At 65.1% G+C, this 230082-nt stretch carries 196 protein-coding genes and 1 pseudogene (1 of these 197 cut by a window edge); 115 read left to right on the top strand and 82 right to left on the bottom strand.

Annotated elements, in window-relative coordinates; all coding sequences use genetic code 11:
- Positions 1-2 precede the first annotated feature (2 nt).
- Positions 3-320, bottom strand: coding sequence for a c-type cytochrome (locus tag AB7M16_RS08480; protein ID WP_453943644.1), 318 nt, complete (start codon positions 318-320; stop codon positions 3-5).
- 155 nt (positions 321-475) lie between these two features.
- Here AB7M16_RS08480 and AB7M16_RS08475 point away from each other — a divergent pair, with 155 nt between their 5' ends.
- The 8 genes from AB7M16_RS08475 to AB7M16_RS08440 all read left to right on the top strand — a co-directional run bounded on the left by AB7M16_RS08475 (position 476) and on the right by AB7M16_RS08440 (position 8695).
- Complete coding sequence (locus AB7M16_RS08475) at positions 476-1189, top strand: helix-turn-helix domain-containing protein (RefSeq protein ID WP_453943643.1); 714 nt, start codon at positions 476-478, stop codon at positions 1187-1189.
- Between the two features lie 95 nt (positions 1190-1284).
- On the top strand, positions 1285-1410 hold the full coding sequence (locus AB7M16_RS08470; protein WP_260380053.1) for a hypothetical protein: 126 nt from the start codon (positions 1285-1287) through the stop codon (positions 1408-1410).
- A gap of 278 nt (positions 1411-1688) precedes the next feature.
- The gene (locus tag AB7M16_RS08465; RefSeq protein WP_172785411.1) at positions 1689-2417 is read left to right on the top strand and encodes a Crp/Fnr family transcriptional regulator; all 729 of its coding nucleotides are present in this window, start codon (positions 1689-1691) and stop codon (positions 2415-2417) included.
- Positions 2418-2709: 292 nt separating this feature from the next.
- Positions 2710-3681, top strand: a complete 972-nt coding sequence (locus AB7M16_RS08460) for a TRAP transporter substrate-binding protein (RefSeq protein ID WP_172785410.1) — start codon at positions 2710-2712, stop codon at positions 3679-3681.
- A gap of 66 nt (positions 3682-3747) precedes the next feature.
- A complete protein-coding gene (locus AB7M16_RS08455) occupies positions 3748-4299 on the top strand; it encodes a TRAP transporter small permease (RefSeq protein ID WP_260380052.1) in 552 nt (183 codons plus the stop codon).
- Positions 4290-5582, top strand: a complete 1293-nt coding sequence (locus AB7M16_RS08450) for a TRAP transporter large permease (protein WP_453943642.1) — start codon at positions 4290-4292, stop codon at positions 5580-5582. Before AB7M16_RS08455 ends, AB7M16_RS08450 begins: the two co-directional genes overlap by 10 nt.
- 22 nt (positions 5583-5604) lie before the next feature.
- On the top strand, positions 5605-6411 hold the full coding sequence (locus AB7M16_RS08445; RefSeq protein ID WP_453943641.1) for an SDR family NAD(P)-dependent oxidoreductase: 807 nt from the start codon (positions 5605-5607) through the stop codon (positions 6409-6411).
- A 157-nt stretch (positions 6412-6568) separates the two neighbouring features.
- The gene (locus AB7M16_RS08440) at positions 6569-8695 is read left to right on the top strand and encodes a molybdopterin oxidoreductase family protein (protein WP_453943640.1); all 2127 of its coding nucleotides are present in this window, start codon (positions 6569-6571) and stop codon (positions 8693-8695) included.
- Here AB7M16_RS08440 and AB7M16_RS08435 read toward each other — a convergent pair.
- Complete coding sequence (locus AB7M16_RS08435; protein WP_453943639.1) at positions 8668-10041, bottom strand: caspase family protein; 1374 nt, start codon at positions 10039-10041, stop codon at positions 8668-8670. The genes AB7M16_RS08440 and AB7M16_RS08435 overlap by 28 nt on opposite strands.
- Positions 10042-10219: 178 nt before the next feature.
- Between AB7M16_RS08435 and AB7M16_RS08430 the strand changes: the two genes are divergently transcribed.
- A complete protein-coding gene (locus AB7M16_RS08430; RefSeq protein WP_212255465.1) occupies positions 10220-11002 on the top strand; it encodes an enoyl-CoA hydratase/isomerase family protein in 783 nt (260 codons plus the stop codon).
- 141 nt (positions 11003-11143) lie between these two features.
- Here AB7M16_RS08430 and AB7M16_RS08425 read toward each other — a convergent pair whose 3' ends face one another.
- The 3 genes from AB7M16_RS08425 to AB7M16_RS08415 form a co-directional block, all read right to left on the bottom strand.
- Positions 11144-11572: a GlcG/HbpS family heme-binding protein gene (locus AB7M16_RS08425; RefSeq protein WP_036007469.1), complete on the bottom strand. Its 429-nt coding sequence runs from the start codon at positions 11570-11572 to the stop codon at positions 11144-11146.
- On the bottom strand, positions 11565-14534 hold the full coding sequence (locus AB7M16_RS08420) for an FAD-binding and (Fe-S)-binding domain-containing protein (protein ID WP_453943638.1): 2970 nt from the start codon (positions 14532-14534) through the stop codon (positions 11565-11567). The genes AB7M16_RS08425 and AB7M16_RS08420 overlap by 8 nt, the downstream gene beginning before the upstream one ends.
- Before the next feature lie 103 nt (positions 14535-14637).
- On the bottom strand, positions 14638-15384 hold the full coding sequence (locus AB7M16_RS08415) for a GntR family transcriptional regulator (protein WP_453943637.1): 747 nt from the start codon (positions 15382-15384) through the stop codon (positions 14638-14640).
- A 134-nt stretch (positions 15385-15518) separates the two neighbouring features.
- On the opposite strand from AB7M16_RS08415, the gene AB7M16_RS08410 reads away from it, so the two are divergent.
- The 8 genes from AB7M16_RS08410 (at position 15519) to AB7M16_RS08375 (ending at position 27780) form a co-directional block, all read left to right on the top strand.
- Positions 15519-16721: a pyridoxal-phosphate-dependent aminotransferase family protein gene (locus tag AB7M16_RS08410; protein WP_453943636.1), complete on the top strand. Its 1203-nt coding sequence runs from the start codon at positions 15519-15521 to the stop codon at positions 16719-16721.
- Between the two features lie 105 nt (positions 16722-16826).
- Complete coding sequence (locus AB7M16_RS08405) at positions 16827-18026, top strand: pyridoxal-phosphate-dependent aminotransferase family protein (protein ID WP_453943635.1); 1200 nt, start codon at positions 16827-16829, stop codon at positions 18024-18026.
- 39 nt (positions 18027-18065) lie between these two features.
- Entirely contained in the window at positions 18066-18863 is a 798-nt protein-coding gene (locus AB7M16_RS08400) for an enoyl-CoA hydratase/isomerase family protein (protein WP_271505350.1), read from the top strand.
- Positions 18864-19441: 578 nt separating this feature from the next.
- Positions 19442-23350, top strand: a complete 3909-nt coding sequence (locus tag AB7M16_RS08395; RefSeq protein WP_453943634.1) for a beta strand repeat-containing protein — start codon at positions 19442-19444, stop codon at positions 23348-23350.
- A gap of 199 nt (positions 23351-23549) precedes the next feature.
- A complete protein-coding gene (locus tag AB7M16_RS08390) occupies positions 23550-24524 on the top strand; it encodes a Bug family tripartite tricarboxylate transporter substrate binding protein (RefSeq protein ID WP_271505347.1) in 975 nt (324 codons plus the stop codon).
- A 135-nt stretch (positions 24525-24659) separates the two neighbouring features.
- The gene (locus tag AB7M16_RS08385; RefSeq protein WP_212255478.1) at positions 24660-25202 is read left to right on the top strand and encodes a tripartite tricarboxylate transporter TctB family protein; all 543 of its coding nucleotides are present in this window, start codon (positions 24660-24662) and stop codon (positions 25200-25202) included.
- Positions 25203-25214: 12 nt separating this feature from the next.
- Positions 25215-26732 (top strand): tripartite tricarboxylate transporter permease, encoded by a 1518-nt coding sequence (locus AB7M16_RS08380; protein WP_212255479.1) that lies wholly within the window; start codon positions 25215-25217, stop codon positions 26730-26732.
- Between the two features lie 169 nt (positions 26733-26901).
- On the top strand, positions 26902-27780 hold the full coding sequence (locus AB7M16_RS08375) for an outer membrane protein (protein ID WP_212255481.1): 879 nt from the start codon (positions 26902-26904) through the stop codon (positions 27778-27780).
- Between the two features lie 88 nt (positions 27781-27868).
- Here AB7M16_RS08375 and AB7M16_RS08370 read toward each other — a convergent pair whose 3' ends face one another.
- Positions 27869-29062: a CaiB/BaiF CoA transferase family protein gene (locus tag AB7M16_RS08370; protein WP_453943633.1), complete on the bottom strand. Its 1194-nt coding sequence runs from the start codon at positions 29060-29062 to the stop codon at positions 27869-27871.
- A 116-nt stretch (positions 29063-29178) separates the two neighbouring features.
- On the bottom strand, positions 29179-29481 hold the full coding sequence (locus tag AB7M16_RS08365) for a hypothetical protein (RefSeq protein WP_172785387.1): 303 nt from the start codon (positions 29479-29481) through the stop codon (positions 29179-29181).
- A 197-nt stretch (positions 29482-29678) separates the two neighbouring features.
- On the opposite strand from AB7M16_RS08365, the gene AB7M16_RS08360 reads away from it, so the two are divergent.
- The 4 genes from AB7M16_RS08360 to AB7M16_RS08345 all read left to right on the top strand — a co-directional run bounded on the left by AB7M16_RS08360 (position 29679) and on the right by AB7M16_RS08345 (position 35128).
- Positions 29679-32243 (top strand): M10 family metallopeptidase C-terminal domain-containing protein, encoded by a 2565-nt coding sequence (locus AB7M16_RS08360; RefSeq protein WP_453943632.1) that lies wholly within the window; start codon positions 29679-29681, stop codon positions 32241-32243.
- Between the two features lie 426 nt (positions 32244-32669).
- Positions 32670-33521 carry a right-handed parallel beta-helix repeat-containing protein gene (locus AB7M16_RS08355; protein ID WP_453943631.1) on the top strand — a complete coding sequence of 284 codons (852 nt, stop codon included), beginning with the start codon at positions 32670-32672 and terminating at the stop codon, positions 33519-33521.
- Positions 33522-33591: 70 nt separating this feature from the next.
- On the top strand, positions 33592-34440 hold the full coding sequence (locus AB7M16_RS08350; RefSeq protein ID WP_453943630.1) for a right-handed parallel beta-helix repeat-containing protein: 849 nt from the start codon (positions 33592-33594) through the stop codon (positions 34438-34440).
- Positions 34441-34573: 133 nt separating this feature from the next.
- Positions 34574-35128, top strand: a complete 555-nt coding sequence (locus tag AB7M16_RS08345; protein WP_453943629.1) for a tetratricopeptide repeat protein — start codon at positions 34574-34576, stop codon at positions 35126-35128.
- A gap of 204 nt (positions 35129-35332) precedes the next feature.
- Here the strand turns inward: AB7M16_RS08345 and AB7M16_RS08340 are convergent, their stop codons facing one another.
- On the bottom strand, positions 35333-35926 hold the full coding sequence (locus AB7M16_RS08340) for a prepilin peptidase (RefSeq protein ID WP_453943628.1): 594 nt from the start codon (positions 35924-35926) through the stop codon (positions 35333-35335).
- 3 nt (positions 35927-35929) lie between these two features.
- Positions 35930-38314 carry a type II secretion system secretin GspD gene (gene gspD / locus AB7M16_RS08335; protein WP_453943627.1) on the bottom strand — a complete coding sequence of 795 codons (2385 nt, stop codon included), beginning with the start codon at positions 38312-38314 and terminating at the stop codon, positions 35930-35932.
- A 138-nt stretch (positions 38315-38452) separates the two neighbouring features.
- Between gspD and AB7M16_RS08330 the strand changes: the two genes are divergently transcribed.
- The 9 genes from AB7M16_RS08330 to gspM are packed head-to-tail and all read left to right on the top strand — an operon-like array spanning position 38453 to position 45908.
- Positions 38453-40141 carry a GspE/PulE family protein gene (locus AB7M16_RS08330; protein ID WP_453943626.1) on the top strand — a complete coding sequence of 563 codons (1689 nt, stop codon included), beginning with the start codon at positions 38453-38455 and terminating at the stop codon, positions 40139-40141.
- 3 nt (positions 40142-40144) lie between these two features.
- On the top strand, positions 40145-41356 hold the full coding sequence (locus AB7M16_RS08325; protein WP_271505337.1) for a type II secretion system F family protein: 1212 nt from the start codon (positions 40145-40147) through the stop codon (positions 41354-41356).
- 22 nt (positions 41357-41378) lie between these two features.
- A complete protein-coding gene (gspG, locus tag AB7M16_RS08320) occupies positions 41379-41834 on the top strand; it encodes a type II secretion system major pseudopilin GspG (protein WP_212260121.1) in 456 nt (151 codons plus the stop codon).
- Positions 41797-42288 carry a prepilin-type N-terminal cleavage/methylation domain-containing protein gene (locus AB7M16_RS08315; protein ID WP_212260122.1) on the top strand — a complete coding sequence of 164 codons (492 nt, stop codon included), beginning with the start codon at positions 41797-41799 and terminating at the stop codon, positions 42286-42288. Before gspG ends, AB7M16_RS08315 begins: the two co-directional genes overlap by 38 nt.
- Positions 42269-42661, top strand: coding sequence for a PulJ/GspJ family protein (locus tag AB7M16_RS08310; RefSeq protein WP_453943625.1), 393 nt, complete (start codon positions 42269-42271; stop codon positions 42659-42661). Before AB7M16_RS08315 ends, AB7M16_RS08310 begins: the two co-directional genes overlap by 20 nt.
- 11 nt (positions 42662-42672) lie before the next feature.
- Positions 42673-43377, top strand: a complete 705-nt coding sequence (locus AB7M16_RS08305) for a hypothetical protein (protein WP_453943624.1) — start codon at positions 42673-42675, stop codon at positions 43375-43377.
- On the top strand, positions 43374-44288 hold the full coding sequence (locus tag AB7M16_RS08300) for a general secretion pathway protein GspK (protein ID WP_453943623.1): 915 nt from the start codon (positions 43374-43376) through the stop codon (positions 44286-44288). Before AB7M16_RS08305 ends, AB7M16_RS08300 begins: the two co-directional genes overlap by 4 nt.
- A 1-nt stretch (position 44289) precedes the next feature.
- Positions 44290-45327 carry a PilN domain-containing protein gene (locus AB7M16_RS08295; RefSeq protein ID WP_453943622.1) on the top strand — a complete coding sequence of 346 codons (1038 nt, stop codon included), beginning with the start codon at positions 44290-44292 and terminating at the stop codon, positions 45325-45327.
- Positions 45324-45908, top strand: coding sequence for a type II secretion system protein GspM (gspM, locus tag AB7M16_RS08290; protein WP_453943621.1), 585 nt, complete (start codon positions 45324-45326; stop codon positions 45906-45908). The genes AB7M16_RS08295 and gspM overlap by 4 nt, the downstream gene beginning before the upstream one ends.
- Positions 45909-45917: 9 nt before the next feature.
- On the opposite strand, the gene AB7M16_RS08285 is transcribed toward gspM, so the two are convergent.
- From AB7M16_RS08285 to AB7M16_RS08275, 3 genes are read right to left on the bottom strand one after another with little or no spacing between them, the layout of a single operon-like run.
- Positions 45918-46211 (bottom strand): addiction module antidote protein, encoded by a 294-nt coding sequence (locus tag AB7M16_RS08285; RefSeq protein WP_433996085.1) that lies wholly within the window; start codon positions 46209-46211, stop codon positions 45918-45920.
- Positions 46212-46230: 19 nt separating this feature from the next.
- A complete protein-coding gene (locus AB7M16_RS08280) occupies positions 46231-46521 on the bottom strand; it encodes a type II toxin-antitoxin system RelE/ParE family toxin (RefSeq protein ID WP_212260131.1) in 291 nt (96 codons plus the stop codon).
- 59 nt (positions 46522-46580) lie between these two features.
- Positions 46581-50141 carry an autotransporter outer membrane beta-barrel domain-containing protein gene (locus AB7M16_RS08275; protein WP_453943620.1) on the bottom strand — a complete coding sequence of 1187 codons (3561 nt, stop codon included), beginning with the start codon at positions 50139-50141 and terminating at the stop codon, positions 46581-46583.
- 464 nt (positions 50142-50605) lie between these two features.
- Here AB7M16_RS08275 and AB7M16_RS08270 point away from each other — a divergent pair, with 464 nt between their 5' ends.
- Together AB7M16_RS08270 and AB7M16_RS08265 are read left to right on the top strand one after the other, a co-directional pair.
- Positions 50606-51199, top strand: coding sequence for a hypothetical protein (locus AB7M16_RS08270; protein WP_453943619.1), 594 nt, complete (start codon positions 50606-50608; stop codon positions 51197-51199).
- 43 nt (positions 51200-51242) lie between these two features.
- On the top strand, positions 51243-52820 hold the full coding sequence (locus AB7M16_RS08265; protein ID WP_453943618.1) for a lipopolysaccharide biosynthesis protein: 1578 nt from the start codon (positions 51243-51245) through the stop codon (positions 52818-52820).
- 10 nt (positions 52821-52830) lie between these two features.
- Here the strand turns inward: AB7M16_RS08265 and AB7M16_RS08260 are convergent, their stop codons facing one another.
- From AB7M16_RS08260 to AB7M16_RS08190, 15 genes are all read right to left on the bottom strand, one after another.
- Positions 52831-54039: a glycosyltransferase family 4 protein gene (locus tag AB7M16_RS08260; RefSeq protein ID WP_453943617.1), complete on the bottom strand. Its 1209-nt coding sequence runs from the start codon at positions 54037-54039 to the stop codon at positions 52831-52833.
- Positions 54036-54803 (bottom strand): class I SAM-dependent DNA methyltransferase, encoded by a 768-nt coding sequence (locus AB7M16_RS08255; RefSeq protein WP_453943616.1) that lies wholly within the window; start codon positions 54801-54803, stop codon positions 54036-54038. The genes AB7M16_RS08260 and AB7M16_RS08255 overlap by 4 nt, the downstream gene beginning before the upstream one ends.
- Positions 54800-55921: a DegT/DnrJ/EryC1/StrS family aminotransferase gene (locus AB7M16_RS08250; RefSeq protein ID WP_453943615.1), complete on the bottom strand. Its 1122-nt coding sequence runs from the start codon at positions 55919-55921 to the stop codon at positions 54800-54802. The genes AB7M16_RS08255 and AB7M16_RS08250 overlap by 4 nt, the downstream gene beginning before the upstream one ends.
- Positions 55918-56364, bottom strand: coding sequence for a cupin domain-containing protein (locus AB7M16_RS08245; RefSeq protein WP_271505324.1), 447 nt, complete (start codon positions 56362-56364; stop codon positions 55918-55920). Before AB7M16_RS08245 ends, AB7M16_RS08250 begins: the two co-directional genes overlap by 4 nt.
- Positions 56365-56490: 126 nt before the next feature.
- Entirely contained in the window at positions 56491-57669 is a 1179-nt protein-coding gene (locus tag AB7M16_RS08240; RefSeq protein ID WP_453943614.1) for a CgeB family protein, read from the bottom strand.
- A gap of 4 nt (positions 57670-57673) precedes the next feature.
- Positions 57674-58978, bottom strand: coding sequence for a hypothetical protein (locus tag AB7M16_RS08235; RefSeq protein WP_453943613.1), 1305 nt, complete (start codon positions 58976-58978; stop codon positions 57674-57676).
- A gap of 41 nt (positions 58979-59019) precedes the next feature.
- Positions 59020-59982 carry a UDP-glucuronic acid decarboxylase family protein gene (locus AB7M16_RS08230; RefSeq protein WP_271505321.1) on the bottom strand — a complete coding sequence of 321 codons (963 nt, stop codon included), beginning with the start codon at positions 59980-59982 and terminating at the stop codon, positions 59020-59022.
- A gap of 155 nt (positions 59983-60137) precedes the next feature.
- Positions 60138-60887: a glycosyltransferase family 2 protein gene (locus AB7M16_RS08225; RefSeq protein ID WP_453943612.1), complete on the bottom strand. Its 750-nt coding sequence runs from the start codon at positions 60885-60887 to the stop codon at positions 60138-60140.
- 11 nt (positions 60888-60898) lie between these two features.
- Complete coding sequence (locus AB7M16_RS08220; RefSeq protein ID WP_453943611.1) at positions 60899-62302, bottom strand: capsular polysaccharide export protein, LipB/KpsS family; 1404 nt, start codon at positions 62300-62302, stop codon at positions 60899-60901.
- Between the two features lie 4 nt (positions 62303-62306).
- Positions 62307-63695, bottom strand: a complete 1389-nt coding sequence (locus AB7M16_RS08215) for a surface carbohydrate biosynthesis protein (RefSeq protein WP_453943610.1) — start codon at positions 63693-63695, stop codon at positions 62307-62309.
- A gap of 74 nt (positions 63696-63769) precedes the next feature.
- Positions 63770-65278: a hypothetical protein gene (locus AB7M16_RS08210; protein WP_453943609.1), complete on the bottom strand. Its 1509-nt coding sequence runs from the start codon at positions 65276-65278 to the stop codon at positions 63770-63772.
- A 13-nt stretch (positions 65279-65291) separates the two neighbouring features.
- Positions 65292-66113, bottom strand: a complete 822-nt coding sequence (locus tag AB7M16_RS08205) for an SDR family oxidoreductase (RefSeq protein ID WP_453943608.1) — start codon at positions 66111-66113, stop codon at positions 65292-65294.
- A 13-nt stretch (positions 66114-66126) separates the two neighbouring features.
- On the bottom strand, positions 66127-66828 hold the full coding sequence (locus AB7M16_RS08200; RefSeq protein ID WP_453943607.1) for an acylneuraminate cytidylyltransferase family protein: 702 nt from the start codon (positions 66826-66828) through the stop codon (positions 66127-66129).
- Positions 66825-67733, bottom strand: coding sequence for a Gfo/Idh/MocA family protein (locus AB7M16_RS08195; RefSeq protein ID WP_453943606.1), 909 nt, complete (start codon positions 67731-67733; stop codon positions 66825-66827). The genes AB7M16_RS08200 and AB7M16_RS08195 overlap by 4 nt, the downstream gene beginning before the upstream one ends.
- Positions 67730-68779 carry a nucleotidyltransferase family protein gene (locus tag AB7M16_RS08190; RefSeq protein ID WP_453943605.1) on the bottom strand — a complete coding sequence of 350 codons (1050 nt, stop codon included), beginning with the start codon at positions 68777-68779 and terminating at the stop codon, positions 67730-67732. Before AB7M16_RS08190 ends, AB7M16_RS08195 begins: the two co-directional genes overlap by 4 nt.
- Positions 68780-68977: 198 nt before the next feature.
- On the opposite strand from AB7M16_RS08190, the gene AB7M16_RS08185 reads away from it, so the two are divergent.
- Positions 68978-69589, top strand: coding sequence for an acetyltransferase (locus AB7M16_RS08185; protein ID WP_453943604.1), 612 nt, complete (start codon positions 68978-68980; stop codon positions 69587-69589).
- Here the strand turns inward: AB7M16_RS08185 and neuB are convergent.
- The 6 genes from neuB to AB7M16_RS08155 form a co-directional block, all read right to left on the bottom strand.
- Positions 69586-70656, bottom strand: coding sequence for an N-acetylneuraminate synthase (neuB, locus tag AB7M16_RS08180; RefSeq protein ID WP_453943603.1), 1071 nt, complete (start codon positions 70654-70656; stop codon positions 69586-69588). The two genes, AB7M16_RS08185 and neuB, sit on opposite strands and share 4 nt — an antisense overlap.
- Positions 70653-71831 carry a UDP-N-acetylglucosamine 2-epimerase gene (gene neuC / locus AB7M16_RS08175; RefSeq protein ID WP_453943602.1) on the bottom strand — a complete coding sequence of 393 codons (1179 nt, stop codon included), beginning with the start codon at positions 71829-71831 and terminating at the stop codon, positions 70653-70655. Before neuC ends, neuB begins: the two co-directional genes overlap by 4 nt.
- The gene (locus AB7M16_RS08170) at positions 71824-73038 is read right to left on the bottom strand and encodes a LegC family aminotransferase (RefSeq protein ID WP_453943601.1); all 1215 of its coding nucleotides are present in this window, start codon (positions 73036-73038) and stop codon (positions 71824-71826) included. Before AB7M16_RS08170 ends, neuC begins: the two co-directional genes overlap by 8 nt.
- A complete protein-coding gene (locus AB7M16_RS08165; protein ID WP_453943600.1) occupies positions 73031-74050 on the bottom strand; it encodes an NAD-dependent 4,6-dehydratase LegB in 1020 nt (339 codons plus the stop codon). The genes AB7M16_RS08170 and AB7M16_RS08165 overlap by 8 nt, the downstream gene beginning before the upstream one ends.
- 134 nt (positions 74051-74184) lie before the next feature.
- Entirely contained in the window at positions 74185-75387 is a 1203-nt protein-coding gene (locus AB7M16_RS08160) for an HAD-IIIA family hydrolase (protein WP_453943599.1), read from the bottom strand.
- Positions 75388-75471: 84 nt separating this feature from the next.
- Positions 75472-77982, bottom strand: a complete 2511-nt coding sequence (locus AB7M16_RS08155; protein ID WP_453943598.1) for a hypothetical protein — start codon at positions 77980-77982, stop codon at positions 75472-75474.
- 734 nt (positions 77983-78716) lie between these two features.
- On the opposite strand from AB7M16_RS08155, the gene AB7M16_RS08150 reads away from it, so the two are divergent.
- The 3 genes from AB7M16_RS08150 to AB7M16_RS08140 are packed head-to-tail and all read left to right on the top strand — an operon-like array spanning position 78717 to position 81632.
- Complete coding sequence (locus AB7M16_RS08150; protein ID WP_212260169.1) at positions 78717-79457, top strand: hypothetical protein; 741 nt, start codon at positions 78717-78719, stop codon at positions 79455-79457.
- Positions 79458-79516: 59 nt separating this feature from the next.
- Positions 79517-80392 (top strand): hypothetical protein, encoded by an 876-nt coding sequence (locus AB7M16_RS08145; RefSeq protein WP_453943597.1) that lies wholly within the window; start codon positions 79517-79519, stop codon positions 80390-80392.
- A gap of 31 nt (positions 80393-80423) precedes the next feature.
- Positions 80424-81632 (top strand): hypothetical protein, encoded by a 1209-nt coding sequence (locus AB7M16_RS08140; RefSeq protein WP_453943596.1) that lies wholly within the window; start codon positions 80424-80426, stop codon positions 81630-81632.
- A 32-nt stretch (positions 81633-81664) separates the two neighbouring features.
- Here AB7M16_RS08140 and AB7M16_RS08135 read toward each other — a convergent pair whose 3' ends face one another.
- The gene (locus tag AB7M16_RS08135; protein WP_453943595.1) at positions 81665-82603 is read right to left on the bottom strand and encodes a glycosyltransferase family 2 protein; all 939 of its coding nucleotides are present in this window, start codon (positions 82601-82603) and stop codon (positions 81665-81667) included.
- A gap of 236 nt (positions 82604-82839) precedes the next feature.
- Between AB7M16_RS08135 and rfbF the strand changes: the two genes are divergently transcribed.
- The 4 genes from rfbF to AB7M16_RS08115 are packed head-to-tail and all read left to right on the top strand — an operon-like array spanning position 82840 to position 86869.
- The gene (gene rfbF / locus AB7M16_RS08130; protein ID WP_453943594.1) at positions 82840-83610 is read left to right on the top strand and encodes a glucose-1-phosphate cytidylyltransferase; all 771 of its coding nucleotides are present in this window, start codon (positions 82840-82842) and stop codon (positions 83608-83610) included.
- Complete coding sequence (gene rfbG / locus AB7M16_RS08125; RefSeq protein WP_453943593.1) at positions 83607-84668, top strand: CDP-glucose 4,6-dehydratase; 1062 nt, start codon at positions 83607-83609, stop codon at positions 84666-84668. The genes rfbF and rfbG overlap by 4 nt, the downstream gene beginning before the upstream one ends.
- A 25-nt stretch (positions 84669-84693) precedes the next feature.
- Complete coding sequence (locus AB7M16_RS08120; RefSeq protein WP_453943592.1) at positions 84694-85935, top strand: class I SAM-dependent methyltransferase; 1242 nt, start codon at positions 84694-84696, stop codon at positions 85933-85935.
- Complete coding sequence (locus AB7M16_RS08115) at positions 85928-86869, top strand: hypothetical protein (protein WP_453943591.1); 942 nt, start codon at positions 85928-85930, stop codon at positions 86867-86869. The genes AB7M16_RS08120 and AB7M16_RS08115 overlap by 8 nt, the downstream gene beginning before the upstream one ends.
- 11 nt (positions 86870-86880) lie before the next feature.
- On the opposite strand, the gene AB7M16_RS08110 is transcribed toward AB7M16_RS08115, so the two are convergent.
- From AB7M16_RS08110 to AB7M16_RS08080, 7 genes are read right to left on the bottom strand one after another with little or no spacing between them, the layout of a single operon-like run.
- A complete protein-coding gene (locus tag AB7M16_RS08110; protein WP_453943590.1) occupies positions 86881-87720 on the bottom strand; it encodes an SDR family oxidoreductase in 840 nt (279 codons plus the stop codon).
- 14 nt (positions 87721-87734) lie between these two features.
- Positions 87735-88496 carry an SDR family NAD(P)-dependent oxidoreductase gene (locus tag AB7M16_RS08105; RefSeq protein ID WP_453943589.1) on the bottom strand — a complete coding sequence of 254 codons (762 nt, stop codon included), beginning with the start codon at positions 88494-88496 and terminating at the stop codon, positions 87735-87737.
- Complete coding sequence (locus AB7M16_RS08100) at positions 88493-89341, bottom strand: sugar phosphate isomerase/epimerase family protein (RefSeq protein ID WP_453943588.1); 849 nt, start codon at positions 89339-89341, stop codon at positions 88493-88495. The genes AB7M16_RS08105 and AB7M16_RS08100 overlap by 4 nt, the downstream gene beginning before the upstream one ends.
- Positions 89338-90102, bottom strand: coding sequence for an SDR family oxidoreductase (locus AB7M16_RS08095; protein WP_453943587.1), 765 nt, complete (start codon positions 90100-90102; stop codon positions 89338-89340). Before AB7M16_RS08095 ends, AB7M16_RS08100 begins: the two co-directional genes overlap by 4 nt.
- Positions 90095-90784, bottom strand: a complete 690-nt coding sequence (locus AB7M16_RS08090; protein WP_212260181.1) for an acylneuraminate cytidylyltransferase family protein — start codon at positions 90782-90784, stop codon at positions 90095-90097. The genes AB7M16_RS08095 and AB7M16_RS08090 overlap by 8 nt, the downstream gene beginning before the upstream one ends.
- Positions 90784-92703, bottom strand: coding sequence for an N-acetylneuraminate synthase family protein (locus tag AB7M16_RS08085; RefSeq protein ID WP_453943586.1), 1920 nt, complete (start codon positions 92701-92703; stop codon positions 90784-90786). The genes AB7M16_RS08090 and AB7M16_RS08085 overlap by 1 nt, the downstream gene beginning before the upstream one ends.
- 22 nt (positions 92704-92725) lie before the next feature.
- Positions 92726-94102 carry a GHMP family kinase ATP-binding protein gene (locus AB7M16_RS08080; protein WP_453943585.1) on the bottom strand — a complete coding sequence of 459 codons (1377 nt, stop codon included), beginning with the start codon at positions 94100-94102 and terminating at the stop codon, positions 92726-92728.
- Between the two features lie 198 nt (positions 94103-94300).
- On the opposite strand from AB7M16_RS08080, the gene AB7M16_RS08075 reads away from it, so the two are divergent.
- Positions 94301-95938 (top strand): carbamoyltransferase family protein, encoded by a 1638-nt coding sequence (locus AB7M16_RS08075; protein WP_212260184.1) that lies wholly within the window; start codon positions 94301-94303, stop codon positions 95936-95938.
- A gap of 2 nt (positions 95939-95940) precedes the next feature.
- Here the strand turns inward: AB7M16_RS08075 and AB7M16_RS08070 are convergent, their stop codons facing one another.
- Positions 95941-97164 (bottom strand): phenylacetate--CoA ligase family protein, encoded by a 1224-nt coding sequence (locus AB7M16_RS08070; RefSeq protein WP_453943584.1) that lies wholly within the window; start codon positions 97162-97164, stop codon positions 95941-95943.
- An 86-nt stretch (positions 97165-97250) separates the two neighbouring features.
- On the opposite strand from AB7M16_RS08070, the gene AB7M16_RS08065 reads away from it, so the two are divergent.
- The gene (locus AB7M16_RS08065) at positions 97251-98405 is read left to right on the top strand and encodes an AGE family epimerase/isomerase (RefSeq protein ID WP_453943583.1); all 1155 of its coding nucleotides are present in this window, start codon (positions 97251-97253) and stop codon (positions 98403-98405) included.
- Here the strand turns inward: AB7M16_RS08065 and AB7M16_RS08060 are convergent.
- The 6 genes from AB7M16_RS08060 to AB7M16_RS08035 all read right to left on the bottom strand — a co-directional run bounded on the left by AB7M16_RS08060 (position 98402) and on the right by AB7M16_RS08035 (position 105611).
- Positions 98402-99241 (bottom strand): ABC transporter ATP-binding protein, encoded by an 840-nt coding sequence (locus AB7M16_RS08060; RefSeq protein WP_172785338.1) that lies wholly within the window; start codon positions 99239-99241, stop codon positions 98402-98404. The two genes, AB7M16_RS08065 and AB7M16_RS08060, sit on opposite strands and share 4 nt — an antisense overlap.
- A 143-nt stretch (positions 99242-99384) precedes the next feature.
- Positions 99385-100668: an ABC transporter substrate-binding protein gene (locus AB7M16_RS08055; RefSeq protein WP_453943582.1), complete on the bottom strand. Its 1284-nt coding sequence runs from the start codon at positions 100666-100668 to the stop codon at positions 99385-99387.
- A gap of 44 nt (positions 100669-100712) precedes the next feature.
- Positions 100713-101786, bottom strand: coding sequence for a branched-chain amino acid ABC transporter permease (locus tag AB7M16_RS08050; protein ID WP_260379987.1), 1074 nt, complete (start codon positions 101784-101786; stop codon positions 100713-100715).
- Positions 101787-101789: 3 nt separating this feature from the next.
- Positions 101790-102683 (bottom strand): branched-chain amino acid ABC transporter permease, encoded by an 894-nt coding sequence (locus AB7M16_RS08045; RefSeq protein ID WP_157326827.1) that lies wholly within the window; start codon positions 102681-102683, stop codon positions 101790-101792.
- A 178-nt stretch (positions 102684-102861) separates the two neighbouring features.
- A complete protein-coding gene (locus AB7M16_RS08040) occupies positions 102862-104793 on the bottom strand; it encodes an AMP-binding protein (RefSeq protein ID WP_453943581.1) in 1932 nt (643 codons plus the stop codon).
- A complete protein-coding gene (locus AB7M16_RS08035) occupies positions 104790-105611 on the bottom strand; it encodes an ABC transporter ATP-binding protein (RefSeq protein WP_172785334.1) in 822 nt (273 codons plus the stop codon). Before AB7M16_RS08035 ends, AB7M16_RS08040 begins: the two co-directional genes overlap by 4 nt.
- 336 nt (positions 105612-105947) lie before the next feature.
- Between AB7M16_RS08035 and AB7M16_RS08030 the strand changes: the two genes are divergently transcribed.
- The 4 genes from AB7M16_RS08030 to AB7M16_RS08015 all read left to right on the top strand — a co-directional run bounded on the left by AB7M16_RS08030 (position 105948) and on the right by AB7M16_RS08015 (position 108049).
- Complete coding sequence (locus AB7M16_RS08030; RefSeq protein ID WP_172785333.1) at positions 105948-106628, top strand: Crp/Fnr family transcriptional regulator; 681 nt, start codon at positions 105948-105950, stop codon at positions 106626-106628.
- Positions 106629-106743: 115 nt separating this feature from the next.
- The gene (locus AB7M16_RS08025; RefSeq protein WP_453943580.1) at positions 106744-107358 is read left to right on the top strand and encodes a helix-turn-helix transcriptional regulator; all 615 of its coding nucleotides are present in this window, start codon (positions 106744-106746) and stop codon (positions 107356-107358) included.
- A 61-nt stretch (positions 107359-107419) separates the two neighbouring features.
- Positions 107420-107638, top strand: coding sequence for a DUF4287 domain-containing protein (locus tag AB7M16_RS08020; protein ID WP_453943579.1), 219 nt, complete (start codon positions 107420-107422; stop codon positions 107636-107638).
- A gap of 9 nt (positions 107639-107647) precedes the next feature.
- Positions 107648-108049: a DoxX family protein gene (locus AB7M16_RS08015; protein ID WP_433996086.1), complete on the top strand. Its 402-nt coding sequence runs from the start codon at positions 107648-107650 to the stop codon at positions 108047-108049.
- Between the two features lie 20 nt (positions 108050-108069).
- Here AB7M16_RS08015 and AB7M16_RS08010 read toward each other — a convergent pair whose 3' ends face one another.
- Positions 108070-109332 carry an MFS transporter gene (locus tag AB7M16_RS08010; protein ID WP_453943578.1) on the bottom strand — a complete coding sequence of 421 codons (1263 nt, stop codon included), beginning with the start codon at positions 109330-109332 and terminating at the stop codon, positions 108070-108072.
- A gap of 125 nt (positions 109333-109457) precedes the next feature.
- A complete protein-coding gene (locus tag AB7M16_RS08005; protein WP_453943577.1) occupies positions 109458-110300 on the bottom strand; it encodes a uroporphyrinogen-III synthase in 843 nt (280 codons plus the stop codon).
- 142 nt (positions 110301-110442) lie between these two features.
- Here AB7M16_RS08005 and purU point away from each other — a divergent pair, with 142 nt between their 5' ends.
- Positions 110443-111306: a formyltetrahydrofolate deformylase gene (gene purU / locus AB7M16_RS08000; RefSeq protein ID WP_453943576.1), complete on the top strand. Its 864-nt coding sequence runs from the start codon at positions 110443-110445 to the stop codon at positions 111304-111306.
- On the opposite strand, the gene AB7M16_RS07995 is transcribed toward purU, so the two are convergent.
- The gene (locus AB7M16_RS07995) at positions 111303-111596 is read right to left on the bottom strand and encodes a hypothetical protein (RefSeq protein ID WP_260379982.1); all 294 of its coding nucleotides are present in this window, start codon (positions 111594-111596) and stop codon (positions 111303-111305) included. The two genes, purU and AB7M16_RS07995, sit on opposite strands and share 4 nt — an antisense overlap.
- 445 nt (positions 111597-112041) lie before the next feature.
- On the opposite strand from AB7M16_RS07995, the gene AB7M16_RS07990 reads away from it, so the two are divergent.
- The 6 genes from AB7M16_RS07990 (at position 112042) to AB7M16_RS07965 (ending at position 117935) form a co-directional block, all read left to right on the top strand.
- A complete protein-coding gene (locus tag AB7M16_RS07990; protein ID WP_212260194.1) occupies positions 112042-113220 on the top strand; it encodes an ABC transporter substrate-binding protein in 1179 nt (392 codons plus the stop codon).
- Between the two features lie 209 nt (positions 113221-113429).
- Positions 113430-114299, top strand: a complete 870-nt coding sequence (locus AB7M16_RS07985) for a branched-chain amino acid ABC transporter permease (RefSeq protein ID WP_453943575.1) — start codon at positions 113430-113432, stop codon at positions 114297-114299.
- An 8-nt stretch (positions 114300-114307) separates the two neighbouring features.
- Positions 114308-115336 (top strand): branched-chain amino acid ABC transporter permease, encoded by a 1029-nt coding sequence (locus AB7M16_RS07980; RefSeq protein ID WP_453943574.1) that lies wholly within the window; start codon positions 114308-114310, stop codon positions 115334-115336.
- On the top strand, positions 115333-116088 hold the full coding sequence (locus tag AB7M16_RS07975) for an ABC transporter ATP-binding protein (RefSeq protein WP_453943573.1): 756 nt from the start codon (positions 115333-115335) through the stop codon (positions 116086-116088). Before AB7M16_RS07980 ends, AB7M16_RS07975 begins: the two co-directional genes overlap by 4 nt.
- Positions 116081-116797, top strand: coding sequence for an ABC transporter ATP-binding protein (locus AB7M16_RS07970; RefSeq protein ID WP_453943572.1), 717 nt, complete (start codon positions 116081-116083; stop codon positions 116795-116797). Before AB7M16_RS07975 ends, AB7M16_RS07970 begins: the two co-directional genes overlap by 8 nt.
- Before the next feature lie 19 nt (positions 116798-116816).
- The gene (locus tag AB7M16_RS07965) at positions 116817-117935 is read left to right on the top strand and encodes a cobalamin-independent methionine synthase II family protein (protein ID WP_172785321.1); all 1119 of its coding nucleotides are present in this window, start codon (positions 116817-116819) and stop codon (positions 117933-117935) included.
- Positions 117936-118107: 172 nt separating this feature from the next.
- On the opposite strand, the gene AB7M16_RS07960 is transcribed toward AB7M16_RS07965, so the two are convergent.
- Positions 118108-119826: a caspase family protein gene (locus tag AB7M16_RS07960; RefSeq protein ID WP_453943571.1), complete on the bottom strand. Its 1719-nt coding sequence runs from the start codon at positions 119824-119826 to the stop codon at positions 118108-118110.
- 164 nt (positions 119827-119990) lie between these two features.
- On the opposite strand from AB7M16_RS07960, the gene AB7M16_RS07955 reads away from it, so the two are divergent.
- The 7 genes from AB7M16_RS07955 (at position 119991) to AB7M16_RS07925 (ending at position 127730) form a co-directional block, all read left to right on the top strand.
- The gene (locus tag AB7M16_RS07955; protein WP_057028724.1) at positions 119991-121346 is read left to right on the top strand and encodes a hypothetical protein; all 1356 of its coding nucleotides are present in this window, start codon (positions 119991-119993) and stop codon (positions 121344-121346) included.
- Positions 121347-121406: 60 nt separating this feature from the next.
- Positions 121407-122603 carry a methionine adenosyltransferase gene (gene metK, locus AB7M16_RS07950; protein ID WP_172785319.1) on the top strand — a complete coding sequence of 399 codons (1197 nt, stop codon included), beginning with the start codon at positions 121407-121409 and terminating at the stop codon, positions 122601-122603.
- Positions 122604-122802: 199 nt separating this feature from the next.
- Complete coding sequence (ahcY, locus tag AB7M16_RS07945; RefSeq protein WP_453943570.1) at positions 122803-124224, top strand: adenosylhomocysteinase; 1422 nt, start codon at positions 122803-122805, stop codon at positions 124222-124224.
- Between the two features lie 168 nt (positions 124225-124392).
- Positions 124393-124812 carry a nuclear transport factor 2 family protein gene (locus AB7M16_RS07940; protein ID WP_172785317.1) on the top strand — a complete coding sequence of 140 codons (420 nt, stop codon included), beginning with the start codon at positions 124393-124395 and terminating at the stop codon, positions 124810-124812.
- 48 nt (positions 124813-124860) lie between these two features.
- The gene (locus AB7M16_RS07935) at positions 124861-126327 is read left to right on the top strand and encodes a flavin-containing monooxygenase (RefSeq protein ID WP_453943569.1); all 1467 of its coding nucleotides are present in this window, start codon (positions 124861-124863) and stop codon (positions 126325-126327) included.
- A gap of 142 nt (positions 126328-126469) precedes the next feature.
- Positions 126470-127132: a nucleotide-binding protein gene (locus tag AB7M16_RS07930; protein ID WP_439403085.1), complete on the top strand. Its 663-nt coding sequence runs from the start codon at positions 126470-126472 to the stop codon at positions 127130-127132.
- The gene (locus tag AB7M16_RS07925; RefSeq protein ID WP_453943568.1) at positions 127101-127730 is read left to right on the top strand and encodes a phasin family protein; all 630 of its coding nucleotides are present in this window, start codon (positions 127101-127103) and stop codon (positions 127728-127730) included. Before AB7M16_RS07930 ends, AB7M16_RS07925 begins: the two co-directional genes overlap by 32 nt.
- A 45-nt stretch (positions 127731-127775) precedes the next feature.
- On the opposite strand, the gene AB7M16_RS07920 is transcribed toward AB7M16_RS07925, so the two are convergent.
- From AB7M16_RS07920 to AB7M16_RS07910, 3 genes are read right to left on the bottom strand one after another with little or no spacing between them, the layout of a single operon-like run.
- Positions 127776-128006, bottom strand: coding sequence for a YbfB/YjiJ family MFS transporter (locus AB7M16_RS07920; RefSeq protein WP_453943567.1), 231 nt, complete (start codon positions 128004-128006; stop codon positions 127776-127778).
- A gap of 30 nt (positions 128007-128036) precedes the next feature.
- Positions 128037-128273, bottom strand: a complete 237-nt coding sequence (locus AB7M16_RS07915; RefSeq protein WP_453943566.1) for a tautomerase family protein — start codon at positions 128271-128273, stop codon at positions 128037-128039.
- A 16-nt stretch (positions 128274-128289) separates the two neighbouring features.
- Positions 128290-129000, bottom strand: a complete 711-nt coding sequence (locus AB7M16_RS07910; RefSeq protein ID WP_172785312.1) for an SDR family NAD(P)-dependent oxidoreductase — start codon at positions 128998-129000, stop codon at positions 128290-128292.
- Positions 129001-129211: 211 nt separating this feature from the next.
- Between AB7M16_RS07910 and AB7M16_RS07905 the strand changes: the two genes are divergently transcribed.
- The 4 genes from AB7M16_RS07905 (at position 129212) to AB7M16_RS07890 (ending at position 131980) form a co-directional block, all read left to right on the top strand.
- The gene (locus tag AB7M16_RS07905) at positions 129212-130135 is read left to right on the top strand and encodes a LysR family transcriptional regulator (protein WP_172785311.1); all 924 of its coding nucleotides are present in this window, start codon (positions 129212-129214) and stop codon (positions 130133-130135) included.
- A gap of 146 nt (positions 130136-130281) precedes the next feature.
- Positions 130282-130437: a hypothetical protein gene (locus AB7M16_RS07900; protein WP_007612486.1), complete on the top strand. Its 156-nt coding sequence runs from the start codon at positions 130282-130284 to the stop codon at positions 130435-130437.
- A 141-nt stretch (positions 130438-130578) separates the two neighbouring features.
- On the top strand, positions 130579-131508 hold the full coding sequence (locus AB7M16_RS07895) for an aspartyl/asparaginyl beta-hydroxylase domain-containing protein (protein ID WP_453943565.1): 930 nt from the start codon (positions 130579-130581) through the stop codon (positions 131506-131508).
- A 13-nt stretch (positions 131509-131521) separates the two neighbouring features.
- Positions 131522-131980, top strand: coding sequence for a YybH family protein (locus AB7M16_RS07890; protein ID WP_453943564.1), 459 nt, complete (start codon positions 131522-131524; stop codon positions 131978-131980).
- 127 nt (positions 131981-132107) lie between these two features.
- On the opposite strand, the gene AB7M16_RS07885 is transcribed toward AB7M16_RS07890, so the two are convergent.
- The 3 genes from AB7M16_RS07885 to galE form a co-directional block, all read right to left on the bottom strand.
- Positions 132108-132809, bottom strand: a complete 702-nt coding sequence (locus tag AB7M16_RS07885; RefSeq protein ID WP_212260210.1) for a fumarylacetoacetate hydrolase family protein — start codon at positions 132807-132809, stop codon at positions 132108-132110.
- 35 nt (positions 132810-132844) lie between these two features.
- Complete coding sequence (locus AB7M16_RS07880; RefSeq protein WP_439366594.1) at positions 132845-134647, bottom strand: ABC transporter transmembrane domain-containing protein; 1803 nt, start codon at positions 134645-134647, stop codon at positions 132845-132847.
- Between the two features lie 118 nt (positions 134648-134765).
- Positions 134766-135779 (bottom strand): UDP-glucose 4-epimerase GalE, encoded by a 1014-nt coding sequence (galE, locus tag AB7M16_RS07875; protein ID WP_172785305.1) that lies wholly within the window; start codon positions 135777-135779, stop codon positions 134766-134768.
- Between the two features lie 126 nt (positions 135780-135905).
- Here galE and AB7M16_RS07870 point away from each other — a divergent pair, with 126 nt between their 5' ends.
- The gene (locus AB7M16_RS07870; RefSeq protein WP_453943563.1) at positions 135906-136943 is read left to right on the top strand and encodes a glycosyltransferase family 4 protein; all 1038 of its coding nucleotides are present in this window, start codon (positions 135906-135908) and stop codon (positions 136941-136943) included.
- Between the two features lie 176 nt (positions 136944-137119).
- Here AB7M16_RS07870 and waaF read toward each other — a convergent pair whose 3' ends face one another.
- Complete coding sequence (gene waaF / locus AB7M16_RS07865) at positions 137120-138226, bottom strand: lipopolysaccharide heptosyltransferase II (protein WP_453943562.1); 1107 nt, start codon at positions 138224-138226, stop codon at positions 137120-137122.
- 158 nt (positions 138227-138384) lie between these two features.
- Here waaF and rfaD point away from each other — a divergent pair, with 158 nt between their 5' ends.
- The 6 genes from rfaD (at position 138385) to AB7M16_RS07835 (ending at position 146323) form a co-directional block, all read left to right on the top strand.
- Positions 138385-139365 (top strand): ADP-glyceromanno-heptose 6-epimerase, encoded by a 981-nt coding sequence (rfaD, locus tag AB7M16_RS07860; RefSeq protein WP_212260216.1) that lies wholly within the window; start codon positions 138385-138387, stop codon positions 139363-139365.
- A 13-nt stretch (positions 139366-139378) separates the two neighbouring features.
- On the top strand, positions 139379-140863 hold the full coding sequence (gene rfaE1 / locus AB7M16_RS07855; RefSeq protein ID WP_453943561.1) for a D-glycero-beta-D-manno-heptose-7-phosphate kinase: 1485 nt from the start codon (positions 139379-139381) through the stop codon (positions 140861-140863).
- Positions 140860-142146 (top strand): O-antigen ligase family protein, encoded by a 1287-nt coding sequence (locus tag AB7M16_RS07850; protein ID WP_453943560.1) that lies wholly within the window; start codon positions 140860-140862, stop codon positions 142144-142146. The genes rfaE1 and AB7M16_RS07850 overlap by 4 nt, the downstream gene beginning before the upstream one ends.
- A gap of 84 nt (positions 142147-142230) precedes the next feature.
- Complete coding sequence (locus tag AB7M16_RS07845) at positions 142231-144144, top strand: SDR family NAD(P)-dependent oxidoreductase (RefSeq protein ID WP_172785299.1); 1914 nt, start codon at positions 142231-142233, stop codon at positions 144142-144144.
- Positions 144145-144146: 2 nt separating this feature from the next.
- Positions 144147-145379, top strand: coding sequence for a glycosyltransferase family 4 protein (locus tag AB7M16_RS07840; protein ID WP_453943559.1), 1233 nt, complete (start codon positions 144147-144149; stop codon positions 145377-145379).
- Positions 145376-146323 carry an NAD-dependent epimerase/dehydratase family protein gene (locus AB7M16_RS07835; protein ID WP_453943558.1) on the top strand — a complete coding sequence of 316 codons (948 nt, stop codon included), beginning with the start codon at positions 145376-145378 and terminating at the stop codon, positions 146321-146323. Before AB7M16_RS07840 ends, AB7M16_RS07835 begins: the two co-directional genes overlap by 4 nt.
- Here AB7M16_RS07835 and AB7M16_RS07830 read toward each other — a convergent pair.
- Together AB7M16_RS07830 and AB7M16_RS07825 are read right to left on the bottom strand one after the other, a co-directional pair.
- Complete coding sequence (locus AB7M16_RS07830; RefSeq protein WP_453943557.1) at positions 146311-147330, bottom strand: MraY family glycosyltransferase; 1020 nt, start codon at positions 147328-147330, stop codon at positions 146311-146313. The two genes, AB7M16_RS07835 and AB7M16_RS07830, sit on opposite strands and share 13 nt — an antisense overlap.
- A complete protein-coding gene (locus AB7M16_RS07825; RefSeq protein WP_453943556.1) occupies positions 147327-148286 on the bottom strand; it encodes a lysylphosphatidylglycerol synthase transmembrane domain-containing protein in 960 nt (319 codons plus the stop codon). The genes AB7M16_RS07830 and AB7M16_RS07825 overlap by 4 nt, the downstream gene beginning before the upstream one ends.
- Positions 148287-148523: 237 nt before the next feature.
- On the opposite strand from AB7M16_RS07825, the gene AB7M16_RS07820 reads away from it, so the two are divergent.
- The 11 genes from AB7M16_RS07820 (at position 148524) to AB7M16_RS07770 (ending at position 161922) form a co-directional block, all read left to right on the top strand.
- Entirely contained in the window at positions 148524-149513 is a 990-nt protein-coding gene (locus tag AB7M16_RS07820; RefSeq protein WP_453943555.1) for an SDR family NAD(P)-dependent oxidoreductase, read from the top strand.
- A 7-nt stretch (positions 149514-149520) separates the two neighbouring features.
- Positions 149521-150933, top strand: coding sequence for a mannose-1-phosphate guanylyltransferase/mannose-6-phosphate isomerase (locus tag AB7M16_RS07815; RefSeq protein ID WP_453943554.1), 1413 nt, complete (start codon positions 149521-149523; stop codon positions 150931-150933).
- A gap of 181 nt (positions 150934-151114) precedes the next feature.
- A complete protein-coding gene (locus AB7M16_RS07810; protein ID WP_271505252.1) occupies positions 151115-152119 on the top strand; it encodes a Gfo/Idh/MocA family protein in 1005 nt (334 codons plus the stop codon).
- 39 nt (positions 152120-152158) lie between these two features.
- Positions 152159-153310, top strand: coding sequence for a DegT/DnrJ/EryC1/StrS family aminotransferase (locus AB7M16_RS07805; RefSeq protein WP_453943553.1), 1152 nt, complete (start codon positions 152159-152161; stop codon positions 153308-153310).
- A 189-nt stretch (positions 153311-153499) separates the two neighbouring features.
- Complete coding sequence (gene murJ / locus AB7M16_RS07800; RefSeq protein ID WP_453943552.1) at positions 153500-155029, top strand: murein biosynthesis integral membrane protein MurJ; 1530 nt, start codon at positions 153500-153502, stop codon at positions 155027-155029.
- 131 nt (positions 155030-155160) lie between these two features.
- The gene (locus AB7M16_RS07795; protein ID WP_212260229.1) at positions 155161-155613 is read left to right on the top strand and encodes a DoxX family protein; all 453 of its coding nucleotides are present in this window, start codon (positions 155161-155163) and stop codon (positions 155611-155613) included.
- 1026 nt (positions 155614-156639) lie between these two features.
- Positions 156640-157038 carry a DUF1127 domain-containing protein gene (locus AB7M16_RS07790; RefSeq protein ID WP_212260230.1) on the top strand — a complete coding sequence of 133 codons (399 nt, stop codon included), beginning with the start codon at positions 156640-156642 and terminating at the stop codon, positions 157036-157038.
- A 115-nt stretch (positions 157039-157153) separates the two neighbouring features.
- On the top strand, positions 157154-157453 hold the full coding sequence (locus AB7M16_RS07785) for a putative quinol monooxygenase (RefSeq protein WP_172785288.1): 300 nt from the start codon (positions 157154-157156) through the stop codon (positions 157451-157453).
- A gap of 59 nt (positions 157454-157512) precedes the next feature.
- Positions 157513-159822, top strand: a complete 2310-nt coding sequence (locus tag AB7M16_RS07780) for a xanthine dehydrogenase family protein molybdopterin-binding subunit (protein ID WP_453943551.1) — start codon at positions 157513-157515, stop codon at positions 159820-159822.
- Between the two features lie 126 nt (positions 159823-159948).
- The gene (locus AB7M16_RS07775; RefSeq protein WP_172785286.1) at positions 159949-160398 is read left to right on the top strand and encodes a cytochrome c; all 450 of its coding nucleotides are present in this window, start codon (positions 159949-159951) and stop codon (positions 160396-160398) included.
- A gap of 240 nt (positions 160399-160638) precedes the next feature.
- On the top strand, positions 160639-161922 hold the full coding sequence (locus tag AB7M16_RS07770) for a cystathionine gamma-synthase family protein (protein WP_172785285.1): 1284 nt from the start codon (positions 160639-160641) through the stop codon (positions 161920-161922).
- Positions 161923-162009: 87 nt separating this feature from the next.
- Here the strand turns inward: AB7M16_RS07770 and AB7M16_RS07765 are convergent, their stop codons facing one another.
- Positions 162010-162429, bottom strand: a complete 420-nt coding sequence (locus AB7M16_RS07765; protein WP_212260236.1) for a CHRD domain-containing protein — start codon at positions 162427-162429, stop codon at positions 162010-162012.
- 148 nt (positions 162430-162577) lie between these two features.
- Between AB7M16_RS07765 and AB7M16_RS07760 the strand changes: the two genes are divergently transcribed.
- Positions 162578-163501, top strand: a complete 924-nt coding sequence (locus AB7M16_RS07760) for a c-type cytochrome (protein WP_453943550.1) — start codon at positions 162578-162580, stop codon at positions 163499-163501.
- Between the two features lie 38 nt (positions 163502-163539).
- Here AB7M16_RS07760 and AB7M16_RS07755 read toward each other — a convergent pair whose 3' ends face one another.
- Together AB7M16_RS07755 and AB7M16_RS07750 are read right to left on the bottom strand one after the other, a co-directional pair.
- Positions 163540-163785: an Lrp/AsnC ligand binding domain-containing protein gene (locus AB7M16_RS07755; RefSeq protein WP_018642903.1), complete on the bottom strand. Its 246-nt coding sequence runs from the start codon at positions 163783-163785 to the stop codon at positions 163540-163542.
- 96 nt (positions 163786-163881) lie between these two features.
- Positions 163882-165846, bottom strand: coding sequence for a PAS domain S-box protein (locus AB7M16_RS07750; protein WP_453943549.1), 1965 nt, complete (start codon positions 165844-165846; stop codon positions 163882-163884).
- Between the two features lie 318 nt (positions 165847-166164).
- Between AB7M16_RS07750 and thiD the strand changes: the two genes are divergently transcribed.
- The 4 genes from thiD to AB7M16_RS07730 all read left to right on the top strand — a co-directional run bounded on the left by thiD (position 166165) and on the right by AB7M16_RS07730 (position 170204).
- The gene (gene thiD / locus AB7M16_RS07745; RefSeq protein ID WP_453943548.1) at positions 166165-166965 is read left to right on the top strand and encodes a bifunctional hydroxymethylpyrimidine kinase/phosphomethylpyrimidine kinase; all 801 of its coding nucleotides are present in this window, start codon (positions 166165-166167) and stop codon (positions 166963-166965) included.
- 241 nt (positions 166966-167206) lie between these two features.
- The gene (locus AB7M16_RS07740) at positions 167207-168019 is read left to right on the top strand and encodes a UDP-2,3-diacylglucosamine diphosphatase (RefSeq protein ID WP_172785281.1); all 813 of its coding nucleotides are present in this window, start codon (positions 167207-167209) and stop codon (positions 168017-168019) included.
- Entirely contained in the window at positions 168019-169062 is a 1044-nt protein-coding gene (locus tag AB7M16_RS07735; RefSeq protein ID WP_453943547.1) for a glycosyltransferase family 4 protein, read from the top strand. The genes AB7M16_RS07740 and AB7M16_RS07735 overlap by 1 nt, the downstream gene beginning before the upstream one ends.
- Before the next feature lie 158 nt (positions 169063-169220).
- A complete protein-coding gene (locus AB7M16_RS07730) occupies positions 169221-170204 on the top strand; it encodes a threonine/serine dehydratase (RefSeq protein ID WP_453943546.1) in 984 nt (327 codons plus the stop codon).
- A 260-nt stretch (positions 170205-170464) separates the two neighbouring features.
- On the opposite strand, the gene AB7M16_RS07725 is transcribed toward AB7M16_RS07730, so the two are convergent.
- Complete coding sequence (locus AB7M16_RS07725) at positions 170465-172273, bottom strand: caspase family protein (RefSeq protein ID WP_453943545.1); 1809 nt, start codon at positions 172271-172273, stop codon at positions 170465-170467.
- Between the two features lie 166 nt (positions 172274-172439).
- Here AB7M16_RS07725 and AB7M16_RS07720 point away from each other — a divergent pair, with 166 nt between their 5' ends.
- Both AB7M16_RS07720 and AB7M16_RS07715 read left to right on the top strand, forming a co-directional pair.
- Entirely contained in the window at positions 172440-172883 is a 444-nt protein-coding gene (locus AB7M16_RS07720; protein ID WP_212260247.1) for an RbsD/FucU family protein, read from the top strand.
- Positions 172884-172978: 95 nt separating this feature from the next.
- Complete coding sequence (locus tag AB7M16_RS07715; protein ID WP_453943544.1) at positions 172979-173374, top strand: hypothetical protein; 396 nt, start codon at positions 172979-172981, stop codon at positions 173372-173374.
- Between the two features lie 284 nt (positions 173375-173658).
- Here the strand turns inward: AB7M16_RS07715 and AB7M16_RS07710 are convergent, their stop codons facing one another.
- Positions 173659-175089: a hypothetical protein gene (locus tag AB7M16_RS07710; RefSeq protein WP_453943543.1), complete on the bottom strand. Its 1431-nt coding sequence runs from the start codon at positions 175087-175089 to the stop codon at positions 173659-173661.
- Positions 175090-175164: 75 nt separating this feature from the next.
- Here AB7M16_RS07710 and AB7M16_RS07705 point away from each other — a divergent pair, with 75 nt between their 5' ends.
- Positions 175165-176361, top strand: coding sequence for an MFS transporter (locus AB7M16_RS07705; protein WP_453943542.1), 1197 nt, complete (start codon positions 175165-175167; stop codon positions 176359-176361).
- On the opposite strand, the gene dgcA is transcribed toward AB7M16_RS07705, so the two are convergent.
- Positions 176331-177326, bottom strand: coding sequence for an N-acetyl-D-Glu racemase DgcA (gene dgcA, locus AB7M16_RS07700; RefSeq protein ID WP_212260252.1), 996 nt, complete (start codon positions 177324-177326; stop codon positions 176331-176333). The two genes, AB7M16_RS07705 and dgcA, sit on opposite strands and share 31 nt — an antisense overlap.
- A 131-nt stretch (positions 177327-177457) precedes the next feature.
- Here dgcA and AB7M16_RS07695 point away from each other — a divergent pair, with 131 nt between their 5' ends.
- From AB7M16_RS07695 to AB7M16_RS07685, 3 genes are read left to right on the top strand one after another with little or no spacing between them, the layout of a single operon-like run.
- A complete protein-coding gene (locus AB7M16_RS07695; RefSeq protein WP_212260254.1) occupies positions 177458-178591 on the top strand; it encodes an MlaE family ABC transporter permease in 1134 nt (377 codons plus the stop codon).
- A gap of 2 nt (positions 178592-178593) precedes the next feature.
- The gene (locus AB7M16_RS07690) at positions 178594-179364 is read left to right on the top strand and encodes an ABC transporter ATP-binding protein (RefSeq protein WP_172785270.1); all 771 of its coding nucleotides are present in this window, start codon (positions 178594-178596) and stop codon (positions 179362-179364) included.
- A 29-nt stretch (positions 179365-179393) separates the two neighbouring features.
- Complete coding sequence (locus tag AB7M16_RS07685; RefSeq protein ID WP_453943541.1) at positions 179394-180266, top strand: MlaD family protein; 873 nt, start codon at positions 179394-179396, stop codon at positions 180264-180266.
- A 358-nt stretch (positions 180267-180624) separates the two neighbouring features.
- Here AB7M16_RS07685 and AB7M16_RS07680 read toward each other — a convergent pair whose 3' ends face one another.
- Positions 180625-186333: an apolipoprotein A-IV repeat region-like domain-containing protein gene (locus AB7M16_RS07680; protein WP_453943540.1), complete on the bottom strand. Its 5709-nt coding sequence runs from the start codon at positions 186331-186333 to the stop codon at positions 180625-180627.
- A gap of 396 nt (positions 186334-186729) precedes the next feature.
- Here AB7M16_RS07680 and AB7M16_RS07675 point away from each other — a divergent pair, with 396 nt between their 5' ends.
- Positions 186730-187104: an Hpt domain-containing protein gene (locus AB7M16_RS07675; RefSeq protein WP_212260258.1), complete on the top strand. Its 375-nt coding sequence runs from the start codon at positions 186730-186732 to the stop codon at positions 187102-187104.
- A 165-nt stretch (positions 187105-187269) separates the two neighbouring features.
- Positions 187270-187590: a 2Fe-2S iron-sulfur cluster-binding protein gene (locus AB7M16_RS07670; RefSeq protein ID WP_008143731.1), complete on the top strand. Its 321-nt coding sequence runs from the start codon at positions 187270-187272 to the stop codon at positions 187588-187590.
- A gap of 28 nt (positions 187591-187618) precedes the next feature.
- On the opposite strand, the gene AB7M16_RS07665 is transcribed toward AB7M16_RS07670, so the two are convergent.
- Positions 187619-188086, bottom strand: a complete 468-nt coding sequence (locus AB7M16_RS07665; protein WP_212260260.1) for an acyl-CoA thioesterase — start codon at positions 188084-188086, stop codon at positions 187619-187621.
- A gap of 182 nt (positions 188087-188268) precedes the next feature.
- On the opposite strand from AB7M16_RS07665, the gene AB7M16_RS07660 reads away from it, so the two are divergent.
- The 3 genes from AB7M16_RS07660 (at position 188269) to AB7M16_RS07650 (ending at position 190728) form a co-directional block, all read left to right on the top strand.
- The gene (locus AB7M16_RS07660; protein ID WP_172785266.1) at positions 188269-189297 is read left to right on the top strand and encodes an NAD(P)/FAD-dependent oxidoreductase; all 1029 of its coding nucleotides are present in this window, start codon (positions 188269-188271) and stop codon (positions 189295-189297) included.
- Positions 189298-189503: 206 nt separating this feature from the next.
- Positions 189504-190097, top strand: a complete 594-nt coding sequence (locus tag AB7M16_RS07655; RefSeq protein WP_212260262.1) for a DUF2147 domain-containing protein — start codon at positions 189504-189506, stop codon at positions 190095-190097.
- Between the two features lie 277 nt (positions 190098-190374).
- The gene (locus AB7M16_RS07650) at positions 190375-190728 is read left to right on the top strand and encodes a hypothetical protein (protein ID WP_172785264.1); all 354 of its coding nucleotides are present in this window, start codon (positions 190375-190377) and stop codon (positions 190726-190728) included.
- Between the two features lie 55 nt (positions 190729-190783).
- Here AB7M16_RS07650 and AB7M16_RS07645 read toward each other — a convergent pair whose 3' ends face one another.
- From AB7M16_RS07645 to AB7M16_RS07610, 8 genes and pseudogenes are all read right to left on the bottom strand, one after another.
- Positions 190784-191053, bottom strand: coding sequence for a hypothetical protein (locus AB7M16_RS07645; RefSeq protein ID WP_246572062.1), 270 nt, complete (start codon positions 191051-191053; stop codon positions 190784-190786).
- Positions 191054-191241: 188 nt separating this feature from the next.
- Complete coding sequence (gene garD, locus AB7M16_RS07640; RefSeq protein ID WP_453943539.1) at positions 191242-192783, bottom strand: galactarate dehydratase; 1542 nt, start codon at positions 192781-192783, stop codon at positions 191242-191244.
- A 113-nt stretch (positions 192784-192896) separates the two neighbouring features.
- A complete protein-coding gene (locus AB7M16_RS07635) occupies positions 192897-194345 on the bottom strand; it encodes an aldehyde dehydrogenase family protein (RefSeq protein ID WP_172785262.1) in 1449 nt (482 codons plus the stop codon).
- Positions 194346-194368: 23 nt separating this feature from the next.
- Positions 194369-195727, bottom strand: coding sequence for a glucarate dehydratase (gene gudD / locus AB7M16_RS07630; RefSeq protein WP_453943538.1), 1359 nt, complete (start codon positions 195725-195727; stop codon positions 194369-194371).
- Between the two features lie 17 nt (positions 195728-195744).
- Positions 195745-196689 carry a 5-dehydro-4-deoxyglucarate dehydratase gene (kdgD, locus tag AB7M16_RS07625; protein WP_453943537.1) on the bottom strand — a complete coding sequence of 315 codons (945 nt, stop codon included), beginning with the start codon at positions 196687-196689 and terminating at the stop codon, positions 195745-195747.
- A 123-nt stretch (positions 196690-196812) separates the two neighbouring features.
- Positions 196813-197718 (bottom strand): LysR substrate-binding domain-containing protein, encoded by a 906-nt coding sequence (locus AB7M16_RS07620; protein ID WP_172785259.1) that lies wholly within the window; start codon positions 197716-197718, stop codon positions 196813-196815.
- Positions 197719-198187: 469 nt separating this feature from the next.
- Positions 198188-200137, bottom strand: coding sequence for a hypothetical protein (locus tag AB7M16_RS07615; protein ID WP_453943536.1), 1950 nt, complete (start codon positions 200135-200137; stop codon positions 198188-198190).
- Positions 200138-200257: 120 nt separating this feature from the next.
- Positions 200258-201341 (bottom strand): annotated as a pseudogene (locus AB7M16_RS07610) (lysylphosphatidylglycerol synthase transmembrane domain-containing protein).
- Positions 201342-201769: 428 nt separating this feature from the next.
- Here AB7M16_RS07610 and AB7M16_RS07605 point away from each other — a divergent pair.
- A complete protein-coding gene (locus AB7M16_RS07605; protein WP_453943535.1) occupies positions 201770-202276 on the top strand; it encodes a YciE/YciF ferroxidase family protein in 507 nt (168 codons plus the stop codon).
- 213 nt (positions 202277-202489) lie between these two features.
- Positions 202490-204889, top strand: coding sequence for a bifunctional diguanylate cyclase/phosphodiesterase (locus tag AB7M16_RS07600; RefSeq protein WP_453943534.1), 2400 nt, complete (start codon positions 202490-202492; stop codon positions 204887-204889).
- Positions 204890-204893: 4 nt separating this feature from the next.
- On the opposite strand, the gene AB7M16_RS07595 is transcribed toward AB7M16_RS07600, so the two are convergent.
- Positions 204894-205328 carry a hypothetical protein gene (locus tag AB7M16_RS07595; protein WP_172785254.1) on the bottom strand — a complete coding sequence of 145 codons (435 nt, stop codon included), beginning with the start codon at positions 205326-205328 and terminating at the stop codon, positions 204894-204896.
- A gap of 47 nt (positions 205329-205375) precedes the next feature.
- Between AB7M16_RS07595 and AB7M16_RS07590 the strand changes: the two genes are divergently transcribed.
- Positions 205376-205975, top strand: coding sequence for a hypothetical protein (locus tag AB7M16_RS07590; protein ID WP_453943533.1), 600 nt, complete (start codon positions 205376-205378; stop codon positions 205973-205975).
- Between the two features lie 62 nt (positions 205976-206037).
- Complete coding sequence (locus AB7M16_RS07585; RefSeq protein WP_453943532.1) at positions 206038-206637, top strand: YdcF family protein; 600 nt, start codon at positions 206038-206040, stop codon at positions 206635-206637.
- Between the two features lie 3 nt (positions 206638-206640).
- Here the strand turns inward: AB7M16_RS07585 and AB7M16_RS07580 are convergent, their stop codons facing one another.
- The gene (locus AB7M16_RS07580; protein ID WP_453943531.1) at positions 206641-207984 is read right to left on the bottom strand and encodes an aminotransferase-like domain-containing protein; all 1344 of its coding nucleotides are present in this window, start codon (positions 207982-207984) and stop codon (positions 206641-206643) included.
- Positions 207985-208169: 185 nt separating this feature from the next.
- On the opposite strand from AB7M16_RS07580, the gene AB7M16_RS07575 reads away from it, so the two are divergent.
- Positions 208170-208406, top strand: coding sequence for a DUF1127 domain-containing protein (locus AB7M16_RS07575; protein ID WP_260379936.1), 237 nt, complete (start codon positions 208170-208172; stop codon positions 208404-208406).
- 308 nt (positions 208407-208714) lie between these two features.
- Here the strand turns inward: AB7M16_RS07575 and AB7M16_RS07570 are convergent, their stop codons facing one another.
- The gene (locus AB7M16_RS07570; RefSeq protein ID WP_130218328.1) at positions 208715-209140 is read right to left on the bottom strand and encodes a universal stress protein; all 426 of its coding nucleotides are present in this window, start codon (positions 209138-209140) and stop codon (positions 208715-208717) included.
- A 57-nt stretch (positions 209141-209197) separates the two neighbouring features.
- Positions 209198-209734, bottom strand: a complete 537-nt coding sequence (locus tag AB7M16_RS07565; RefSeq protein ID WP_453943530.1) for a SixA phosphatase family protein — start codon at positions 209732-209734, stop codon at positions 209198-209200.
- Between the two features lie 191 nt (positions 209735-209925).
- On the opposite strand from AB7M16_RS07565, the gene AB7M16_RS07560 reads away from it, so the two are divergent.
- The 9 genes from AB7M16_RS07560 (at position 209926) to AB7M16_RS07520 (ending at position 223484) form a co-directional block, all read left to right on the top strand.
- Positions 209926-211383 (top strand): NAD(P)/FAD-dependent oxidoreductase, encoded by a 1458-nt coding sequence (locus AB7M16_RS07560; protein WP_453943529.1) that lies wholly within the window; start codon positions 209926-209928, stop codon positions 211381-211383.
- Positions 211384-211469: 86 nt separating this feature from the next.
- The gene (gene msrB, locus AB7M16_RS07555) at positions 211470-211982 is read left to right on the top strand and encodes a peptide-methionine (R)-S-oxide reductase MsrB (RefSeq protein WP_172785248.1); all 513 of its coding nucleotides are present in this window, start codon (positions 211470-211472) and stop codon (positions 211980-211982) included.
- 177 nt (positions 211983-212159) lie between these two features.
- Positions 212160-214415, top strand: a complete 2256-nt coding sequence (locus AB7M16_RS07550) for a flagellar hook-basal body complex protein (protein WP_172785247.1) — start codon at positions 212160-212162, stop codon at positions 214413-214415.
- Between the two features lie 35 nt (positions 214416-214450).
- Positions 214451-216334 carry a flagellar hook-associated protein FlgK gene (flgK, locus tag AB7M16_RS07545; protein WP_453943528.1) on the top strand — a complete coding sequence of 628 codons (1884 nt, stop codon included), beginning with the start codon at positions 214451-214453 and terminating at the stop codon, positions 216332-216334.
- 21 nt (positions 216335-216355) lie between these two features.
- Positions 216356-218239 (top strand): flagellar protein, encoded by a 1884-nt coding sequence (locus tag AB7M16_RS07540; protein ID WP_212260285.1) that lies wholly within the window; start codon positions 216356-216358, stop codon positions 218237-218239.
- A gap of 72 nt (positions 218240-218311) precedes the next feature.
- Positions 218312-219097: a hypothetical protein gene (locus tag AB7M16_RS07535; protein ID WP_453943527.1), complete on the top strand. Its 786-nt coding sequence runs from the start codon at positions 218312-218314 to the stop codon at positions 219095-219097.
- Positions 219084-220736 (top strand): hypothetical protein, encoded by a 1653-nt coding sequence (locus AB7M16_RS07530; RefSeq protein WP_453943526.1) that lies wholly within the window; start codon positions 219084-219086, stop codon positions 220734-220736. The genes AB7M16_RS07535 and AB7M16_RS07530 overlap by 14 nt, the downstream gene beginning before the upstream one ends.
- Position 220737: 1 nt before the next feature.
- On the top strand, positions 220738-221991 hold the full coding sequence (locus tag AB7M16_RS07525; protein WP_453943525.1) for an ATP-grasp domain-containing protein: 1254 nt from the start codon (positions 220738-220740) through the stop codon (positions 221989-221991).
- Positions 221988-223484 (top strand): pyridoxal phosphate-dependent decarboxylase family protein, encoded by a 1497-nt coding sequence (locus AB7M16_RS07520; protein ID WP_453943524.1) that lies wholly within the window; start codon positions 221988-221990, stop codon positions 223482-223484. The genes AB7M16_RS07525 and AB7M16_RS07520 overlap by 4 nt, the downstream gene beginning before the upstream one ends.
- A 74-nt stretch (positions 223485-223558) precedes the next feature.
- Here the strand turns inward: AB7M16_RS07520 and flbT are convergent, their stop codons facing one another.
- Positions 223559-224002 carry a flagellar biosynthesis repressor FlbT gene (gene flbT, locus AB7M16_RS07515; RefSeq protein WP_172785241.1) on the bottom strand — a complete coding sequence of 148 codons (444 nt, stop codon included), beginning with the start codon at positions 224000-224002 and terminating at the stop codon, positions 223559-223561.
- A 320-nt stretch (positions 224003-224322) separates the two neighbouring features.
- Here flbT and AB7M16_RS07510 point away from each other — a divergent pair, with 320 nt between their 5' ends.
- The 3 genes from AB7M16_RS07510 to AB7M16_RS07500 form a co-directional block, all read left to right on the top strand.
- On the top strand, positions 224323-226602 hold the full coding sequence (locus tag AB7M16_RS07510; protein WP_260379928.1) for a DUF1522 domain-containing protein: 2280 nt from the start codon (positions 224323-224325) through the stop codon (positions 226600-226602).
- 358 nt (positions 226603-226960) lie between these two features.
- Entirely contained in the window at positions 226961-229240 is a 2280-nt protein-coding gene (locus tag AB7M16_RS07505; protein WP_175421771.1) for a DUF1522 domain-containing protein, read from the top strand.
- A 330-nt stretch (positions 229241-229570) separates the two neighbouring features.
- On the top strand, positions 229571-230082 hold the start of the coding sequence (locus tag AB7M16_RS07500; RefSeq protein ID WP_172782861.1) for a DUF1522 domain-containing protein. Its footprint extends 1768 nt past the window's final position; 512 of the gene's 2280 nt are visible here — the first part of the coding sequence; it begins with the start codon at positions 229571-229573; its stop codon lies beyond the right edge, outside the window.

Genomic DNA, 230082 nt, shown 5'->3' with positions numbered 1-230082 from the left:
GACTATTCCAGCGTCTTCAGGTAGGACAGCAGGTCGTGGATCTGGTCCGGGCTGAGCTCGAAGGCCGGCATGTCGGAATGTCCGGTGGAGATCCCCTCGGCCAGCGCTTCGCCAAGGCTGTTGATCGGATAGCGCCGATGCAGGTTGCGTAGCGGAGGTGCGATCTCGAGTGGGCTCTTGGAGGCACGGTCGATCGCGTGACAGCGTGCGCAATTGGCTCGGGCAAGAGCCTTGCCGCGTTGTTCGGCGGTCGGGGCCGCTAGCGCAGGCGTGATCAGAAGCAGCCCAATCAGGCCGTAGCGCAGTGCGCTTTGCAGCATGGAAACATCATCCCGTCGAACCGTGGAAGCAGAATATGACGGCGATGCCGCTCGAATTTGATCTGGGTCAATCGGCTGCGGCTCGGTGCAGTAAAATGCAGCCGCGCGGTGGACTCGGCCTGACGTCGGGAGCGGCCGGCGCGGGGGAGCGGTGGATGAAGCCTTCCGTGGTCACGAGTGAGCCGAACGGGCATTTTTGCGACGATTGTGCCGTGCGCGGAGCGGCGGTCTGCTCGTCGCTCGATGCAGCCGAACTCCGGGAGTTCGAGCATCTCGGCCGCCGCGTCCATTTTGATTCGGGCGAGACCGTGTTTTCCGAGGAGGACATCACGACGTCGTTCTACAACGTCCTCGAAGGCGTCATGCGGCTTTACAAGCTGCTGCCCGACGGCCGGCGGCAAATCGTCGGCTTTGCCTTGCCCGGTGATTTCCTGGGGATGAATCTGTCCGGCCGGCACAATTTTTCGGCCGATGCGATCGGCGTGGTGAACGTGTGCCAATTCCCAAAAGGGCCATTCGGCCGCTTCACCGAAGAGCGGCCGCAATTGCTCAGGCGCATCAACGAGCTGGCCATTCGCGAGTTGAGTCAGGCGCGCGACCATATGGTTCTGCTCGGCCGCCGCTCGGCCGACGAGAAGGTCGCGACTTTTTTGCTCGGCTGGCGTGAGCGGCTGGTCGCGCTCAAGGGTCCGTCCGACATCGTCGCGCTTCCGATGAGCCGCCAGGACATTGCCGATTATCTCGGCCTGACCATCGAGACCGTCAGCCGCACCTTTACCAAGCTGGAGCGTCTCGGCGTGATCGAGATCATTCACGGCGGCATCAGCCTGCTCGATCCCGCTCGCGTCGAGGCCATCGCCGCAGCCTGACCTCCTGTCCGCGACGCTCGCGGCAATTTGATCCCGATCAATGACGGCGGCCATGCCCCGCAAAATAATGCCGGAGACAAATCCGGGAGGGGATGATGCCTGCTGACGCGTTGCTGGTGACCGTTATCGTCGTCGCGATCTTCGTCGCGTTCGCCGTAGCTTTGGCTTGGGCCGACCGGCAAACCGGCGCGGGCCGGCTCGATCCGGATTCCAGGCTCTGAAGCTTCTTCAGGTCTAGGTCCGAGTCCAGCGCGCCAGGGCCGATACTTGCCCAGGCGGCCGCTGGCCCTCGGCAGCGTCTCGACGCAATCGCGGTTTGCGTAATCCGCAACTCTGCGTCGAAGAAGACGCATCGCCGCAGCTTTCGGCTGCTGACTTCCGACGTTACTTGGCCTTTTCGTGGCATTTGGCTCAAATCGAGCGCGTGCTTTCCGGTTGAAATGCCTGGTAACGTTGACTACGCAGGAACTCGATGCCTCGTAGTCTTAGGAGCTCCGGCGTGCCTCAGGACAAGACCGGCGACCCCCGACAACAGGCGGGCAACAAACTATCGGTCCTGCGCAAGCACCCGATCTTCGCGGATCTGGAGCCGGAGGCGCTCGATCAGCTTTGCCGCTACGCCAAGCACACCAACGTCAAGCGTGGCGCGACGATCGCAGCCAAGGGCGATCCCGGCAACAATCTGTTCGCGGTGATTTCTGGCACGGTGAAGATTTCCTCCTCCTCGCCTGACGGACGGAACGCGATCCTCAATCTGATCGGTCCGGGAGAGATCTTTGGCGAGATCGCCGTGCTCGACGGCGCGCCCAGGTCGGCGGATGCGACCGCCAATACCAATTGCGAGCTCTACGTCATCGATCGCCGGGACTTCCTGCCGTTCGTGAAGAGCCAGCCGGCGCTGGCGATGAAATTCATCGAGCTGCTGTGCGCGCGTCTGCGCTGGACCAGTCAGCAGGTCGAGCAGGTGATCCTGCAGAATTTGCCGGGCCGGCTTGCCAGTGCGCTGCTAGGTCTCACTGAAGAGCGCAAGCTCGATTCGGGCAGCGGTACGCTCGCCATCACGCAGCAGGAGATCAGCGAGATGGTCGGGATGACGCGCGAGAGCATCAACAAGCAATTGCGTGCCTGGGCCGGCCGAAACTGGGTCCGCCTCGAGCATGGCGCCATCGTCGTGCTGGATACCGACGCGCTGCGCGAGCTCGCCGAGAGCGGCCTCGACGGCGAGTGATCCCTCGGGCCTAAATGTCGATGATGGCGACCGGGCGGGTCCAGCCCTCGGAGGCCCGGGCCAGCGATGTCGAGCCAGCCCGCCATACCCACCATAGTGCGAATTGCGCCAGAAATCGATCGATGCAAGTCTTGCATCGATCGATGCCGGATTTGGCTTGGACAGAGAATGCCGCCCGCCCTAGGGACGACATTGGCGCTTGACTTCACACCTGAAGCGGAGCGACCCAAGGCGGCCTGCAGCCGGGCCGACAACGATATAATTAATTCATCAACCCAGGAGGAAAGCCCAAATGAAGACGCTCACCGGTATCATCACAGCCGTTGCACTGGCGGTCTCAGCACCCCTGGCCACCGCGCGCGATTTCCGCTCCGCCGACGTTCACCCCGCCGATTATCCGACCGTCGAGGCGGTCAAGTTCATGGGCCAGCAGCTCGCGGCGGCGAGCGGCGGCAAGCTCGGCGTGAAGGTGTTTCCGAACGGCGCCCTGGGCTCGGAGAAGGACACGATCGAGCAACTCAAGATCGGCGCGCTCGACATGATGCGGATCAACGCATCGCCGCTGAACAATTTCGTGCCCGAGACCATCGCCTTGTGCCTGCCCTTCGTCTTCCGGGATACGCAGCACATGCGCACCGTGCTCGACGGTCCGATCGGCGATGAGATCCTGGCAGCCATGGAGCCCGCGGGTCTGGTCGGCCTTGCCTATTACGACAGCGGCGCGCGCTCGATCTACACCGTCAAGGGGCCGGTCAAATCGCTGGCCGACCTGAAGGGCCTGAAGATCCGTGTCCAGCAATCCGACCTGTGGGTCGGCATGATCCAGAGCCTCGGGGCCAACCCGACGCCGATGCCCTATGGCGAGGTCTACACTGCGCTCAAGACCGGCCTCGTGGACGCTGCCGAGAACAACTGGCCGTCCTACGAATCCTCCCGTCACTTCGAAGCCGCCAAGTTCTACAACATCACCGAGCACTCCCTCGCGCCCGAAGTTCTCGTGATCTCGAAAAAGGTCTGGGACACGCTGAGCAAGGAGGACCAGGCGATGGTCCGCAAGGCCGCCAAGGAATCGGTGCCCGTGATGCGCAAGCTCTGGGACGCGCGCGAGCAGGCCGCCCGCAAGACCGTTGAGGCCGCCGGCGTCCAGGTGATCACGATCGGCAACAAGGCGGAGTTCGTCGATGCGATGAAGCCGGTCTACCAGAAGTTCGCCGGCGACGAGAAGCTGCAGAGCCTCGTCAAGCGCATCCAGGACACGAAGTAAGACAAGTCAGGGGATCGGGTCCGGCGTCGCCGCGAGGCGGCACCGGACCCCGGAAGGAGGCGCGGGATGACAGACCCACACGTCGCAAGTCACGAGCAGGGGGCCGTAGCGGCACGCCCGTCCACCGGCTTGCTGTCGCGGATCAATGCCCCCATCGCGCGCCTTGGCATGTACCTGTCGGTGACCGGGCTGCTCGTCATCGTCGCCATCGTCTTCTACCAGGTGTTCGGACGTTACGTGCTCAACTCCAGCCCGACCTGGACCGAGAATTTGGCACTGGTCCTGATTCTCTACGTCACGCTGATCGGCGCCGCCGTCGGCGTACGCGATGCCGGGCATATCGGCATGGACAGCCTGCTGGTCATGCTCTCGGATCCCGTGCGGGAGAAGATCGAGATCGTGATCCACGTTCTGGTCGCCGTGTTCGGCCTTGCCATGGCCTATAACGGCTGGATCCTCGGTGCGTCGGTCGGCACCGTGAAGATCCCCAATCTCGGCCTGCCCGAGGTGATCCGCTATGTGCCGCTGATCGCCTCCGGCATCCTGATCGTCTCATTTTCCATCGAGCACATCATTGCACTCCTGCGCGGCGAAGAGGTCGTCCCGTCATGGAACTGATCATCCTCGGCGCCACCTTCTTCGGCTTCCTCATCCTCGGCGTGCCGGTCGCCTTCGCGATCGGGCTGTCGGCCATCTGCACCATCCTCTACGAGGGGCTGCCGGTCGCCGTCATCTTCCAGCAGATGATGTCGGGGATGAACATCTTCTCCTTCCTCGCCATTCCGTTCTTCGTCTTCAGCGGTGAGCTGATGCTGCACGGCGGCGTCGCCGACAAGATCGTGCAGCTCGCCAAGAACCTCGTCGGGCACATCCGCGGCGGTCTCGGCATGTCGAACGTGGTCGCCTGCACGCTGTTCGGCGGCGTCTCGGGCTCCCCCGTGGCCGACGTGTCGGCGATGGGCGCGGTGATGATCCCGATGATGAAGAAGGAAGGCTTCGACACCGACTACGCCGTCAACGTCACCACCCACGCCTCGCTCGTGGGCGCCTTGATGCCGACCAGCCACAACATGATCATCTATGCCCTGGCGGCTGGCGGCAAGGTCTCGATCGGCGCGCTGATCGCCGCCGGTCTCCTACCGGCCCTGGTGCTGATGGTCTGCATGCTGGTCGCCGCCTACGCGGTCGCGGTGAGGCGCGGCTATCCGGCCGGCAAGTTCCCGGGCTGGGCCGAGGTCGTCCGCTCGCTGGCGGCCGCGCTGCCGGGGCTCTTGATCGTCGGCATCATCCTGGCCGGCATCCTGTCCGGCGTCTTCACGGCAACCGAATCGGCGGCCATCGCCGTCACCTACACGATCCTGCTGACCTTCTTCATCTACCGCACCATGACCTGGGGCAACTTCCTGCGCGCCGCCGCCAAGGCGGTGAAGACGACGGGGGTGGTGCTGCTGCTGATCGGCGTCTCCACCATGTTCCAGTACCTGATGGGACTTTACGAGGTGGCGGATCTCGCCGGCGCGATGATGAGCAAGGTGTCGACGCAGCCCTGGGTGATCTTCCTTCTCATCAACATCATCCTGTTCGTGCTCGGCACGTTCATGGACATGGCCGCGACCATCCTGATCTGCACCCCGATCTTCCTGCCGATCGCGATGAAGGCGGGCATGGATCCGGTGCAGTTCGGCATGCTGATGCTGATCAATTGCGCCCTCGGGCTCAACACGCCGCCGGTCGGAACGACGCAATTCGTCGGCTGCGCCATCGGCGGCATCTCGGTCGGCGCGGTGATGCGCACCATCCTGCCGTTCTATGCTGCGCTCATCGCAGCACTGATGTTCGTGACCTACGTCCCTGCATTCTCGCTGTGGCTGCCGCGCCTCTTGATGGGCTACAAGGGCTAGCAGCACCAGGGAGACTTTGTCAGTGACGGACTATCGCAAGCTCTTTGATCTCACCGGCAAGACCGCGCTCGTCCTCGGCGCCGCATCCGGCATCGGCAAGTCGTCGGCCGAGGCGCTTGCGGATCTCGGTGCCCGCGTCGTCTGCGCCGATCGCGCGCTCGACGCAGCGGAGGCGACCGCCGCCGGCATTCGCGACAAGGGCGGCTGGGCGGAGGCGGCGGCTTGCAACGCCGCGAGCGCCGCGGACGTCGACGCACTCGCGAAAACCGTGATGCAGAAATTTCCGCGGCTCGACATCGCCGTGACGACACCGGGGCTCAACATCCGCAAGACCATCCTCGACTACACCGAGGAGGATCTCGACCGCGTTCTCAACCTCAACGTCAAGGGCACGGTCTTTTTCTTCCAGGCCTTCGGCCGCATCATGGTCGCGCAGAAGGGCGGCAGCATCATCGCCTGCTCCTCGGTCCGCGCGGTGACCATCGAGCCCGGTCTCGGCATCTACGGCTCCACCAAGGCGGCGATCGGCCTCCTGGTGAAGGGCTTTGCCTCCGAGGTCGGGCACGCCGGCGTGCGCGTCAATGCGATCGCCCCGAGCATCGCCGAGACCGCGCTGACCGGCCCGTTCAAGCAGCGGCCCGAGATCTACAATCTCTACGCCGGCCACACCGTGTTCAACCGCTGGAGCAGCGCCGACGAGGTCGCAACCGCCGTCGCCTATCTCGCCTCGGATGCGGCGAGCTATGTCAGCGGCAGCACGCTGTTCGTCGACGGCGGCTGGACCGCGGTCGACGGTCCGCCAACCGGTCTCACCCAGTTGCACAAATAGCGAAAGCGCAGCTTGGGTTGTACGTAGCGCGGCCAACCGGCTGGGCTTCCTTCGCAACCGCAGCAGGAAGCTCCGGCGCGCGCCTTGATCAAATCGCATGGGGCTTGCCGGATAAATGCGCTCGGCTGGCTGGTATTTTGGTGTTACGAACTGGGACATGAACCAGCACGCCAAGATCAACACCAAGATCGAGATCCGCCATTCGACCTGCCCGCATGATTGCCCCTCGGCCTGCGCCCTCGATGTCGAGGTGGTCGACGGCCGCAGCATCGGCCGGGTCCGCGGTTCGAAAAAGCAGACCTACACCGCCGGCGTCGTCTGCGCCAAGGTCGCCCGTTATGCCGAGCGCATCCATCACCCCGAGCGGCTGATCTATCCGCTGCGCCGCACCGGCCCCAAAGGCTCAGGTCAGTTCGCACGCATCTCCTGGGACGAGGCGCTGGACGAGATCGGGGACCGCTTCAACCAGGCCGAGCGCGAGTTCGGCGCGGAATCGATCTGGCCCTATTACTACGCCGGCACGATGGGCCTCGTGATGCGCGACGGGCTCAACCGTCTCACGCACGTGAAGAAATATTCGCGCTTCTATCAGACCATCTGCGCCAATGTTGCGCGCATCGGCTTTGCGATCGGTACCGGCAAGATCGCCGGCGTCGACCCGCGCGAGATGGCGCTGTCCGATCTCGTCGTGATCTGGGGCACCAATCCCGTCAACACCCAGGTCAACGTGATGACGCACGCCTCGCGCGCCCGCAAGGAGCGCGGCGCGAAAATCGCGGCGGTCGACATCTACGACAACGACACCATGAAGCAGGCTGACATCAAGATCATCCTGCGGCCCGGCACCGACGGCGCCTTCGCCTGCGGCGTCATGCATGTCTTGTTCCGCGACGGCTATGCCGACCGCGCCTACATGGACAAATACACCGATTGCCCGGCCGAGCTCGAGACGCATCTCAAGACGCGCACGCCGGAATGGGCCTCGGCCATTTGCGGCGTCCCGGTGTCGGAGATCGAGGCGTTTGCCAAGGCCGTCGGCGAGACCAAGCGGACCTTCCTGCGCCTCGGCTACGGCTTCACCCGCTCGCGCAACGGCGCCACGCAGATGCATGCGGCGCTCTGCATTCCCGCGGTGACCGGCGCCTGGCAGTATGAAGGCGGCGGCGCCTTCTTCAACAATTATGCGCTGTGGCACTTCAACGAATCCATCATCGAGGGCCACGACGCCATCGACAAGTCGACGCGCGCGCTCGACCAGTCGCAGATCGGACGCATCCTTACCGGCGACGCCGAAGCTCTGCAGGGCAAGGGCCCGGTCAAGGCGATGCTGATCCAGAACACCAATCCGATGACGGTGGCGCCAGAGCAGGCGCTGGTCCGGCAGGGCTTTGCGCGCGAGGATCTGTTCGTGGCGGTGCACGAGCAGTTCATGACCGAGACGGCGCAGATGGCCGACATCGTGCTGCCGGCGACCATGTTCATGGAGCATGACGACCTCTATTACGGCGGCGGCCATCAGCACATCTCGGTCGGGCCGAAGCTGATCGACCCGCCCGGTGAATGCCGCTCCAATCACGAGGTGCTCCAGGCGCTGGCGCCGCGGCTCGGCGCCCGGCATCCGGGCTTCGAGATGACCCCGCGCGAATTGATCGACGCCACGCTGCAGCTGAGCAATCACGGCGACATCGCCGGCCTCGAAGCCGACCTCTGGCGCGATCTGCAGCCGGATTTCCGCACCTCGCATTATCTCGACGGCTTCGCTCACGCCGACGGCAAATTCCATTTCAAAGCCGACTGGGCCCATCCGCCGTTCGGCCAGCTCATGGGCGATGTCGACAAGATGCCCGATCTGCCGGATCATTGGGCGGTGATCGAGCACACCGACCAGGCCCATCCGTTCCGGCTTGCGACCAGCCCGTCGCGCAGCTTCCTCAACACCACCTTCAACGAGACGCCGTCCTCGCAGGCACGCGAGGGCAGGGCCAGCGTGATGATCCACCCGCTCGACGCGGCCGCGCTCGGCATCGCCGATGGTGATGCGGTGACGCTCGGCAACGGCCGCGGCGAGACCACGCTGATGGCGACGCTGTTCGAGGGCGTGCGGCGCGGCGTCCTGATCGCCGAATCCGTTCATCCCAACAGCAACCACATCGGCGGGCGCGGCATCAACATGCTGACGGGCGCGGACACCATCGCGCCGATCGGCGGCGCGGCGTTCCACGACAACAAGGTCTGGATCAGGAAGGCGGCCTCAGCTCAGGGCGCGCATTCCGTCACGCCGTAGCCTGCGAATTCCTTCGCGATGTTCGGGTTCATCGACTTCGCCTGCGCGATGTCGGTGGCGCCGTCGCCGCCGTTTCTGCGCGCGGCGATGCCGCGGCCGAACAGCGAGGATGAGGAGCGCGGGTTGCGCTGGATCGCGTCGGTATAATCCTTGATCGCCTCGGCGGTGCGCCCGAGCTTGAGGTTGACGAGCCCGCGGCTGTCGAGTGCATCGCTCAAGCCCGGGTTGATCTGGAGCGCCAGATTGCAGTCGGCGAGCGCGCCTTGCAGGTCACCGGTCGCAGCCCGGGTCCAGCAGCGATTGTTCAAGGCTTCCGCGTCCTTGGGCGCGCGGCGGAGCACCGCGTCGAAATCCGGCATCGCAAGCGCATAGGCGCGCTTGATCGCGTAGACCTGGCCGCGCTTGTAGCGCGCGATGGCATCGTTGGCGTTGGCGGTGATCTTGCGACTGAGATCGGCGATGACGGGATCTCGTGCCAGCTCGTCCGCATTCGGAGCGGGCTCCGCCTGGGGCACCTCGCAGACTGGCTTCTGCGGCTCGATTGTCTGCGCCTCCGGCTTGGTCGGGGCCGTGTCGTCCCGCGGCCGCGTCGCCGCGCTTGCGAACGAGAAGTCCGTCGTCAGCGAGGAGGCCAGCCAGGGCACTTGCTCGCGGTTGGTGGCGGCAACGACGCCGTTCTTGGTGTTGGTCAGGGCCTGCTCGGCGCTGATGTTCGGCGCGCGCATTTCGCGCAGCAGCTCGGCGATGAACGGGCTGCGATCGGTCTTGCCGCTCGCCGTGACGGCGCCGAGCGCGGCGGAGTAGAGCACCAGCGAATTGCTCGGTGCGATCGCCGGTGCCAGGCCGGCCGAATAGCGGCGGAAGCGCCGCTCGAACGGGTTGCGGCGGGAGGCGTCGATCAGCGCGATCTTGATCGCGGCACCGCGCGTGTTCATCTCGGCGAGGATGGTGTCGAGGCTGAAGCCGTCGCGCGAGACGTCCGGCTCGGTCCAGATCTGGGCGTCGACCGGCAGCAGATAGGTCTGACGATTGGACTGGATGGCAAAGCCGTCGAAAAAGATCAGCGCCACCGCGCCGCGCTCGATGCGGTCATAGAAGCGGCCCAGCACCTGCCGCATGGCATCGCCGGTGATATTGCTCTGCCTGTCGACGACAAAGCCGCTGCGCTTCAACTCCTCGGCGACGTCCTGGGCATCGTTGGCGACGTCGCTGAGGACGAACTCATTGTCGGGATATTTCGCGTTCCCGATCACCAGCGCGATCTTCGCGGCGTCGGCCGCAGGACATGCGGCACCGCCGCTCAGCACGACCAGTCCTGCCAGCAACAACATGAATGCGGCACGCATGAAATGGCTCATCGGTGATCAAATCTCCGGTCAGGATAGCGCGCGCAAGCCCCAATTCAATCGCGAAGCGAAGTTGCGCCCACACGCTATGGTGACGCGACCTTGCAGATTGCCCTTGCGCGCGCGGCCCGACCTGCCGCAAATGGCTGCAAAACGGGACCAAGCAAGCGAGCATGCCATGACCGACCCCACAGCTGTCATCACCGAGAAGCGCGGGCAGGCGTTCTGGATCACCATCAACCGGCCGGAGAAACGCAACGCGCTGAACGGCGAGGTCATCGCCGGCATCACAAGAGCCTATCGCGATGCGCATGACGACAAGGACGTCCGCGTCATCGTGCTGACGGGCGCGGGCGACAAGGCGTTCTGCGCGGGCGCCGACTTGCAGAATTCCGGCGCGGCTTTCGCGATGGATCATTCTAAACCAAATGTCGACTATGCCGATCTGTTACGTTTGTCACAGAACGCCACCAAGCCCGCCATCGCGCGGGTCGCCGGCGTCTGCATGGCCGGCGGCATGGGCCTGCTCTGCATGACCGACATGGCGGTTGCGGCCGATCACGTCGTCTTCGGCCTGCCGGAGGTGAAGGTCGGTGTGTTCCCGATGCAGGTGCTGAGCCTGCTCCAGCGCATCGCGCCGCCCCGCCTCGTCAACGAATGGGCGCTCACGGGCGAGCCGTTCGACGCCAAGGCCGCGCAGGCCGCAGGCCTGCTCAACTATGTCGTGCCTGCCGCCGAGCTCGACGCCAAGGTCGACTGGCTGATCGGCCGCATCGTCGACAAATCACCGACCGCGATCCGCCGCGGCAAATACGCCATGCGCGCGATCGCCTCGATGTCGTTCGACGAGAGCATCGCCTACACCGAAAGCCAGATCGCGCTGCTCGCGATGACCGAGGACGCCAAGGAAGGGTTGAAAGCGTTCAGCGAGAAGCGGAAGCCGGTCTGGACGGGGAGGTGAGAGCAGTCTTGCGCGCAGTTCGTAGGGTGGGTTAGCGAAGCGTAACCCACCGCCATCTGTTACCGCGGAAGGAGAAGCGGTGGGTTACGCCCTGCGGGCCGCGCTTTGCGCGCCCACAGTGCTAACCCACCCTACGGCACCTCACCCCGCGTTCGCCTTCAGCCCCGCCGCCTGGATGCCAGCCACGGCGCAGGCCTCGTCATTGTCGGACGTGTCGCCGGAGACACCGACCGCGCCGAGCAAGGTCGTGCCGTCCATGATCAGCACGCCGCCGGGGACCGGCACCAGTGCGCCCTTGGCAATCGTGTTCACGGCATCGATGAAATAGGCCTGCTCCTGCGCGCGCTGGAACAAAGCGCGCGAGCCCATGCCCATCGCGAGGGCACCATAGGCCTTGCCATGCGCAATCTCGGCGCGCATCAGGCTGGTGCCGTCCTGCGCCGCCGCGAGCTTGAGCACGCCGCGGGCATCGAGAATGGTCACGACCAGCGGCTTCAGCTTGAGCTCGCCGGCCTTCGCGAAGGCAGCGTCGAGGATTTTTCGGGCGGTGTCGAGGGTGAGGTCAGCCATGGCTGGTTTCCTTTGCAGCTGGAGGAGTGGACTTGGCGCGATCGAGGCTCATGGCCAGCACGCGCGCGACGTGAAGCGCTTCGCGCTTCGTGCCGTCGCGGATCTGGTGCCGGCATGAGGTGCCATCGGCGACGACGAGCGTATCCGGGTCCGCGCGTCGCACGGCCGGCAGCAGCGACAACTCGGCCATTTCGATCGACGCATCGTAGGTATCCGCACCATAGCCGAACGCTCCGGCCATGCCGCAGCAGCTCGATTCGATGGTCTTGACCTCAAGGCCCGGGACGAGGCGCAGCACCTGCTCGACCGGCTTGAAGGCGCCGAAGGATTTTTGATGGCAATGGCCGTGCACGATGGCCTTGTCCGCGACAATGCCGAGCGGCAGTCGCAATCTTCCGGCCTCGGCCTCGCGCACCAGGAACTCCTCGAAGGTCAGCGCATGGGCGCCGACCGCCCTGGCATCGTTGTCCTTGCGCAGCGAAGCGAGCTCGTCGCGCAGCGTCAACAGGCAGCTCGGCTCGAGCCCGACGATCGGCACGCCGCGTGCCGCGAACGGCGCGAAAGCCGAGACCAGCCGGTCGAGCTCCGCCTTGGCTTCGTCGACGAGACCGGCCGAGAGGAACGTGCGACCGCAGCACAGTGGACGGCTGCCGCTCGCAGGTTTTGGTAGATGCACGCGATAGCCGCCAGCCGTGAGTACGCGCAGCGCTGCGTCCAGGTTCTCGCGCTCATAGATTCGATTGAAAGTGTCCGCGAACAGCACGACCTCGCGGCCGGTCTCCGGGCCAATGCTTTCGGCGGGCGGTACGAACACATCGCTGCGGAAGGCGGGGAGCGCCCGGCGCGCGCTGATGCCGGCGAAGCGCTCGAACAGTTTTCGCAACAGCGGGCTGCTGTTGCGCAAATTCGCCAGCGGCGCGAAGCGCGAAGCAAGGCCGGCATAGCGCGGTAGATATCCGACCAGCCGGTCGCGCAGCGTCAGGCCGCGGCTGGCGGCGCGCGCCGCGAGCACCTCGATCTTCATCTTGGCCATGTCGACGCCGGTGGGGCATTCATGGCGGCAGGCCTTGCAGGAGACGCAGAGTTTGAGCGTCTCCATCATTTCGTCCGACGACAGCGCATCAGGGCCGAGCTGGCCCGAGATCGCAAGCCGCAGCGTGTTGGCGCGGCCGCGGGTGACGTCTTTCTCGTTGCGCGTGGACCGATAGGACGGGCACATCACGCCGCCCTCGAGCTTGCGACAGGCGCCGTTGTTGTTGCACATCTCGACCGCGCCCTGGAAGCCGCCGCCGGCGCCGGGATAAGCCGACCAGTCGAGTTTGGTCTTGAGCTCAGCGACGCGATAATCCGGCTTGAAGCGGAACAGCGAGCGGTCGTCCATTTTGGGCGCATCGACGATCTTGCCGGGATTGAGCACGCCGGCGGGATCGAAGCGCTGCTTCACCTCCCTGAAATCGGCGACGAGACGCTCGCCGAACATCGTTGCGTGGAACTCGGAGCGCACCAGGCCGTCGCCATGCTCGCCGGAATGCGAGCCCTTGTACTCGCGCACCAGCGCGAACGCCTCTTCGGCGATGGCCCGCATCGCCTTGACGTCTTTCTCCAGCTTCAGGTTCAGAACGGGGCGCACATGCAAGCAGCCCTCCGAGGCGTGAGCGTACATCGTGCCGCTGGTGCCGTGCTTGGCGAAGACTTCGTTCAGCCGCGCGGTGTAGTCGGCGAGATGCGGCAGCGGAACGGCGCAGTCCTCGACGAAGGAAACCGGCTTGCCCTCCTGCTTCATCGACATCATGACGTTGAGCCCGGCCGCGCGGAAATCGGCGATTCCGCTCTGCAGCGCCGGCTCGGTGATCTCCACAACGCCACCCCATTTGCGCGTGTCGTTGTTCCAGCCGAAGCCGAGATCGCCCATCAGCTCCGTAAGCTGCTTGAGGCGCACCAGATTGTCGGCTTGGTCCTCTTCGGCGAATTCGACCACCAGCACGGCATCCGGATCGCCCTTGATTGCCGCGGAGATGACGGGTGCGAACATCGCGATGTCGCGGCCGAGCGCGATCATGGTGCGGTCGACCAGCTCGACTGCGATCGGCTTCAGCTTGACCAGATGCTGGGCCGCGTCCATCGCCTCGTAGAAGCTGCCGAAATGGCAGACACCGAGCGCCTTGTTGCGGATCACGGGCCACAGCTTCAGCTCGACCTTGGTGGTGAAGGCGAGGGTGCCTTCCGAGCCGACCAGAAGATGCGCCATGTTGTTCGGCGCATTGCGCGGCACCAGCGCATCGAGATTGTAGCCGCCGACGCGGCGCTGCACCTTCGGGAAGCGCGCGGCGATCTCGTCGGCCTCGCGGGTGCCGAGGTCGAGCATGTCGCGGAACAGCGCGCGGATGCTGTCGCCGGCCGCGAGGTCGGAGAGATCGCGCGAGACCTCGCCAAAACGGCTCAGCGTGCCGTCGGCGAGCGATGCCTCCATCGAGAGCGTGTTGTCGCGCATCGTGCCGTAGCGCAGGCTACGGCCGCCGCAGGAATTGTTACCGGCCATGCCGCCGATGGTGGCGCGCGACGCCGTGGAGACGTCGACCGGAAACCACAGGCCGTGCTTTTTGAGCTGGCGGTTGAGATCGTCGAGCACGATGCCGGGCTCGACCACGCAGGTCCGGCCCTCGACGTCGAGCGACAGGATGCGGTTGAGATGCTTGGAGAGATCCACCACGAGCCCGTCATTGACGGTCTGGCCGCATTGCGAGGTGCCACCGCCGCGCGGGGTGACCTTCAGCCCCTCGTCGCGTGCGATCGCCAGCGCCCGCAAGGCCTCGTCCATGGTCTTGGGGACCACCACGCCTGATGGCATGATCTGGTAGAACGAGGCGTCGGTGGCGTAACGGCCGCGGCTGAAGCCGTCGAACAGGACGTCGCCGGTCAATTCCGACCGCAGGCGCCGTTCGAGCGAGGAGGCGTTCGTCATCCCTGATCCCGGACTGACCCGGCGAGGCTCAGCCTCGCTGAGTTATTCATTACGATTCCTGACCGCTTATATTGTGAATGCAAAATGAGCAAGCCAGGCGCCCTCAAGGCAGTGCCGGCGCGCCCTCTTGGGGCTCGGTCAGGTGCTCGATCGCGGCCGTCCGCTTGTTGCGCAGATGCTGGAACAGGATGTCGCTGAGCTCGCTACCGGCGCGCCGGCGCAGTGCATCGAGGATGGCCTCGTGCTCGCGCATGGCTTCCGCCCAGCGCTGCCGCTTGCGGGCGAAATTGGCGGAGTAGCGGACGCGTCGGATCCGGCCGGCGAAATTGGCGTAGGCAATCTTCAGCGTCTCGTTGCGCGCGGCCGCGACAATGCTCTCGTGGATGCGCTGGTTGGCCTGGAAATAGCCGTGCATGTCGCGATGCAGATAATGGCCATACATCTCGTAATGCAGCTGCTCGATCGCCGTGATTTCCGCATCCGTGATGGCTTCGCAGGCGAGGCGCCCAGCCAGGCTTTCCAGTCCCGCCATGACGTCGAACAGTTCTTCCAGGTCGCGCTGGCTGAGCTGGCGCACCCGTGCGCCGCGGTTGGGTAGTAGCTCGATCAGGCCCTCGGCGGCGAGCACCTTGAGCGCCTCGCGCAACGGCGTGCGGGAGATGCCGAGCATCTGGCAGAGCTGCCGCTCGGGAACGCGCGCGCCTTCGGGAATATTGCCTTCGACCACGTAGTCGCGCAGCCGCAGCAGGATCTCGCCATGCAGCGAGGCCTCGTGACGGTTTTCCTGGCGATCGCCGGTGCCGGCGGGCGGGGTGATCGGAACCCCGGTGTCGGGAATCGTGGATTTCATCTGCAGCACAGTAGTTTGCCGGATTGGTCGCGTCGACGCTCCGCAATCGAATACCAGATTTCGATTGAATGGACAAAAAATGAATGCAAAATAGGCGATAGAGTGGGCCTTAACTCGCCGAAAGGGAGCTTTTCATGTCTCAGGGACGCCATTTCCTGCAGATTCCGGGCCCGAGCCCGGTCCCCGAGCGCGTCCTGCGCGCGATGGACATGCCCGTCATCGACCACCGCAGCGCCGAATTCGGCGAGCTCGGCCGGACCGTGCTCGAAGGCAGCCAGAAGATCTTTCAGACCAAAGGGCCGGTGGTGATCTTCCCTTCGTCAGGGACCGGCGCCTGGGAGGCTGCGATCGTCAACACGCTGTCGCCAGGCGACAAGGTGCTGATGGTCGAGACCGGCCACTTCGCCACGATGTGGCGGCAGATGGCCGGCCGCTTCGGCATCGAGGTCGATTTCGTCCCGGGCGACTGGCGCCGCGGCGCCGATCCGGCGGTGATCGAGGCCAAGCTCTCCGAGGACACCGCGCGCACCATCAAGGCCGTCATGGTCGTGCACAACGAGACCTCGACCGGCGCGACCAGCCGCATCGCCGAGATCCGCGCCGCTATCGACCGCGCGTCGCATCCGGCGCTCTTGATGGTCGACACCATCTCCTCGCTCGGCTCGGTCGACTATCGTCATGACGAGTGGAAGGTCGATGTCAGCGTCAGCTGCTCGCAAAAGGGTTTCATGCTGCCGCCCGGCCTCGGCTTCAACGCGATCTCGGAGAAGGCGCTGGCTGCATCCAAGACCAACAAGATGCCGCGCTCCTATTTCGACTGGGAGGAGATGCTCAAGCCCAACGCCAAGGGCTTCTTCCCCTATACACCCGCGACCAATCTGCTCTACGGCCTGCGCGAGGCGATCGCGATGCTGCTCGAGGAGGGGCTCGACAATGTTTTTGCGCGGCATCAGCGGCTCGCCGCCGCGACGCGGGCCGCCGTCAATCATTGGGGCCTCGAAGTGCTCTGCCGGGAGCCTTCGGAGTTCTCGCCGGTGCTGACCGCGGTGCTGATGCCGCCGGGGCATGATGCCGATCAGTTCCGGAAAGTCGTGCTCGACAATTACAACATGTCGCTCGGCTCGGGCCTGTCGAAAGTTGCCGGAAAAGTCTTCCGCATCGGCCATCTCGGCGAATGCAATGCGCTGACGCTGCTCGGCGCGCTCAGCGGTGTCGAGATGGGCCTGTCGGTGGCCGGCGTGCCGCACCGCTCCGGCGGCGTCGATGTCGCCATGAAGCTGCTGGAGCAGCGCCCGCAGGGCAATGCCGGCCCGCACCTGAAGATCGTCGGCACCTAAAGGTGGTCCGCCATCCCCGAACGGCCCTTTGGAGGAGGGGACAAGCCGGTCAAATAGTGCTATTCGGCGCCCATCAAATTCAAGGCAAGACCGGGAAGGACGCCGATGACCGTGCATACTGGAAGGCATTTCCTACAGATTCCAGGACCGACCAATGTGCCCGATCGGGTGCTGCGGGCGATGGACATGCCGACTTTGGACCATCGCGGTCCGGAGTTCGCCGAGCTCGGCTTTGCCGTGCTTGCCGCGATGCAGCGCGTGTTCCGCACCAAGCAGCCCGTGATCATCTTCCCCTCGTCCGGTACCGGCGCCTGGGAAGCGGCGACGGTCAACGTGTTTGCGCTTGGCGACAAGGTCCTGATGTGCGAGACCGGCCAGTTCGCCGTGCTCTGGCGCGGCATTGCCGACAAGTTCAAGCTCGACGTCGACTTCATCCCGAGCGACTGGCGCCATGGCGCCGACCTCGCCGAGATCGAGAAGCGCCTTGCCGCCGACAAGCAGCACGCGATCAAGGCGGTCTGCGTCGTGCACAACGAGACCTCGACCGGCTGCGTGACTCCTCCCTTGGAGGTGCGCAAGATCCTCGACCGTGTCAAACATCCGGCGCTGTTGATGGTCGACACCATCTCCGGCCTCGGCTCGATGGAATATGAGCACGATGCCTGGGGCATCGACGTTTCGGTCGCCGGCTCGCAGAAGGGCCTGATGCTGCCGCCGGGCCTCGGCTTCAACGCCGTCTCGGAGAAGGCACTCGCGGTCGCCAAGGCCAATCCGGGCATGCGCTCGTACTGGGATTGGCAGGAGGTCATCAGCTTCAACAAGCTCGGCACCTTCCCCTACACGCCAGCGACGAACCTGCTCTACGGCCTGCGCGAGGCGGTGAAGATGCTGGAGGAGGAGGGGCTGGAGAACGTCTGGTCTCGCCACAAGCGCCACAGCGCCGCGACGCGCGCTGCGGTCAAGGTTTGGGGCCTGGAGACGCAATGTGCCGATCCCGCCGCGCATTCTCCGGCGCTGACCGGCGTTCGCGTGCCCGAGGGCTTTGATGCCGACGCCTTCCGCAAGGTTGTGCTGGAAAACTTCGACATGTCGCTCGGCACCGGCCTGAACAAGGTGAAGGGCAAGGTGTTCCGCATCGGCCATATCGGCCATTTCAACGATCTGATGCTGATGGGCACGCTCGCAGGCGTCGAGATGGGCCTCGACCTTGCAAAGATCCCGCACCGAAGCGGCGGCGTGCTTGCGGCCATGGACGTCCTGAAGGGACGCGACGTGGTGCCGATGACCAAGGCTCAGGTTGCCTAAAGGCAGCCTGACTGAACTAGTGAAGAAAGTGAGCGCGCGATGAACGCACCGACGACGACCAACGAAGACCTGCTCTACTCCGTCACGGACGGCATCGCGCGGATCACCTTCAACCGCCCGCAGGCGCGCAACGCCATGACCTTCGCCATGTATGACCGCATGGCGGAGATCTGCGAGGAGATCAACGCCGATCGTTCGATCAAGGCGCTGATCCTGACCGGCGCGGGCGACAAGGCGTTTGCCTCCGGCACCGACATTTCGCAATTCCGCGCCTTCAAGACCGCGCAGGATGCGCTCGACTACGAGGCGCGCATCGACCGCGTGCTCGGCACGCTGGAGCAGTGCCGCGTGCCGGTGATCGCGGCGATCGCCGGCGCCTGCACCGGCGGCGGCGCGGGCATTGCGGCCTGCTGCGATCTTCGCATCGGCACCGAGACGACGCGGATCGGTTTTCCGATCGCGCGCACGCTCGGCAATTGCCTGTCGATGTCGAACGTCAGCCGCGTGGTCGCGCTGGTCGGTCCTGCCCGCACCAAGGACCTGATCTTCAAGGCGCGCCTGGTCGAGGCGCCGGAGGCTCTGGCGCTCGGCCTGCTCAATGAGGTCGTGCCTGACGTGGAGACGCTGCAGCGCCGCGCCGACGAGACTGCAAAGCTCGTCGCCAGCCACGCGCCGCTGACGCTGGAAGCGACCAAGGAAGCAGTGCGTCGCATCCGCCGCACGCTGTCGCGCGAGGAAGGCGAGGACCTGATCCTCAAGGCTTATATGAGCGAAGATTTCCGCGAGGGCATGGACGCCTTCCTCAACAAGCGGGCGCCGGTCTGGAAGGGCAAGTAGCCCCGCCTCAGTCCGACCTGCGCCGTGCCGGACGCGGCGCGCCAGGCAAATTGCTGGACGTCAACCGTCGGCGGTCGCTGCAGATCGCAATTGTCACAAATCCATCAAACGGTTCCACTGTTCGGAACGGCGATTGCGTGCGCCCGAATCTGCACGGCCACGTTGACGGCGCGAGAGGCTCATGCATAAGATCGCGCAGGTTGCATTCCATCTTCTGAAGTTTTTTCCTGTCGAACGGCCGGCAAGCAAGTGATCTTGGCTTCCATCCACATTGAGTGACGTGAATTGCGTGAGGGCGTTCTGACCGGCCGTGCTGCAACCAGACGTCATTGAACTGAAATTGAACTGTAGATCTAGCGACGTAATTTCGACCACGCGAGCCGCGCCAGAATTCATTGCTGGCCATCCCGACCCCAGGCTCGGTCTCGCGAGCAACCAAAGGTCCTGAACCAAGACCCCTTAAGCCATCGCTTTGATGCAAGACCGTCGAGTCTCGTCTGATTTCTCAGACCGATTAGTCACGTCGCCGCATTGACCTGCGGCGGCGCCTCCATGGCAACGCAGGCAGGGATTTTTCCATGACCAACCACACGCCGGTTTTCACCTCGTCGTCCGCAACGGGCAGCTTCACCGAATTCGCCAACCTCAACGATTCAACCTCGCTGCACACGCTGTCCGGGACGATGAGCTTCAGGGACAGCGACAGGACCGACACCCATACGACGTCGGCGACGCTGCATTCCGCGGTGGTATCAGGCGGAACGATCGTCCCGGCGGCGTCGCTCGCGCATTTCCAGACCGCGATGCAATCGCAGATCCTGAGCGATGCAAACGGCTCGGGCCAGCTCAAATGGAGTTTCAGCGACGCGGACGAAGATTTCGATTTCCTCGCCAAGAACCAGACGCTGGTCCTGACCTACGACATCAAGGTGTTCGACAATCACGGCGGCTTCGCCATCCAGACGGTCAAGATCACCGTCACCGGCACCGACGACAAGCCGGCCATCAACATGACGACGGCGGCGACCGTCACCGAGCAGACCAATCAGACGCTGTCGCTCTCGCCCGACACGGTTCACGTCGCGCTCAACTTCACCGACGACGATCTCGCCAACACCGGGCACACCGCGACCGTGACGGCCGTCTCCGCCTCCGGTGCCACCGCGGGTCTGTTGCCGGGGCCGTTCGGCACTGCCGAGCTGATGTCGTTCTTCCATGTCGACAACGTCGTCAAGGCTTCCGGCTCCTCGACCGGAACCATCAACACCACCTTCTCCGCGCCCGATCTCGCCTTCGATTATCTGGCCGCGGGCCAGCATCTCGACATCACCTACACCGTGCGGCTCGACGATCATGCCGGCGGAGTCTCGACCCAGACGGTGACCGTGACGGTGGTCGGCACCAACGACCGGCCGCTGTTCCTGTCGTGCCCGGAATCGGCCGCTCTCGTCGAGGATCAGAATGTCGACCCGGCCGGCAATCTCACCGCGCATGACAGCCTGGTCTTCACCGACATCGATCTTGCCGATGCGCATATCGTCTCGACGACGGTCACGGCGAGCCGTTCCGGCGGCGGCGCGATACCCCTGACGAATGCGCAATTGCTCGCCGCGTTCGGCACCTCGCTCCAGGATTCGACCGGTCATCTGATCGGCGAGGTCGACTGGAATTTCGCGTTTCCAAATTCCTCGGCCGGTTTCCTCAACGGCGGCGAGACGCTCGAGCTCGTCTATCACGTCACCGTCACCGATCCCTCCGGAGCCGCCACCACCCGGGACGTCACCATCACGATCCTCGGCGTCAACGAGCCGGTCGTGATCACGAGTGGACCGCAATCCTCGACCGTGGCCGAGCAGGACGCCACCACCGGCTCCCCGGTCCTCGACACGACACCAACCAGTCCGGCCGGCACGCTGGCCTTCACCGACGCGGACACCAGCGACACGCACACGGTGACGGCGACGCTGGACTCGGTCTCGGGGCCGACGCCGCCTGCCGCGACGCAGGCCGATCTCGCGGCGGCGCTGACGACGACGCTGCACGATTCCACCGGCACCGGCAGCGGCAGCATCGATTGGGACTTTGCGATTGCCGATCAGGATCTCGACTATCTCGCCGCTGGCGAGACGCTGACGGTGACCTACGACATCACGGTCGCGGACGGCTCGACCAGCGCGACCCAGACCGTCTCCGTCGCCATCAGCGGCGCCAACGACGCGCCGGTGATCACGAGCGGACCGGGATCCGCCGCGCTGTCCGAGCAGCCGGGCGTGACCGGGTCGCCGTCGCCCGACACGACGAGCCCGGTGCCGACGGGCACGCTGAGCTTTGGCGACGTCGATCTGTCCGACACGCATTCGGTCAGCGTCGTGCTGGATTCCGCGGTGTGGTCGGCCAATCCTTTCGCCGTCCCGGCGCAGACTCTGGTGGACCTGCAATCGGCGCTCGCCACCGTGCTGCACGATTCCACCGGCACCGGCTCCGGCAGCGTCGACTGGACCTTCAGCATCGCCGATGCCGATCTCGATTTCCTGAGCCTCGGCGAGACGCTGACAGTGCAATATTCCGTCAACGTCTGGGACGGCTTCATCAATTCGGCCCAGACCGTCACCGTCACCATCGATGGTGCGGCCGATCCGCTGGTCCTGACGCCGCTGACGGTTGCAGCGTCCGATACCGCGGGCCCGGATGCCGGCACGGCGATCGCGACGGGGGCCATCTTCGACATCACGCAGCCGGTGGATTTGAGCACGCCGCGGACCGTGACCGAGGTCAACGGCAGCGCCGCCAATGTCGGCGTTGCGGTGGCCGGTGCGCATGGAACGCTGGTCCTCAACGCCGACGGCTCCTACGGCTATGTCGCGGATGCTTCGGTCGACGCGCTTCTCGCCGGCGACAGCGTCACCGACCAGTTCACCTTCACCGTCGATGACGGCCAGGGCCATCAGGCCTCGACCACGCTGACCTTCGACATCGCCGGTGCCAACGACAACCCGCTTGTCACGGCGGCCAATCTCAGCGGCTCGGTCACCGAGGACGCCGGCCCGCCGGTGATCCTCAACGGCGATTTCGAGACCGGCAATTTCGCCAATTGGACGGTGAGCGGCGGCGGACACATCCGCGTCACGCAGCTCGAGCTCGGCGGCAGCTTCGGCCATTATTCGGTCGAGCTGCTGGCGAACAGCAGCCCGGAAACGCTGTCGCAGAACGTCGCGACCACACCGGGCCAGCACTATTTCGTCAGCTTCGACGTCATCGGCGACCCCGAGAGCGTCAACGCGCCGTTCACGGTGTCGTGGGACGGCGTGACCATCCTGTCGCTCGCCAACGTGCCGTCCGGCGTCAACCACTATTCCTTCGACGTGCTCGGCGACGGCTTGCTGTCCTCGACGCTGCTGCAGTTCACCTACGAGGACGACGGCACCGGCATGATCCTCGATTCCGTCAATGTCAGTCCGGCGACGGGACCCGCCACCGAATCCACGCAAGGCGCGCTGTCGTTCTCCGACGTCGACCCCGGCGACACGCACAGCGCAAGCTTCGTGCCGAGCGACGGCGGTTATGTCGGCACGTTCTCGCTCGATCCGGTCAGCGAGGCCGGCGGCACGGGATCGGTCGCCTGGCATTTCACCGTGGACAATGCCGACATCCAGTTCCTGGCGCAGGGGCAGACCCTGACCCAGGACTATCTGGTGACGATTGCCGACAACAATGGCGGCTCGACCACGCAGGACGTCACCGTCACCATCATCGGCACCAATGACGCCCCGAGTGCGGTCGGCGAGACCGTCATCACCGATGTCGGCGCCAACGCGACGGTCGAGATCCCGAGCTGGGCGCTCGCCATGAACGACACCGACCCCGACACCATCGACCATTTGTCGCTCGGCACCATTACGGCGAGCTCCGGCGGCAGCGCCTTCCAGTTCGGCGATGCCTTCTTCGGCGACGACGCGACGCTCGGCGGCTCGTTCAGCTACACGACCTCCGACGGCACCACGACCTCGTCCAATATTGCCACCGCGACCATCGTCAACAACGCGGCCGGCGCGACCGCGCTGACCGGCACCGGCGGCGACGATATCCTGATCGCCACCAACGGGACGGAGACGATGAGCGGGGGCGGCGGCAACGACGTCCTGATCGCCACCGCGAGCGGCAATGTCATGACGGGCGGCAGTGGCGACGACAGCTTCGCCTTCCTGCAGCCGTCCGGTCCGAGCACGGTCGGCGATTTCAACAACACCACCGAGCACGACCGGATCGCGGTTTCGGCGAGCGGGTTCGGCGGCGGGTTGACGGCGGGGATGGACGTGACGTTCGAAGCTTCCGGCGACGATGTGTTTTCGGGATCTTCCCAATTCCACTTCGACACCGCGAGCCAGACGCTCTATTTCAGCGCCGACGGGACGCAAGGCGCCGCGGTCGCCTTGGTCACCCTGCAGAGCGGCGTGCTGCTCAATCAGCACGACATATTGGTCGTCTAGATCCCAGTCATCGCGGCGAGGCGCGGGCCCAGGCAGGCCCGCGCCTTCGAGCGCCGCGCCGCCCTCATTCCAAAGTCATAAGTGGGATGACGCCGGATGGCTTGAACTCGGCTGGATTCGCCAGCACAATGGGCGCTGAATTCATCGCCGAATTTCCAATGCAAACAAGAAGATAGGGAAGACGCACGTGGGACATGGAATGAAGGCCGCAATTGCGCTCGCAATGGCGGTTTGTGGCACGCCGGCTGTTGCGGGCTGGGAGCCGACGAAACCGGTGGAGATCGTGGTGGCGGCGGGCGCGGGTGGCGCCTCCGACCAGATGGCGCGGATGATGCAGGCCGCGATCCAGAAGAACAATCTGATGAAGCAGCCGATCGTGGTCTCGCTCAAGGGCGGCGCCTCGGGTGCGGAAGCGCTGATGTACATGAAGTCCAGCGAGGGCGATCCGAACAAGGTGCTGATCGCCTATTCGCTGATTTACATGCTGCCGCTGTCGGCGAAGATCCCGTTCAACTGGCGCGATCTGACGCCGGTCTCCGTGGTCGCGCTCGACCAGTTCGTGCTGTGGGACAACAGCGCGGGCCCCAAGACGGTGAAGGACTTCGTCGCGGCGGCGAAGGCCGCGAGCGCGCCGTTCAAGATGGGCGGCACCGGCTCCAAGCGCGAGGACCATGTGCTCACCGTGTTCCTGGAGCAGAAGACCGGCGCGAAATTCTCCTATCTGCCCTACAAGTCCGGCGGCGAGGCGGCGACCCAGTTGGTCGGCAACCACACCGAGGCCAACGTCAACAACCCCTCCGAAAATCTCGAAGTCTGGCGCGCCGGCCAGGTGCGGCCGCTCTGCGTGTTCGACAGGGAGCGCATTTCCTACACGACCAAGGTGACCGACACGCAGTCCTGGGCCGACATCCCGACCTGCAAGGAGGAGGGCGTCGACGTGCAATATCTGATGCTGCGCGCGATGTTCCTGCCCGGCAAGGTCACGCCGGAGCAGCAGGCATTCTACGTCGATCTGTTCCACAAGGTGACGCAGACGGCGGAATACAAGGAGTACATGGAGAAGCAGGCGCTGAAGCCGATCTTCCTCACCGGCAAGGACATGGTGCAGTTCCTCGAGGAGGACGATGCGCTGAACAAGTCGCTGATGACGGAAGCCGGTTTCGTCGCGAAGTAATCACATCCTCCGCGTCATGCCCCGCGAAGGCGGGGCATCCAGTATTGCACAGAATTCGGCGAAGGACGGCTTCTGCACGGCGTACTGGATCATCCGCTTTCGCGGATGATGACAGCGCATTTGATCTGGCATCGCATGTCCCAAACCGATATCGAAATCGTCGTCGAGGATCCCACCGCGCCCGAAGACGATTCCCCTTCCGTCGTCTCTTCCGGCACGATCGAGATCGTCGTCTGCCTCCTGCTGCTCGCGCTCGCGGTCACACTCGGCTACGACAATTGGCGCACCGGCGCATCCTGGGATGCGACCGGGCCCGAGCCCGGCTATTTCCCGTTCTATCTGTCCGTCATTCTCGCCGGCGGCAGCCTCTACGGGCTGATCGCGGCGCTGCTGGCACGGCGCGCCTCGTCGGGGACCTTCGTCACGCGCGCGCAAGGCCGCCGCGTGCTGGCGGTGTTCGTGCCGACGCTGCTGTTCTGCCTGGCGACCCAGTTCCTCGGCCTCTATGTCGCGAGCTTTCTCCTGATCGCAGGCTTCATGCGGCTCGTCGGAAAGATCGCGCTGTGGAAGTCGCTGCTCACCGCGTTCGCGTTCACGGCGCTCATGTTCGTCACCTTCGACGTCGCCTTCGACGTCATCATGCCGAAGGGGCCGCTCGAAGCGGCCCTCGGCCGCTAGGGGCGCCGCGCGATGGAAGCTCTCGGTCTCCTGCTCCACGGCTTTGCCGTCCTGCTGACGTGGAAGACGCTCGTGCTGATGATGGTCGGGCTGGTGCTCGGCATCTTCGTCGGCGTGCTGCCCGGGCTCGGCGGCCCCAACGGCGTTGCGATCCTGTTGCCGCTCACCTTCACGATGGACCCGACCTCGGCCATCGTGATGCTGTCCTGCATCTATTGGGGCGCCTTGTTCGGCGGCGCGATCACCTCGATCCTGTTCAACATCCCGGGCGAAGCCTGGTCGGTCGCGACCACTTTCGACGGCTATCCGATGGCGCAGCAGGGCAGGGCGGCGGAGGCGCTGACAGCGGCGTTCACCTCCTCCTTCGTCGGCTCGCTGGTCGCGGTGCTCCTGATCACCTTCCTCGCGCCGATGATCTCGTCCTTTGCGCTGAAATTCGGCCCGCCCGAGTTCTTCGCGGTCTATCTCCTGACCTTCTGCTCCTTCGTCGGCCTCGGGCGCGAGGCCAAGCACAAGACCGTCATCTCGATGTCGCTGGGGCTGCTGCTCGCCGGCATCGGCATGGATACGGTCTCCGGCAGTCTGCGCATGACCTTCGGCTCGCCGGAACTCTTGCGCGGCATCAACTTCCTGGTTGCCGTCATCGGCCTGTTCGGCATCAGCGAGATCCTGCTGACGATGGAGGAGCGCCTTGCGCTGCGCGGACATGCGGCTAGCATCTCGCTGCGCGTCGTGCTCGGCGTCTGGAAGGACCTGCCGAAATATTGGGTCACGCTGCTGCGCTCCTCCTTCATCGGCTGCTGGCTCGGCATCACCCCGGGCGGTGCGATCGCGGCCTCCTTCATGGGCTACAATCTGGCAAAACGCTTCGCCAAGGAGCCCGAGGGTTTTGGCAAGGGACGCATCGAGGGCGTGTTCGCGCCGGAGACGGCGGCGCATGCCTCCGGCACCTCGGCGCTGCTGCCGATGCTGGCGCTCGGCATTCCCGGCTCTGGCACCGCCGCGATTCTGCTCGGCGGATTGATGGTGTGGGGGCTCAATCCGGGGCCGCTGCTGTTCGTCGAGCACAAGGACTTCGTCTGGGGGCTGATCGCCTCGATGTATCTCGGCAACGTCGTCGGCCTCGTGCTGGTGCTGACGACGGTTCCGATCTTCGCCTCGATCCTGCGCGTGCCGTTCGCGGCGGTGGCGCCGATGATCGTGGTGTCCTGCGCGATCGGCGCCTATGCCATCCAGAACGCGATGTTCGACATCTGGCTGATGCTCGGCTTCGGCGTGGTCGGCTACGTCTTCAAGAAGATCGGCATTCCGCTGGCGCCGTTCACCCTGGCGCTCGTGCTCGGCAACCGTGCCGAGGATGCCTTCCGCCTGTCGATGATCGGCTCCGGCGGCACCTTGAAGGTGTTCTGGTCGAACGGCCTGGTCGGCTCGATCACAACCTTGGCGATTCTGCTGCTGTTCTGGCCGGTGATCGACAATCTCTTCGCCCGTGTCGGGTTGACGCATGGGACCAGGACGACATCGCCCTAGGATGCGGAGTAATATCTTTTTTAAATCAATGACTTGAACACAAAGGTGGTTTTTCGGCCGGGATACCACCGCGGGTTCGATTGTTTCCGAATGTTGCCGCGGCGGCACAGCCCTTGGGTGAGGATGCGCGTATATTTCGATCACAAGATCGTGCAAGGGGGAATTCTCCATGAAGCGGATAGTGATTGGAATGGCGGCCGCGATGTCGCTGTTTGCGACCGGCGCGCTGGCCGCCGATCTCGCGGCAAAGCCCTATGTCAAGGCGCCTATCGTCGATCCGGTCTGGAGCTGGACGGGCTTCTATGTCGGCGCCAACGCCGGCTACAGCTGGGGCCGTTCGCGCAGCGACGTCACCTACACCAACACAGCGACTGGTGCAGTGATCGTGCCGCCGGCCGGCTCCATCACCAGCGCCTCGTTCGACATGAACGGCGCCATCGCAGGCGGCCAGGCCGGCTACAACTGGCAGAGCTCCAACTGGGTCTTCGGCATCGAGGGCGACCTGCAATGGTCGGATGAGAAGGGCCGCGCCGGCTATAGCTGCGTGGGCACTGCCGCCGCGCCGGTCGCCGGGCCCTGTCTTCCCACCTTTACATTCCTTCCGCCTGGCGGCCTGGCCGGTACGACCTTGACGGTCGACCAGAAGCTCGAGTGGTTCGGGACGGTTCGCGGTCGCGTCGGCATCCTGGCGACCCCGAAGGTGCTGTTCTACGGCACCGGCGGTGTGGCCTTCGGCGAGATCAAGACCACGGGCACCATCTCCAGCTTCAGCCTTGTCGCGCCCTTCGGCCCGATTGCGGCGGTCGGCTCGAGCTCCACGACGCGCGTCGGCTGGACTGTCGGCGCAGGCGTCGAAGGCAAGATCACGCAAAACTGGAGCGCCAAGCTCGAATATCTCTACATGGATCTCGGCCGCTTCTCGTCCGGCCCGTTCAGCTTGTCACCCGCCTTGCCGATCAGCGCGAGCGTCTCGTCGCGCTTCACCGACCACATCCTGCGCGCCGGCATCAACTACCAATTCGCCGGCCCGGTGGTCGCCAAGTACTAAGCGACGTACTGAGATCAACCAAGGCGTCAACAACAAGCAAAGCCCGGCCTCGTGCCGGGCTTTGTCGTTGCAGACGGGGCGCGTGAGGTCACACCACCTTGGCGTCGCGAAGCCTTGCGATCTCGTCGGCCCCCAGGCCGAACTCCTTCAGCACCTCCTCGGTCTGCTCGCCGAATTCCGGCGGCCGCGCCACCATCCTGCTCGGCGTGCGCGACAGCGTCACGGGCTGGCCGACCAGACGGATGTGCCGGCCTTCGTCGTTCGGCACGTCCTGCGCGATGCCGAGATGCTTGACCTGCGCGTCCTCGAACATCTGGTCGATGGCGTAGATCGGCCCGCACGGCACGCCGGCCTCGTTGAGCTCGCGGACCCAGGTCTCGGTCGACTTCGTCACCGTGCGCTTCTCGATCTCGGCGTTGAGCGCATCGCGGTTCTTGGAGCGGGCAGGGGCGGTCGCATAGTCGGGATGGGCATAGAGCTCCGGTGCACCGATTGCCTGCGCGCAGCGCTCCCAGATCCGCCCGCCCGTGGTGGCGATGTTGATGTAGCCGTCGGAGGTCTTGAACACGCCGGTCGGGATGCTGGTCGGATGGTTGTTGCCAGCCTGCTTGGCGACCTCCTTCTCCATCAGCCAGCGCGCGGCCTGGAAGTCGAGCATGAAGATCTGGGCCTGAAGCAGCGAGGTCTGCACCCACTGACCCTTGCCCGAGACCTCGCGCTCGAGCAGCGCGGTGAGGATGCCCATGGCGCAGAACAGGCCCGCGGTGAGGTCGGCGACGGGAATGCCGACCCGCATCGGCCCCTCGCCCGGCGCGCCGGTGATCGACATCAGCCCGCCCATGCCTTGCGCGATCTGATCGAAACCCGGCCGCTTGTGGTAGGGGCCGTCCTGGCCGAAGCCGGAGATGCTGCCATAGACGATGCGCGGGTTGATCGCGGCGAGGCTGTCGTAGTCGATTCCGAGCTTCTTCTTCACGTCGGGCCGGAAATTCTCGACCACGACGTCGGCCTTGGCGGCGAGGCGCTTGAACAATGCGAGCCCGCGCTCGTCCTTCAGGTTCAGCGTCATCGCCCGCTTGTTGCGGTGCAAATTTTGGAAGTCGGAACCGCGTCGCGGCCCGCCCGGCTGCTCGCCGCCGGCATCCTCGGTCAGCGCGTCGATCTTGACGACGTTGGCGCCCCAGTCGGCGAGCTGTCGCACGCAGGTCGGCCCGGAGCGGACACGGGTCAGATCGAGCACGGTGAAGCGCGACAGGGCTTCCGAGGCATGCGGGAAGGGCATCGTGAAAGGCTCCGGGACAGATTGCGGGCCTACCATAGTGCCCAGAGATCACGCGACAAGCCGGCCCGACGCCGGTCCCGCCTGCCGAAATGCCTTGCCTGAGGGCGTCTGCGAGATCAGCGCGACAGGCGCTTCAATTCGGCGCGCGCCTGCGCGGCGAGGGGATCATCGCCGTGGCGCGCAATGAAGAGCTCAAGGGCCTCCCGCGTTCCCTTCCGGCGGGCAGCTTCATATTCCTCTGCCACCGCAGCGGCAGGATCGCGCGCCATCGGCATGGAGGGCGCGCGCCTTGCCTTGCTGCTGTCCTCTGCTTTGGCCTTCTCCACCATCACAGGCAGTCCTCCGAGACGTTGATGGGACAGTCCAGCAAGCGCAATCAAGGCGCCAAACAGGCCGGCCGGGAGTGTGCGTCGTTTCATGAAACCCTGCAAATTACGGGCGTTCCGGGAACAAACTCTATGCTCGCGTTCCGTATCTCTACGGTATTTAATGGCTAACACAGCCTTATGGGAGCAGCGCAAACGCCGCTGCCCCATTTAAACCAAACGTTTAACTCTCTAGCTAAAATCATGTGCCCCCGCGGCGAATCACACGACGCGTTGCTTTGGAGATTCAATTGGCTACCGCTGTTAATGTCAGTGCCACCAACAACGCCGAGATCGACGGCCTGTTGTCGGGCGTCAAATGGTCGGGCACGATCACCTACAGCTTTCCTGACGCGCCGAGCGACTATTCCAATCCCTATTACGGCGGCGGCAGCGAGCCGACCACGTCGGGTTTTGCCTCGGCACCCACGCAGATCCAGACGGCGATCAACTACGCGATCGGATTGATCCTCGGCTATACCAACGCCGACATCCAATATGCGGGCACGAACGGCGCCGACATCATGGTTGCGCAGTCGCCGGCCGCCAATCCGACCGCCTACGCCTACTACCCGGGCAATTATTCGTCCGGCGGCGACGTCTGGTTCGGCACGCAATACAATTTCTCGCTGGCCAAGCTCGGCAATTACTACTTCACCACCGCGCTGCACGAGCTCGGCCACGCCTTCGGCCTCAAGCACAGCCAGGAGGCCGGCGGCCCCGCCAACGTCGCGGTGCCGAGCGCGCACGACGACAGCGAATACACCGTCATGAGCTATCGCAGCTATGTCGGCGCCTCGACGACAGGCGGCTACACCAACGAAGCGTACGGATATTCGCAGACCTACATGGCCAACGATATCCTCGCGCTCCAGACCATGTACGGTGCGGACTACACGACCCAGAGCAGCAACACCGTCTACACCTGGAATCCGACCACGGGGCAGGAGTTCATCAACGGCGTCGGCCAGCTCGCACCCGGCGGCGGCGCCGGCGGCTCGGCCAACCGCATCTACGAGACGGTTTGGGACGGCGGCGGCATCGATACCTACGACCTGTCGAACTACACGACGAACCTGAGCATCAATCTCAATCCCGGTGCCACGTCGGTGTTCTCCTCCGTGCAGCTGGCCTATCTCGGCAACGGCCATTACGCCTCGGGCAACGTCTACAACGCCTACCTCTACAACAACGACGCGCGTTCCTACATCGACAACGCCACCGGCGGATCCGGCAACGACACGATCGTCGGCAACGCCATCGCCAACACGTTGAACGGCGCCGGCGGCAACGACAAGATCACCGGCGGTGCGGGCAACGACACCATCATCGGGGGGGCGGGCACGGACACCGCGGTGTATGCGGGCAGCCGGGCCAACTACACGGTTTCCTACAGCGCGGCGACACAGAGCTTCACCCTCGTTGACCTGCGAAGCGGATCGCCTGATGGCACCGATACCGTCGCCAGCGTCGAGTATTTCCAGTTTGCCGACCAGACGGTCGCCACGTCGACGCTCATGGGTCCTCTCACCCTCGAATCCGTCGGCACGACAGCGCTCGTCCTCGACGCCCAAAATTACAAGCTCAATCCGACCGCCGGCGGCACCGGCCCGATCCTGAAGAATGGTGGAGCGGCCATCATTGCCGGCAACTATGGTGCCTGGTCGCCCGTGGCCGCCGAGCAGGTTGCAGGGGGAGGCTATGACGTTGCCTGGAAAAATGCTTCGACGGGCTACTTCTCGATCTGGAGCACCGACAGCAACGGCAACTTCCTGTCGACGCTGACGCCCGAAGTGCCTGGAACGGACTCCCGGCTGATTTCGCTTGAGACGTCCTTCCATCAGGATCTCAACGGCGACGGCAATATCGGTGCTGCACTGATCACCATTGAAGCTCAGGGCACGACCAGCCTGGTCCTGAGCGCAGGCAACTACTATCTCAATCCGACCGCAGGCGGCACCGGTCCGATCCTGAAGAACGGTGGAGCGCCCATCGTTGCCGGCAACTACGGTGCCTGGTCGCCGGTTGCGGCCGAGCAGGTCTCGGGCGGCGGCTATGACGTCGCCTGGAAAAACGTCTCGACCGGCTACTTCTCGATCTGGAGCACAGACAGCAACGGCAACTTCCTGTCGACGTTGACGCCCGAAGTGCCTGGAACGGACTCCCGACTGATTTCGCTGGAGACGTCGTTCCATCAGGATCTCAACGGCGACGGCAGCGTCGGCGCATCGGGCGGCCCGGCGAGCGTCACGATCGAGAATGCGGGTAGCACCAGCTTGGTCCTCAGTGCCGGCAACTACAATCTCAATCCGACTGCCGGCGGCGCCGGCCCCGTCCTGAAGAACGGCGGGGCGCCGGTGATTGCCGGGAATCACGGTGCCTGGTCGCCTGTTGCCGCCGAACAGGTCTCGGGCGGTGGCTATGACATCGCATGGAAGAATGCCTCGACTGGCTATTTCTCGGTCTGGAGCACCGACAGCAACGGCAATTTCGTATCGACGCTCACGCCCGAAGTGCCTGGAACGGACTCCCGCCTCAAGGCGCTCGAGCCAGTATTCCACCAAGACCTCAACGGGGACGGCGCCGTGGGCGCAGCGCCTGTCGCGATCGTCGACGGCGGCTTTGTCTTCAACCAGAATGCGGGCGGAACTACATTGTCCGGGCCGTCGGAGCCGCCGGATCCTATGCCCGCGCCAGCCGATCCGCAGACCGCGTCCGAGCAATGGACGCAACCCGCAGGTCACGACAACGTCGTGGCCGACAATCTGATGGATGTGCTTCACAATCTGCACGCCTCCGGCTTCCTGCTGAGCTGATGGCGTCCGTCTCGCGAGATCGGGCCGAGACCGATCATTTCCTTGTCATGGCTGGCCGATAACCTCCCAACGCGGGAGGTACGATTTTTCGCGGGCAAGTTCCTGATGAAAAATTCTCTGCAAAAGGGAGCTATTCGATTGAACCTTGTCTGATCCGGTGCGACCATTAGATGGCCTGCGTTCCGTCGTGCAACTTCTGTGCGGCGTGGTGTGCCAAAAGTCTGTTTCTGTTCTTTCCCAATAGCGTTGCGTACCCAATCATTTGAACACGAAGCCGTATTGCGAGCGCCGCAAAGCGGCGGGGGAGGTCTCTGCGAAATCTGAAAGGTGATGATGCCGTAGGCCGCGCGGCGCGCGGGCTAGGACAGCGAAGACTTGTGCATGGCAACGAGCTGGTATCCCAGCTTAATCTCGGGAGAATCGGAAATGCGTCGAATTGCACTCTTGGCCTTGCTTGCAGGACTGTTCGGGGCGGTGGTCGCATCGCAGCCGGCTCATGCGCAGGCCACCCGAACGTGGGTGTCCGGTGTGGGCGACGACGTCAACCCGTGCAGCCGCACCGCCCCTTGCAAGACCTTTGCCGGGGCGATCTCGAAGACCGCGGCGGGCGGCGAAATCAATTGCCTCGACTCCGCCGGTTTCGGCACGCTGACGATCACCAAAGCCATCACGGTCTATTGTGAAGGCGTTGTTGGCGGTGTCCTCGCCACGCTCGGCATCAACGGCATCAACGTCAATGCGGGTGCGGGCGACCACATTGTGCTGCGGGGGCTCGACATCGACGGCGCTGGAAGCGGCTTCAAGGGCGTCAACGTCCTTCAGGCGGCCTCGGTGGTGATCGAGCATTGCTTCATCAGGAATTTCAACGCCGCGAACGGCGCCGGCGTTTTCGTCAACCCCACGAACTTCAATTCCATGCTCATGATCCGCGACAGCGTGATCTCGCATAACGGTACCGCGGCCGCCGGCGCCGGGATCAGCATCAACACCAACGGCGGCAGCTCCAGGTCCCTGATCAACAATACGGCGATTCACAACAACTTCGTCGGCTTGAGCGTGCAGGGAACGTCCAACGTTCAGGTCAACAACAGCAATATCTCGGAGAATCTGAGCACCGGCATCGCGCTCAGCGGCGCTGCGGGGATTCGGATCGGCCGCTCCATGATCGTCAACAATCTCGGCGCGGCGACGACGGGTAACGTGCTGTCCTATCTGGACAACCAGATCAACGGCAACAATCCGGACACGACGCCGGCGACCGCTGGCGGCTATCACTAGTCTCTAGCTTCTCCACAAGCGCCTGGCGTGCCAACAACGTTAGATTTTCAATTCGATTTGGAGGTTTGAAATGCGTAGAATTGCTCTATGGACCCTTGTCCTGGGATTGCTCGTCCCGTTCGCAGTGTCGCAGCCGGCTCATGCCCAAGCGACCAGAACGTGGGTGTCTGGTGTCGGCGATGACGTCAATCCGTGCAGCCGCACCGCGCCGTGCAAGACCTTCGCGGGCGCCATCTCGAAGACCGCGGCGGGCGGCGAGATCAACTGCCTCGACTCCGCAGGCTTCGGCACGGTGACGATCACCAAGGCCATGACGATCTATTGTGAGGGCGTCGTCGGCAGCATCCTCGGCTCGGGCACCAATGGCGTCAACGTCAACGCCGCGGCGACCGATCATATCGTGCTGCGCGGTCTCGATATCGAGGGGGCCGGCACCGGGCTCAAGGGCGTCAACATCCTCCAGGCGGCCTCGGTGGTCATCGAGCACTGCTTTATCAGGGATTTCAACGGTGCGAACGGCGTCGGCGTCTTCGTCAACCCCTCGAACTTCAACTCCATGCTCATGATCCGCGACAGCGTGATCTCGCATAACGGTACCGCGGCCGCCGGCGCCGGCATCAGCATCAACACCAACGGCGGCAGCTCCAGGTCTACGATCAACAACACGGCGATTCACAACAACTTCGTCGGCTTGAGCGTGCAGGGAACGTCCAACGTTCAGGTCAACAACAGCAACATCTCGGAGAATCTGAGCACGGGCGTCGCGCTCAGCGGCGCTGCGGGGATTCGGATCGGCCGCTCCATGATCGTCAACAATCTCGGCGCGGCGACGACGGGTAACGTGCTGTCGTACCTGGACAACCAGATCAACGGCAACAATCCGGACACGACGCCGGCGACCGCTGGCGGCTATCACTAGAGCTTCGCTTTAACTGCTTCAATCGACGAGCTCCGGGCGCGATGCGCCCGGAGCTTTCTTGTGTCCGGCAGCGCTATGGATTTCGGGATGCCTGCGGACTAGTCTGGCTGCCTACGCAGGGAGAGACGGTCGCATGCAGACCCTCGATAGCCGGAATCCAGGGTTTTGCCGTGCGGTGCCGCGGATGCGCGGCTTCACGCGACTTGGGTGGGGCTGTGCCGCCATGCTGCTCGCGCTCGCCTTCGCGATTCCCGCGAAGGCCCAATCGTTCCGCCAGGGCGTCTCAGCCTTTCATCGTCAGGACTATGTGACGGCATCGCGCATCTTCATCCCGCTCGCCGAGCGCGGCAACGCGGCTGCGCAATCCTATCTCGGTATGCTGTTCGAGACCGGGCGCGGTGTGCCGCAGAACTACACGGAAGCGGCGATGTGGTACCGTCGCGCGGCGGAGCAGGGCGACAGCCGCGCCCAATATTCGCTGGGGCTGCTCTATGACCGTGGCCAGGGCGTGCCGCAGGATATCGTCGAGGCCTCCAAATGGCTCAACCTGGCCACCGCCGCGGCGCCGCCACAGGTGCGCGAGGCGCGGGCGCGGATCCGGGATGCCGTGACCACCAAGATGACGCGTGGAGAGATCGCGCAGGCCCGTCTGCGCGCGCTTGAATGGGCGCCGAGCCGCGAGCACTGACCGCCACGCCTTGGCCGCCAGCCGCCAAGCGGTGCCCGGAGCGGGCCGCATCGTCACGATGAAATCCTGCCGGTGTTTTGCCTGACGAGTCAAATCGCTTCGTAAAATCCGTAGGCGAATGCAGCGTCCTGGTAAGTCATTGATAAAGCTGGCCTCGCCTACTGTGCATGGGGTTGTTTTCGAAAGTTTTTGAAGGCAGGGCCTTTACGGCCAGCTGCCGAGCCAGTCCGCATACCAGGTCTCGCCCAGCCAACCGATCCAGATCGCCGGCGCCAGGAATAGCCCGAACGGCAGGAACGCCGTGGCACGCAGCGGCTTGCCTTGCAGCGCCGCGTTGACGACATAGGCGCCGATCGCGAGCAACGCGGCAAGCTCGATCACTGCGGCGACGGTCGCAAGATCGAGCCAGGCGCCGCACACCGCGGCGAGCTTGACGTCGCCAAGCCCGAGCCCGTCCCGGCCGCGCCAGCGCCGGTAGACCGCCATCAGCAGCAGGAGCGGGAACGCCACGGACGCCGCGCGGGCCAGCGGCCAGAGCAGCGCCTCGGTGCCGGTATCGGGCACCAACGCGCCGGCACGAAGCAGGGCGAGCGCGAAGGCGGCGGCCGTCAGTGCGTTCGGAATGCGGTAGTCGCGGGCATCGTTCGTCGCGATCGCAAGCATCAGGGCGGCCAGGAACGCGCCGTACAGGCCTTCGGCGCCCGGAGCCGCGACGAGGCTTGCGATCACGCCGGCCAGCAGGCTCGTGCCGAGCACGAGCGGCGGGCCCCCCCCGACCTTCGCCGTCCGATCGCGCACGCCTCAGCGCGCCGCCTTGGGCGGGCTCACGGTGACCACGGGATTGCTGGTGCCGACCAGGCGGCTGTTCATCTTGCTGCGCATTTCCTCTGCGATCACGTGCGCATCGACGCCGTCCTTGATGACGGTCGGGCGGATGAACAGGATCAGCTCGGTGCGGGCGCGCGTGTTGCCCTGGTGCGAGAACGCATCGCCCACGCCTGGAATGGAATCGAGGATCGGAATTCCCTGACGCTGCTTGTTCTCGGTCTCGCTGATCAGGCCGGCGAGCAGCACGGTCTGGCCGCTCGTCACCGCGATCGAGCTCTTGACCCGGCGCTGCGAGATCGTCGGCGTCAACGATCCGGTGCTGCCGGCAGCCACGCTCGAGATCTCCTGCTCGATGTCGAGCACGACGTTGCCGTTGGCATTGGCGCGCGGCAGCACGCGCAGGATGATGCCGGTGTTCTTGTAGTCGATGGTGTTGACGACGGTGTTGTTCGCGGTGAGCACGGTCGCGGTGCCGGTCGAGAACGGCACCTGGTCGCCGACCTGCAAGGTCGCCGGCTGGTTGTCCAGCACGACCAGCGACGGGTTGGACAGCACCTTGACGGTGGTGACGTTGTGGAGCGCATCGAGCACCACGCGCGGGGAGTTTTCCGCCCCGATCAGAAAGTTGAAGCCGGGCAGCGCGCGGCCCAGCAGCGCGCCGGCGGCGGCGTTGACCGCGCTGGTCTGCTGCTCGATGTTGCTGCCGACCGCAGCGCTGTTGCTGACGCCGCCGATGACGTTGGAGACCGAGCCGTGCTTGCTGGCGATGAAGAACTGGACGCCGTAGTTCAAGGCGTCGTTCAGCGTCACCTCGGCGATCGTGGCCTCGATCGCGATCTGGCGCTGCGGCCGGTCGATCTGCCGGATGGTCTGCTCGACAATGCGCTGCGATTCCGCATTGGCGTAGACCAGCACCGCGTTGTTGCTGACGTCGGCCGTGATCCGCACGTTTTGCAGGATCGCATTGTTGACCGGCTTTGCGCCGGTGCCGAGCAGCGATCCGGAGCCGTTGTCCTGCCCGGGCACGCCGGAGGCGGAAGGAGCGGGACGCGCGGCAAGCGAGGAGCCGGGAGCGCCGGTGACCGGAGTCGCGGCGCCCGCGGCTGCGGTCGGAAGCGCGCTGAGCGAGGCGATTGGATTGGTCCCGGACGAGGACGTCGCGATGCCCGAGCCCGGTGAGATCTGGCCCGCGGAATTGTCGAGCGAGGACGTGCTGGAGGCGCTCTGGCTGAACAGGATTTCGTTCAGCAACGCCACCACCGCTTTGGAATTGCCGTAGCGCAGCGGATAGGATTTCAGGTTCACGCCATCCGTGTCCGAACGGTCGAGCCGCGCGATCCACGTCTGCGCGCGCTTGAGATATTCCGGCTTCTGGCTGACGACGAGAATCGAATTGAGACGGCCGATCGGCTGGAATTTGATCACGCTCTGGCTCAGGCCGCCTTCGCCGGAATCCATAATCTTCTCGATCTCCGAGATGAGCGGCTCCGGCGTGGAGTTCCGCACCGGGAAGATGCCGACCGACTGCCCGCGCATCCAGTCGGCATCGAAGGAGAGAATGGTGTCCACCGCGGTCGCCCGCTCGGTGCCGCTGCCGCTGACGATCAGCGTGTTGCGGGCCGTGTCGGGGCGCATCGTCTGCGCTTTCACGCCGAAGGCGTCGAGCAGCTTGAAGATGTTTTGGGCCGAGACGTAGCGCAGCGGCACCACTGTGATGCCCTGGCCGGCTGCGGCGTTCACCGAGCGGTCGATGCCGCCAGGGCCGGCTTCCGGCGCCGGAAGCAGGCGATAGCCGGTGCGGTCACGGACCAGTGCGACACCGGACATGCGTAGAGCGTTCTCCAGCACGTAGATCGCATCCGCCTTGGGCACGGGGCGCACCGAGGCCAGCGTCACGGTTCCCTGCACGCGCGGGTCGATCGTGTATCCGACGTTGAGTACGTCGCCGAGGATGACCTTCGCCACGGTGGCGACCGGTGCGTTCTCGAAATTGAGGTCGTAGCCGCTGCCGCCCCCATCGTCGCGTTCGACCAGCCCGCCGCCTTGCGGCGTTGCACCATCGCTGAGGTAGATCGCCGGTTTCGACGATTTCGCCTGTGCCATGCCACTTGAGCCTGCATCTGCAGGTTGCCGCGGCTGGAGATCGAGGGAGCGGATTTTGTCGGCAATGTCCTGCGCGCGCGGATCCTTCGGGTCGGCTTCGATCGACTGGTCGGCTGTAACGATGCAGGCGCCGAGCAGCAGGGCCGACGACAACAGGATGAGCGTTCCAGGCAACGCTGAGCGAAGGCGCAAGAGCGGTTGAACCACCTCGGACAAAATACGCCTGCCAACACTGGAAGTGAATGGAGATCGCATCCGATCCCCCTTGGCTCGGACGCGCAATAATTTGCGCCACGATTATGTTTTTGCTAAGCAATAAGTCAAGGGTAAAGGGCCTGCCGCGTCCCGTCGAAGTTGTTGCATTCAGGTAACAAGGTCAACGCTGTGAATGCGATGCGCGACCGCTCCGCAGATAGCTTCCGACAGCATCTTCTGGACAAATATTCATTGCCGCCGCGGGCGCATGTCCATCTCGACAAGTCGGGCAATCCCGCGCTCACGCGCCCTTTGCGTGAATTGTGGGAGGCCACCGATCTTTCGGCGGCCGAATTCGCAGACGAGGTCTCCGATCATTTTGGTCTGCCGCGGCTGAGCCTTCCGCAGCTGCTCGCCGCGACGCCCCGCCTTGAAGGCTTCTCGCGCCGCTTCCTGCGCGAATCCACCATCTTTCCTTTCAGCGCGCCGAACGACGTCGTCCGGCTGGCTGTCGCCGACCCCTCCGACAGGGCTGCGATTCGCGCCGCCGAAATCGTTTTCGGAGCCCCCGTCGATGTCGTCGTGGCCTCCTATGAGGATATCACCACGGTGCTCGATCAGCGCGACGATGCCGATGACGCAAGCGCCGATCGGGGCGGCAGGAGCGTCGCGCAGCAGTCCGACGATGACATCGAGAGCCTGCGCGATCTCGCCAGCGGCGCCCCGGTAGTGCGCGCGCTCAACGATCTCCTGGAGCGCGCGGTGGACCTGCGTGCCAGCGACATCCACGTCGAGCCCTTCCGTGCCGGACTTGCCGTGCGCATGCGCGTCGACGGCCTGTTGCGCGCGCTGCCGTCGCCGCACGGCATTCCGCCGCAGGCGCTGATCTCGCGCATCAAGATTCTCGCCAGCCTCAACATCGCGGAACGGCGCCTGCCGCAGGACGGTGCGGCGCGCGTCCGGGTCGGGCGCAGCGAGATCGACGTTCGCGTCGCGACCATGCCGACCCAGCACGGCGAGAGCGCCGTCATCCGCTTGCTGCCGCGCGATCGCGGCCTCCTCGAGATGAGCAAGCTTGGCCTCGCCGCACGCGACGAGAGCGTGATGACGCGCCTGCTGGCGATGCCGCACGGCATGATCGTCGTGACCGGCCCGACCGGCAGCGGCAAGACCACGACGCTCGCCACCATGCTGTCGATCCTGAACGAGCCGACGCGAAAGATCCTCACCATCGAGGATCCTGTCGAATACGAGATCCCCGGCATCAACCAGTCCCAGGTCAAGCCGTCGATCGGGCTGACCTTCGCGTCCGCCATGCGCGCCTTCGTGCGCCAGGACCCCGACGTCATCATGGTCGGCGAGGTCCGCGACGCCGAGACGGCCCATATCGCTATCCATGCCGCGCTCACCGGCCACCTCGTCTTGACGACGCTGCACACCGAGACGGCGGCGGCCGCCGTACCGCGTCTGATCGATCTCGGCATCGAGGGCTTCCTGCTGAAGTCGACGCTGCGTGCCGTGGTGGCGCAGCGCCTGGTGCGCGTGCTCTGCGACCGCTGCAAGGTGCCGCATGCATTGACCGAGGCCGATCTTGGCAAGGACCCGCGCCTTGCGGTGATCGGCTTCAGATGCGGCGAAGTCGTGCACGAGGCCGGCGGCTGCGAGCGCTGCGGCGGCACCGGCTATCGCGGCCGCAACGGCGTGTTCGAGATCCTGGAAATGTCCGACGAGGTGCGCGCACTGGTCGGGCCGCAAACCGACTCCCATTCGATCGACGCCGCCGCGATGCGCGGCGGCATGACGACGATGCTGGAGGATGCAGTCGCCAAATGCCGGGCCGGGCTCACCACCGTGCCCGAGGTCTTCCGCGTCACGACGGTGCGCTAACGCATGCCGAATTATCGTTACCGCGCGCTCAACGCCAATGGCGAACTGGTCTCCGGGGCGATCGCTGCGCCGGGACCGGCCGACGTCGCACAGCGGATCGAGCGGCTCGGCCTCGTTCTGGTCGACAACGTCACGCCGGAAGAGGGCGGCTCGGCCGGCCGTGTGTTCAGCCTTTTCAACCGGCCGAAGCCCGAAGACGTCACCATCTTCACCCGCGACCTCGCGCTGCTGTTGCGCGCCGGCGCGCGCATCAATGACGGATTGGAGCTGCTTGCGGTCGATCCCGATTTCGGCCGGCTGCGTCCGGTCGTCGCCGACATCCGCTCGCGCGTCGTGTCGGGCGAGAGCTTTGCCGAAGCGCTGGCGCGGCACGAAGGGCAGTTCCCGCCGATGTATGTCGCGCTGGTGCGGGTCGGCGAGGCCTCGGGATCCCTCGACCAGGTGCTCGAGGTGCTGGCCGGGGAGCGCACGCGCAGCGAGGCGCTGAGACAGCGGCTGTCGGACGCCATCCGCTATCCCCTGTTCGTGCTCGGCGCGGCGGGATGCGTGTTGTTGTTCTTTCTCACCTTCGTGCTGCCGCAGTTCGCATCCGTGTTGCAGGATTTCGGCGCCAAGATCGATCCGGTCGTCGGCGCCTTCCTCAACGTCTCGACGTTCTTGCGCGGCAATTCCGATGCGGTGCTGGCGGCGCTTGCGGCCGCCATTGCAGCAGCGTGGCTCTTGCTGCGGCAGGAGCGCCTTCGTCGCAGCATCACCAATGCGATCACCCGGCTGCCGGCGATCCGCAACGTGATGAGCGCCTACCGCACGGCGCTGTTCTGTCGCAATCTCGGCCTGCTGCTCGGCAGCGGCGTCAATCTCACCATCACGCTGCGCATCCTCGTCGACATGATGGCGACGACCGGCTCGTCTGCGGTCTGGAGCGACGCCGCGGACCGCGTTCGCCATGGTTCGAAACTGTCCGATGCACTCGCCGAAACCGAGGCGCTGCCGGCGATGGCGGTACGCATGCTCCGGCTCGGCGACGAGACCGGGCAATTGCCGATGCTGTCGGGACGCATCGCTGAATTCTACGAGGCAAAATTGCAGCGCATGCTGGACCGCGCCGTCGGCATCGCGGGTCCGGCGGCGATCATTGCGATATCGCTGGTCGTCGGTGGCCTGATCACGTCGGTGATGACGGCGCTGATGTCGGTGAGCCAGATTGTCGGATAGCAGGGAACGGGAGAGGCTTGAAGTGACCAAACATCCATGCGCAAGGCGCGGCAGGTGGCGCGCGCGGCAAGGGGAGGCGGGCTTCACCCTCGTCGAGATGCTGGTCGTCATCACCATCATCGGCATGATCATGGCGCTGGTCGGCCCGCGCGTGCTGAACTACCTGAGCGAGTCCAAGGCCAAGGCGGCGAAGATCCAGATCGAGAGCTTTTCCAGCGCGCTCGATCTCTACTTCATCGATCTCGGCCGCTACCCCACGTCGAACGAAGGGCTCACCGCGTTGACCCGGGGCAACAATCAGCCCGGCTGGAACGGTCCTTATTTGCGCGGCGGCGTGGTGCCGAACGACCCCTGGGGGCACCTCTACGTCTATCGCTCGCCGGGCGCGAGCGCGCCTTACGAGATCATCTCGCTGGGATCGGACGGTCAGGAAGGCGGCAGTGGAACGGCAGCCGACATTGTCAGCGGCGCGCGCTGACGGCCTCTTCGAGGCGCGCGGCTTCGCGCTGATCGAGATCCTGTGCGTTCTCGCGATCATCGGTCTGCTCGCGGCGATCATCCTGCCGGCGATCCCGCGCTCGACGACGCGCGCCAGGCTGGAGAGCTACGCGGTCGAGACCGCGGCGCTGCTGAAGGCCGACCGCAACGCGGCGCTGCGCCGGCAAACCAGGGTGGCGACCCAGGTGGATGCGGAGGCGCGCGCGATCCGCTCCGGCGTCACCGGGCGGACCATCCGCCTTCCGGCCGACGTCGTGGTGCAGGCGATGCTGGCCGCGCGCTGCGCCGACCGCACGGCGGGCCGGTCGATCGATTTCTTTCCGTCGGGCATGTCGTGCGGCGGGGTAATCGCCCTGGCGCGGCCCGGCATGGGATACGAGGTGCGGGTCAACTGGCTGACCGGAGGCGTCGAGATTGTCACGCAGAAGCTCTGATACGGCCGGCTTCACGCTGATCGAGACGCTGGTTGCACTCGCGATCATCGCGGTCGTGCTCGGGACGATCGGCTCCGTCATCGCCGCGACGGCGAAGGGGACGCGCTCGATCGACCAGCAACTGGCGCTTGCGGGCACGGCCGAGACGCTGCTTGCGGATTTGCCGGCGCGCGCTCTGCTGAAGCCTGGCCGGCGGAGCGGCGAGCTGGCCGGCAGCCGGTGGCGGATCGATGTCGCGCCGATGCGTATGGCCGGCGGCGACCCTGCCAGCGATCGCTTTGTGCCGCTGGCCGTCAACCTGCGCCTGCAGCGCGGCGACGGAGCTGCGATCCAGATCACGACGGTGAAGCTGGTGCCGAGGGCCTCTCAGTGAAGAGTCTGGCAATGAAACGCCTGCGCCGCGCACTGGCCGACGAGGCGGGCTTCACGCTGCTCGAAGTGCTTCTGGCGACGCTGCTGATGACCGTCATCCTGGCGGCGCTGGCGACGGTGACAGCGCAATGGCTGCCGAACTGGAATCGCGGCATTGCCCGCGTGCAGCGCGCCGAGCGGCTCGCAACCGGGCTCGACCGCATCGTGGCCGACCTGTCGGTCGCCGAGCAGATCACCGTCAATGGCGATGCCAAGGCGCCGCTGTTCGACGGCACCGAATTGTCCGTGACCTTCCTGCGCACGGCGCTCGGCCCGAACGCGCGTCCTGGGCTCGAATTCGTTCGTCTGATCGAAAAGGCGGACGCGCAAGGTCTCGCGCTGGTGCGCGAGCGCGCGCCGTTCCAGCCGATGCCGACGGACGGACAGATCCGCTTCGTCGATCAGGTCGTGCTGATCCGGGCACCGTTCCGCGTCAGCTTTTCCTATGCCGGACCCGACGGTCAATACCAGCCGACCTGGCGCGGCCAGACGCAGCTGCCGGATCGCATCCGCATCACGGTGCGGGACAGCGCGACCGGACAGGTGCTCGCGGTCTCGGGCGCGGTGGTCCCGCGCATCACGGCGCCGGCCGAATGCGCGCGGGCCAAGAATCCGTCGACTTGCGTGACGGCGCGGACCCGTCCGCAACAGGCGGAGAAAGAGGAGCGGCAGCTGTGAGCGGAGCGCGGCGCGACCAGGCGGGCCTTCGTGACGGCCGTGGCTTCATCGTCGTCGCGGTGCTGTGGATGCTGGCGGCACTGGCGGCGCTTGCGCTGATCTACCTGACCTATGTCACCAACACGGCGGTCACGGTCGCGGTCAATACCGACAGATTGCAGGCCGACGCGCTGGTGAACGCCGGGCTCGAACTTGCGGCCTACCGGCTGACGGCGCAGAACGAGGCGGCGCGCCCGACCAGCGGCACCTTCAATGCCCGCGTCGGCGCCGGCCGGGTCAGCGTGACGTTCCGCTCGGAGGCTGCGCGCGTCGATCTCAACATGGCGCCGAAATCGCTGCTCGCGGGGCTGATGACGTCGCTCGGTGTCTCCACCGCGGACGCACCCGCCTACGCCGACCGGATTCTCGCCTGGCGCTCGTCGTCCGAGCCCGGCCAGGAGCATCCGGAGGATTCCTACTATCGCACGATCGGCGCGCCCTATCTGCCGCGCCACGCGCCGTTTCCGCACAGCGACGAGCTCTGGCTCGTGCGCGGCATTCCGGCCGCCGTCGTGGAGCGCGTGCTGCCCTTCGTCACCGTGTTCAGCAACATGCGGACCGTGAATGTGCTCGATGCCGCGCCGCAGGTGGTCGCCGCACTGCCGGACATGACGCCCGAGAGACTGCAACGGGTCCTGGGCGAGCGCGCCGACCCCAACGTCGATCCGCGCGCCCTGGTCGGGCTTGCCGGCGGCGCCAATGCGACGGTCGAGGGCTCGAGGGCATACCGGCTGACGGTCACGGTCGAGCTGCCGTCGCGGCGTCGGAGCTCGGCCGATATCGTCATTCTGCTTCTCGACGGCGGCGATGAGCCGTATCGTGTATTGTCGTGGCACAACGCCGTCGACGGTTCCGCTGGAAAGCCTCTGTGAGATGAGCTCGCTCGCTTCTCTTCGCGCCATTCTCGATGCCTGGACCGGCACCGTGGCCGGCACGATCGTGGCCGCCCTGGAGCGGATGGTGGCGCCGCGCGTGGTGAGGCTGGTCGAGACCGATACCGGCGCATTCGCGCTGGAGGCGGCTCGGTCCGAGAACGTTCCGAAGGAGATCGCGTTCGAGAATGGCGAGTTCGCGAGTGCCGACCTCGCGCAGATCGTGCGCGGCAGCCGCGTCGAGATCGTGCTGCGGCCGTCGCGCTTCCTGTTTCGCCCTCTCGAGCTGCCGGCGCGCGCGGCCGATTTCCTCGACGGCATCGTGCGGGCGCAAATCGACCGGCTGACGCCGTGGAGCGCGAGCGAGGCCGTATTCGGTTGCAGCGCTCCGGTGACACATGGCAGCGACGGCATCACCACGGAAATCGTCGCGGCGCCGCGCAAGCTGGCGATGAGCTATGTCGCGGCGGTGACGCCCTTCCATCCCTCGGCGATTGCGATTGCGACGGAGGGGGCGGCAGGCTCGCGCATCAAGGTGTTCGAGCAGAGGTCGCGCGGCGCGGCAGACCCGGTCCGGCTGAGCCGGGTGCTGCAAGCGGCGCTGGCCCTTGCCGCCGTCGCCGCGGTGATCGGGTCGGTCGCAGCGAGCTACCTGGCAGACAGCCTCGGCGCGCAGGAGAGGGAGCTCGAGCGCCAGATCGCCCAGCGCCGCGCCGCGCTCCGCGGCAGCGAGACCGGCGAGCGCTCGCCGCTCGCGCTGCTCGAGCGCCGCAAATACGAGACGCCGGCGAGCGTGATCGTGCTGGAATCGCTGAGCCGGGTGTTGCCGGATCATACCTATGTCACCGAGCTGCATCTTGCGGGCAACAAGCTCCAGATCGGCGGTATCACCCGCGATGCCCCCTCGCTGATCCCCTTGATCGAGCAGTCCCAGCATTTCACCCGCGCCACCTTCTACGCTCCGACCACGCGCAGCTCGTCAGATCCCGGCGAGCGCTTCCATATCGAGGCGCAGATCGAGCCGAGGAACGTGCCATGAGCAGCGCGAAGGCTACTAGCGGCAATGCGGTTGCGCGGGCGCTGGCCGGCTCGCCGCTGATCGCGGTCACCCTCTATGCGGCGGTTGCGGGCGGGCTGCTGCTGACGACCGGGCTGTCGATCGCCGAGATCGTCGCCCATCGCCAGGCCCTGACGCAAACCTCCGACCTGCTCGACCAGTTTCGCGGCCGCAAGGGCGGTGCCAAGAACGCCGCGGCTTCGATGGCCGAGCGTCCCGGCACGCCGTTCCTGGAGGGCCCGACCGTGACGGTCGCGGGCGCCAATCTGTTGCAGCGGGTTGCCGCGGCGGTCGGCGAAGCCGGCGGCTCGGTGCAGTCCTCGCAGGTCGACGTATCGGGCGCGCAAGCCAGGGACGGCTTCGTCGGTCTCGTCGTGAGCTGCGAGCTGGAGCAGTCCGCGCTGCAAAAGCTGCTCTACGATCTCGAGGCCGGCATGCCGTTCCTGTTCGTCGATCAGCTTGATGTCCAGGTGCCGCAGACCACGGCGCTGAACGAGGCCAGCGCCGGCCGCGTCAGGGTGATCCTGGGCGTCTCCGGCCAGTGGCAGGCGGCGGGGAAATAGGCGGCCCGGTCAAGCCACCTTCTGCCGATCATTGATGGGCTCGGCTACCAATTTGACCCCGAGCGAGTTCATCACCTTGCGGACGGTCTCGAATTCAGGTTTTGCGGTCGCTTTGAATGTCTTGTAGAGACTCTCACGAGAGAGGCCGGTCGCTTTCGAGATGTCACCCATCCCCTTCGCGCGCGCTGCGGTGTCGAGTGCGTTACAAATGTAAGCGTGGTCATTCGTCTCGAAGGCTTCAGTCAGATAAGCGGCAATCGCTGTCGGCGTCTTCAGATAGTCCGCAGCATCGAACTTGGTCACCCTTATCTTCGCTTTCTGTTCAGAGCTGGGCTGCGATCGCTTTGGCATGTCTGATGTCCCGATCTTGGCTTGACTTGTCTCCGCCGCAAAGGATCAACACGATCCTGTTGCCGACTTGCTTGTAGTACACGCGATAACCTGGCCCATGATCAATCCGCAGTTCGCTAATCCCTGCGCCGACGGCTCTCACGTCGCCAGCGTTACCCATGGCGAGCCGCTCGATGCGAGAAGCAATCTTTGCGACAGCTCGCTGGTCCCTAAGCGTGACGAGCCATCGATCGAATTCGTCAGTCTTTTGAACTTCAAACATAAGTATCCCATAGGATACAGTCAAGGGCGCTTGGCGAGCAGACGGATAGTTGTGTCAGCTCACCAAGAGTACTTGAATACGCCTTTGCCGGAATAGCTGCTGACGTTGCCGGAGAATTCGCCGTCGAAGGTGCCGGCGATCGAGAAGCCGCTCAGCCACTTCATCTCGGCGCTGCCGCTCACGAGCGCGGAGTCGGCGTCGACCTTGGCGCCGTTGACCACGAAGCTGGTGCCCGGCAGGGTCTGGAACAACGCGGTGACGGCACGGTTCGGATTGTAGTCGTGCGCCCAGGCGGCGCGGCCGCGCAGCGTCAGAACGCCGTTCTGCATGGCGTAGGACTTGTCGGTGCGCAGGCCGAGCTCGGACCGGGTGTCGGTGAGCGATTGAGCGGTGTAGTTCAGCGCGAACAAGCCGCCGCCGTTGAGGCTTGTCTCCGAATAGTTCGGCAGGTTGAAATTCGTCACCTGCGCCGCCGCGTAAGGCGTGATGCCGATCAGCGGCGTTGCGAAGCGATAGCCGCCTTCGAAGCGGGCCGAGAACGTGTCCGCCTTGAAGCGGCCCTGGAGCTGGTCGGCGCCGGCGAGCGCCACGGTGCGGTTGGTGGTGACGTCGTGCCAGCCATAGGCGAGCGCAGCCGAGACGTAGGCCGGGCCGAAATTGTGCCGGCCATAGGCGCCGGCCTGGAACAGGTCGGCCGAGCCCGAGCCCATCGCATTGGCGAGCGAATAGTTCAGCCCGCCGCCCCCGAGCGCGAAGCCGACCAGCGTGTCCATGGACACGCGATAGTCGGCTCCGGCCGCACCGCCCCAGACCCGCGCGGTGAGGTCCTGCGAGCCGACCTGCGCGTTGCCACCGACCTCGGCCGAGCCGCCATAGCCTGCGGACCAGACACTCCAGCGGCTGCTCGGCTGCGAAGAGAGCAGTGGCGCTTTGGTCGCCATCGCATAGGCCTCGCGTTCGCGCGCGGTGGCCGGCCGCATCGTGGCATAGGCGGCCGCATCGTCGCTCGCTGCGAAGTGCGCGACGCTGCCCGCCTTGGCGAAGCCGCCGCTGCGGCCCGCGATGGTCGGATCGAGCATCAAGTTCAGGAACTGGCCGTCGGCGTTGATCGCAGACTGGATGACGCCGGTGCCGAGCTCGCCGGAGGCGATGGTAAGTCCCGCCGGCGTCAGCGCGGCAAAGGCCGCGGGAATGCCGCCGGTGCTGTTGAAGAAGTTGGTCAGCGTGTTCGCGACGTTTTGCTGATTGACGGTGAGGCCGCCGCTAGGTGCGAAGTTCACGTTGACGTTCAGGTACACGTTGTTGGGGTCGTAGCTCAGCGTCGCGTTGAGCGTCGGCATGCTGGAGACGACGCTCGGATTGAAAGTGCTGCCGCCGAGGCCGCCGGCCGCGGTCAGGATCGTGTACTGCTTCTTGACCGTGCCCGAGGTGAAGTTCGCCCGCACCGTCGCGCCGCCGAGGCCGGCCGCGCCCGTGACCTGGGTGAGGCTGGCGTTGGTCGACGAGACCTGCACCAGATAGGTGGACGCGGCAGTGAAGGTCAGCGATCCGTTGACCGTCAACGGGCCGAACGGGTTTGCGGCGCTGCCCGGCGCCAGCGTACCGCCATTGACCAGGACGCCGGCGACCGTGCCGCTGCCGGCGAGCGTGCCGCCGGCATTGACGGTGACCGGGCTGTTCAGGATCGAGCCGTCCACCACCAGCGTGCCGCCGTTCACGGCGGTGGCGCCGGTATAGGTGTTGATGCCGGTCAGCCTCTGCGTGCCACCCGTCAGCGTCAGCCCCCCGCCGAAGCCGGCATCGTCGATGACGCCCGCGAAGGTGCCGCTGCCGTTCGTGATCGTCAGCGTGTTGGCGCCGAGATTGACTGCGCCGGAGCCGGAGAGCGACCTGATCGAGGTGCCGGCGCTGAGGCCCGCGATGTCGAAGATGCCATTGGCAATGACGCTGCTCGATGTTGCGATACTGCCATCGCTGCCGCCGGAATTGACGAGATCGAGCTCGCCGCCGCTCGCGATGGTCGTGGTGCCGGTATAAGTGTTGACGCCGTAGAGCTGCTGCACGGCTCCGTTCGCGATCGCGAGGTTGCCGCCGGTGCCGCCACCGATGCCGCCGTCCTGAATCACGCCGCCGAAGGAATTGCCGAGCGTGACGGTCAGCGTCTTCGATCCCAGCGCGACCACGCCGTTGGCGCCGAACGAGAACAGCCGGGTGACCGACGCGCCGGAGTTGGTCTGGGAAATGTCGAACGTCGCGCCTGCGCCGGCAAATCCAACGTAGAGCGAAGTCGCGATCGAGCCACTGCCCTTCAGTGCCAGCGTCGCCCCCGCGTCGATCTGCGTGACGTTGCTGTAGGTATTTGTGCCCGACAGCGTCTGCGTGCCGCCGAATATCTCGAACCCGCCGGTGCCCTGGATCACGCCCGCGAACTCGGTCGACCCATTGGTGATCACCAGGCTGTTGCCGCCCATGTTGACGACGCCGCTCGAGCTGCCGGCAAGCGTCGTGATGGCGTTGAACGGGACTGAAGAAGCCGAGATGTCGAGCGTCGCATCCACGGTGACGACGCTGGATGAGGAGATGCTGCCGAAGCCGGAGATCGCCACTGTTCCGGCCGAGATCGTCGTCGCACCGCTATAGGTGTCGGTGCCGGTCAGCGTCAGCGTGCCGGTGCCGACCTTGGTCAGCCCGCCGCCGGCGCCGGAAATCACGCCGTCGACCTGGGTCGAGGTGTTCAGGCTGCCCGTGGTGAGTGTGTTAGCACCGAGGACGTAATTGCCCGCACCTTCGATCGATCCGGCCGTCATGCCGCCGCTGGTCAGGCCGGAGATGTCGACCGTGCCGCCGGCATTGGTGATGAAGCGCGCGCTGCCCCCGGTGCTGGTGCCCGCGAAGTTCGTGGTGCCGCCGTTGTTGGTGGTGATGGTCGCGCCGCCTGCGGTGGCGGAGCCGTCGAAATTGACTGTTCCGTCGTTGACGATGGACGAGGTCGCTGCGGTGGTCGTGTTGTAGAAGTTCAACGACGCACCCGCTGCGTTGTTGATCGTGGCGGTCCCGGCCGAGGCACTGGTGAAGAAGTCGATCTGGCCGTTGATGTTGTTGGTGATCTGCGCGCCGCCCGCAGAGCTGGAATCCTCGAAGGTGACGAAGCTGTTGTTGACGAGGCTTGCCGTGCCCGCCGTGCTGTCCTGGATGAAGTTGACGTTGCCGCCGGCATCGTTCGTGATGGTCACGGCACCGGCGCCGCCGCTCGCGGTGCTGCTGTTCTGGAAGACGAGGTTATTGCCGGAGGTGACCTGGAAGTTCTGGGTATTGACCGTATCGTTGTTGATGATGCCCGTGCCGTTGACGATGAACGGGTTACCGATCGTGACCGAGTAGGCTTGAGAGATGCTCGTGAACGCGACCGTGCCGATGCTGACGACGCCGTTGTTGTTGTCGACCGCCGTGCTTCCAGTGTTGGTGAAGGTCGCCGTGCCGTCCGGCACGCTCGGGTTGGACGACCAGTTGGTGGGATCGGTCCAATCGCTGCTGCCGCCGACCCATGTGCCGTCGACCGCGTGAGCGGCGACGACGCCGAGCGCCGTGGTGGCGAGGAGCGTGGCCAGGGAGTGGCGCATGATGACGGATCGCAGTCCGCGTCCGATCCGTCCACAAGCCACCGTCGGTCCTCCCATCTGATCGTCTCAAATCCGCAAGGAAATCATTGCAAGCATGCAACCGTGGCGCGTAGCGAAGCGCCTGCGCTATGATCTCACGGCGTTGCAGCGGCCGGCAATGAACCGGTATCCATTTGCAGCGGGTTCCAACGCCTCCCGCCCTGCATTTCTGGGCGTCGTTGCGGCCGGGCAACACGTTTACGCATTGCAACATGCCAGGACTGTTCGGGTCCAATTCGGCGAGACGGCGTGGGTTGATGACGCACCGGATCGGAACTAGTTTGGCGCGGACGCCTCGCCGTCGTCGTGGCGCGGCCGGCGGTCGCAGGGGAATATCAATGTCCGGGTGGCTCAGGCCGACAGGATTGGCCGTCTTGTGCGTGGTACTCGGCACCGCAGGAACCACGGCGGCTACCTCCTCACGCATGGACGTCCTGTCCGATGACGCCGTGGGCAGTCCCGCCGAAAGTGTGGATGTCGGAACGATCAGGCCGATCGCGCGCCCTGCGCAACAGGCGCCCGGCAAGCCCGTTCCGCGCGGCAACCCGTTGTGGTCGGTGCCGATCTCGGCGCTGACCGCGACTCAGGAACGCCCGATCTTCTCGGCCATGCGGCGGCCGGCGCCGCGCGCGGTTGCCGCAACGCCGGTCGAAGAGGTCTATGCGCCGCCACCCAAGCCGGTCGAGGCACCGCCGCCCTTGTTGCTGGTCGGGGCCGTCGTCGGCGAGGGCGATGCCATCGCGATTCTCGTCAACCGTACCGATCAGAAGGTCGTGCGGCTGCGGCAGGGCGAGTCGCTTGGCGGCTGGTCGCTGATTTCGGTGCAGCCGCGCGAAGTGACGTTCAAGCAGGGCGAACGCAGCGAGGTACTTGCGCTGCAGCGGCTGGACGCAGCCGTTCCCGCGAGCCCGCCTGCGGATGCCGGGGGCAAGCTGACGATGCCGGGCCCGGCCGACCCGTCGTTCGCGCCGTTCGTGCCGCGTTCGACGCCGAAGAACGGCGAGTCGGATGGGCTCTGAGCACCGGCGCGCCGGGCCGATTGCTTGACGGGAAGGACGCGGCTTGACCGACAAGCAGATTGACGTGCCGGAGCCGGCCGACGGTTCGAGCAGACCCGGTGTCGGTCGCGCCGGCCGCCTCTTGCAGGGCTGGTCCGCGAACCTGGTCCAGATGGCGCTGGGGCTGTCGCAGCAGCTTCTGCTCATCCCCGCCTTCCTGCACGTCTGGACCGGCGACACGCTCGCGGCCTGGCTCGCGATCTACGCGGCAGGCAGTCTCGTCGTCGTCGCGGATGCCGGATTGCAGCTTCGCGCGATCAACCGCTTTCTCGCGTTCAAAGCCTGCGCCGATTGCGACGGCCGCACGGCGAACTTCTATTCAGCCCTGCTGCGGATCTATTTCGTCATCATCGCGGTGCTCGGTGTGCTGTTGTGCGCGGCCGTGGCCCTGGCGCGGCCATCGACCGTGCTCGGCTTCCAGGCGACGCCGACCTTCGATGCCGCGATGCTGGTGATGATCCTGGGCATGCTTCTGACGCTGCCCGCCAATCTCGTCTCCGGCCTCTATCGCGTGCGCGGCCGCTATGGCCGGACGGTCTGGCTGCAAAATGCCGCGCTGCTGCTCGGACAGATCGCGCAGCTTGCGGCGCTCGCCTTGTTCGGCAGCCTGCTTGCGGTTGCGATCGCCTTCGTGTCGACGCAGCTCCTGTTCGCGTTTCTGCTCGCCGCGTTCGATGCGCCGCGGCTGTTTCCGTTCCTGCGCCGTCGCGGCAAGCCGCCCTTCGTGCCGCCGTCGCTGCGATGGAGCCTCGGGCAGTTCGGCCGTGCAGTGCCTTTCGCGGTCGCCAACATCACCGAGCTGGCGCTGGTCAACGTCCCGGTGCTACTCGTCTCCGCGCTGGTCACGAACCGCGTCGCGGTGGCGCAATGGGGACTGACCCGCGTGATCGCGAGCCTGGTGCGCGGCCTGTGCCTCCAGGCGGCGCTGCCGCTCGCCGCCGAGCTCGGCCACGACCATGCGATCGGCGACATGGACCGGCTGCGCCGGCTCTACGCCCACGGCTCGGTGTTCGTGACCGGACTTGCCTGCGTGATCGTCGCGGGCCTGCTGCCGTTCTGGCCCGACTTCTTCGCGTTATGGACCCATGGCAGCATCCCCTACGACGCCCCGCTCACGGTGACGCTGCTGCTCGGCTCGGCGGCCGTCGCGCCGTCACTGCTGGCGCTGGCCTTCGCCAATCACAGCAATCGCGGCGACCTCCTGATCCGGGCCAAGGGTCTGCAGCTCGTGGTCTTCCTGGCGCTGTCCTTCGTCCTGATTCCGCGGCTGGGGCCGCTGGGTGCCGCGCTCGCGGTGGTCGCAAGCGACATTCTCGTCCAGTTCGGGCTGCTCGCGCTCATGGTGATGCGCCAGACCCTGCATCATCCGGGACGGCACGTCGCCTTCCTGATCGTCATGGCCGCCGGCATCGTGGTGTCGGGCTGGCTGATCGGGCAGGCGATCATCCTGCTCGTGCCTGGAAGTGGGCTTCTTCATTTCCTCGTGGAATGCGCGATCTGGCTGGTCGCGGTCGGCGGGCTCGCAAGCCCATTGCTGAGCAAGGCGCTGCGCGAGCGCTTGCGGGCGCTGATTCCGGCTTAGCCGTTGCAGCTCATCGCGCGGTCAATGCCAGACGGTGCTTCAGCCGTTCGAGGTGACGGGCGAACTGTCGATGGCCGGCTTCGGTTTCCGCCGCAAATTGCGCCAGCCGGAGATGACCGGCGGAGCGCAGCCGCTCGCGCGTGCCGTCGTTGCGGAGGGTGAGGATCGCATCGGCAAGCGAGTGCGGATCGTCATAGTCGAACAGGAGCGCGGCGTCGCCGGCCTGGGCCTTGAAAGCCTCGGGATAGATCACCGGTGTGCCGACCGCCCAGGCTTCCAGGGGGGGAAGATTGGTCGGGCCGAAATAGCTCGGCATCACCAGCGCCGCGGCGCCGCGGTAGAGCGCGCCGAGCTCGCTCGACTCGACGAAGCCGATGATGGAGATCTGGTCCGACAAGCCGTAGCTGCGGATTGCTGCATCGATCTTGTCGCGGCCGCCGCGATCCGATCCGCACAGCACCAGCCGTTCCGTGATCCCGCGCTCGCGCAAGCTCGCGAGCGCGGCCAGCAGCGTCATGTGGTTCTTGTGCGGCCAGAACTGGGCCGGATAGAACAGATAGCCGGGCTCGAGCCGGTATCTTGCCAGCACCGCCGCATCGTCGGCGGCATCAAGCGTGGACTGGTTGACATAGGTGGAGGGCGAGAACGGGATGCACACCGCGCGCTCCCGCTCCATGGCATAGCGGCGGCTGAGGTCGTCGACCAGCTCCGGCGCATTGACGATCACGACTGCCGCCTTGGTGCTGGCAAGGCCGAACAGGATCTCGCGGCGCTCGAATTCTCCGAACGTCCTGACCTCCGGAAACTCCGGCGCATCGCGATGGCAGCCGTCGAAGATCGTGATGATGAAGGGCAGCTCGTATAGCAACAGGTGCCGCTTCGAGGTCGAGGTGAAATGCACGACGTCGATGCCGTCGCGGATCAGCGTGCGCTCGAACGCCGATTTCAGCTTCAGCGCGATCTGGACGAGATCGAACGGCCGGCAATATTTCAGGAACAGGAAGACGTGGTCGAGCGGGCCGAACTTGAGGAGGCGGGCCGCGACGCCGAATTCCTTCAGGATGTCCAGCGTCTTCGGGTAGGGCGAGTACACCACGATCTCGTTGCCCGAACCGGCCGCCCAGTCGCGCAGCCAGAGCAGGTCGTTGAGCGGCTGCTGGAAGCCGCCGCCGACCTCGAGCGCTTGTTCCAGCATCACGGCGAGGCGCAGTGGTCTCACGGCGTGACGCTCTTTCTGGCGACGGCATAGGCCGCCCAGCTCTTCGAGTTCGGCGCCTCCTGTGTCAGCCAGGCGGCGTGCGCTGCGGGCTGGAAGCCGCTCGCGGCGAGCGCGGCGTCGATCTCGAACGGAAACCAGTAGCGCATGTGGTGCGCTTCGTCGACGCGCCGGATCGTGGCGCGGTCCATGTCTTCGCAGAACAGCGTGTAGTTCACGGTGACGGTGGCGGCCTGCTCGTCATGATCGGATTGCGCAATGCGGGTGAGCCGCAGCGGCTTCTGCTCGATCACCTTGACGCGCGTCTCGACGCCTTGCGCGAGCACGGCGCCGCCGTACCAATAGTCGAAGAAGAATACGCCGCCCGGCTTCAGCGCCGCATGGGCCGTGCGGAACATGGCCGTCAGCGCGTCGGGGCTGGTCTGATAGCTCGCGACGTGGAACAGCGACACCACCGCGTCGACGTCGCGCTCGGGACCGGTCTTGCGGGCATCGCCCTGCCGGAACGGAATCGACAGTCCGGCCTGATCGGCGCGTGCTTTGGCGCGCGCGATCATCTCGTGGCTGAGATCGACGCCGGCGACGTCCCACCCCGCGCGGGCGAAGGCGAGCGCATGCAGGCCGGTGCCGCAGCCGAGATCGAGCAGCCTGCCTGAGGAAACGCCGTGAGCGCGCAGCCGCGCTTCGACGAATGCCGTCTCCTCCGCGTAATCCTTGTCCTGATAGAGAAGATCATACCAGGGCGCGTAGTCGGCGAATACCGTCACGCCAGGATCTCCATGAGCGCCTCAGCCGAGCGCGCAATCTCGCCGTCGGTCAGGGCAAGCCCGCTCGGCAGGTAAAAGCCGCGCCGGGCGATGTATTCCGCATTCGGGTGACCTTCGTTCAGCATCAGGCCCATCCGGCGCAGCACCGGCTGCTCGTGCATGCACCAGAAGAATGGCCGCGTCCCGATGCCCTTCTCGCCGAGCCGCCGCATCGCCTCCTTGCCGTCGAACGGCACGTCCTCGTTCAGCACGACACCGTAGACCCAATAGATGTTGTCGGCATAGGAGGTGCGGGCGACGGGGCGGCGAATGCGGTTGAGCCCTGCGAGATGTTCGTCGTAGAGCCGGCCGATCCGGCGCTTGATCTCGACCGTGCGCGGCAGGCGCTCGACCTGCGCGACGCCGAGCGCGGCCTGCAGGTTGGTCATCCGCGCGTTCCAGCCGAGCTCCTCGTGGACGAAGCGCTGCTGCGGCTGGAAGCAGAGATTGCGATAGGATTGCAGCCGATCGGCGAGCGCGTCGTCGTCGGTGAGGATCATGCCGCCTTCACCGGTCGTGACGTGCTTGTTGGGGTAGAAGCTGAAGGTCGATACGTCGCCGAAGCTGCCGCAGGGCGCGCCGCGATAGGTCTGGCCGTGCATCTCGGCGGCGTCCTCGATCACCTTCAGATCGTGCTTGCGGGCGAGCGCCAGGATCGGATCGAGGTCGACCGGCAGGCCGTAGATGTGGACCAGCATGATCGCGCGCGTGCGCGGCGTGATCGCAGCTTCCACGCCCGCCGCCGTCATGTTCCAGGTCGCGGGATCGCAATCGACCCCGACCGGCACGAGGCCTGCCCGGACCAGCGCGGCGGCGCAGCTGATGATCGTGAAGGTCGGGATGATGACTTCGGACCCCGTCTCGAGCCCGAGCGCATGGACCGCGATGTCGAGCGCGACCGAGCCGTTGGTGACCGCGATCCCGTGCCGCCGTCCGGCGGCCGCGGCCATCGCCTGCTCGAAGCGCTTGATGAACGGTCCCTCCGACGAGATCCACCCGGTCCGGATGCATTCGGCGAGGTAGTCGGCCTCGTTGGCGTCGAGCAGCGGTGTGTTGACGGGAATGAAGGAGGCAGTCACAGGCCCGGACCTTTGATCCGGATTTCGGACGGGGCGGCCTCTGGAAAGCGGGTCTTGTCGTTCTCGCCGGAATAGGGCCCTTGCTTCACCTCGAACATCTCGAGCGGTTCGAGCACGTGGAAGCCGTGGGCACCGCTGCACAACAGGATGATGTCGCCGGCAACGAGCACGCGGCTTTCGAGATATTCTTCCTCGACCGTGTAGAAGTCGACCTGCAGCTTGCCCTTCTGGATCAGCAGGACCTCCTGGGTGTAGTGCACCTCCCGCGTCACCTTGTTGTGGCGATGAGGCTCGATGGTCTTGCCTTGCGGATGGCTCATGAAGGCGAGCTGCTGCGACAGTTCCGGCGTCGAAAAGAAGTGGATGCCGGGCTCGCGAAACGAGGCCCGCACGATGATCGCGTAGAGCTGGTCGCCGAATCGAACATGTTCGACGTGTTGCATCGTAGGCCTCGAAAAAATCGCTGCAATTTGAGTGAGATAGCTGTCCCGCTGAATACTTTGGCCATTTTGGCCGGGACCGTCAAGGGTGCGCGGAAGATCACGATTGCTGCGCCCGCAGGCGGGAATTCAGCCGAGATGAGCGAGTATCTCCTCGACACGCCGGCGGAAGGTATGCGCGGCAGATGTCCTCGCTTGTCCCGCCTTCGCAATGGACTGGCGCGCCGCGTCATCAGCGAGATACCGGTCGATCATCGCGATGCAGTCCTCGACGTTGCGCCACGCGACGACCTCACGCTCCCCGGCGAACAGCGTGTGGAGATTGTCCTTGAAGTCGGTGAGCAGAAATGCGCCGACGCCGGTTGCTTCGAACAGACGCGCATTGCCGGCCTCGCGGCCGGCCATGTCGATGTGCGAGTTGAGGGTGATGCGCGAGGCGCGGAGCGCCTGATACATTTCCACCCCCCACACCTCGCCCTGATAACAGCGATGCAGCGGCGAGGAGGCGGGAAGGGAATGCAGGCCGCTGCCGAACAGTTTGAGATCGTAGCGCCGCGCCACCGCCTCGAGCTGCGCCACGCGCAGTTGATGATCCGCCGATACAGCGCCGACGAAGGTGACGTCGAATTCTTGCGCGGGCTGCGGAGGCAGGACGTCGAGGATATCAGGCTCGAAGGCGAGATGGACCACTTCGCTGCGCGCTCCGTGGGCCCGGAAAAAGTCCACCACCGCAGCCATTTGCGAGATCATGAGGTCGTAGACCGACCAGTCCTCGCCGCGCGAGGGCGAGATGCCGACCTGGCCGATCAGCATGGGGCGGCCGATTGACTTGATCCGGCGCGCGAGGCGCGTGTCGACGTGAAACAGATCCTGGTTGAGCACGAGATCGGGCTTGAACTCCTCGACCTGCGCCAGCAGGATCTGTTCCGCTTCGGCGTCGAGGCGCGGGCTGAGCCCGACCTTGCGCGCGAGCGGCCGCAGTATCGGCTTGAACGGCGCGACTGCGCGTTGCAGCCAGCCGGGCACGGCATCGCGCGCCGCCGGCGTGCCGGGCGGCGGCGGCTCGCTGACGGCAAGGCCGTGCTCGCGTGCCCAGGCTGCCCGCATCCAGGGATTATTGACGTGGATGTCGGCGGCGACGTGCCCGAGCCCGGCGAAATTGCGCGAGTAGAAGTCGGCGACGCCGAACAGGCTGGCGTTCCGTACCGCCATTTGCGCCGCGTAGGTCTCGGTCTCGAGGCCGGGCCGCCGCTGGTAGAGCCAGGAGAGGAAGCGCGGATAATCGGCGTTGAGGATCAGGATGCGCACGGCGTCACGGCTTGGGTTCGAACAGGCTACGGGGCATCACGTACCAGAGCAGGAACAGGATGGCGGTGCCATGGGTGAGCATGGCGACCGAGAGCGGCACGTTGAGCAGGATGTGCGGCAGGATGCCTGATGACATCAGGACGAAGCGGGGCGGGAGCCCTGCGGAGGCGCGGTTGCCGAGCGCCAGTACGAAGCCTGCCGCAAGCGCGGTCAGCGGTGCAAGCCAGGGGCCGACGGACGCGATACCCTCCGTCGCAAACAGCGACGCATTCAAGTTGCCGAAATCGTAGGTGTTGTGCATCACCACCGCGAGCGGCTCGTCGTAAGGGCAATGCGTCAGCGGCTTGAGAACGGAGATCTGGCAGAACCAGGTCAGCGGATGGCTGGCGAAGAAGTGATTGTAAAGGTCGAGCGCGCCCGATGCCGTCGCGATCGTCCGGATGTTGACGATATCGAAATATCTGCCGGGAATGCTCCTCAGACTTGCCTCTGTCAGCCAGATCACCAGCAGCCCGATCAGCATCGGGCCGAAAATCGAGAGAATGGCCGCTGCTCTCGCCCGCAGAAGCCGCGACAGCACGGCCACCGCGATCAACCAGGCCGGCGTGAAGAACGCGAACTTCGTGAGCGTGATCGGATAGAACAACAGCAGCAGGATCAGCACCAGGATGGCGCGCCAGGGATGGCCGAGCAGCCAGTAGCAGGCGAAGGCGAACGGCAGCAGCGCGCCGGAAACCCAACCGATGAGATATCGCAGCGGTCCCGGAAAATCGAGGCTGTCACGGTAGTCATAGATGTTCGCGACCGAGACCAGCCTGAAATTGTAGCTCGCAGCCATCGCAATGACGGCCGCAGAGATCGCCAGAATGAGGGTGAGCAGCTGCTCGAAGCGGGCGTTGGACAGGATCACCAACGATCGCAGCGGCGCCCTGATGAACAGCACAGGCATCAGGAAGAGCAGCAGCGACAGCGCTGCCGAAACACCCGCGAGCAGATGCGGATAGCTGTACTCGGAGAAAACGTCGATCCACAGGAAGCCCAGGATCATCGTGTAGAAGTAGAAGCCGACGAAATAGCCGAAGCAGAAGCGGGCAGAGACGAACAGCAGCGAGACGGCGGAGAAGCCGATCGCGACGATGACCGCGATCCACAAGCGCCTCGGGTTGAAGTCGATGGAGAGCTGGAAGGTCGCGACCTCGATCAGCGACAGGCAGGTGACGGCGCTGTGCAGCAGCACCAAGGTCCTCAGCCCGCCCTTCGAGTCCAGGTAGGCGCGGAAATCGCTGATGATACCTGGCGGTGCGCTCATTGCCGAAGCTCGCTACGGGACGCTGAAGGGTGCGAGCGGGATCAGGCGATTTCGAGCGAGTGCTTGAAGTAGGCGATCGTCTCCTTCAGCCCGTCTTCGAGCGCAACCTTCGGCTCCCAGTTCAGCACTGCCTTCGCCTTGGTGAGGTCGGGCTGGCGCTGACGCGGGTCGTCCTGCGGCAGCGGCTTGAATTCGAGCTTGGAGCGCGAGCCGGTGAGCTTGATGACCCTCTCGGCGAGCTCGCGGATCGTGAACTCGGAATTGTTGCCGAGATTGATCGGGCCGGTGACGTCTTCCGCAGTCACCATCAACCGCATGATGGCCTCGACGAGATCGTCGACATAGCAGAACGAGCGGGTCTGGCCGCCGTCGCCGAACACGCTGATCGGCTCGCCCTTTAGCGCCTGGACGATGAAGGACGAGACCACGCGACCGTCATTCGGCTGCATGCGCGGGCCGTAGGTGTTGAAGATGCGCGCGACCTTGATCGGCAGGCCGTGCTGGCGCCAATAGTCGAAGAACAGCGTCTCGGCGCAGCGCTTGCCCTCGTCGTAACAGGAACGGATGCCGATCGGATTGACGTTGCCCCAGTAATCCTCGGTCTGCGGATGGATCAGCGGATCGCCATAGACCTCGCTGGTCGAAGCCTGGAAGATGCGCGCCTTGAGCCGCTTGGCGAGGCCGAGCATGTTGATCGCGCCGTGCACCGAGGTCTTGGTGGTCTGCACGGGATCGCGCTGGTAGTGGATCGGGGAGGCCGGACAGGCCAGGTTGAAGATCGCGTCGACCTCGATGTAGAGCGGGAAGGTGACGTCATGCCTGACCGCCTCGAACAGCGGATTTGCGATCAGATGGGCGATGTTGCGGCGGCTGCCGGTGAAATAATTATCCGCGGACACCACCTCGGCGCCGGCATCGAGCAGCCGCTCGCAGAGGTGCGATCCGATGAACCCGGCGCCCCCGGTCACGAGGATGCGGCTGTTCTTGTAGCTTTCAAACGGCATGATCGGTTCCAGATTGTCGGCGGCGAGGGCAGCTGAGTGGTATCGGCAACGGCCGGACTCGCCAATAGCCAAGTGGGCTTGCGCTGAGGTATTTAAATACCTCTACTGTGCATGGGGTTGTTTTGGCACTTTTTCAGCCGGGTCCCGCCATACCGCTAGAACTCCCTTCGCTTCAGCCAGGCCCGAGCCCCCCAATGGGCAAAGCACCAGGCTGATCTGATCGGCGAGAGCTGCTCGACATTGCGGTAGATCTGCCAGACCCATTTGGCAGAGCGCATCGGGCGACTCGAGACCGAGGAGCCCCGGACGCGGTAGCGCGCCAGATCCTCGTTGAGGCCGTATGCGGTATGGCCGCGCTTCAGGATCGAGAGCCACAGGCAGAAATCGTCGTAGCCCTCGTTCTTCATCGCGACGGGACCTGCGATCTCGCGGTCGACCATCGCGGTCAGCGTCGCGATCGCGGTGTTCTTCAGGAGCTGCCCATAGGTGAGCGAGGCTGGCACCTCGATCAGCCGTCCGGTCACCGTGTTGGTCTCGTTGATCCGTCGGAAGGCGGTGTAGCTGAGCGCCGCCTGCTTTGCCTTCGCAAAGGCAAGCTGCCGCTCCAGCTTCTCGGGCAGCCACAGATCGTCGCTGTCCAGGAAGGCGAGATAGCGGCCCTTCGCCTGGTCGATCGCGGCCTGACGCGCCAGCGCCGGCCCGCCGTTCTTCGCCTGCCGGATCAGCTTGACGCGCGGATCGCGCTCGCCGATGTCGGCGATGATCTGCGGGGTCTTGTCCGTCGAGCAGTCGTCGGCGATCAAGAGCTCCCAATCGGTGAACGTCTGGCTCTGTACCGAGCGGATCGTCTCCCCGATCAGGCCTTCGACGTTCCAGGATGGGGTGATGATCGAAACGAGCGGCATGACGGGTCCGTTCAGTTCACGCGGGCCGGCTCGGCGATTGCGGCACGCAAGGAGGCCGTAAACGTGTCGAGCAGCTTGGTGTCGCCGACATAGAGCTCGCCCGGATAAGACCGCCGCCAGGCCGACTGGAAATAGGGCGCGCCCTTGGCCGGATCGAACGGCCCGGCGGCGAGCGCCGCGCGCAACCGTGCGGGCACATCGGCCAGACGGTCGACCGCATAGACCAGCGGACAGGAGCGGTAGAATGCATCGCCCATCACCACCACCGGCTTGCCGAGCAGCAGCGCTTCGGCGCCCGACTTGCTGTTGACGGAGACGACGGCAGCGGCGCGATCGAGCACGGTGTAATTGTTGGTCTGCGGCGGCAGCAGCACGAAATTGTCGAACCGGCGCGCGAGCTCGAACAGGCGGGCGGCCGAGATGGCGCCGATCTGAGCGGGATGCTCCTTCACCACCAGCACATGCGAATCCGGGATCGTCCGCAGCAGGAAGTCGACGGTCGCGACCTGGTCGAGATAGTCCGGCGAGCGCAGCGTCAGCGCCATGTCTGCCGGAACGTGGAACGGATAGTAGACGAAGGGCGTCTCGGGGAGCGGCTGGTACAGCCTGCGCAGCCGCGTCGCGTTGAGCGCCATCGCGGCATGCACCTGGGCATGACGCAAATTGTGCCCGAACTCCTGGTGCTTGCCGAGCGCGAACTGGTCCCAGAGCTTCTCGACGAGGCGATTGGCGTTGCGCATATTGACGACCTTCTTGAAGGCCGCCGAATAGTGATGCTGATCCTTCTTGGGAATGACGATCGCGCGCTGCGTCAGCGTGTCGTCGAGATATGCGCGTACCTCGAGGGAAACGGATTCCGCGGGCTCCGCCATCATATCGGGAGCGGCAAAGCTGTCCGGCGTGAAGTACATGCGGCCGCGAAAGAACGAGGGCTCGAGGAACCAGTTGCGGATGTTGCGGCGCCTCGCGGCGTAGAAGCTCGCAATCACCGAGAGGAAGCCGCCGAGCTCCTGCACCAGCTCGGCGCGCTTGCCTTGCCGCTCCAGCCGGTCGAGCAAGGTTTCCATCGCGTTGGCGTAGATCATGAAGCGCCGGCGCAAGGCAGCGGTATCGCGGATGCCGAAGGTGAAACGCTCGTGGCTGAACAGGAAGTTGGTTCCGTCCAGTCCGTACGATGCGACGCGCGTATCGAACGCGGCGCGATCGTCGGGCGAAGGGCCGGCCTTGAGGCCTTCGCGATACATGTTCGTGACCGGCACACCTTCGGCGGTCGACATCTCGGCGCTGCGGTCGTCGAAGGCAAGCAGCTCCACGTCATGGCCTGCCGCGCGCAATCGCTGCGCAACCGGGATCCAGAACCGGGTCTGGTATTCGGCAAGCGTGGTGATGAGAATGGTCTTTGCAGATGCTGTCATGGCTCTAGTGGGCGTGTTCGATCGCAATGCTCGCGAGCGGCAAGCCCGTCATCGCGCAATGCGCGCGTCTTGCCGTAAACTGCGACGGGTTCGCCTGATCATGCGCGGCGATGCGCTGAAGCAGGGGCTGGACGATGGACGGTGCGATCCGCTTGTCGCGGCGGGCCGGATTGAACTGGCTGCGCAGCCGCTCGGTGACGGCCGAGCCGAGCGCCGCGCTGGCGGCGCCCTTGACGATCTGGCCGATACTCGGCTTGTCGCGCGTGCCCTTCACGGTCGCAAGCAGCGATAGGTAGGGCCGGCGCGAGACCGTTGCGCGGGTCAGGACGTCGGCGACGCGTTCGGCGGCTTGCCCGTCGTTCAGATGAAAGAAGGCCTCGATGTCGGCGGCGTGAACGCGGGCGAAATCGAAGGCCTCGGTCTCGCGCTCGATGTGGTCGATGGCGCCGAGCAGCTCGTCGAAGGAGGCGACCTGCCGGCTCACGCGAGCGGGCAGCGCGGCATGGCCGGCGGTCGTCGGCGTGTTCAGGTACTCGAGCTGGAGCGGGAGCTTGCCGAGCAGGATCGATTCTACGGCCGTTCCGCAATTGAGATGAATGACGGCGGCTGCATTGCGGATGCGGTCGAGCACGCTGCCGGTGCTGTCGATCAGGACGTTGCCGTGGCGCGAGAGCGCGTTGCGATAGACGTCTTCGCTCTCGAACGGATGCGGACGCACGAGAATGTTGCGGTCGGGACGCGCTGCGGCGAGCCGGTCGATCTCGGCGAGATAGTTGGCGAAGACCTGCTTCAGGTCCGCGATGAAGCGATCGACATAGGCGCCGTCCCAGCCGGCCCGCACCATTGCTTCGCGCTCGCCGCCCGGCTTGCCGGTGAAGCGTGAATTGACCAGCGGAAAGTTGGCGTTGACGAGCAGATAGCCGCGCGGCTCGCCGTCGAGCAGCGCGCGCCAGCGTGGCGCGGCAAAATCGAAGCGCGGACATCCGGTGAGGTGAAGCTGCTCCGCCTTCATGGTCCCAGCCGCGAGGAAGGCGTCGTGCAGCCGGCTGCCCCAGAAGAAATAGCCCGTCAGGATGTCCGCGTAGCCGCTGCCCTTGATGTGAGCCGCCATCGCCGGTGGCGAATTGCCGCCCTTTTCGGCGAGCACGCCGCCCTCGGTATCGAGCACGTAGAGTGCGAGGCCGGCTCTGGCAAAGCTGCGCATCAGGTCGAGATTGACGGCACGTGCGTAGTTGACGACCAGTGCGTCCAGCCCGAGCCGCGGAACGTCGACGGCCTGCTCGTACATCGGCACCAGCATGACGGAGACGCCGCGCCGCGCGAGCTGATAAGCGAGCATGACTGCCCCCGGCAGGTCACGCTTGGGGTGATCGACCACCAGGCCTATGCGCACTCTTCGCGTCTCCTCGAGTCGATCAAGACGTTCATCGATCTCCTGAACATGGTGGTGTCAATCATGAGCTTGGTCTAGGCCCAGCCGAAGCGATGGCCAAGTTCCGCGAAGATCGCCCGCTGGCGGTCTTCCAGAACGAGAAAATACTGAATGGCCCAACTCACCGCGCAAAACGCAGCGATCGCAAGCCCGAGTTCCCAGAAAGCGTCGATTGCCAAGCGGTCTGCAAGCTCAAGCAGCAGCAGGCCCAGGACCACGAGAATGGCGGCCTGGGTGAGAAGTGCTCTAACGAGGCGGTAGGAGTCAAGCTGCAACCCGCGGCTCACAGCCCCGATCTGCAACGGTAGAATGACGGCGTTCCCCACCGCCTGGCCAAGGATCAGCGCTCGCTCGTCGAACAAATACAGCGTCGCAACCGCCACCACGGCCCACACTCCCAACTGATAGATCATGAGCCGATTCAGGCGCGACTGCACGTCGGTACGGGTCAGGAACATGACATTGCCGAAGGCGAGGTATTGAGCGCAGATCGGCACCACGAAGCTCAGGCCCATCCAGAAGGCGTAGGGGGCCATCTGGGGCCCAATCCATGTCTGCATGATCTCGCGCGACAGCACGGCGGCCGCAACCAGCGGCGGCACCGTGAACATGGGCAGGATGATCAGGCCGAATTCACCGAGGCGCTGGAACGCTGCAGCGTTGCCGCGCTCGTCCAGGCGGCTTGCCACCGGCAGCAAGGCGGACGTGAGGAGGCCGACGACGATCTTGGAAACCCGAGGCAGCCGGACCAGCGTATCGTACACCCCGACCCCCTTGGGCCCGAACAGGAGACCGACCATTAAGGGCTGAACGGGCAATGCCAAGCCGCCCGTCAGCTTGCCCTGGGCGAACAGAGCGCAGCGGTGGAACAGATCGCGCCGGATCGACGCGTCCCACATCGCGAGCCTGACCTTGCGCACGACGGCGACAAAAGCGGCAATGAACACGAGACACGCGCGCATCAGGGTGCTCGCAAGATAGATATAGGCCACCAGCTCGAACGAAGCTCCGGACTTTGCAGCCCAAATCGTGCAGGCGACATAGACGATCGTGGAACTCACTTCGGCCAGCCGCAGCACGTTGTAGCGCTCAAACCCCTTCACGATGCCTTCCCAGACCAGCGCGGGGATCAGGACCAGATTGGCAAGCGCGGTGTAGCGCAAGATTTGCGAAAAACTGTCCGCGTGAGCGTTATCGACACGAAGCGCGATCGCCAGATAGGGCGCGCTGATCCAAATGGCGACTGCGAGCAGTCCTGCGAGAATCGCGGCCATCACAGTGAGCAGCGCGAGCTGCTGGCCAGCGACGCGCCAATTGCGATGCTCGCGCGCCCGCGCGACCGCTTGCGTCGTGACTTCGGAGAGGCCGAGATCGAGGAGTCCCATCATGCCGCTCGGCAGCAGGATGCGAGCCAGCACGATGAGGCCGAATTCGGTCACGCCCCAGGTCTGGATGATGACCGGAATGACAATCAAGCCGAGCACAGCTGCTATTCCGAAGGCCGCGCTGGAAATGACCGTGTTCCGGATCAACTGCTTCAACATGGCATGGCTCGGCTCACCATGCGCTCAGCCCGCCATCGACCGCGATGTTCTGGCCGGTCACGTAGGACGCCGCGTCGGACACCAGGAACAGCATCGCGCCCACCATCTCGTCGGCGCGGGCCATGCGGCCGAGCGGAATGCGGGCGCCGTAGCGCTGCTTGAAGGTCTCGTTCTGTCCGCTCTCGACGCCGCCCGGGGTCAGCGTGTTGACGCGAACGCCTTTCGCCGCCCAGTAGGTCGAGAGGTGCTTGGTCAGCCCGATAACCCCCGCCTTGGAAGCCGTGTAGACCGCAGGCGTGTTGATGGCGTGGCCGAGATATTCCGAGCCTTCGTAGATGCGCTGGTCCGGGGCCATCAGTCCGTAGATAGAAGCGGTCTGCACGATGGCGCCATAGCCGCGCTCGGCCATCCGGCCGCCGAACACCTGGGCGACGTTGAACATGCCGTCGAGATTGACCGCCATGATCTCCCGCCAGGTGTCCTGCGAGAATGTCTCGACGGGTGCAAAGAAAGCGTCGAGGTCGCGCGCCTTGCTCGCGGCGTTGTTGAGCAGAATCGAGACCGGTCCGAGGTCGGCTTCGAGCGCATCGGCCGTGGCGCGCACAGCATCGGGATTGGTGATGTCGCAACCGTAGCCTCTGGCGCGGACGGCATGGCGTGATGCGACGTCGCCGGCTGCCGTATCAGTTGCGGCCTGGTCGAGATCGACGATCGCGACATTGGCGCCGAATTCGGCAAGCCCGTCGGCAAATCGACGTCCGAGAATGCCGCACCCGCCGGTGACGACGGCCGTACGCCCGGTCAGATCGAACAGCGCCTTGAAGCTCGTGGTCATCGCTTGCGCCTCCTCAGGCCGGCACTCGTTGGCGAAGCAATAGTTCCACCAACGCAAAATCGAGATCCGAATCGATGTCGATCGAACGCTCTTCCGGCATCTCGAACAGGCGCGTATCGGGATAGAATACCGCGGGGTGCTCCAGGAACGGCGCCACGCGCCAGACATAGATCGACGCGTTCATGTCGAAGCAGCGCGGCGCATCCTGCCGTCGGGTGATAGGCGGATTGGCGGATTTGGACAGGCCGACGCTACCGTCGGTGCGCTGCTCGACGAGGTTGAAATACGGCGAGCGCCGCGCTGGCGCACCCGTAATGACATTGCCCGCGCCGCTCTCGCGCAGCAGCGCCACCGCGCCGGTGACGTCGGAGGCCAGCCTGAGCGGGGAGGTGACGTCGAGATCGACGAAAATCTCCGGTGTCGTACCCATTTGCGCGATGGCCTGCTCGAGACAGTGCCGAATCGCAGGCAGCTTCGGCGCCGTGTCGGTCGCCATCTCATCGGGGCGCTTGACCGCGATGTCGGCGCCGGCCTTCATAGCCGCATCGAGCAAGGCGTCCGAATCGCTGCTGAAGGCGATCGCGTCGAACAGGCCGGTCTCGCGCGCCTGTGCGATGCTCCACGCGAGCACGGGCCTGCCCAGGAGGTCGCGCGCGTTCTTGCCGACGACACCTTTCGAGCCGCCTCGCGCGCAGATGGTGCAGACAAGGCTCATGGCGATACCCAGGTCTTGCTGCGCAGCGCGCGCTCGCTGGCGTCGATCAGATGCATGACGCCGAGGGCCTCCGGCAGCGAGCAGGCCGGACTGGCGCCACGCATCGCCGCGACATGCATGTCGCGGTAGGTCTGGTCGCGCTCGCAGGGGATCTCCGTTGCCTTGCCGTTGACGGTAAGGCGCCCGCCGACGAGATCGGCCTCAATGGTGTCGTCGTCGACATTGACGCGAATGCGGCGGACGCCCTGACGGTCGAGATAGTCCATGTGGACGTGGACCGATGGCGCCCGCTGCATATCGAGCAGCAGGTCGAGGTGGTCCTCGACGTCGATGTCGCGCGCGCCGGAGGCGCCGCCAATCGCTGCGACCCGATGCCATGGCCCGAACAGCCAGAGAAGATAGTCCAGCTCGTGGCTGAGATCCCGCAGCACGCCGCCCCCAGCATCAGCCGTGGCGGAGGCGGTTGTGCGGTGATCGCGGTCCGGCCGCCAGTCCCTGATGTCCTGGCCGACATAGGCGCCGACCGTGATCACGTCCCGCCCGCGCAGTGTGTCCGCCAGCGCCGTCATCACGGGGTGAAAGCGCAGATTGTATCCGACGCTGACATGGGCAAATGGATATTTCGGGGGCGGCGCGGGTGTTGCGAATAGCGGCTTTTCGACGAGGACTTTGCCATCGAAGCCGGTTTGCGCCAGCTCTTGCAGATTGCCCGTATGGCGCGCCGTCTCGGTGGCAATCACCACGTAGTCCGGATCCGCCGTCGCGACGGCCTGCGCGATCGATCCGTAGTCGCCGCCTTCGCGCCGGCTGACCGTTGCGACCCGAAGGCCGAGCTCGCGCAGGACGCGCGCATGCCTTGTGCCGATCGAGCCGAGGCCAACCACGACGGCTTTTGTCGAGGTCACGGGAAGACCTCGTGAAACTCCGCATGCGCCTGCTCGAAATCCTCCAGCCGACCGATGTCGAGCCAGTACTCGCGAATCGGATAGACCGCGACGCGTCCCTTGTCGGCGATCACGCGCTCGAGCACGGTCGGCATATCGATGCTGAGGCCCGGCGTGACATGCCGGAAGACGGACCTGCCGATCACATAGATGCCGGCACTGACGAACCAGCTCTCGGTCGGCTTCTCGCGAATGGTCTGGAGAAATCCGTCCGTCGTGGAGATCACGCCATAGGGGACGTGCACCTTGTGCTCGCGGACGGCCATCGTCGCTTCCGCCGGCGTTCCGTTGTGGAAATCGAGAAGCGCTCCGTAATTGATCGTGGTGAGAATGTCGCCGTTGGTGACGATCATCGGAAGATCCGGCGGTGTCGCAAACAGCCCGAGCGCACCGGCGGTCCCGAGGCGTTCGGTCTCGTGCACGTACTGGATGTTGGCGCCGAACGCGGCGCCATCGGCAAAGTAGTCTTTGATCGTCTGGGCCTTGTAGTTCACCGAGATGAAGATGTTGCCAAAGCCCTGCTGCACGACGTTGCGGACGATCGTCTCGAGCAGCGGCCGGCCGCCGACATTGAGCATCGGCTTCGGTACGTCGCGCGTCAGCGCGCCCAAGCGCTCGCCGAGGCCGCCGGCCATGATCAGCACCGGATTCGGATACTGGCGCGGTTCGAGCAGCTCATCGAGCGTCTCGACCACGACGAGATGGCCGCCCTCGTCGACGAGCGGGAGCTGCTTGATCGACCTCTGCCGCATCAAATGCAGGCGGTCCTCGCGGGGCATCGTCGCAGGCGCCGACACCGGCGTCCGGTTCATGATGTCGGTCGCAAGCCCGGCGAGAGCGACGCCGCGCAGCAGTCCGCGTCTGACATCGCCGTCGGTGACCACGCCGAGCAGCCGGTTCTGATCGTCGAGCACCAGCGCAATCTGGATGCTTCCGCTCTCGATCGCGGCAATGGCCTCGCCGACGGTTGCCTGGGTACCGACGATGGCCTTGCGCCAGGATTTCATGGCAATTCTGCCTCGTATGCGCCAGATTTGGGGGCGGCCCACGGCTGAGCCTGCTATATCGCGGCTGCGACAGGCGGCGTCAACCCCGTCTGGGGACCCGGGCTTGTGCCTGTTAATTCACGCGTTTTCAGCCGCCATGGGTCGGTTTGAAGCGCACCGGCCCGGCCGCTAAGATCGGTGCGGCTTGAGGGAATCGCGATGGACGATCTGATCATCATCGGCGGCGGCGAACACGCCTTCATGGTCTACGAGGCAGCGCTCCTGTCCGGCCAGTTCAACGTCGTCGGTTTTCTCGATCGCCAGCCGGGAACGCTGGGCGATGCGCGCTATCTCGGAACCGATGATGTTGCGCCGAACTATCCGGACGCGGTCTTCGTGGTCGGGGTCGGAACGATGCAGGCGGGGCCCGCGCGCCGGCAGATGATCGGCCGGCTGCAGCTCAAGCGCTGGGCATCGGTCATCCATCCGCGTGCGTTCGTCTCGCCGTCGGCAACGATCGGCCCGGGAAGCGTCATCATGCCGGGGGCGATCGTCAATGCGCGAGGCATGATCGGCCATCACTGCATCATCAATTCGGGCGCGGTCGTCGAGCACGACGTGCGGGTCGGGCACTACACCCATCTCTCTCCCGGAACGGTGGTCGGCGGCGGCGCGGAGATCGGCGACAATTGCTTTGTCGGACTCGGCAGCCGTGTCCGCGATCACATCTCCATCGGTCACGATACGTTGGTGGCGATGGGCTCTGTCGTCACGGGGTCGTGGCCGCCCGGGTCTGTGCTGCGCGGCGTTCCGGCAAAGCCGCGCCGCTAGAGCGGATCGTCGGGTTCGAGCGCCCGCGGCGCCGCGGTTCCGATCAGGGACCAATACTCGATCGGCGGCCGGCCTGTGCCCGGCCGCTTGGCGGTGATGTCGGCCGGGCCGATGATCTCGCCGGCCTTCAGCGCGCGCGCCGCCACGATGCTCTTGCGCGCCACCGGCACATTCCTGACCTCGGATTCCTTCGGTGTCTTCACGCCGTCGCCGAGCGCGGCCTCGACATTGCGGATGGCGCTGACCATGCGCTTGAAATCATCAGGCTCGAGCGAGGCTGCGTGGTCGGGACCGGGCGCGCTGCGATCCAGCGTCAAGTGCTTCTCGATGACGGTCGCGCCGAGCGCGACCGCGCCGACCGACACCTCGAAACCGTCGGTGTGATCGGAATAGCCGACCGGCAGCTGGAACGCCGATCGCATCGTCGCCATCGCGGCGAGGTTCACATCGGCGATGGGGCAGGGATATTCGGTCGTGCAATGGAGCAGGCTGACGTGTCGCGCCAGCGCGGCGCGCGCCGCCGGATCGCGCCAGGCCGCGCGGAAGGATGCGGCGCCCGCAGCATCCTTGCGCTGCGCGTAGCCGTGCGCCAATACGCCAAGGGCTTCCTCGATCTCGCTGAGCGTCGCCATGCCGGTCGACAGGATCAGCGTCGCACCCGCCCTCGCTGCCGCGTGCAGCAGCGGCGCATTGGTGAGATCGCCCGATCCGATCTTGATGCGTGGCAGCTTGAGCGAAAGCAGGAAGGCGAGCGAAGCGTCGTCGAACGGCGTCGACAGAAACTCGATGCCGCGCTCCCCGGCGCGCGCAATCAGCGTGCGATGCGCAGCCTGGGGCAGCTCGAGACGTTCCAGCATGGCGAGCTGGCTCTCGGCGGCATCCGTCGTGCGCTGCTGGTAGTCGGCCTTCTTGGCCGCCCCGCCCGCCAGCGCCTTCGCATTGAAGGTCTGGAACTTGACGATGTCAGCGCCGGCATCGGCTGCCGCATCGACCAGGGCCAGCGCCTTGTCCAGGCTGCCGTCGTGATTGACGCCGGCTTCCGCGATGATCAGCGTGTGCCTCGTCATGGCCGCGCTCCGCTTGCGGGAGCTTCGTAGAAGCCCTTCTTCAGGAGCTGGCGGAAATCCGGGATGGCGGCAACGATATCGGCAAATCGCCGGCTGGAATCGCCGTCGCCATAGGGATTGACGGTGTCCTTGCGGCCGCGCTGAAGCGCTTGCGAGAGCGCCGCAGCGATCGCGGCGCGTTCGGGCGCGGCGTGGAACACCGAGTCTGCGCGCTCGCGCCCTTTCTGACGGTCGCCGATATCGACCGTCGGAACACCGAATGACGGCGCTTCGAGGATGCCGCTCGACGAATTGCCGATCACGACGTCCACCTGGCTCATCAGGCTGAGGTAGCGGAGCTGCCCGAGCGAGGCGACTGCGATCGTGTTCGGCCGGCCGGCCGCGAAGGCCTTGGTCCGGTCGTTCAGCGCGCGCCCTTCGGCATCGGCATTGGCGAGCGTGAAGACGAGGCGAAAGCCGGGATCGAGCGCCGACAGCGCCGCGAACAGCTCGTCCAGCTCGGCCACCGAGCGTCCGGCCTCGACCGTCACCGGATGGAACGTCACGAGAGCATTGCGTTCGCCGAGCGGCATCCCGATCGCGTTGCCGATGTCGTCGCGGTTCATCAGATCGAGATGCTTGACGGCGTCGATACCGACCGAGCCGATGGTGTGGATACGGGAGGGGTGCTCACCAAGCTGCGTCAACCGCCGCGTCGAGTCCCGATTGCTGGTGAAATGCAGATGCGCCATCTTGCTGATGGCGTGGCGGATGGATTCGTCGACCGCGCCTTCGGTGACGTCGCCCCCGAACAGATGCGCCATCGGCAGCCGCATGAACATCGCGGCCTGTGCGGCCGCGAACATCTCGAAGCGGTCGCCGAGCACGACGACGAGATCTGGCTGCAGCCGCGTGAACGCGTCGGCAAATCCGATCACGCCGAGCCCGACCGATTTTGCAACGCCCGCGCCGGTGTCGCTGGCAAGCAGCGTCTCGACGCGCTCGTCGACCTCGAAGCCCTCGTCGCGGATGGCGTTGAAGGTGTAGCCGAACTCGGGCGCGAGATGCATGCCGGTGGCGACGAGCTGGAGCGTCAGGCCTGATGTCTCGCGGATCGCGCGCATCGGCCAGACCAGCAGCCCGAAATCGGCCCGGCTGCCGGTGACGAAGCAGATCTTTCGCGCGGCGCTATTCATCGCGGGCCCTGATGCTGGCGCTGCTCGGCAGGTTGATCAGGCGGCGCTCGATCGACTCGGCGGTGGCGAGATCGCCGCGCGGGTTGTCCGCGAACATCGGAAGGCGGTGCATCAGGGTCCAGGCCGGCCGCGCGCCGAAGCCGGCTTCGTTCAGGGCCGTCAGCACGTCGTCGCGCCGCCCGGCATAGGCCTCGTCGAGCAGGATCGCGTTCAGCCAGTAGTTGCTCGTGGTGCCCTCGGGCTCGCGCGAAAAGCGCACGCCGGGAACGTGCGCAAAGGCGCGCTCATACGCGGCAGCCAGCCGGCGCTTGCTCGCCAGGAAACCGTCGAGCTGCTCGAGCTGGGCGCAACCGAGCGCGGCGTTCAGGTTGGGCAGGCGGTAGTTGAAGCCGATCTCGTCGTGCACGAAGGCCCATTTGTGCGGCAGCTTCGCGGTGGTGGTAAGATGCTTGGCGCGGCGTCCGAGCTCCTCGTCATTGGTGAGGATGGCGCCGCCGCCGCCCGTGGTGACGATCTTGTTGCCGTTGAAGCTCAGCGCAGCGAGCCGTGCCTGCGATCCGACGGCGTGGCCCTTGTAGGTCGAGCCCAACGACTCCGCGGCATCCTCTACCAGCGCAATGCCCCAGTCTTGCGCGATCGCGGCGATCTCGTCGAGCTCGACGGGATGTCCGAACGTGTGCATCGGCGAGATTGCGGCGATGCGGCGTCCGGTCGCGCGATTGACCGTGCCCTTCGGCGTTCGCTCCGCAATCGCCTCGAGCCGCGCGGCCAGCGCGCGCGGATCCATGCCGAGCGTCGTGAGCGAACTGTCGACGAAATGCGGCACCGCCCCGCAATAGGCGATCGCGTTCGTTGTCGCGATGAAGGTCAGCGCCGGCGAGATGACCTCGTCGCCGGGCTCGACGCCGGCGAGGCGGAAGCAGGCGTGCAGTGCCGCCGTGCCGTTGACGACGGCGACCGCGCGCCTGGCGCCCGTCACCTCCTCCAGCATCCGCTCGAAGCGGTCGACGAACGGGCCGACCGAGGAGACGAAAGTGCTCTTGATGCATTCTTCGAGATAGGAGACCTCGTTGCCGGCGAACACCGGCTCGTGCAGGCCGAGGATGCCGTTGGGCGTACCCGCGGCGCGCCGGACGGCATCGACCACGGCCTTCGGATCGAAGGCGGATGATCTGGTCGCGGCCGTTCCCACGATTGCCTCAGACATTGTAGACGTCTGCCTTGTAGCGGCTGAGATTGACGGGATTGGTGAACCAGTTCACCGTCTTCACGATGCCCTGGCGCATGCCGTCGATCCCACCGAATTCCGGGGACCAGCCGAGCTGCTGGCGCGCCTTGGAATTGTCGGCCCAGAGGCGTTCGACTTCGCTGTTGGCGGGGCGCAGCCGCGCCTCGTCGGTCTCGATCTCGATCGTGGTCCCCATGACGTCGGCGATCATCTGCGCGGTGGCGCCGACCGAGATCTCGAAGCCGCTGCCGAGATTGATGGTCTGGCCGACGCATCGCTCGGCCGGTGCGGTGAGTCCCGCGATCAGGCCGCGCGCGGTATCCGTGACGAACGAGAAGTCGCGGGTCGGGCTGACGGCGCCGAGACGGATCCTGCGCTTGCCGGTCGCGATCTGGCTGATGATGGTCGGGATCACCGCGCGCGCCGATTGCCGCGGGCCGAAAGTGTTGAACGGGCGGATCACGACGACCGGCATGTCGAACGAGGCGTGAAACGATAGCGCCATCTGATCGGAGGCAATCTTCGAGGCGGAGTAGGGCGACTGACCGACCAGCGGATGGCTCTCCTTGATCGGGACGGTCTGCGCGGTGCCGTAGACCTCGCTGGTCGAGGTCTGCACGAAGCGCCGCACGCCGGCCATGCGCGCAGCCTGGAGCACGTTGACGGTGCCCTTCACGTTGGTGTCGACATAGGAGTCTGGCGCGACGTAAGAGAAGGGGATCGCGATCAGCGCCGCCAGGTGCAGCACGTCGGTACAGCCGCCGGCGGCTGCGATCATGAAATGCGGATCGCGGATGTCGCCGGCGACGACCTCCACGGACTTCATGATGTCGGCGGGAACGGTGTCCAGCCAGCCCCAGGAGTTGAAGGAGTTGTAGTAGACGATCGCCTTGACGCGGGCCCCGGCTTTCACCAACTCCTCGACGACATGCGAACCGATGAAGCCGTCGCTGCCGGTAACGAGGACGCGGGCGTCCCTCAGATCTGCCATGCCGGACCCCAGAAGGCGATTAAGCCAGTGTTCGCAACAAGATGGCGCTATAGCACACTGGCGCTCGCGCGCAACAGAGCAGCGCTCCGAAAGCTGCCAAATGCGCGGGGATGCAGCAATTTTTGTGGCGCGGCCTAGGCTTGGCCGACCGGGTTCAGGAGGTGTCTCACGAACCTCTCCAGATTGCCGCCCTCGAACAAGTGGCCGGGGAGGCCGGCAGCCCGCGCGGCCTCGAGGTCGCTCGGCTTGTCGCCGATCACCATGCTGCGCGTCATGTCGACCGGAAAACGCTGCGCGAGGTCGGTGATCATGCCCGGCGCCGGCTTGCGGCGGTCGCTGACGCGGCAGTAGCGCGCGACGGTTCCCTCGGGATGATCGGGGCAATATTCGAAGGCGTCGACATGTGCGCCGATCTCAGCCATCTGGTCCGCCATCCAGCGGTGCAGGGTGACGACGTGATGCTCTTCGTAATAGCCGCGCGCGACGCCGGATTGATTGGTGATGACGAAGGCGAAATAGCCGGCGTCGTTGACCGCCTTCACCGCCTCGCGTGCGCCCTCGATCCATTCGAGCTTGTGCGTCTCGAATGTGTAGCCGGAATCATGGTTGAGCACACCGTCGCGATCGAAGAACACGGCCGGCCGCCGCAGCTTGTCCTGCAATTCGCGGTCGGCGCGGGCGAAATCGTCGGGGATGCCGATGTCGATGAAATAGCCGCGATAGGCGGTGCCGCGGAGCTCGCCGCGCGAGACAAGGCCGGGAAACACGTCCTGTTCGAGGGAGGCGGGAAGCTTCGCGATATCGGCGAGAACGGACTTGTCGACGACGTAGATCCCGGCATTGACCGGTCCGGTTGCGCCCGCGCCCGGGGCGATGAAATCGCGCACCACGTCGCCATCGAGCGCGACGCGCCCGTAGCGGTCTCCCACGACGCCGTCGCGCAATGCCATGTGAATCCGCCCGCCCTTCGCTCGCGCGATCAGATCAAGCAGGTTGAAGTCGAACAGCGAGTCGCCGTTGAGCAGCAGGAAACGGTCGTGCAGCAGGTCGCGTGCGTTCACGAGCGCGCCGCCGGTGCCGAGCGGCTCGGTCTCGCGCGATACAAGGATCTTGGCCCGGCCCCTCGCCGCGCCGGCATAGTGGCTCTCGACGATGTCGGCCTTGTGGCCGGCAAGCAGGAGGATTTCGTCGAAGACGTGATAGCGGACGAGTTCATCGATCAACGTGTCGAGAAACGGTCGGCCGCCGATGTCGAGCATCGGTTTCGGCGCCGCCTTGGTGCGCGCGCCAAGCCGTGTACCCAGCCCTCCGACGAGGATGACGGCCTGTCTCAGCATGATTTGTCCCTTCGACAGCATGAATGATGGAGCCCGACGCCAATCTGGGGGCAATGCGCGGGCCATTCCGATCCTGCGTTCATATCAGCGCGAACAAGGAATGCGAACGACGACCGTCTGGCTGTTGGCGAACAGGACCGGAAACGGGCCCTCGCGAAGGGCGTCAATGATCGTCGGCGCTATCGCCTCTGCGGGAGGAAAATAGCTGAGACGCTGGTTGGCTGCGAGATGGGTCCACTCGATGGTGCGGGGTGTGATGATCGCGACGAGGTTCCAGGCGCTCTCGCCCGCCTCCAGGATGTTCTGGATCCTGGACTTGGCCTCCTCAGGCGGAATTTCAGGGGTCAATGCCGCGGCGACGTCGGAAGGCGGCTGGGTCACTTCATGGCCCAGTGCCGGCGCAGTGCGGACCGACCGCATGATTCCGCTCAGAGCGTCGGCCCTTCGCATCTGGAAGTACGCCTCCGCGTTGATGGATCCCACCAGAGGGGCGATCAGGCTGCAAGTGGTTGCAAGCCGCTGCTCGGCTTCGGTCGGCTGCAGAATCGTGCGCACGACCGATTTTGCTCGCGTTGCGACCATTTCGTTCACGGTGTCCAGATTGGAGAACAGATAGGCGGCTGGCGCGCCGGTGGTCGCCCGGAGGATGCCCATCGTATACGGGTCCGAGAGGATGATTCCTTTTCGTAGTTTCTCGCGGAGCCAACGGGCCAGTTCGAGCTCGTCGGCGTTGTAGTGCGAGACGATTGCAGTGCGGTCGGGAAGGGCGCCGTAACTGTAGCTCCTGTTGATGCCGGACAGACCGACCTTGTCGACGGCCATGCCCAAACCCACGATCCCCGCCAGAGCCAAGATGTAGAGCGGTCGCGGCTGAACCAGGGTCAATGCCGCGAGCGTCGCGAGTAGCGCGATGCCCGCCAATTCCACCGGTCGCAGGATTGTCTGATAATGGGCGAAGGGAAGATCGCTTCGCCAGGGAAATGCGTAGACCAGAACCACAAGAGCGGTCGCGAGCAGCGCGACCGCCGTCGCTACCAGCCCCCGCCGATAACGCGTGGAGGGACCGAAATCGACGAATAACTGACCAAAGACCTCGGTGGCCGTGATCGTGAACAGCGACAGTATGATCGTGCTGGTGCGATACAGGAACGGGAAGCCGGAGAGTACGGCAAGGCTCAGGCCGCAGCCGGCGATCCAGGACCACACAAGTGTTACGAAGCCGTCGGCGCGACGCACGATTGCACCGGAGGGGTCACGAAGAGCAGGCCGGGTCATCCACCACCACGCAACGCCCAGCGTGGTGCAGATGGACAAGACCGGACCTATCGTCCGGCCAAGCTCGATCGTGGCGACCAGCGGTCCGGATCCCAGGAACAGCTCCTCGCCGCCTTCGATTCTTCTGCCCAGAATCAACTCCGTAATCGAGGAGAAGGTGTCGTTGGCGCTCAATGAAGGAATGTAGCCGAAGCGCATTCCCGTAACGCAGACGACAATTCCGAGAATGATCGGGGGCAGCACGAAGGACAGAAGCCGCAGCACCGCGATGCTGGGCGACGGCCAGGTGGAAATCATCCGCGCGATGGCGAGATACATGAGCCAGCTGACCAGGACGATCGGAACGAACAGGTAGGAGCCGCGATGTGCAAGCACCAGCGTCGCTGGCCAGATGCAACCAAGAAAGAGAACACCGCCATATCGTCCGGTGCTGCGCAAAATCCTGAGCAGGACCAGCGCGGCCACGAGCAGTGCAAGCACGAGCGTGTTGTTGTTGAAGATGAACGCGAGCAGCAGCGTCACGCCCGCGCCAACGGTCAGCAGCAGGGCAGATCGTGCCGAGATACCGTTTGGGTCGCGCGGCGCATTGCTGATCAGCACGCCGAGAAACACGACGCTGCTGACGACCGCCAGGCTGCCGTTCGTCATCAGGACGACGGCATTGCTGGCTGCGGCGAAGAAGAAGGCGATCCATTTCCGTGGCGACGTGGGATAGACGCCCTGCACGAAGGCGTAGGACGCCAACAGGAAGAACAGGATCGAGAAGAAGCGATAGGTCCAGCTAAATCTAAGGAGATCCAGGCCCAGCGTTCCGGCGAGCACGCCTGCCACCGCCGAACGGAGATCGACATAGGACTGGGCCGCATACGGATTGATGACACCGCCATCGGCGTACTCTTGCGCAGTCTTCATCCAGTGAACATCAGCGCCGATGTCCGCAAAGGGAAAGCTGGAGAATGCGCCGAATGACCACCACCATGTCAGGAGCGCGGTCGGTAGCGACAGAATGCACCAGATGGCAGCCGTGCGCGCCTCATCGGAGCTCGGGCCCCAGTTGGGCCATGACCAGGCCAGTCCAAAGCTGGACACGACAACCAATGTCACGAACTGAAACCAAATATCGCTCACGAATAGAGATAGGGCTCCGAGCAGGATGCCTGTGGCAGAGGCGCCGACGGTAAATCCAAGGACGACGAACTGAGCCTTCGTGAGCCGGCACACCGCGACCAGTTTCGTCGGCGCAATGGCCAAGATCGAACACCCGGTGCCGAGCTGAAGCAGGAAGAACAGGAACGTCAGGACAAATGTGGTCGTCCACATCGCGAGATCTCTAGAATGGGTGCCGGCGTCGCAGCTGAGAATTGGTGATCTTCAATTTCCTTTCGGCAGCTCGGCCTGGCTGCAATGATCAGGGAGCCGAGCGTGAACAGGTCCTGTGGGGAAAAGCCTCTGAAGCGCGGTGCCATGAGGATCCGCCTTTCCGGGCGCGGCAGCCGTCGAGGGACGTGCGCTGCAGCGCGCAGTGCAGATCTTCACCCCAGGGCATGTTCGACAATACAGAGAACGCCCGCGCCTCTGCTTGCCAGCGCACGTCAGCGTTTCCTCGCTGGAATGACCATGATCGGAGTGATGCTGACGAGCGGTCGTTGAAGCACGGTGTAGGTCCAGGAAAGGCCGATTGTTCTGGCCTGTTTCAGGCGGGTACCAAGTCACGTAGCCAGTTTCGGTCATACGGGAGCCGCAGCCGCAATGCAAGGATTCGAGCGCTGGAAGACAGCACTCGTTCCGGTAGCAAGAGCGCCCTCATGTCTCGCGGCCACTTGGGCCGCCGAGGCTTGAGTCTGACGACGGTGCTGTAGGCTTGATGTGCCTTCTTGCGAATCGCTCTCTGCGGCGCCATTCTCGGTTGATTCCCCCGTCGGCACAGCGTAAACAGGCGCAGAAATCGCGCCGACGTTTTAGCATGCGGGCAAGAACAACGCGTATGATTTGGGTAAAGCCGTCGGCCGGTTCGGTCCATGCCGATCCCTTGATCTCCCGCCGAGTCCTGTCGAATGCCCGGTGATTTGCTGATTGGCGAGGCCGTCGCCAGAGGTTATCCGCCCGCTGTGCTCTACCTGCGCAATGACGAGACCGTCACGACGGAGGTCAGCGCATTCAACTACTTCTCGGTCTTCATGAAGGACCATCCAGAAGTTGATGCGCATGTCTGGTTCTTTGACGGTGCGGGCACGCCGGCTGGATATTTCCACAAGGAACTCGGCGTCAACGGACAACTGCAATTGCAGACTTCGGATCTGTGTCCCCGGGTTTCGGGTACGGTGGCGATGGCGCTGGTTCCGAAACATGAGACCAAGCTTCGTCCCGGTCGGAAGGTGACCACCGGCTATTACGCACAATATTTCTCGCAGCACGGCGCGGTGACATTGTCGCACGAGCGCGAGCCGGTCGCCGCGGCACCATTCCCGACCTCCGCCTGGATGCAATCCTATCTCACGCGTTTCCTGAAGGAATCGGGCGTTGTGCTCGTGAACTCCTGCATGGCGTCCGAGGGCGCCTCCGTCGGGACGGCGCGGCTCATGGCGCTGGACGGCACCGAATTGGGCCAGCGCGCGCTGCCGGAAATCGCGCCGATGGGGGCCGTCCGCATCAGCACGCTGGACCTTTTTCCCGAGGCCGAAAGGCTGATCGGTGCGGCCGAAGGTTTTGCCCTCGAGTTCAAAGGCACCAACATCGCCAGTCCGTTCAGCTATTACGAGTTTGCCAACGGCAAGTTCAGCTTGCATCATTTTTGAAGGGCGCGTCCGTGACTCGTTTCCCATCCAGTCCCTGGAAGCCCCACGAGCCCAGATTCATGTTCCCGACGTTTGCGGGCGTCGAGTCGCGTATGGGTTTCTCGATCCCTGCCTGGTATCGTCCGATCGACATCAGGTATCTCCGCAGCCTCGTCGCCGGCAGCCTGCGCAAGAATTTTCGCGAAACGGTCAGGGATCTCGTTCCCGAGCTCGCCAGCCTGGTCGCCTCTGGCTTCAGCAAGAAGCTGAGATTCAAGCTGCACATTCTCTCGCGCGACGGCGAGTATCGGGCGACTTACGAGTTTCCTCGTGACTATGCGCCGGGCGCGTCCGTCGAGATCGAGTTGTCGCGTCTGTTCGCCTCGCTCAAGCTGCCACAGGACGATTATCTGGTGATCGCCGTGATGTCGCGCGGACGCATGGACGGTTTCCGATCCTCGCCGGCCAGCTATTCCATGACTTATGTCGATCAGGACAACGTCGCGATCTACCGCACCGGCGCGTTTGCCCGGCCCTTGAACGAGGGCCGGCTCAAGGCGCATGTCGGGTTCACCGGCATCAATCCGAAGATCGTTGCGACCAGCGACATTGTCAGCAGCGTGCTGTTGATCAATCACTCTTCCGATCCCGAATATGCTCATTCGGCGCGGCCGACGACGAGGCTGATCCGCGAAGACGGCGAGGAACTCGAGGCGGACTTCGGGGCAATCCCGCCGCTCGGGGCGCGCGAGATGTCGGTCGTCGATATGTTCGGCCCTCGTGTGTTCGACTTCCTCAAGCCGTTCAGCGGTCGCGGAAGCACAGTCACCACCTGCGCCGGGGTCACGCTCGCCAGCCTGCATTTGCAGCGCACGAACGACAACCGGCGGACGCTGCTGGGCATCGAGCACTCGCGTCCTGCGCACATGAATCTCGCCGGTATCCTGCAACATTGATGCGCTGGGGCGGGTTGTCACGGGGGGCCTAATGAACTGGTTATCCAGCCGTCTCGATCGGCTGATGAGGGTCGAAGACGGCGTGCAGACGCCGTCTCTCGGCCTCGTGCTCGGATTCTGGATCGTCACGAACGTTCTGGTCGGGCTCTGGTGGCGTCTGGAGATTTCCGATCGGTGGATTCCCGGCGCTTTGCGGTATGTTGGAATAGCGTTCTATGTGCTCGCGGCGCTGGCTCCGCTGGTTATTCTCTTCAAGATCCGAGATCGTTTTCTCAACCCGGTTGTCCTGGGGCTGTTCGTCAGCTGTTGCCTGGCCGCATCTATCACGGCTCATGAGGCCAATCTGCTGCGCGAACAGATGCAGTTCAGCCTCAATCACGAGCGGGGGTTTGCCCATGGGGAACTCGTCGAAGGCATTATCCGCCCGCTCATATCGAAAATCGTGGAAACCTACGTTCAGGTTCTCGGCGACGATAACCTGAGAGGATCGACCTGGCGGACGCATATCGCGATCAACTACATGTTCGGCTCGTTGTCGTTTCTTGCGGTGTTCGCGTTGGGGACCCTTCTGCTCTCGCCGACCTCGACGTGGCTCTGCCTGCTCACTTTTGCATTCTACACCCAGACGGCTATTTTTCCGGGGCGAATGGGTGCGGTATTTATTGCGGGTGGCTTGTTCTGGCAGCTGTTTCTGCTGGTATCCCGCCATTACCCGGCTGCGATCATATCGGGGCTCATCATCAGCTTCGCGAGGACCGACGTCGTGTTCGCAACGGCGTTCGCGCCATTGAGTCTGGCGGCCTTCGAGCGGCGATGGCCCACGACCAGAGAATGGTGCGTCAGCGGCGTGCTGGTCCTTATCTCTCTGCTGGTGCCAAAGATGCTGCTCTCGATGCACCCGCAGGCGATCTACACCTCATTCCTGGTGACCCAGGGCGACTACTTCAGCAAGCTCGTGGTCAATCTGCTGACCATGAAGCTTGCGGTGGCGATCGCGAGCCCAGTGCTCGCGATCGTGATCGTGAGAACGTTCGCGCTCACCCGAACGATGGCCGTGGTGGTCCCGGCCGGTCTTATTCATCTCGGAATCGTGTTCTTGATTGCGGATTTCTCCGAGACGCGATTGATCGTGCCCGCGCTGGGAGCTCTCGCGTTCATAAGCAGCGAAGCTCTCGGAAATCTTCTGACCGGCAAGAGCCAGGCGGGAAGCGATGCCGACGTCGCGCGGGCCGAAGCCTGAGTTCCGGGTGCAAGGCCGAAAGGCGCTCGTCGTCAGAAATTGATCCGCTCGCGCTCGACAACGATCGGCCGTCGACGGACCTGGTTGAAGATCGCGACAATGTATTCGCCGAGCACGCCGAGGAAAAACAACTGCACGCCGCCGAAGAAGAACAGGCCGATGATGATCGTGGGGATGCCGTGCGGACCGATGTCGAAGCCGGTTATCTTGAGAAGGAACACGACGAAGGCATAGGCGAAGCTCAGCGACGAGATGATCAGTCCGAAGAAAAACGCAGTACGTAGCGGCACGGTCGAGAAGCTGATGGCACCGAGCAGCCCCTGGTCGATCAGGCTCGACAGCCGGTTGCGCGAGATGCCGTGCTTGCGTGCCAGCCAGGTGTAGGGCACGCCGATCGAGCGAAAGCCGCACTCGAACGGCATCATCCGCATGAAGGGCTGGACGTCGTCGAACTGCTTCATGGCGTCGAGCACCTTGCGGTCCACGAGCTGGTAGTCGCCGACGTCGGCCGGATAATCGACATAGGACATCCGGCTGATCATCTTGTAGTAGAGATGCCGCGCGGTTCGGCTCAGAAAAGGCTCTTCTCGCCGGGCCCGGATGCCGAACACGATCTCGTAGCCTTGCTCCCAGTGCTTGACGAAAGTCGGGATCAGCGACGGTGGGTCCTGCAGATCCGCGGGCATGAACAGCACGGTGGCATCGCCTGTCGAGGCCAGCACGCCGTTGTAGGTGTTCCTCAAGACGCCGAAGTTCCGGGCGTTCACGATGACCTTCACCGAGGGGTCCTCGGCTGCGATCTCCTTGAGAATTTCAACCGTTCGGTCGCTCGAGGCGTTGTCGCAGAAGATGTGCTCGCGCTCGTAATCCGGAAGCTCACGGTCGAAGATGTCCTTGACCGCCGCGTAGCATTCCCGAATTCCCGCCTCCTCGTTGTAGCAGGGCGTCACAAGGCTGATCTTCTTGCGCATCAATCCTCCGGGACATCCAGCGAGCGGGACCATTCCCCCATGTGGGAATCAGGCAGCCGGCGACCGCCCGAGAGGACTGGCGCACCGGTGGTGGGGTTGCCATCCTTCAATCGTTTCTTTAGCAGGTAGGGCGGCGACTTCAACCGTTCCGGGAGCAGGGCGGGTGCGGTTGGATCTTGTTGACAAGGCTGGATTAATCGTTCTGATGTGACGTTTTCTGCTGGACGGGTATGAGCATGAAGGCCGTGATTCTGGCAGGTGGATTCGGGACTCGCATTACCGAAGAGAGCCACGTCAAGCCGAAACCCATGATCGAGATCGGCGGCAAGCCGATCCTCTGGCACATCATGAAGATCTTCTCGTCGTACGGTATCGACGAATTCGTCGTCTGCTGCGGCTACAAGTCCTACGTCATCAAGGAATATTTCGCGAACTACTTCCTGCATATGGCGGACGTGACGTTCGACCTCGCCAACAATTCGATGGAAGTGCACAACAAGTTCGCCGAGCACTGGAAGGTCACCTTGGTCGACACCGGCCTCAACACCATGACCGGCGGCCGCCTCAAGCGCGTCAGGGACTACGTCGGTAACGAGACGTTTTGCATGACCTATGGCGACGGTCTCGCCGACGTCGATATCGGTGCGCTGCGGGAGTTTCATCGTGCCCACGGGCGTCACGCCACGGTCACCGCGATCCAGCCGCCGGCGCGTTTCGGCGCGCTTGATATCGGCGACGACGTGGTCCGCCATTTTGAGGAGAAGCCGCGCGGTGACGGCCGCTGGATCAACGGTGGCTTTTTCGTGCTGGAGCCGGCGATCTTCGACTATCTCGGTGACGACACCACCATCTGGGAGCAGGAGCCGCTCAAGCGCCTGTCGCAGGACGGGCAACTTGCAGCCTATCGCCACGCCGGCTTCTGGGAGGCAATGGACACTCTGCGGGACAAGGTGCACCTGGAGCAGCTCTGGGATAGCGGGCAGGCGCCCTGGAAACATTGGCAATGAATCCCGGCTTCTGGAGCGGCAAGCGCGTCCTCGTCACCGGGCACACTGGCTTCAAGGGTGGTTGGCTGGTGGCGTGGTTGCGGCATCTCGGCGCCGAGGTCGCAGGTCTCGCGCTGCCGCCGTCGACGACGCCCAACCTGTTCGATCTGGCGCAGACTGGGCAGGACATCGTGTCGATCTTCGCCGACATCCGCGATCCACTCGCGGTCAAAGCTCTGTTCGACCGCTTCCAGCCCGAAATCGTGTTTCACATGGCCGCCCAGGCGATCGTGCGGGCATCCTATGACGATCCCGTCGGCACCTACGCGACCAACGTCATGGGCACCGTGCACGTCTTCGAGGCGGTGCGGACCTCGCCCGTGCGCGTGGTGGTCAACGTCACCAGCGACAAGTGCTACGACAACAAGGAGTGGGTCTGGGGCTACCGCGAGACGGATCCGCTCGGCGGCAAGGACCCCTATTCCAGCAGCAAGGCCTGCGCGGAACTGGTCGCGGCGGCGTATCGGTCGTCGTTCTTCAGCGGAACTCGCCGGATCGGCTTCGCCAGCGCCCGCGCGGGTAACGTGATCGGTGGCGGCGATTGGGCGCAGGATCGTCTCATCCCCGACGTGATCGCCGCGATCTGCAGCGGCCAGCCGGTGCCGGTCCGCAATCCCGATGCGGTGCGGCCCTGGCAGCACGTGCTCGAGCCGCTGTCGGGCTATATTCTGCTCGCCGAGCATCTTTGGCGCGATCCGGCATCCTTCTCCAGCGAATGGAATTTCGGCCCCGACGCCGATAGCGTGCGCACGGTGCGCTGGCTGGTCGATCGCCTCGCGCTACTGTGGGGTGTTCCGCCGCAGCAGATGCCGCAGCCGGGTCAGCATCCGCACGAGGCGCGGCTGCTGTCACTGGACAGTTCCAAGGCGCGGGCGCATCTCGGCTGGGCGCCGCGTTGGGGCCTCGATCGGGCCGCCGCCGCCGTGGTGGAGTGGTACAAGGCGTTCGAGCAGGGCGCCGCGGTCAAGTCGGTGATGGTTGACCAGATCGACGCTTTCATGAACACAAAGCGGGACTAGCCGCCTTTCTTATCGGATCAATATGATGGCCACCACGTCGACGAGACCGCTTACCGAGATCAAGAGTTGCGAGGTCTGCGGCAACGACAAGCTCGTGCCGGTGCTCGATCTCGGCCGGCATCCGCTGTGCGACGACCTGGTGGCGGTCGGGGATACGCGCCAGTGCCGCGAATATCCGATTCAGATCGACTTCTGTCCGACTTGCGCGACAGGCCATCAGCGCTTCCAGGTGCCGAAAGAGGATCTTTTCCCCAAGGACTATCATTACCGCTCGCGTTTCACGGCCGATGTGCTCTCTGGGATGAAGGGGCTCGTGGCGACCTGCGCGGAGCGGATGGGACCTTTGACCGGCAAGATCGCGCTCGACATCGGCTGCAACGACGGCAGCCTGCTCGACTTCTTCCGCGAGGCCGGCGCGAAAACGGCCGGCATCGAGCCGACCGGCGCGGCGCAGGACGCGGCCGCCAAGGGCCATTTCGTGGTGCAAGACTATCTCAGCACAGAGACCGCCGCCGAGATCCGGCGTGGCGTCGGCACGCCGGACATCATCACCTTCACCAACGTTTTCGCGCACATCGAGGATCTGAACGGCGTGCTTGCGGCGCTGAAGGCGCTGCTCGGGCCTGAGACCGTGATCGTGATCGAGAACCACTATCTCGGTGCGGTGTTGGACCGGCATCAGTTCGACACCTTCTACCACGAGCACCCGCGGACCTATTCGTACAAATCGTTCAGCTTCATCGCAAAATCGCTCGGCCTCGACATCGTCAATGTCGAGTTTCCCGCGCGCTATGGCGGCAACATCCGCGTCATTCTCGGACGTGCGGCCAAGAGCGATGCCGTCGCAGCGGACATCATTGCGCGGGAGAACAATTTCCAGGCCGAGTTCGCCCAGCTCGCGCGCGACGTCGAGCTCTGGAAGGCGCGCAAGGGCGCAGAGCTGAAGAAGATCATCGCGGCACATGGTCCCGTCAGGGCCAAGGCATTTCCGGGCCGCGCGGCGATCCTGGTCAAGTTGCTGGGACTGACCGAAAAGGAGATCGTTGCCGTCCACGAGAAGCCGGGCTCGATCAAGATCGGGCACTACGTGCCGGGCACGCGCATTCCGATCGTCTCCGACGACGAATTGTTCGCGCATGGCGACCAGGCCAAGCCACTGCTCAATCTCGCCTGGCACATCTCACGCGAGATCCGGCAGTATCTCCAGGACAACGGATACAAGGGGCCAGTGATCGACGTTCTCAGTGCGGACGATTTCCATGCCTGAACCTCCCGTTTTCACGATCCTCGGATCGGGTTTCGGGATGTATGGATATCTGCCCGCGCTGATCGAGTGCGGGATGAAGGTGGCGCTGCCGGAGCGCTACCGTGCAGTGGTCGGCGGTCGAAGCGAGCTCGTCCAATACGTGCCCGAGGTGATTTGGTGTCCCGGCACTGAGGAGGCGCTGGCACGGGCGAGCGGGGCAGTGGTTGCGCTTCGTCCTGCCGATCAGGCCGACTGGATGGCGCGGCTGGCAGACATGCCGGGCATCCGCGAGCTGATCCTGGAGAAGCCGGTTGCGCCGACGCCGCAGCTTGCGGCGCAGCTCATCGAGGCATTCGAGCGCGCCGGCAAGCGCTATCGCGTCGGCTACACCTTTCGTTTCATGCCGTGGGCGGAACGGCTTCGCGCGGTGCTCGGCGCGAGCACCGATGGCCTCTCGCTGGACTGGACCTTCATGGCGCATCACTATCGCGCCAATCTGACGAACTGGAAGCGGTTCGACGCCAGTGGCGGCGGTGCTCTCCGCTTCTACGGAATCCATCTGATCGCGCTTCTTGCAGAGCTCGGTTACGACGACGTGGCGATGTCGAGGCTCGCCGGGCCGTCAGACGCCGAGACATCGTCATGGAATGCCGTGTTCACGGGCAAAGGCCTGCCGTCATTCGCGCTACGCATCGACAGTCGCGCGCCACATACATGCTTTAGCATCGCGGCAGGACGGCGCGGGAAGAGCGATCTAGCGATCGTCGACCAGCTTGACCCGTTTTCGTCGGTCCAGCAGAGCTCGATGAACGTTCGCGATCCCAGGGTCGACGTGCTGGCGCAACTTTGCCGCTCGCTCGGCGAGGCCGATGCGGACCACGCGGAGCGTCAGCGCAAGATCATCGCGCTGTGGGCTCGGATCGAGGCGGTGTCCCGCCGAACAGCTGCGTTCTGAACTGCGAGCCGCTACCACACGCTCCGCCCGCCATCCATCACCAGGTTCTGCCCGGTCATGTAGCTCGACGCGTCCGAGCAGAGGAACTGGACGGCGGCGCGATATTCGTCGACCTCGGCCATCCGCCCCATCGGGATCAGGCGCGTCAGTCGTTCGACGAAGGCCGGATCCTGGTTATTGAAGACGCCGCCCGGCGAGATCGCGTTGACGCGGACGCCGTGATCGGCCCAGTACGTCGCCAGATATTTCGTCAGCCCGATCAAGCCGTGCTTGATCACGGAGTAGGTCACCGGCTTCACCGGCTGCTCTTGCTCGCGGATCACCTGCGGCTGGCGGTAGAGCCGCTGGTCCGGCGCGATCACGCCGAGATCGGAGGCGATGTTGAGGATCACGCCGCGGCCACGCGATGCCATTGCGCCGCCGAACACCTGCGCGCACAGCATCGCGCCGGTCAGGCCCACGGCGATCTCGGTCTGCCATTGCGGCACCGGAAACGCCTCGAAGCGCGAGGAATGCATCACGCCGGGTGCGGAGGTCACCTTGGGGTCGATCGCCGCGTTGTTGACGAGGATGTCGACGGAGACGCCGCGGCCGGAAAGCTGTTCGTGCGCAGCGCGCACGGAATCGAGCGTGGTGACGTCGATCGCAAGCGCGATCAGGTCGGCGGACGGCGCATTCTGCTTGAGCGCGGCAACGGCGGCTTCGGCTTGCGCAAGCCCGACGTCGGTGACGACGACGCGCGCGCCGGCCTCGGAGAGCGCGGCGACATGCTGCCGCCCGAGCAGGCCGCCTGCACCGGTCACGAGAGCGGTGCGGCCGGTCAGGTCATAGCGTGAGGACGGGCTTGCCATCGGGAGCTCCTGCTTCAGCTGCGCAATTGGCCGCCATCGGCGACAATGACGCTGCCGGTGATGAATGCCGCGCGTGGCGAGGCGAGGAATGCGACGAGGTCGGCGACCTCTTCCGGCTTACCCAGCCGGCGCAGCGCCACCTCGCGAACAAGCATGTCCTCGACTGCGGCCCTGTTCTCGGTGAGCTTGCGCGCCCAGGTGCCGTCGGCGGCGAGGATGTTGCCGGGTGCGACCGCATTGATGCGGATGCCCTCGAGCGCGAGCGGTCGCGCCAGCCCGCGCACGGTCGCGTTCAGCGCCGCCTTCGCGGCATGGTAGGTGACGGGCGCGCCCAGCGCCGCCATGCCGGCGATGGAGGAGATGCAGACGATGGACCGGTCGCCGCTGCCGCGCGACAGCAGCGGCCGTGCGGCCTCGATCATGTTGGTCGTGGCGAAGAGATTGAGGTCCATCACCCGTGACCATTCCGCCGCATTTTCCTGCCCGGGCGGCACGGAAGCGCCGCTGCCGACGTTGCAGACGAGAATGTCGAGCTGGCCCCATTGCCGTTCGACCTCGTGCACCAGCCTTGCTGCGGCGGCCAGGTCGGTGACATCGGCCACGTGGACCGACGTGCTGCCGCCGACCGCAGCCCGCGCGGCATCGAGCGCATCGGCGCCGCGCGCCGCCAGCGCGACCCTGGCGCCTTCCGCGGCGAGCGTCGTCGCGATCGCAAGCCCGATCCCACGGCTGGCACCGGTGACGAGAGCGACGCGATCGTTCAGCTCGAGCTTCATCGCGCGGCATCCTCGATCCAGCGAACCGTCATGTCGCGATATGTCGCCAGCGCGCCGGCGTGATCGCCATCGCTGGCCCGCGCGGTTTGCAGGATGTACTGTCCCCTGTAGCCGGAGCGCTCGATCAGCCGGATCGTCTTGGCAAGATCGGCGTTGCCGGTGCCGAGCGGCACGGTGGTGCCGCCGCGCACGCGGTCCTTGACATGGACATTGAGAATGCGGGGCGCGTAGGCCTCGATCTCCTCGACGCTGTCGTAGCCCAGCGAAGCGCTGTTGCCGCTGTCGTAGTTGATGCCGAAGACGTCGGCCGGAAACGCCTCCATGAAATGGGCGAGATCGCGCGGCGGCAGATCGGACTCGAAGACGATCTTGACGTTCTGTCTCACGAGCTGCTCGCGGCGGGCGATCAGCACCCGTTTGAGCGTGTCGCTCTCGCTCTCGCGCTCGATCTTGCCGTTGTCGACCAGCGGGATCACGATGAACTCGATGCCGATACGGCTGCAGGCGGCAATCAGGAGATCGAGATCGTTGACGAGAGCATCGCGCACGACGGCATCGACCTTCCAGAACGGCGCCTGCATGAAGCAGTCACCGGTCAGGCTCGGGATGCGAACGCCGTTCTCGCGCGCCAGCGTCAGAATCTCCTGTTGTCCCGGCTCGGTCGTCAGCGGGTTCTCGCGCAGTCGCTCCTGGTCGATGGTCCACTCCATCCGCGTCAGGCCAAGGGCCTTGGCGCGGGGAAATTCCTCGCGCCATTCGTTCCACGGGAATGCCTGGATCTTGCCGTCGACCAAAGTCGACAGGCGTCCCTGCATGAAGCCGATGCGTTCGAGCGTTGCGGTCACGATGTGCTATCCGAACTGATGGCGAGGCCCTTGGCGATCCAGCCGCCGTCGACGAAGATTTCCTGGCCGGTCACATAGGCGGAGGCTTCCGAGGCCAGGAAAACGGCGGCGCCCACCATGTCGGCGGGCTGTCCCCAGCGGCCGAGCATGGTGTGGCGGCGCCGATCCTCGTGCATGACCGGATCGGCATAGCTCTTGGCGGTCATCTCGGTCGCGACGTAGCCCGGCGCAAGCGCGTTGACGCGGATGCCGTCCGGCGCGTAGTCGGCGGCGAGTGCGCGCGTCAGCCCGGCAAGTCCCGCCTTTGCCGCGACGTAACCGGGATTGCCGGGAAAGCCGCGCACGGAATTGATGCTGGTGACATTGACGATCGCCGCCGCGCCCGCGTTCTTCAGGAGCGGATAGGCGGCGAGGATCGTGGCGTAGACGCCAGTGAGATCGGTCGCGACCGTGGCGCGGAATCGTGCGAGCTCGCTTTCGCTGCTTTGGGCGGGAAGACTGATGCCGGCGGCATTCACGAGTGCGTCGATGCGATCGCCTTTTGCCGCGATGGTGCGGAATGCGCCTTCGATCGCGCCGTCGTCGGAGAGGTCGCAGGCAATCGCGGTGACGCCCTGCGGCGCGGTTCCGGAACGGCTGAGCCCGAACACGGTGGCTCCGGCGTCCTTGAGGCCGCTCGCAATCGCCGCGCCAATGCCGCGCGAGGCGCCGGTGACCACCGCGATCTTGCCTGCGAGAGAGAAGGCGCTGAGATCAGGCATAGCCGTAACTGTGCATGATGGCGGCGCAGAGCTTGACGTCCTCGGGGCGATCGATCTGGAACATCTTGTGACGCTCCATCACGTGAAAACCGATCTTGCCGCCGAGACGATTGTTCTGCTCGCGCAGGAGGGATGGGATCAGGACGTAGAACGAGCCGTTCTCGAGGTAGCGCTTCTCGATCTGCTGCCGCATGCGGCGGTTGCGATAGTCGTAATTGATCGGCTCCGGGCCGTTCGCGCCGATCCGCCAGTTGAAGTAATCCTCGACCTCGCAGACCGACAGCAGGCTGTCGAGATGGTCGCGATCGAAGGTCGCAAGCGCGTTCTCGATGTCGCTGGGCTCGCGGATCGGCGATGTGGCCTGAAGCGCGACGATGCGCTCGAACCGGCCCATTTGCGCCTCGGTCGCATCGAAAGCATGCAGCCAGGCGGATTCGGAGGAGGCGAGGTCGCCCGAAATGTCGTCCGGACGCCGCACGCCGACGGCTCCGGCGGCCTCGGCCGCGGCGAGGATTGCCTCGCTGTCCGACGAGACCGCCACCACGTCGACGCCGCGTGCAGCGCGAGCTTGTTCGACCGTCCAGGCGATCAGCGGCTTGCCGCAGAGATCGAGCAGGTTCTTGTGCGGGATACCCTTGGAGCCGCCGCGCGCGGCGATCACGGCCAGCGTCTTGCGCGCCATCAGATGTGTCCCTCGAGACGCTCGAGCGCGGTCCAGAAGCCTTCGCCCATGTTCTTGTGGCCCTGCCATATCTCGGGAATGAACGAGGCCGTCGGCGCATGCTTGCGCAGCACCTGTCCGATCTCGTCGAAATCGATCTCGCCTTCGCCGATCTGGAGACCTTCGCCGTCGAGCCCCTTGGCGTCGCCGAAATGCAGATGCGCAGTGTGCGGCCCGAGCCGGGCGAGGCCTTGCGCGAAGTCGAAGCCGAAATGATTGGCGGCGAGCTTGGTGTGGGAGATATCGACGCACATGCGCAAGCCGTGCTTGGCGCAGAACGCGGCCGATTCCTCCGGGAAGATGAAGATGTTCTGGTGGCGCTGACCGCCGAAATGCCAGGGGAACGGCGCCATGGTCTGCGGCGTCAGTTCGACACCGTCCATGTCGAGTTCGGTCAAGCTCTGCGCAAAGATGCGGTAGCGCTCGGCTTTCTCCTCCGGCGGCAGCGGCACGTCCATGGTGAAGCCGCCGATATTGGCGACGATGGGCGGGCGCTTGGTCTTGGGGAAGAACTTCTTCAGGCCGCGGGTGATGTCGATCACCGCTTGGGTCTGCTCGAGCGAGTAGCGCCGCAGCGCCTCGTCGGGCGTTGCGAGGTCCATCAGCTTGGAGCCGGCAAACAGCTCCGGCGCATGCACGACGAAGCCGAGATCATAGGTGCCCGACAGATAGGCCGCCGGATCGCGCTCCATGTCGCTGTAGCTGAGATGGAATTCGATGATGTCGGGCTCGCAGATCTCCAGGAAACGCTCGGTATCGTGATAGCGCACCGGCACGCCCCAGGGGCGGTCGAACTTGTAGCGCCGCGCTTTCGCGGCCCCCTCATTGAGGTCGCTCTGGAAGAAATAATCGTCGGCCACCATCGTCCGCGTCAGCTTGCGGCCGAGCAGCGCCGGCATCTTCAGCGGCGACAGGCCCTGTCCCGGGCTCTTCACGGAGATGTCGCGTTCGGAGATCACGGTGCCGGCCGACAGGTCGCGCGCGGCCACCAGGCTCTTGGCGAGGTTCTCGCGGTTGATCAGCTCACCCTGGCTCAGGGCGCGCTCGGCGAGCTTCTCGCCGCGCGCCGCCTCGACCTCGCGAATGCCGGAGACGAGCGCCTTGAATTCCTCCGGCTCGAGACTAGCGGCATGGTCCGGACCTTCCATCTCGCGATCGAGCGTGATGTGGCGTTCGATGACGACGGCACCGAGCGCGACGGCGGCCGTCGAGACGGCAATGCCGCGCTCGTGGCCGGAATAGCCGACGACCGGATGGATCTCGCGCAGCGTTTCCATGAAACGCAGGTGGATGTTGTGGAGCGCGGCCGGATAGGTGCTCTGGCAATGCAGGAGCACGTAGCTGGCATTGCGGTCGTCGAGGAATTTCGCCGCGGCCTTGATCTCGTCCGTCGTGCTCATGCCGGTCGAGACGATCAGCGTCTTGCCGGTGGCGGCGAGGCGGGCGAGCAGCGGCAGGTTGGTGAGGTCGGCCGAGGCGACCTTATAGGCCTTGACGCCGAAGCCTTCGAGCACGGCGACGCTCTTCGCGTCCCAGGGCGTGCAAAGGTATTCGATGCCCTTGGTTGCGCAATATTCGGCGATCTTCTTCTGCTGTGCGGTCGGCAGCTCGAAGCGGCGCAGAAGATCGAGCGTATATTCGACGGCGAGGTCGTCGTCTTTCCCGGACAGGCTCGAGGCGCGATAGACCTCGTCGAGCTTCCGCATCTGGAATTTGGCGCAGTCGGTTCCGGCCGCGACCGCGGCGTCGACCAGCGCAATGGCGCGGTCGAAATCGCCGTTATGGTTGTTGCCGATCTCGGCGATGACGTAGCAGGGTTCGCCATCGCCCAGAAGACGGTTGCCGATGCGGACCGGAGCAGGCTGTTTGGGCGATGTCATCAACATTCTCGTCTCATATGCGTCAGGCGAGCTGCGCCGGAACACGCGATTTCCACGTCCGCAACCCGTTCTCCTCGAACATGATGCGCGAACAGCCGTGCCCCTGCTGTTCCAGCGCCGCGATCAGCTGGTAGCGCTCGAATGGGCGGACGAAGAACATGAAGTAACCGCCGCCGCCGGCGCCGAGCAACTTGCCGCCGACCGCGCCATGCTGCTTGGCAAAATCGTAGATCGCGTCGATCGTGTCCGACGAGATCTTGGAGCTCAGCTTCCGTTTGGCGTGCCAGGCCTCGTCGATCAGCCGGCCGCATTCCAGCAGCTGGCCGCGCAGCAGATGCCGCCTTATGTCGCGCGTCACTTCCTTCTGCTTGGCAGCCGCGGCGACGGCGTCGCTGGTCTCGTGCTGAGCCTTCTGGTCGCGGTGAATGGCGCCGGAATCGCGCCCCGAGCCGATGTAGCAGAGCACCAGGCTCTCCTCGAGCTCGGCGATGATGTTGGGATCGAGGCGAAGCGGCACGATGGTGTTCTGGTCGGAGAAGAACTCCATGTGATTGAATCCGCCGAACACGGTGGCGTACTGATCCTGCCAGCCGCCGGGGATGTTGAGCATCAGCCGCTCGGCCTGGAAGGCCATCTCCGCGATCTCGTGGCGATCCCACTGGTCGCTGCGAAATTCATTGAAGCAGCCGATGATCGCCGACGAGACCACCGCGGAGCCGCCGAGGCCGGATCCGACCGGAAAGTCCGCGGACACTTCGAGCTCGAAGCCGTAAGTCGGCTTGATCAGGCGCACGACCGACTTGATCAGTGCGAGATCTCCGCCCGTTCCGAGCTCTGCGAGATTGTCGGCCTCGACCGTGCGGCGGAAGTCGTGCGAGTAGATCCGGATGCTGGAATCGCTCCGGCGCCGCAGCGTTGCGTGAGCGTACATCTTGATCGTGGCGCTGATGACCGCGCCGCCGTCATTCGCCACGAAGTAATGCGTCAGGTCGGTGCCGCCGCCGGAGAAGCTGATCCGCACCGGCGAGCGGGCGCGCGCGAACACCTCGCTCTCTTCCGACAAGTTGAACAGCTCGCGGCTGAACACGTCGACGAGCCGCCCTTCGCCATCGAGGATCGGCACCACGTGGACACGCTGATCGAGCAGCTTGAGGATCTGCTCGCGCGGCCCGCCGGTCGGTGCCCAGACGAAGTTGCGGTTGATGCAGGACGCAACCCGGTCCTGGATCGTGATGCCGGTCAGCATGCGCCTGCGGATGTCACCGTCCGTCACCGCACCGACGATTCGCCCACTCGCGTCCTGCGCGAACAGGATGCCGAGCATGTTCGCATTCAGGCGCCGGAAGGCTTCCTCAATGGTCTCGGTCTCGACGATGGTGACGAGGGTTCGGTCAAGCACGTTTTGGGGTCCAGGAAGGGCCAATTCCAGGCCGTATCGCAGCAGGGGTTGGTAATACGGGAGCCGCAGGGACGATGCAAGGTTCCTGCGCCCGGGGGGATCGCCCAATATGGCCGCCGTCAAGCACCCCCGTCGGATCGTAGCCGATTTACATTGGCGGCCGTTTCTATAGAAGGCTCCACAAGGGGTCTGCGCGAAATGTATGTGATCGGAATCAGCTCGGGGATCAAGCACGGGCATCACGACGGTGCGGCGGTGCTGCTGCGCGACGGCGAGTTGATCGCAGCCGCGGAGGAGGAGCGCTTCACGCTGGCGAAACACGCACGCGGCGAGCTGCCGCGTGGCGCGATCGGATTTTGCCTCAAGCAGGCCGGCATCACCATGCGCGAGGTCGACTGGATCTGCTCGCCGCTCAAGACCTACACCAATTACGCGCAGCGTCTCACCGAATATTTCAAGTATCAGTTCGGCCACAGCCCGAAGATCGAGCTCTACGACCATCACCTCTGTCATGCCGCGAGCTCGTTCTACGGCTCCGGTTTTTCCGAGGCGACGGTGGCGTGCTTCGACTTCTCCGGCGATTCCAGCTCCGGCCTTGTCGCCCATGCGCGCGGCAATGACTTCCGCGTGCTGACGCGATTTGGTCGCCATAACAGTCTTGGTCTCTATTACGGGATGCTGACGCAGTATCTCGGCTATCAGATGACCAATGACGAGTACAAGGTCATGGGGCTGTCGTCCTATGGCAGTCCGGACTATCTCGACAAGTTCGCCAAGCTCTTGCGCCCGAACGGCATCAACTACGAGCTCGATCCCGAGCTCGACAAGCGCCGGCGCGACGCCGACATCTTCACCAGCGATTTCTCCACGCGGCAGGAACGCATCTTCACCGAGAAGATGGAGGAGATCTTGGGTCCGCGGCGGCTGCGTGGCGGGCCGCTCGACCAGCGCCTGACCAACATCGCCGCGAGCGGTCAGAAACAGCTCGAGATCGTCACCACCGAGGTGATCCGCTCCGCGATTGCCGAGACGGGCTGTGGCGACGTCTGCATCGCCGGCGGCGTCGGGCTGAACTGCAAGATGAACATGGAGATCGCCGCGGAGCCATCCGTGAAGCGTCTCTACGTGCCGCCGGTGCCGCACGATGCCGGCGTCGCGCTTGGCGCAGCGATGATGAAATGCGCCGAGGCGGGCCACGCGATCGCGCCGCTGACCCACGCTTACTGGGGACCGGACTATTCCAACGACACGATCCGGGAGACGCTGGACAAGATCGGCGCGCGATTCGAGCTGCTCGACGATCCCGTCTCGCGCTGCGTTACCGACTTGACGGAGCAGAGGACCGTGGGCTGGTTTCAGGGGCGGATGGAATACGGTCCGCGCGCGCTCGGCAACCGCTCGATCCTGGCCGATCCGCGCCATGCGGGCATGAAGGATCGCATCAATCTCACCATCAAGTACCGCGAGGAGTTCCGTCCGTTCTGCCCGTCGGTGCTGTACGAGCGGCAGGCCGAATATTTCGAGAATACGTTCGACGCGCCGTTCATGGTCGTGACGTTCCCGGTCAATGGGAAGGTCGCCGAGACCATGCCCGCGGTGGTCCATGTCGACAACACCTCGCGGATCCAGAGCGTTCATGCGGACAGCAATCCGCTCTACAGCCGCCTGATCGGCGAGTTCGCGAAGGCGACCTCGCTTCCGGTGCTGATCAACACCAGCCTCAACATCAACGAGCAGCCGACGGTGAACGCGCCGCTCGAGGCGTTGCACACCTATTTCTGCTCGGGCCTGGACGTGCTCTATCTCGGCAATTACCGGCTTTCGAAATCGAGCTGAGACTAGCGCTCGTCCGCGATCACCTTGCCGTCGTTCGGCAGCATGCCGGGGCCGACCAGCTCGACCGTGCCGCCGAGCTTGGTCACCGCGCGCAAAGTGCCGGCGATCTCTTCGCGTAGCGCCTCGCTCGCGGCCGCGGTTTCGGCTCTCAACGTCATGGCGTCGGTCTCGCCTTGCCGGGTCACGACGAGGCGCAGTCTTCCGAGGCCAGCGTGGCGCTTGCCGATCTCGGCGATCTGCTCGGGCCGGACGAACATGCCCTTGATCTTGGTGGTCTGGTCGGCACGGCCCATCCAGCCCTTGATGCGCATATTGGTACGCCCGCACGGGCTCGTGCCGGGCAAGGCCGCGGTGAGGTCGCCGAGCGCGAGCCGGATCCAGGGATGGTGAGGGTCGAGCGAGGTCACGACGATCTCGCCGACGTCGCCTGGCGTCACGGGATCGCCGGTGCCGGGCTTGACGATCTCCAGGATCAGATCCTCGTTCACGACCATGCCTTCGCGTGCCTCGGTCTCGAAGGCGATGAGACCGAGATCGGCGGTGCCGAAGGCCTGGTAGGCGTCGATGCCGCGCCCCCTAATCTCGGCCTGGAGCGAGGGCGGGAACGCAGCGCCCGAGACCACCGCACGCTTGATCGAGGAAACTTCACGCCCCGAACTTGCCGCGGCATCGAGCAGGATCTTCAGGAAATCCGGCGTGCCGCTGTAGCCGACCGGCCGGTAGGCCTCGATCAGTTCGAATTGCTGTTCTGTGTTGCCCGGGCCGGCCGGGATCACTGCGCAGCCGAGCGCGCGCGCCGACGCATCGAAGATGAACCCCCCGGGGGTGAGATGGTAGCTGAAGGTATTGAGGACGATATCGTCGGGACGGAACCCAGCTGCGAACAGCGCCCTTGCGCCGCGCCAGGGATCGGCCTGCCGCCCTTCCGGCTCGAAGATCGGGCCGGGGGAGGTGAAAAGGCGGGCGAACGAGCCCGGGGCCTCCGCCACGAAGCCTCCGAAGGGCGCAGAGGCCCTGTGCAAGACGGGCAGTTCCGACTTGCGCAACACCGGTAGGTCCGCCAGAGCCGCCCTGGAGGTCACGGCGGCGGGATCGCAGCCTTTGAGCCGCGCGGCATAGGCCGGGGCGGCCATCGCGGCTCGCAGCACCTCCGGAAGGCGGGCGAACAGGTCGGCCTCGCGCGCGGCTTGCTCACGCGTCTCGCGGGCGTCGTAATGGGCGGTCATGGCTGTTCTTTCCGTGTTGGCATCCGTTGCGCACCGCCACCGGCATGGCTATCAGACCGCCATTGGCGAGGCTTGAAAGGGACCCGATGGCGGACGAAGGACTCATTGCGGCAGACGAGGCGTCGAACGTCGTCGCACGCCTGAAGCGCCGCATGATCGACGAGGCGCTGCCGCTGTGGTCGACGGTCGGCTGGGATCACGCCGCGGGCGGCTTCATCGACCGGTTGCACCGTGACGGCGCGGCGGATGCGGCCGCGCCCCGGCGCGTGTTCGTCCAGGCACGCCAGATCTGGTGCTACGCCAAGGCGGCACAGATGGGTTGGTATCCCGACGGGCGCGCCATTGCGCTGAAGGGGCTGGAGCACCTGCTGGCCAAAGCGAAGGCGCCCGACGGCCGGCCCGGCTATGTGCACCGGCTGACGGCGGACGGATCGGTGCTGGATGCCCGGCGCGATGCCTATGACCACGCCTTCATCCTGTTTGCGCTCGCCAGCGTCTATGCGCTCGACCAGGACGCGCAGGTCCGCGCCGAGATCGATGCGCTGCTCGCCTTCCTCGACAGCCATCTGCGCTCGCCGCATGGTGGCGTTCACGAGGGCCTTCCGGTCTCGCTGCCGCGCCGGCAGAACCCGCATATGCATCTGTTCGAGGCGATGATCGCGTGCTTCGAGGCGACCCACGATCTGTCGTTCCAGAACCGTGCCGGGGAATTCTTTGCGCTGTTCCTGGCCAACCTCTACGACAAGCAGAAGCACGTATTGTCGGAGTATTTCGAGGAGGATTGGTCGAAGATCGAGCCGGTCAGCGTCGAGCCGGGCCACCAGGCGGAATGGGTCTGGCTGCTGAAGGGTTTTGAACGCATTACAGGCTGCCCGACCGGCCAGCGGCGTGCGGAATTGCTGGAGACCTCGCTGCGCTATCGTGACGAGGCGACGGGCTGCCTCGTCGACGAGGGCGATGCGAGCGGCAACATCCGCCGCAGCACGCGCCGGCTGTGGCCGCAGACGGAGATCGCGAAGGCCTGGATCGCGCAGGCCGAGTCCGGCGAGGCGGGTGCGGCGGACGAGGCGCGCGCGGCGCTGGTGCGGCTCGAACGGCATTATCTCAGCCATCCCGTGAAGGGCGGCTGGTACGACCAGTTCGATCGCGACGGCAAATCGCTGATCGACACAATTCCTGCGTCGTCGTTCTACCATGTTCTCTGCGCGGTCACGGAAGCGGAGCAGGTGCTGGAGGGTTAAAGCCACCGTTTGCGCCGCTTGAAACTCTTGAGGTTCTTGAAGCTCTTGCGCTGGTCGCCGGCGCCGCCGAGGTAGAATTCCTTGACGTCCTCGTTGTCGCGCAATTCGTCGGCGCTGCCGTCGAGCACGACCTTGCCCTGCTCCATGATGTAACCGTGGCTCGCCACGGAGAGCGCAGCGCGCGCATTCTGCTCGACCAGGAGGATGGTGACGCCGAGATCGCGGTTGATCTTCTGAATGATCGAGAACACCTCTTTCACCAGCAGCGGCGACAAGCCCATCGAGGGCTCGTCCATCAGGATCATCTTGGGGCGGGCCATCAGCGCGCGGCCGATCGCGAGCATCTGCTGCTCACCGCCGGAGAGATAGCCGGCAAGGCCGGTGCGCTCCTTCAGGCGCGGGAAGTAGCTGAAGACCATGTCGAGGTCGGCATCGACCTCGCGGTCTCTGCGGGTGAAGGCGCCGAGCTTGAGGTTCTCGAGCGACGTCATGTCGGCGACGATGCGTCGTCCCTCCATCACCTGGAAGATGCCGCGGCGGACGATCTTGTCGGGATCGATGCCGTTGATCCGCTCGCCTTCGAACAGGATCTCGCCGCGCGTGACTTCGCCGTCCTCGGTCTTGAGCAGCCCCGAGATCGCCTTGAGCGTCGTCGACTTGCCGGCGCCGTTGGCCCCGAGCAGGGCCACGATCGCGCCCTTGGGCACGTCGAGGCTGAGGCCGCGCAGCACCAGGATGACGTCGTCGTAGACGACCTCGATGTTGCGCACGGCGAGGAGGGCGGCGGGGGCCACAGCGGTGGGAGTTGAGCGGGTTCCTTCAATGATTTGGGACATGCGTCTTCATTCTCCGCCGTCGTCACCCGCGAAGGCGGGTGACCCAGTATTCCAGAGGCGCCGGAGATTCATCGCGAAGCCGCGGCGTACTGGATCCCCCGCCTTCGCGGGGGATGACAGTTGTGTTTGGCGAACGGCGTGGCTCACCACCCCAGCAGTTCCGGCTTGCGCGGCAGCTCCACGGTCTTGACCTTCTCGAGCTTGATCGTGCCCTTGGCCATGAGATCGTTGAGGTCGCCATCGGTCGCACCCGAGATCTTGGTGCGATAGAGATCCACCTTCAGCGTGCCGCGGTGGTCCTTCTCGGTCCAGGTCGAGGGATTGCAGACGCCCTCCATGCCTGATGGCACCCAGTCCTTCTTCTGGTGGAAGCCCTTGGCGACGTTCTCGCCGGTGGCGCCGCCGTTCTTGGCGGCCCAGTCGAGCGCTTCCTTCATGTACAGCGCCGAGCAGACGGCCGCGACGTAGTGCACGGGACGATAGACCTTGCCGCTGGCGTCGGACATCTTCGAGATCTCCATCAGCGTCTTCATGCCGGGGGCATCGCCGCCCCAGCTCACCGCTGTGCGCAGCGGGAAGATCACTCCGTTGGCGGCATCGCCTGCGGTCTTGGCGGCGTTCTCGTCCATGCCCCAGACGTTGCCGAGGAACTGGATCTCCACGCCGGCGGTCTTGCAGGCCTTCATCACCGAGATGTTGGAGGCCGCGGTGTTGCCGAGATAGGCGTAGTTGGCGCCCGAGGATTTCAGGCTGAGGCACTGTGCGCTGTAGTCACCGGGCGTCAGAGCGAATATCAGCGGCGGCAGCACCTCGAAGCCGAGCTCCTGCGCCATGGCTTCGCCGGCAGCCTTCGGCGCGTTCGGATAGGGATGATTGGCACCCATGTGCACGAATTTGGGCTTGCCGGACTTGCCCTTGGCCTTCCAGTCCTCAGCCGCCCACATCAGCATCGCGCGCAAGGCGTCCGAATAACTCGGGCCGTAGAAGAAATTGTAAGGGGCGGGCTTGGCCTTGCCGCTGACGCCCTCGGGATCGGTCAGCGCCGCGGCGTAGGAGCCGGACATGTCGGGGATCTTGTCCTGGGCGAGGAAGCCGGTCAGCGCTTCGGTGTCGGCGGTGCCCCAGCCCATGATCGCGGCGACCTTGCCGTCCGGCGCCGACCATTTCTTGTAGAGCGCGATCGCGCGGGGCACCTGGTAGCCATAATCGTTGGTGTCGAGGTTGACCTGCTTGCCGCCGATGCCGCCGTTCTTGTTGACCCAGGCGAAGGTGTCGGCGACGGCCTGTCCAAACGGCGTGCCGACGTCGGAGGTGCCGCCGGAATAATCGGCGAGATGCCCGATCGCGATCTGCGCCTGCGCGCCTGCCGAGTATGCGACAATCGCGAGCGCGAGCGAGGCGGTGCTCAAAAGGGACTTCATCTTCATGGGTCGGTTCCTCCTGTTTATTGTTTAAGTGAAGTTGCCCGTGCTCAATGCGAGAACGGGTAGAGTTTCCAGTACGCCTTGATCTGCCGCCAGCGATGCGCGAGCCCGTCAGGCTCGAACATCAGGAATGCGATGATGATCACCCCGATCGCGATCTCGCGCAGGAAGGTGATGTTATTGTTGAGCGACAGCGCCTTGTCGATCGCACCGCCCTTGAGATAGTGGCTGACGAACTCCATCGCCTCGGGCAGCAGCACCACGAAGGCGGTGCCCATCAGCGTGCCCATGATCGAGCCGGTGCCGCCGATGATGATCATGGCGAGGAACAGGATCGAGCGCTCGATGCCGAAACCTTCCTGCGAGACCACGAGCTGGTAATGCGCATAGAGCGCGCCTGCGATGCCGGCGAAGAAGGCGGCAAGGCCGAACGATAGCGTGCGGTACTTGGTGAGGTTGATGCCCATGATCTCCGCAGACAAATAATGGTCGCGGATCGCCACCAGCGCGCGGCCATCCCGCGTGCGCATCAGGTTGGTGACGAGGATGTAGCTCAACAGCACATAGGCGAGCACGACGTAGAAATACTGCCGGTCTCCCCGCAGCGTATAACCGAAGATCGAGAACGGCTCGGCGCTCGCCGGCACCGAGCCGCCCGAGAACCATTCGGCGCGAGAGAAGAAGTCGAGCAGGATATATTGCGCGGCCAGCGTCGCGATGACGAGGTAGAGCCCCTTCAGCCGCGCGGCGGGGATGCCGAAGATCAGTCCGACCAGCGCCGTCACGAGCCCCGCGAGCGGGATCGCGAAGAACACCGGGATCGGCGCGTTGTTGGAGATGTAGGCCGAGGTGAAGGCGCCGAGCAGGAAGAAGGCGGCGTGTCCGATCGAGATCTGGCCGGTGAAGCCGACCAGGATATTGAGGCCGAGCGCCGCGATCGAGAAGATGCCGATCTGGATCAAAATGCTGAGCCAGTAGCCGCTGAAGAATTGCGGCGCGAGGCAGAGCATCGCGACGCCTGCTATCGCGAAGTTGCGGCTGGTGGTGGTCGGGAAGATCGTGGTGTCCGCGGCGTAAGTGGTGCGGAAATCACCAGCGGGGATGAGGGCAGGGCCGGCCATGGATCAGATCCGCTCGATGTCGTGGGTGCCGAACAGGCCGTAGGGCTTGATCATCAGCACGATGATGAGGACGTAGAACGGCGCGATCTCGTAGAGATTGCCCCAGTGCAGATACTCGCTGTCGACATATTGGGCGACGTTCTCCAGCAGCCCGATGATGATGCCGCCGAGCACGGCGCCGCCGACGGAATCGAGCCCGCCGAGGATCGCCGCCGGGAACACCTTGATGCCATAGGCGGCGAGGCCCGAGGACACGCCATTGACCACGGCGACGACGACGCCGGCGACGGCCGACACCGTCGCCGAGATCGCCCAGGCCATCGCGAACACGCTCTTGACGGAAATGCCGAGCGACTGCGCGACCTGCTGGTTGAACGCGGTGGCGCGCATCGCAAGGCCGTACTTCGAAGCGCGGAAGAACCAGGCCATGCCGATCATCATGGCGACCGACACGACCAGGCTCATGACATAGACGGTCTGGATCTGCAGCCCGAGTAGGCTGACCGACTGGCTCTCGAACACGCGCGGGAACGGCTGCGGATTGACGCCGAACATCCATTTCAGCGTCGCCTGCAGCACGGTGGAGAGGCCGATCGTCACCATGATCACCGAAATGATGGGCTCGCCGATCATCGGCCGCAGGATCAGGACCTGCACCGCGATGCCGAACACGAACATGAACACCAGCGTGATCGGCATCCCGATCCAGAACGGCACCTGGTATTTCGCTAGCAAGGCCCAGCACACCCAGGCGCCGACCAGCAGCAGCTCGCCTTGCGCGAAGTTGACGACCTGCGTCGCCTTGTAGATCAGCACGAACGACATCGCGACCACGCCATAGAGCGTGCCGACCACGAGGCCGTTGACCAGGAGCTGGATGAGGAAAGCGGTGTTCATTTATGGTCTCCTGCTGCACCCACATCGTCATTGCGAGCGCAGCGAAGCAATCCAGTATCTTTCCGCTGAGACAGTCTGGATTGCTTCGCTGCGCTCGCAATGACGGAGTGCATACGGGATAGCCCTGCCGCAAGCGGGGAGAGGCGAAGGGCGGCGCCCCGCGTGACGATCACCTGTGTCACTCCGCAGCCTCCGCCATGTGCCCGTGCCCGCCGAGGTCCACCACGCGGAGCGTCGTTCGCACGCGCTGCGTGGTGCCGTCCTGGAAGCGGATCACGGTGTCGACGGGGATATTGGCATCGCCGCGGTAGATGGCATCGATGATGCCGGCGTATTTCTCGTTGATGACGCCGCGTCGCACCTTTCGCGTCCGGGTGAGCTCGCCGTCGTCGGCATCTAACTCCTTATAGAGCAGCAGGAAGCGCGAGATGCGCTGCGCCGGCGGCAGCGTGGCGTTGACGGTCTCGACCTCCTTCTGCAGCAGCGCATAGACCTCCGGCCGTGAGGCGAGATCGCTGTAGGTCGTGAAGGAGAGGCGGTTCTTCTCCGCCCATTTCGAAATGATGGAGTAGCGGATGCAGATCATGGCCGCGAGCGCCTCGCGGCCGGCACCAAGCACCACGGCTTCGGCGATATAGGGCGAGAATTTCAGCTTGTTCTCGATGAATTGCGGCGAGAAGCGCTCGCCGCGGGAAGTCTCGGCGAGATCCTTGATGCGGTCGATCACGACGAGCTGGTTGTTGGCGTTGAAATAGCCGGCGTCGCCCGAGCACATCCAGCCGTCCTTGATGTCGGCGACGCTGGCCTCGGGATTCTTGTAGTAGCCGAGGAACATGTTGGGGTGCCGGACGACGATCTCGCCGACACCATGGACGTCGGCGTTGTCGATGCGGATCTCGACGCTGTCGGCCATCGGCACGCCGGTGGTATCAGGGTCGACCTTGCCCTCGGGGTGCAGCGTATAGGCTCCGAGCAGCTCGGTCTGGCCGTAGAGCGTGCGCAGCGGCACGCCCATGGCCTGGAAGAACTTGAAGGTGTCAGGGCCGAGCGCCGCGCCGCCGGTCGCGGCCGAGCGCAGCCGGGTGAAGCCGAGCCGGTCACGCAGCGCGCGAAACAGGATCGCGTCGGCAAAGCCGGAGCGCTTGCCCTGTTCGAGCGCGGCAAGGCCGCTCTTCATGCCGACATCGAAAAGGCGCTGCTTGAAGGGCGTTGCGTCCATCACCTTGGCGCGGACATCGGCGGCGATGGATTCCCAGACGCGGGGGGCGAACAGCACGAAGGTCGGTGCGATCTCGCGCAGATCGTTCATCATCGTGTCGGGCTCTTCGACGAAGTTGATCTTCATCCGGCAGAGCAGACCTTTGCCGAGCACGTAGACCTGTTCCATGATCCACGGCAGCGGCAGCACCGAGACATATTCGTCGTCGGGGCCCTTGGGGTCGAAGGCGAGATAGGTCGCGCAATGGCCGAGCACGCGGCCGGCGGCGAGCATCGCGAGCTTCGGATGCGAGGTGGTGCCGGAGGTGGTGCAGAGGATCGCGACGTCCTCGCCCTTGGTGGCGTCGACCAGTCTGTCGTAGAGTTCCGGCTCGCGTGCGGCGCGGGCGCGACCGAGCTCGGCAAACTTCTCCGCCGACATCAGGCGCGGGTCGTCGTATTTCCGCATTCCGCGCGGATCGGAATAGATGATGTGCTTCAGCTTCGGCACGCGTTCGGCGAGGGTAAGCAGCTTGTCGACCTGCTCCTCGTCCTCGGCGAAGACCAGCTGCGCCTCGCCATAGGTGAGGAGATAGGAAGCCTCCTCGTCCAGCACGTCGCGATAGAGCCCCAGGCTGAGGCCGCCAATGGCATGCGTTGCGACTTCTGCCGCGACCCAGTCCGGCCGGTTGTCGCCGATGATGCCGATGACATCGCCGCGACCAAGGCCGAGCTCGACGAGACCGAGCGCGAAATCGCGCACGCGGGCCTGATAGTCGCTCCAGGTGAAGATGCGCCAGAGCCCGAGATCCTTCTCGCGCATTGCGATCTCGTTGCGGTGCTCCCTGGCATTGAGCCGGAGCATCTTCGGATAGGTGTCGGCCTGCGCGACGCGGCCCGCATAATCCATCATGCCGCGCTCTCCTGCGCCGGAGAGGCATCGTCGGGATCGACCAGCACCTCGTCCTCTTCGCCGAGATAGGCGCGCCTGACGTGGGGATCGGCGAGCACGGTCGCCGGATCGCCCTCGGCGATCTTCTTGCCGAAATCCAGCACCATGACGCGGTGGGAGATGTCCATCACCACGCCCATGTCGTGCTCGATCATCACTACCGTCATCCCGAACTCCTCGTTGAGATCGACGATGTAGCGGGCCATGTCCTCCTTCTCCTCGAAATTCATGCCGGCCATCGGCTCGTCGAGGAGGATCAGGCGCGGCTCCAGCGCCATGGCGCGGGCGAGCTCCACGCGCTTGCGCAGGCCGTAGGAGAGGGTGCCGGCCGTGGCCTTGCGCACCGACTGCAGATCGAGGAAGTCGATGATCTCTTCCACCTTGCGGCGGTGCTCGAGCTCCTCCTTGCGCGCGCCGGTGAGCCAGTACAGCGAGCCCGTGAGGAAATTGTTCTTCAGCAGGTGATGGCGGCCGACCATGATGTTGTCGAGCACGCTCATGTGGTGGAACAGCGCGAGATTCTGAAAGGTGCGGCCGATGCCGAGCGAGGCGCGGGCATTCGGCGTCAGGCCGGTGATGTCGCGGTCCTGATAGAACAGCTGGCCTTCGGTCGGCTTGTAGCGGCCGGAAATACAGTTCACGATCGAGGTCTTGCCGGCGCCGTTGGGGCCGATGATCGAGAACAGCTCGCCTTCCCTGATGGCGAAGCTGACATCGGTCAGCGCACGGACGCCGCCGAATCGCAAGGACACGCCGCGCACTTCGAGACTGGTAGCCACCAAACGAATCCCTCCCGGTGATGGCGCTTGATTGGCGCTCTTCGTCCGTTCCTGTCAGGCGATCCTAGTACGGTCGTGCCGGCCAGACCATGCAGCTATTGGTCTCGACCGGACCGGCCCACCTTCGTTCCCGTGAGGGATCAAAAGCCGCATCGCCCGAGGTGGTCCTCAATAGGGGAAAGCGCTATTTTGAAATGTCTCCGGCCTGACAATTCTGCGACAAAGTTTGTCGGGCCGAGCGGCTCTTCATCTTTCGTCGGATGGGTGGCCGAAGCGACTCTGTTGCAGTGCAACAGAAGCATGGAGTGACAGAACGGTGCGGCTGGCTTCGAGATCATGATTTCAGAGGATCATCTGAAGCGCGTTGCCGCCTGGTCGCGCGAGCTCACACAAGCCGAGATCGAGGTCGCGCGTGCCGGAATCACCGAGCGGTCCTACGGCACCGGCGAGAGCGTGTTCATGCGCGGTGATATTTTTGCCTATTGGGCCGGCATGGTGAGCGGCCTTGCCCGGATGGGCGGGGTCTCGCGCGACGGCAAGGAGACCAGCCTTGCCGGGCTGACGGCAGGGGCCTGGTTCGGCGAGGGCAGCGTGCTCAAGAACGAGCCGCGCCGCTACGACGTGGTCGCGCTGCGCGACAGCCGCGTCGCCCTGATGGAACGCAGCGCCTTCATGTGGCTGTTCGAGAACAGCGTCGGCTTCAACCGCTTCCTGGTGCGCCAGCTCAACGAGCGGCTCGGCCAGTTCATCGGCATGCTCGAGGTCAACCGCACACTCGATGCCACCGCGCGCCTCGCCCGCAGCATCGCATCCCTGTTCAACCCGATTCTCTATCCCGAATCGACCGCGCATCTGGAGATCACCCAGGAGGAGATCGGCGCGCTGTCCGGCATGTCCCGCCAGAACGCCAATCGCGCGCTGAACCGGCTGGAGAAAGAGGGGCTGCTGCGGCTGGAATATGGCGGGGTCACCATCCTCGATATCGGGCGGCTCGGGAGCTACGGCGAGGAACGATGATCTGCGCATTTGCGGTGCTTCCGTGCTCATAGAGTTCGACCATCGCGCGTCGGACTCGCCTTACGTCGAGAGGGTATGGCGTAGCCGGAGCCGGCGTGGCGGCTCGTTCCTGTCGATGGCCGAGGGAAATATCGAGCTTGTGGTCACCAGGCTCCCGGAGCTTCTGGCGGTGACGCTCCGAGGGCCGGTCACCCGCGGGACACTCGTCGAATGTCCCGCGAACGGCGAATGGCTCGCGATTCGGTTTCGGCTGGGAACCTACCTGCCGCAGATACCGACCAGCGCACTGATCGACCATCAAAACATGCAGCTGCCAGTGCTGCCCAACGGCCGTTTTCTGTTTTCTGGTCTGAGCTGGGACATTCCAGGCTACGACGATGCGGAAAGTCTCGTCGCTCGCATGGCCCGCGCGGGTGTCATCGCACGCAGCCACGCGACCGATGCGGCGATCGAGGGCGATGTCGACTGGATGAGCCGGCGTTCGGTTCAGCGCCACTTTCGCCGCGTTACAGGCATGACGTTCAGCAGCCATCAGCAGATCCAGCGAGCGCGTCACGCCGCGGCCTTGCTGGTGAGCGGCAGCTCCGTTCTCGACGCGACATCGGGCGCCGGCTATTTCGATCAGGCCCATCTCACCCGCGCGGTCAGGCAACTGATCGGCATGACGCCTGCGCGCCTCTCGCGCGAACGGCCGCAATTGTCGTTTTCGTACAAGACGACTACTTCCTGACCGCAATATCTCTGGATCGCTCCGGCCTCGCTGGTGGAGCGAACATCGGAGGAGCGCTGCGGTGAGTTTTAAGGCCTATCTCGACAATATTCAGGCCAAGACCGGCAAGAGCCCGGACCAATTTCGCAAATGGGGCAAGGCCCGGGGTTTTTCGACCGGGACGGGACTGGCGGCCGGCGTGAAAGCGGGTGCCATCGTGGCCGCGCTCAAGGACGAGTTCGGCCTTGGCCACGGCCATGCGATGGCCATCGTCGCGCTTCTCAAGGGGAAGGCATCGTAGGTGATGACAATGTACAAGTCGAGACATGTGGCCGGCTGCGTCATGAGCGGGCTCGTGATTGCCTTCATGCTGTTTGATGCCGGGATGAAGCTCGTCCCGTTGGACGTCGTGATCAAGGCGACCGCCGAGCTCGGCTATCCTCCCTCGGCCGATCTGGCGCGCGCGCTGGGCGTGGTGGCGCTGGCCTGCACCGCGCTCTACGCCTTGCCGCGAACGGCCGTGCTCGGTGCGATCCTGCTGACCGCCTATATGGGCGGCACCGTGGCGGTTCACTTGCGGGTCGGCAACCCGCTCTTCAGCCATATGCTGTTCGGCGTCTATCTTGCCGTTTTTGCCTGGGGCGGTCTCTATTTGCGCGATTCGCGTGTGGCGGCGTTGCTTCCGCTGAGATCGCCGCCGGCGAAGGTCTGACGTCGTTGCCGCAGACGCCATCATCGCGCATTGGCCGGCGCGTGCACCGGCCAGAGGTCGGCACGCCAGCGGATCGCGATCGCCAGCATCGCGACGAATCCTGCGACGGCATAGAGCGAGCCCGTCGCGGAATACCCGATGACGTCGATCAGGCTGCCGGCCGCGAGCAGTCCGATCGGCAAGCCATAGATCACCATCATGCGCACGCCCATGACGCGGCCGCGCAGATGTGCACTCGCGGTGCGCATCAGGATGACGGCTGCCGAGATCATCGACATGCTCTGCGCGATGCCGGCGAGGACGAGGCAGGCCATCGCCACCGGCATGGTCCTGACCTCGACGAACACCAGCAGCATGGCGTACCAGGCCAGCGTTGCGCCGATCAGAAGCCGGGCAATGCGCACGCCACCGACCAGGCTGAGCGTGATGGACCCGATCAACGAGCCGACGGCGAAGCTCGCCGAGAGATAACCGAGGCCGGTCTGGTCGGTATGAAAGATCTCCCGCGCGATGTAGGGCAACAATCCGCCCGTGAAGGGAAATGCGGTGAGGTTGGCCAGGAAGGCGACGCACAGCGCCGCGCCCATTCCCGGGCCGTTCCAGGCATAGACGATCCCCTCTTTGAGGTCGCCAAACAGCCGCGAAACGGCGTGGCTGTTTGCGGGAAGATCGCTCGTGGTGACCGTCCTTTTCGGCCGGGTCAGGCAGAGCATGAGCAGCGCTGCGGTGAAGTAAAGGCAGGCGACCGCCACATAGACAAGGCCGATACCGAGCACGGCGAACAGTCCGGCGCCCGTCAACGCTCCGGCAATGCGCGCGCTGTCCTGGGTCGTGCGCGCAACGCTGATGGCGCCCACCAGCTGCTCGGCCGGCATGATATCGGCGAGCAGCGCGCCGCGCACGCCGAGATCGGAGGGACGAATCAAGCCCATGATCGTGACGATGATCATGACGCTCAGCGGCGACAGATGACCGCTCAGCGCCAGGACCACGATGGTCGACGAGAGCGCCGTATAGGCAAGACGCATCGCGACCAGGAGATCGCGATGGCCGATGCGGTCGCCGATCATGCCGAACACGGGCGCGACCAATGTTCCGACGAACTGGAGTGAAGCGAGCACGGTGAGCAGCAGCACCGAGCCGGTCTGGACGATGATGTACCAGCCGAGCACCAGCGTCTCGACCTCGAAGGCCCAGGAGGTGAGCAGGTCGGACGGCCACTGGAAGCGGTAGTTGCGGATGCGGAATGGCGCGAGCGCCGAAGGTCGTGCGGTGGCGCTCACGACGCGATGACGCGTGTCACGGCGATTCCCTTAACGTTTGTTGTTTCTTCTTGCGGTCGCGCAACCTAACGCTGGCGATGCCGGTGTCAATCGCGGCCGCCGCAGGCCGCCTCCGCGTTCGGCTCTTACCTCGCTGCGCTTGCCGCCTTCCTGTCAGCCAACGCACTTGCCATGGCCGAGATCAGGGGACGCATGAAATAGGCTTCGTCAGCCGGCGAGACGTCGGTGCGCAAGCCATGCGCTGCGAGCTCGCCGGAAACCGCCGGGCCGACCGATGCGATCAATGTGCGTTCGAGGCCTGCGCGCAGCTTCGTCTCGCTGCCATGCGCCTTGGCAGCCTCGATCAACCGGCGGACCTGGCCGAGATTGGTCAGTGCGATCGAGTCGATTCGTCCCTCGGCCATGTCGTCAATGGCGGCGACGATGCTGGCATCGGCAGCCTTGGAATCGTAGACGTAGGGCAGCACGGCATCGACGGCGGCGCCTTGCGCGGCCAGCGCACCAGTCAGCGTGCTGTGGTCCTTATCGGGATAGAGCTGGAGACCGAGGCGCCGCCCCTTCAGGTCGAGCTTGGCCAGCATCTCGATCACGCCTTCGGAGGTCGGCTTCTCAGTGGTCTGCTGCGCCTCGAGGCCGATCTCGCGCAATGCCTTGCCCGGCTTCGGGCCGCGGGTAAATTTTCGCGCTTGGGCGAGCACAGCGATAAGGGCGGCGTCGAGCCCACGGGCGCGGGCGAGCTTCATGATGCGGCGCAGGCCTTCGCCCGTCATCAGCACGAGATCGTCGAACGGCTTGTCGATGGCACGGCGGATCCAGGCCTCGACTGGAGCCGGATCCGGTGCATCGTGAATGGTGAACATCGGGCACTGCACGACCTCGGCGCCTCGCTCGGCCAGAAGCTTGGAGAACTGCGCCTCCTCGCGCGTTTCCAGGATCAGGATGCGGTAGCCGTTCAAGCGGTCGGCCATGGGGATGCTCCGGTGAGAATTCGCAATTGTCCGTTCATCCTGACTCCGCGCTTGGGATTGGCGCAAGGGCGGGGTCGGTGCTAGAGCAGGGCGCAAATCGCTGGATCGTTCCGCTGCACAATCCTTCATCAAGAGCCGAGCCTTGCCCGACCATCAATATGTTCTGACCCTGTCCTGCCCGGATCGCCCCGGCATCGTCTCGGCGGTGTCGACGTTTCTTGCTCATAACGGACAGAACATCCTCGACGCCCAGCAGTTCGATGACGTCGAGACCAAGAAATTCTTCATGCGGGTGGTGTTCACCGCGGCCGACCTTGCCGTGGAGCTGTCGGCGCTCCAGACCGGCTTTGCCGCGATCGCCGAGCGTTTCGGCATGGAATGGCAGATGCGCGACCGCGCCGCGCATCGCAAGGTGATGCTGCTGGTGTCGAAGTCCGACCACTGCCTCGTCGACATCCTCTATCGCTGGCGCACCGGCGAATTGCCGATGGTTCCGACCGCGATCGTCTCCAACCATCCGCGCGAGGTCTATGCCGGGCTCGATTTCGGCGGCATCCCGTTCCACCACCTGCCCGTCACCAAGGAGACCAAGCGCGAGCAGGAGGCGCAGATCGTGGACCTCGTCGGCAAGACGAAGACCGATCTGGTGGTGCTCGCCCGCTACATGCAGATCCTGTCCGACGATCTCTCGGCAAAGCTGTCGGGGCGCTGCATCAACATCCACCACTCGTTCCTGCCGGGCTTCAAGGGCGCCAAACCCTATCACCAGGCCCATGAGCGCGGCGTCAAGCTGATCGGCGCCACCGCGCACTACGTCACGCGCGACCTCGACGAGGGCCCGATCATCGACCAGGACGTCGAGCGCATCAGCCATCGCGACACGCCGGAAGATCTGGTCCGCAAAGGGCGCGACATCGAACGCCGCGTGTTGGCGAGGGCCATTCGCTACCATCTCGACGACCGCGTCATCCTCAACGGCCGCAAGACCGTGGTGTTCGTGGATTAGCGCACCGCGTTGCCCGGATTTGTCCCTGGCGCGCCCTTCTGGGCCTGTTCTTCCTTCTCGCGATCGGCCGCCGGCATCAGCCGCTTGCGCTCGCGTTCTTTCATGTAGGCGTCGTATTGCGGCGTGCCGGGTCGCGGCGGCGCATCGGCGGGCAGGCCGCCGGCCCATTGCGGGACGTAGTCGCCCATGCCGGCGGAGAGCTTTTCATTGACCGTCCCGCAGCCTGCAAGAATGGGAGCTAGCAGGGCAACTGCAGCGGCGATCGAAAGCGAACGGGAACTCATAGACATCTCTGGTCGTGCCCGATCGGGCACGGATGGAGGAGCGCTGGATAGGCGTCAGCGGCGAACCATAGCTCTCAATATGTAAAATTGGCCTATTCGAGGGTGGGCGAAGCTGTATACAGATAAGGTATTTTAGTAGGCGATTTTAGCGCTTGATGGGGTGGCTGCAGTTGGTACGGTATACATTGCGTATTTGTCGTTCAATACCCGCGCAGGGGCTTTTTCGTTGACAGGACCAGTTTATTTGTACAATCGTACAAATATCATCCCGCCGTCGTTGAGACAGATCGTGCGGCTTGCGCCGAATGGTCGCCCAACGTCCGATTGACAACGGGGTTGCAGAGGACGCCATGTGGCCGCACGGCATGGCTTGTCCGTGAGTGAAGCGCGGCAAGGACCGGGCACTCGGTCTGGCGCACAAGAGGTGAGGAATGAAGGGGAGGGATATCTGATGTTCGAACGCAGGATTTTTTCACGCACCGCAGCGGTCGTTGCCATCGCGGGACTTGCGGCCGTCGCGCCCGCCAAGGCGGAAGACGCGGTCAAGATCGGGCTGATCCTGCCGATGACCGGCGGTCAGGCCTCGACCGGCAAGCAGATCGAGAACGCGATCAAGCTCTACATGCAGCAGAAGGGCGACACCGTCGCCGGCAAGAAGGTCGAGATCATCCTGAAGGACGACGCTGCGATCCCGGACAAGACCAAGACCGCCGCGCAGGAGCTGATCGTCAACGACAAGGTCAATTTCATCGCCGGCTTCGGCGTGACTCCGGCCGCGCTCGCCGCAGCGCCGCTCGCAACGCAGGCCAAGATCCCGGAAGTCGTGATGGCGGCGGGCACCTCCATCATCACCGAGCGTTCGCCCTATATCGTGCGCACCAGCTTCACGCTGGCGCAGTCCTCGACCATCATCGGCGACTGGGCGGTGAAGAACGGCATCAAGAAGGTCGCGACGCTGACTTCGGACTACGCGCCGGGCAATGACGCGCTGAACTTCTTCAAGCAGAACTTCACCGCCGGCGGCGGCGAGGTGGTCGAAGAGGTCAAGGTCCCCCTGCAGAACCCCGACTTCGCCCCGTTCCTGCAGCGCATGAAGGATGCCAAGCCCGACGCCATCTTCGTGTTCGTGCCGGCGGGCCAGGGCGGCAACTTCATGAAGCAATATGCCGAGCGCGGCCTCGACAAGGCCGGCATCAAGGTGATTGGGCCCGGCGACGTCACCGACGACGATTTGCTCAACAATATGGGCGACGCCGTGCTCGGCACGGTCACCGCGCATCTCTACTCTGCGGCGCATCCGTCCGCGATGAACAAGGACTTCGTCGCGGCCTACAAGAAGGCCTTCGGCAACCGTCCCGGCTTCATGGCGGTGAGCGGCTACGACGGCATCCACCTGATCTACGAGGCGCTGAAGAAGACCGGTGGCGACACCAACGGCGACAAGCTGATCGAGGCGATGAAGGGCCAGAAGTGGGAGAGCCCGCGCGGTCCGATCTCGATCGACCCCGAGACCCGCGACATCGTTCAGAACATCTACATCCGCAAGGTCGAGAAGGTGGATGGCGAGCTCTACAACGTCGAGTTCGCGACCTTCGAGGCCGTCAAGGATCTCGGCAAGACCAAGAAGTGACGCGCGATAGCGCGTCATCCCGGGGCTCTCTCGGCATGCTCGCCTTACCTCTCCCGCTTGCGGGAGAGGTCGGCGCAAAGCGCCGGGTGAGGGCTCTCTCCTCTGGGGGAGTCTTCGTGTTGAAGCACCCTCTCCCCAACCCTCTCCCGCAAGCGGGAGAGGGAGTGCAGCACGGCCCTTGGCCAATTTGAGATGACCCTCGACTGCTGATGACCGCAATCCTCACCAACCTGTTCGATGGCGTCGCCTACGGCATGCTGCTGTTCGTGCTCGCCTGCGGGCTCGCGGTCACGCTCGGCCTGATGAACTTCGTCAATCTCGCCCACGGCGCCTTCGCGATGGCGGGGGGCTATATCTGCATGGTGCTGGTCAACCGGATGGGCTGGCCGTTCTTTGCCGCCCTGCCGCTCGCTTTCGTCTCCTCGGCTGCAATCGGCATCGCGCTCGAACGGACGCTGTACCGTCATCTCTACACCCGCAGCCATCTCGACCAGGTGCTGTTCACGATCGGCCTGACCTTCATGTCGGTGGCGGCCGTCGATTACATCCAGGGGTCCTCGCGGGTCTTCATCAATTTGCCTGCCGCACTACAAGGCCAGTTCGACCTGTTCGGCGTCGGCATCGGTCGCTACCGGCTAATGATCATCGTGATCTGCGGCCTGCTGACCATCGCGCTTCAAATGGTGCTGGCGAAGACGCGCTTCGGCAGCCGCCTGCGCGCTGCGGTCGATGATCCCCGCGCCGCGAGCGGTCTCGGCATCAATGTGCCGCAAGTGTTCGCCTTCACCTTCGCCTTCGGTTGCGGGCTCGCCGGCCTCGGCGGCGCCCTCAGCGCCGAGATCCTCGGCCTCGATCCGTATTTCCCGCTGAAGTTCATGATCTACTTCCTGATCGTGGTCACCGTCGGCGGCTCGTCCTCGATAACAGGCCCGTTCCTCGCCTCGCTGCTGCTCGGCATCGGGGACGTCGCCGGCAAATATTACGTGCCGAAGCTGGGCCCCTTCGTGATCTACACCATGATGATCGTGATCCTGATCTGGCGCCCGAACGGCCTGTTCGGCCGCACGGCCGCGCGTTGAGTTCACCGATGAGCGCTGCTTCCGACGTCGGCTACCATGCCCAGCGCAAGGCGCGCTGGCACTATGGCGAGATCGCCTTCTGGCTGATCGTGCTGGCCTGCGGTTTCGCCTTTCCGTCGCGCTATCTGATCATGACCGACATCCTGCGCCTCGCGCTGTTCGCGATGTCGCTCGATCTCATCCTCGGCTATGCCGGCATCGTCTCGCTCGGTCATGCCGCCTTTTTCGGCGTCGGTGCCTATGCCGCGGGGCTGCTGGCGCTTCACGGCATCGTCAAGGAGCCCGTGCTGGCGCTGATCGTCGCCGGCCTTGCCGCCATGGTGCTCGGCTTCGCCACCAGCTTTCTGGTGATCCGCGGCGTCGACCTGACGCGCCTGATGGTGACGCTCGGCATCGCGCTGCTGCTGGAAGCGCTCGCCGAACGCTTCTCCAACATCACCGGCGGGACCGACGGCCTGCAGGGCATCGAGATGCAGCCGATCTTCGGCGAGATCCCGTTCGACATGTTCGGCAAGGCCGGCTTCTTCTATTCGCTAGCCGTGTTGTTCGTGCTGTTCCTGTTCGCCCGCCGCGTCGTGCATTCCCCGTTCGGCCTGTCGCTGCGCGCCATCAAGAACAATCCCCTGCGGGCCGCCGCCATTGGCGTTCCCGTCAACCGTCGCCTGATCGCGATCTATACGCTCGCCGCGTTCTATGCCGGCATTGCGGGGGCGCTGTTCACCCAGACGACCGCGATCGCCTCGCTCGACGTGTTCGCCTTCGAACGCTCGGCGGACCTGATGCTGGTGCTGGTCATCGGCGGCACCGGCTATCTCTATGGCGGGTTGATCGGCGCGGTGATCTTCCGCATGCTCCAGGAATTGTTCTCGACCATCACGCCGCAATACTGGCAGTTCTGGATCGGCCTCGTGCTGGTCGTGATCGTGCTGGTCGGCCGCCAGCGCCTGCATCGCTGGGTGCTGTATGTGCCGAACCTGATCATCAGGCAGATTGCGGGCCGCAAGGCGATCGTCGCCGTGCCGGAGAGCGATTCATGACCATCGCGCTCGAAACCCAAAATCTCGAAAAGCAGTTCGGCGGCCTGCGCGTCACCCGCGATCTGTCCTTGAAGGTCGAGCAGGGCGCCCGCCACGCGCTGATCGGCCCGAACGGTGCCGGCAAGACCACGGTCATCAACCAGCTCACCGGCGTGCTGAAGCCGAACTCGGGCCGCATCCTGCTCGAGGGCCAGGACATCACCGATCTGCCGGTGCACAAGCGCGTGCTGCGAGGCTTGTCGCGCACCTTCCAGATCAACCAGCTCTACCCGGACCTGACGCCCTTGGAGACCATCGGCCTTGCCGTCTCCGAACGTCTCGGCCATGGCGGCGACTGGTGGCGGCGCATGGGCACGCGCAGCGACGTCAATGGCGAGATCGCCGATCTGCTCTCCCGCTTCCACCTGCTCGACGTCATGAACGAAGAGACCGTGACGCTTCCTTACGGCAAGCAGCGCCTGCTCGAGATCGCGGTCGCCATTGCGGCCAAGCCGCGCGTGCTGCTGCTCGACGAGCCCGCCGCCGGCGTGCCCGAGAGCGAGCGCCACGACATTCTGGCGGTGGTCGGCGCACTGCCGCGTGACGTCACGGTGCTGCTGATCGAGCACGACATGGACCTCGTGTTCTCCTTTGCTGATCGCATCTCGGTGCTGGTCTCGGGTGCGCTGTTGACTGAAGGCCCGCCCGAGCAGGTCGCGCGCGATCCGCAAGTGAAGGCCGTCTATCTCGGCGAGGAGGTGGTCAATGTCTAACCTGCTCGCGGTCGATTCACTGCGCGCCGGCTACGGCGAGGCGGTGGTGCTGCCGAAGATGACGCTCGGCCTTGCCGAAGGACAGGTGCTGGCGCTGCTCGGGCGCAACGGCACCGGCAAGACCACGCTGATCAACTCCATCGTCGGGGTGACGCGCCGCTTCGCCGGCTCCATTGCGCTGGCCGGTACCGACGTCACGGCGATGCGGCCCGACCAGCGGGCGCGCGCCGGCATCGGCTGGGTGCCGCAGGAGCGCAACATCTTCCGCTCGCTGACGGTGGAAGAGAACATGACCGCGGTGGCGCAGCCCGGTCCCTGGACGGTCGAGAAAGTCTACGAGATGTTTCCGCGGCTGAAGGAGCGGCGGAGCAATTTCGGCAACCAGCTCTCCGGCGGCGAGCAGCAGATGTTGGCGATCGGCCGCGCACTCACCCTCAATCCGAAAGTCCTGCTGCTGGACGAGCCGACCGAGGGCCTTGCGCCGATCATCGTCGAGGAACTCTTGAAGGCGATCGGGACCATCACCCGGTCCGGAGGTATTTGCTCGATCATCGTCGAGCAGAACGCCCAAAAGATTCTGGGGCTCGCCGACCGCGTTGTGATATTGGAGCGCGGAACGATCGTCCACGACGCTCCGAGCGCCGCGCTGAAGACCGACCCCTCTGTCTTGGAACGCCATCTCGGCGTCGCCGGGGCGAGGGCCCACTAAGATGTCCAGGGAGTGACACATGCAGCGAACCAAAGCCCCCTTCCGCGCCGACGAGGTCGGCAGCCTCCTGCGTCCCGCCAAGATCAAGGAAGCCCGTAGCCGGCTGGAGAAGGGCGAGATCTCGGCCGACGATCTGCGCAAGGTCGAGGACATGGAGATCGAGAAGGTCGTGCACAAGCAGGCCTCGATTGGGCTGAAGCTCGCGACCGACGGCGAATTCCGCCGCTCCTGGTGGCATTTCGATTTCCTGGCCAAGCTCACCGGCTGCGAGTTGTTTCATCCCGACACCGGCATCCAGTTCACGGGTGTCCAGACCCGTCACGATGCGGTCCGCGTTATCGGCAAGCTCGACTTTCCCGATAGTCACCCGATGCTGGACCACTTCCGCTTCCTGAAGAAGGTCGCCGACCAGGCCCACGTCACCGCCAAGATGACGATCCCTTCGCCGGCGGTGCTCCACTTCCGCGGCGGGCGCAAGTCGATCTCCAAGGACGTCTATCCCGATCTCGACGCTTTCTACGAAGATCTCGGCAAGACCTACCGCAAGGCCGTCAAGGCGTTCTACGACGCCGGCTGCCGCTATCTCCAGTTCGACGATACCGTCTGGGCCTATCTCTGCTCGCAGGACGAATTGCAGAAGGCGCGCGAGCGCGGCGATAACCCGGATGGCCTGCAGCAGATCTATGCCCGCATCATCAACTATGCGCTGGCGGAGAAGCCGGCCGACATGGTTGTGACCACGCATGTTTGCCGCGGCAATTTCCGCTCGACCTGGATTTCTTCGGGCGGCTACGAGCCTGTTGCCGAGACCATGCTCGCCGGCACCAATTACGACGGCTACTTCCTGGAATACGACAGCGATCGCGCCGGCGGCTTCGAGCCGCTGCGCTTCCTGCCCAAGGGCAACAAGGTCGTCGTGGTCGGCGTCATCACCTCGAAGTTCGGCGAGCTCGAGAAGAAGGACGACATCAAGCGCCGTCTGGAAGAAGCCGCCAAGTTTGCCCCGCTGGAGCAGCTCGCGCTGTCGCCGCAATGCGGCTTTGCCTCGACGGAAGAGGGCAACATCCTCTCCGAGGAGGAGCAGTGGGCCAAGCTCAGCCTTGCGGTCGAGATCGCGAAGGAAGTGTGGGGACAGTAAGCCTCCGCTTGCTCACTGTCATTCCCCGCGAAAGCGGGGAATCCAGTACGCCGCGGCCCATCGATCTAACCCACACTTGTCTCGGAGTACTGGATCGCCCGGTCAAGCCGGGCGATGACACCTGAGTGTTGGGCGAACAGCGCGGCGTTCAAAACCAGTCGCATTCTCGCCCTCACTTCTCCGCCAGATAGACCTCACCCAGCAGCGACGAATTCGACCACGGCACCTGCTTGTTCTTCGTGGTCGAGACCACCTCGGCCCGCACCCGCGTGAGCATCTGCTGCACCTCCAGCCCGGGCGTGCCGATATGGCGCGACAGGGCGGCGGAGAACGGGGAGTTGGCGCCTTCGCCGTCGAGCGCCACCTGGCCCGGCGCGGTGGCGAATGCGATCAGCGTGCCGGCCCCCAATGTCGCGCCGGTGCCGAGACTCGTCGGCGCGGCGAGGCCCGAGGCGCCCTCGATGCCGCGATTGTTTCCGGCAGATGCGACCTGCTGCGCCATAGGGTTGTTGCGGCAGGCATCGAACATCAGGATGTTGGTGCGGACCTGGTCGTCGAGGCCGGCCATGATCGTGTCCATGTCGATCATCGCCTCCGTCAGGCTCGCGCCCGGCTTGAGCGCGACGTCGACCGGAATGAGATAGTTGCGGCCGTCGACCTGCACGCCATGGCCGGCATAATAGACCAATGCCACCTGCGCCCGGGCAGCCGCGCGAAGAAAGTCGCGCGTCATCTTCTGCATCGCGGCGCGATCGAGATCGACGCCCTCCGACACGCTGAAGCCGATGTCACGCAGGCTCTTGGCGACCGCCCGCGCATCGTTGGGTGGATTGGGCAGCGCCTTGACATGGGTATAGGCGCCGTTGCCGATCACCAGCGCCATGCGCGTGCCGCGGCCGGCCGGGGCCGGCGATGGTGTCGGTGCCGCGCCGGTCTGCTGCGGAGCAGGGGATGGCGACGGCTGCGTCGTCGGGGACGGCGCATCGCGCGGGATCGGCGCGGCCGGCTCCGTCAGCAGCGACAGGCGCACCTTCGCGGTGGCCTGGTTGGCCTTGCTGCCGGCGTCGGATGCCACGATCGCCAGCGTCGCCTTGTAGTCCTCGCCGGCACGGGCGTAGTCGCCCTTGGCTTCATAGGCCAGCGCGCGATGGATGTAGCCGGAGATCAGCACGCTGTTGGGCGGCGTCATGATGTTGACCGGAGGCTTCTCCTTGGCGAGCCGGATCGCCTCGCTGCCGTCGGCGATGGCGCGATCGAGATCGCCCTTGGCGCGCCAGATCGCGGTGCGGTTGATCAGTGGCTGCGGTAGCGAGGGATCGAGCCGGATCGCCTGGTTGATGTCGGCGAGCGCGCCGTCGAGATCTCCGAGCGCTTCCTTGGAGATGCCGCGGTTCTGGAACGAGAACGCCGATTTCGGATCGGCCTTGATCGCCATGTCGTAGTCGGCGATCGCCTTGGCATAATCGTGCTTGCCGCGCCAGGCGTTGCCCCGATTGTGGAAGATGGTGCCGCTGGGCGGGCCGAGCTTCAGCGCATCGTCGAAATCGCTGATCGCGATCTCGTACTCGCCTTTGTCGTAATAGGCCGATCCCCGCAGATTGTAGGCCGCCTGGCTCGGCTGCAGTCGGATCGCTTCCGTCGCATCGGCGATGACCTTGGCGTAATCGCCCTTCTTGTTCCAGCCCACCGCGCGCCAGAAATGCACGGTGGCGAGTTGCTCGCCCTTGAAGACCTTCAGCGCGATGATCTTGGTGCAGGCGTCGACCATCTTGTCCGCCGGCGTGGTCTCGGTGGTGCAGAGCGGGCCGAGCTGGTTGCGCGGCTGGGCCACCGCCGGCACGGACCAGTGCGCGAGGATGAGCAGGCTGAGCGTGACGAGGAGGCGGCGCATGGTGGTGGTCTCATGCGAGAGGAGAAGCGCTTGTTTGTTGCCCGGCGAGGTGCAGGGGTTCACCGCACCAGGTGAGCATCGGGCTCTCGCCTCCGCTATTCCCTGAGTGGGCAGAATTTGCTAAGACGCTGGTCCCAACCTTCCTGCCCACTGACATCCCACTCATGAAGAACGACGAAATCCTGAGCCAGATCACCGACTTCTGCCGCAAGGCGGACATGGCGGAATCGACGTTCGGCCGGCGCGCGGTGAACGATGGGAAGCTGGTGCATCGCCTGCGCGAGGGAAAGCGCATTACCATCGACACGCTGGAGCGGATCCAGGCCTATATGGCCGCATCGATGGCCGGCGGCGTGCCGCCGCCGCGGGGACTTCAGGTGCCCCCCGAGAAGCGCGATCCGCGCGGCAATTTCCGCTTCTTCGAGAACCGCCAGAAATACCTGCTGTTCGTCCACACCTGCAGCGAAAAGCGGGTGATCGCTGACCGCGTCGCGCTGGAGCTTGCCTCGATCCATCCGCGCCCGCCGGCGCTGCGCCTGTTCGACGCCGGCGTCGGCGACGGCACGGTGCTGGCGCGGGTGCTGCGCGCCACGCACCAGCGCTTTCCGCACATGCCGTTCTACGTCGCGGGCAAGGAGCTCAGCCTGGAGGATTTGCGGCTGACGCTGGAGAAGGTGCCGGACCGCATTTTCGAGCATCCGGCGTCGGTGTTCGTGTTCACCAACATGTTCTATGCGGAGGCGCCTTGGCTGACGCCGGCTTCGCCTGCTGCGGCGGCGGCCACTGTCTGGCACGAGGTGCCGCTCCGCGGCGCTTCGTCGGGCGAGTTCGAGCAGCAGATCGCGGAGCTGAGGCCTTTTCTGGAGCAGAACTGGCGCGCTGCAATCAGCCCACGCACGGCCATGCCGCTCTACGAGCGGCCGGTCGTCCTCGTGCTCTATCGCGAGGACCACAGGTTCCTGCTCGATTCGACCATTCCGCGGCCGGGCCAGACTGAGGCGAATTTCGACCTCGTCATCGCATCCCAGCCCTACCGGGCCCTGTCATCGGTCAATTTCCGGGCCAAGCGGATCATTGCACCGCTGGCACGGGCGCTTCGGCCGGGCGGCAGGCTGATCGGAATCCACTCCCATGGGCAGGATCCGGGCATGGAAATGATCCAGGCGATCTGGCCTGGAGAAAATCCTTTCTCGGTCAGCCGTCATGAGCTACTGCGTGCAGTTAAGTATGAACTTGGATCGGTGGGCCGCGACTTAAATTTTAATGCATACGCGGATAACCGTTCGATCTTCAGGTATGATATGGAAGCGCTGCCCAACGAGGTCACCGGCACCATCGGGACCTCGACGGCCTTTGCAGCGTGGAATGCGGCGGTGTATGTCGCTCAGATTGAGGACGACCGATTGACAGAAATGACTCAAAACGGCCGCACTCTGGATGCCGCCAGGGACGTGCTGCGAAAGTACAATGGGCTCTGGTTTCTCGACGAATCCTACGTCATCTCGCGTCGGCGTGATTGACATCACCAAAAGTAAACATCGCAAACGCCCGCCGGCTAGCGGCGGAACAAGGGGTTACTGATGCGCGCGTCCTATCTCTTCACCAGCGAGTCCGTGTCCGAGGGCCATCCGGACAAGGTCTGTGACCGGATCTCCGATGAGATCGTCGACCTGTTCTACCGTGAAGGGCCGAAGGCGGGCATCGACCCCTGGCAGATCCGCGCCGCCTGCGAGACGCTCGCGACCACCAACAAGGTGGTGATCGCCGGTGAGACCCGCGGCCCGAAGTCGGTGACCAACGAGCAGATCGAGAGCGTCGTGCGCGGCGCGATCAAGGACATCGGCTACGAGCAGGAAGGCTTCCACTGGAAGACCTGCGACATCGAGATCCTCCTGCATCCGCAGTCGGCCGACATTGCCCAGGGCGTCGACGCGCTGCAGCCGGGCGAGGTCAAGGAAGAAGGCGCGGGCGACCAGGGCATCATGTTCGGCTACGCCACCAACGAGACTCCCGATCTGATGCCGGCGCCGATCTTCTACGCCCACAAGATCCTGCGCCTGATCTCCGAAGCCCGTCACTCCGGCAAGGAGAAGGTGCTGGGTCCGGACTCCAAGAGCCAGGTCACCGTGCAGTACGAGAACGGCAAGCCGGTCGGCGTGCGCGAGATCGTGGTCTCGCACCAGCATCTGGTCCCGGACCTCACCTCGAACCAGGTCCGCGAGATCGTCGAGCCCTATGTGCGCGAGGCGCTGCCGAAGGACTGGATCACCCCGAAGACGATCTGGCACATCAACCCGACCGGCAAGTTCTACATCGGCGGTCCCGACGGCGATTCCGGCCTGACCGGCCGCAAGATCATCGTCGACACCTATGGCGGCGCGGCCCCGCACGGCGGCGGCGCGTTCTCCGGCAAGGATCCGACCAAGGTCGACCGCTCGGCGGCCTATGCCGCGCGCTACGTCGCCAAGAACATCGTTGCCGCCGGTCTTGCCGACCGCTGCACCCTGCAGCTTGCCTACGCCATCGGCGTGGCGCGTCCGCTGTCGATCTACATCGACACCCACGGCACCGGTAAGGTTTCGGAAGACCAACTCGAGAAGGCCGCTGCCAAGGCGATGGACCTCACCCCGCGCGGCATCCGGACCCATCTCGATCTCAACCGGCCGATCTACGCGCGCACCTCGGCCTACGGCCATTTCGGCCGCACGCCCGATAACGAGGGCGGCTTCTCCTGGGAGAAGACCGACCTCGTCGAGCAGCTCAAGCGCGCGCTCTAGCGCCCTTACCTCGCCCCGCTTGCGGGGAGAGGTCGCCGCGAAGCGGCGGGTGAGGGGACTCTCCGCAAGCTCGGTGCTTGGATAGAGCCCCTCACCCCAGCCCTCTCCCCGTAAGAACGGGGAGAGGGAGAATGGTGCCACATAGCGTTCAGCTTGCTTTGGTACTGACACGCCAGCCCTCACTGACTAGGAAACAGACATGAACGCGAAGCCCGGCTTCACCGATTACATCGTCAAGGACATTTCGCTCGCCGATTTCGGCCGCAAGGAGCTCTCGCTGGCCGAGACCGAGATGCCCGGCCTGATGGCCACCCGCGAGGAGTACGGCCCGAAGCAGCCGCTGAAGGGCGCGCGCATCGCCGGCTCGCTGCACATGACGATCCAGACCGGCGTGCTGATCGAGACGCTCGCCGCGCTCGGCGCCGACATCCGCTGGGTCTCCTGCAACATCTATTCGACGCAGGATCATGCTGCCGCTGCGATCGCCGCCGCCGGCATTCCCGTCTTCGCCGTCAAGGGTGAGACGCTGAAGGATTACTGGGACTACACCGCAAAGCTGTTCGACTGGCACGGCGGCGGTCATCCGAACATGATCCTCGACGACGGCGGCGACGCCACCATGTATGTCCATCTCGGTCTGCGCGCCGAGAACGGCGACACCGCCTTCCTCGACAAGCCCGGCTCCGAGGAAGAGGAAGTCTTCTTCGCGCTTCTGAAGAAGCAGCTCAAGGAAAAGCCGAAGGGCTACTTCGCCGGGATCGCCAACAGCATCAAGGGCGTGTCCGAGGAGACCACGACGGGCGTGCATCGCCTCTACGACATGCAGAAGGCAGGCACGCTGCTGTGGCCGGCCATCAACGTCAACGACAGCGTCACCAAGTCGAAGTTCGACAACCTCTATGGCTGCCGTGAATCGCTGGTCGACGGCATCCGCCGCGGCACCGACGTGATGCTGTCGGGCAAGGTCGCGATGGTCGCCGGCTTCGGCGACGTCGGCAAGGGCTCGGCCGCCTCGCTGCGCCAGGCCGGCTGCCGCGTCATGGTGTCGGAAGTCGATCCGATCTGCGCGCTGCAGGCGGCGATGGAAGGCTACGAGGTCGTGACCATGGAAGACGCCGCGCCGCGCGCCGACATCTTCGTCACCGCCACCGGCAACAAGGACATCATCACCATCGAGCACATGCGCGCGATGAAGGATCGCGCCATCGTCTGCAACATTGGCCACTTCGACAACGAGATCCAGATTGCGTCTCTGCGCAATCTGAAGTGGACCAACATCAAGCCGCAGGTCGACGAGATCGAATTCCCCGACAAGCACCGCATCATCCTGCTGTCGGAAGGCCGCCTCGTGAACCTCGGCAACGCGATGGGCCATCCGTCCTTCGTGATGTCGGCGTCCTTCACCAACCAGACGCTGGCGCAGATCGAGCTGTTCGCCAACAACAAGGACGGCAAGTACGAGAAGAAGGTCTACGTGCTGCCCAAGACCCTCGACGAGAAGGTCGCCCGCCTGCACCTCTCCAAGATCGGCGTCAAGCTCACCGAGCTGCGCAAGGACCAGGCGGACTATATCGGCGTGAAGCAGGAAGGTCCGTACAAGTCGGACCATTACCGGTACTGAGATCGCACGCATTTGCGATAAAAGGCCCCGGAGCAATCCGGGGCCTTTTTTATTATCCGTCTGTCTGATACCCTTCAGGTAGAGCCAAAACAAGCCTGCCACTTTTGCAGCGGGCGGCCATTTCCGTACGCGTATTGTCAGATACCGAAAGCATTATGGAGGAATGCGATGTCCAATGAAGCCGCGAATGTCCACATCCTGAAAGAGGCGTATCGGCTCTGGCATGAAAGTCGTGGGGGCAGCGTCGATCACTGGTTTGACGCCGTCGTCGCCCCGAACGTCAATTTTGCATCGGTGCCGCGGGGTGTCGCGCCGCTCGATTTCGCCAAGCAGTATCGCGACAGCAAGGAATTGCGCGAATACTTCGACCGGCTGCTTTCCGAATGGACCATGCAGCACTACACGATCGACGAGTATATCGCGCAAGGAGACGCAGTCGTCGCACGCGGCTCGACGGCCTGGACCAACAAGAAGACGGGCAAGACCGCCGAGACGCCGAAGATCGATTACTGGCGGTTCAAGGACGGTAAAGCCGTTGAGTTCTACGAGTATTTCGATACGGCGTGTGTGGTCGCTGCAGCGACCTGACGGTTGCAATTTGGCGCGGCGCTGCCATCCTGTGACAGGAGAAACGCCATGGCCGAAACCAAAGAACATTTCGACGTGCTGATCGTCGGTGCCGGCCTGTCCGGTATCGGTGCCGGCTATCATCTGCAGACCAAGTGTCCGGGCAAGAGCTACGTCATCCTCGAGGGACGCGACTGCATCGGCGGCACCTGGGACCTGTTTCGCTATCCAGGCATCCGCTCGGACAGCGACATGTTCACGCTCGGCTATTCGTTCAAGCCGTGGACCGATCCGAAGGCGATCGCCGACGGGCCCCAGATCCTGAACTATGTGCGCGAGACTGCCAGCGAGAACGGCATCGACAAGCACATCCGCTTCCACCACCGTGTCAAGCGTGCGGCGTGGTCGACGCCGGATGCGCGGTGGACCGTCGAGGCCGAGCGCATCACGGGCGAGGGCGCGGCCGAGCTGGTGTGCTTCACCTGCAATTTCCTGTTTCTGTGCTCGGGCTATTACAAATACGAGGCGGGCTACACGCCGGAGTTCAAGGGTGCCGCTGATTTCGCCGGCCGCATCGTGCATCCGCAGAAATGGACCGAGGACATCGACTACGCGGGCAAGTGTGTCGTCGTGATCGGCTCGGGTGCGACAGCGGTGACGCTGGTGCCGGAGCTCGCCAAGAAGGCGGCGCAGGTCACCATGTTGCAGCGTTCGCCGACCTATGTGGTGTCGCGGCCGGCGCAGGATCCCGTGGCCAACAAGCTGCGCCGCAATCTGCCGGCGCAGCTTGCCTATCACCTGATCCGCTGGCGCAACGTGATGTGGGGGATGTTCTTCTTCCAGCTCAGCCGGCGCCGGCCGGCGAAGGTGAAGGACCTCATCCTCAAAGGCGTGCAGATGGCGCTCGGCCCGGACTACGACGTCGCGACCCATTTCACGCCGCGCTACAATCCCTGGGATCAGCGGCTGTGCCTGGTGCCCGACGGCGACCTCTTCAAGGCGATCCGCGAGCAGCGCGCCAGCGTCGTCACCAGCGAGATCGACACCTTCACGCATGAGGGCATCCGCCTGAAGGACGGCCGCGAGCTCGCCGCCGACATCATCGTGACGGCGACCGGGCTTGTGCTCCAGGTCGTCGGCGGCCTCGAGGTCAGCGTCGACGGCCGCTCCGTCGATTTCGCCAACACGCTGACCTACAAGGGCATGATGTATGCCGATGTGCCGAACATGGCCTCCGCCTTCGGCTACACCAACGCGTCCTGGACGCTGAAATGCGACCTCACCTGCGAATATGTCTGCCGCCTCATCAACTACATGGACCGGCACAATTTCCGCCAGTGCATGCCGCACAATGACGATTCCACCATCACCGCGCAGCCTTCGCTCGATTTCACCTCAGGCTACGTGCAGCGCTCGATCGCCAAAATGCCGAAGCAGGGCTCGAAGCGGCCGTGGCGCCTCCACCAGAACTACGCGCTCGACATCGTCTCCTTGCGCTTCGGCCGGATCGACGACGGCGTGATGCAGTATTCCTGAACTTGCTAAGTAGGATGCCGCGATAGCCTCGCGTTCGCTTGAGACGAATCGCGACTTGCGGTAGTATTTTTGCGCTGCAAGAAGTTTATTTCCGACAACGTCTGAGTTCCGCGTCGTTGCCGTCTTAAGGGGAGCGCGGGACATGCACGTCCTTGCCCTGGTCACGCAAAAAGGCGGAAGCGGCAAGAGTACGCTGTCCGTTGGACTGGCGGTGGCAGCAATGCAGCGCGCTGAGCGCGTCGCTCTCATTGAGGCGGACGCGCAAGGTACGATCTCGAAATGGAAAGAGCGCCGCGATCATCCCTATCCCCGCGTCGAGCGCGTTACGGATCCTGCCGAGATCGATCCGTTGATCACCCGCCTGAAGGCCGAAGGCGTCTGGCTTGCCATCATCGACACAGCTGCCACGACCAACAGTCTGGCGCTGCGCGTCATCGCCTGCGCGGATCTCTGTCTCATCCCGGCGCGCCCAAGCCCGGCCGATATCGAAGCCGCAATTCCTACACTGATCGCCATTCGCAGGCTCAACCGCCGATTTGCCTTCATCCTCAATCAGACGCCGACGCGGGGGTGCCGGCTGAGCGAAGCTGCCACATCGCTAAGCTCGCTCGGCATGCTTGCGCTCCCGTTTATTGCGCAGCGTAACGATCACCAGGATGCGCTCGGAGCAGGGTTGGGCGTGACGGAGTTCGCGCCTGCGGGCAAAGCTTCGGGCGAAATTGTATGTTTGTGGGGTTGGATCGCGGCGCACTTGGCCGAGGAGTCGGACGATTATGGGAAAGGCGCGCTCAAAGCTGCCTGCTGACGTTGGACGCACCGGGCGTCGCTCGCTGCTGGAACTGGCGGCGGAAGTGAGCCGTGCGGTCGACGAGGGCTTGGCCATGCCGCCGGGCCCAGTCGCCGTCTTCCCCCAGGAAGCGCCGCTGATCGCGCAAGAAGCGCCTGCTCCGATGACTGTTTCGGTACAAGAGGCGGCCAGCGTCATCGTTGCAAGACCTGAACCTCCGAGCAGGACCACCACTGATCTCATCGTGGACATGGCCAAGGAGTATCAAGCCCGCGCCTTGGACGGCATGAGCGCTACGCTCGACTACGCCAACGACCTCGCAAAGTCACGGCTGGCCAGTGTGAGTTCAGAGGCCAATGGAACCGTCGTCGCGGAAAGCGATCTCATCGACGCGATTGGAACGGCAGCCGAGTGTCGCACCGTCGTGCTCGAACTGATGAAGATCAATGCGGGCGCGACCTTGGAGTATGCGCGGGAGCTAGGCCGTGCAAGAACGCTGGCGGAGTTGGTTGAGCTGTCGGGCACGCATGCGCGAAAGCAATGTGAGTTGGTCCTGAGGCAAACCGAGTTGCTGAGGTCGCTTGCTCAAAGCATGACAAAGCCCAGTGCCAGGTGATGCCGCTCGCCTGCCATCATTGCGCTCAGGATCTGCGGGGGACGATCAGGGGCGGCCGAGATCGATTGCCAGTGCCAGCACCACCGCCGCCGCCGTGAACCATTTCGCCGCGATCAGGTCGGGGGTCAGCGGCGTGTAGGAAAAGCGGGCAAGGCCGAGTCCGACCAGCGATGCGGACAGGCCCGCCACCGCATATCGCCAGGTTGCCTGCGACGTTGATCCCGGCTGCGGATGCAGCCGGGTCTCCAGAAGTTGCTTGGTACTTGCGTTGGTCATGTCATCCTCCAGCGCGCAACGGCGCTCGGATCATCCTGTCTGGGTGGTGCGGCGGCGCCGGAATTCCTGCACGGGCAGGCCGCCCCAGCCCCAATTGTCGGTGTCGACCTCCTCGATCACGACGAAGGTGGCCTCGAGCGGTTTGCCGAGAACGTCGCGCAGGAGCTCGCTCGAGCCCTTGATCAGCGCCGCCTTCTCCTCCGCAGTAACTGACGCCGAACCCGGCGTCGTTCCCTCGCGGGTCACTTGAATGGTGACGATGGGCATTGTCGTTCTCCTCCTCTCAGTGGCCGGCGCTCTGGCCGCCGTCGACATGCAGGATCTCGCCGGTGACGAAGGAGGCGCCCTCGAGATAGAGCACGGCATCGACGATGTCGGACATCTCGCCCATGTGGCCCACGGGATGCATCGCGCCGTACTGCGCATGCGTCGCGACGGCGTGCATCGGCGACTTGATGATCCCGGGCGACACCGCGTTCACGCGAATGCCGCGCCTGGCATATTCGATCGCGAGCGACTTGGTCGCGGCGTTCAGCCCGCCCTTGCTCAGCGAGGCCAGCACAGACGGCACGTTCGAGTTGGCCTGATCGACCAGTGTGGTCGTGATCTGGACGACATGGCCGGACCCTTGCTTCTCCATCTCGGCGATGGCGAGCTGGGTGATGTGGAAGAAGCCGGCGACGTTGGTGCCCATCACGGCCGCATAGTCTTCGGCCGTGTACTGCGTGAACGGCTTCGCGACGAAGATGCCGGCATTATTGACCAGCGTGTCGACGCGGCCGAAGCGGGCGACGGCCTGCGAGACCACGCGCTCGGCGGTGGCTCGGTCGGCGATGTCGCCGGCAATGGCGAGGACGTCTTCGTCGCTCGACGGTTTGACGGAGCGCGCCGTTGCGACGACGCGGTAGTTGCGATCGCGAAAGCCCTGAACCAGGGCGGCGCCGATACCCTGCGATGCACCGGTGATGATGGCGACCTTCTGCTCGATACCCATGACGGAGTCCTGTTGTTGGCTTGAAAACCTGCGCCAGCGGCGGCTGGCTTGGGCGTTGAGGTACGCTGCGGCGGCTTACTTGCGAATATCCGCTGCCCGGCAGACACTCTTTCGCAGCGCGAACGAATGCCGGATCGATCCTTGCGGAGGTTGTCGCAGCCGACGCAAACGCCTAGCTTTCAGCCGAAATCTCAGGGGCTGCGGCGAGCGCATGGATCGTCTGGACGCGATGAAGGTGTTCGTCCTTGCGGTGGACGAGGGGAGCCTCGCTGCCGCGGGCCGTAAGCTCGGCCGCTCGCCGGCAGCCGTCAGCCGTGCCATCGCCTTTCTGGAAGAGCGGGTCGGCGCCGAGCTGCTGCACCGAACGACACGCTCGATCAAGCTGAGCGAGGAGGGCGAGCGCTATGTCGCGGTCTGCCGCCGCGTGCTCACCGAGCTGGAGGAAGCCGAGGACATCGCGGCCGGACCGCGCACGGCACCGCGTGGTCTGCTCACGATCACCGCTCCGGTGGTCTCGGGAGAGATGGTGCTGCGGCCGATCCTCGACGCGTTTCTCGACGCCTATCCGACCGTGTCGGCAAAACTCCTGCTGTTCGACCGTGCGGTCAATCTGATCGAGGAAGGCGTCGATATCGCGCTTCGCATCGGTCCGCTGGCGGACTCGGCGATGGTGGCGATGCGGGTCGGCGGGATCAGTCGCGTTGTGGTGGCCGCTCCCCGTTACCTGAAACAGCATCCGCGCATCACTGAGCTGGGTGATCTCGCCAAGCACCAGATCGTCGCGATGGCGCACCTGCCGAATTCCTGGACCTTTGCGCCGCAGGCGGGCTCGTCGGCGCCGCGCACCGTGCAGTTCACCCCGCGGCTCGTCGTCAACAGCACCTATGCGGCAGTGGCCTCCACTGTGGCCGGGCGCGGCGTGGCGCGGATGTATTCGTACCAGGTGGCCGAGCAGGTCGCGCGCGGCGAGCTCGAGATCCTGCTTGCCGGCGACAAGGATCCGGAGATGCCTGCGCATCTGATCTGTCCGCAGGGCCGGCTTTCGGTGCCCAAGGTGCGCGCCTTCACCGACTTCGCCGTGCCCCGGCTGAAGAAGCAGTTCGCGCTGCTGAAGCAGAGCATCAAGGCGCGCTGAGCCGCTTCACGCCTGCGCAATGCGTTGTTTTGCGTATACGGCGGGGCGGCTGAATCGGCGACGCTTCCACAACGGTTAACGCCGATTTAACGGATGAGTCCTAGCCTGTCTCGGCCGGGGTTACTCGCAAGGCCGAGGTGAGCCCAATGGAAGCCCAGAGAATAGCGGTCGACGCCGTCGTCGCGCTGACCGATTGCGACCGCGACGCCGTCATCGCCTTCATCCGCCGGCTCTACCTCGCCGGCGTCACCGACCCCAAGCGCCTGACCTTCAAGGGCCTGCAGGCGCTGTCGCGGGCCTGATTCGGCTCGTTTCGGCCAGTTTGACCCTAATTGCGTCCCCTTGCTCTCTCCGGCGTGATTGCAACCCACCGGCGAATATCTTGCCGCTCAGTCCCGGTCGGGCTACACGACACCCCGGCTGGATCACTTGGGATTGGGGAAATGTTGAAACAGCTTTTTGCGCCGCAGCTCGTCATTTTGTACGTGCTGGCCGCCTCGACGATTTACGTTCACTTCCGCGGCAAGCAGCGGCTGCGCTTCGCGCGCCAGCTCGGCGACCACTCGACCTATCTCGCGCCCTACAACGTGCTGATGTACGCCGGCTCGGCAGTGCCGAACAAGCCGGTGATCTCGGTCGATCAGTTTCCGGAGCTCAAACCCCTCAGCGATAACTGGGAGACCATCCGCGACGAGGCCGTGCGCCTGTTCGACGAAGGCTTCATCCGCGCGGCGGCGAAGAACAACGATTGGGGCTTCTACTCGTTCTTCAAGAGCGGCTGGAAGCGATTTTACCTGAAATGGTACGACGACTTCCTGCCGTCGGCCAACACGCTGTGCCCGAAGACGGTGGAGCTGCTCAAATCGATCCCGAGCGTGCATGGCGCCATGTTCGCGATGCTGCCGCCAGGCGGCAAGTTAGGGGCGCATCGTGATCCCTTCGCGGGCTCGCTGCGCTATCACCTCGGCCTGGTCACGCCGAACTCGAACAAGTGCCGGATCCTCGTCGACGGTGTCGAATGCGTCTGGCGCGACGGCGAAGCCTTCATGTTCGACGAGACCTTCATCCACAGCGCCGAGAATGCGACCGACGTCAACCGCATCATCCTGTTCTGCGACGTCGAGCGCCCGATGAAGTACGGCTTCGTGACCGCGATTAACCGCTGGGTCAGCCATCACATCGTCAAGGCGTCGGCGACCCAGAACGTCGACGGTGAGAATGTCGGCGTGCTCAACAAGGTGTTCGGCAAGCTCTACGAGATCCACCTCGCCAGCCGCAAGGTGAAGGAGTGGAACCGCAACGTCTACTACACGCTGAAATACTCGCTGACGGCGCTGATTCTCGGCCTCATCGTGATGTCGGCGATCAGGTGATCGGCGCGTCGCGATGAGTTGCTTGCCGACCGCGAACGCAGAGATCACGCAGCTCTTCCGCGAGTGGCTGGAGACCTTCGCGGGCTATGTCCGCGAGGTCGACTACGCCTCGGCGCGGCCGCTCTTCCATCCCGACGTGCTCGCCTTCGGTACCCATAACGACGTCATCCCCGGCCTCGATCAATGGGTCAAGACGCAATGGGACAACGTCTGGCCGAAGACGACCGACTTCCGCTTCGTCCTCGATCAGACGTCCGTTCTGGTATCACCGGACGGCATGATGGCAACCGTGATCGCGCCGTGGACGAGCACGGGCTATCATCCCGATGGCAGCACGTTTGCGCGCCCCGGCCGCGCGACGATGGTGTTTTCGAAAAATGGCGATGGCTGGCTGTGCGTGCATTCGCACATGTCGCTCAATCGCGGTGTACCGCAGGTAAGCCATGCCAATCGGCCGGTGAAGGCCTGGTAGCTCCCGTAGGGTGGATTAGCGAAGCGTAATCCACCAATAGGCGCGAGCAACAATTGACGTTCTTTGCTGTCGTGCGTCTGTAGTGGTGGATTACGCTTTCGCTAATCCACCCCACAATATCGAGGCCCTACTCCGGCTGGCCGATGCTCACCTTCAGCGTGCCGACGCCGTCGACACCGCATTCGAGCTTGTCGCCGGGCTGCAGCTGCGACACGCCGGCGGGCGTGCCGGTCATGATGATGTCGCCGGCGGCGAGCTTCACCTGCTGGGAGAGCTGCCAGATGATCTCCGGCACGTTCCAGATCAATTCGGTGAGGTCGCCCTTCTGCGCTTCCTTGCCGTTGACCGTCAGCCAGATCTTGCCCTGGGAGGGATGGCCGATCTTCGAGGCCGGCTGCAGCGCGGAGCAGGGCGCCGAATAGTCGAACGACTTGCCGATCTCCCACGGGCGCTCCTTCTTGCGCGAGGCGATCTGGAGGTCGCGGCGGGTGAGGTCGATGCCGACGGCGTAGCCGTAGACGTGGTCCAGCGCCTTGTCGGCGGCAATGTTCAGCCCACCGCTCTTCATCGCGACGATGAGCTCGACCTCGTGATGCAGATCCTTGGTCAGCGGCGGATAGGGAATGGTGGCGCCGTCGGGCACCAGCATGTCGGCGTGCTTGGCGAAGAAGAACGGCGGGGCGCGCTCGTCATTGCCCATCTCGCGGATGTGCTCGAGATAGTTGCGGCCGACGCACCAGATGCGGCGAACCGGATAACGGCCGCTCTCGCCGACGACGGGAAGCGAAGCCTGGGGCGGAAGCGGGATGACGTAGGAGGCGGCGTTCATGGAGCGGTCTCGCTGGTCTTGAGGTGGAACGAACTCTATGCGGTTGCGCTGATCGGCGCCAGAGCGCCGGCGTCGTGATGTTGCAGGCGGAAGAACGAGGCGTAACGGCCGCCGCGGCGGAGCAGCTCATCATGCCGGCCCTGCTCGACGATCTCGCCGCCTTCGACGACCAGAATGCTGTCCGCGTGCATGATGGTGTGCAGGCGGTGCGCGATCACGATGGTGGTGCGGTTCTGGCACAGATGCTCGATCGCCTCCTGTACCTGCCGCTCGGATTCGGAATCGAGCGCGGCGGTGGCTTCGTCCAAGAGGATGATCGGCGCGTTCTTGAGCAGCGCGCGCGCGACCGCAATGCGCTGGCGCTGTCCGCCCGAGAGCTGGGTGCCGTGCTCGCCGACCGGCGTGTCGTAGCCGAGCGGGAAGCCCATGATGAAGTCATGCGCGCAGGCTGCCTTCGCCGCCTCAACGATCTCGTTCTCGCTGGCGCCCGGCTTTCCGAAGGCGATGTTGTTGCGGATCGTGTCGCGGAACAGATAGACGTCCTGGCCGACATAGGCGGTCTGGGCGCGCAGCGATTTGCGTGAGACCGACGAGATCGACTGGCCGTCGATCACGATGTCGCCTTGCGTCACCTCGTAGAAGCGCAGGAGCAGCCCCAGCACGGTCGACTTGCCGCCGCCGGAAGGGCCGACCAGCGCAGTCACCTTGCCGGGCTCGGCGACGAAGCTCATGCGGTTGAGCACGGTCTCGCCCGAGCGATAGGAGAAGCTGACGTCGCGCAGCTCGATGCGGGCATCTGTCAGCTTCAGCGCCGGCTTGTCATCGTCGGACTGCTCGCTCGCGGGGCTGTCGACGACCTCGAGCAGCATGCGGGCGCCGACCAGCTGGCTGTTGAGATCGATGTTGAGGCGGGCGAGCCGCTTGGCCGGCTCGGTCGCCATCAGGAACGCGGTCATGAACGAGAAGAACGCGCCGGGCGTGGCGTTGAGCGCGACCACGGCGTAGCCGCCATACATCAGGCAGCCGGCGACCGCGAAGCCGCCCAGCATCTCCATCAGCGGGTTGGAGCGGTTGGCGACGCGGGCCATCTTGTTGGCGTTGCGCTCGACGACCGCGATGTTCTCGTCGATGCGCCTCTGCATGGTCTCTTCGAGCGTGAACGCCTTGACGGTGCGGATGCCCTGCAGCGATTCCTGCATGGTCTCCATGATGTCGGCAGTGCCGGTGAACTGGTTGAAGGCGAGGCCCTTGATGCGCTTGACCAGCTTGCGCAGCACCAGCATCGCCGGTGGCACTGCGACGAGGCCGATGAACGACATCAGCGGGTCCTGCCAGACCATCACGCCGATCATGGCGAGCAGCATCAAGAGGTCGCGCCCGATGGCGTTGACCAGCATGTTGAGCACGTCCGTGATCGACTTGGCGCCGGCGGTCAGCCGCGCCAGGAACTCGGACGAGTGCCGCTCGGAGAAGAAGCCGACGTTTTCGCGCATCAGCTTGGCGAACAGCTGACGCTGGTTGGTGGCGAGGATCGCGTTGCTGATCTTGGTCAGGATCACCATGTGGCCGTAGGTCGCCACGCCCTTGATGAACAGCAGGGCGACCGTGATTCCTGAGAACATCGCGATGCCCGGGATGTTCTTGTCGACATAGGCCTGGTTGATGACCTGGCCGAGGACGTAGGTCGCAGCAGCGGTCGCACCGGCGGCGAGGGCCATCAGAGCGAAGGCGACGAGGTAGCGCCGCCAGTAGACGATGCCCTGTTCCGTGATCAGCCGGCGCACGAGGGCCATGGCCGCATAGGGATCGTCGGTGATTTTCTTTGGAAACTGCGCCATCCGGTGTCCATTGACGGCGCAGGACAAAGCCTGCCCGCGCGTCAGGGATCGATGGGCCTCTGTGCCCGCTCAAGCCGGGTTTTTCAAGCCCAATTAAGGGCTTGCGCTTGGGATGATTCTAGGCCGAGGCGGCGTGGCGGAGCTCGCCGTGGCGCTCGCGGAACAGCTTGTCCTCCCAGGCCAGCGCATGGGCTGCGATGGTCTCGAGGTCGTCGTATTGCGGCCGCCAGTCGAGCAGGCTGCGGATGCGGCTGGTGTCGGCGACCATGGTCATGATGTCGCCGGGCCGGCGCGGGGCGTATTGCACGGCGAAGCTGCGGCCTGAAACCCGGCGCACCGCATCGATGGTCTCTAGCACCGAATAGCCGCGGCCATAGCCGCAATTCAGCGTGGTCGAGGCGCCGCCATTGCGCAGATAGGCCAGCGCGGAGCGATGCGCCTGCGACAGGTCCGTGACGTGGATGAAGTCGCGGATGCAACTGCCGTCGGGGGTCGGATAGTCGGTGCCGAACACGTCGATCTTGGCGCGCTGGCCGGTGGCGGCTTCCACCGCGATCTTGAGCAGATGCGTGGCACCGACGGTGGCAAGGCCAATGCGCGCCTGCGGATCGGCGCCGGCGACGTTGAAATAGCGCAGGGTTACGTATTGCATGCCGTAGGCGGCGGCGACGTCGTGCAGCATGATCTCGGTCATCAGCTTCGATGAGCCGTAGGGCGACAGCGGCCGCGTCGGCGCGTGCTCGGACACGGGCACCTGGTCCGGATTGCCGTAGACGGCGGCCGTCGAGGAAAAGATGAAGCGGCCGATGCCGCGCTTGACCGCGACGTTGAGCAGGTTGCGCGCGGTCGTGAAGTTGTTGCGGTAATAGCCGAGCGGATCGCGCATCGAATCCGGCACGACCACGGAGCCGGCGAAATGGATGATGCTCTCGATGTCGTGCTGGGCGATCACGCCTTCGAGCAGGTTCTCGTCGCCGGCGTCCCCAATGAACAGCGGCACGCCTTCGGGCAGATAGGCCGAGAAGCCAGTGGAGAGATCGTCGATCACGACGACGTCCTCGCCGGCCTCCGCCAGCGCCAGGACCGTGTGACTTCCGATATAGCCGGCGCCGCCGGTGACTAGCACAGTCATGATCTCACCCGTCTTCGATCAACGCGCCAAGCTAGCGCTTGCGTGGTGAAGAGGGGGTATCGGCGCGTCTGAACTGGTCACTATGCTTAATGTTGCGTATAGGGACTTTGCGAAACGGAGCATGACGTGGCGAATTCCCAGGGCGATCTCGAAGTGATCGTGCCAAATCTGCACAGGCGCTATTCCGGCGTCACCGCGACCAACCGGATGGTGGCGCCGCGGCTGGCAAAGCTGTACCGCGCCGCCTGGTTCGGCTCCGACGCGCCGGAAGGGATCGCGCGCCTAAGCATTGGGGATTTCCTCCAGCTCTGGCGCCGCAAGGCACCGCTGATCTGGCACGCACGCCGCAACAACGAGATGATCGCCGGCGTCGTGCTGCGCGCGCTCGGCTGGCCGCTCAAGCTCGTGTTCACCTCGGCAGCGCAGCGGCATCACAGCTGGATCACGCGCTGGCTGATCCGGCGCATGGACGCGATCATCGCAACATCGGATCTCTCGGCCTCGTTTCTGAAGGTGAAGGCGACGGTGATTCCGCATGGCGTCGACACCGATGTCTATGCCCCGCCGGGCGATCGCACTGCCGCCTTCGCCGAAGCCGCGCTGCCGGGCCGCTACGCCATCGGCTGTTTCGGCCGCGTGCGCGCGCAGAAGGGCACCGACGTGTTCGTCGATGCGATGTGCCGCTTGCTGCCGCGCTATCCGGATTTCACCTCTGTCATCGTCGGGCAGATCACACCGGAGCAGACGCCCTTCGCCAACGACCTGAAGAAGCGCATCGAGGCAGCCGGCCTGCAATCGCGCATCGTCATCACCGGCGAGCTGCCGATCGAAGCGGTGCAGCGCTGGTACCAGCGGCTGACGATCTACGCCTTCACCTCACGCAACGAAGGCTTTGGGCTGACGCTGATCGAGGCGATGGCGGCGGGCAGCGCGTTGGTCGCCGCACGCGCCGGCGCGGCCGAGCTTGTGGTAGAGGACGGCGTGAGCGGCGTGCTGATCCCGACGGGTGATGCCGACGCGCTTGCTGCGGCGCTCGAGCCGCTGATGCGCGATGTGGCCGCGGCGACCGCGATGGGCGAGCGTGGGCGAGCGCGGGTGCTCGAACTCTTCAGCCTCGATGCCGAGGCGGCGCGGATCGGCGCGGTCTATCGGCCGCTGCTCTGAGCACAGCTCCTGATACCGCGACACAAAAACCGCGAAAACAACCCCATGCACAGTAGGCGGGTTCAGCAAAATCAATGGCTTGGCGAGAGGGCTCAATCTATTGCGGATTTTTCGAATCGCATCTCGTGGGGCAAAACAGTGGCAGGATGTCATCATTGCCGCGAGCCCCGATCGGCTCAGCTGGTCACCCTTGCCCCCACCTCCTTCAGCACCCGCTGCGCAATTCCCACCACCTCGCTAGCTGCAATATTCCGCATGCAGCGGTGGTCGTTCACCTTGCAGACCGTGCTCTGGCAGGGCTGGCAGGACAGCGCTTCCTTGTCCTGCACCACGGTCGCGGCGAGGCCGTTGAGCGGGGCCCAGAGGTAGGGGCTGGTGGGACCGAAGATGCCCATGGTCGGCGTGCCGAGGGCGGCTGCGATGTGCATCAGGCCGGAATCGTTGGAGATCGCAACGCCGGCCGCGGCCATGGCGAGGACGCCGTTGCGCAGATCGGTCCCGGTGAGATCGCGCACCCCAGGGCCGCGAGCGGTCCCAGGGCTGGCAGCGGCCCCCGGGCCGCCGGCGGCGACGATCTCCTGGGCAAGCCCCTTTTCGGCGGGGCCGCCGACCACCCAGACCTCGAGGCCGCGCTCGACCAGCAGGCGGGCAGCTTCGGGATAATAGGTCCAGCGCTTTGAAACGCCGACCGAGCCTGGGGCAAGCGCCACCGCGGCGCCGGCGCCAAGGCCATTGGCTTCGCGCCAGCGGGCGATCTCCTCGGCCGGAACGCCCAGTTGCGGCACCGGCCATTCCGCCGGCAGGGGCGCGCCGTCGGGCTGGGCGAGGGCGGCGTTCTTGTCGATGAAGCGGGGCAGCTTCTTCTCGCCCCAGCGCCAGCGGTTCAGCAGGCCGAACCGGAACTCGCCGACGAAACCGACTCGTTCAGGAATACCGGCCAGCGCCGGCGCGATCGCCGCCTTCCAGGTCCGGGGCAGCACCAGGGCGGTGCCGTAGTTCCGTTCCCGAAGCAGCTTGGCCAAGCCGAACTGGCGCGCGACGGCCAGCCGGCTGCGCGGCATGTCCCAGACGATGCCGGCGCGCACCCCGGGCATGTAATCGACCAGCGGGGCGCACAGGGACGTGGTGAGCAGATCGACCGGCCGGTTCGGCCAGCGCTCCTTCAAGACCCGCACGACGGTGTGGTTCCGCACGAAATCGCCGATCCACATGTAGGGAACGATCAGGATCGGGCGCGTGTCGCTCCGGTCTGCATCACCACCAAGTTGCGAATCAATGTTCATTGGTTATTAGGACCGAAGACGTGCCGATATGGCGGCTCGGTTAGCCGCTCCGGGCCGGCAGGTAAAGCCGGCAGAAGAGCAATCCCAAAACCGCTTACACTTTGGCGGATCATGCGCTACGGCAGGATCGGGCACTTAAAATCGGGCAGGTAGGTGGAATGTTGCTGGTGACCGGCGGGGCCGGTTTTATCGGATCGAATGTCGTGGCCGCGCTGAACGAGGCCGGCCGCAGCGACGTCGTGGTCTGCGATTTCCTCGGAACCGAAGGCAAATGGCGCAACCTCGCCAAGCGGCAGCTTGTGGATATCGTTCCCCCCGCCGAGCTGATGGACTGGCTGAAGGGCCGCAAGCTCGAGGCCGTGATCCATCTCGGGGCGATTTCCGCAACCACAGCGACCGACGGCGACCTCGTCATCGAGACCAATTTCCGCCTGTCGATGCGCCTTCTGGACTGGTGCACGATGAATGCGGTGCCGTTCATCTACGCGTCCTCGGCGGCGACCTATGGCGACGGCACGGAAGGATTCGACGACGATTCCTCGCTGCCGGCGCTGAAGAAATTGCGGCCAATGAATCTCTACGGCTGGAGCAAACACCTGTTCGATCTCGCAATTGCCGAACGAGTGGCGCGCTGCGACCGGCTCCCGCCGCAATGGGCCGGCCTGAAATTCTTCAACGTGTTCGGCCCGAACGAATATCACAAGGGCTCGATGATGAGCGTGCTGGCGCGGCGCTTCGACGACGTGAGGGCTGGTCGCGTCGTGCAGCTGTTCAAGTCGCATCGCGAGGGCATCGAGGACGGCGATCAGCGTCGCGATTTCATCTATGTCGACGACGTCGTGCGCGTCGTCCTTTGGCTGCTGGCGACGCCGTCGGTGTCCGGCCTGTTCAACGTCGGCACCGGCAAGGCGCGCAGCTTCAAGGACCTCATGCTGGCTGCCTATGCCGCGCTCGGGGCCAGGCCCAACATCGAATACATCGACATGCCCGAGCAGATCCGCGACAGCTACCAGTATTTCACCCAGAGCGAGGTCGATCGTCTGCTCCGCGCCGGCTATAACGGCGGCTTCACGACGCTCGAGAACGCGGTGAAGGCCTATGTCGGGGATTATCTCGACCGGCCCGACCGCTTTCGCTGAGGCCCTGTAGACCATGCCGACGCCCATTCTCGATTTCGATGCCCTCGCGCAAGCCATCTCAGGCCGCACGGTGCTGTGCATCGGCGACATCATGCTGGACGAGTTCGTCTACGGCGAGGTGTCGCGGATCTCGCCGGAGGCGCCGGCGCCCGTCATCGCCGCCCAGCGCAGCGAGACCCACGTCGGCGGCGCCGGCAACGTCGCGCGCAACGTCGCTTCGCTCGGCGCGCGCTGCATCTTCGTCGGCCTCATCGGCGAGGACGATGCCGGTGCGCGGCTCGCGGCCGCGCTCGATGATCAAACCGGCATCGAAAGCGTGCTGGTGCGCGACGCCTCGCGGCCGACCACGCGAAAAGTCCGTTTCGTCTCCGAGCATTTTTCCACGCACATGCTGCGCGCGGATTGGGAGCAGGCGCTGGCTGCGTCCGACGACGTCGAAACCAAATTGATCGACGCGATCCTGCCGCAGATCGCGCGCGCCGACATCGTGCTGCTGTCCGACTACGCCAAGGGCGTGCTGACGGCGCGCGTGATCCGCCACACCATCGATGCCGCCCGCAAGCTCGGCAAGCCCGTGATCGTCGATCCCAAGAGCCTGAACTGGGCGATCTATCGCGGCGCCACGCTGCTCACGCCGAACCGCAAGGAATTTTCGGAAGCGACCCGCAGCCGCGCCGAAACGGTGCAGAGCATCGTCGAGGCCAGCGAGGACGTGATGCGGCTCGCCGATTGCGAGGCGATCCTGGTGACGCAGGGCGAGCGCGGCATGACGCTGGTGCCGCGGAATGGCGGGGCGGTTCACGTGCCGGCCGTCCCGGTAAAGGTGCGCGACGTCTCCGGCGCCGGCGACACCGTCGCCGCAGCGCTTGCGGTCTCGCTCGCGGCCGGCGCGGACTGGGACACGGCGCTGCGCATGGCCAATGCCGCCGCCGCCGTCGCCGTCGGCAAGCATGGCACCGCCAGCGTCAGCGCGGCCGAGCTGCGACGCAAGATCCTGCCGCATGCGACGCTCGCGGCCGAGGAGAAGATCGTGCTCGATCCGGCCGCGCTCGACGCGCAGCTCGCCGAATGGAAAAGGCAGGGCCTTCGCGTCGGCTTCACCAATGGCTGTTTCGACATCCTCCATCCCGGTCACGTCAAGGTGCTGACCGCCGCGCGCGCCGCCTGCGATCGCCTGATCGTGGGACTCAACAGCGACGCCTCGGTGCGCCGGCTGAAGGGGGCCGATCGTCCGGTCCAGGACGAGCGCGCGCGTGCCGAGGTGCTCGCAGCGCTTGAGGCCGTCGATCTCGTCGTCATCTTCGCGGAAGACACGCCGATCGACCTCATCACCAGGATCAAGCCCGGCGTGCTGGTGAAGGGCGGTGACTACACCCGCGAGCAGGTCGTCGGCCACGAGGTGGTCGAGGCCGCGGGCGGGGTGGTCGTGCTGGTCGACATCCTCCAAGGCTTCAGCACGACGGCGCTGGTGCATCGCGCCCGGGGAGGGAGCAATTGACGGCGCTCGCACGGGAATCGACCAGCGAAATGTTGCATCGTCGTCTTCGCAGCCCCGCTGCCTGGCGCGAGACCGTCGATCTGTTTGCGATCCTGACCGCGGCCTCGCTGCCCTGGTCGACGTCGCTTGCCGGCATCTTCAACGCGCTGATGCTGCTCTGCATGGTGCCGTTTCTCGACGTTCCCGCGTTCCTGCAATCGCTGAAGCGCCCGATCTGCATCGCGCCGATCGCACTCTTCGCTCTCGCGCTGCTGGGGACGCTGTGGTCGGACGCAGCCTGGGGCGTCCGCCTCCACGCGATCAGTCCGACCGTCAAGCTGCTCGTGCTGCCGGTCCTGCTCTACCATTTCGAGCGCTCGCCGCGGGGCAGGTGGGTGTTCGTCGCCTTCCTGGTATCCTGCGCGCTGTTGTCGGTGATGTCCTGGCTGGTCGCCTTCTATCCGAGCCTCACGCTCAAGACGGACCCCTTGGAGCGCGGTATTTTCGTCAAGAACTACATCGACCAGAGCCAGGAATTCGCGCTCTGCGCCGTCGCGCTTGCCTATCCGATCGTGATGCTGTTGCGCGAGAAGCGCTATTGGCTCGCCGGGCTGCTGACGGCGCTGGCGCTGAGCTTCTTCATCAATATGACGTTTGTAGTGGTGTCACGCACCGCGCTCGTCACCGTTCCGATCATGTTCGGGGTGTTTGCACTGCTTCATCTCAAATGGCGCAGTATCGCGCTCATTTCTGTCGCCTTGCTCGTCGCCGCAATTCTCGCCTGGCAGGCCTCGCCGTATTTGCGTCATACCGCCGAGCGGTTTTCCGACGACTACGCCCGCTACATGGAGAGAGGCGAGCCGACCTCACTCGGGCTGCGGCTCGAATTCTGGCGGAAATCGCTCGGCTTCTTCGCGGAGGCGCCGATCATAGGGCACGGCACCGGCTCCACGCGCGGATTGTTCGAGCGCGTCGCGACGCCCGCCGGTCAGTACCAGGCGTCCGCCGAAGTGATCGGCAACCCCCACAACCAGACGCTGAACGTCGCCGTGCAATGGGGCGTGATCGGCGTCGCAGTCCTGTACGCGATCTGGATCCTGCATCTGCTGTTGTTCCGGGGCGACGGGCTTGCCACTTGGATCGGGCTCCTGGTCGTGGTGCAGAACGTCTTCACCTCGCTGTTCAACTCGCATTTGTTCGACTTCCACGAGGGCTGGATGTACGTCATCGGCGTCGGCGTGGCCGGCGGCATGGTGATCCGGGCACAACAGGCCGAGGCGAAGATGGGCGAAGGCGGTCCCTGAGCGGCCGCGCGGCTGGCAAGTCTTGTCGAGATGGGCTATCAGCGCGGTCAGGTTGTATCTAACTGGGTCTTCATCGGTCGGCGGATGACGCGTTTTTCGCATCTCACCTTGCGCAATTTTCTGATCGCGCTCCACGACCTGCTCGCGACCGCGGCGGCGCTTTTTGCCGCGTTCTATCTGCGATTCGAGGGCGGCGACGGCTTCTTCGACCGCCTGCCGCTGCTGTTCCAGATCCTGCCCTACTTCCTCGCCTTCAGCGTGGTGGTGTTTTTCATCTTCAACCTGACCACGACGAAATGGCGCTTCATTTCGCTGCCTGACGCGCTGAACATCATCCGCGTCGCGACGGTGCTGACGGTCGCCCTGCTCGTGCTCGACTACATCTTCGTCGCCCCCAATGTCCGCGGCGCCTTTTTCCTCGGCAAGGTGACGATCGTCCTCTACTGGTTCCTGGAGATATCCTTCCTCAGCGCGCTACGCATGGCCTACCGCTACTTCCGCTATACGCGCGTGCGCCGCCATGCGAGGACCGATGATGCTGCGCCGACCCTGCTGATCGGCCGCGCCGCGGATGCCGAGGTGCTGCTGCGCGGAATCGAGAGCGGGGCGATCAAGCGGATCTGGCCGGTCGGCGTGCTGTCGCCGTCGAGCTCCGACCGCGGCCAGTTCATCCGCACCGTGCCGGTGCTGGGCGGTATCGACGACGTCGAGGACGTCATCGCCGATTTCGCCAAGCGCAACAAGCCGATCGCGCGCCTCGTCATGACGCCGTCGGCGTTCGAGCCGGAAGCTCGTCCGGAATCGATCCTGATGCGGGCGCGCAAGCTGGGCGTCATCGTCAACCGGATGCCCTCGCTGGAGAGCGGCGACACGCCGCGGCTCACGGCGGTCGCGGTCGAGGACCTCCTGCTGCGGCCGAGCGAGAAGATCGACTATGCGCGCCTCGAGGCCCTGATCAGGGGCAAGGCCGTGCTCGTCACCGGTGGCGGCGGCTCGATCGGCTCGGAGATCTGCGAGCGCGTCGTGGCCTTCGGCGCCGCGCGGCTCCTGATCGTGGAGAACTCGGAGCCGGCGCTCTACGCGATCACCGAAGCGCTCGCCGCCCGCGGGACGGCGGCCGCGATCGAAGCCCGGATTGCCGACATTCGCGATCGCGAGCGCATCATGCGCTTGATGGCGGAGTTCAAGCCGGACATCGTATTCCACGCCGCGGCGCTCAAGCACGTTCCGATCCTCGAGCGCGACTGGAGCGAAGGCGTCAAGACCAACATCTTCGGCTCGATCAACGTTGCCGATGCCGCGGTGGCGGCCGGCGCCGAGGCGATGGTGATGATCTCGACCGACAAGGCGATCGAGCCGGTGTCGATGCTCGGCCTGACCAAGCGCTTCGCGGAGATGTACTGCCAGGCGCTGGATCACGACCTCGCCGCCGGTGCGCGCGGGGGCAGGCCGCCGATGCGGCTGATCTCGGTGCGGTTCGGCAACGTGCTGGCCTCGAACGGCTCGGTGGTGCCGAAGTTCAAGGCCCAGATCGAGGCCGGCGGCCCGGTGACCGTTACGCATCCCGAGATGGTCCGCTACTTCATGACCATCCGCGAGGCCTGCGATCTCGTGATCACCGCGGCCACGCATGCCCTCGGAACGCAGCGTGGCGACGTCTCCGTCTACGTGCTCAACATGGGCCAGCCGGTGAAGATCGTCGATCTCGCAGAACGCATGATCCGCCTGTCGGGACTGCAGCCCGGCTACGACATCGAGATCGTGTTCACCGGCATGCGCCCGGGCGAACGCCTGCACGAGATCCTGTTCGCTTCGGAGGAGCCGACCCGCGAGATCGGCGTCGCCGGAATCATGGCCGCGCAGCCGAACGAACCGCCGATGCAGACGCTGCGCAAATGGATTGCGGCGCTGGAGCAGGCGATCGCGCGCGACGATCGCGCCACCATCAGGACCATTCTCAAGGACGCCGTCCCCGAATTCGGGTCGACCGCGGCCTGACCATGCAGCCGCAAGACAAGATCGCTGGCAAGATCGTCGTCGCGAGCCAGCACTACGCGCCTGACCCGAGCACGACGGCGGCGATCATGGCCGAGATCGCCTGCCGTCTCGCCGCCGAGCACGAGGTCGTCGTGCTCTCGGGCTCGCCGGGCGCATTGCCGGCAGCGCAGACCGGCCCGGGCAAGCCGCGCGTCGTCATGGTCAGGAACCGGATGGCGGGCAAGGCGGCACTGGTGCGGCGCGCCGCCTCCGAGCTGTTGTTCGCAGCGCGCACGTTCCTCGCGTTGGTGCGGGAGCTGAGGCGAGGGGACGTCGTGCTCACGGTCACCGCGCCGTTCATGCTGCCCTATGCGGTGGCGGCGGCGGCACGGGTGAAGGGCGCGCGCTCGGCGCTGATCATGCACGACCTGTTTCCCGACGTGTTGGTGATGGCCGGCCTGTTGAAGCCCCGCTCCGTCGTGACGCGGACGATGCGCGCCGCCAACGGCCTGATGTTCCGTGCCCTCAACGCCGTCATCACCATCGGCCGCGACGCCGAGCGGCCGCTGCTCAGCTATTCGGGGATGAGGCGGAACAAGATCCGCTTCATCCCGAACTGGGCCACGCTCGTGCCCGCGCCGCGGCCGGTCACGCCGGACAATCCGTTCCGCAAGGCAATTCCGGCGCGCTTCATCGTCGGCCTATCGGGCAATCTCGGTTTCACCCACGATCCCGAGATCGTGTTCGAAGCGGCGCGGCTTCTGAAGGACGAGGCGGACATTCACTTCCTGCTGTCCGGCTGGGGCATCGGTTTCGAGCGGCTGAAGCAGTTGCAGGCGGCGGCGAACCTCGCCAATGTCTCCTTTGTCGGGCGCGTCGAGGATTCCGAGCTCGACGCGTTCCTGGCCTCCGCCGATCTCTGGATCATTCCGTACCGGAAGAACGTTGCGGGCGTGTCGGTGCCGAGCCGGTTCTACAATCTGCTGGCGGTCGGCCGTCCCGTGGTGCTGGTGTCCGAGCCGGAGGCCGAGGCCGCGTTGACGGTGGTGGAGAGCAGGCTCGGCTGGGTGGTGCCGCCGGGCCGTGCCGACCTGCTCGCCGAAGCGATCCGCGCCGCGTTCCGTTCCGACGACGGCGCCATCGCGGCGCGGGCGGTGAAGGCAGCATCGCGGTTCGACAGGACCAACGCGATGAACGCCTATGCCGCGCTGATCGACGAATTGTTGCGTAACCCGGACCTGTCGGAGCAACGATGAGCGAACGTAGACCGGTCGTGCTGGTGACGGGAGCGAGCGGCTTCGTCGGCCGTCATCTCGTGCCGGCGCTCGAGGGCGCGGGATGGTCGGTCCGCCGTGCGGTCCGCGCCCCGGCAGGCGTCGACGGCGAGGTCGTGATCGAGACGATCGGTCCCGAGACCGACTGGCAGGCGGCGCTCGAAGGCGTCGACGCCGTCATCCATCTGGCCGCGCGCGTGCACCACAAGCACGAGGAGCACGCGGTCCAGCTCTACCGCAACGTCAACATCGCCGGCACGCTGCATCTGGCGCGCTGCGCGGCGGCGGCCGGCGTGCGCCAATTCGTCTTCATCAGCACCGTTCTCGTGCACGGCCGCAGCAATGAAGGCCGCGCGCCGTTCAGCGAAAGCGACGTGCTGACGCCGCGCGGCCTCTACGGCATGTCCAAGGCCGCGGCCGAGGCGGGCCTGAGGACGCTGGCGCGCGACAGCGACATGAAGATCACGGTGATCCGGCCGCCGCTGGTCTATGGCGCCGGGGCCAAGGGCAATTTCGCGCTGCTGACACGTGCGGTGAGCCTGGGGCTGCCGCTGCCCTTTGCGGCGATCCGCAACCAGCGCGCCTTCCTTGCCGTGCAGAACCTGTCGTCGTTCATCCTGCGCCGGCTCAGCCATCCTGATCCCACGAGCAATTTCGAGATCTTCCTGGTGGCCGACCGGGAACAGGTCTCGACGCCCGAATTCATCAGGCGCCTGGCCATTGCGTCCGGCAAGAACCCGGTTCTGTTCGGAATGCCGCCGAGACTGCTCGCGACGCTGCTCAGCGTGATGGGCCGGCAGGATACGCATGACAGCCTGATCGGCTCGCTCGAGCTCGACGTCTCCAAGGCGCTCGCGACCGGCTGGCAGCCGCAGGTCTCGCTCGACGAGGGGCTGCGGCAGGCGCTGGCGGCTCAGGACGCCTGAGGGCGGGAGAAGCGCCAGAGCAGGAGGGCGACCGCACCCGCGCCCGCAAGCAAGGCGAGGATCGTGATCGCCGTCGAGCCGGTGCGAACGGTCGCGACGGCGAGCAGGGCCAGCACGAGATTGAGCGCGAATGCTTCGCCGACGACCCGCTTGACCGTGAACCCGTTGTCGGTTGCACGCTGATAAAAGTGAGTGCGGTGCGCCGACCAGAACGGCTCGCGCCGGATGATGCGCCGAAACAGCGTGATGGTGGAATCTGCAAGATAGTAGGCGGGCAGCAGCAGCGCCGCGGCCGGCTCTCCCCGAAACGCGAGCTCCAAAAGGCACCAGCCGAGCAGCAGGCCGATCGGCAGGCTGCCGACATCGCCCAGGAAGACCTTTGCGACCGGACGGTTGAACGGCGCAAAGCCGAGCATGGCGCCGCATAGCGCGGTGGCGACCAGCACGGCCGGCCATGAGAGATGCCCGAGCATTCCCAGCAGCAGCAGCGCGGCGGTGACCGGCACGACCTCCGCCACCGTCATCAGGTCGAGCCCGTCCATGAAGTTGACGAGGTTCACGAACCAGACGCCGGCAAGCACGACGAGGCCGCGCTCCAGCGCAAGCGGCAGCGTCGGCACGATGCGCGCGGTGTCGGGCGCGGTGAACACCACCGCGCCGACGCAGGCGGCCTGCAGCACCAGCCGCACCAGCACGGGCAGCGACACGATGTCGTCGGCGAAGCCGACCAGGGCGATCACGATTGTGGCAGCGACCAGCGCCGGCGGGATCGCGACATTGGCCGAGACCCCCCACAGCGAGGCGACGATCAGCGTCGCGGCGATCACCGCGATGCCCGCGCCCTGCGGGGTCGGGATGCGATGCGAGGACCGCGCATTCGGTCGCGCCAGCGCGTAGCGCTGCAGCAGGGGCCGGCTGGTCCAGGTGACGAGCGCCGAGATCAGCGCGGCGGCGGCAACGGCAATTAGCAGGGCCGCGCCAGCGAGCGCATCGGCAGCCGAGCTCACTCCCGCGCTCCGATCGGGGTCGACCCTTGCGCGGCTTTCTCCGCGCTGAGGATCCAGACCAGACCGCCGACGGCCCCGACGATGAAGAACACGGCGCCGAACAGCAGCGAGACGTTGACGCCCTCGTTGGCGGAAAGCCCCGCAAAGCCGAACGCAAGGCTCATCGTGGCTTCACGCACGCCCCAGCCGGCGATCGAGATCGGCATCATCGTGATCAGCATCACCGGCGGCACGAGCAGAAAGACGTCGCTGAAACGAACTGGAGCCGCAATCGACTGCACGACGCACCAGGCGGTGACGACGGCGAGCACGTGAACGAGGACCGACAGGATCGCGATGAGGGGACCGCGGTTGCGGCTGAAGATCACGCGATTGGCGATGACGGCGCAGGCGTGAATGTGGTGCGTTGCCCACCAGGTCTTCAGCCAGCGCCATTTCAGCGCGCCGAAGATCAGGAAGCCGACGCCGGCGGTGAGCGCCAGGAGGTCGATGAGCAGCAGCGCCGAGCGCCCGTGCGGATCGGTGATGAGGGTGTAGCTCCAGGGCAGGCTCGCGACGATCACGATCGCGAGCGCGATGAGGCCGATGGCGCGGTCGACGAAGATCGAGTAGGTCGCCGCGCGCCAGCCGGCGCCGGCGCGTGCGACCAGCCACAGCCGCACCGCATCGCCGCCGATCGCCGACGGCAGGGTCTGGTTGAAGAACGAGCCGATCACGTTGTAGCGCATGGCGCGGCCGAGCTCGAGCGGCGCGCCGCAGACGGCGCTGATCTCGCGCCAGCGCAGCACGCCGACGAAGATCTGCAGGAACGTGACCGCGATCGCCATACCGATCCAGAACAGGCTGGTCACGGTGAAGCGGGAAAACAGCTCGGACAGGTCGACCTTGCGCAGCGCCAGATAGAGCAGCGCCACGGAGATCAGGATTTTGGCCGTCGACAACAGGATTCGGCGCATCTCGTCCGCATGAACAGGGTTTGCGAGGATTTGAGGCAACCCGACGCGAGGCGCCGAATTCGGCCGCTTTGGTATGGTTTTGGCGCCGATCTTGCAAGAGCCGTCGTAAGGACGCGTCGTTCAGGATGCGTCGTTAAGGACGCCATGACGAGGCCTCGCGAAGGAGCAGGGAGCCTATTGCGACCCCGCCGAGGTGACGGCTAAACAGGTGCGGGCGAGGGATCCACAGGGAACAGGATGACGGATCAGGCGATTTTGGTCACGGGTGCCGCCGGCTTCATCGGCTTCCACGTCGCCCGGCAGCTGCTGGGCGAAGGCCGCGCCGTCGTCGGGCTCGACAATCTCAACAGCTATTACGATCCGGCGCTGAAGAAGGCGCGCCTTGCTCTGCTCAGGGACGAGCCCCGTTTCTCGTTCGTCGAGGCCGATCTCGCCGACCGCGAGACCATGGCGGCGCTGTTTGCGCAACATCGTTTTGCCAAAGTCGTGCATCTCGCCGCGCAGGCCGGCGTGCGCTACTCGATCGAGCAGCCGCAGACATACGCCGATTCCAATCTCGTCGGCTTCCTCAACGTGCTGGAGGGCTGCCGCAACAATGGCTGCATTCATCTGGTCTACGCCTCGTCATCCTCCGTTTACGGCGCCAACACAAAACTGCCATTTGCGGTTGCAGACCGCACCGACCATCCCGTCAGCTTCTACGCCGCGACCAAGAAGGCGAACGAGGTGATGGCGCAGTCCTACAGCCATCTCTATCGCCTGCCGGTCACGGGGCTGCGCTTCTTCACCATCTACGGGCCATGGGGCCGCCCCGACATGGCCATGTTTCTGTTCGCGGGCGCCATTATGGCCGGCAAGCCGATCCGGATCTTCAACCATGGCAAAATGCGCCGCGATTTCACCTATATCGACGATGTGACGCGCGTCGTGTCCAAGCTGATCGATCTGGTGCCTGCGGACGATCCGGCTGCCGCAAATGCGCCGTTTAAGCTCTACAATGTCGGCAATCATCATCCGGAGGAACTGATGCACGTCGTCGGTCTTCTGGAGCGGGAGCTGGGCCGGACGGCGATCAAAGAATTGCTGCCGATGCAGCCGGGAGATGTGCTGGAAACGTTCGCGGATGTCGAGGATCTGATGCGCGACACCGGCTTTGCACCGTCAACGCCGATCGAGCATGGGGTTCATCATTTCGTCACCTGGTATCGCGACTATTTCAAGGTTTGAAATCACGATGGACAAACGCATAATCCCCCTGATCATGTGCGGCGGTGCCGGCACGCGGCTATGGCCGGCCTCGCGCGAGGTGCGGCCCAAGCAGTTCCTGCCGCTGTTCGGCACCCGCTCGACGTTCCAGGACACGCTGCTGCGCGTGTCCGATGCCTCGCTGTTCGACCGGCCGATCGTCATCACCAACGCGTCCTATCGCTTCATGGTGCTGGAGCAGCTCGCCGAGATCGGCATCGAGGCGGACGTGATCCTCGAGCCGATGCGGCGCGATTCCGGCCCTGCGATCGCCGCCGGCGCTGTGTTCGCGCAGAACCGCGTCAATGAGGCCATCGTGCTCGCGCTCGCCGCCGATCACGTCGTGCAGAATAATGCCGCCTTCGTCGCCGCCTGCCGCGAAGGCCTCACCGCCGCAAATGCCGGGCGCATCGTCACCTTCGGCGTCAAGCCGGAGCGGCCGGCGACCGAATACGGCTACATCAATCCGGGCGAGGTGATCTCGGGCGAGGTGCATGCGGTTACACGCTTCGTCGAGAAGCCGGATGCGGTGAAGGCCTCCGACTACGTCAATTCGGGCTATTTCTGGAACAGCGGCAACTTCATGTTCCCGGCGAGCGTGCTGCTCGACGAATATCGCAGGGTCGATGCGGCAAGCGTCGAGGCGATCACCAATGCGGTCAACAATGCCGGCCGCGATCTCGGCTTCGTCACGCTGGAGCCCGAGGCGTTCGGCGCGGCGAAAGCGATCTCGATCGACTATGCGGTGATGGAGAAGACCTCGCGCGCCGCCGTCGTGCCGGTGTCATGCGGCTGGTCCGACGTCGGCTCCTGGCACGCGGTGTGGGAGCTGTCGGAGAAGGACGCGCTGGGCAATGCCGCGCACGGCACCGCCGTGTTCGAGGATTCCCGCAATTGCAACGTCACCACCGATTCCGCGCTGGTCGCGCTCGAAGGCGTCGACGATCTCGTCGTGGTCGCCACCGCGGATGCGGTGCTGGTCTCGCGGCAGAAGGATGCCAACGGGCTGAAGCGCCTGGTGACGAAGCTGAAGGCGGTCGCGCCGAAGGTCACCGAGGAGCATCTCAAGGTGCACCGGCCCTGGGGCAGCTATCAGTCGGTCGACAATGGCGAGCGCCACCAGGTCAAGCGTATCGTGGTCAAGCCGGGCGGGCGGCTGTCGCTGCAGAAGCACCACCATCGTGCCGAGCACTGGATCGTGGTCCGCGGCACGGCCCAGGTCACCGTCAACGAGACCGTGAAGACGGTGCACGAGAACGAGTCGATCTACATCCCGATGGGCGCCGTCCACCGGATGGAGAATCCCGGCAAGATCCAGCTGGAGCTGATCGAGGTCCAGACCGGCTCTTATCTCGGGGAAGACGACATCATCCGGATTGAAGACGACTATCAAAGGTCGTAACCAGCAACTCCGAATCACGCGACCCGGGCCGAGAAGCGGTATCTTTTTCGGCCTAAGGCCCGGGGAACGTGTAACTTTTTGAATCAAATCGTGTCCGGACCGTCAGGCCGGCATTCGCCACAAATGTGGCGCCCGTGCTAGAAGCGGCCCGGGGATTTGCGTTGAATCGGGGTTTGCTCACATGAGTTCCAAAGGGTCTGCACCGGCAAAGGCCGGCTTGCGCGTCGGTGTCATCGGTGCCGGCGTGATGGGCAGCAACCACGCGCGCGTGCTCAGCGGCCTGCCCGGCGTCAGCCTCGTCGGCGTCGTCGATCCCTCGCCGGCGCATCGCGCGCGGGCAACCGAACTCGCCAATTGCGAAAGCTTCGAGACGCTCGACCAGCTGTTCAGCGCCGGCGTCGATGCCGTCACCATCGCGGCGCCGACCCATCTGCATCACGAGATCGCGCTCGCCTGCATCGCCAAGAACATCCACGTTCTCGTCGAGAAGCCGATCGCATCCACGGTGGAAGAGGGCCGCGAAATCGTCGCCGCGGCACAGAAGGCCGGCGTCACGCTGATGGTCGGCCATGTCGAGCGCTTCAATCCGGCGGTCGCTGCAGTCAAGCAGGCGATCGCGGGCGAGGACATTCTCTCCATCGCGATCACCCGCGTCGGCCCGTTCCCGCCGCGCATGTCCAATGTCGGCGTCGTCATCGACCTTGCCGTGCACGACATCGATCTGATCCGCTGGTTCACCGAATCCGACATCGTCGAGGTGCAGCCGCAATTGTCGAGCGCGGTCGCCGAGCGCGAGGACATCGCGCTGCTGCAGTTCCGCACCGAGAGCGGCGTGCTCGCCCACATCAACACCAATTGGCTGACGCCGTTCAAGGCGCGCAGCGTCACAGTCGCAACGCGCGGCAAATACGTGATGGGCGATCTCTTGACGCGCCAGGTCACCGAATGCTTCGGCTTCAAGCCTGATGGCAGCTATTCGATGCGGCATCTGCCGGTCGGCCATGACGAGCCGCTGCGCGCCGAGCTGATCGCGTTCCTCAAGGCGGTGCGCAACGGCGAGACGCCGGCGGTGACCGGCGACGAGGGCGTCGCCAGCCTCGAGATCGCCACGCAGTGCCTGGAGACGCCCTCGCGTCCTGCGGCGACGTCACCCGCGCGCAAGGCGCCGCGCCGCGTCGCCGGCTGATTCCTTTCCATGTCGACCGCTCAAACGTCACAAGGCGTCATGAACCAGCATCTGCGTTCCGAACCCATTCCCTTCATCGACGTCGCCTCGCAGCGCCGCCGGCTCGGCGCCTCGCTCGATGCCGCCGTCAAGCGCGTGATGGACCATTGCCAGTTCGTCAACGGCCCTGAAGTCTTCGAGCTCGAGAAGCAGCTCGCGGCCTACGCTGGCGCCAAGCATGTGATCGGCTGCGCCAGCGGCACCGATGCGATCCTGATGGTGATGATGGCCAGGAATGTCGGGCCCGGCGATGCCGTGCTGTGTCCGTCCTTCACCTTCATCGCAACGGCCTCGCCGGTGGCGCGGACCGGCGCGACGCCGGTTTACGTCGACGTCGACGAGACCACCTTCAACATGAGCCCTGAATCGCTCAAGCGGGGCATCGCCACCGCCCGCAAGGCTGGTCTCAAGCCGGTCGCGGTGATTCCGGTCGATTTGTTCGGCCAGCCCGCCGATCACGATGCCATTGCCGAGATCGCCAGGGCCGAAGGCCTGTTCGTGCTCGACGACGCCGCGCAAGGCTTTGGCGCAAGCTACAAGGGCCGCAAGCTCGGAACGCTCGGGCACGCCACTGCAACCAGCTTCTTCCCGGCAAAGCCGCTCGGCTGCTTCGGCGACGGTGGCGCGATCTTCACCGATGACGACGAACTCGCTGCCACCTTGCGCAGCATCCGCGTGCACGGGCAGGGCGTCGACAAATACGACAATGTCCGTCTCGGCCTCACCGGCCGGCTCGACACCATGCAGGCCGCGGTCCTGATCGAGAAGCTGAAGATCTTTGACGACGAGATCGCCGCCCGCAACAAGGTCGCCGAGCGCTATGCGCGCGGCCTGTCCAATGTCGTCACCGTGCCGCGCCTTGCGCCCGGCAACACCTCGGTCTGGGCGCAGTACACCATTCGCCTTCCCAAGGGGACCGACCGCGACGGCTTTGCCGCCGCGCTGAAAGCCCAGGGCGTGCCGACCGCGATCTATTACGGCAAGTCGATGCATCAGCAGACCGCCTACAAGCAATATCCGGTCGCCGAGGGCGGATTGCCAGGTTGCGAGAACCTGTCGCAGGACGTCATCAGCCTGCCGATGCATGCCTATTTGACCGAAGCCGACCAGGAGCGAATCATCGCCGCCGTGCAGGGCGCTCTGGCGAGTTGATCTTGTTTTCACCTCTCCCGCTTGCTGGAGAGGTCGGCGCGTAGCGCCGGGTGAGGGCTCTTTCCTCTTGGGGGCTCTCGCTTGCGGAGGCACCCTCTCCCCAACCCTCCCCCGCAAGCGGGGGAGGGAGCTGACTTCCGCCGCGGTTTGCACCTAGACCTATTCCTGACATGCTCTAGAAGAGTCCGCATGCTCGGACGCATCTTCACGGTCGGTGGTTACACGCTGCTGTCGCGGCTGACGGGGTTTGCCCGCGACATCATGCTCGCGGCGATCCTCGGCGCCGGCCCGGTGGCCGACGCCTTTTTCGTGGCGCTGCGGCTGCCCAACCATTTCCGGGCGATCTTCGCCGAGGGCGCCTTCAACGCCGCCTGGGTGCCGGCCTATGCCCATGTCCATGGCGAGAAGGGCGAAGCGGCGGCAAAGCTGTTCGCCGATCGCATCTTCACGCTGCTCCTGGCCTCGCAGGTGGTGCTGCTGATCGCCGCATGGCTGTTCATGCCGCAGGCCATGAGCATTTTGGCGCCGGGCTTTTCCGAGGATGCCGAGCAGCGCAAGCTCGCGATCGAGCTGACCCGGATCACTTTTCCTTATCTCCTGCTGATCACGCTGGTGACGCTCTATGGCGGCATGCTCAACGTGATGCAGCGCTTTGCCAGCGCCGCGGCCGCCTCGATCTTTCTCAACGTCGCGATGATGATGACGTTGGCGGTTGCCGTCTGGTTTCCGACCGCGGGCCATGCCGCCGCCTGGGGCGTGCTGATCTCCGGCTTCCTGCAATATTTCCTGCTCGCCGGCGATCTCGCCCGCCATGGCGGCCTGCCGCGCTTTGCGCCGCTCAAGCTCGACGAGGACGTTCGCGGATTCTTTAGGGCGTTGGGACCTGCGACGCTGGGCTCGATGGGCACGCAGGTCGCGCTGTTCGCCGACACCATCATCGCGACCTTCCTGCCGGCCGGCGCGCTGTCGGCGCTCTATTACGCCGACCGGCTCAACCAGCTGCCGATCGGCGTCATCGGCATCGCTATCGGCACGGTGCTGCTGCCGGAGATGTCGCGACGGATCACGGCGAACGACCACGACGGCGCGCTGAAGGCACAGCGCCGCGCCTTCGATTTCACGCTGCTGTTCTCGATCCCGTTCGTCGCGGCCTTCATCACCGTGCCCGACGCGATCATGCGCGCGCTGTTTGCGCGCGGTGCGTTCTCCAAGGCCGATGCAGCCGCCGCCGGTGCGACGCTCGCTGCCTATGCCATCGGCCTCATCCCCTTCGTGCTGATCCGCAGTGCGGTCGCGACCTTCTATGCCCGCAAGGACACCGCGACGCCGGTGCGGGCGTCGCTGACCGGCATCGCCGTCAACGTCGCGCTCAAGGTCGCGTTGATGGGATCGCTCGCCCAGATCGGCCTTGCGCTCGCCACCGCCATCGGCGTCTGGACCAATCTCCTGCTGGTGCTCTTCTTCGCTGTTCGGCGCGGCTTCCTCGTGCTGGACCGCGCCTGGCTGTTGTCGCTCGCCAAATTCCTGCTGATCGGATTGATCCTCGCCGCGGCGTTCTGGCTGATTGCGCGCTTCAGCCCGGCCGCTCTTGCCTCGGTGCACGCCTTCCGGGACGAAGCGACGCTGGCCCTGCTGGCCGTCGGCGGCACGATCGTCTACGCGCTCGCAATCCTCGTGCTGTTCGGCCGCAGCTGGCTGGTCTCGCTGGTGCGCGGCTAGGGTCGCATCCGGATTTATCCATTTACCGCTGCCTCACACGGACCGGCGACCGGAATCCTTCATAAGGTCGGCCGATCGTGATACGATTTTCCGATATTCGGGTGCCCTGCTCAGGAGACGAGGCAACTACCATGCCATTCCGCTCACCCTGGTCCACGCGGATCGACGAGTTCGCCACCAGCAACGCCGACCTGCTCATCCTCATCGGCCGTGTCCTGCTTGCATGGGTCTTCGTTGGAAGCGCCTATGGAGCACTCACCAACTTCAGTGGCTCGGTGAGTTATTTTCGGTCGCTGAACCTCCCGGTGCCCCAGCTGTTCACGGCGATCAATGTCGTGCTGGAAATCGTGATATCGGTTGGCTTGATACTCGGCATCGGCACGCGCTACTGCGCAATTTTGACGTTTCTGTTCGTATTGGCGGCCACTGCAATTGGACATCGTTACTGGGAGTATCCCGCTGGCCCGCAACAGATTGGCCAGTACAATCACTTCTTGAAGAACATCTCCATCATGGGAGGCGCTCTGTTGATCCTGGTCACCGGAGGAGGCCGGTTCTCCCTCGACCGGAGGGTGGGACGCTAAAGCGCGATGCGATTAGGAAGAATCGTCATCGCGCTTTAGGTTATTGTTTGAGCATGGTCTTCTCGGAAAACCGCTGCACACTTTTCCGGATCATGCTCCAGCAGCGTCACCGTACCCGCTGAGTCACGAAACATTGCGGCCGCAGGATGCGCGCGCCTGGTCCGTTCGCTTCACGCCAGCAACAACGTGACGAGCAGTTCTGCCAGTTCGACTGCTGCCAAGCCGCGCCGAGGCCGTGTTGCGTCACTTCGTCCTGAGTCTGAAAGCAACCGCGATCAGATGGCCGAGGTGTTTCGAGACGGGCTTGAGGTGTTCACCCAGGATCCTGGAGAAGAGCATCAGCCACGTCGCAAGCGCGGCACACCACAAAAGGCTTTCCAATGCTTCGGGCATGAGGTCACCCTTCCAAACAATTACTTGAAATGCGACGAGTGTGGCCGAACGGGAGCCGTGCGACAAGCCCTCCAGAAAGTGGCAAGGCGCCGAAATGCTCGGAAGCGCGTTAGCTCACCATGCGTCGCGGAAGCAGCGAATTGAGGGCAACGAGCTATCGTGCCCGCCGTTATGCGCGGCGCCTAACGTCAGCTATAGGACAGAGTTACCTACATAATGAGCGGACGTGCATATCGCATATCACGGGTCATCCTATCGCCTTTCGGTCAGTCGCCGCTCTGAACGATCGCGCGCCTCAAGCGCTCTTCGCGGGGCTGGTCCCTTATGCGCCGTTGCGGCTAACCTCCTTCGTCGCATTAGTTGGAAAGACGAATTGGCCGGCGTGGGGGTTCGCCTTCAGGATGCAATCGATCTCCATGCATCTCTTGATTTTGCGCGATTGCCGTGGTAGGAGTCGCTCATGATCAAATCGTCGCGCAAAGTCTCCTGCAACCACATCACCCGCTTCGGCTGGGCGGTGGGAGGAGTCGTGCGCTAGGATCTCGACGACATCTTTTCCACCAGGCCCCGCCGGCATCGGACGGGGCCTTTTGTTTGGCCACTCTCCTTGCCGGCTCACAGCAGGAGCGTCCGATGCCACCACAACTGACGAAGATCTCATCCGAGGCCGAGCACGATGCCGCGGTGCTTCGCCTCGACCGATCCATTGCGCTGGCGAAGGAGGCCATGGACGAGGTCCTGGCGGCAGCGGCTCGCCTCAACGTGTCCGTTGCACCGCCGGGCCATGCCTTGTCGGGGAGGGAAGCAGCCGCAGCCGCGCCGGCGCAAAGCCTCCTGGACCTGCCCAGTCGATATTGGCGTGCGTTTGGGGAGTGGCTCCTGCATCCGCGGGTCAGCTTGCGGGACCTGAGTGACAGAGCGCTGATGGACATCGGCCTGACGCGCGCCGAGATCGACCATCTCACAGCTGGGCGGGCGATCGATACGCTCAGAGATCGTACGAGCTATCTGATGAGCCGGGGCGGGATGTGAGTGATCGCCAATTCCAGGCGTCGGTCACCCGAAAGCGTCTGCCGTGATCCCGTCGCTCGGCTGGACTCCCCGACCGGGTCCATGGGACACTCCACTGAGCGGACGGGGAGGCGACATGATCCTGGTGACCGGCAGCGCAATCGCAAGGCAGGACTCGATCGACGAGGTCCGGAGACTAAGCCTCGAACACGTCCAACGCTCGCGCGCCGAGCCCGGCTGCATCTCGCATGCGGTGCATGTCGATTGCGAGAATCCCCTCAAATTCGTGTTCGTCGAGCAGTGGGCCGATCGCGCTGCGCTGCTCGCGCACTTCGCGGTTCCGGCCTCGCGCGACTTTGTCCGTGCGCTGCAATCGCTCGTCTCGGAGCCGACGACCATCGAGATCTACGACGCCGCCAGGATGGCCGGGCTTTGACGCGCCAGTTTTTCCACGGCAATATGCCCACAAAACAACCATGAGAACGGGAAGATAAAATGGCGGCTCCCATCAAGTTCGGCGTTGGTCAAAGCGTGCTGCGCAAGGAGGATGACGCGCTCATCCGCGGCAAGGGCCGCTATACCGATGATTACGCGCCGCAGGCCGCGCTCCGCTGCCTGGTGCTGCGCTCGCCGCATGCGCATGCCAAATACACCATCGATGCGAGCCGGGCCCGCGGCCTGCCGGGCGTTGCGCTGATCCTGACCGCGGACGACGTCAAGGATCTCGGCAATCTGCCCTGCCTGTTCAATCTCGAGACCGATCCGTTCACCGGCCCGCCTTACCCGATCCTCGCCCAGGACGAGGTACGACATGTCGGCGATGCCGTCGCCTTCGTGGTCGCCGAGACCATCGACCAGGCCCGCGACGCGATCGAGGCGATCGAGGTCAAATGGTCGCCACTGCCCGCCGTGACCGGCGTCGTCAACGCCGTGAAGAAGGGCGCACCGCCGGTCTGGCCCGACAAGCCCGGCAACGTGCTGTTCGACGTCTCGATCGGCGACAAGGCGGCGGTGGACGCGGCCTTTGCCAAGGCGCATGCCGTCGCCGAGATCTCCATCGTCAATCCGCGCGTGGTGGCAAGCTTCTTGGAGACGCGCGCGGCGGTGTGCGAATACGATTCCAAGCGCGACCATCTGACGCTAACGGTCGGCAGCCAGGGCAGCCACCGCCTGCGCGACATCCTCTGCCAGAACGTGCTCAACATCCCCACCGACAAGATGCGGGTGATCTGTCCCGACGTCGGCGGCGGGTTCGGCACAAAGCTGTTTCCGTACCGGGAATACGCCTTGATGGCCGTCGCTGCGCGCAAGCTGAAGAAGGCGGTGAAGTGGGCAGCCGATCGCTCCGAGCATTTCATGGGCGATGCGCAGGGCCGCGACAACGTCACCACCGCCAAGATGGCGCTGGCTGAAGACGGCAAGTTCCTCGCCATGGATTGCGACCTCATGGGCGACATGGGCGCGTATCTGTCGACCTTCGGGCCCTACATCCCGCATGGCGGCGCGGGCATGCTGCCGGGCCTTTACGACATCCAGGCCTTCCATTGCCGGGTGCGCACCATCTTCACCCACAGCGTGCCTGTCGATGCCTATCGTGGCGCGGGCCGTCCTGAGGCCGCCTATGTGATCGAGCGCCTCGTCGATGCCTGCGCGCGAAAGCTCGACATGACGCCGGATGCCATCCGCCGCAAGAATTTCATCCCGCCGAAGGCGCTGCCCTACAAGACCGCGACCGGGAAGGTCTACGATTCCGGCGACTTCGCCGCGCATCTGAAGCGCGCGATGGAGATCGCGGAATGGAAGGAATTTCCCAAGCGCGCCAAGCTCGCCAAGAAGGGCGGCCTGATCCGCGGCATTGGGCTTGCGAGCTATGTCGAGATCTGCGGCGTGATGGGTGAGGAGACCGCCAATGTGCGGCTCGATGCCAATGGCGACGTCACCGTGCTGATCGGCACGCAATCGAGCGGGCAGGGCCATCAGACCGCCTACGCGCAGATCGTCGCCGAGCAGTTCGGCTTGGTGCCCGAGCGTGTGCATGTTCGCCAGGGCGATACCGACGAGATCGCGACCGGCCTCGGCACCGGCGGGTCGGCTTCGATTCCGTCAGGCGGCGTCAGCGTCGAGCGCGCCACGCGCGAACTCGGGCAAAAGCTGAAGGAGATCGCGGCGCAGACGCTCGAAGCAAGCGCCGGCGACTTAGAGATCACCGATGGCATCATCCGCATTGCCGGCACCGATCGTGCGATCTCGTTCGCCGATCTCACCAAGCGGCCCGGGGTCGATCCGTCGAAGCTGAACGGCAGCGCGACCTTTGCCAGCGCCGACGGCACCTATCCCAACGGCACCCATGTCGCGGAGGTCGAGATCGATCCAGCCACCGGCATCATCAAAATCGTCAACTACGTGATCGTCGACGATTTCGGCAAGACGCTCAACCCGCTGCTGCTGGCCGGCCAGGTGCATGGCGGCGCCATGCAGGGCATCGGCCAGGCCTTGATGGAGCAGGTGGTGTATGGACCGACGGACGGCCAGCTCATCACCGCAACCTTCATGGACTATGCGCTGCCGCGCGCGGCGGATGGGCCTGCCTTCGTGTTCGAAACCCACAACGTGCCCTGCAAGACCAATCCCATGGGCGTGAAGGGGGCCGGCGAGGCCGGCGCGATCGGCTCCTGTCCGGCCGTCGTCAATGCCATCGTCGACGCGCTCTGGCGCGAATACAAGATCGACCACATCGACATGCCGGCAACGCCCGAGCGGGTGTGGATCGCCATCAACGAGCACCACCGCCGCCACAGCTTGTGAAGCCGCTCTCCGCGCGCACGGGAATAAACGCGCCGCGCGGGGTTCTACCCATGATGGGTCCCGGCTTCACGAGAAGCCGGTGACGTCTCATTCCCTGAACGTCTCGAGAGCCGGAGAAACGAACCAATGAAACGGACGATGATTGTCGCGGGCGTCCTCGTGCTGGGCGCGGGCGCCGTCATGGCGCAACAGGAGATTGCCGTCCAGCAGGACAATCTGATGCGCTCGCAGGCAAAGAGCCTGTACTCGGTCATTCAGAAGATGTCCAAGGGCGACATTCCCTACAACCAGAAGACCGTCGACGAGGCGATTGCCAATCTGGAGGCGGACGTCGCCAAGATCGCCAAGACCTTCGAGGTCAATCCCAAGCAGGACGTCGTGAATGCGTCCTACGGCTCCTCGCCGAAGGTCTGGCAGAACAAGGCCGATTTCGATTCCAAGATCCCGCCGGTGCAGAAGGCGATCGCCGACGTCAAAGGCAAGATCACCAATGTCGCGAGCCTGAAGGCGGCCTACACGGCGATCAACGACCGCTGCAATGATTGTCACGAAACCTATCGGTTGAAGTTGAAATAACGGGGCACGAGGAAGCAGTGAAGGGGGCGGTTGCGAAGGCAGCCGCCTTTTTGCGTAGCCGCGAGCCGCAGCGAGGCAGTAATTCTGTCCGCAAGGCCTGACGGATTGCTCTCAGAGCAGCTATCTTTGTGGCAACGCGCCGTGCGCTCACACGAGTCGACGCATCCTCCTCCCGACACTCTCAGGACATCAGGGAGTTCCAGCGCGCGGCGAGCACCATAGTCAACAGCGAGACAGGCCATGGCAAAACCGTTCCCGTCGAAGACCCATATCGGCAATCATATGCTGCATCCGGAAACCTTGATGCTGACCTATGGCTATGACCCGCAATTGTCGGAGGGCGCCATCAAGCCGCCGGTGTTCCTGACCTCCACCTTCGTGTTCAAGACCGCCGAGGACGGGCAGGACTTCTTCGACTACGTCGCCGGTCGGCGCGAGCCGCCGGAAGGCATGGGCGCGGGCCTGGTCTATTCTCGCTTCAATCATCCCAACAGCGAGATCGTCGAGGACAGGCTCGCGATCTACGAGCGAACCGAGAGTTGCGCGCTGTTCTCGTCCGGCATGGCGGCCATCGCAACCACGATCCTGGCCTTCGTTCGCCCCGGCGATGTCATCCTGCACTCGCAGCCGCTCTATGGCGGGACGGAGACCTTGCTGACGAACACGCTCGCGCGCCTGTCGATCGGCGCCGTCGGCTTTGCCGACGGAATCGACGAGACGGCGGTCAAGCAGGCCTCGGAGGAGGCCATGGGCAAGGGGCGGGTTTCGATGATCCTGATCGAGACGCCCGCCAATCCGACCAACGGCCTCGTCGACGTCGCAATGATCCGCCGCACCGCCGATGCCATCGGCAAGGCGCAGGGACACACGCCGATCATCGCCTGCGACAACACGCTGCTCGGGCCGGTGTTTCAGCGGCCCATCGAGCACGGCGCGGACCTGTCGCTGTATTCGCTGACCAAGTATGTCGGTGGCCATTCCGACCTGATCGCGGGCGCCGCGCTCGGATCGAAAGCGATCATGAAGGGCATCAAGGCGCTGCGCGGCGCCATCGGCACCCAGCTCGATCCGCATTCCTGCTGGATGATCAACCGCTCGCTCGAGACGCTCAGCCTGCGGATGGAGAAAGCCGATGCGAATGCGCGGCTCGTGGCGGACTTTTTGCGCGACCACCCGAAGGTCGCCAAGGTCCATTACCTCGGTCATCACGAAGAGGCCTCGCCATCGGGGCGTGTGTTCGCGCGGCAATGCCTCGGCGCGGGGTCGACCTTCTCGTTCGACATCGTCGGCGGCAAGGAGGCGGCGGTGAAATTCCTCAACGCGCTGCAGATTCTCAAGCTGGCGGTGAGTCTCGGCGGCACGGAATCGCTCGCAAGCCTGCCGGCGACGATGACCCATTCCGGCGTTCCCGCCGACATCCGCCGGAAAATCGGCGTGCTCGATTCCACGATCCGGCTCTCGATCGGCATCGAGAACCCGTCGGACCTGATCGCCGACCTCGCGCAGGCGCTGAACGCGGCTTGAGCGAGGCAGGTTCTCGCCCCGAATCGAAAAGGCCGAACGCTCCCTCCTTGCGTCCGGCCTTTCCGCGACGAAGCCTGCGTTTTCGCTTTACTTCGTCACCTGACCGCGGATCTCGCCGCCCGGGTTCGCCGCGGTGTGGATGTTGATGTAGTACTTGCCGCCGAGCAGATCGGCGGCCTGCGCGTCGGTGAGCGTCGCTTCGCCCTTGACCGGGCTCGAGGCTGCATTCGGGATCGCGACGGCGACGCCGGCGTTCTTGCCGGCTTCGGCAGGCCCGTGGAAATGCGCGGCGGTGGCGGGGCCCGAGAGGCCGGAATAGGTGACGGTCCAGGACAGCTTCTTGCTGGCAGCGTCGTAGTCCAGATCGGCCGTTCCGGTGGCGCTGCTGGTGTTGGCAGGGACTTCGGATTTGCCGTCCAGCGTCGCCTTCAGTTTTTCCGCGCTGGCCGGGGCGGCGAACGCAACGGCAGCTCCGAGTGCCAGTGTGGCAAAAACGGCTTTGGTCATGGGTCTCTCCCTGTTCAGGCCTGATTGCTCTTCAAACAGTTGGTCATGCGGTTTATTCCGGCATTACAGCCGGACCGTCTAAAATATTCGTGGTTGGATCGGGCGCGGCATGACCCTTAAGTTCGCGCGCTCACGATGGAATGATCGAATGCTGCGACGAATGGTTCTTGCCGCCCTGATCGCCGCCGCCGCGGCGTTCGGCCTCTATTGGTGGTTGACCGCCCCGGCCGCGCTGGCCTTGCCGGCGCCGACACGGAGCCCGGATCTTGCCAACGGGCAGGAGCTGTTCAACGCCGGCGGCTGCTCGTCCTGTCACGCCATCCCCAATCAGCCCGATCGCCTGCGGCTCGGTGGCGGGCTGGCGCTCGGCTCGCCGTTCGGGACGTTCTACGCGCCCAACATTTCCCCCGATCCGGCCGACGGAATCGGCCGCTGGAGCGAGGCTGATTTCGTCAACGCCGTGGTGCGCGGCATCTCGCCCGCGGGCGCGCACTATTTCCCCGCTTTTCCCTACACGTCCTATCATCTGGCAAGCATCGACGACGTTCGCGACCTCTTTGCCTATCTGAAGACGCTGCCGCCGGTGTCCGGCAGAGTGCGCGACCACGCGCTGCCGTTTCCGTTCAACATTCGCCGCAATGTCGGCATCTGGAAACTGCTGTTCATGGACACCGCGCCGTTCGTCGCGGACGCCGCGCGCTCGCCGCAATGGAATCGCGGGGCCTATCTCGTGAACGGTTTCGGCCATTGCGCCGAATGCCACAGCCCGCGCAATGCGCTCGGCGGCATCATCGCCGGCCAGCGCTTTGCCGGTGGGCCCAATCCGGAAGGTGAGGGCTGGGTGCCCAACATCACGCAGCAGGGCATCGGCAGCTGGAGCGAGAAGGATATCGCGGATTTTCTCGAGACCGGCGACATGCCCGAGGGCGACAGCGCTTCGGGTGCGATGCGGCCGGTGATCAAGAATCTGGCGCAACTGACCGCGGAAGACCGCGCCGCGATGGCCGCGTATCTGAAGTCGCTGCCGCCGGTGCAGGGACCGACACCGCCCAAACGCAAGGAGGGCGGCTAGCGCTGCCGGCGCGCTTCGGCCGTTGTTAGGCGCATGCTCTAGCCGGTGCCGAACGCCTTGAAGGTGATGATGGTGAGGGTGTCCTGGATGCCCGGCAGCACCTGCACCTTCTCATTCACGAAATGGCCGATGTCGGTATCCTTGTCGACGTAGAACTTCACCAGAAGGTCGTATTGGCCGGCCGTGGAATAGATCTCGGAGGCGATCTCGGCTTCGGCAAGCGCATTGGCCACCGTATAGGACTGGCCGAGCTTGCATTTGATTTGGACGAAGAAAGGAACCATCGCGGGCACTCCGAAAGCGGATCTGGCGGCTAATAGGCCAAAACCGGCCGGATTTAGCAAGCCAGCTTGCGGCTCCTGCGCGGCGCATTCGCAAGTCTAGGATGGGACCACCGCTGCGGCCAATGCATCCCTTAGCCGCTGGGCGAGCTCGACTTTGCGATAGGGCTTGGTCAGCACGATCGATTGCGGCCGCGCGTGGCCCTGCGCGACCAGGGTCTCCAGCGCGTAGCCCGAGGTGAACAGGACCGGCAGGCCGGGACGCAGCCGCCGCGCCTGATCGGCGAGGTCCCAGCCGCTCATGCCACCGGGCATCACGATATCGGTGAACAGCAAGTCGATGCCGGGATCGCCCTGCAGCTGCTGCAGGGCATCCTTGCCGTTGACCGCGGCAACGACGCGATATCCGAGCGCTTCCACCCTGCGAATGACGGAGGAGCGGACGAACGGATCGTCCTCGACGATCAGGATCGTCTCGTAGCCTCGCGGCGCCTTGTCCTCGCCGTCGGGAAGATCGGCCTGCGACCCGCCGGTGTTCGCGCGCGGCAGGTAGATCCTGACCGTGGTTCCGAGGCCTGCCTCGCTGTAGATCGAGACATGGCCGCCCGATTGCTTGGCAAAGCCATAGACCATGCTGAGGCCGAGGCCCGAGCCCTTGCCGACCTCCTTGGTGGTGAAGAACGGCTCGAACGCGCGTGCGGTGATCTCGGGCGCCATGCCTTCGCCGTCATCGGTGACCGAGATCAGGGCATAGCTGCCGGGCGCGACCTCCGGGTGAAGGGCGGCGCGATCGTCGTCGATCGTGACCAGCTCAGTGGCCAGCGTGAGGTGGCCTCCCGATGGCATGGCATCCTGCGCATTGAGCGCAAGATTCAGCACGGCGGATTCGAGCTGGGCGCGGTCGGCAAAGGCCAGGACCGTGCCGGGCCCGGAGCTCGTCCTGATCTCGATGTCTTCGCGCAAGGTGCGCTTGAGCAGCTTGAACATGGAATCGAGCAGGCTGCGGCAATCGATCGTCTGGGGCCGCAGCAATTGGCGGCGGCTGAAGGCGAGCAGGCGCTGCGTCAGCTCGGCGCCCTGTTCGCCCGATTGGCAGATGTCCTCGGCAAAGCGCTTGAGGTCCGGCCTCGCCTTGAGCTGCTCGCTCAGGTGCTCGGCATTGCCGATGATGACGGTGAGCAGATTGTTGAAGTCGTGCGCGATGCCGCCGGAGAGCTGGCCGACCATCTCCATCTTCTGCGCCTGCTGGAGCTGCTGCTCGGTCAGCTTGCGCGCGGTGAGGTCGTGGACGATGCCGACGAAGATCAATTCGCCGTCCTGCCGCGCCTGGCCGACCGAGAGATCCATCGCAAATGTCGTGCCGTCCTTGCGCAGGCCGATGGCCTCGCCGCCTATCGCGAAATGCCGCGCCGCATCCGCCTCGGGCATCAGCATGCCGACGTTGCGGTTCATCACCTCGTCGGCGCGGTAGCCGAACAAGCGCTCGCAGGCCGGATTGAACAGCAGGATGCGGTCCTGCGCATCGAACAGGATGACGCCGTCGACGGCTGTCTCGACGATCGCGGTGAGGCGCGCCACGCTCTCGCGCATCGCGCGCTGGGCGTCGCGGACCTGCTGCAGCAGCAGCGCGGCGTCGCGGCTCTTGATTTCCTCCTCCTCGAGCGCGGCCTGGACCTGTCGCAGCTCGAACGGCGAGGGGATCGTCAGGATCTTCGGCAGCAACGGCCAGAGTGCGGCGGCGGTGAAGACCGAGGCGACCGCGGTGGCGGCCTTGACCATGCCCTCGATGCCGTAGACCGGAACCCAGAGCGTGTAGATCGACAGCACGTGAGTCAGGCCGCAGGCCATGATGAAGATCGCGAACGCCCAGAAGACCCAGCCGAACTTGAGGTCGCGCCGCTTGGTGACGAGGATGGCGAGGGCGAACGGGATCGAGAAATAGGCGGCGGCAATGCAGGCGTCGGAAACGACGTGAAGCCAGATCAGCTCAGGCTCCCACAACAGGCAGATGCCGTGCGGCGACAGCATGGACGAGTCGAGGAGACGTTCGAAGAAGGCCCACATCGTTCCACCCCAAGAGTCTTTCAGATGGCTTGCGGGCCGGGGCGGCCTGCAACATCGGATCGCTGGACGGTTCCACCACCTGACGTACCTCGTCATCGGCGAAGCACGCTAAGGTACACGACTATACCAAGGGTCCGGCGCCGTTGCATTTTCAAGCCCGCATCATTGCGGGCCTTTGACCGCGCCGTGTCCGACTGATTCGCAAGGCGCGCAATTGATTCGCGAATCACGCTCGGCGGCGATTCGGCGCGCTTGCTGGCGTTCCGCGGTCGCGCTAGGACAGGCCATGGCGGCGTCCTCAAGCACATGTCCCCCGCGATGACGACCCCGGTCGCACTCACCATCGCCGGTTCCGATTCGAGCGGCGGCGCCGGCATCCAGGCGGACCTGAAGACCTTTGCCGCGCTCGGCGTCTACGGCGCCTCCGTGATCACGGCGCTAACGGCGCAGAACACGCGCGGCGTGACCGGCATTCACGCGGTGCCGGCCGGGTTCGTCACCGAGCAGATCGACGCGGTGTTCTCCGACCTCGACATCGGTGCGGTGAAGATCGGCATGGTGGCCCAGGCCGCCAGCATCGACGCCATCGCGGCCGCGCTGTCGCGCTGGGCACCGCGGCACGTCGTGCTCGATCCCGTCATGGTGGCGACCTCCGGTGATCGCCTGCTCGCCGCCGAAGCCGTCGACGCCCTGCGCACCAGGCTGATGCCGCTGGCTGCCGTGATCACGCCGAACCTGCCGGAGGCCGCGGCCCTGCTCGATGAGCCGTTGGCGGCGAGCGAGGCCGAGATCGAAAGCCAGGGACGCCGCCTGCTGGCGCTGGGCTGCCGCGCCGTCCTGATCAAGGGCGGGCACGGAGAGGGTGCCGAGAGCACCGACTATCTCGTCACTGCCGGGACCACGATCGCGCTCGCCGCGCCGCGCGTGGCCACCCGCAACACCCATGGCACCGGCTGCTCGCTGTCCTCCGCCATCGCGGCGGGGCTCGCCAAGGGCGAGGACCTCGAGGCCGCCGTGCGCAACGCCAAGGCCTGGATCAGTGCCGCGATCGCCGCCGCCGACCGCTTCAGCGTCGGCCACGGCCACGGGCCGATTCATCATTTCCACACGTTCTACTGAGGCGGGCTGCCGGGGAAACACCCTCTCCCCAGCCCTCCCCGCAAGCGGGGGAGGGAGCGCACCTACCTGGCTTCCGGCCGGGATCTGATCTCCAGAGCCCCCTGCGGCGCCATGTCGCCTGATTGTCGCATGCGACTGATATTCGCGGGGAGGGCGAGGCAAGGCGTGATTCGTATTTCAAGGTGCCTCGAGGGTTCAATCGGTCATCCCCCTGTCACGGGACATTGTTACAGGCTGGCGCATGGGAAGTTACGATGTGAGTGACGAGAGCCCGGAGCGGCGCTTTCGCACGTTGTTCATCTCCGACGTCCATCTCGGAGCCCGCGGTTCTCAAGCCGATCTTCTGCTCGACTTCCTGCGCTACCATGATGCCGACACGATCTATCTCGTCGGCGACATCGTCGACGGCTGGGCGCTGAAGTCGAGCTGGCACTGGCCGCAATCGCATAACGACCTCGTCCAGAAGCTTTTGCGCAAGGCGCGCAAGGGCGCCAAGGTCATCTACATTCCCGGCAATCACGACGAGTTCCTGCGCAACTATTACGGCACGCATTTCGGCGGCATCGACGTGGTCGAGAACACGGTTCACACCGGCGTCGACGGCAAGCGCTATCTCGTCATTCACGGCGACATCTTCGATCTCGTGGTGCAGAACGCGCGCTGGCTCGCCCATCTCGGCGACAAGGCCTACGACTTCGCGATCCAGATGAATCGCTTCGTCAACTTCTTTCGCCGCCTGTTCGGCGTGCCCTATTGGTCGCTGTCGCAATGGGCCAAGCAGAAGGTCAAGAACGCCGTCAACTATATCGGCGCGTTCGAGCAGGCGCTTGCCGCCGAGGCACGGCGTCACGAGGCCGACGGCGTGATCTGCGGCCACATCCACTACGCCGTGATCCGCGACGAGGCCGGCATCCGCTACATGAATTGCGGCGACTGGGTGGAGAGCTGCACCGCCCTGGTCGAGCATGACGACGGCCATTTCGAGATCATCACCTGGGCGGATCAGTTGCAGAAGCCGGCGCAGGTGCCACAGGTCGCGGCAAGGGCGGCCTGATGCGCATCCTGGTCGCGACCGATGCCTGGCACCCGCAAGTCAACGGTGTGGTTCGGACGCTGACCAAGCTCGCTGACGCCGCCAAAGAGCTCGGCGTCGAGTTCACGTTCCTGACGCCTCAATCGTTCCGCACCTTCGCCATGCCGAGCTATCGCGACGTGCGCCTCGCCATGCCGCGCCCGGCCCGGATCGCAAGGCTGATCGAGGAGGCGCGGCCCGACAGCATCCACATCGCGACCGAAGGGCCGATCGGCCTGATGGTTCGCCGCTATTGCCGCCAGCGCAAGCTGCCGTTCACGACCAGCTTCCACACCCGCTTCCCTGAATATGTCCGCGCCCGCGTGCCAGTCCCTGGCTCGCTGATCTGGCGGGCGCTGCGGCGGTTCCACAGCCCCAGCCGCGCCGTGATGGCGGCGACGCCGGCGCTCGCGCGCGAACTGACCGAGCGCGGCTTCGACAATGTCGTGCTGTGGCCGCGCGGCGTCGACACGGGCCTGTTCCACCCCCGCGTCATCGATCTCTGCCTGCCGGCCCCCGTATTCCTGTCGGTCGGCCGGGTGGCCGTGGAGAAGAATCTCGAGGCGTTCCTGGAGCTCGACCTGCCCGGCACCAAGGTGGTCGTCGGCGACGGCCCGGCGCGCGCCTCGCTGGAAGAGGCCTATCCCGATGCGATCTTCCTCGGCGAGAAGCACGGTGAGGAACTGGCGGATATCTACGCGGCCGCCGACGTGTTCGTGTTCCCGAGCAAGACCGACACCTTCGGCCTGGTCCTGCTGGAGGCGCTGGCGAGTGGTCTGCCGGTCGCGGCTTTCCCGGTGAAGGGACCCCGCGACGTGATCGGCGATGCGCCGGTCGGCGCGCTTGATCACGATCTGCGCAGCGCCTGCTTCGCCGCACTCGACATCTCCCGGCAGGATTGCGTCGCGTTTGCCGCCAATTACACTTGGGAAGCCTCGGCGCGGGTCTTCATCGAGAGCATTTTGGCGGTCGGGGCGGTGCTGCCCGGCAGGGCCGGCGCGGAACAGCCGCGGTTCGTGGCCTAGAGCGATCTCGATCCGATGGATCGAAATGGCAATAGATTCTTGTTTTGACGCGTTTTCTTTACGCGAACCGGTAGCCACTTCGCTCTAAAGCGCTATGGGGAAAATCATCGCGCGGAGGTGTCTTGCCCGGGCCTGATCGGCCGCGATAACATTCCGCCATGACCGAACAGCTCCTTCCGGTCGGCCCTGCCGACATCGATGCCGCGGCGCGCGTGATCGCGCCTTACGCCATCCGCACCCCGCTGTTGTCCTTCCCCGTGCTCAACGAGCGCGTCGGTGCCAAGGTGTTTCTGAAGCCGGAGATGCTCCAGCGCACCGGCTCGTTCAAGTTCCGCGGTGCCTTCAACAAGGTGTTCTCGATCCCGCAGGACAAGCGCGCCGGCGGGGTCGTCGCGTTCTCCTCCGGCAACCACGCGCAAGGCGTGGCGGCGGCGGCAAAAATCCTCGACATGCAGGCGACCATCGTGATGCCGGCGGATGCCCCGCTGTCGAAGCGCGAGCGCACCAAATCCTACGGCGCCGAAGTCGTGCTGTACGACCGCGACAAGGACGACCGCGAGGCGATCTCGCGCGGCATCGCCGAGAAGCGTGGCGCGACGCTGGTCAAACCCTACGACGATCCCTTCGTGATCGCAGGGCAGGGCACCGCCGGCCGCGAGATCGCGGAGGACATGGCAACGCTTGGCCTCAGCCCCGACATCGTGGTGGCGCCGGCCTCCGGCGGCGGCCTGATCGCGGGCGTCGCCACGGCCGTGAAGGCGCGCTATCCGCAAGCCGAGATCGTGGTCGCCGAGCCCGAGGCCTTCGACGATCACGGCATTTCACTCAGCGCAGGTCATCGCGAGCCGCATCCGCCGGCTGGCCGCACCATCTGCGATGCGCTGATGGCGCTGATGCCGGGCGAGATGACGTTTGCGATCAACAGCAAGCTGCTCGCGCGCGGCGTCACGGCTTCCGATGCCGAAGTCGGCGCGGCCGTCGCCTTCGCCTATCGCGAGCTGAAGCTCGTGGTGGAGCCCGGCGGCGCGGTGGGTCTTGCCGCGCTGCTCGCCGGACGCCTGGACGTGACGGGGAGGAACGTCGTCATCGTGCTGTCAGGCGGCAATGTCGACGCGGATCTGTTCGCCGAGCTGGTGGCCTGATCGCCTCCTCCTCACGGCGCATCCCGGAATGAGAGGAACTAGGGGCAGAGCGTCGCCGCTCTGCCCCTTCTGTGTTTCTGTCGATCTTGAGGATCGAACTTTCCGCTTGCTCGGTGCAACCTCTCCCGCTTGCGGGAGAGGTCGGCACGCAGTGCCGGGTGAGGGCTTTTTCCTCTTGGGGATTGTCCCGTTGTGGAGAGACCCTCTCCCCAGCCCTCCCCCGCAAGCGGGGGAGGGAGCGCACCTTCTGTCTTGCGCAATCAGTGCATGAAGCCGCCGCGACGGTTGCCGCCATTGTTCATGCTCGGCGCCTGGTTCATCGACTGTCGGAAGTTGTTGTTGCTGCTGACCATGCGGTTCGGCATCGTGTTGAGCTGCGGACGGTTGGTCTGCACGTTGGTCTGCACCTGCACCTTGTTCACGGGGATAGTGTTGGGCTTCACGATGCCGGTGTTGCCGTTGTTGACGCGGATCGGCTGGTGCTGCGTCTGAACGTTGACCGGCTTCACGTCGATCTTCGTGCCCGGATTCACGGTCTTGCCAGAAGAGCCGTTGGTCGTGCCGGCATTGTTGCCGACGTTCTGCGGATTGTTGGTCGCAGGCAGGGTCACGATCTTGCCGATGCCGACCTTGCCATTGGTCGTGTTGGTCGGTGCGGGCAGGGTGACGATCTTGCTCGGGGTCTGCGACGGCGTGCCGTTCTGCGGGTTCGGCTGGTTGTTGCCCGCAGGCAGGGTGACGATCTGGCCGCCATTGCCGAGCTTGCCGACGACATTGCCGTCGACCGGCTTCTGCACGACCGGCAGATTGCCGTTCACCTGCACGCCATTGCCCTGCTGCATCAGCGGCACGTATTTGGGCTGGCCGAGATTGCCGATCTTGATGGTCGGGGCAATGTTCTGCGGCGCCAGGAACTTGGTCGCCTGCATCAAGGGGATCTGCTTCGGCTGCGCCTGCAGCTTCAGCGCGACCTGCGCATAGGGGCTGTTGCCGTAGCTGTCATAGAAGCTCTTGTACGCAAGCGGCGAGTTGGCGAGCACCGCCTTGTGCCAGGCCTGCGAGATCAGCAGGTTCTTGAGCAGCCAGCGGATGTGGTCGCACAGCGGATCGTGCGGATACATCTGGATGAACTCCTGATAATATTCCGGACGACCCTCGGACACGACGTAGTCATAGGCCTGGCGCGTCGAGCGGCTCGGCAAATTGGAGGCCATCTGCACGACCGGCGTATTCACCGGCGCGCGGTTGGCGGCAACCGCAGTGTCGCCGAAGAACGTAAAGTCGCTCGTCAGCGACGAGCTCTCCCACGGGATCTGCGCGCCGCTGGTGGTCTGGTTGACCTGCAGGCGCACGCGCTTGAACAGCTGCTCGATCGGCACGTTGGGCTCGCGCGCGACGTTCAGGAACGCCTGCGTGTAGGGGCTGTGACCATTGGTGCCGTCGAGCGCCTCAGCGCCCGGCGCGGTCGAGTAGCCGACGATCGAACCGTTCGGCGCATCGACGATTGCCAAGCCGCGGCCGGCGTCGTTGACTTCAGGGAACGGGTTGTTGCGGCAGGCATCGAGGATGACGATGCGCATGCGGCTCGGGATCGTCTCCAGCGTCGACATCACGTCGACGAGGCGCACCGAATTGTTGACGAGCTCGGTGGGGTTGGAGACCTTGGCATCGACCGGAACGAGATAGTTCTCGCCGGCGAGCTGCACACCGTGACCGGCGTAATAGACCATTGCCACCGTGTTCGGACCGCGCGAGGCGACCTTGGCGGAAAAGTCCTGGACGACGCGGAGCATGTCGTTCTGGGTCAGGTCGGTCGCTGCGACCACTTCGAACCCGGCGGAGTTCAGGAACTGCGCCATCGACTGGGCGTCATCGTCGGGATTCGCAAGCTGCGGCGCGTTCTTGTAGTTCGCATTGCCGATCACCAGCGCCACCCGCTGCTCCGGGCCTTGCAGCGCGGTGGGGGCAGGCTGCACCGGGGCGACCTGCGCGGAAACGGGCCCGCAGGCGAAGCCGAACAGGCTTCCCAACAGGCTCGCTGTCATGAAAAAGGGCTTTAGGCGGAACATGGCGTGCTCCTTTGGCACTCATCTCGATGCGAGATTGGTTGCGCGCAAGCTTGGCCGCGTTCGAGCCCTGCGGTCCGTGATCCCTGTCACCATGGCGGCCTCCGTGATCTGAATCACGCTCGGAACCTGTTATGGTTAGCGATCAATTGGGAGGAACCGCCGTCACATGCTGAAATCGATCGATCCGATCCTGACGCCAGACCTGCTCTGGCTGCTCGCCTCCATGGGCCACGGCGACGACCTCGTTTTCGTCGATGCCAATCACCCGGCCACCCGCATCGCGCAGAGCACCTCGTCGCAACGCTTGATCCAATTGCCGGGCATGACGATGGAGGTCGCCGTCCGCGCCATCATGTCGGTCTATCCGCTCGACGATTTCGATCCCGATCCGGTGCGTGTGATGATGCCGGTCGACGATCCCGACCGCGTGCCCGAGGTGCAGCGCGCCGTGCTCGCCGAGATCGAGCGCGCTGTTGGCCGCGCCGTTGCACCCGGCAAGCTCGCGCGTCCGGATTTCTATCGCGCGGCGGCGGCGGGCTTTGGCGTCGTGCAGGTCGGTGACAGCAGGGGCTATGGCTGCTTCCTGATCCGCAAGGGCGTGATCGGTTAGCGCGGCTGCGTTCGATCGACGCACCGCGTGATCGAAGCGGATGCGACATCGTGTGCGATGCTCCCACGCGACCATCTGCCAGCACTCGAATTTGAATGGTCTTCCGCCAGGCGAGCGTCTATCGTCGATCCATGTCTCGCCTTCTGTGTCTCTTCGTTGCTGTCATCCTGTCGTTGCTGCCCGCTGTCGCGTCCGCCGAGCCCGTGCAAAAGCGTCCCAAGCCGGTCTGGAAGGGCTATGGGTTTCTGCCGGGCTATCGGCAGCCGCTCAGCAACAGCATCCCGCTCTACAAGCAGAAAGACGCCATGCGGCGCCTCGCGCGGACTGAACGTCGCCATTGGTACATCGATCCGGTTCCGCAATATTATCGCTGGGACGGTGAGTGGCACTATTTCGGCCGCCCCGGGTTCAACGGCGGTCGCTACAACGGCGGCAGCTTTGGCCCGTGCTGGACGCGCACTCCGATCGGGGCGGTGTGGAATTGCGGGTGATGAGGCGCTGACTGCGCCTACGCGTCATTGCGAGCGCAGCGAAGCAATCCAGACTGCCGCCGCGGAGACACTCTGGATTGCTTCGCTGCGCTCGCAATGACGCTGTGGAGAGAGTGGCACCGAATCCGACTCTGGTGCCCCGGACGCAGCGCAGCGCTTCTTCAGCGGTGCGCTGCAGAGCCGGGGCCCATGCTCAGTGGAATTTGTGACTCCTGGGTCCCGGCTCTGCGCCGCAACGCCGTGGGCGTTGCAGCTTGTCCGGGACACGTGAGCGTGCGCGCCCCTTAGGAAAAGAACGCGATCTTCTCGGCCTGGGTCATGCGTCGGATCGGAGCGAGCGGGTCGTTGGCTGGTGCGCGCGGCTTTTGCAGGATGCCGCTGGCGAGGATGGTGGCGCCGAGTGAGGCTTCGGGCATGGACGCAGGCAGGGGCGAAGGCATCGGCAGCGTTGCGGCCGGTGCTGCGGCGAACGATGCTGCCGCCGCCATGGCCGGCGCCTGCTGCTCCATCACTTCGGCGGCGGCTTCCGCGATGGCGTCGGTGAGGCGCGCGAGCGAATCCAGCGCGATCGGTGCGTCCGCGGCGGGCTCTTCCGCGACGGCTGCGACGACCGGCTCGGCTGCGATCGGCTCCGGAAGCGCGGCGGCAACCGGCGTTGCGATCTCCGCGGCCATCGGTTCCGGCGTTGGCGCGGCCATCTCGACCGGCTCGATGATCTCGTCGAAATCGGGATCGGGCGCGGCCATCTCCATCGCGATGGCTTCGAGAATGGCTTCGTCCTCGGCCTCGGCGGCGGGATCGAGCGAGAACTCCTCGCTTGCTTCCGTCGATGCCTCGGGCTCAGCGGCCGGCTCTTCAAACGCGACGGCTTCGAGCTCGGCATATTCAGGCACGACGTTTTCGAGCACCGCGCTTTCAGCAGGGATCTGGCTGTCGGCCGCGATCTCCTGTGCAACAGCCGCGTCCATGGCCTGCTCGGCGATGACGGAGGTCTCAGCGACGGCCGTTGCTTCGACAGCCGCCGCCTCGGCTTCCGGAGCTGCGGCGATCTCTTCGCGCGTCTCCGTAAAAGCCACGGCTTCGCCGGCCATCGCCGCCGGCGCCGCCTCGACGGGCGAGGCTTCCGCAGCGGATGACGGCACCTCCTGCGCCGGAGCCGGAGCCGCCTGCGGCGATGCGCCGCCGTCGAGCTGCTCGACCCGATCCTTCAACAAATCGAACGCGGCCTTGAGCTCGACGCGGGGATCGAGGGTCGAGATCTGCCCGCAGGCGGCCTCGATCGAGGCCAGCTGCGAATCAATGAGGTCGCAGATTCGCCCGTCGGCGCCGATCTCGCGCCAGCGCCAGGAGATCTCCTTGATGATGCGCACCCCGCGCGGGATCGGTGCGAGGCTCGCCTCGATCGCGGCGGGATCGAACGCGGCGAGTGCGATCGTCTCCGCCTCGCGGATGGCGCGGCGGATTTCGACCAGCGCCCCGGGCAGGCGGTCCTCGACGACCGGTTGCCGCTGTGCCGCAAGGGTTTCCTCGATTCGAGCGACCGCATCCAGCACCATGCTTGTGTCGGCATTGCGGTTGCGCTTGGCATATTCGCCGAGGAACCAGCGGCCGCGCGCGGTCTCCATGAAGGCTTCGCGGATCGCTTCGTAATCCTGCTCGTTCGGCTCCGCGGCGCGGGCAGACATGGGCGAGAGGGCGAATGCTTCGTTGGCCATGACAATCTCGTCGCGCAAATCAGTGCGCGTTACTGTAACGATCACCACGATATCGACCGAATCGCAATTGGTTTGATGCAGTCCGAATCACAAATCCCCATCGCGGTAGCGACGAAGCGGCGATTCGCCGTGAGCCTCGCCGTGTTCTATTCGGCCTTTTTTGCGGTTCTGGGCACGCATATGCCGTTCTTCCCGGTCTGGCTGAAGGCGATCGGCGTCGACGCGGCCTGGATCGGCATCATCAACGCGCTGCCGGCCATCACACGTTTCACCACGCTGCCGCAGGTCACGGCCTTTGCCGAAAAGAGGCATGCCATTCGCGCCGCCATCATGGTGTCGGCGCTGGCGACGGCGATCGGATTTTCGGTCGTCGGCCTGCAGCAGCAGCCGCTGGCGCTGTTCGTGATCTACGCGCTGACCTGCATGATGTGGACGCCGACGATGCCGCTGACCGATGCCTATGCGCTGCGCGGTGTCGCCCGCTACGGGCTCGACTACGGACCCTTGCGGCTGTGGGGCTCGGCGGCTTTCGCCGCCGGCTCGCTCGCCTGCGGCTATCTGGTCGACGTCATTGCTCCGCGCGAGCTGATCTGGGTCATCGTGGCCTGGGCTGTCGTCGCTGTTCTCGCCAGCTTGCTGCTCCAGCCGCTCGACGATCTCAGGCGGAGGACGCCGGAGCGGCCCGCCGGCAAGCCGCTGCTGCGTGATGCCGGCTTCTGGGCGGTGATCGCATCGGCCGCGCTGATCCAGAGCAGCCACATCGCTTTCTACACCTTCTCGGCCATCGACTGGCAGCTCCATGGCATCAGCGGGCTCACCATCGCGGTGCTGTGGACGCTGGGCGTGATGGCCGAGATCGTGGTGTTCGCGCTGTCGCCGCGCTTCTCGCTGCATCCGTCCACGCTGATGGCGATCGGCGGCGTGATCGCCGTGCTGCGCTGGATCGTCACCGCCAGCGAGCCGCCGCTCGTGCTGCTCGCGATCGCCCAGCTCGGCCACGGCTTCAGCTTTGGCATGACCATCCTCGGCACCATGAACCTCTTGGTGCAGCGCGTGCCGTCGCATCAGATCGCGCGCGGGCAGGGCTATTACGCCGCCTGCAACGGACTCCTGGGCGCGGCGACGTCGATCGCATCGGGCGCGATCTATGCCCGCATCGGTGATGGTGTCTATTACGTCATGGCCGCGATGGCCGCTGCCGGCGCGATCCTGATCTGGTCGGCGCGGCATCGCCTCACGGCTCAGCCCCAGAGCGAAGCGTCCGGCGGGTAGACCAGGCTGTCGTCATAACGCAGGCCGTGGTCGCGGTCATGCGCGAGCAGCAGCGGGCCGTCGAGATCGACGAAGCGCGCCTGCGGCGTCACCAGCATCGCTGGCGCCATCGACAGCGAGGTTGCGACCATGCAGCCGATCATGATCTCGAAGCCGAGCGCCTGGGCGGCATCGGCCATGGCCAGTGCCTCGGTGAGGCCGCCGGTCTTGTCGAGCTTGATGTTCACGGCATCGTAGCGGTCGCGCAAGGGCGCGAGCGAAGAGCGGTCGTGCACGCTCTCGTCGGCGCAGACCGCCAGCGGGCGCCTGATCCGCGCCAGCGCCTCGTCTCTGCCTGCCGGCAGCGGCTGCTCCACCAGGGTAACGCCGGCCACGGCGCAGGCAGCGAGATTGTGTTCGAGATTGGCCTCGGTCCAGGCCTCGTTGGCATCCACGATCAGCTCGGCTTCGGGGGCGGCCTTGCGCACGGCCGCGATGCGCTCCGGATCGCCGTCGCCGCCGAGCTTGATCTTGAGCAGCGGCCGGTGCGCCGCCTTGGCGGTCGCCGCGGCCATGGCCTCGGGGGTCCCTAACGAGATCGTGTAGGCCGTGGTGCGCTCCCCCGGGGCCGGGCGGTCGAGCAGGTTCCAGGCGCGCAAGCCGGCCGCCTTGGCCTCGAGGTCGATCAGGGCGCAATCCAGGGCGTTGCGGGCCGCACCGGGCGGCATGGCGGCCTGGAGGGCCTCTCGCGTCAGCCCGCCAGCGACGGCCTCCTGCATGGCCTCAATCGCGGCCAGTGTCGCCTCCGGCGTCTCGCCATAGCGGGGATAGGGCACGCACTCGCCGCGGGCGGTCAGGCCGTCCCGGCTGACCTCCGCCACGACGGTGACGGCCTCGGTTTTGGCGCCCCGGCTGATGGTAAAGCTGCCGGCGATCGGGAAGCGCTCGATTCGCGTCGCCAAAGCTGCAAATTTCATGGAAGTCATTTTGAACTCTGGCGAAATCTGAACCTGCTAGTTACCTCTAGCAACTAACATTAACCACTTGGGGATACCTTCTCTGGGTAAGGGCGCGTGCGCAACCATCTGATTTTCTCCGCCCCGGCACGGGAGCGGACATGAGTGGCGATCCGAAGCTGGAACGGATTGCCAAGGGCAACGCGCTGGCGCTGTGCGCCACCGGGACCTGGACCGCGAGCTTTGCGCCGGTCCTGGAGCGGATGGTGGCCGATGCCGAGAAGCTCGCAGGCACTCCGCAAAGCATCTTCATCGACGTCTCCGAAATCGCCAAGCTCGACACGTTCGGCGCCTGGCTGATCGAGCGGCTGCGCCGCAGCCTGACCAAGGGACCTGTCGAGGCGCAGATTGCGGGTCTGTCCGCCAATTATTCCAGCCTCGTGGACGAGGTGCGGCGGGTCAGGGCGGCGGCCGTGGTCGACAGTAACCCGATCACCATCTCCGGCATGCTGGAGCAGATCGGCCGGGCCGTGGCCGGCGTCGCCGGCACGGTGGCGGGCCTCGTCGACATGCTCGGCGCCGTGCTCGCGGCGTGGTTTCGCGTCCTGATTCATCCGCGCTCGTTCCGCCTGACCTCGACCGTGCATCACATGGAGCAGGTCTGCTGGCGCGCGGTGCCGATCATCGTGCTGATCACCTTCCTGATCGGCTGCATCATCGCGCAGCAAGGTATTTTCCATTTCCGCCGCTTTGGCGCCGACATCTTCGTGGTCGACATGCTCGGCGTCCTGGTGCTGCGCGAGATCGGCGTGCTGCTGGTCGCGATCATGGTCGCGGGCCGCTCGGGGAGCGCCTACACCGCCGAGCTCGGCTCGATGAAGATGCGCGAGGAGATCGACGCGCTGCGCACCATGGGATTCGATCCGATCGAGGTGCTGGTGTTGCCGCGCATGATGGCGCTGGTGCTGGCGCTGCCGATCCTGGCGTTTCTCGGCGCCATGGCCGCGCTCTATGGCGGCGGTCTGGTGGCCTGGCTCTATGGCGGCGTTCAGCCGGAAGCGTTCCTGTTGCGCCTGCGCGATGCCATCTCGATCGATCATTTCATCGTCGGCATCGTCAAGGCGCCCGTCATGGCGGCCGTGATCGGCATCGTCGCCTGCGTCGAAGGGCTGGCCGTGCAGGGCAGCGCGGAATCGCTGGGTCAGCACACCACCGCGTCGGTGGTGAAGGGTATCTTCTTCGTCATCGTCATGGACGGCATCTTCGCCATCTTCTTCGCCTCGATCGGGATGTGACGATGGCAGGCGAGATACAGGATCCGATCATCCGCGTCCGCGACATCACCGTGCAGTTCGGCGCGACGCGCGTGCTCGACGGGCTCAACCTCGACGTCAAGCGCGGCGAGATCCTGGGCTTCGTCGGTCCCTCCGGCGCGGGCAAGTCGGTGCTGACGCGCACCATCATCGGCCTGGTGCCGAAGGTCGCAGGCTCCATCGAAGTGTTCGGCGTCGACCTGGATTCCTCGAGCACGTCGCAGCGGCGCAACGTCGAGCGGCGCTGGGGCGTCCTGTTCCAGCAGGGCGCGCTGTTCTCCTCGCTGACCGTGCGGCAGAACATCCAGTTTCCGATGCGCGAATATTTGCGCGTCTCGCAGCGGCTGATGGACGAGATCACCATGGCCAAGCTCACCATGGTCGGCCTCAAGCCCGAGGTCGCCGAGCGTTTCCCGTCGGAGCTCTCCGGCGGCATGATCAAGCGCGTGGCCCTGGCGCGCGCGCTGTCGCTCGATCCCGACCTCGTCTTCCTGGACGAGCCGACCTCCGGCCTCGACCCGATCGGCGCCGGCGACTTCGACGAGCTGGTCCGGACCCTCCAGCGCACTTTGGGGCTGACCGTTTTCATGGTAACCCACGACCTCGACAGCCTTTACACCGCATGTGACCGCATCGCCGTTTTAGGGAACGGTAAGATCATTGCGGCAGGGTCGATCGCCGACATGCAGGCCTCGCAGCATCCCTGGCTGAGGCAGTATTTCCATGGCAAGCGCGCCCGCGCGGTCATGGGTTGAGTAGCTGGGTTGAGTAGCCGGAGCACCTGATGGAAACGCGGGCGAATTACATATTGATCGGCTCGTTCACGTTGGCGGTGATCGCCGCCGCGATCGGCTTCGTGCTGTGGTTTCAGTCGCTGCACACCACCAAGCAGCGCAGCCCGCTGCGCGTCGTGTTCGAGGGGCCCGCGGCGGGCCTGCGCAACGGCGGCAGCGTCAATTTCAACGGTATCAGGGTGGGCGAGGTGGTCTCGGTGAAGCTCGACAACCCGCGGCGGGTTGTCGCACTCGCGATGATCGAGAACAACGCTCCGATCCGCAAGGACACCCTGGTCGGCCTCGAATTCCAGGGCCTGACCGGCGTCGCCGCGATCTCGCTCAAGGGCGGCGAGGAGGCCGCAGCCCCGCCGCCGCTCGACCAGGACGGCATCCCGACGCTGACCGCCGACCCCAACAAGCTGCAGGACGTCACCGAGGCGATCCGCGCCACGCTGCAGAACATCAACAAGATCGTCGCCGACAATCAGGACTCGGTGAAGAACTCGCTGAAGAACCTCGAGACCTTCACCAACTCGCTGGCGCGCAATTCCGAGAAGATCGACGGCGTGATGGCGAAGGTCGACGGCGTCATGCTCAAGGCCGACAACCTCATGCTCGGCCTCAACACGCTGGCCGGCGGCAAGGACGGCGGCGAGCTGTTCCAGGCGGTGAAGTCGATCCGCGAGCTGGCCGACGATTTCGACAAGCGCTCCGGCGCATTGATGGCCGACGGCCGCCGCACCCTCGGCGACATCAGCCGTGCCGTGAACAATTTCGACCGCAACCCCACCCGCGTCTTGTTCGGCGCCAGCAATTCATCGCAACCCGCCCCGCCGCCCGAGCCGCCCAAGCCGGCACCCGCCGCGAGCGGCAGGCGGTAGCGGGAGCGTTCGCACGAGATGAGAGAGGGCGCATGCTCTCTCCGCCGTCATTGCGAGCGAAGCGAAGCAATCCAGACTGTCTCTGCGGCGGCAGTCTGGATTGCTTCGTCGCTTCGCTCCTCGCAATGACGAGCTTGCGACCCGTGTCCCGGACGCGCTGCAACGCTCTTGGCGTTGCTGCGCAGAGCCGGGACCCAGAAAGCCACACCGTACGATGCCGCGTGGGCCCGGCTCTGCAGCGCACCGCTAAAGAAGCGCTGCGCTGCGTCCGGGGCACGAGAGCGCGGATGACGCACTCAAACAAAAACGGAGGCCGAGAGGCCTCCGTTTTCTTTCGCTGTTCGTTGCTATCGGCCGCTTACCCCAGGCGGCCAGCCGCGTGCGCTAGCAGCGTGTACACCAGGCCCGTCTCCGAGATCAGGTGGCTGCGCAGCTCCTGCGGTCCGCGGCCGTCGCGGGCGACTTCGTCGAGCAGGCGCTCGAACTCGGCGACGTAGCGGTCGACCGTGCCCTTGAAGTTGCGGTCGGCGCGGTACTTGCGGGCGACCTCGTCGAAGGCCTTCTGGCCGGCGGGCGTGTAGAGGCGCTTGGTGAAGGCCTTGTTCTCGCCGCGCTGGTAGCGGTCCCACATCTCGGCGGCGAGGTTGCGGTCCATCAGCCGGCCGATGTCGAGCGACAGCGATTCCAGCGGATTGCTGCTTGCCTGCGGAGCCTGCGGCTGCGGTGCAGGGGCAGCAGCACGGCCACGGGGAGCCTCACGGCCGTTCGGAGCGCCCTGGTTGGCGTCCGTGCGGTTGAGCAGGTCCGACAGCCAGCCGTCACGGTTCTGGTCGTTGTTGCCGGGCGCGACCGGCGGCGCTTCGGTGCGGCGCGCGGCCGGCATGCCGAGGTCCGGCGGCGGCAGCGTCGAAGCGCTGCCGATGTCGCGCATGCGGGTCTCCGGCGCGCGGCTGCCGACGGCGGCCAGCACCGGCTCTTCCTGGCGCTGCACGCTGGCGCGGCCCGCCGTGGTGACGTCGAGCCCGCGGCCGTGCTGGGCCACGATGCGGTTGAGCTCGGCGAGCGCCTCGATCTGGTCGACGATCACCTTGCGCATCTGCGCCGTGCTCTCGGCAGCCTCCTGCGGCATCTCGAGCACGCCGCGGCGCAGCTCGTTGCGGGTGGCTTCGAGCTCGTTGTGCATCTCGAAAGCCATCTGCTTCATGCTGGCGACGAGGTTGGTGAACTTCTCGGTCGACTGCTTGAACATCGCATCCGCCTCATCGGTGGTCTGGCGGTAGATGTCGTGCATGGCCTCGATGGTCTGCCGGTGCTCCTCTTCGGATGCCGCGCGCACCGCCTCGAACTGGCGGGTGATCGCAGCCGAGCCGGCGCCGGCGGTCTCGGCGACGACGCGGGCGATGTCGCGGGCGCGCTCTTCGGCAGCCGCCAGCGATTCATCGAGCAGGCCGGTGAAGCGCGACAGCCGCTGGTCGAGATCGGCCGTGCGCAGGTCGATCGTGGTGACGAGCGATTCCAGCGCCTGCTTGCGCTCGGCGAGCGAGGCGGTGGTGTTCTTGTTGCTCTGCTCGACGACCTGGGCGGCCTCGACCAGCGCCTGGCCGTGCTTGTCGAACTGGGTCGACAGCTCGCCGAGATCCTGCAGCGCCTTCGTGGTCTTGCTGTTGAAGACGTTGAGCTGCTCTTCCAGGTTCTGCGTCGCCGCGCCGTTGCGCGAAGTGACGTCATTCATCGCCGAGACGAAGTCGGCGACGCGGGTCACCAGCGCCCGCTCGAGCGAGTTGAGGTTGTCGTGCGCACCGGTCAGCACCTCCTGAAGCAGGATGTTGCCTTCGCGCAGGCGCTCGAACAGGGCGACCGTGTCGGTGCGCAGGATCTTGCTGGTCTCCTGCATCTCGGTGACGGCCGCAATCGAGACCTGGCGCGACTGGTCGATCGCGGAACGCGACGACTGCTCGAGATCCTTGAGCGACTTGCTGACCGCACTGGTGGCGACCTCGCTCGCGGCGTTGATGGTGCGGGCGACTTCCGAGCCGTTGCCCATCATGGTCTGCGAGAAGGCCTGGCCGCGCGTCTCGATCGACTTCAGCGCGTCGGAGGTGACGCGGTCGATGTCGAGCGTGAGCTGGCTCGTCTTCGTGCCGATCGCGTCGACCAGCGCACCGCGCTTGGCGTCGATCATGTTCGACAGACGGTCGGCCTGCTGCTGCACATAGGTGACGATCTCGTCGGTCTTGCCGGTCATGGCCTGGCCGAAGCTGGAGCTGGCGGCGAGCACCGAACGCTCGACGTCGGCCGAGCTCGACTTGACGCGCGAGCTCGCCTCGTTGGAGGCGGAGATCAGCGCGTTCTGGGCGTTGAGCGCGCTGGTCTGGATGTCGTTGGTGGCGTTGGCGGTGGCCGCGCTCAGCGTGCGCTCGATCTCGGTCGAGATCGTGCGGATCTGGCTCGCGGCGTCGGCCGAGGTCGAGGTCAGCGAGATCTGGGCCTCACGCGCGCTGTTCAGGATGGTCGAGGCGGTGTCGGCGCCGACCGCGGTCAGCGTGCGCTCGATGTCCGTCGTCAGCGACTTGATCTGGCTCGCCGCGTCGGTCGAGGCGGAGATCAGCGTGCCCTGGGCCTCGCGAACGCCGCTGGTGAGCGCCTCGATGGTGGCGCCGCCGGCGGTCGCCAGCGCGCGCTGCATCTCGGCCGCGAGCGAACGGACCTGGCTGGTCTGCTCGGCCGAGACCGCGAGCAGGGTGCTCTGGGCGTCGCGGGCGCTGGTGGTGATCGTCTCGGCGGTGGACTGGCCGACCTGCGAGAGCGAGCGATGCACTTCGGCCGCGAGGGACTTGACCTGGCTCGCCGCGTCCGAGGACGCCGTCACCAGCGTGCTCTGGGCCTCGCGGGCGCCGCTCATGATGGTCTCGGCCGTCGAGGTGCCCGCCATCGTCAGCGAACGCTGCACGTCCGAGGACAGCGCCTTGATCTGGTTGGCGGTCTCGGTCGAGGCCGCGATCAGCGTGCTCTGCGCATCGCGGGCACCGGCGGTGATCGACTCCGCGGTGGCGGTGCCGGCCATCGACAGCGAGCGCTGCACGTCGGCGGTGAGCGTCTTGACCTGGTTGGCCGCATCCGAGGACGCAGTGACGAGGGTGGTCTGCACCTCGCGGGCGCCGGCCAGGATCGAGGCCGCGGTGGCGGAGCCCGCCGCCGACAGCGTGCGCTCGACGTCGGCCGCGAGCCCCTTGATCTGGGTGGAGGCTTCGCCCGAGGCCGCGACCAGCGTCGACTGTGCTTCGCGCGCGCTGGTCAGGATCGAGTTCGCCGCACCGGTGCCGACCGCGGTCAGCGCCTGCTCGACCTCGGCGGAGGTCATCTTGAGCTGGGCGTTGACGTCGGAGGAGACCGTCAGCAGCGACTGCTGGGCGGTGCGCGCACCGGTCTGGATCGTCTCGCTGGTGTTGACGACGAGGTTGGTGAGCGAGCGCTCGGCGTCCTCGACATGCGAGCGGATCGCGGTCGAGATCATCTCGGCGCGGGACATCATGTCCTCGCTGGCCTGGCGTCCGCTGCTTTCAATGCGGCCGGCGACGGCCTCGACGCGCGAGCCGAGCAGGTCCTCGAACTGCGCCACGCGCACGTCGATGTCGCTGGCGACCGAGCCGACCTTGGTCTCGATGGCCTGCTGGATATCCTGGAAGCGTGCCGTGACCGTGTCGGTCAGATGCGTGCTGCGGCCGTCGATGATCTCGGCGACGCCGGTGATGCGGCGGTCGACGGCCTCGATCGCCTGCGCGGTGCCGTCGGTGAGCGTCGAGCTCAGCAGCGTGAGGCGGGTGTCGATCGACTGCACGGCCTGCGAGGCGCCGTTGGTCACGGACGTGGTCAGGTAGGTGAGGCGGGCGTCAATGGATTCGAGCGCCTGCGTCGCGCCGCCAGTGAGCGTCGTCGTGAGGTGCGTCAAGCGGGTGTCGATCGACTGGATGGTCTGCGACGCACCATCGGTCAGCGACGTCGTGAGGTGATTGAGGCGTGCATCGATCGTTTCGATGGCCTGCGACGCGCCGCCGGTCAGCGAGGTCGTGAGGTGGGTGAGGCGCGAGTCGATCGACTGGATGGCCTGCGCGGCACCGTCGGTCAGCGACGTCGCCAGCGTGTTGATGCGTCCGTCGATGGTTTCGGTCATCGACTTCGCGCGGCCGTCGAACGACTGTTCGAGCGCGGCGACGCGGCCGACGAGCTGCTCGTCGAAGGTCCTGATGTGGCCTTCGATGGTGCCGTCGAGGCTGGCGATCTTGCCGTTCAGCGAGGCGTCGATATTGCCGACGCGTTCGCCGATCGTGGTCTCGAACTGCGCGAGGCGCTGGTCGAGCACCGCCGTGATCTGGCCGCCGTTCGACGTGAAGCGGGTGTCGAAATTGTCGACATAGGTCTTCAGCGTCTCGGCGATGTCCTGCGTTCGCTGCCCCATGCGCTCGACGATCTCGCCGCCGAAGGTCTTCACGGTGCGGTCGAACTCGGAGATGTGGCGGGTGATCAGCGCGCCCAGCGTGCCGGAGTCGCGGGCGAACTTCTCGACCAGCTCGGTGCCCTGGTTCCTCACCAGCTCGTCGAACGCGCTCATCTGCAGCGACAGCGAATCGTGCGCGGTCTCGGTCTGGCTGACGACCTTGGCGACCAGGGAGTTGACGGTGGCGTCGAGCGCTTCGCTGGCCTTGTCGCCGCTCGTCATGATCTGGCCGGCGAGGCGGTTGCCGGCGTCGTCGATCTTGGCGGAGATGTCGTTGGAACGCAGCTCGAGCTCGAGCAGCAGCGAGTCCGACGAGTTCTTCAGGCTGTCGTGCACCTGCTCGGTGCGCTCGGAGATGCCGTCGACGATCGCGGCGGAACGCTGCTCGAACTCGCCGGTGATGCGGTCGATGCGCTCGTTCAGCATCTCGTGGACGCGGTCGGCGAGGTCGACGAACTCGTCGTGGACGTGGCCGGTCTTGAAGTTGAGGCTGGTGGTCAGCCGCTCGCTGGCGTCGAGCACGGCGCGCGTGGTCTCGTTGCTGGCTTCCTCGAGGCGGTCGAGCAGGTCGCCGCCGCGCTCGCCGAGCGCCAGGATCATGTTGTCGCCGGCATTGCTCAGCGCCTGGGTGATGTGGGCGCCGCGCTCTTCCAGCGCGCCGGTGATCGACTTGGCGACCTCGTCGACGCGGGAGGCGATCGCGTCCGAGATCAGCGCGATGTCGTGGCGCAAGTCGATCTGTACGCCGGAAATGGCGCTGCGAACCTGCTCGGCCTGGCCGACCAAATTGTCGCGCTGATGCGCGATGTCCTGGAGCAGGGCACGGATGCGGACCTCGTTGTCGGAATAGGCGCGTTCGAGCGCGGCGACCTCGTTGGCAACCAGCGTCTCGAGCTCGCCGGCGCGCGCAATCGCGCGCTCGATGCCGTCGCCCATCGCCGCGACCTCGCGGCGGATGGCCTGGCCGACGGTGACCATGGAATCGGCGGCCGAGCCTTCCGGCTCGGAGAAGCGGATCGCGACCTGCGCCATCGCCTGCGCGATCATGCGCATTTCCTGGCCGCGCCAGACGAGGCTGGCGAGGAAGTAGAACAGCATGATCGGCGCGAAGAACATCGCAACGAGGCCGGCGATGACGAGCACGCCGCCGCTCTGGCCCATGGCGGCCTGGATCGAGGGCAGGAAGCCGACGGTCAGCGCGGCGCAAGCGGCGAGCCAGATGCCGGCGAAGATGGTCGCGAAGGTGTAGACGTTGCGGGCAGGGCGGCCCTTCTGCAGCGCCTGGAGCAACTGACCGATGGTCTCGCGGTCGTCATTGGCGGGACGGCGCGCGGTGCGCGGCTCCTCGACCGGGTCGAACACGGTCGACCGTTCGTTGGCGGCGGGGCGCGGCTCGAAGTTCGGATCGTCGAACACCGGTGGCGCGGCTGGCGGCACCGGGGGCGCCGTTTCGTTGCGCATCGCGGCGTTGCGGCTGGTATCGGCCGCCGTGTCGCTGATGTTCAGGGCTTCCTGAATCGCAGAAAGCGCAACTTCTGTAGGGTCTTTGACCTTTTTCGGAGTGTTCGCCATGTTCAGTCCGAGCCCTCGTTACTTGTACGCGTCCCCCCGCGAGCCCTGCGCGCGGCGCAAGCCCACAGACCGGATCATGCCGCTTGCGCGGATCTCCGAGCCGTCCCCACCCGAACGGCTTGTCCGCCAATTTCTGCAACATCCTATTGGCAGAGCGTCGCGAATGAAATGCCCGCGATTAAGACATTCTTAATCATCGTTAACAGCATCGGGCCGTAACGCCTTAGCAATCAATGCAATTCTCCACTGGACTCGGCGGATTGCGGCAACTTTTCGTCAATAAACCGGCGGATCTGCGTCAATTTCCCCAAACATTTCGTTAACCATTTCCATGCTTGGGTGAGGGGAACCTGACCGCCGGACCGGCGGCCGTCGCGCGATGCCGGGGCCTGCGCCATGACGCCTGAACTGCAACGGATGGACTGGATGCCCTCGCCCCCGCTTGCGCCGATCGACAGCCCGCTCGACCTCGAGCACCTCTCCCGGATGACGCTCGGCGATGCCGAGCTGGAGCAGGAAGTGCTGGCCATGTTCGCGGAGCAGGCGGCCCGTTTGCTCGCGGCGATGACAGCGTTGCCGGCCGAGACCGGCGCGCTCGCGCACAAGCTCAATGGCTCGGCGCGCGGGATCGGCGCCTTTGCGGTGGCCGATGCCGCAGCCAGCCTGGAGACTGCGATCCGGACAGGCCAAGGCCGGCCCCATGCCTTGGCCGCACTGAAGGAGGCGGTGGCCGAGGCCCGTGCCGCCATCGCGGCGATGCTGAAGCGTTGAGCCGATACGACCGGAGCCGGGCTCTAGTCGCTTGTTTTGACGCGTTTTCTTCCCGCAAAGCGGGATTCAATTCGCAACAAAACGCTATGGCGCCGGGCTGATCGACCCGTTATAGGACAGCCGGGACCCTCCTTCATTCAAAGCACCGCGGCAGCACGAGCACACATGGCCAAGATTCACTTTGTCGACCACAAGGGCGAAACCCGCACGGTGGAAATCGAGAACGGCGCAACCGTGATGGAAGCTGCGATCCGCAACAGCATTCCCGGCATCGAGGCCGAATGCGGCGGCGCCTGCGCCTGCGCGACCTGCCATGTCTATGTCGACGAAGCCTGGCGCGAGAAGGTCGGCAGCCCGACGCCGATGGAAGAGGACATGCTCGACTTCGGTTTCGATGTGCGCCCGAATTCGCGCCTGTCTTGCCAGATCAAGGTCTCCGACGAGCTCGACGGTCTCGTCGTGGCGACGCCCGAGCGCCAGGCCTGATCGTCTCCAAGCAGGCTATCCAAGTAGACTAGATGCTCGGCGGCGCGACCTCGATGCCGCGCTTGTGCCAGGGTCTGAGCTTCTCGATCACCTCTGCGGTCAGCGGCGCGGGTCGCCGCGTGGCCTCGTCGAGCAGGACGCCGACCGACGTCGCCGACGCAATGCACGTGCCGTTCGAGAACACGACCTGCTCGAATGTCACCGACGTTCGCCCGAGCTTGACCACGCCGAGGCCAAGCTCGATCGTGCTCGGCCAGTGCAGCTCGGCGCGAAAGTGCATGTCGAGCCGCACCATGATCCAGGCCAGGCCCGGCGGGGTCAGCCCGTATTCGGGAAGCTTCATCAGCGTGACACGGCCGGTCTCGAAATAAGTTGCGTAGACCGCGTTGTTGACGTGCTGGTTCGGGTCCAAGTCGCCGAACCGGACGTTGTCGCTGAGGCGAAACGGAAAGTCCTCGAAGTGCGGGGTCGTGTCGAGGCGGGCTGGTGCGTTCACCGGTTGATCTCCGTCATATCCATGCTCGTTACAGCCCAGTTATTCTGGCCCGGCAAGTGGGCGCGGCTGCGGGGCGAACCCGCTTTTATGCCTTCCCTGTTCCATCCCCGTTGGCTAGACAGGCAGGGTCACCTCTGCCCAACGGGCGCCGTCCAACCGATAACGACCGATAAAGAGACGACATGAGCGACGTGATCAAAACCGATGTGCTGATTATTGGCGCCGGCCCGTGCGGTCTGTTCGCCGCCTTCGAGCTCGGCCTTCTCGACATGAGGGCGCACTTCGTCGACATCCTCGACAAGGTCGGCGGCCAGTGTGCCGAGCTCTATCCGGAAAAGCCGATCTACGACATTCCCGGCATTCCGCATGTGTCGGGGCAGGGGCTGACCGACGCGCTGATGGAGCAGATCAAGCCGTTTCATCCGACCTTCCATCTCGGCGAGATGATCGAGACCGTGGAGAAGATCGGCGATCCTTTGTTTCGCTGTACCACGGATGCCGGCAAGGTGTTCGAATGCAAGGTGGTGGTGATCGCGGCTGGCGGCGGCTCGTTCCAGCCCAAGCGTCCGCCGGTGCCGGGCATCGAGGCCTATGAAGGTACTTCGGTGCACTACGCGGTGCGCAAGATGGAGACGTTCCGCGACAAGAACGTGCTGATCGTCGGCGGCGGCGATTCCGCGCTCGACTGGACGCTCAATCTGCATCCGATTGCGAAGCGCATCACGCTGCTGCATCGGCGCGACGAGTTTCGCGCAGCGCCCCACAGCGTCGAGCAGATGCGCGCGCTGGTTGCCGGCGGCAAGATGGATCTGCGGCTCGGCCAGGTCACCGCGCTCTCCGGCGCCGACGGCAAGCTCGCCGGCGCGACCGTCAAGGGCAACGACAACAGCATCACCGAAATCGCCTGCGACACCATGCTGCCGTTCTTCGGGCTGACCATGAAGCTCGGCCCGGTCGCGAACTGGGGCATTGCGCTGGAGAACAATCTGGTGCCGGTCGAGACATCCGCGTTCGAGACCAACGTATCAGGCATCTTCGCGATCGGCGACATCAACACCTATCCCGGCAAGATCAAGTTGATCCTGTGCGGCTTCCACGAGGGCGCGCTGATGTCGCAAAAAGCCCATCGTTATGTCTATCCGGAGAAGCGGCTCGTGTTCCAGTACACGACCTCGTCCTCCAGCCTGCAAAAGAAGCTCGGTGTCAACTGACGGAAGCGTTCCGGGGCGGCGATGCCCCATGTTTCTGGTGCTGGAACCGTTCGCGAAATCGCCGTAGTCTGCGGCCATCTCGGTCGTGGGCTTGGCCAGGTTTTTGGCTTAGCAAAGTGTTGGCTTAGCAAGGTCTTGGCCCAACGAAGTCTTGGCTCAACGAAGTCTTGGCTCAGCAAGGTGATTGGCTCAGCAAGGTGATGATAATGCGGACTCTCGTTTCCAGCTCTCGGCTGCTCTCCTTCCTCGCGCTCGCATTGTCACTCGCGATGGTGAGGCCGTGCGCGGCGCAGACCGCCGAGCCCACGGCGGCGGGCCTCTGGCAGAAGGTCGAAGACGGCAAGACGGTCGGATGGTTTCTCTTCATCGATCGCAGTGGCGTGTTCGAAGGCGTGATCGCCAAGACTTTCCCGCGGCCGACCGACGATCCGAACGAGGTCTGCTCCAAGTGCACCGACGATCGCAAGAACGCGCCGGTGCTCGGCATCTCCTTCGTCCGCAACATGAAGCGCGAAGGATTGAAGTACGAAGGCGGCAACGTGCTCAATCCGCGTGACGGCCAGATCTGGAAGGCCAACATGCGGGTCAGCCCCGACGGCCAGACCCTGACGCTGCGCGGCTATCTCGGCATCGCGCTGCTCGGCAAGGACGAGACCTGGACGCGTCTGCCGGATGCCTACATCGCGCAGGTCGATCCTGCCATCGTCGCAAAATACTTGCCGGCGCAGGCCGCAGCCGCGAAGCAACCCGCGCCCGCGGCGAAGAAGGGCGGTGCCACAATGGCGCCGGCGAAGCAATAAGGGCGCAGGCCGGCACTGCGCGGCCTCAATAGCTCTCGCCTTGGCGTAGGGGTCTTCCCCGCCACCGGATCTCCAGCCTGTGCGACCACCTTCGCCGAAGGGCGAATGCGCCTCGGAACCTTGCCAGTAGTTCCCCGGAATGCGCGCTGGCGCTGGATTTGCATAGCTGTCGGCAAAGCTGCTGGGGGAGCGAGTCGCCGTCTCCACGCCCGCGCACCATGCGGAGGGCGGACGGCAGCGTTTGCCCCGCGGTGATCACTTCGATCGCGGAGACCACATGAGACCTGCAAGACAGTGTGCCGCCGTGCTGCTGGGGCTGACGGTACTGACGCATTCGGCGCTGGCGCGCGACGACGGCCGCTTCGCCAACTCGCCCTTAAAGCCCTGGTTCGAGAGTCTGCATAGCGAATTCGGGCAATGCTGCTCGGATGCCGACGGCTATGTCATTGCCGATGTCGATTGGGAGTCCGATCGCGGCCGCTACCGCGTGCGCATCGACGAGGAGTGGGTCGTGGTGCCCGACGGCGCCCTCATCACCGTGCCGAACAAGATCGGCCGCACCATGGTGTGGAAGCACTATGTCGACGGCCATCCGCGCGTGCGCTGCTTCATGCCGGGCAGCATGACGTAGACGCGCGTCATTCCGGTCGGCGCGCGGCGCCGAACCCGGAATGACAAAGGCGAGCTTAGTGCGCCTGTTTGTTCGAACCCGCGCTCGCGAGCTGCTTGATCCGCGGCGACAGCACGGAGACCTGCACCGGCGAAGCCGGCATGCCGGCGACGGTCATCGCAGGGCTTGCAGACTGCTCCTCGACGCCGGCGCCGCCGAGCACCTGCACCTGCGTCGCCGTGATCGGAAACGACGTCACTTCGTAAGAGGGAAGCTCGCTGGCGAACGCGGCGGCCGAGCTCGCAATCATGGCGCCGGCAACGGCAATCATCGAGAGAACGCGCATTGGAAAATCTCCGTGGAAAATGTCAATCGGAGGTTTGGTCGCCGCGGTGCCGCGACAGGTTCGCTCGTGCGCGAACAATCCCGTTGCCTTCGGCGCAGATATTGATTGCTTGATGCGAAGGGACGAAACGCGGAAGAAGTTTTCCGCGTCAATATTTCCGGACGGTTTCGCGAAAGGCGCTTGCGGTCTCAGGTCACCGGCGCGGGATTGAACAGTGTAAGGTCGTTGTGGATGCCCCAGCGATCCGACCACGGCTTGGTGCGGCCAGAGGCGACGTCGAGGATCAGGCGGAACAGGTCCCAGCCGGTCTCCTCGATGGTCTTCTCGCCGGTTGCGATCTTGCCGGCGTCGAAGTCGATCAGGTCCTTCCAGCGCCGTGCGAGCTCGCTGCGCGTCGCGACCTTGATCACCGGCGCTGCCGCAAGGCCATAGGGCGTGCCGCGGCCGGTGGTGAAGACTTGCAGCGTCATGCCGGAGGCGAGCTGCAGCGTGCCGCAGATGAAGTCGCTTGCCGGCGTCGCCGCGAACAGCATGCCCTTCTGCGTCGCCTTCTCGCCGGGCGAGAGCACGCCGGCGATCGCGCTCGAGCCGGACTTCACGATCGAGCCCAGCGACTTCTCGACGATGTTGGCAAGGCCCCCCTTCTTGTTCCCGGGCGTAGTGTTGGCGCTGCGGTCGGCGCCGCCGCGGGCAAGATAAGAATCGTACCAGGCCATCTCGCGCACCAGCGCGCGGCCGACGTCCTCGTTGATGGCGCGGCGGGTGAGCAGCTGGATGGCGTCGCGCACTTCCGTCACTTCCGAGAACATCACGGTGGCGCCGGCGCGGACCAGAAGGTCTGCGGCGAAGCCGACGGCGGGGTTCGCGGTGACGCCGGAGAAGGCATCGCTGCCGCCGCATTGCAGGCCGATGACCAAATCGGACGCCGGGCAGGTCTCGCGCTTGCGGGCGTTGAGAACCTTCAGCCGCGCTTCCGCCTGGGTCATGATCGCATCGACGATCGCGCCAAAGCCGTCAAAGGCCTCGTCCTGCATGCGCACGATGGCGTCGCTCACGCCTTCGGGCACCAGCCGCTCAGGCGCCAGCTTCTCGCAGCCGAGGCCGACGACCAGAATCTCGCCGCCGAAATTGGGGTTGAGCGCGAGGTTCTGCAGGGTGCGGATCGGCACGACAGCGTCGGGCGCGGTGATGGCGACGCCGCAGCCATAGGCATGCGTCAGCGGCACGACGTCGTCGACGTTGGGATATTTCGGCAGCAGCTCGGCGCGGATGCGCTTCACCGCATATTCCATCGTGCCCTTGACGCATTGCACGGAGGAGGAGATGCCCAAAATATTTTTCGTGCCGACCGAACCGTCCGGATTGCGGTAGCCTTCGAAGGTGAAGCCTTCGAGCGGCGGCAGCGGCGCGGGGACGGCGGTGGAGATCTCGAGCTTGTCGAGGGCAGGGGCCTCCGGCATGCGGATTCGCGCCTCGTCCACCCATTCACCGGCCAGGATCGGCGACAGCGCGTAGCCGATGATCTCGCCATAACGGATGATCGGTTCGCCTTCGGCGATGTCGACCAGCGCGGTCTTGTGTCCCTGCGGGACGAAGGCGCGGAGCGTCAGGCCGCTGGCAAAGCGCGAGCCGGCGGGGAGCCCGAAATCATTGACCACGATCGCGACATTGTCGCGCTCGTTGAGCTTGATGTAGCGGGGCTGCTCTTTCGCTGCGACGTCCTGGTCCATCTGCGCTTGCCTCAGAAGTCGTAGGGTGGGCAAAGGCGCAACGCGCCGTGCCCACCGTCTTCACACCGAGCGTAAGCGGTGGGCACGCTTCGCTTTGCCCACCCTACGATGTCTCAGCCCGGATAAGTATAAGCCGTCTTCACCGTCGTGTAGAACTCGCGCGCGTAGGAGCCCTGCTCGCGGGCGCCGTAGCTCGAGCCCTTCCGGCCGCCGAACGGCACGTGATAGTCGACGCCGGCCGTCGGCAGATTGACCATCACCATGCCGGACTCGCTGTTGCGCTTGTAGTGCGAGGCGTATTTCAGGCTGGTGGTGCAGATGCCGGAGGCGAGGCCGAACTCGGTATCGTTGGAGATGGCAAGCGCCTCCTCGTAGTTCTTGGCACGAATGACGGCGGCGACCGGACCAAAAATCTCCTCACGCGCGATGCGCATGTTGTTGTTGGCCTCGGTGAACAGCGCCGGCTGCAGGTAGTGGCCGGGATTCTCGCGCTTCAGCAGCTCGCCGCCGAAAGCGAGCTTGGCGCCTTCGTCCTGGCCGATCTTGATGTAGCGGAGGTCCTGGTCGAGCTGGTTCTGGTCGACGACGGGGCCGATATGCACGCCGGCCTTGAGCGCATCGTCCACCGACAGGCTGTTCAGGCGCTCGGCCATGGCGGCGACGAAGCGGTCGTGGATGCCTTCGGTGACGATCAGGCGCGAGGACGCGGTACAGCGCTGGCCGGTGGAGAAATAGGCACCGTTGACGGCGACCTCGACGGCGGTCTTGAGGTCGGCGTCGTCGAGCACCACCAACGGGTTCTTGCCGCCCATCTCGAGCTGGAACTTCTTCATGGGGTTCGAGAGCACGCAGGCCTGCGCGATCTTGCGTCCCGTCTGCACCGAACCGGTGAAGGAGATCGCGGCGACGTCAGGGTGCTCGAGCAGGGTCTGGCCGACCACCGAGCCGGAGCCGACGACGAGATTGAACACGCCCGCGGGAATGCCGGAGCGGGTGATGATCTCGGACAGCGCGTGCCCCGAGCCCGGCACCAGCTCGGCGGGCTTGAACACCACCGTGTTGCCGTAGCAGAGCGCCGGCGCGATCTTCCAGGCGGGGATCGCGATCGGGAAATTCCAGGGCGTGATCATGCCGATGACGCCGACCGGCTCACGGGTGAGCTCGACGTCGAGGCCGGGACGCACCGAAGCGCCCTTCTCGCCGATCAGGCGCAGCGCTTCACCGGCGAAGAACGCGAAGATCTGGCCGGCACGGGCGACCTCGCCGATGCCTTCAGGCAGGGTCTTGCCTTCCTCGCGCGCGAGCAGGCGGCCGAGCTCTTCCTTACGGGCGAGGATCTCGAGCGAAATCTTGTTCAGCGCGTCGAAGCGCGCCTGCGGGGTCGACTGCGACCAGGCGGGGAAGGCGGCCTTCGCGGCGGCGATGGCCTTCTCGGTCTGCGCCTTGTCGGCCTTGGCGTATTCGCCGACGAGATCATTGGTGTTGGAGGGGTTGATGTTCCTGGTGATGCCGGAGCCGTCGACCCATTCGCCGCCGATGAAGTTCTTCAGGATTGCTGTCATCTTTTTCCTCCAGGGGAACGCTTTTAACGGACGAGACAGGGACGCTTGTCGTCAAACGTCCAGCCGGGGATCAGGTCCTGCATGGCCATAGCGTCATCCCGGCCGCCGAGTCCATGCTTCTTGTAGAGCTCGTGCGCGGCCTCGATGGCGGTGCGGTCGATCTCGATGCCGAGGCCCGGGCGGTCCGGGACGGCGATCTTGCCGCCCTTGATCTGGAGCGGCTCTTTGGTCAGGGCCTGGCCGTCCTGCCAGATCCAGTGGGTGTCGATCGCGGTGACCTTCCCTGGAGCGGCGGCGCCGACATGGGTGAACATGGCGAGCGAAATGTCGAAATGATTGTTGGAGTGCGAGCCCCAGGTCAGGCCGTTGTCACGGCAGGTCTGGGCCACGCGCACCGAGCCTTGCATGGTCCAGAAATGGGGATCGGCCAGCGGGATGTCCACCGCCCCGAGCCGCAGCGCATGGGAGAGCTGCCGCCAGTCGGTGGCGATCATGTTGGTGGCGGTCGGAAGGCCCGTTGCGCGGCGGAACTCGGCCATGATCTCGCGGCCGGAGAAGCCGACCTCGGCGCCGCAGGGGTCCTCGGCGTAGGCGAGGATGCCGTGCATGTTCTTGCAGAGGCTGATCGCCTCATCGAGCGACCAGGCGCCGTTGGGGTCGAGCGTCACGCGTGCGTTCGGGAAACGTTTTGCGATGGCCGTGACGGCCTCGATCTCCTGCTCGCCGCACAGCACGCCGCCCTTGAGCTTGAAGTCGGCGAAACCGTAATGATCGTGGGTGGCCTCCGCCAGCCGCACCACGGTCTCGGGCGTCATCGCCTCCTGGTGGCGGAGGTTGAACCATTCCGCCTTGCCGGTCTCGCCGGTGACATAGTCGAGCTTCGACCTGCGGCGATCGCCGACGAAGAAGAGATAGCCGAGCGTCTCGACGCTGCTCCGCTGCTGGCCTTCGCCGAGCAGTGCGGCGACGGGCAGTCCGAGATGCTGGCCGAGCAGGTCGAGCAGCGCGGATTCGATCGCGGTGACGGCGTGGATCATGACGCGGAGGTCGAAGGTCTGCTTGCCGCGGCCGCCGGCGTCGCGATCGGCGAAGGCGGTGCGGACGTCGGCGAGGATGTTGTTCATCGCGCCGACCGTCTTGCCGATCACGAGGTCGCGCGCGTCCTGGAGGGTCTGCCAGATCTTCTGCCCGCCCGGCACCTCGCCGACGCCGGTGTGACCGGCATTGTCGGTGAGGATGACGATGTTGCGGGTGAAGAACGGTGCATGCGCGCCGCTCAGGTTGAGAAGCATGCTGTCGCGGCCCGCGACCGGGATCACCTGCATCGCCGTGACCACAGGTGCACCGGCGACTGACGCGCCGGAAATGTCAGTCTGGGCCATCGCACGCTCCTCGTTGTCTATTCTGCAGCCTGTTGTGACGATCGTGCGGCGGGCAGCTTCTGCACCAGCGCGGTCAGCTCCGCCATCTCCTGCTCGGTGAGATCGGTCAGCGGCGGACGGACCGGGCCGGAATCGCGGCCGATCACCTTCATGCCGGCCTTGATGATCGAGACCGCGTAACCCTTCTTGCGGTTGCGGATCGCGATCAGCGGCAGGATGAAATCCTTCAGGCCGGCCTGGATCGTGGCGTGGTCGCGCTTGCGCACCGCGGCGTAGAAGTTGGTGGCGAATTCCGGCACGAAGTTGAACACGGCCGAGGAATAGGTCGTCACGCCCATGTCGAGATAGGGCAGCGCGAAGGTCTCGGCGGTCGGCAGGCCGCCGACATAGGTGAGGCGGTCGCCGAGCTTGGTGTAGACGCGGGTCATCAGCTCGATGTCGCCGATGCCGTCCTTGTAGCCGACGAGGTTCGGGCAGCGATCGGCAAGGCGCGCCAGCGTGTCGGGCTGCAGGATCGCGTTGTCGCGGTTGTAGACGATCACGCCGATCTTCACGGCGGCGCAGACCGCCTCGACATGGGCGGCAAGGCCTTCCTGTTCGGAATGGGTGAGGTAGGGCGGTAGCAGCAAGAGGCCGTCGGCGCCGGCCTTTTCCGCACCGATCGCGATCTCGCGCGCGATCGCGGTGCCGTAACCGGTACCGGCGAGCACGGGCACGCGGCCCTTGGTCTCGTCGACGGCGACCTTCACGACCTGCGGAACCTCTGATGGCGTCAGCGAGAAGAACTCGCCGGTGCCGCCTGCGGCGAAGAGACCTGCTACGTCATAACCGCACAGCCAGTCCATGTTGGCGCGGTAGGTCGCCTCGTCGAAGGAATGGTCCGCCCTGAACGGCGTGACGGGGAAGGACAGGAGGCCCGATCCGATCTTCTGGGCCATTTCCTGCGGGGTCATCTTGCTCATGGGCGCTCCCTTGTCGTGTTGCGGAGGACGCAAGCAGAGGCCGCGCGTCCATGCGCCGTGGTTTAGGAGACCGTTCGATGCGCGTCCAAGCCAAAGCCTATATCGACCGATGCGGATTGAGCATCAATCCTCGGCCGGCTCCGCGGAGGACAATTCGCCGGCGATCTTGACCAGCGCCGACAGCAGCGGGTTCTCGTCCTCGCGCCGCCAGACCATGAAGAGCTCGACGGGCACGCGCGTGCGCAGCTTGAGCGGCCGCAGCCGCACGTCGGAGATCTTCAAGTTCGCCGCCGCCGCCGGCACGATGGCAAGGCCGAGGCCGGCGCGCACCATCGCGAGGATGGAGTGGATCTGGCTGAGATGCTGGACGTAGCGCGGCAGCACGTCGGCGCGGGTGAACAGCGCCACCAGGAGATCGTGGAAGTAACGGCTCTCATAGGGCGAGTACATCACGAAGGGCTGGTCGTCGAAATCCTTGATGGTGATGCCGTCGGCATTCGCCAGCGGATGTTTTTTCGGGATCGCCGCGAGCAGCGGTTCGGCGACGACGCGGCGGCTGGCAAGCTCGGGCCGCGCGATCGGCGGCCGCAGCAGGCCGGCGTCGATCTGGCCCGAGGTCAGCGCCTCGAACTGGTCGCCCGACACCATCTCCTTCAGCGAGAAGTCCACCTCGGGCAGCTTGGCACGGCAGGCGGCGACGAGCTCGGGCAGGAAGCCATAGGCCGCGGCCGCGGTGAAGCCGATCTTGAGCGAGCCGGTCTTGCCGAGCGCGATTCGACGGGCGACCTGCGAGGCGCTCTCGGCAAGCTTGAGGATGCGCCGCGCCTCCGGCAGGAAGCTGCGCCCCGCGGGCGTCAGGCGCACCGAACGGCTGGTGCGCTCCAAGAGCGGCGCATCGATGATGTGCTCGAGCACCTGGATCTGCCGGGACAGCGGCGGCTGGGTCATGTTCAGCCGTGCGGCGGCGCGGCCGAAATGCAATTCCTCCGCCACCGTGACGAAACAGCGGAGCTGGTTGAGGTCGAACATCGATACATGCCTTAGATGGATAAGGCGTTTCCCCGGCACTTCTAGCATCGATCACCCCCAAAACAAAGACGGCGGCTTTGTGGGCCGCCGTTGAGTTGCCTGGTCAAGCTCCCATGGGAGCCCTCAGGAGGAACAGCCTGATGCGAGACCGCCTCACGTCCGCTGCGGATACCACTGCGCTCGTCACGCGCTTCCCTTAAGTCTCGGCCCGTTTTCCCCGACACGAGTCCTAGAGGCGCGCGCGGCGAAGTGTCCAAGTTCAAGGCAGTATCGATCGATGCCGTTTTTGGATTGATGGAACGGCAGGTGAGGGGAACGACCGTGAGGCGGCGAGAATGCGCGTCACGGGCTCGTCATTGCGAGGAGCCCTTGCGACGAAGCAATCCAGAGTCCTTCCGCGGAGCGACTCTGGATTGCTTCGCTGCGCTCGCAATGACGGGTGAAGCGGCAGCTGCGGCGCTTGGGCGCGCTACTGCTGTGCGCTCGGCAGCAGCTGCGGCAATAGTCCGCGCGTCACGTTCGGCGGCACCGCATCGAGCCCGAGCGCGGCGCTCGCCGCCGGCAGCGCCGCATCGGCCATCGCGGCGTGACCCTCGGCGCTCGGATGCACCGCTCCGCCGTAGACGGCGGAGAGCACGCCCCAGGTCGCGTCGTGGATGTCGGTCGGCTGGCTCGCCGCCGGCAGGCCCTGCGGATAGGTCATCGCGGCGAAATAGCTGTCGTTGGCGTCGCGGACCCAGCGCGCGCGGGGCAGGTAGGCGCGGTATTCCGAGGCGCCGCGGCCGCACAGCATCGGCTGGCTCGCCGCGCTGACGATATCGGGATTGAAGCTCTGGCCGTTCTCGGCAAAGCAGCTGCGGTCGAATTCGGGATCGTTGGTGGAACGGGCGCAGAAGCCGTGCTCGGCGAATGCGGCCTGGTGCGCGTCGACGAAGGTCATGCGGTCGGCTTCGGGATCGCGGCACAGCGCACCGCGGGTGCAGGTGGCGAGCCCTTTCAGCTGCGGCAGGAATTCGGTGTCGACGAAGGCGGAGACGCGGGCGAGGCGCTGCGGATCGGTGTTGAAGGACGGGTGGATGTCGAAGCCGGCTCGGCCGCCGCGGCAGGGCGCGCCGCCCTCGGCGAGCGCAGGATTGGCGTAGGAGACATAGACCACGTGCGAGAGGTCGCCGCCGACCAGCGGCTTCAGCGCCTCGCGCAGCTTGACGAAATTCTGCGGCAGCTCGCGCTGGAGCGCATCGCGGGAATCGTCGACGCTCGCCATCACGCCGGAGCGGCGGAACAGCGCGCGCTCGGTCGCGGTGTCGACGATGACGTCGGCGACGAGACCGGAGAAATAGACGTCGTTGGCGCCGACCGAGAGCAGCACGAGGTCGAGCGTGCGCTCGGGCTGGCGCTTCTTCGCCGCGGTGACGGCTTCCCGCAGCTCGGCGACTTGCGCGTTCACGCTGGTGTTGCAGACGCCGGTCTTGCCGGGCGGGCATTCGCGGGCGCGCTGGGAGCCGAGCAGCCCGTCGCCGATGCTGGCGCCGGTGCAGGCGAGCGGCAGGAAGGTCACGGCGATGTGGGTGTAGCGCACCGCGAGCGCCAGCGCGGTGCGGGCCTGGTAGCTGTAGAGCGAGCGATGGCAGGGCGCATTGAACCAGAGCGCGCTGTAGCGTTGCCAATTGGCGAGCGTATCGGGCGCCTCGCAGGCGCGGCCGCCTTTGAAGCCGTGGCGGCTTGGACGATAGTACTGCGCACCCGCGGTGCCGAGATAGGAGCGGAAGCAAAAGCCTTCGTCCGACAGCGCCAGCGGCCGGTCCGGATTGCCTTCGCCGGAGGCGATGCTGTCGCCTAGACCTGCGATGAAGATGTCGCGCACCTGGATCTCGGTCTGGACCCGCTGGGTCGGATCGGAGCCGGCGGAGACATCGACGGTCGCAACCGTCTGCTTGCCGTAGCGGACGCGCAAATTGACCGGCTCGGCGCAGTCGAAGGTCGAGGCCTGCGGGCCGTCGCCGTCATCGAACGACCAGGCGCAGGTGGCGCCGACCGGCACCGCGCCGGTCAGGCGCACCGTGACCGGATGGTCGAGCGGCGTGATGTAGTTCTCTTTGACGTTGTCGCGGGTGCAGGGCTGGTTGACCCGGCCCTGCAGGTCGATGCAGAGCCGGTTGACCATGTTGCGGGCCCAGCCGCGCCCCTCGCTCTGGAGCTCCAGGGACTGCTCGGCGGCCAGAATGCTGCGGTTACGCGCGTTCTCGACATGAAGCAGGAAGTCGCGCTCCTCGCGGAACAGGCGGAAGCGGTTACGCACCTCCCAGCTGATCTGCATGGCGCCGGCGTCCTGCGCGGCGGCGCGCTCGGGCAAAGCAGTCAGGATGCCGGCAAGCAGCACGGCGCCTGCCGAGAGGGTGCGAAGGAATAAGGTGATCATGGCCCGCGTCTTCAACGGCAAAGTTGAGGCGGAAATAAGAGAGGATTGCGCCCCGGCCTGCAACCTTTGCCTGATGATTTCCGGGGGCGCGCTTGACGGCTCTTGGCGGCTCTTGGCGGCTCAGCGCTTGCTGGCCTGCCGCAGCAGGCGTTCGCGCTCCATCGGCGTCACCTCCTTGGGCAGGTTGGCCTGCGCGCAGGCTTCCGCCAGCCGCCGCCGCTCTTGCCACGGCGCGACCACATTCATCCAGAGCTCGCGCGTGCCCATGATGGAGATGGCAAGCCCGAACGGGATCACGAAATAGAGGATGCGGAACACCAGCAGCGTCGCCAGAAGCTCCTCGCGGCCGAACTGGGGCAGCGCCACCAGCATGGCCGCATCGAACACGCCGATCGAGCCGGGGGCATGGCTGGCAAAGCCGATCAGGGTCGCCAGGATGAACACGACCGCGAGCGACATGAAGTCGATCGGCGGGGTTGGACGGCATCAAGAGGTACATCGCCGTGGCGCAGAAGCCGAGATCGACGACGCCGATCAGGATCTGCACCAAGGTCAGCGGCGCCGAGGGCAGCACCACCTTCCAGCCCTTCTGGCCGAGCTCGCGGCGCTTCTCGCCCATGCAGAGCCAGACGAGATAAGCCCCGATCGATGCGAGTCCGCCGAGGGCGATCAACCGGTTGAGCGACGAGGGCAGCTGATCCATCGAGGAGGCCGCATCTGGATGGACGGCCATGCCGATCGAAAGCACGAAGATGTTACCGAGCCAGAAGGTCAGGCCCGACAGGAAGCAGATCTTCGCGACGTCGATCGCGTTCAGCCCATAGTCCGAATAGATCCGGAAACGGATCGCGCCGCCGGTGAAGACCGTGGCTCCGATGTTGTGGCCGATCGAATAGGACGTGAAGCTGGAGAGCGCTGCGATGCGATAGGGCACGTGCTTCTTGCCGATCGTTCGCAGTGCAAAAAAATCGTAGAAGGTCAGCGTACAGAACGCGAAGAAGACGCAGATCGCCGCCAGGCCGATATTGCCGCGGGGAATCTCGGTCAACGCGGTCAGGATGACCCCGGTATCGATGCCCTTGAGGGTCCGCACCAGCGTGGTGATCGCGAAGGCGATGATGAAGATGCTCGCGGCAACTCCGAGCCGTCGCCAGCCGATCCATCTCTTGAAGCCGCGTTTCAGCGCGGGCAGCAGTCCGTGCATTCATCCTCCCGGCGGGGGGCAAGAGCGACCGGGCCAGGCATTGGCCGGTCGGGTGCGATCACGGCCAAAGGCAGGCATCGATCGCTAGGCATGATCCAGCTCATTTAAGGCAAAATCAGCGGCTTGTGCAGCCCTTGACAACAATAGGTTCTGCGTTCGGCCGGCAACTTTGTCATACGCACTTCATATCGGAGGCGCGTTAAGCATATGAGTCGTGAAACCCGGCTCCATTCGCGCCTTCACTGTGCCGACACGGTGTCAAATCCTGGCGCGGTCCGCATTGTTCCAGCGCAAGCGGTATCGGCCTGTTTGGAACGTCGATGCCGCGTGGTCGTTAGGCTCCATCAGCAATCGAACATGGCGGAATATGCGGCTTTTCGTGCAAAGCCGGCGCCGCCGTGTTCCCAAGACCCGAGAGGATCGGAACGATGGGACTGTTCACAAAAGACATCAAGTCCATGAACGACCTGTTCGTGCATCAGCTCCAGGACATCTATTACGCCGAGCAGCAGCTCACCAAGGCGCTGCCGAAGATGGCGAGCAAGGCCACTGATCCGCAGCTGAAACAGGGCTTTTTGACGCACCTCGAGGAAACCAAGCAGCACGTTGCTCGGCTCGAGGAGGTCTTCAAGATGCACGGCGTCGCGGTGAAGGCGGTCGACTGCCCGGCCATCGACGGCATCATCGAGGAAGCCGACGAGACCGCCGGCGAAGTCGCCGACAAGGCGGTGCTGGACGCGGCCTTGATCAATGCTGCGCAGGCCGCGGAGCATTACGAGATCGTCCGCTACGGCAGCCTGATCGCCTGGGCCAAGCAGCTCGGCCGCAATGATTGTGCGACGGTGCTCGCCAAGACGCTCGAGGAGGAGAAGGCGACCGACAAGAAGCTGACGATTCTTGCCGAGAGCAAGGTGAACCTGCGCGCGGCGAGCTGAGGATAGGTAACCACGAGCGCCGCGCGATATTCCGCGCGGCGCTTTTGCCTGCTCGCCTCCCGCTGCCGTGGTGCTGCTTCGGTGCGCCATCGCGAGGATCAACAATGTGACCGAACTCGCTCATCTTCCATTCACCACTTCCGGAGCAGGTTTGTAGCCGGTTACCGATCGTCCACCACTGTCGGCTCAAGTGCGGGTCGATAGGGGCTGGCAATGTATCAAGTTCTCTACTGTCTCACCGACGAACATGACTGGCGACTGGTCGCCCTTGGGGGCGCAGTGTGCCTGCTCGCCAGCGCCGCGGCGATCAGCCTGTTTCAGCGCGCACGCGCGACGCACGGAGCCGGGCGTCTGGCCTGGATCGCCCTGGATGCGGCCGTCAGCGGATGCGGCATCTGGGCGACGCATTTCATCGCGATGCTCGCCTACGGCCCGGGGAGCGCCGGCGCCTACAACATCCCGGTGACAATTCTCTCGCTCATGTTTGCGATCTCCCTGACCTTCGTGGGCCTGAGCATCGCGGTGGCGTCCTCGCGCCAGGTGTGGATCGTCGTCGGCGGCGCCATTGTCGGCCTGGGCGTCGCGGCGATGCATTACACCGGCATGGCTGCGCTGGAGATGCCGGCACGGGTGGATTGGATCGGAGGCACGGTTGCCGCCTCGGTGCTGTTCGGCGTCGTCTTCGCAGCGCTCGCGCTGTTCGTCGCTGCCCGAGGTGAGGACATTCGGCATGCGCTGAGCGCGACTGCTCTGTTGACGCTCGCGATCGTCGCGCATCATTTCACCGCGATGGGCGCGGTGCTGCTGACGCCGGACCCGACGCTCGCAATCAGCGGGCTCTCGATCCCGCCCGCCTCCTTGTCGTTCCTCACTGCCAGCGCCGCCGTCGCGATCATCGCGATTGCGCTCGTGGCCGCGCTGCTCGACCGCCGCGCCAAGGGCGAACTGGGCCGTCAGCAGATCGTGCTGGACAGCGCGCTGGAGAACATGTCGCAGGGGCTGTGCATGTTCGACGCCGACGGCAAGATCATCCTGTTCAACGAGCGCTATGCCGCGATGCTCCGTCGCACCGACGTGCCGCTCACCGGCCGCTTGCTGGTCGACGTGCTCAGGGAAGAGCAGGCCAAAGGCCAGTGGCAGGGCGACGCCGATGAATTCTTCGCCCGCCTCGTCGCCGACGCGCGCGAGGGCCGCACCACGACCGACGTCGTCAACCGGTTCGGCCGCTCCATCCGGGTCGTTAACCAGCCGATGCAGGGCGGCGGCTGGGTCGCGACCTTCGAGGACATCACCGAATGGCTGGAGGCACAGGCCAAGATCTCGCACATGGCGCGCCATGACGCGCTGACCAGCCTGCCGAACCGGGTGCTGTTCCACGAACAGCTCGAGCAGGGACTGCGTCAGACCAAGTCGGGCGACCAGCTCGCGGTGCTTTGTCTCGATCTCGATCACTTCAAGGACATCAACGACTCGCTCGGCCATCCCATCGGCGATGCGCTGCTCAAGGAGGTCGGCCGCAGGCTCAAGTCCACCGTCGGCGAACAGGACACCGTGGCGAGGCTCGGCGGCGACGAGTTCGCGGTGGTCCAGATCGGGCGCTCCGAGGAGATCGCCGCGCGATCGCTTGCCGGACGCCTCGTCGAGGTGATCTCGGCGCCTTACCAGATCGACGACCATCAGATCGTGATCGGCGTCTCGATCGGCATCTCGCTGTCGCCGCAGGACGGCAGCAATCCGGACGAACTGTTGAAGAACGCGGACCTTGCACTCTATCGCGCCAAGGCGGATGGCCGCGGCACCTATCGCTTCTTCGAAACCGGCATGGATGCGCGTGCGCAGGCGCGGCGCCTTCTGGAAATGGATCTGCGCGCGGCGCTGCAACGCGACGAGTTTCAGGTCTATTATCAGCCGATCCGTGAGGTCGCCAGCGGCCGCGTCGTCGCCTTCGAGGCGCTGCTGCGCTGGAACCATCCGCAGCGCGGGCTGATCGCGCCCATCAGCTTCATCCCGCTCGCCGAGGAGACCGGGCTCATCGTTCAGCTCGGCGAATTCGTGCTGCGCTCCGCCTGCGCCGACGCGGTCACCTGGCCCGACGATGTCGACGTCGCCGTCAATCTGTCGCCGGTGCAGTTCAGGAGCCCGAACCTGATCGCAGCGGTGACCGAGGCGTTGGCCGTATCGGGACTCGGTGCGCGCCGCCTCGAGCTCGAGATCACCGAATCCGTTCTGCTCCAGAACAGCGAAGCGACGCTGACCACGCTACACGAGCTGCGCGCCATGGGCGTGCGGATCTCGCTCGACGATTTCGGCACCGGCTATTCGTCGCTGAGCTATCTGCGCAGCTTCCCGTTCGACAAGATCAAGATCGACCGTTCCTTCGTGTCGGAGCTGGCGACGCGCGAGGATTCCATGGCGATCATTCGCGCCGTGACCGGCCTCGGCCGCAGCCTCGGTATCGTCACCACGGCGGAGGGCGTCGAGAACGACGCGCAGCTCGAGCTACTCCGGCGCGAGGGCTGCACCCAGGCGCAAGGTTATCTGTTCAGCAAGCCGCGGCCTGCCTCGGATGTCGCGATCATGCTGGAACGGCCGCGGCTGCGCGCGTCGGCTTGAGAGGTCAGCTTCGGCGCAGCGCGAAATGCGCGCCGCAGAACGCCATCACGGCGCCGAGACACAGGGCGGCAAGCCCGGCGAGCACGCCCGACACGGTCGGGATCGGGCTCGGCGCCGACGCCGCCTGACCCGCTCCCGCAAGCAGGAGCACGCCAACCGCGATCAGGAATTGCCGCATCCGCTGCGGGATCTGTCCGGAAACGGCGCTCTGCATCAGGCTCGCGGTGAAGTAACCGCCGGAGAAGCCGACGGTGGCGATCAGCCACCAGGCGATCGCAGCGCCCGCCGGAATGAACTCGTGCGTGTCGGAGCGCCAGAGGCCGCCGAGGTCGAGACCGTAGCGCGCGCCCAGCATGTGCACCGCGAGCGCGAGCAACACACCGGAGATCATTGCGGCGCCGAGAATCAGGCGGCGTGGAAAAAAGGTCGTCTCAGCCATGCCTCGCTTGTAGGATGGCGGGGGGCGATCGCGCAAGCCGATCGCCGATGGGATCATTGATCGACATGCCGGGAGCTGAAGCTGGTTCGGCCACGAGCTACGCCTACAAGGCCTCGCTGATCGGCTCGGCGCATCGCTTCGAGCTGACGGAGCAGGGGCTGTCCTGGCACATCGCCGGCCGCTCCGACCTGTGGCGCTATGACGAGATCTCGGCGATCCGGCTGTCGTTCCGCCCGGTGTCGATGCAGCAGCATCGCTTCCGCGCCGATATCAGCCGCGCTGGTGGCGGCCGCGTCGCGATCCTGTCGACGAGCTGGCAGACCGCGGCGCTGATGGCGCCGCAGGACAACGGCTTTCGTGATTTCCTGATCGAGCTGCACGCGCGGATGGCGAAGGCGGGCAGCCGCGCCGAATTGACCGCGGGGCTCGGCCGCAAGACCTATGCGGCGGTGCTGGCGTTCCTGGCCGTGCTCGCTGTGGCGATGGCGGGACTCCTGATCCGTGCGCTTCTGACTGGCGAATTCGCCGGCGTGCTGTTCATCCTCGGCTTCGCCGCGCTGTTCGCCTGGCAGGTCGGCGGCTTCGTGCGGCGCAACCGGCCGCACAGCTACGGTTTCGACCGCGTGCCGAAGGCGCTGCTGCCTTAGGTGCAATCGGTCGCAATCAAACGTGACTTCGCGTCCCGCCGCGAGCGTCGCATCTTGTGGACATGTCAGTCATGGACCGGAGTACCCGTCTGCCGACGGCAGACGAGATCGCCAGAATCAACCGCACGCATCTGATCGACACGCCGCTTCGGCCAGCCGACCTGCTGTTCGTGTTCGGTACCCGCGAGGACGTTGGCTTGCGTGTCGACACCGCCGCAAGGCTGTGGCGCGAGGGCCTGTTCCGCTGGTCGATTGTCAGCGGCGGGGTGACGCTTGGCTCGGAGCAATCGGAGTGCAGCATCATCAAGGCCGCGATGGTTGCGGCGGGCATTCCGGCGGACGTTATCCTGGAGGAGGATCGCGCGATGAACACGGGCGAGAACGTCATCTTCTCGCTTCCGATCATCGATGCGGCAATCGGACTGGAGAACATCCGCAGTGTGATCTGCCTCGGCAACACCTGGACCTCGCGGCGTTATCCGATGACGCTGCATCGACATTGGCCGGCGGTCGAGAAGATGCTGCTCACCGTCGATAGTTTCGCGACACCGCGTGCACTCTGGCATACCGACGTCGAATTTCGCCGCCGCATGCTGCACGAATGGGACAAGATCGAACCTTACAAGGCGAGGGGCTTCATCGCGGACTGGCCGCAGATCTGAGCTTTACTCCGTCGAATCGAAATCATCCTCCTTGGTGCCGAGCAGCGAGACGATGGTGCGCAGGCCGGAATCGAGCTGCTCGGGCGAGGGCGGGGCCAGCGCGAGCCGCACCGCATTCGGCGCATGACCGTGTGCGATCGCGAAGGTCGAGGACGGCGTCAGCGCGATGCCGCGCCTTGCTGCTGCGGCGACGAATGTCTGCGAGCGCCAGTGCGGCGGCAGCGTCAGCCAGAGATGATAGGAGCGCGGATCGGCGGCGATCTGGTAGCCGGCGAGCAGTCTTGCGGCGGTCTGCTGGCGGCGCGCGGCATCGATGCGCTTCAGCCGGGTCAGCTCGGCGACGGTGCCGTCGGCCATCAGCCGCTGCCCGGCCGCGAGCGCATGGCCGGAGGCGATCCAGCCGCCGGTGCGCACCGCGCTCATCACACTCTCGCGCAGATGTGGCGGTGCGACGAGGATGCCGAGCGCGAGCCCCGGCGCGACCTTCTTGGACAGGCTGTCGAGCACGATACAGCGGTCGGGGCCGAGCGCCGCCAGCGGCGTGTCGTCGGCGAGGAAGCCGTAGACGATGTCCTCGATGATGGTGAGATCGAGCTTCTCGGCGATGCGCATGATGTCGGCGCGCCGCGTCGCATTCATGGTGACGCCGAGCGGATTCTGAATGATGGGCTGCAGATACAGCGCCGACAAATGCGCCTCGCGATGGGCCTTCTGGATGGCGTCGGGCCGCGCGCCGAATTCGTCCATGGGGATCGGGACCAGCGTCACCCCGAGCCGCGCGGCGATGCTCTTGACGTAGGGATAGGTTAGCGCCTCGACGCCGCAGCGGCCGCCGGTGGGCACGAGCGCGGCAAGCGCGGCTGCGAGCGATTGCTTGCCGTTGGCGGTGAAGAAGATCTGCTCGGGCTGGGGCGCAAAATCCTTGCGCGCGAGATAGGCGGCAGCAGCCATGCGCGCGCTCTTGGTGCCGGTGCTGGTCGAAACCCGCAGCGCGGATTCCAGCGCATCGATGCGCTCGAGCCCGGCGAGGCTCTTGGCGATCATGGCCCATTGCTGCGGCAACAGCGGATAATTGACCTCGAGATTGATGCGCGCGTCGGCCGGCTCGCTCATGGTCTCGACTTCACGCCTGACGTCGCCGGAGATGAACGTGCCGCGCCCGACCTCGCCGACCACGAGGCCGCGGCGGAGCAATTCCGTATAAACCCGGCTCGCGGTCGAGACCGCGATGCCGCGGTCATAGGCAAAATTGCGCTGCGGCGGCAGCCGGTCGCCGGGCCTTAACGTGCCGTTAGTGATATCGGCCGCAATGGCATCGGCGAGCTTCACGTACTCGAACTTGGACATATTGCACCGAGAGCAATGTTTTGCTTGCTCCGAGGAGTGTACTGGAGCATTTAAGTTCCATCAAGTTCCGCGATTGAGCCGAGGGGAGCGAGTGCAATCCGACGGCAAATGAGGTGCAGGCGCCACAAGCGCCCGCGCCAACGGCACCTGCTTCGCCGCGCGGGACGAAAGGCCGGAGAAGAAGAATGACCACGATCTCGCAAACTGCCGGGCGGACTTTACGCCCAACCTCATCCAGCGGATTTTTCAGTGCCCTCGCCCTGCGCGTCACTGCGCTGTTCGACCGCCTCGAGCGCCGCTCCGCCGTCAAGACGCTGAACGAGCTCGACGACCGCGCCCTGCGCGACATCGGCATCACGCGCAGCCAGATCGAGGATGCCGTGTACGGGCAGTTCAAGGCCGAGCTGTCGCGGTATCTGTGATCTCCTTCGACTGCGCGTTCCTCGCGTGTCCCGAACGCGCTGCAGCGTGAAACGCTGCTGCGCAGAGCCGGGACCGAGCGACCGCACTCGCTGATGCATGGGCCCCGGCTCTGCAGCGCATCGTCGCACCGGACGATGCTTCGCATCGCCGGGGAGACGCTGCGCTGCGTCCGGGGCACGAGAGCGGTGCCTTCGTACACAGCTGTCCCAACGTCGTCATTGCGAGCGCAGCGAAGCAATCCAGACTGTCGCCGCGGAAAGTTTCTGGATTGCTTCGCTGCGCTCGCAATGACGGAGTCAGCTGCCCCTCAGTGCCTCACCACCAGTACCGAGCACTTGGCATAACGCACGACGTGGCCGGCGTTGGAGCCGAGGAAATAGGTGCGCATCGCCGGCCGGTGCGAGGTCATCACGATCAAATCGGCCTTCATGTGCACGGCTTCCTCGAGGATCTCGTGATAGATGCCGCCCTGGCGCACCACGCTGGAGATGCGGGAAGGCTCGATGCCGGATTCGCGGGCTACGATGGCGAGGGCCTCTTCCGAGGTCTGGCGCTGCTGCTCGTCGAAATCGGCCGGAACGTATTCGGCCAGCATCACCGGCGTCATCGGCAGCACGTTGAGCAGGCGCACCGTGCCGCTCCAGGTCTGCGACAGCGTCGCCGCGGTCGCGATCGCCGGCTTGGCGAGATCGGTGTCGGCGAGGTCGATGGGCACGAGGATGGACTTGAACATCTGCGCCTCCCTGTGAACCAGGCTGGATCAACCGGTCGAGACGGCGCCCGCGCGTCTCTAGCCCGATCGAAGCAGCTTGGGGCTGACGAACAGCACCAGATTGCCGCGGCGGTAGGCCACGTCATCCCAATCCTTGACGTCAAAGTCGAAGATCGCAAGCCCCGCCGTGGGCAGGTTGTGGCCGAGTGCCTTGGCGCCATCAGGATCACCGCCGCCGATCAGCATCAGGGCGACCTCGTGCATGCCGGGATTGTGGCCGATCAGCAGCAACCGCTTCGAATCGGCCGGGGCGGTTGCCGTGCGAATCGTTTCCAGGATCTGCGCGGGATCGGCGCCGTAGAGTTCCGGCAGGACCTCGACCTGCGGCGCCCGGACGCGGTCCTTCATCGCCTCCCAGGCGATGTCCCAGGTCTGCCGGGCCCGCACGGCATGGGATACCAATACAGTATCAGGGAAGGGCGGATGGGCGGCGATCCAGTCGCCCATCTGCGCGGCATCCTTGTGGCCGCGGTCGTCGAGCCGGCGGTCCTGGTCACGGCCGCTCGGTGCGTCCGTCTCGGTCTTGGCGTGACGCAGCAGCATCAAACGGCGCATGGCATTCTCGAATCGTTCCACGTCCAGGATAATCTACAGGCGCCGGTTGAGGACAAGGTGACAGGCGCCCGGTTGGTATGAAGCGCGCTGAGATTAGAACGAATCATCACCGCGCTTCAGGTTGTTATTTTGAGCATGATCTTACCGGAAAACCGCTGCACACTTTTCCGGATCATGCTCTAAGAAACGCTATGAGCGAGACTTTCACAAGCGTGTCCCAGGAAGAAGCCGGCTTTCGCGACCGCGTGCGGCTGTCGTTCGATCTCGATGCCGACATTTGTGTGATCGGGGCGGGGCTTGCCGGGCTTTCCATCGCGCTGGAAGCGGCCCGGCTCGGGGCCAGCGTCGCGGTGCTCGAGGGCCGGCATGTCGGCTGGAATGCCTCCGGCAACCAGCTCGGCACCGTGATGCCGGGCTTTGCGCTGCCGCTCGCGGACCTGATCGAGCGCATCGGCTTCGAGGACGCCCGCGAATTGTGGACGCTGTCGAAGCAGGGCGCGGAGTTCGTCCGGGCCAACGCCAGCGAAGAGAACATGCCGGGGATCGGCGTCAGCGACGGCGTGCTGGAGCTTTCCAACGTCGATGCCGGCGACCGGCTGATCAGCCGGTTGCAGATGCTGAACGAGGATTTCGACACCGAGGTCGAGGGCTGGCAGGTCGATCGCGTGCGCGGTGCGCTCAAGACCGACCGTTACTTCCACGGCGTGTATTATCCGAAAGCGTTCCAGGTCGACGGCCGGAAATATGTGCACGGCCTTGCGGCGATGGCGCGGCGGGCAGGCGCCCGCATCTTCGAGGACACGCCGGTCGTCAGCATCGATCATTCCGGCATCCGCAAGCGCATCGTCACGCCCTCGGCACGGCTGCGCGCGAGCCACATCGTGCTCGCAGGCAACATTCATCTCGGCGCGCCGTTGAAGCGCCTGTCGGAGACGCTGCTGCCGGTCTGGCGCTATGCCGGCATCACCGCGCCGCTCGGCGAGCGCCTGCACGAGATCATCGCCTTCAAGGGATCGGTGATGGATTCCGACGGTGTCGACCATTTCCGGATCGTCGACGGCGACCGGCTGATGTGGGAGAGCCCGGAGACCACCTGGGCCGCGCGTCCGCAGCGCTTCGCCGGCGCCGTCAGGCGGCGGATCCGGACGATCTTTCCCGAGCTCGGCAATGTCGAGATCACCGACATGTTCGGCGGCGCCACCGGCCAGACCGTGCACGGCATGCCGCAGATCGGCCAGCTGCGCAAAGGCCTGTGGGTGGCGAGCGGGTTCGGCCGCCAGGGGATGAACACCTCGGCCATGGCCGGACAGATGATCGCGCGGAGCATCTTGTGGGGCGATGAGCGCTGGAAGTTGTTCTCGCCGTTCGAGTTGGTCTGGGCGGGCGGTGCCACGGGGCGCGTCGCGGGCCAGCTGGTCGGGATCTGGGGCAGGGCGAGCTCCGCCGCCGCAGGTGCGCTCGCCCGCTATCGCGAGCGCGCCAGGGTCAAGGACAGGGAACGCGAGGCCCGCCTCGCCGAAGCCAACCGGGCCGCCGGCACCGGCCCGCGCCGTCCGCCGCCCGGCGTGCGGCCGCGGCCGGCGCCACCGCCGAAAGCTGCGGTCGGGGCCGCGGAACCGGTTGTGCAGGACGACCGCGTCTCGCAATAAGTTGAGCGAAATTCCGCCCCAACGTGTAACGTCGGCCTCAGAAGCCCGTATCTCAGGGCGTGGACTTCCCGCGCACGGAGAATGACATGCTTGACCGCCGCATCCTGCTCACGACTGTCGCCGGCCTGTTCGGCCTTACGGCCTTCCGCTGGCTGAGAGGAACACCTGCCGAGGCCGGCGAGAAGGCCGCGCAAAAGTTCGAGATCACGAAGACGGAGGCCGAATGGCGGGCCCAGCTCACGCCGCAGCAATATGAGATCCTGCGCAACCACGGCACCGAGCGGCCCGGCTCCAGCCCGCTCTTGAAGGAGCACCGCAAGGGCATCTTCGCCTGCGCCGGCTGCGACCTGCCGCTGTTTGCGTCCGAGACCAAGTTCGAGAGCGGCACGGGCTGGCCGAGCTTCTATGCGCCGATCGAGGGCAATGTCGGCAAGACCGAGGACCGTACCTACGGCATGGTCCGTACCGAGGTGCATTGCCGGCGCTGCGGCGGCCATCTCGGCCATGTCTTCGACGACGGCCCGAAGCCGACCGGATTGCGCTATTGCATCGATGGTTTCGGGCTGGTCTTCCACCCGGCCGCGGCGTCGGCGACGTAAGGGAGTCCCGGCAATTGTTGCCGGTCCCGGCAAATGTGCCCCGGTCATCGGGCCGGGGCCTTTTCATTAAGTCATTGATTTCCTGAAGATACCAGCATTGGCATAGGCCTTGCGACGTCTCTTTCCGATTGCGGCCATGGTCGACCGGCCGCCGAGATCGGATTTGGAGACAAAGTTATGGGTATCTTCGATGCAATGAACACCTCGGTGGGTGGCCTGCAGGCGCAGTCCTTCGCGCTGCAGAACATTTCCGGCAACATCGCGAACTCATCCACCACCGGTTACAAGGGCATCGGCACCAGCTTCGTCGACCTCATTCCGGACTCCTCGGTCCCAAGCAAGCAGGTCGCAGGCGGCGTGACGGCCAACGCCAAGGCCACCATCACCACGCAGGGCACGATCTCGTCCTCCAGCGTCGCCACCAACATGGCGATCACCGGCGACGGCTTCTTCTCGATCCAGAAGGCGAGCGGCGTGGTCGACAATGTGCCTGTCTTCACCGGCGTCACCTACTACACGCGGCGTGGCGACTTCCAGCTCAATGCCAATGGCAACCTGGTCAACGGCGCCGGCTATTACCTGATGGGCGTCACGGTCGACCCGAAGACCGGCAACCCGACCGGCAGCGTGGCGAACGTCCTGCAATTCCAGAACAACTTCATTCCGGCGCAGGCGACCACCTCGATCCAGTACGCGGCCAACCTGCCGACCCAGCCGAACACGGTGGCGAAAACCACCGCCGCGACCGGCACGCTGCTGGCGGCCGGTGGCTTGAACCCGTCCGATTTCGCAGCCAACCCGCTGCCGGTCGGCACGCCGCCGGCGCCATATACCAACGCAACGGTGTCAGGCGCGGCTGCAACCGGCAACATCCGCTCGGCCTACACGTCGACGACGGCAACGGGCACGGTGGCGCTCCAGAACAATTCGTCCGCCGTGGCTTCCACCACCACCTCGCTCGACAACACGGTCGGCACCCATCTTGCTTCCAGCATCCTCACCGCGCTGAGCGGGCAGGTGCTGACCGTCAATGGCAACACCGTCACCTTCAACGGCGGCACGACCGTCTCGACGGTCGGCAACAACACCACGATCGGTCTCGGCGCGGGCACGACGGCCACGGTGGCGGACATCCTGAACGCGATCCAGACCGCCGGCGGCGCCGGCGTCACCGCCTCGCTCAATGCCAGCGGCAACATCCAGATCGCGACCGGCACCGGCACCGACGTCGCAGTCGGCAGCGGCACGGCCGCCACCGCGCTCGGCATCAGCAGCGTGACGCGTGGCGGCAACGTGCTGTCCTCGCCGGCGATCTCAGGTGCGACGGTGCTGAGCGGCAGCGCGACGGCCGGCGGCGCCCAGGTGCTCACATCCGGCTTCTCCGCCGGCGACACCATCACCGTCAATGGCCAGACACTGACCTTCGTATCGCCGCCGACGGTGCCCAGCGCCACTCAGATACTCACCACCGACAACGTCACGACCTTGCTCGGCAAGATCGACGCGCTCTCCGGCGCTTCGGGGTCGTCGGTCAGCAGCGGCGGCGTGATCACGCTGAACACCGGCACCGTCTCCAACCTTTCGGTGTCCAGCTCCAACAGCGCTGCCTTCTCCGCGCTCGGCTTCACGTCGACCATCACCAAGAACCGCGACGGTGGCGGCACCGCCGGCACCGGCGGCGTGATCGGTAACGACATCGGCACCTTCACCAAGGAATCGATCAGCGGCGGCGCCGTGACGGCCTACAACGCCGCCGGCACGCCGGTGAACCTGCAATTGCGCTGGGCCAAGACCGACAGTGCCTCGCTGGGCGCGGGCCATTCGGATAGCTGGAACCTGTTCTACCAGACCGACCCGAACGCCACCGGCACCACGGTCGGCTGGGTCAACACCGGCCAGACCTTCACCTTCGCCGCCGACGGCTCGCTGACCTCGCCGAGCGGCTCGGGCATTACGATCAACAACGTCACGGTCAGCGGCCAGTCGCTCGGCTCGGTCGCCTTCAACATCTCCTCGGGCGGGCTGACGCAATATGCCAGCACCAGCGGCGCGGTGACCATCAACACCATCACCCAGAACGGCTATTCCGCCGGTCAGCTGCGCTCGGTCGCCGTCAACAACAATGGCGTCGTGGTCGGGACCTTCTCCAACGGCCAGAACCTCAACCTCGCCCAGGTGCAGCTGTCGCATTTCAACGGCACCAACTACCTCAAGGCGATGGACGGCGGCGCTTATGCCGCGACCGAACAGTCGGGAGACGCCATCGACGGCGCCTCGGGCACCATCAGCGGCTCGTCGCTGGAGGGCTCCAACACCGACATCGCCGACGAATTCACCAAGCTGATCGTGACCCAGCAGGCCTATTCGGCCAATACCAAGGTGATCACGACCGCGAATTCGATGGTGCAGGATCTCCTCAACGTGTTGCGCTGAGCGGCGCGTGACGTAACCAAAGGCGGGCCAGTGATATGGGTTTGAGTTCAGCCCTCGCCAGTGCGATGAGCGGTCTGCGTGCCAACCAGGCCGCGCTCTCGATCGTCTCCTCGAACGTCGCCAATGCGCAGACGCCGGGTTACGTCGTCCAGACGCCGAACCAGATCGAGGTCACCACCGGCGATTTCGGCGCGACGGCGATGACGACCGGCGTCAGCCGCGAGCTCGACGCCTATGTGCTGAACCAGCTGCGGACCGAGACCGGCGGCAGCGGTTACGCCGACCAGATGGCCAACATCCTGAAGCAGCTTCAGAATGTCTATGGCACGCCCGGCAACAGCGGCACGCTCGAAGCCGCGCTGAACAAATTCACCACGGCGCTGCAGGCGCTGTCGACCAGCTCGGGGGCGTCGTCGGCGCAAACCGTCGCGCTCGGTGCGGCGCAGGCGCTCGCGACGCAGCTCAACGTCACCACCAAGGGCATCCAGTCGCTGCGCTCCAACGTCGAGCAGGACCTCGGCAACTCGGCACGGGCCGCCAACGCGGCGATGCAGCAGATCGCCGACATCAACACCAAGCTCCAGGGCCTGTCGCCCAATGATCCCTCGGCCGCCACGCTGATGGACCAGCGTGACCAGGCCATCAACACGCTGTCGAAATATGTCGACGTCCGCGTCACCACCGACGGCTCGAACCAGACCAACATCTATACCACGACCGGCATTCAGCTGGTCGGCGCGGGGCTCGCCTCGGAGTTCTCCTTTGCCTCGGCCGGCGCGCTGTCGGCGACCTCGCTCTACAACATCGACCCCACCAAGTCCGGCGTCGGCGCGCTCAACATCAAGCTGCCGAACGGCTCGCAAGTGGACGTTGTCGCCAACAACGTAGTTTCGTCGGGGCAGATTGCGGCCGATCTGAAGCTGCGCGACGAGACGCTGGTGCAGGCGCAGAACCAGATCGACCAGTTCGCCGCCACGATGGCGAGCGCATTGTCCGACAAGACCACGGCCGGCAGCACCGTCTCCGGCTCGCCGGCCGGTTTCGACCTGGAGCTTGCCGGCGCGCTGCCGGGCAACACCGTCAACATCACCTACACCGACACGGCCACCAACACGCAGCGCCAGATCACGCTGGTCAACGTGACCGACCCGGCGGCGCTGCCGCTCCAGAACGCGACGAACGCCAACCCGATGCGGATCGGCGTCAACTTCGCCGGCGGCATGAATGCGATCGCGTCCGCGCTGAACACTGCGCTGTCAGGCACGCATCTGTCGTTCTCCGCAGCCCCGTCACCGGCGACCGCGACGACGTTGCGGGTGACCGACGACAACACCGGCCTTGCCAAGGTCAACTCGGCCTCGACCACCAAGACGATCTCGTCGCTGACCTCGGGCAATCCGCAGCTGCCGCTGTTCACCGACGGCGGGCAGGCGCTCTACACCGGCGCGATCACGGCATCGGGCTCGCAGATGACCGGCCTTGCCGGCCGCATCGCCGTCAACACGCAGCTGGTCGCCGACCCGACCAGGATGTCGGTCTACAACACCTCGCCGGTGACGCCCGCGGGCGACACCACGCGTTCGGACTATCTCTATTCGCAGCTCACCAGCACGGTGTTCTCTTATTCGCCGCAGAGCGGCCTCGGCTCGGCGGCCCAGCCCTTCACCGGCAGTGTCTCGAACTTCCTCCAGCAGTTCCTGAGCGTGCAGGCCAACGCCGCGACCCAGGCGACCCAGCTCCAGCAGGGCCAGAGCGTGGTGGTCTCGACGCTTCAGGCCAAGTTCGACTCGACCTCCAAGGTCAACCTGGACGCGGAGATGTCGAACCTGATCCAGCTGCAGAACGCCTACGCCGCCAACGCCCACGTCATGTCGGTGGTGCAGAGCATGATGAACACGTTGATCCAGGCTCAATTGTAAGCAGTAACAGGGCTCTGAAACATGTCGATCAGCAGCATCAACTACTCCTCGTCGGTTCTCGGCGCGCAGATCCGCAACATCAATCAGCAGCTCACCGATTTGTCGACGCAGCTTTCGACCGGCAAGCTGTCGCAGAACTATTCCGGCATGGGCACCAACGAGGGCTTTGCCATCGCGGGACGCGCGCAGCTCTCCAACATCGCCGCCTATACCGACACGATCACCAACGTCAACGTCAGCATCAACCTCGCCAATACCGCGCTGCAATCGCTGACCAAGATCCGCAGCACGGTGCAGACGGGTTCGGCCAACACCGCGCAGGATCTCAACGTCAACGGCCAGACGATCGCGCAGAACACCGCGGCGGCCCAGTTCGGCTCGATGGTCGGCGTCCTCAACACGCAGACCGGCAACCGCTATCTGTTCTCCGGAACGGCCGTCAACACCCAGTCGGTGGCCAATGCCGGCGACATCATCAACGGCACCACGACGCAGGCCGGCTTCAAGACCGTCATGGCCGAGCGCCAGGCCGCGGACTTAGGGGCCAGCGGCATGGGCCGCCTGGTGCAGACGCAGCCGACGGCAAGCTCGGTGCAGGTGTCGGAAGACGTCGCCGGATCGCCGTTCGGCCTCAAGATCAAGGCGGTGTCCTCGACGCTGACTGGCGCGACCGTCACCGGCCCGAGCGGCTCGCCGGTGTCGTTCTCGGTCGATCTCAACGGCGTCAATCCGAACAACGGCGACAAGCTCAGCATTCAGTTCACCCTGCCGGACGGCACGACCGAGCAGATCGACCTGACGGCGTCCTCGGCGACGCCGACGCCGCTCGGCAGCTTCGCGATCGATGCGAGCACGCCCGTCAACCCGAACAACACCGCCGCGAACCTCAACACGGCGCTGAACACCGCGATTCAGAAGCTCGCCAACACTTCGCTGGTGGCGGCATCGGCGGTCGTCGCGGGCGACAACTTCTTCAACACTGCGAGCTCTGCGATCGGGACCCCCGTCAACAACCAGGCGGCGCCGGCGGCCCCGGTCACCGGCGCGACGGCGTTATCGGGCGCGAGCCCCTCGGACTCGATTTCGCCGGGCTTCGTCGCGGGCGATACCATCACCGTCAACGGCACCACGCTGACCTTCGTGGCCTCGGGCGCGACCGGCAACCAGCTCAACGTCACCGACAGCATCCAGGCCCTGCTGACCAAGATCGACGCGATCACCGGAACATCAAAGCCCTCGACGGTCCACGGCGGCTCGATCACGATCAATACCGACGATGCGGCGAGCCTCAACATCACGACGTCGAACACCGGCGCGCTGAGCGCGCTCGGGTTCGCCGCGACGCCGGTGACCGCCACGCAGCCGCCGCTGCGTGTCGGCTCCTCGCCGGCGAGCTCGGCGACCACGCTGGTGAACGGCTCGGCCAATACGGTGAAATGGTATTTGGGCAATGACGGGCCCGGCTCGCCGCGCTCGACCGCGATGGCGCGGGTCGACGATGCCGTGACGGTGCAATATGGCGCCCAGGCGAATGAGGATGCGATCCGCCGCCAATTGCAGGCAATCGCGGTGTTCGGCACCTTCTCGACCTCGCCGACGGGACAATATTCGGGCGGGCAGGTCTCGGCGCTGAGCCTGCGGGTGACCCAGGCGCTGACCCAGCAGCCCGGACAGCAGCGCATCGAGGACATCCAGACCGACATCGCGATGGCCCAGAACACGATGAAGGACGCGAGCACGCGCCAGACCCAGGCCAAGGCGCAGCTCCAGACCATCATCGACCAGGCGGAATCGGCTTCCCCCGACCAGGTCGCGAGCGAGATCCTGGCGCTGCAGAACGCCCTGCAGGCGTCCTACCAGGTGACCTCGAACCTGGCGCAGCTCTCGCTCGTCAAGTTCCTGTAAGGAGGCGTTAACACGCCGTTAACCAGGCCTGTTTACCTCTTGGTGAGGATTGCAGCGGGGGCTGAGCGGTCGATGTCGGACAAGATGCAGCTGGTGGTGGCGACGCCTTGCTTCGGCGGGCAGGTGTCGAGCATCTATGCGAGCTCGATCTTCGCTTTGCAGCGGGCCGTGCACGGCATGTCCAATCTCGAGCTCAAGGTTCTCCTGCGCGACGGCGACGCGCTGATCACGCGGGCGCGGGCCAACCTGGTCGCGATGTTCCTGGATGATCCCAAGGCGACGCATTTCCTGTTCATCGATGCCGATATCGGCTTCAAGCCGGAGCAGGTGTTCCGGCTGATCGAATGCGGCGCGGATGTCGTCGCCGGCTGCTATCCGATCAAGCGGATCAACTGGGACAAGGCCGCGCGTGCGATCCAGTCGGGTCGGGCCGACGTGCCGGCGGCCTCGCTCGACTACGTGCTCGAGATCGAGGATCCTGACCGCATCGTGGTTGTCAACGGATTCACCCGCGTGCGCTATGCCGGCACCGGCTTCCTGATGATCCGGCGTCATGTCCTGGAAGCGATGTGCCGCCACCCGGACTACGCGAACCTTCGGTTCTTCCGCGAGCATTCGCATGATGCGCTGGCGGCGAGCCAGAACCGGTTCGCGCTGTTCGAATGCATGATCGATCCGGCGACCGGCACGTATCTGTCCGAGGACTTCGCCTTCTGCAAGCGCTGGACCGACATCGGCGGCGAGATCTGGGCCGACATTCAGAGCCCGCTCGACCACGTCGGGCCGTCGGTGTTCCACGGCGACATCGCCTCGCAATTCACAGCCGCGCCTGCGGCGGCGGCCGATGCCGCGGCGTGAGCCCTTCGGGATGAGCGGCGGCGCATCCGCTCGGTCGGAGATGCAACGCGCCGCCGCCGGCGGTTCGCGCTATCGCCTGCGCGATCTCTTCACGCCCCTCGACACGCTGCTCGTGTCCGGCGGAGATCCGCGCCTGGCGCTCGATCCCAGCGATCGAGCCAACGCCTATGGCTGCGCGGCTTCACCGGAGCCGGAGGTCTGGAATTTCGCCTCCTCGACTGCCTCGACGATCTCGCAGACGGCCTATGACCGCGCCGCGCTGGCGCGCGAGGAGCTGATGCACAAGTGCCTGTTCGACGAGGTCGAGGTCGCTTTCGATGCACGCTGCGAGGACCTGCGCGACGAGCTGCGCGGCCATCTCCAGCTCTCGCCGCGCGTCGATGTGGTGTTCTCGCCGTCCGGCACGGACTCCCAGCTTCACGCCCTGTTCCTGGCGCGCACCATGCTCGGCGCGCGGCCGGTGACGATCGTGGTCGGCGCCGACCAGACCGGGAGCGGCACGACCCATACCGCGCGTGGACATCATTTCAGCGGCCTGACGGCGAGCGGCTTTGCGGTTCGCAAGGACGCCGCGGTGGCGGGGTTGGCCGGCGCCAGCATCTCGCTGCCGTTGCGCGCGCCGGGGGCCGGGATCGCGATGCGCACGGACGCCGATGAGGCGGTGCTGCATGCGGTCGAGGCCGCCATCGCGCAAGGCGCGCCCGTGCTGCTCCAGATCATGGATTCCTCGAAGCTCGGATGGCGTGCACCGAGCGCGGCCTGCCTCGACGAGATCGCGCGGCGCTGGCCGCGCAAGGTCCAGATCGTCGTCGACGCCTGCCAGGCCAGGCTCGGCCGCCGGCGGCTGCGCTCTTATCTCGACCGCGGCTATATGGTGCTGATCACCGGCTCCAAATTCTTCGGCGGACCTGCCTTCAGCGGTGCGTTGCTGGTGCCGAAGGGCCTGTCGCGGTCGCTCGACCGCATCGAGGGGATCGCGCCTGGAATCTTCGATTACGCCGGCCGCTGCGATTGGCCGATGGCCTGGATGGCGCTGCGTTCGCGCTTCGAGCGCCGCCCGAATTTCGGTCAATGGCTGCGCTGGGAGGCGGCGCTGGCCGAGATCGGCAGCTACTACGCTGTGCCCGGCGCTTTCCGCGCCGGGATGCTCGCCGAGCTCGCTGCCGGCATCGACAGCATGATCGCATTGTCGCCGTCGTTGCGCTCTGTTCCAGCCGCGACCGACGTGGCCGGCATCGACGATGAGGAATTCGTGCAACCCACCATCTTTCCGTTCACGCTGCTGCGCGACGGCAAGCCGGTTTCTATTGCCGAGACCACGGCCGTTCACCGCGCGCTGGCGCGTGACGTCAGCGCAGAGATCAGCGGCAGCGCGGAGGACCGTCAGGTCGCCGCACAGCGCTGCCTGATCGGCCAGCCGGTGCGACTGGAGCGGCAGGACGAGACGCCGCAGGCGGTGCTGCGCCTCTGCGTCGGCGCGCGGCTCGTGATCGAGGCCTGGTCGCCGGACAGGGCGGAGACGCAACGCAACGTGCAGCACCTTCTCGACCAGATCGCCCACGTCCTGGTGAAGATCGAGCTGCTGCTCGCCGGTGGCGCAGCCGCTTCCGTGCCGGTAAAGTCCGCGTTCGAGGTGTGAGATGCAGCATCCGGTTTCAGCGCCGATCGGCCTGACCGCGGCGAACTATGCCGACCGCATCGGCTTTGCGCAACTGACGCGCCGGGCCTTCGAAGGCGTCGATCTGCATCCGTTGCGCGACCAGCTCGTCGCGCGCATCGCAGCAGGGACTGCGCTGGCGGGCGAGGGACTGGACCTGTCGTTGATCACCCAGCTCCTGGGCGACAAGGATCACGGGCTTGCTATCCAGTCCGAGGTGCTGGCCTTCCATCAATTGTTTCGAACGCCTAGCGCCGCCCCGAAGCCGGGCCTGCGCCTGCTCGCGCTTGCAGCCGATATCGACATGGGCGGCAACACGCCGATCGATTTTCTGCTCGAAGGCTCGGACATCGAGCTGTTGACTCTCTATGTGATCAAGGGCGTCGGCTTGCCCGAGACCTTGCCGGAGCACGACGCGGCCATCGTGGTCGCGTCCGATTCCGAGGAATGCCGCGAGGCGCTCGCGCTGATCGCAGAGGCCGCACCGCACTGGCCGCGGCCGTTGCTCAATCGCCCCGATCGCATCGGCAATCTCGATCGCGACAAGCTTTATCGGCTGCTGACGGACGTGCCCGGCCTCGACATTCCCGCGACGATTCACGCAACGCGGACGCAATTGTCGGACCTTGCGCAGGGGCGGATCGCATGCGCCGACATCGCAGGCGAGTTGCACTTTCCGATGATCGCGCGGCCGCGCGGCTCGCATGCCGGCGTCGGGCTCGCGAAGCTCGACGACGCGGCGGCGCTCGTGGCCTATCTCGCCGGACGGAAGGAGCAGGACTTCTTCGTCGCACGCTTCGTCGATTATGTGAGCCCCGACGGGCTCTACCGCAAATATCGCCTCGCCATGGTCGACGGCAAGCCCTACGCCTGCCACATGGCGATCGCCGATCGTTGGGACATCTGGTATCTCAACGCCTACATGGCCTTCAGCGAAGAAAAGCGGGCCGAGGAAGCCGTCTTCATGCGCGACTTCGACCATGCCTTCGGCGCGCGCCACAGCAACGCGCTCGAGGAGATGAGCCGGCGCGTCGGCCTCGATTATTTCATCGTCGATTGCGCCGAGAACGCGAACGGCGAGCTCTTGGTGTTCGAGGCCGACAACACCGCCGTCGTGCACAACATGGATTCGCCGGTCGTGTTTCCCTACAAGCCGCCGCAGATGCGCAAGATCTTTGCCGCGTTCGCGGCGATGCTGTCGCGGCATGCAAAGACGGGCACGGAGAGCGCAGCATGAACGAGATCATCCGCAACGCGCAAAGCGCCGTCGCGAATACCTCGCTCGATCCGCAGGACTGGAGCGAGTTTCGCACGCTGGCCCACCGCATGCTGGACGAGACGATCGACGGCATCGCCAACGTTCGTGCGCGCCCCGTCTGGCGGCCGATTCCCGATGACGTCCGCGCGGCATTCAGAGCGGACGTGCCGCGCGAGGCGAGCGATCTTGCCGAGGTCTATCGCGAATTCTCCGAGCATATCGCGCCCTATGCGACCGGCAACGTCCATCCCGGCTTCATGGGCTGGGTGCATGGCGGCGGCACCGCGGTCGGCATGCTCGCGGAGATGCTCGCCGCCGGCCTCAATGCCAATCTCGGCGGACGCGACCACATGCCGATCGAGGTCGAGCGCCAGATCATCGAGTGGATGCGGTGCCTGTTCCTCTTTCCCGAGAGCGCAAGCGGCATCTTCGTCACGGGCACGTCGATGGCCAATCTGATGGCCGTGCTGGTTGCGCGCACCGCCGCGCTCGGCACGCTGGCGCGTCAGCACGGCATCGGCAATGACGGTGCGCTGCTCACGGCCTATACGTCGCAGGCAGCGCATGGCTGCATAGCGAGGGCGACGGACATCGCCGGGCTCGGCACGGATGCACTGCGCAAGATCGCCGTCGATGCCGATCATCGCATCGACGTTGCGGCATTGCGCGCGCAGATCGCCGTCGATCGCGAGGTCGGCTTCAAGCCGTTCCTGGTGGTCGCATCCGCCGGCACGGTCGATATCGGTGCGATCGACGATCTCAGGGCGATCGCTGAGCTGTGCCGAGAGGAAGGAATCTGGTTTCACGTCGACGGCGCTTTCGGTGCGCTCGCGATCCTGGCGCCGGAGCTTGCGCCGCTGCTCGGCGGCATCGAGCTTGCGGATTCCATCGCACTCGACTTCCACAAATGGGGGCAGGTGCCGTACGACGCAGGCTTCCTGCTGGTGCGCGACGGCGAACAGCATCGGCAGGCCTTTGCGCAGCCGGCTGCCTATCTGAGCCGCGAGGCGAGGGGGCTTGCGGCGGGCGCGGTCTGGCCCTGCGATCTCGGTCCCGATCTGTCGCGCGGCTTCCGGGCGCTGAAGACGTGGTTCACGCTGAAGACGTTCGGCACCGACCGGCTGGGTGCGGCGGTGGCGCGGAGCTGTGCGCTCGCAAAGTATCTGGAGACGCGTGTGCTGGCCGAACCGCGGCTGGAATTGCTGGCGCCGGTCAATCTCAACATCGTCTGCTTCCGCTATCGCAGCGGCGATGCTGTCAATCGCGAGATTGTTGCCGACATCCAGGAGTCCGGCATCGCAGCGCCATCGAGCACGACGTTGGACGGAAAGCTCGCGATCCGCGCGGCGATCGTCAATCACCGCACCGAGGAGGCGGACATCGATGCGCTGGTTGCGGCCGTGCTGCAGTTCGGTGGACAGCGGAGCGGCGGAGTGATCGAGGTCGATGCGCCGCCGCTCGCAGCGCAATAGTTTGACGAACGCCTGAAAACGACAACGGCCCCGGAGGCGATCCGGGGCCGTTGTCGTTGGCGCGAACGCCCGTATCAGGCGGCGGCGGTGCTGACGTCGTCCTTGTCCGCTGCCGCCTTGGGATGCGTGGCCTCGAACTGGTTGCGCAGCTTCTCCTCATAGGCGATCAGCTTGCGGGCTTCCTTCAGCGCCCGGTAAAGGTCGCCGTTCAGGATGTTGTTGTTGATGCCTTCGATGATCGGCCAGGAGCTCGGCACCGCCGTGACGATGTCCCGTACCAGGTTGAAATAGGTGCCGTGCTGGGTCTGCGGATCCGGGGAGATGTACATGAGCTGGACCGCCAGATAGACGAGCTTGGCGGGCGTGTCGGCGGTCTCCGGCGTGAGGATGTCGCGTTCGCGCAGGATCGGCACGTTCTCGCCATCGATCAGCAGGCGGGCCCGCTGGTCCGTGTTGGTGATCACGGAATTGCCGACGATGATGCGTTCGTGCGGTTTGAGCTCGACCTTGAGGGCCATTCCTGTTCTCCATCAACGCTTTCGTAACCGAGCGTTCGTTGCGGCCTGTCAGGTCGTGATTCTCGCTCGCAACTAGTTAACGAGCTGTAAATTCGAGCTATTCCCGCCAAAAAGCTGAATGCTTTCAATGGCGGGATTGGTGCGGCGTTGCCGCCATGCGCACCGCTTCCGGGACCGAATCACGCGCGACCGGGCAAAAGCGCGAGTTTCATTTCATGTTTCGTTAGAGGTCTCGGCGGCACGGTCCGCCGTCGCTGGGTCGATCGCGATCCAAGCAGACGTGTAACAGTAGCGTCGTTTACCAGAAAGGTAACAGAGTCATGTCCGGTATCGTCCTCTCCGCATCGGTTCGTCAGAACCTGCTCTCCCTCCAGTCCACCGCTGACCTCCTCGCCACCACGCAGAACCGTCTGTCGACCGGCAAGAGCGTCAACTCGGCCCTGGACAATCCCACCAACTTCTTCACCGCGCAGTCGCTCGACAACCGCGCCAGCGACATCAACAACCTGCTCGACGGCATCGCCAACGGCGTGCAGGTGCTGCAGGCTGCCAACACCGGCATCACCTCGCTGCAGAAGCTGATCGACTCCGCGAAGTCGATCGCCAACCAGGCGCTGCAGACCACCGTCGGCTACTCCACCAAGTCGAACGTGTCCGCCACCATCTCCGGTGCGACGGCGGCCGACCTGCGTGGCACGACCTCCTATGCGAGCGCCACGGCGAGCAGCAACGTCGTGTATAGCGGCGCGGCCGGCGGCACCACCGCGGCGACCGGCACCACGACGCTCGGCGCTACCATCGGCTCGTTCACGGGTACGGCGGGAACGGCCGGCGACGGCACCACGGCCTTGACCGGCGCCATCACCCTGATCGCCACCAACGGCACGACTGCAACGGGCCTCGCCAGCAACGCCCAGCCCGCCGACGGCGACACGCTGACCGTCAACGGCAAGACCATCACCTTCCGCAGCGGTTCTGCTCCGGCCTCGACCGCCGTTCCGACCGGCTCGGGCGTCAGCGGCAATCTCGTCACCGACGGCAATGGCAACACCACGGTCTATCTCGGCACCGCCGGCACCCCGGCTGCGACCGTGAGCGATCTCTTGACCGCGGTCGATCTCGCCAGCGGCGTCAAGACGGTGTCCATCAGCTCGGGTGCTGCGACGATCGCGACCAGCGTCAACCAGACCGCTTCGAGCGTTGGTGCGGGCGCCGTCACGCTGAAGAGCTCGACGGGTGCGGATCTGAGCGTCACCGGCAAGGCCGACCTGCTCAAGGCGCTCGGCCTGACCACCTCGGTGGGCGGCGGCAACGCCACCGTGAGCGTCAACCGGACCACGAGCTCAACCTCGCTCGGTGCGACGATCACCGACGGCTCGACGCTGAACGTCAACGGCCACGTCATCTCCTTCAAGAACGCGCCGATCCCGGGCTCGACCGGTGCTCCGAGCGTTCCGACCGGTTATGGTGCCAGCGGTAACGTCCTCACCGACGGCAACGGCAACTCGACGGTCTATCTGCAGGGCGGCACGATCAACGACGTGCTGAAGGCGATCGACCTCGCCACCGGCGTGCAGACCGCGACGGTCAATGCCAACGGCACCGCGACGCTCGCGACCGCCTCCGGCCAGACCAACTCGTCGATCAACGCCTCCGGCCTGCTCAAGATCTCGACCGGCGTCAATGCCGACCTGTCGATCACCGGCACCGGCAACGCGCTGAACGCGCTCGGCCTCGCCGGCAACACCGGCACGGCGACCGCCTTCACGGCGGCGCGCACCTCCGGCATCGGCGGCATCAGCGGCAAGACCTTGACCTTCTCCTCCTTCAACGGCGGCACGGCGGTCAACGTCACCTTCGGCGACGGCACCAACGGCACGGTCAAGACGCTCGATCAGCTCAACACCAAGCTGCAGGCCAACAACCTGACGGCGACGATCGACGCCAACGGCCTGCTGACGATCTCGACCACCAACGACTACGCGTCCTCGACCATCGGTTCGAGCGCCGCAGGTGGTGCGATCGGCGGCACGCTGACCTCGTCGCTCACGTTCTCGACGGCTTCCACCCCCGTCCAGGATACGGTTGCCCAGACGGCGCGTGCGAACCTGGTCAATCAGTACAACAACATCCTGAACCAGATCGACACGACCGCGCAGGACTCCTCGTTCAACGGCGTCAACCTGTTGAACGGCGACCAGCTCAAGCTGGTGTTCGACGAGACCGGCAAGTCGAACCTCAGCATCACCGGCGTGACCTACAACTCCAAGGGTCTTGGCCTCGCCGCGCTGACCAGCGGCGTCGACTTCATCGACAACGCTGCCACCAACAAGGTGCTGACCAACCTGAACGCCGCGTCGAGCACGCTGCGCTCGGAAGCCTCGAGCCTCGGCTCGAACCTCTCGGTGGTGCAGGTCCGTCAGGACTTCAACAAGAGCCTGATCAACGTGCTGCAGACCGGCTCGTCCAACCTGACGCTGGCCGACACCAACACGGAAGCGGCCAACAGCCAGGCGCTGTCGACCCGCCAGTCCATCGCGGTCTCCGCGCTGTCGCTGGCCAACCAGTCGCAGCAGAGCGTGCTGCAGCTGCTCCGCTAACAAAGCGGACGACATCGCAAGCAAGATCCGGCGGCGGGGCTTCGGCCCCGCCGCTTTCTTTTTGCGCCGGCATCTAAAGTGCTGCCCGGCGGGGTCGAAAGGGTGCATTCGATGCAGTCAATTGCTCACTCTCAGTTATGGTTGACAAGTAGCAAACGCTTCACCGGTGCATGAAAAACATCATCCGATCATGATGATAGGGGCCGAGCCCATCTGGCTGCATCGCTCTTATGGTGAATCCGGACGAGGACTACCGCGACACGCTTCATGCTTTGTTAGCCCACAACGTTCACCGTCCCGAGCATCGATTAATCCTAATCGAAGTTTGTTGCGTTGCGTACCAGAAGGGTAACACTCAATGTCCGGTATTGTTCTCTCCGCATCGGTTCGTCAGAACCTGCTCTCCCTCCAGTCCACCGCTGATCTTCTCGCCACCACCCAAAGTCGTCTGTCGACCGGCAAGAGCGTCAACTCGGCTCTGGACAATCCCACCAACTTCTTCACCGCGCAGTCGCTCGACAACCGCGCCAGCGACATCAACAACCTGCTCGACGGCATCGCCAACGGCGTGCAGGTGCTGCAGGCTGCCAACACCGGCATCACCTCGCTGCAGAAGCTGATCGACTCCGCGAAGTCGATCGCGAACCAGGCGCTGCAGACCACGGTGGGTTATTCCACCAAGTCGAACGTCTCCACCACCATCTCCGGTGCGACGGCGGCCGACCTGCGTGGCACGACCTCCTATGCGAGCGCCACGGCGAGCAGCAACGTCGTGTATAGCGGCGCGGCCGGCGGCACCACCGCGGCGACCGGCACCACGACGCTCGGCGCTACCATCGGCTCGTTCACGGGTACGGCGGGAACGGCCGGCGACGGCACCACGGCCTTGACCGGCGCCATCACCCTGATCGCCACCAACGGCACGACTGCAACGGGCCTCGCCAGCAACGCCCAGCCCGCCGACGGCGACACGCTGACCGTCAACGGCAAGACCATCACCTTCCGCAGCGGCTCTGCTCCGGCCTCGACCGCCGTTCCGACCGGCTCGGGCGTCAGCGGCAACCTCGTCACCGACGGCAATGGCAACACCACGGTCTATCTCGGCACCGCCGGCACCCCGGCTGCGTCCGTCAGCGATCTCTTGACCGCGGTCGATCTGGCCAGCGGCGTCAAGACGGTATCCATCAGCTCCGGTGCTGCGACGATCGCGACCAGCGTCAACCAGACCGCTTCGAGCGTTGGTGCGGGCGCCGTCACGCTGAAGAGCTCGACGGGTGCGGATCTGAGCGTCACCGGCAAGGCCGACCTGCTCAAGGCGCTCGGCCTGACCACCTCGGTGGGCGGCGGCAACGCCACCGTGAGCGTCAACCGAACCACGAGCTCAGCCTCGCTGGGTGCGACGATCACCGACGGCTCGACGCTGAACGTCAACGGCCACGTCATCTCCTTCAAGAACGCGCCGATCCCGGGCTCGACCGGTGCTCCGAGCGTTCCGACCGGTTATGGTGCCAGCGGTAACGTCCTCACCGACGGCAACGGCAACTCGACGGTCTATCTGCAGGGCGGCACGCTCAACGACGTGCTGAAGGCGATCGACCTCGCTACCGGCGTGCAGACCGCGACGGTCAATGCCAACGGCACCGCGACGCTCGCGACCGCCTCCGGCCAGACCAACTCGTCGGTCAACGCCTCCGGCCTGCTCAAGATCTCGACCGGCATCAATGCCGACCTGTCGATCACCGGCACCGGCAACGCCCTGAACGCGCTCGGCCTCGCCGGCAACACCGGCACGGCGACCGCCTTCACGGCGGCGCGCACCTCCGGCATCGGCGGCATCGCCGGCAAGACCTTGACCTTCACCTCCTTCAACGGCGGCACGGCGGTCAACGTCACCTTCGGCGACGGCACCAACGGCACCGTCAAGACGCTCGATCAGCTCAACACCAAGCTGCAGGCCAACAACCTGACGGCGACGATCGACGCCAACGGCCTGCTGACGGTCTCGACCACCAACGACTACGCGTCCTCGACCATCGGTTCGAGCGCCGCAGGTGGTGCGATCGGCGGCACGCTGACGACGGCTCTGACCTTCTCGACGGCCTCCACCCCCGTCCAGGATACGGTTGCCCAGACGGCGCGTGCGAACCTGGTCAATCAGTACAACAACATCCTCCAGCAGATTGACTCGACTGCTCAGGACTCCTCGTTCAACGGTGTCAACCTCCTCAATGGCGACCAGCTCAAGCTGGTGTTCGACGAGACTGCAAAGTCGAGCCTGAGCATCACGGGCGTGACCTACAATTCCAAGGGTCTTGGCCTCGCCGCGCTGACCAGCGGTGTCGACTTCATCGACAACGCTGCCACCAACAAGGTGCTGACCAACCTGAACTCCGCGTCGAGCACGCTGCGTTCGGAAGCTTCGGCTCTGGGTTCAAACCTGACGATCGTGCAGGTTCGTCAGGACTTCAACAAGAACCTGATCAACGTGCTGCAGACCGGCTCGTCCAACCTGACCCTGGCCGACACCAACGTCGAGGCGGCCAACAGCCAGGCGCTGTCGACCCGCCAGTCCATCGCGGTCTCCGCGCTGTCGCTGGCCAACCAGTCGCAGCAGAGCGTGCTCCAGCTGCTCCGCTAACAAAGCGGGCGACATCGCAAGCAAGATCCGGCGGCGGGGCTTCGGCCCCGCCGCTTTCTTTTTGGTCACTGCTCGGAGACTTCGAGAGGGCAGGCGCCTCGCGAAAAAGTAACCAGCGGTTATGGTTAATGGAGCGTAAGCGTCAGGAATTGCCAATGATTTCAGATGGATTGCGAGCCGTGCCCGCACGTTCGACTCGCTTATGGTGAACCGGCGCTTATGCGGGCTTCATGCATTTCACCCTTTGTTAGCCATGTCACGGCACGCTGGCCCCGTCACTCGATCCGGAAGCGATCGAACGAAGACGCGTAAGCCAGAAGGGTAAGAGTCATGTCCGGTATTGTTCTCTCTGCGTCGGTTCGCCAGAACCTGCTCTCTCTCCAGTCCACCGCCGATCTTCTCGCCACTACACAGAACCGTCTGTCGACCGGCAAGAGCGTCAACTCGGCCCTGGACAATCCCACCAACTTCTTCACGGCCCAGTCGCTCGACAACCGCGCCAGCGACATCAACAACCTGCTCGACAGCATCGCCAACGGCGTGCAGGTGCTGCAGGCTGCCAACACCGGCCTGACCTCGCTGCAGAAGCTGATCGACTCCGCGAAATCGATCGCGAACCAGGCGCTGCAGACCACCGTCGGCTACTCCACCAAGTCGAACGTCTCCACCACCATCGCCGGTGCGACGGCGGCCGACCTGCGCGGCACGACGAGCTTCGCCAGCGCGACGGCGAGCAGCAACGTGCTCTACAACGGCACCGCCGGCGGCACCACCGCGGCGAACGGGACCACGACGCTCGGTGCCACCATCGGCTCGTTCACGGGTACGGCGGGAACGGCCGG

Source organism: Bradyrhizobium sp. USDA 372 (assembly GCF_053629095.1).
This window is presented reverse-complemented; position numbering and strand designations above follow the sequence as displayed.

What these genes read in the sequence shown, in the direction of transcription:
- AB7M16_RS08480 (WP_453943644.1), bottom strand. Translation starts at nt 320, where the DNA reads ATGCTGCAAAGCGCACTGCGCTACGGCCTGATTGGGCTGCTTCTGATC.
- AB7M16_RS08475 (WP_453943643.1), top strand. Translation starts at nt 476, where the DNA reads ATGAAGCCTTCCGTGGTCACGAGTGAGCCGAACGGGCATTTTTGCGAC.
- AB7M16_RS08470 (WP_260380053.1), top strand. Translation starts at nt 1,285, where the DNA reads ATGCCTGCTGACGCGTTGCTGGTGACCGTTATCGTCGTCGCGATCTTC.
- AB7M16_RS08460 (WP_172785410.1), top strand. Translation starts at nt 2,710, where the DNA reads ATGAAGACGCTCACCGGTATCATCACAGCCGTTGCACTGGCGGTCTCA.
- AB7M16_RS08455 (WP_260380052.1), top strand. Translation starts at nt 3,748, where the DNA reads ATGACAGACCCACACGTCGCAAGTCACGAGCAGGGGGCCGTAGCGGCA.
- AB7M16_RS08450 (WP_453943642.1), top strand. Translation starts at nt 4,290, where the DNA reads ATGGAACTGATCATCCTCGGCGCCACCTTCTTCGGCTTCCTCATCCTC.
- AB7M16_RS08440 (WP_453943640.1), top strand. Translation starts at nt 6,569, where the DNA reads ATGAACCAGCACGCCAAGATCAACACCAAGATCGAGATCCGCCATTCG.
- AB7M16_RS08435 (WP_453943639.1), bottom strand. Translation starts at nt 10,041, where the DNA reads ATGCGTGCCGCATTCATGTTGTTGCTGGCAGGACTGGTCGTGCTGAGC.
- AB7M16_RS08430 (WP_212255465.1), top strand. Translation starts at nt 10,220, where the DNA reads ATGACCGACCCCACAGCTGTCATCACCGAGAAGCGCGGGCAGGCGTTC.
- AB7M16_RS08425 (WP_036007469.1), bottom strand. Translation starts at nt 11,572, where the DNA reads ATGGCTGACCTCACCCTCGACACCGCCCGAAAAATCCTCGACGCTGCC.
- AB7M16_RS08420 (WP_453943638.1), bottom strand. Translation starts at nt 14,534, where the DNA reads ATGACGAACGCCTCCTCGCTCGAACGGCGCCTGCGGTCGGAATTGACC.
- AB7M16_RS08415 (WP_453943637.1), bottom strand. Translation starts at nt 15,384, where the DNA reads ATGAAATCCACGATTCCCGACACCGGGGTTCCGATCACCCCGCCCGCC.
- AB7M16_RS08410 (WP_453943636.1), top strand. Translation starts at nt 15,519, where the DNA reads ATGTCTCAGGGACGCCATTTCCTGCAGATTCCGGGCCCGAGCCCGGTC.
- AB7M16_RS08405 (WP_453943635.1), top strand. Translation starts at nt 16,827, where the DNA reads ATGACCGTGCATACTGGAAGGCATTTCCTACAGATTCCAGGACCGACC.
- AB7M16_RS08400 (WP_271505350.1), top strand. Translation starts at nt 18,066, where the DNA reads ATGAACGCACCGACGACGACCAACGAAGACCTGCTCTACTCCGTCACG.
- AB7M16_RS08395 (WP_453943634.1), top strand. Translation starts at nt 19,442, where the DNA reads ATGACCAACCACACGCCGGTTTTCACCTCGTCGTCCGCAACGGGCAGC.
- AB7M16_RS08390 (WP_271505347.1), top strand. Translation starts at nt 23,550, where the DNA reads ATGAAGGCCGCAATTGCGCTCGCAATGGCGGTTTGTGGCACGCCGGCT.
- AB7M16_RS08385 (WP_212255478.1), top strand. Translation starts at nt 24,660, where the DNA reads ATGTCCCAAACCGATATCGAAATCGTCGTCGAGGATCCCACCGCGCCC.
- AB7M16_RS08380 (WP_212255479.1), top strand. Translation starts at nt 25,215, where the DNA reads ATGGAAGCTCTCGGTCTCCTGCTCCACGGCTTTGCCGTCCTGCTGACG.
- AB7M16_RS08375 (WP_212255481.1), top strand. Translation starts at nt 26,902, where the DNA reads ATGAAGCGGATAGTGATTGGAATGGCGGCCGCGATGTCGCTGTTTGCG.
- AB7M16_RS08370 (WP_453943633.1), bottom strand. Translation starts at nt 29,062, where the DNA reads ATGCCCTTCCCGCATGCCTCGGAAGCCCTGTCGCGCTTCACCGTGCTC.
- AB7M16_RS08365 (WP_172785387.1), bottom strand. Translation starts at nt 29,481, where the DNA reads ATGAAACGACGCACACTCCCGGCCGGCCTGTTTGGCGCCTTGATTGCG.
- AB7M16_RS08355 (WP_453943631.1), top strand. Translation starts at nt 32,670, where the DNA reads ATGCGTCGAATTGCACTCTTGGCCTTGCTTGCAGGACTGTTCGGGGCG.
- AB7M16_RS08350 (WP_453943630.1), top strand. Translation starts at nt 33,592, where the DNA reads ATGCGTAGAATTGCTCTATGGACCCTTGTCCTGGGATTGCTCGTCCCG.
- AB7M16_RS08345 (WP_453943629.1), top strand. Translation starts at nt 34,574, where the DNA reads ATGCAGACCCTCGATAGCCGGAATCCAGGGTTTTGCCGTGCGGTGCCG.
- gspD (WP_453943627.1), bottom strand. Translation starts at nt 38,314, where the DNA reads ATGCGATCTCCATTCACTTCCAGTGTTGGCAGGCGTATTTTGTCCGAG.
- AB7M16_RS08330 (WP_453943626.1), top strand. Translation starts at nt 38,453, where the DNA reads ATGCGCGACCGCTCCGCAGATAGCTTCCGACAGCATCTTCTGGACAAA.
- AB7M16_RS08325 (WP_271505337.1), top strand. Translation starts at nt 40,145, where the DNA reads ATGCCGAATTATCGTTACCGCGCGCTCAACGCCAATGGCGAACTGGTC.
- AB7M16_RS08305 (WP_453943624.1), top strand. Translation starts at nt 42,673, where the DNA reads ATGAAACGCCTGCGCCGCGCACTGGCCGACGAGGCGGGCTTCACGCTG.
- AB7M16_RS08295 (WP_453943622.1), top strand. Translation starts at nt 44,290, where the DNA reads ATGAGCTCGCTCGCTTCTCTTCGCGCCATTCTCGATGCCTGGACCGGC.
- gspM (WP_453943621.1), top strand. Translation starts at nt 45,324, where the DNA reads ATGAGCAGCGCGAAGGCTACTAGCGGCAATGCGGTTGCGCGGGCGCTG.
- AB7M16_RS08280 (WP_212260131.1), bottom strand. Translation starts at nt 46,521, where the DNA reads ATGTTTGAAGTTCAAAAGACTGACGAATTCGATCGATGGCTCGTCACG.
- AB7M16_RS08275 (WP_453943620.1), bottom strand. Translation starts at nt 50,141, where the DNA reads ATGCGCCACTCCCTGGCCACGCTCCTCGCCACCACGGCGCTCGGCGTC.
- AB7M16_RS08270 (WP_453943619.1), top strand. Translation starts at nt 50,606, where the DNA reads ATGGACGTCCTGTCCGATGACGCCGTGGGCAGTCCCGCCGAAAGTGTG.
- AB7M16_RS08245 (WP_271505324.1), bottom strand. Translation starts at nt 56,364, where the DNA reads ATGCAACACGTCGAACATGTTCGATTCGGCGACCAGCTCTACGCGATC.
- AB7M16_RS08235 (WP_453943613.1), bottom strand. Translation starts at nt 58,978, where the DNA reads ATGAGCGCACCGCCAGGTATCATCAGCGATTTCCGCGCCTACCTGGAC.
- AB7M16_RS08230 (WP_271505321.1), bottom strand. Translation starts at nt 59,982, where the DNA reads ATGCCGTTTGAAAGCTACAAGAACAGCCGCATCCTCGTGACCGGGGGC.
- AB7M16_RS08225 (WP_453943612.1), bottom strand. Translation starts at nt 60,887, where the DNA reads ATGCCGCTCGTTTCGATCATCACCCCATCCTGGAACGTCGAAGGCCTG.
- AB7M16_RS08220 (WP_453943611.1), bottom strand. Translation starts at nt 62,302, where the DNA reads ATGACAGCATCTGCAAAGACCATTCTCATCACCACGCTTGCCGAATAC.
- AB7M16_RS08210 (WP_453943609.1), bottom strand. Translation starts at nt 65,278, where the DNA reads ATGTTGAAGCAGTTGATCCGGAACACGGTCATTTCCAGCGCGGCCTTC.
- AB7M16_RS08205 (WP_453943608.1), bottom strand. Translation starts at nt 66,113, where the DNA reads ATGACCACGAGCTTCAAGGCGCTGTTCGATCTGACCGGGCGTACGGCC.
- AB7M16_RS08200 (WP_453943607.1), bottom strand. Translation starts at nt 66,828, where the DNA reads ATGAGCCTTGTCTGCACCATCTGCGCGCGAGGCGGCTCGAAAGGTGTC.
- AB7M16_RS08190 (WP_453943605.1), bottom strand. Translation starts at nt 68,779, where the DNA reads ATGAAATCCTGGCGCAAGGCCATCGTCGGTACCCAGGCAACCGTCGGC.
- AB7M16_RS08185 (WP_453943604.1), top strand. Translation starts at nt 68,978, where the DNA reads ATGGACGATCTGATCATCATCGGCGGCGGCGAACACGCCTTCATGGTC.
- neuB (WP_453943603.1), bottom strand. Translation starts at nt 70,656, where the DNA reads ATGACGAGGCACACGCTGATCATCGCGGAAGCCGGCGTCAATCACGAC.
- neuC (WP_453943602.1), bottom strand. Translation starts at nt 71,831, where the DNA reads ATGAATAGCGCCGCGCGAAAGATCTGCTTCGTCACCGGCAGCCGGGCC.
- AB7M16_RS08170 (WP_453943601.1), bottom strand. Translation starts at nt 73,038, where the DNA reads ATGTCTGAGGCAATCGTGGGAACGGCCGCGACCAGATCATCCGCCTTC.
- AB7M16_RS08165 (WP_453943600.1), bottom strand. Translation starts at nt 74,050, where the DNA reads ATGGCAGATCTGAGGGACGCCCGCGTCCTCGTTACCGGCAGCGACGGC.
- AB7M16_RS08160 (WP_453943599.1), bottom strand. Translation starts at nt 75,387, where the DNA reads ATGCTGAGACAGGCCGTCATCCTCGTCGGAGGGCTGGGTACACGGCTT.
- AB7M16_RS08155 (WP_453943598.1), bottom strand. Translation starts at nt 77,982, where the DNA reads ATGTGGACGACCACATTTGTCCTGACGTTCCTGTTCTTCCTGCTTCAG.
- AB7M16_RS08150 (WP_212260169.1), top strand. Translation starts at nt 78,717, where the DNA reads ATGCCCGGTGATTTGCTGATTGGCGAGGCCGTCGCCAGAGGTTATCCG.
- AB7M16_RS08145 (WP_453943597.1), top strand. Translation starts at nt 79,517, where the DNA reads ATGTTCCCGACGTTTGCGGGCGTCGAGTCGCGTATGGGTTTCTCGATC.
- AB7M16_RS08140 (WP_453943596.1), top strand. Translation starts at nt 80,424, where the DNA reads ATGAACTGGTTATCCAGCCGTCTCGATCGGCTGATGAGGGTCGAAGAC.
- AB7M16_RS08135 (WP_453943595.1), bottom strand. Translation starts at nt 82,603, where the DNA reads ATGCGCAAGAAGATCAGCCTTGTGACGCCCTGCTACAACGAGGAGGCG.
- rfbF (WP_453943594.1), top strand. Translation starts at nt 82,840, where the DNA reads ATGAAGGCCGTGATTCTGGCAGGTGGATTCGGGACTCGCATTACCGAA.
- rfbG (WP_453943593.1), top strand. Translation starts at nt 83,607, where the DNA reads ATGAATCCCGGCTTCTGGAGCGGCAAGCGCGTCCTCGTCACCGGGCAC.
- AB7M16_RS08120 (WP_453943592.1), top strand. Translation starts at nt 84,694, where the DNA reads ATGGCCACCACGTCGACGAGACCGCTTACCGAGATCAAGAGTTGCGAG.
- AB7M16_RS08115 (WP_453943591.1), top strand. Translation starts at nt 85,928, where the DNA reads ATGCCTGAACCTCCCGTTTTCACGATCCTCGGATCGGGTTTCGGGATG.
- AB7M16_RS08110 (WP_453943590.1), bottom strand. Translation starts at nt 87,720, where the DNA reads ATGGCAAGCCCGTCCTCACGCTATGACCTGACCGGCCGCACCGCTCTC.
- AB7M16_RS08105 (WP_453943589.1), bottom strand. Translation starts at nt 88,496, where the DNA reads ATGAAGCTCGAGCTGAACGATCGCGTCGCTCTCGTCACCGGTGCCAGC.
- AB7M16_RS08095 (WP_453943587.1), bottom strand. Translation starts at nt 90,102, where the DNA reads ATGCCTGATCTCAGCGCCTTCTCTCTCGCAGGCAAGATCGCGGTGGTC.
- AB7M16_RS08090 (WP_212260181.1), bottom strand. Translation starts at nt 90,784, where the DNA reads ATGGCGCGCAAGACGCTGGCCGTGATCGCCGCGCGCGGCGGCTCCAAG.
- AB7M16_RS08085 (WP_453943586.1), bottom strand. Translation starts at nt 92,703, where the DNA reads ATGACATCGCCCAAACAGCCTGCTCCGGTCCGCATCGGCAACCGTCTT.
- AB7M16_RS08075 (WP_212260184.1), top strand. Translation starts at nt 94,301, where the DNA reads ATGTATGTGATCGGAATCAGCTCGGGGATCAAGCACGGGCATCACGAC.
- AB7M16_RS08070 (WP_453943584.1), bottom strand. Translation starts at nt 97,164, where the DNA reads ATGACCGCCCATTACGACGCCCGCGAGACGCGTGAGCAAGCCGCGCGC.
- AB7M16_RS08065 (WP_453943583.1), top strand. Translation starts at nt 97,251, where the DNA reads ATGGCGGACGAAGGACTCATTGCGGCAGACGAGGCGTCGAACGTCGTC.
- AB7M16_RS08060 (WP_172785338.1), bottom strand. Translation starts at nt 99,241, where the DNA reads ATGTCCCAAATCATTGAAGGAACCCGCTCAACTCCCACCGCTGTGGCC.
- AB7M16_RS08055 (WP_453943582.1), bottom strand. Translation starts at nt 100,668, where the DNA reads ATGAAGATGAAGTCCCTTTTGAGCACCGCCTCGCTCGCGCTCGCGATT.
- AB7M16_RS08050 (WP_260379987.1), bottom strand. Translation starts at nt 101,786, where the DNA reads ATGGCCGGCCCTGCCCTCATCCCCGCTGGTGATTTCCGCACCACTTAC.
- AB7M16_RS08045 (WP_157326827.1), bottom strand. Translation starts at nt 102,683, where the DNA reads ATGAACACCGCTTTCCTCATCCAGCTCCTGGTCAACGGCCTCGTGGTC.
- AB7M16_RS08040 (WP_453943581.1), bottom strand. Translation starts at nt 104,793, where the DNA reads ATGATGGATTATGCGGGCCGCGTCGCGCAGGCCGACACCTATCCGAAG.
- AB7M16_RS08030 (WP_172785333.1), top strand. Translation starts at nt 105,948, where the DNA reads ATGATTTCAGAGGATCATCTGAAGCGCGTTGCCGCCTGGTCGCGCGAG.
- AB7M16_RS08025 (WP_453943580.1), top strand. Translation starts at nt 106,744, where the DNA reads ATGGCCGAGGGAAATATCGAGCTTGTGGTCACCAGGCTCCCGGAGCTT.
- AB7M16_RS08015 (WP_433996086.1), top strand. Translation starts at nt 107,648, where the DNA reads ATGTACAAGTCGAGACATGTGGCCGGCTGCGTCATGAGCGGGCTCGTG.
- AB7M16_RS08005 (WP_453943577.1), bottom strand. Translation starts at nt 110,300, where the DNA reads ATGGCCGACCGCTTGAACGGCTACCGCATCCTGATCCTGGAAACGCGC.
- AB7M16_RS07995 (WP_260379982.1), bottom strand. Translation starts at nt 111,596, where the DNA reads ATGTCTATGAGTTCCCGTTCGCTTTCGATCGCCGCTGCAGTTGCCCTG.
- AB7M16_RS07990 (WP_212260194.1), top strand. Translation starts at nt 112,042, where the DNA reads ATGTTCGAACGCAGGATTTTTTCACGCACCGCAGCGGTCGTTGCCATC.
- AB7M16_RS07985 (WP_453943575.1), top strand. Translation starts at nt 113,430, where the DNA reads ATGACCGCAATCCTCACCAACCTGTTCGATGGCGTCGCCTACGGCATG.
- AB7M16_RS07980 (WP_453943574.1), top strand. Translation starts at nt 114,308, where the DNA reads ATGAGCGCTGCTTCCGACGTCGGCTACCATGCCCAGCGCAAGGCGCGC.
- AB7M16_RS07975 (WP_453943573.1), top strand. Translation starts at nt 115,333, where the DNA reads ATGACCATCGCGCTCGAAACCCAAAATCTCGAAAAGCAGTTCGGCGGC.
- AB7M16_RS07970 (WP_453943572.1), top strand. Translation starts at nt 116,081, where the DNA reads ATGTCTAACCTGCTCGCGGTCGATTCACTGCGCGCCGGCTACGGCGAG.
- AB7M16_RS07965 (WP_172785321.1), top strand. Translation starts at nt 116,817, where the DNA reads ATGCAGCGAACCAAAGCCCCCTTCCGCGCCGACGAGGTCGGCAGCCTC.
- AB7M16_RS07960 (WP_453943571.1), bottom strand. Translation starts at nt 119,826, where the DNA reads ATGCGCCGCCTCCTCGTCACGCTCAGCCTGCTCATCCTCGCGCACTGG.
- AB7M16_RS07955 (WP_057028724.1), top strand. Translation starts at nt 119,991, where the DNA reads ATGAAGAACGACGAAATCCTGAGCCAGATCACCGACTTCTGCCGCAAG.
- metK (WP_172785319.1), top strand. Translation starts at nt 121,407, where the DNA reads ATGCGCGCGTCCTATCTCTTCACCAGCGAGTCCGTGTCCGAGGGCCAT.
- ahcY (WP_453943570.1), top strand. Translation starts at nt 122,803, where the DNA reads ATGAACGCGAAGCCCGGCTTCACCGATTACATCGTCAAGGACATTTCG.
- AB7M16_RS07940 (WP_172785317.1), top strand. Translation starts at nt 124,393, where the DNA reads ATGTCCAATGAAGCCGCGAATGTCCACATCCTGAAAGAGGCGTATCGG.
- AB7M16_RS07935 (WP_453943569.1), top strand. Translation starts at nt 124,861, where the DNA reads ATGGCCGAAACCAAAGAACATTTCGACGTGCTGATCGTCGGTGCCGGC.
- AB7M16_RS07930 (WP_439403085.1), top strand. Translation starts at nt 126,470, where the DNA reads ATGCACGTCCTTGCCCTGGTCACGCAAAAAGGCGGAAGCGGCAAGAGT.
- AB7M16_RS07925 (WP_453943568.1), top strand. Translation starts at nt 127,101, where the DNA reads ATGGGAAAGGCGCGCTCAAAGCTGCCTGCTGACGTTGGACGCACCGGG.
- AB7M16_RS07920 (WP_453943567.1), bottom strand. Translation starts at nt 128,006, where the DNA reads ATGACCAACGCAAGTACCAAGCAACTTCTGGAGACCCGGCTGCATCCG.
- AB7M16_RS07915 (WP_453943566.1), bottom strand. Translation starts at nt 128,273, where the DNA reads ATGCCCATCGTCACCATTCAAGTGACCCGCGAGGGAACGACGCCGGGT.
- AB7M16_RS07910 (WP_172785312.1), bottom strand. Translation starts at nt 129,000, where the DNA reads ATGGGTATCGAGCAGAAGGTCGCCATCATCACCGGTGCATCGCAGGGT.
- AB7M16_RS07905 (WP_172785311.1), top strand. Translation starts at nt 129,212, where the DNA reads ATGGATCGTCTGGACGCGATGAAGGTGTTCGTCCTTGCGGTGGACGAG.
- AB7M16_RS07900 (WP_007612486.1), top strand. Translation starts at nt 130,282, where the DNA reads ATGGAAGCCCAGAGAATAGCGGTCGACGCCGTCGTCGCGCTGACCGAT.
- AB7M16_RS07895 (WP_453943565.1), top strand. Translation starts at nt 130,579, where the DNA reads ATGTTGAAACAGCTTTTTGCGCCGCAGCTCGTCATTTTGTACGTGCTG.
- AB7M16_RS07890 (WP_453943564.1), top strand. Translation starts at nt 131,522, where the DNA reads ATGAGTTGCTTGCCGACCGCGAACGCAGAGATCACGCAGCTCTTCCGC.
- AB7M16_RS07885 (WP_212260210.1), bottom strand. Translation starts at nt 132,809, where the DNA reads ATGAACGCCGCCTCCTACGTCATCCCGCTTCCGCCCCAGGCTTCGCTT.
- AB7M16_RS07880 (WP_439366594.1), bottom strand. Translation starts at nt 134,647, where the DNA reads ATGGCGCAGTTTCCAAAGAAAATCACCGACGATCCCTATGCGGCCATG.
- galE (WP_172785305.1), bottom strand. Translation starts at nt 135,779, where the DNA reads ATGACTGTGCTAGTCACCGGCGGCGCCGGCTATATCGGAAGTCACACG.
- waaF (WP_453943562.1), bottom strand. Translation starts at nt 138,226, where the DNA reads ATGAACATTGATTCGCAACTTGGTGGTGATGCAGACCGGAGCGACACG.
- rfaD (WP_212260216.1), top strand. Translation starts at nt 138,385, where the DNA reads ATGTTGCTGGTGACCGGCGGGGCCGGTTTTATCGGATCGAATGTCGTG.
- rfaE1 (WP_453943561.1), top strand. Translation starts at nt 139,379, where the DNA reads ATGCCGACGCCCATTCTCGATTTCGATGCCCTCGCGCAAGCCATCTCA.
- AB7M16_RS07845 (WP_172785299.1), top strand. Translation starts at nt 142,231, where the DNA reads ATGACGCGTTTTTCGCATCTCACCTTGCGCAATTTTCTGATCGCGCTC.
- AB7M16_RS07840 (WP_453943559.1), top strand. Translation starts at nt 144,147, where the DNA reads ATGCAGCCGCAAGACAAGATCGCTGGCAAGATCGTCGTCGCGAGCCAG.
- AB7M16_RS07835 (WP_453943558.1), top strand. Translation starts at nt 145,376, where the DNA reads ATGAGCGAACGTAGACCGGTCGTGCTGGTGACGGGAGCGAGCGGCTTC.
- AB7M16_RS07825 (WP_453943556.1), bottom strand. Translation starts at nt 148,286, where the DNA reads ATGCGCCGAATCCTGTTGTCGACGGCCAAAATCCTGATCTCCGTGGCG.
- AB7M16_RS07820 (WP_453943555.1), top strand. Translation starts at nt 148,524, where the DNA reads ATGACGGATCAGGCGATTTTGGTCACGGGTGCCGCCGGCTTCATCGGC.
- AB7M16_RS07815 (WP_453943554.1), top strand. Translation starts at nt 149,521, where the DNA reads ATGGACAAACGCATAATCCCCCTGATCATGTGCGGCGGTGCCGGCACG.
- AB7M16_RS07810 (WP_271505252.1), top strand. Translation starts at nt 151,115, where the DNA reads ATGAGTTCCAAAGGGTCTGCACCGGCAAAGGCCGGCTTGCGCGTCGGT.
- AB7M16_RS07805 (WP_453943553.1), top strand. Translation starts at nt 152,159, where the DNA reads ATGAACCAGCATCTGCGTTCCGAACCCATTCCCTTCATCGACGTCGCC.
- murJ (WP_453943552.1), top strand. Translation starts at nt 153,500, where the DNA reads ATGCTCGGACGCATCTTCACGGTCGGTGGTTACACGCTGCTGTCGCGG.
- AB7M16_RS07795 (WP_212260229.1), top strand. Translation starts at nt 155,161, where the DNA reads ATGCCATTCCGCTCACCCTGGTCCACGCGGATCGACGAGTTCGCCACC.
- AB7M16_RS07790 (WP_212260230.1), top strand. Translation starts at nt 156,640, where the DNA reads ATGCCACCACAACTGACGAAGATCTCATCCGAGGCCGAGCACGATGCC.
- AB7M16_RS07785 (WP_172785288.1), top strand. Translation starts at nt 157,154, where the DNA reads ATGATCCTGGTGACCGGCAGCGCAATCGCAAGGCAGGACTCGATCGAC.
- AB7M16_RS07780 (WP_453943551.1), top strand. Translation starts at nt 157,513, where the DNA reads ATGGCGGCTCCCATCAAGTTCGGCGTTGGTCAAAGCGTGCTGCGCAAG.
- AB7M16_RS07775 (WP_172785286.1), top strand. Translation starts at nt 159,949, where the DNA reads ATGAAACGGACGATGATTGTCGCGGGCGTCCTCGTGCTGGGCGCGGGC.
- AB7M16_RS07770 (WP_172785285.1), top strand. Translation starts at nt 160,639, where the DNA reads ATGGCAAAACCGTTCCCGTCGAAGACCCATATCGGCAATCATATGCTG.
- AB7M16_RS07765 (WP_212260236.1), bottom strand. Translation starts at nt 162,429, where the DNA reads ATGACCAAAGCCGTTTTTGCCACACTGGCACTCGGAGCTGCCGTTGCG.
- AB7M16_RS07760 (WP_453943550.1), top strand. Translation starts at nt 162,578, where the DNA reads ATGCTGCGACGAATGGTTCTTGCCGCCCTGATCGCCGCCGCCGCGGCG.
- AB7M16_RS07755 (WP_018642903.1), bottom strand. Translation starts at nt 163,785, where the DNA reads ATGGTTCCTTTCTTCGTCCAAATCAAATGCAAGCTCGGCCAGTCCTAT.
- AB7M16_RS07750 (WP_453943549.1), bottom strand. Translation starts at nt 165,846, where the DNA reads ATGTGGGCCTTCTTCGAACGTCTCCTCGACTCGTCCATGCTGTCGCCG.
- thiD (WP_453943548.1), top strand. Translation starts at nt 166,165, where the DNA reads ATGACGACCCCGGTCGCACTCACCATCGCCGGTTCCGATTCGAGCGGC.
- AB7M16_RS07740 (WP_172785281.1), top strand. Translation starts at nt 167,207, where the DNA reads ATGGGAAGTTACGATGTGAGTGACGAGAGCCCGGAGCGGCGCTTTCGC.
- AB7M16_RS07735 (WP_453943547.1), top strand. Translation starts at nt 168,019, where the DNA reads ATGCGCATCCTGGTCGCGACCGATGCCTGGCACCCGCAAGTCAACGGT.
- AB7M16_RS07730 (WP_453943546.1), top strand. Translation starts at nt 169,221, where the DNA reads ATGACCGAACAGCTCCTTCCGGTCGGCCCTGCCGACATCGATGCCGCG.
- AB7M16_RS07725 (WP_453943545.1), bottom strand. Translation starts at nt 172,273, where the DNA reads ATGTTCCGCCTAAAGCCCTTTTTCATGACAGCGAGCCTGTTGGGAAGC.
- AB7M16_RS07720 (WP_212260247.1), top strand. Translation starts at nt 172,440, where the DNA reads ATGCTGAAATCGATCGATCCGATCCTGACGCCAGACCTGCTCTGGCTG.
- AB7M16_RS07715 (WP_453943544.1), top strand. Translation starts at nt 172,979, where the DNA reads ATGGTCTTCCGCCAGGCGAGCGTCTATCGTCGATCCATGTCTCGCCTT.
- AB7M16_RS07710 (WP_453943543.1), bottom strand. Translation starts at nt 175,089, where the DNA reads ATGGCCAACGAAGCATTCGCCCTCTCGCCCATGTCTGCCCGCGCCGCG.
- AB7M16_RS07705 (WP_453943542.1), top strand. Translation starts at nt 175,165, where the DNA reads ATGCAGTCCGAATCACAAATCCCCATCGCGGTAGCGACGAAGCGGCGA.
- dgcA (WP_212260252.1), bottom strand. Translation starts at nt 177,326, where the DNA reads ATGACTTCCATGAAATTTGCAGCTTTGGCGACGCGAATCGAGCGCTTC.
- AB7M16_RS07695 (WP_212260254.1), top strand. Translation starts at nt 177,458, where the DNA reads ATGAGTGGCGATCCGAAGCTGGAACGGATTGCCAAGGGCAACGCGCTG.
- AB7M16_RS07690 (WP_172785270.1), top strand. Translation starts at nt 178,594, where the DNA reads ATGGCAGGCGAGATACAGGATCCGATCATCCGCGTCCGCGACATCACC.
- AB7M16_RS07685 (WP_453943541.1), top strand. Translation starts at nt 179,394, where the DNA reads ATGGAAACGCGGGCGAATTACATATTGATCGGCTCGTTCACGTTGGCG.
- AB7M16_RS07680 (WP_453943540.1), bottom strand. Translation starts at nt 186,333, where the DNA reads ATGGCGAACACTCCGAAAAAGGTCAAAGACCCTACAGAAGTTGCGCTT.
- AB7M16_RS07675 (WP_212260258.1), top strand. Translation starts at nt 186,730, where the DNA reads ATGACGCCTGAACTGCAACGGATGGACTGGATGCCCTCGCCCCCGCTT.
- AB7M16_RS07670 (WP_008143731.1), top strand. Translation starts at nt 187,270, where the DNA reads ATGGCCAAGATTCACTTTGTCGACCACAAGGGCGAAACCCGCACGGTG.
- AB7M16_RS07660 (WP_172785266.1), top strand. Translation starts at nt 188,269, where the DNA reads ATGAGCGACGTGATCAAAACCGATGTGCTGATTATTGGCGCCGGCCCG.
- AB7M16_RS07655 (WP_212260262.1), top strand. Translation starts at nt 189,504, where the DNA reads ATGCGGACTCTCGTTTCCAGCTCTCGGCTGCTCTCCTTCCTCGCGCTC.
- AB7M16_RS07650 (WP_172785264.1), top strand. Translation starts at nt 190,375, where the DNA reads ATGAGACCTGCAAGACAGTGTGCCGCCGTGCTGCTGGGGCTGACGGTA.
- AB7M16_RS07645 (WP_246572062.1), bottom strand. Translation starts at nt 191,053, where the DNA reads ATGCGCGTTCTCTCGATGATTGCCGTTGCCGGCGCCATGATTGCGAGC.
- garD (WP_453943539.1), bottom strand. Translation starts at nt 192,783, where the DNA reads ATGGACCAGGACGTCGCAGCGAAAGAGCAGCCCCGCTACATCAAGCTC.
- AB7M16_RS07635 (WP_172785262.1), bottom strand. Translation starts at nt 194,345, where the DNA reads ATGACAGCAATCCTGAAGAACTTCATCGGCGGCGAATGGGTCGACGGC.
- gudD (WP_453943538.1), bottom strand. Translation starts at nt 195,727, where the DNA reads ATGGCCCAGACTGACATTTCCGGCGCGTCAGTCGCCGGTGCACCTGTG.
- kdgD (WP_453943537.1), bottom strand. Translation starts at nt 196,689, where the DNA reads ATGAGCAAGATGACCCCGCAGGAAATGGCCCAGAAGATCGGATCGGGC.
- AB7M16_RS07620 (WP_172785259.1), bottom strand. Translation starts at nt 197,718, where the DNA reads ATGTTCGACCTCAACCAGCTCCGCTGTTTCGTCACGGTGGCGGAGGAA.
- AB7M16_RS07615 (WP_453943536.1), bottom strand. Translation starts at nt 200,137, where the DNA reads ATGATCACCTTATTCCTTCGCACCCTCTCGGCAGGCGCCGTGCTGCTT.
- AB7M16_RS07605 (WP_453943535.1), top strand. Translation starts at nt 201,770, where the DNA reads ATGGGACTGTTCACAAAAGACATCAAGTCCATGAACGACCTGTTCGTG.
- AB7M16_RS07600 (WP_453943534.1), top strand. Translation starts at nt 202,490, where the DNA reads ATGTATCAAGTTCTCTACTGTCTCACCGACGAACATGACTGGCGACTG.
- AB7M16_RS07595 (WP_172785254.1), bottom strand. Translation starts at nt 205,328, where the DNA reads ATGGCTGAGACGACCTTTTTTCCACGCCGCCTGATTCTCGGCGCCGCA.
- AB7M16_RS07590 (WP_453943533.1), top strand. Translation starts at nt 205,376, where the DNA reads ATGGGATCATTGATCGACATGCCGGGAGCTGAAGCTGGTTCGGCCACG.
- AB7M16_RS07585 (WP_453943532.1), top strand. Translation starts at nt 206,038, where the DNA reads ATGTCAGTCATGGACCGGAGTACCCGTCTGCCGACGGCAGACGAGATC.
- AB7M16_RS07580 (WP_453943531.1), bottom strand. Translation starts at nt 207,984, where the DNA reads ATGTCCAAGTTCGAGTACGTGAAGCTCGCCGATGCCATTGCGGCCGAT.
- AB7M16_RS07575 (WP_260379936.1), top strand. Translation starts at nt 208,170, where the DNA reads ATGACCACGATCTCGCAAACTGCCGGGCGGACTTTACGCCCAACCTCA.
- AB7M16_RS07570 (WP_130218328.1), bottom strand. Translation starts at nt 209,140, where the DNA reads ATGTTCAAGTCCATCCTCGTGCCCATCGACCTCGCCGACACCGATCTC.
- AB7M16_RS07565 (WP_453943530.1), bottom strand. Translation starts at nt 209,734, where the DNA reads ATGCGCCGTTTGATGCTGCTGCGTCACGCCAAGACCGAGACGGACGCA.
- AB7M16_RS07560 (WP_453943529.1), top strand. Translation starts at nt 209,926, where the DNA reads ATGAGCGAGACTTTCACAAGCGTGTCCCAGGAAGAAGCCGGCTTTCGC.
- msrB (WP_172785248.1), top strand. Translation starts at nt 211,470, where the DNA reads ATGCTTGACCGCCGCATCCTGCTCACGACTGTCGCCGGCCTGTTCGGC.
- AB7M16_RS07550 (WP_172785247.1), top strand. Translation starts at nt 212,160, where the DNA reads ATGGGTATCTTCGATGCAATGAACACCTCGGTGGGTGGCCTGCAGGCG.
- flgK (WP_453943528.1), top strand. Translation starts at nt 214,451, where the DNA reads ATGGGTTTGAGTTCAGCCCTCGCCAGTGCGATGAGCGGTCTGCGTGCC.
- AB7M16_RS07540 (WP_212260285.1), top strand. Translation starts at nt 216,356, where the DNA reads ATGTCGATCAGCAGCATCAACTACTCCTCGTCGGTTCTCGGCGCGCAG.
- AB7M16_RS07535 (WP_453943527.1), top strand. Translation starts at nt 218,312, where the DNA reads ATGTCGGACAAGATGCAGCTGGTGGTGGCGACGCCTTGCTTCGGCGGG.
- AB7M16_RS07530 (WP_453943526.1), top strand. Translation starts at nt 219,084, where the DNA reads ATGCCGCGGCGTGAGCCCTTCGGGATGAGCGGCGGCGCATCCGCTCGG.
- AB7M16_RS07525 (WP_453943525.1), top strand. Translation starts at nt 220,738, where the DNA reads ATGCAGCATCCGGTTTCAGCGCCGATCGGCCTGACCGCGGCGAACTAT.
- AB7M16_RS07520 (WP_453943524.1), top strand. Translation starts at nt 221,988, where the DNA reads ATGAACGAGATCATCCGCAACGCGCAAAGCGCCGTCGCGAATACCTCG.
- flbT (WP_172785241.1), bottom strand. Translation starts at nt 224,002, where the DNA reads ATGGCCCTCAAGGTCGAGCTCAAACCGCACGAACGCATCATCGTCGGC.
- AB7M16_RS07510 (WP_260379928.1), top strand. Translation starts at nt 224,323, where the DNA reads ATGTCCGGTATCGTCCTCTCCGCATCGGTTCGTCAGAACCTGCTCTCC.
- AB7M16_RS07505 (WP_175421771.1), top strand. Translation starts at nt 226,961, where the DNA reads ATGTCCGGTATTGTTCTCTCCGCATCGGTTCGTCAGAACCTGCTCTCC.